203 protein-coding genes, 1 tRNA gene and 6 pseudogenes (2 of these 210 cut by a window edge) are annotated in these 230,686 nt (G+C 64.7%); 117 read left to right on the forward strand and 93 right to left on the reverse strand.

What is annotated here, in order from left to right; genetic code table 11:
* Both OKW26_RS35520 and OKW26_RS35525 read right to left on the reverse strand, forming a co-directional pair.
* On the reverse strand, positions 1-589 hold the 5' end (the start) of the coding sequence (locus OKW26_RS35520; protein WP_429356538.1) for a YifB family Mg chelatase-like AAA ATPase. Its footprint begins 1,022 nt before the window's first position; 589 of the gene's 1,611 nt are visible here — the first part of the coding sequence; the start codon lies at positions 587-589; its stop codon lies beyond the left edge, outside the window.
* Between the two features lie 120 nt (positions 590-709).
* The gene (locus OKW26_RS35525; RefSeq protein WP_026228952.1) at positions 710-964 is read right to left on the reverse strand and encodes an accessory factor UbiK family protein; all 255 of its coding nucleotides are present in this window, start codon (positions 962-964) and stop codon (positions 710-712) included.
* Positions 965-1,353: 389 nt separating this feature from the next.
* Between OKW26_RS35525 and OKW26_RS35530 the strand changes: the two genes are divergently transcribed.
* The 7 genes from OKW26_RS35530 (at position 1,354) to ptsP (OKW26_RS35560) (ending at position 9,128) form a co-directional block, all read left to right on the forward strand.
* On the forward strand, positions 1,354-1,692 hold the full coding sequence (locus OKW26_RS35530; RefSeq protein WP_013088261.1) for a P-II family nitrogen regulator: 339 nt from the start codon (positions 1,354-1,356) through the stop codon (positions 1,690-1,692).
* A gap of 46 nt (positions 1,693-1,738) precedes the next feature.
* Positions 1,739-3,247 (forward strand): ammonium transporter, encoded by a 1,509-nt coding sequence (locus OKW26_RS35535; protein ID WP_184062567.1) that lies wholly within the window; start codon positions 1,739-1,741, stop codon positions 3,245-3,247.
* A 252-nt stretch (positions 3,248-3,499) separates the two neighbouring features.
* The gene (gshA, locus tag OKW26_RS35540; protein ID WP_429356539.1) at positions 3,500-4,789 is read left to right on the forward strand and encodes a glutamate--cysteine ligase; all 1,290 of its coding nucleotides are present in this window, start codon (positions 3,500-3,502) and stop codon (positions 4,787-4,789) included.
* A gap of 103 nt (positions 4,790-4,892) precedes the next feature.
* Positions 4,893-5,849 (forward strand): glutathione synthase, encoded by a 957-nt coding sequence (gene gshB, locus OKW26_RS35545; protein ID WP_187619174.1) that lies wholly within the window; start codon positions 4,893-4,895, stop codon positions 5,847-5,849.
* Positions 5,850-6,092: 243 nt separating this feature from the next.
* Positions 6,093-6,620, forward strand: a complete 528-nt coding sequence (locus OKW26_RS35550) for a PTS sugar transporter subunit IIA (protein WP_429356540.1) — start codon at positions 6,093-6,095, stop codon at positions 6,618-6,620.
* 124 nt (positions 6,621-6,744) lie between these two features.
* A complete protein-coding gene (locus OKW26_RS35555) occupies positions 6,745-7,014 on the forward strand; it encodes an HPr family phosphocarrier protein (protein WP_018419292.1) in 270 nt (89 codons plus the stop codon).
* Positions 7,015-7,385: 371 nt separating this feature from the next.
* Entirely contained in the window at positions 7,386-9,128 is a 1,743-nt protein-coding gene (ptsP, locus tag OKW26_RS35560; RefSeq protein WP_429356541.1) for a phosphoenolpyruvate--protein phosphotransferase, read from the forward strand.
* Between the two features lie 100 nt (positions 9,129-9,228).
* Here ptsP (OKW26_RS35560) and OKW26_RS35565 read toward each other — a convergent pair whose 3' ends face one another.
* From OKW26_RS35565 to gpmA, 3 genes are all read right to left on the reverse strand, one after another.
* On the reverse strand, positions 9,229-9,987 hold the full coding sequence (locus tag OKW26_RS35565; protein ID WP_429356542.1) for a HesA/MoeB/ThiF family protein: 759 nt from the start codon (positions 9,985-9,987) through the stop codon (positions 9,229-9,231).
* A gap of 235 nt (positions 9,988-10,222) precedes the next feature.
* The gene (locus OKW26_RS35570; RefSeq protein ID WP_184062556.1) at positions 10,223-11,800 is read right to left on the reverse strand and encodes a S41 family peptidase; all 1,578 of its coding nucleotides are present in this window, start codon (positions 11,798-11,800) and stop codon (positions 10,223-10,225) included.
* 355 nt (positions 11,801-12,155) lie between these two features.
* Complete coding sequence (gene gpmA / locus OKW26_RS35575; RefSeq protein ID WP_429356543.1) at positions 12,156-12,902, reverse strand: 2,3-diphosphoglycerate-dependent phosphoglycerate mutase; 747 nt, start codon at positions 12,900-12,902, stop codon at positions 12,156-12,158.
* 137 nt (positions 12,903-13,039) lie between these two features.
* Between gpmA and OKW26_RS35580 the strand changes: the two genes are divergently transcribed.
* From OKW26_RS35580 to OKW26_RS35600, 5 genes are all read left to right on the forward strand, one after another.
* Complete coding sequence (locus OKW26_RS35580; RefSeq protein ID WP_013088271.1) at positions 13,040-13,465, forward strand: rhodanese-like domain-containing protein; 426 nt, start codon at positions 13,040-13,042, stop codon at positions 13,463-13,465.
* Entirely contained in the window at positions 13,462-13,722 is a 261-nt protein-coding gene (grxC, locus tag OKW26_RS35585; RefSeq protein ID WP_090802871.1) for a glutaredoxin 3, read from the forward strand. Before OKW26_RS35580 ends, grxC begins: the two co-directional genes overlap by 4 nt.
* Positions 13,723-13,869: 147 nt before the next feature.
* Entirely contained in the window at positions 13,870-14,346 is a 477-nt protein-coding gene (gene secB / locus OKW26_RS35590; RefSeq protein WP_018419299.1) for a protein-export chaperone SecB, read from the forward strand.
* Positions 14,347-14,368: 22 nt separating this feature from the next.
* Positions 14,369-15,367: an NAD(P)H-dependent glycerol-3-phosphate dehydrogenase gene (locus OKW26_RS35595; protein WP_429356544.1), complete on the forward strand. Its 999-nt coding sequence runs from the start codon at positions 14,369-14,371 to the stop codon at positions 15,365-15,367.
* Between the two features lie 97 nt (positions 15,368-15,464).
* Positions 15,465-16,025 carry an O-acetyl-ADP-ribose deacetylase gene (locus OKW26_RS35600; RefSeq protein WP_429356545.1) on the forward strand — a complete coding sequence of 187 codons (561 nt, stop codon included), beginning with the start codon at positions 15,465-15,467 and terminating at the stop codon, positions 16,023-16,025.
* On the opposite strand, the gene trmL is transcribed toward OKW26_RS35600, so the two are convergent.
* Positions 15,998-16,468, reverse strand: a complete 471-nt coding sequence (gene trmL / locus OKW26_RS35605; RefSeq protein ID WP_090802877.1) for a tRNA (uridine(34)/cytosine(34)/5-carboxymethylaminomethyluridine(34)-2'-O)-methyltransferase TrmL — start codon at positions 16,466-16,468, stop codon at positions 15,998-16,000. The genes OKW26_RS35600 and trmL overlap by 28 nt on opposite strands.
* Before the next feature lie 18 nt (positions 16,469-16,486).
* Positions 16,487-17,233 carry a phosphoribosyltransferase family protein gene (locus tag OKW26_RS35610; protein WP_429356546.1) on the reverse strand — a complete coding sequence of 249 codons (747 nt, stop codon included), beginning with the start codon at positions 17,231-17,233 and terminating at the stop codon, positions 16,487-16,489.
* Positions 17,234-17,354: 121 nt separating this feature from the next.
* On the opposite strand from OKW26_RS35610, the gene OKW26_RS35615 reads away from it, so the two are divergent.
* From OKW26_RS35615 to OKW26_RS35650, 8 genes are all read left to right on the forward strand, one after another.
* Positions 17,355-18,320, forward strand: a complete 966-nt coding sequence (locus OKW26_RS35615) for a methyltransferase domain-containing protein (RefSeq protein ID WP_184062544.1) — start codon at positions 17,355-17,357, stop codon at positions 18,318-18,320.
* A gap of 395 nt (positions 18,321-18,715) precedes the next feature.
* Positions 18,716-19,192 carry a DUF2244 domain-containing protein gene (locus tag OKW26_RS35620; RefSeq protein WP_184026596.1) on the forward strand — a complete coding sequence of 159 codons (477 nt, stop codon included), beginning with the start codon at positions 18,716-18,718 and terminating at the stop codon, positions 19,190-19,192.
* Between the two features lie 64 nt (positions 19,193-19,256).
* Positions 19,257-20,909, forward strand: a complete 1,653-nt coding sequence (coxB, locus tag OKW26_RS35625) for a cytochrome c oxidase subunit II (RefSeq protein WP_184062542.1) — start codon at positions 19,257-19,259, stop codon at positions 20,907-20,909.
* A gap of 44 nt (positions 20,910-20,953) precedes the next feature.
* Positions 20,954-22,567 carry a cytochrome c oxidase subunit I gene (gene ctaD, locus OKW26_RS35630; RefSeq protein ID WP_184062540.1) on the forward strand — a complete coding sequence of 538 codons (1,614 nt, stop codon included), beginning with the start codon at positions 20,954-20,956 and terminating at the stop codon, positions 22,565-22,567.
* Positions 22,568-22,676: 109 nt separating this feature from the next.
* Positions 22,677-22,811 carry a cytochrome oxidase small assembly protein gene (locus OKW26_RS35635; protein WP_018419308.1) on the forward strand — a complete coding sequence of 45 codons (135 nt, stop codon included), beginning with the start codon at positions 22,677-22,679 and terminating at the stop codon, positions 22,809-22,811.
* A gap of 42 nt (positions 22,812-22,853) precedes the next feature.
* Positions 22,854-23,492 (forward strand): cytochrome c oxidase assembly protein, encoded by a 639-nt coding sequence (locus OKW26_RS35640; RefSeq protein WP_429356547.1) that lies wholly within the window; start codon positions 22,854-22,856, stop codon positions 23,490-23,492.
* Positions 23,493-23,542: 50 nt separating this feature from the next.
* Positions 23,543-23,752 (forward strand): DUF2970 domain-containing protein, encoded by a 210-nt coding sequence (locus tag OKW26_RS35645; protein WP_184062536.1) that lies wholly within the window; start codon positions 23,543-23,545, stop codon positions 23,750-23,752.
* Between the two features lie 127 nt (positions 23,753-23,879).
* Entirely contained in the window at positions 23,880-24,737 is an 858-nt protein-coding gene (locus OKW26_RS35650) for a cytochrome c oxidase subunit 3 (RefSeq protein WP_184054018.1), read from the forward strand.
* A gap of 159 nt (positions 24,738-24,896) precedes the next feature.
* Here the strand turns inward: OKW26_RS35650 and OKW26_RS35655 are convergent, their stop codons facing one another.
* Complete coding sequence (locus OKW26_RS35655; RefSeq protein ID WP_008921867.1) at positions 24,897-25,106, reverse strand: twin transmembrane helix small protein; 210 nt, start codon at positions 25,104-25,106, stop codon at positions 24,897-24,899.
* 111 nt (positions 25,107-25,217) lie between these two features.
* Here OKW26_RS35655 and OKW26_RS35660 point away from each other — a divergent pair, with 111 nt between their 5' ends.
* From OKW26_RS35660 to OKW26_RS35680, 5 genes are read left to right on the forward strand one after another with little or no spacing between them, the layout of a single operon-like run.
* Positions 25,218-25,934 carry an SURF1 family protein gene (locus tag OKW26_RS35660; RefSeq protein ID WP_429356548.1) on the forward strand — a complete coding sequence of 239 codons (717 nt, stop codon included), beginning with the start codon at positions 25,218-25,220 and terminating at the stop codon, positions 25,932-25,934.
* Between the two features lie 51 nt (positions 25,935-25,985).
* A complete protein-coding gene (locus OKW26_RS35665; protein ID WP_184066991.1) occupies positions 25,986-26,660 on the forward strand; it encodes an SCO family protein in 675 nt (224 codons plus the stop codon).
* Positions 26,661-26,682: 22 nt separating this feature from the next.
* A complete protein-coding gene (locus OKW26_RS35670) occupies positions 26,683-27,792 on the forward strand; it encodes a COX15/CtaA family protein (protein WP_184062530.1) in 1,110 nt (369 codons plus the stop codon).
* A 5-nt stretch (positions 27,793-27,797) separates the two neighbouring features.
* A complete protein-coding gene (cyoE, locus tag OKW26_RS35675; RefSeq protein WP_429356549.1) occupies positions 27,798-28,703 on the forward strand; it encodes a heme o synthase in 906 nt (301 codons plus the stop codon).
* A 4-nt stretch (positions 28,704-28,707) separates the two neighbouring features.
* The gene (locus OKW26_RS35680) at positions 28,708-29,337 is read left to right on the forward strand and encodes an SCO family protein (RefSeq protein WP_184062526.1); all 630 of its coding nucleotides are present in this window, start codon (positions 28,708-28,710) and stop codon (positions 29,335-29,337) included.
* 75 nt (positions 29,338-29,412) lie between these two features.
* Here the strand turns inward: OKW26_RS35680 and OKW26_RS35685 are convergent, their stop codons facing one another.
* Entirely contained in the window at positions 29,413-29,703 is a 291-nt protein-coding gene (locus OKW26_RS35685; protein ID WP_018419317.1) for a YciI family protein, read from the reverse strand.
* A 270-nt stretch (positions 29,704-29,973) separates the two neighbouring features.
* Here OKW26_RS35685 and OKW26_RS35690 point away from each other — a divergent pair, with 270 nt between their 5' ends.
* Positions 29,974-30,786 carry a MetQ/NlpA family ABC transporter substrate-binding protein gene (locus tag OKW26_RS35690; RefSeq protein WP_429356550.1) on the forward strand — a complete coding sequence of 271 codons (813 nt, stop codon included), beginning with the start codon at positions 29,974-29,976 and terminating at the stop codon, positions 30,784-30,786.
* 77 nt (positions 30,787-30,863) lie between these two features.
* Here OKW26_RS35690 and OKW26_RS35695 read toward each other — a convergent pair whose 3' ends face one another.
* Positions 30,864-31,790 (reverse strand): bifunctional helix-turn-helix transcriptional regulator/GNAT family N-acetyltransferase, encoded by a 927-nt coding sequence (locus tag OKW26_RS35695; protein ID WP_429356551.1) that lies wholly within the window; start codon positions 31,788-31,790, stop codon positions 30,864-30,866.
* A 366-nt stretch (positions 31,791-32,156) separates the two neighbouring features.
* On the opposite strand from OKW26_RS35695, the gene OKW26_RS35700 reads away from it, so the two are divergent.
* The 5 genes from OKW26_RS35700 (at position 32,157) to nagE (ending at position 39,634) form a co-directional block, all read left to right on the forward strand.
* The gene (locus OKW26_RS35700) at positions 32,157-32,891 is read left to right on the forward strand and encodes a GntR family transcriptional regulator (RefSeq protein ID WP_090802906.1); all 735 of its coding nucleotides are present in this window, start codon (positions 32,157-32,159) and stop codon (positions 32,889-32,891) included.
* A gap of 74 nt (positions 32,892-32,965) precedes the next feature.
* Positions 32,966-34,069, forward strand: coding sequence for an N-acetylglucosamine-6-phosphate deacetylase (gene nagA / locus OKW26_RS35705; RefSeq protein ID WP_090802908.1), 1,104 nt, complete (start codon positions 32,966-32,968; stop codon positions 34,067-34,069).
* Positions 34,053-35,069: an SIS domain-containing protein gene (locus OKW26_RS35710; RefSeq protein WP_187612619.1), complete on the forward strand. Its 1,017-nt coding sequence runs from the start codon at positions 34,053-34,055 to the stop codon at positions 35,067-35,069. Before nagA ends, OKW26_RS35710 begins: the two co-directional genes overlap by 17 nt.
* Positions 35,070-35,107: 38 nt before the next feature.
* A complete protein-coding gene (ptsP, locus tag OKW26_RS35715; RefSeq protein WP_429357158.1) occupies positions 35,108-37,687 on the forward strand; it encodes a phosphoenolpyruvate--protein phosphotransferase in 2,580 nt (859 codons plus the stop codon).
* Positions 37,688-37,819: 132 nt separating this feature from the next.
* Positions 37,820-39,634: an N-acetylglucosamine-specific PTS transporter subunit IIBC gene (nagE, locus tag OKW26_RS35720; RefSeq protein ID WP_429356552.1), complete on the forward strand. Its 1,815-nt coding sequence runs from the start codon at positions 37,820-37,822 to the stop codon at positions 39,632-39,634.
* A gap of 114 nt (positions 39,635-39,748) precedes the next feature.
* Here nagE and cydX read toward each other — a convergent pair whose 3' ends face one another.
* The 5 genes from cydX to rpoH form a co-directional block, all read right to left on the reverse strand.
* Positions 39,749-39,865, reverse strand: coding sequence for a cytochrome bd-I oxidase subunit CydX (cydX, locus tag OKW26_RS35725; protein ID WP_429356553.1), 117 nt, complete (start codon positions 39,863-39,865; stop codon positions 39,749-39,751).
* 36 nt (positions 39,866-39,901) lie between these two features.
* Complete coding sequence (gene cydB / locus OKW26_RS35730) at positions 39,902-41,038, reverse strand: cytochrome d ubiquinol oxidase subunit II (RefSeq protein ID WP_429356554.1); 1,137 nt, start codon at positions 41,036-41,038, stop codon at positions 39,902-39,904.
* Positions 41,039-41,072: 34 nt separating this feature from the next.
* Positions 41,073-42,665, reverse strand: a complete 1,593-nt coding sequence (locus OKW26_RS35735; RefSeq protein WP_429356555.1) for a cytochrome ubiquinol oxidase subunit I — start codon at positions 42,663-42,665, stop codon at positions 41,073-41,075.
* A complete protein-coding gene (gene cydP / locus OKW26_RS35740; protein ID WP_018419327.1) occupies positions 42,655-42,915 on the reverse strand; it encodes a cytochrome oxidase putative small subunit CydP in 261 nt (86 codons plus the stop codon). Before cydP ends, OKW26_RS35735 begins: the two co-directional genes overlap by 11 nt.
* Before the next feature lie 409 nt (positions 42,916-43,324).
* The gene (gene rpoH / locus OKW26_RS35745) at positions 43,325-44,260 is read right to left on the reverse strand and encodes an RNA polymerase sigma factor RpoH (RefSeq protein WP_184026837.1); all 936 of its coding nucleotides are present in this window, start codon (positions 44,258-44,260) and stop codon (positions 43,325-43,327) included.
* A 355-nt stretch (positions 44,261-44,615) separates the two neighbouring features.
* On the opposite strand from rpoH, the gene OKW26_RS35750 reads away from it, so the two are divergent.
* Together OKW26_RS35750 and OKW26_RS35755 are read left to right on the forward strand one after the other, a co-directional pair.
* Positions 44,616-45,188 (forward strand): acyloxyacyl hydrolase, encoded by a 573-nt coding sequence (locus tag OKW26_RS35750; protein ID WP_429356556.1) that lies wholly within the window; start codon positions 44,616-44,618, stop codon positions 45,186-45,188.
* Between the two features lie 41 nt (positions 45,189-45,229).
* Complete coding sequence (locus OKW26_RS35755; RefSeq protein WP_008921685.1) at positions 45,230-45,613, forward strand: nuclear transport factor 2 family protein; 384 nt, start codon at positions 45,230-45,232, stop codon at positions 45,611-45,613.
* Positions 45,614-45,810: 197 nt separating this feature from the next.
* Here the strand turns inward: OKW26_RS35755 and OKW26_RS35760 are convergent.
* Both OKW26_RS35760 and ybiB read right to left on the reverse strand, forming a co-directional pair.
* Positions 45,811-46,797 (reverse strand): annotated as a pseudogene (locus OKW26_RS35760) (2-isopropylmalate synthase); the annotation flags it as partial.
* 382 nt (positions 46,798-47,179) lie between these two features.
* Entirely contained in the window at positions 47,180-48,151 is a 972-nt protein-coding gene (ybiB, locus tag OKW26_RS35765; protein ID WP_429356557.1) for a DNA-binding protein YbiB, read from the reverse strand.
* A 222-nt stretch (positions 48,152-48,373) separates the two neighbouring features.
* On the opposite strand from ybiB, the gene OKW26_RS35770 reads away from it, so the two are divergent.
* Entirely contained in the window at positions 48,374-49,072 is a 699-nt protein-coding gene (locus OKW26_RS35770) for a fumarylacetoacetate hydrolase family protein (protein ID WP_429356558.1), read from the forward strand.
* Between the two features lie 34 nt (positions 49,073-49,106).
* Positions 49,107-49,751 (forward strand): maleylacetoacetate isomerase, encoded by a 645-nt coding sequence (maiA, locus tag OKW26_RS35775; protein WP_184062501.1) that lies wholly within the window; start codon positions 49,107-49,109, stop codon positions 49,749-49,751.
* Between the two features lie 105 nt (positions 49,752-49,856).
* On the opposite strand, the gene ftsY is transcribed toward maiA, so the two are convergent.
* Positions 49,857-51,008 carry a signal recognition particle-docking protein FtsY gene (gene ftsY, locus OKW26_RS35780; protein WP_429356559.1) on the reverse strand — a complete coding sequence of 384 codons (1,152 nt, stop codon included), beginning with the start codon at positions 51,006-51,008 and terminating at the stop codon, positions 49,857-49,859.
* A gap of 250 nt (positions 51,009-51,258) precedes the next feature.
* Between ftsY and rsmD the strand changes: the two are divergent.
* Positions 51,259-51,893: pseudogene (gene rsmD / locus OKW26_RS35785) on the forward strand (16S rRNA (guanine(966)-N(2))-methyltransferase RsmD).
* A gap of 100 nt (positions 51,894-51,993) precedes the next feature.
* A complete protein-coding gene (gene coaD / locus OKW26_RS35790) occupies positions 51,994-52,509 on the forward strand; it encodes a pantetheine-phosphate adenylyltransferase (protein ID WP_429356560.1) in 516 nt (171 codons plus the stop codon).
* 486 nt (positions 52,510-52,995) lie between these two features.
* Here the strand turns inward: coaD and OKW26_RS35795 are convergent, their stop codons facing one another.
* A complete protein-coding gene (locus OKW26_RS35795; RefSeq protein ID WP_184062495.1) occupies positions 52,996-53,343 on the reverse strand; it encodes a winged helix-turn-helix domain-containing protein in 348 nt (115 codons plus the stop codon).
* 1,147 nt (positions 53,344-54,490) lie between these two features.
* On the opposite strand from OKW26_RS35795, the gene OKW26_RS35800 reads away from it, so the two are divergent.
* Both OKW26_RS35800 and OKW26_RS35805 read left to right on the forward strand, forming a co-directional pair.
* Positions 54,491-55,189 carry a hypothetical protein gene (locus OKW26_RS35800; protein WP_429356561.1) on the forward strand — a complete coding sequence of 233 codons (699 nt, stop codon included), beginning with the start codon at positions 54,491-54,493 and terminating at the stop codon, positions 55,187-55,189.
* A 33-nt stretch (positions 55,190-55,222) separates the two neighbouring features.
* On the forward strand, positions 55,223-55,480 hold the full coding sequence (locus OKW26_RS35805; protein WP_184062491.1) for a YfhL family 4Fe-4S dicluster ferredoxin: 258 nt from the start codon (positions 55,223-55,225) through the stop codon (positions 55,478-55,480).
* A 78-nt stretch (positions 55,481-55,558) separates the two neighbouring features.
* Here OKW26_RS35805 and hisC read toward each other — a convergent pair whose 3' ends face one another.
* The 8 genes and pseudogenes from hisC to OKW26_RS35845 form a co-directional block, all read right to left on the reverse strand.
* On the reverse strand, positions 55,559-56,638 hold the full coding sequence (hisC, locus tag OKW26_RS35810) for a histidinol-phosphate transaminase (RefSeq protein ID WP_429356562.1): 1,080 nt from the start codon (positions 56,636-56,638) through the stop codon (positions 55,559-55,561).
* 50 nt (positions 56,639-56,688) lie between these two features.
* Positions 56,689-57,294: an aminoacyl-tRNA hydrolase gene (gene pth / locus OKW26_RS35815; protein ID WP_090802935.1), complete on the reverse strand. Its 606-nt coding sequence runs from the start codon at positions 57,292-57,294 to the stop codon at positions 56,689-56,691.
* Positions 57,295-57,442: 148 nt separating this feature from the next.
* Entirely contained in the window at positions 57,443-58,060 is a 618-nt protein-coding gene (locus OKW26_RS35820) for a 50S ribosomal protein L25/general stress protein Ctc (protein ID WP_184062487.1), read from the reverse strand.
* 163 nt (positions 58,061-58,223) lie between these two features.
* A complete protein-coding gene (locus tag OKW26_RS35825) occupies positions 58,224-59,180 on the reverse strand; it encodes a ribose-phosphate pyrophosphokinase (RefSeq protein WP_008921698.1) in 957 nt (318 codons plus the stop codon).
* A gap of 62 nt (positions 59,181-59,242) precedes the next feature.
* Positions 59,243-59,319 (reverse strand) — tRNA-Gln (locus OKW26_RS35830).
* 52 nt (positions 59,320-59,371) lie between these two features.
* Positions 59,372-60,253, reverse strand: coding sequence for a 4-(cytidine 5'-diphospho)-2-C-methyl-D-erythritol kinase (gene ispE / locus OKW26_RS35835; protein WP_429356563.1), 882 nt, complete (start codon positions 60,251-60,253; stop codon positions 59,372-59,374).
* Positions 60,254-60,342: 89 nt separating this feature from the next.
* The gene (gene lolB, locus OKW26_RS35840; RefSeq protein ID WP_090802938.1) at positions 60,343-60,975 is read right to left on the reverse strand and encodes a lipoprotein insertase outer membrane protein LolB; all 633 of its coding nucleotides are present in this window, start codon (positions 60,973-60,975) and stop codon (positions 60,343-60,345) included.
* A pseudogene (locus OKW26_RS35845) lies at positions 60,975-62,817 on the reverse strand (tetratricopeptide repeat protein). Before OKW26_RS35845 ends, lolB begins: the two are co-directional and overlap by 1 nt.
* An 87-nt stretch (positions 62,818-62,904) precedes the next feature.
* On the opposite strand from OKW26_RS35845, the gene mutM reads away from it, so the two are divergent.
* Positions 62,905-63,735, forward strand: coding sequence for a bifunctional DNA-formamidopyrimidine glycosylase/DNA-(apurinic or apyrimidinic site) lyase (gene mutM, locus OKW26_RS35850; protein ID WP_184026933.1), 831 nt, complete (start codon positions 62,905-62,907; stop codon positions 63,733-63,735).
* A 7-nt stretch (positions 63,736-63,742) separates the two neighbouring features.
* The gene (mutY, locus tag OKW26_RS35855) at positions 63,743-64,876 is read left to right on the forward strand and encodes an A/G-specific adenine glycosylase (protein ID WP_429356564.1); all 1,134 of its coding nucleotides are present in this window, start codon (positions 63,743-63,745) and stop codon (positions 64,874-64,876) included.
* Positions 64,877-64,944: 68 nt separating this feature from the next.
* Here mutY and OKW26_RS35860 read toward each other — a convergent pair whose 3' ends face one another.
* The 11 genes from OKW26_RS35860 to kdsD all read right to left on the reverse strand — a co-directional run bounded on the left by OKW26_RS35860 (position 64,945) and on the right by kdsD (position 74,389).
* The gene (locus OKW26_RS35860) at positions 64,945-65,580 is read right to left on the reverse strand and encodes an LON peptidase substrate-binding domain-containing protein (protein ID WP_090802941.1); all 636 of its coding nucleotides are present in this window, start codon (positions 65,578-65,580) and stop codon (positions 64,945-64,947) included.
* Between the two features lie 39 nt (positions 65,581-65,619).
* On the reverse strand, positions 65,620-66,513 hold the full coding sequence (gene rapZ / locus OKW26_RS35865; protein WP_041734268.1) for an RNase adapter RapZ: 894 nt from the start codon (positions 66,511-66,513) through the stop codon (positions 65,620-65,622).
* A gap of 98 nt (positions 66,514-66,611) precedes the next feature.
* Entirely contained in the window at positions 66,612-67,580 is a 969-nt protein-coding gene (gene hprK, locus OKW26_RS35870; RefSeq protein ID WP_008921706.1) for an HPr(Ser) kinase/phosphatase, read from the reverse strand.
* Positions 67,581-67,660: 80 nt separating this feature from the next.
* Positions 67,661-68,176: a PTS sugar transporter subunit IIA gene (locus tag OKW26_RS35875; protein ID WP_184026940.1), complete on the reverse strand. Its 516-nt coding sequence runs from the start codon at positions 68,174-68,176 to the stop codon at positions 67,661-67,663.
* 342 nt (positions 68,177-68,518) lie between these two features.
* Positions 68,519-68,875: a ribosome hibernation-promoting factor, HPF/YfiA family gene (gene hpf / locus OKW26_RS35880; protein ID WP_027199628.1), complete on the reverse strand. Its 357-nt coding sequence runs from the start codon at positions 68,873-68,875 to the stop codon at positions 68,519-68,521.
* 170 nt (positions 68,876-69,045) lie between these two features.
* Positions 69,046-70,563 (reverse strand): RNA polymerase factor sigma-54, encoded by a 1,518-nt coding sequence (locus OKW26_RS35885; RefSeq protein ID WP_184062763.1) that lies wholly within the window; start codon positions 70,561-70,563, stop codon positions 69,046-69,048.
* A 193-nt stretch (positions 70,564-70,756) separates the two neighbouring features.
* On the reverse strand, positions 70,757-71,533 hold the full coding sequence (lptB, locus tag OKW26_RS35890) for an LPS export ABC transporter ATP-binding protein (RefSeq protein ID WP_090805577.1): 777 nt from the start codon (positions 71,531-71,533) through the stop codon (positions 70,757-70,759).
* Between the two features lie 17 nt (positions 71,534-71,550).
* A complete protein-coding gene (lptA, locus tag OKW26_RS35895; protein WP_184062477.1) occupies positions 71,551-72,222 on the reverse strand; it encodes a lipopolysaccharide transport periplasmic protein LptA in 672 nt (223 codons plus the stop codon).
* A gap of 39 nt (positions 72,223-72,261) precedes the next feature.
* Positions 72,262-72,849 carry an LPS export ABC transporter periplasmic protein LptC gene (gene lptC, locus OKW26_RS35900; RefSeq protein ID WP_018419357.1) on the reverse strand — a complete coding sequence of 196 codons (588 nt, stop codon included), beginning with the start codon at positions 72,847-72,849 and terminating at the stop codon, positions 72,262-72,264.
* Complete coding sequence (locus OKW26_RS35905) at positions 72,846-73,406, reverse strand: KdsC family phosphatase (RefSeq protein ID WP_184026959.1); 561 nt, start codon at positions 73,404-73,406, stop codon at positions 72,846-72,848. Before OKW26_RS35905 ends, lptC begins: the two co-directional genes overlap by 4 nt.
* Positions 73,406-74,389: an arabinose 5-phosphate isomerase KdsD gene (gene kdsD, locus OKW26_RS35910; RefSeq protein ID WP_184062475.1), complete on the reverse strand. Its 984-nt coding sequence runs from the start codon at positions 74,387-74,389 to the stop codon at positions 73,406-73,408. The genes OKW26_RS35905 and kdsD overlap by 1 nt, the downstream gene beginning before the upstream one ends.
* Before the next feature lie 206 nt (positions 74,390-74,595).
* Here kdsD and OKW26_RS35915 point away from each other — a divergent pair, with 206 nt between their 5' ends.
* From OKW26_RS35915 to purU, 5 genes are all read left to right on the forward strand, one after another.
* The gene (locus OKW26_RS35915) at positions 74,596-76,593 is read left to right on the forward strand and encodes a cation:proton antiporter (RefSeq protein WP_090802948.1); all 1,998 of its coding nucleotides are present in this window, start codon (positions 74,596-74,598) and stop codon (positions 76,591-76,593) included.
* Positions 76,594-76,674: 81 nt separating this feature from the next.
* Entirely contained in the window at positions 76,675-77,241 is a 567-nt protein-coding gene (locus OKW26_RS35920) for an adenine phosphoribosyltransferase (RefSeq protein WP_184062472.1), read from the forward strand.
* Positions 77,242-77,414: 173 nt separating this feature from the next.
* On the forward strand, positions 77,415-78,029 hold the full coding sequence (locus OKW26_RS35925; RefSeq protein WP_184027294.1) for a LysE family translocator: 615 nt from the start codon (positions 77,415-77,417) through the stop codon (positions 78,027-78,029).
* Positions 78,030-78,102: 73 nt separating this feature from the next.
* Positions 78,103-78,996, forward strand: a complete 894-nt coding sequence (locus OKW26_RS35930; RefSeq protein WP_090802952.1) for an NUDIX hydrolase — start codon at positions 78,103-78,105, stop codon at positions 78,994-78,996.
* An 84-nt stretch (positions 78,997-79,080) separates the two neighbouring features.
* Complete coding sequence (purU, locus tag OKW26_RS35935) at positions 79,081-79,950, forward strand: formyltetrahydrofolate deformylase (protein ID WP_090802954.1); 870 nt, start codon at positions 79,081-79,083, stop codon at positions 79,948-79,950.
* Positions 79,951-80,008: 58 nt separating this feature from the next.
* Here purU and OKW26_RS35940 read toward each other — a convergent pair whose 3' ends face one another.
* The 3 genes from OKW26_RS35940 to uvrA form a co-directional block, all read right to left on the reverse strand.
* Positions 80,009-81,235, reverse strand: a complete 1,227-nt coding sequence (locus OKW26_RS35940) for a PepSY-associated TM helix domain-containing protein (protein WP_429356565.1) — start codon at positions 81,233-81,235, stop codon at positions 80,009-80,011.
* Positions 81,236-81,519: 284 nt separating this feature from the next.
* On the reverse strand, positions 81,520-82,605 hold the full coding sequence (locus tag OKW26_RS35945; protein WP_184062467.1) for an AI-2E family transporter: 1,086 nt from the start codon (positions 82,603-82,605) through the stop codon (positions 81,520-81,522).
* Positions 82,606-82,639: 34 nt separating this feature from the next.
* Positions 82,640-85,513, reverse strand: coding sequence for an excinuclease ABC subunit UvrA (gene uvrA, locus OKW26_RS35950; RefSeq protein ID WP_184062465.1), 2,874 nt, complete (start codon positions 85,511-85,513; stop codon positions 82,640-82,642).
* 302 nt (positions 85,514-85,815) lie between these two features.
* On the opposite strand from uvrA, the gene OKW26_RS35955 reads away from it, so the two are divergent.
* Both OKW26_RS35955 and OKW26_RS35960 read left to right on the forward strand, forming a co-directional pair.
* Complete coding sequence (locus OKW26_RS35955) at positions 85,816-87,003, forward strand: MFS transporter (RefSeq protein ID WP_184027022.1); 1,188 nt, start codon at positions 85,816-85,818, stop codon at positions 87,001-87,003.
* A 146-nt stretch (positions 87,004-87,149) separates the two neighbouring features.
* Positions 87,150-87,680, forward strand: coding sequence for a single-stranded DNA-binding protein (locus OKW26_RS35960; RefSeq protein WP_429356566.1), 531 nt, complete (start codon positions 87,150-87,152; stop codon positions 87,678-87,680).
* Positions 87,681-87,829: 149 nt separating this feature from the next.
* Here the strand turns inward: OKW26_RS35960 and OKW26_RS35965 are convergent, their stop codons facing one another.
* Positions 87,830-88,630, reverse strand: coding sequence for a hypothetical protein (locus OKW26_RS35965; RefSeq protein WP_429356567.1), 801 nt, complete (start codon positions 88,628-88,630; stop codon positions 87,830-87,832).
* Positions 88,631-88,891: 261 nt separating this feature from the next.
* Here OKW26_RS35965 and OKW26_RS35970 point away from each other — a divergent pair, with 261 nt between their 5' ends.
* A complete protein-coding gene (locus tag OKW26_RS35970; protein WP_429356568.1) occupies positions 88,892-90,538 on the forward strand; it encodes a methyl-accepting chemotaxis protein in 1,647 nt (548 codons plus the stop codon).
* Positions 90,539-90,583: 45 nt separating this feature from the next.
* Here the strand turns inward: OKW26_RS35970 and OKW26_RS35975 are convergent.
* Together OKW26_RS35975 and OKW26_RS35980 are read right to left on the reverse strand one after the other, a co-directional pair.
* Positions 90,584-91,108: pseudogene (locus OKW26_RS35975) on the reverse strand (c-type cytochrome); the annotation flags it as partial.
* A gap of 3 nt (positions 91,109-91,111) precedes the next feature.
* Positions 91,112-91,999, reverse strand: coding sequence for a LysR family transcriptional regulator (locus OKW26_RS35980; protein WP_429356569.1), 888 nt, complete (start codon positions 91,997-91,999; stop codon positions 91,112-91,114).
* Between the two features lie 95 nt (positions 92,000-92,094).
* On the opposite strand from OKW26_RS35980, the gene OKW26_RS35985 reads away from it, so the two are divergent.
* From OKW26_RS35985 to OKW26_RS36020, 8 genes are all read left to right on the forward strand, one after another.
* Entirely contained in the window at positions 92,095-93,459 is a 1,365-nt protein-coding gene (locus OKW26_RS35985) for an MFS transporter (protein WP_429356570.1), read from the forward strand.
* A 266-nt stretch (positions 93,460-93,725) separates the two neighbouring features.
* Positions 93,726-94,394 carry a response regulator transcription factor gene (locus tag OKW26_RS35990; protein ID WP_184053870.1) on the forward strand — a complete coding sequence of 223 codons (669 nt, stop codon included), beginning with the start codon at positions 93,726-93,728 and terminating at the stop codon, positions 94,392-94,394.
* A gap of 369 nt (positions 94,395-94,763) precedes the next feature.
* A complete protein-coding gene (locus OKW26_RS35995) occupies positions 94,764-95,453 on the forward strand; it encodes a response regulator transcription factor (protein WP_090802973.1) in 690 nt (229 codons plus the stop codon).
* 108 nt (positions 95,454-95,561) lie between these two features.
* Entirely contained in the window at positions 95,562-96,206 is a 645-nt protein-coding gene (locus tag OKW26_RS36000; RefSeq protein WP_429356571.1) for a response regulator, read from the forward strand.
* A gap of 244 nt (positions 96,207-96,450) precedes the next feature.
* On the forward strand, positions 96,451-97,197 hold the full coding sequence (aqpZ, locus tag OKW26_RS36005) for an aquaporin Z (protein ID WP_429356572.1): 747 nt from the start codon (positions 96,451-96,453) through the stop codon (positions 97,195-97,197).
* Between the two features lie 149 nt (positions 97,198-97,346).
* Entirely contained in the window at positions 97,347-101,759 is a 4,413-nt protein-coding gene (locus OKW26_RS36010) for an ATP-binding protein (protein WP_429356573.1), read from the forward strand.
* 450 nt (positions 101,760-102,209) lie between these two features.
* Complete coding sequence (locus OKW26_RS36015) at positions 102,210-102,644, forward strand: CHRD domain-containing protein (protein WP_184062452.1); 435 nt, start codon at positions 102,210-102,212, stop codon at positions 102,642-102,644.
* Between the two features lie 127 nt (positions 102,645-102,771).
* Positions 102,772-103,740, forward strand: coding sequence for an alpha/beta hydrolase (locus tag OKW26_RS36020; protein ID WP_184053856.1), 969 nt, complete (start codon positions 102,772-102,774; stop codon positions 103,738-103,740).
* Here OKW26_RS36020 and OKW26_RS36025 read toward each other — a convergent pair.
* On the reverse strand, positions 103,707-104,546 hold the full coding sequence (locus OKW26_RS36025) for an EcsC family protein (RefSeq protein ID WP_429356574.1): 840 nt from the start codon (positions 104,544-104,546) through the stop codon (positions 103,707-103,709). The genes OKW26_RS36020 and OKW26_RS36025 overlap by 34 nt on opposite strands.
* A gap of 139 nt (positions 104,547-104,685) precedes the next feature.
* Here OKW26_RS36025 and OKW26_RS36030 point away from each other — a divergent pair.
* Positions 104,686-106,282 (forward strand): annotated as a pseudogene (locus tag OKW26_RS36030) (MDR family MFS transporter).
* Between the two features lie 30 nt (positions 106,283-106,312).
* Complete coding sequence (locus tag OKW26_RS36035) at positions 106,313-106,813, forward strand: MarR family winged helix-turn-helix transcriptional regulator (protein ID WP_429294473.1); 501 nt, start codon at positions 106,313-106,315, stop codon at positions 106,811-106,813.
* A gap of 104 nt (positions 106,814-106,917) precedes the next feature.
* On the opposite strand, the gene OKW26_RS36040 is transcribed toward OKW26_RS36035, so the two are convergent.
* The gene (locus tag OKW26_RS36040; RefSeq protein ID WP_184062443.1) at positions 106,918-108,195 is read right to left on the reverse strand and encodes an amino acid deaminase; all 1,278 of its coding nucleotides are present in this window, start codon (positions 108,193-108,195) and stop codon (positions 106,918-106,920) included.
* A gap of 155 nt (positions 108,196-108,350) precedes the next feature.
* On the opposite strand from OKW26_RS36040, the gene OKW26_RS36045 reads away from it, so the two are divergent.
* From OKW26_RS36045 to OKW26_RS36055, 3 genes are all read left to right on the forward strand, one after another.
* Positions 108,351-109,241 carry a MurR/RpiR family transcriptional regulator gene (locus OKW26_RS36045; RefSeq protein ID WP_090802984.1) on the forward strand — a complete coding sequence of 297 codons (891 nt, stop codon included), beginning with the start codon at positions 108,351-108,353 and terminating at the stop codon, positions 109,239-109,241.
* Positions 109,242-109,244: 3 nt separating this feature from the next.
* Complete coding sequence (locus OKW26_RS36050; RefSeq protein WP_184053838.1) at positions 109,245-110,726, forward strand: N-acyl-D-amino-acid deacylase family protein; 1,482 nt, start codon at positions 109,245-109,247, stop codon at positions 110,724-110,726.
* A 71-nt stretch (positions 110,727-110,797) separates the two neighbouring features.
* Entirely contained in the window at positions 110,798-111,184 is a 387-nt protein-coding gene (locus tag OKW26_RS36055; protein ID WP_008923846.1) for a RidA family protein, read from the forward strand.
* Between the two features lie 92 nt (positions 111,185-111,276).
* On the opposite strand, the gene queF is transcribed toward OKW26_RS36055, so the two are convergent.
* The 3 genes from queF to ilvA are packed head-to-tail and all read right to left on the reverse strand — an operon-like array spanning position 111,277 to position 114,589.
* Entirely contained in the window at positions 111,277-112,101 is an 825-nt protein-coding gene (gene queF / locus OKW26_RS36060; protein ID WP_429356575.1) for an NADPH-dependent 7-cyano-7-deazaguanine reductase QueF, read from the reverse strand.
* A complete protein-coding gene (locus OKW26_RS36065) occupies positions 112,098-113,000 on the reverse strand; it encodes a 5'-nucleotidase (RefSeq protein ID WP_429356576.1) in 903 nt (300 codons plus the stop codon). The genes queF and OKW26_RS36065 overlap by 4 nt, the downstream gene beginning before the upstream one ends.
* Positions 113,001-113,023: 23 nt before the next feature.
* Positions 113,024-114,589 carry a threonine ammonia-lyase, biosynthetic gene (gene ilvA, locus OKW26_RS36070; protein WP_429357159.1) on the reverse strand — a complete coding sequence of 522 codons (1,566 nt, stop codon included), beginning with the start codon at positions 114,587-114,589 and terminating at the stop codon, positions 113,024-113,026.
* A 502-nt stretch (positions 114,590-115,091) separates the two neighbouring features.
* Between ilvA and OKW26_RS36075 the strand changes: the two genes are divergently transcribed.
* The 18 genes from OKW26_RS36075 (at position 115,092) to OKW26_RS36160 (ending at position 137,585) form a co-directional block, all read left to right on the forward strand.
* Positions 115,092-119,198, forward strand: coding sequence for a DUF3683 domain-containing protein (locus OKW26_RS36075; RefSeq protein ID WP_429356577.1), 4,107 nt, complete (start codon positions 115,092-115,094; stop codon positions 119,196-119,198).
* 33 nt (positions 119,199-119,231) lie between these two features.
* A complete protein-coding gene (locus OKW26_RS36080; protein ID WP_090802993.1) occupies positions 119,232-119,660 on the forward strand; it encodes an HIT family protein in 429 nt (142 codons plus the stop codon).
* Positions 119,661-119,757: 97 nt separating this feature from the next.
* Positions 119,758-120,171, forward strand: a complete 414-nt coding sequence (locus OKW26_RS36085) for a gamma-butyrobetaine hydroxylase-like domain-containing protein (protein WP_429356578.1) — start codon at positions 119,758-119,760, stop codon at positions 120,169-120,171.
* Positions 120,172-120,237: 66 nt separating this feature from the next.
* Complete coding sequence (ubiE, locus tag OKW26_RS36090; protein WP_184062414.1) at positions 120,238-120,969, forward strand: bifunctional demethylmenaquinone methyltransferase/2-methoxy-6-polyprenyl-1,4-benzoquinol methylase UbiE; 732 nt, start codon at positions 120,238-120,240, stop codon at positions 120,967-120,969.
* A 37-nt stretch (positions 120,970-121,006) separates the two neighbouring features.
* Positions 121,007-122,005 carry a TIM44-like domain-containing protein gene (locus OKW26_RS36095; RefSeq protein ID WP_429356579.1) on the forward strand — a complete coding sequence of 333 codons (999 nt, stop codon included), beginning with the start codon at positions 121,007-121,009 and terminating at the stop codon, positions 122,003-122,005.
* Between the two features lie 174 nt (positions 122,006-122,179).
* A complete protein-coding gene (locus OKW26_RS36100) occupies positions 122,180-122,824 on the forward strand; it encodes a ubiquinone biosynthesis accessory factor UbiJ (protein WP_429356580.1) in 645 nt (214 codons plus the stop codon).
* Between the two features lie 15 nt (positions 122,825-122,839).
* A complete protein-coding gene (gene ubiB / locus OKW26_RS36105) occupies positions 122,840-124,417 on the forward strand; it encodes a ubiquinone biosynthesis regulatory protein kinase UbiB (protein WP_090803000.1) in 1,578 nt (525 codons plus the stop codon).
* Between the two features lie 6 nt (positions 124,418-124,423).
* Positions 124,424-125,044, forward strand: coding sequence for a methyltransferase domain-containing protein (locus OKW26_RS36110; protein WP_429356581.1), 621 nt, complete (start codon positions 124,424-124,426; stop codon positions 125,042-125,044).
* Positions 125,045-125,217: 173 nt separating this feature from the next.
* Positions 125,218-125,523 (forward strand): FmdB family zinc ribbon protein, encoded by a 306-nt coding sequence (locus tag OKW26_RS36115; protein WP_184062406.1) that lies wholly within the window; start codon positions 125,218-125,220, stop codon positions 125,521-125,523.
* Positions 125,524-125,598: 75 nt separating this feature from the next.
* Complete coding sequence (locus OKW26_RS36120; protein WP_429356582.1) at positions 125,599-126,255, forward strand: DUF502 domain-containing protein; 657 nt, start codon at positions 125,599-125,601, stop codon at positions 126,253-126,255.
* A gap of 75 nt (positions 126,256-126,330) precedes the next feature.
* Positions 126,331-128,130, forward strand: a complete 1,800-nt coding sequence (aspS, locus tag OKW26_RS36125) for an aspartate--tRNA ligase (RefSeq protein WP_429356583.1) — start codon at positions 126,331-126,333, stop codon at positions 128,128-128,130.
* A gap of 220 nt (positions 128,131-128,350) precedes the next feature.
* Positions 128,351-128,866, forward strand: a complete 516-nt coding sequence (gene nudB, locus OKW26_RS36130; protein WP_090803007.1) for a dihydroneopterin triphosphate diphosphatase — start codon at positions 128,351-128,353, stop codon at positions 128,864-128,866.
* Positions 128,863-130,122: a cardiolipin synthase ClsB gene (gene clsB / locus OKW26_RS36135; protein WP_184062400.1), complete on the forward strand. Its 1,260-nt coding sequence runs from the start codon at positions 128,863-128,865 to the stop codon at positions 130,120-130,122. Before nudB ends, clsB begins: the two co-directional genes overlap by 4 nt.
* Positions 130,123-130,416: 294 nt before the next feature.
* Positions 130,417-131,016: a TetR/AcrR family transcriptional regulator gene (locus tag OKW26_RS36140; RefSeq protein ID WP_090803011.1), complete on the forward strand. Its 600-nt coding sequence runs from the start codon at positions 130,417-130,419 to the stop codon at positions 131,014-131,016.
* A gap of 98 nt (positions 131,017-131,114) precedes the next feature.
* Positions 131,115-132,902: an acyl-CoA dehydrogenase C-terminal domain-containing protein gene (locus OKW26_RS36145; RefSeq protein WP_429356584.1), complete on the forward strand. Its 1,788-nt coding sequence runs from the start codon at positions 131,115-131,117 to the stop codon at positions 132,900-132,902.
* Positions 132,903-132,987: 85 nt separating this feature from the next.
* Complete coding sequence (locus tag OKW26_RS36150; RefSeq protein WP_429356585.1) at positions 132,988-135,423, forward strand: 3-hydroxyacyl-CoA dehydrogenase/enoyl-CoA hydratase family protein; 2,436 nt, start codon at positions 132,988-132,990, stop codon at positions 135,421-135,423.
* Positions 135,424-135,497: 74 nt separating this feature from the next.
* The gene (locus OKW26_RS36155; RefSeq protein WP_429356586.1) at positions 135,498-136,697 is read left to right on the forward strand and encodes an acetyl-CoA C-acyltransferase; all 1,200 of its coding nucleotides are present in this window, start codon (positions 135,498-135,500) and stop codon (positions 136,695-136,697) included.
* A gap of 117 nt (positions 136,698-136,814) precedes the next feature.
* Positions 136,815-137,585 (forward strand): enoyl-CoA hydratase, encoded by a 771-nt coding sequence (locus OKW26_RS36160; RefSeq protein WP_429295003.1) that lies wholly within the window; start codon positions 136,815-136,817, stop codon positions 137,583-137,585.
* Positions 137,586-137,650: 65 nt separating this feature from the next.
* Here OKW26_RS36160 and fdhD read toward each other — a convergent pair whose 3' ends face one another.
* The gene (gene fdhD / locus OKW26_RS36165; RefSeq protein WP_429356587.1) at positions 137,651-138,535 is read right to left on the reverse strand and encodes a formate dehydrogenase accessory sulfurtransferase FdhD; all 885 of its coding nucleotides are present in this window, start codon (positions 138,533-138,535) and stop codon (positions 137,651-137,653) included.
* 158 nt (positions 138,536-138,693) lie between these two features.
* Between fdhD and OKW26_RS36170 the strand changes: the two genes are divergently transcribed.
* Complete coding sequence (locus tag OKW26_RS36170; RefSeq protein WP_429356588.1) at positions 138,694-139,170, forward strand: nitrate reductase associated protein; 477 nt, start codon at positions 138,694-138,696, stop codon at positions 139,168-139,170.
* Positions 139,171-139,261: 91 nt separating this feature from the next.
* Here the strand turns inward: OKW26_RS36170 and OKW26_RS36175 are convergent, their stop codons facing one another.
* A complete protein-coding gene (locus tag OKW26_RS36175; protein WP_184062387.1) occupies positions 139,262-139,411 on the reverse strand; it encodes a hypothetical protein in 150 nt (49 codons plus the stop codon).
* Between OKW26_RS36175 and OKW26_RS36180 the strand changes: the two are divergent.
* A pseudogene (locus OKW26_RS36180) lies at positions 139,410-142,599 on the forward strand (sensor domain-containing protein). The gene OKW26_RS36175 and the pseudogene OKW26_RS36180 overlap by 2 nt on opposite strands.
* A gap of 61 nt (positions 142,600-142,660) precedes the next feature.
* Here OKW26_RS36180 and OKW26_RS36185 read toward each other — a convergent pair.
* Positions 142,661-143,272: a glutathione S-transferase family protein gene (locus OKW26_RS36185; RefSeq protein WP_090803022.1), complete on the reverse strand. Its 612-nt coding sequence runs from the start codon at positions 143,270-143,272 to the stop codon at positions 142,661-142,663.
* A 123-nt stretch (positions 143,273-143,395) separates the two neighbouring features.
* A complete protein-coding gene (locus OKW26_RS36190; protein ID WP_090803024.1) occupies positions 143,396-143,791 on the reverse strand; it encodes an acyl-CoA thioesterase in 396 nt (131 codons plus the stop codon).
* 206 nt (positions 143,792-143,997) lie between these two features.
* Here OKW26_RS36190 and OKW26_RS36195 point away from each other — a divergent pair, with 206 nt between their 5' ends.
* Positions 143,998-145,896 (forward strand): ABCB family ABC transporter ATP-binding protein/permease, encoded by a 1,899-nt coding sequence (locus OKW26_RS36195; protein WP_429356589.1) that lies wholly within the window; start codon positions 143,998-144,000, stop codon positions 145,894-145,896.
* A 3-nt stretch (positions 145,897-145,899) separates the two neighbouring features.
* Here the strand turns inward: OKW26_RS36195 and murU are convergent, their stop codons facing one another.
* Both murU and OKW26_RS36205 read right to left on the reverse strand, forming a co-directional pair.
* A complete protein-coding gene (murU, locus tag OKW26_RS36200; protein WP_429356590.1) occupies positions 145,900-146,613 on the reverse strand; it encodes an N-acetylmuramate alpha-1-phosphate uridylyltransferase MurU in 714 nt (237 codons plus the stop codon).
* 3 nt (positions 146,614-146,616) lie between these two features.
* Positions 146,617-147,696 carry an aminoglycoside phosphotransferase family protein gene (locus tag OKW26_RS36205; RefSeq protein WP_429356591.1) on the reverse strand — a complete coding sequence of 360 codons (1,080 nt, stop codon included), beginning with the start codon at positions 147,694-147,696 and terminating at the stop codon, positions 146,617-146,619.
* Positions 147,697-147,920: 224 nt separating this feature from the next.
* Here OKW26_RS36205 and OKW26_RS36210 point away from each other — a divergent pair, with 224 nt between their 5' ends.
* From OKW26_RS36210 to rsmA, 4 genes are all read left to right on the forward strand, one after another.
* Positions 147,921-150,293 carry an LPS-assembly protein LptD gene (locus OKW26_RS36210; protein WP_184055165.1) on the forward strand — a complete coding sequence of 791 codons (2,373 nt, stop codon included), beginning with the start codon at positions 147,921-147,923 and terminating at the stop codon, positions 150,291-150,293.
* 65 nt (positions 150,294-150,358) lie between these two features.
* A complete protein-coding gene (locus OKW26_RS36215; protein ID WP_429356592.1) occupies positions 150,359-151,723 on the forward strand; it encodes a peptidylprolyl isomerase in 1,365 nt (454 codons plus the stop codon).
* 13 nt (positions 151,724-151,736) lie between these two features.
* Positions 151,737-152,747 carry a 4-hydroxythreonine-4-phosphate dehydrogenase PdxA gene (pdxA, locus tag OKW26_RS36220; RefSeq protein WP_184062372.1) on the forward strand — a complete coding sequence of 337 codons (1,011 nt, stop codon included), beginning with the start codon at positions 151,737-151,739 and terminating at the stop codon, positions 152,745-152,747.
* A gap of 108 nt (positions 152,748-152,855) precedes the next feature.
* Entirely contained in the window at positions 152,856-153,698 is an 843-nt protein-coding gene (gene rsmA / locus OKW26_RS36225; protein WP_184034614.1) for a 16S rRNA (adenine(1518)-N(6)/adenine(1519)-N(6))-dimethyltransferase RsmA, read from the forward strand.
* A gap of 42 nt (positions 153,699-153,740) precedes the next feature.
* Here the strand turns inward: rsmA and OKW26_RS36230 are convergent, their stop codons facing one another.
* The gene (locus OKW26_RS36230) at positions 153,741-154,688 is read right to left on the reverse strand and encodes a DMT family transporter (RefSeq protein WP_429356593.1); all 948 of its coding nucleotides are present in this window, start codon (positions 154,686-154,688) and stop codon (positions 153,741-153,743) included.
* 219 nt (positions 154,689-154,907) lie between these two features.
* A complete protein-coding gene (gene gloA / locus OKW26_RS36235) occupies positions 154,908-155,303 on the reverse strand; it encodes a lactoylglutathione lyase (RefSeq protein WP_184034604.1) in 396 nt (131 codons plus the stop codon).
* A 351-nt stretch (positions 155,304-155,654) separates the two neighbouring features.
* Here gloA and OKW26_RS36240 point away from each other — a divergent pair, with 351 nt between their 5' ends.
* The 5 genes from OKW26_RS36240 to OKW26_RS36260 all read left to right on the forward strand — a co-directional run bounded on the left by OKW26_RS36240 (position 155,655) and on the right by OKW26_RS36260 (position 159,524).
* Positions 155,655-156,491, forward strand: coding sequence for a transporter substrate-binding domain-containing protein (locus OKW26_RS36240; protein WP_184062367.1), 837 nt, complete (start codon positions 155,655-155,657; stop codon positions 156,489-156,491).
* A 51-nt stretch (positions 156,492-156,542) separates the two neighbouring features.
* Positions 156,543-157,259, forward strand: a complete 717-nt coding sequence (locus OKW26_RS36245; protein WP_090803038.1) for an amino acid ABC transporter permease — start codon at positions 156,543-156,545, stop codon at positions 157,257-157,259.
* A gap of 21 nt (positions 157,260-157,280) precedes the next feature.
* Positions 157,281-157,925 (forward strand): amino acid ABC transporter permease, encoded by a 645-nt coding sequence (locus OKW26_RS36250; RefSeq protein ID WP_429356594.1) that lies wholly within the window; start codon positions 157,281-157,283, stop codon positions 157,923-157,925.
* Positions 157,922-158,674: an amino acid ABC transporter ATP-binding protein gene (locus OKW26_RS36255; RefSeq protein ID WP_311548379.1), complete on the forward strand. Its 753-nt coding sequence runs from the start codon at positions 157,922-157,924 to the stop codon at positions 158,672-158,674. Before OKW26_RS36250 ends, OKW26_RS36255 begins: the two co-directional genes overlap by 4 nt.
* A 100-nt stretch (positions 158,675-158,774) precedes the next feature.
* Entirely contained in the window at positions 158,775-159,524 is a 750-nt protein-coding gene (locus OKW26_RS36260) for an IclR family transcriptional regulator (protein ID WP_184067183.1), read from the forward strand.
* Positions 159,525-159,533: 9 nt separating this feature from the next.
* On the opposite strand, the gene OKW26_RS36265 is transcribed toward OKW26_RS36260, so the two are convergent.
* From OKW26_RS36265 to OKW26_RS36300, 8 genes are all read right to left on the reverse strand, one after another.
* Positions 159,534-160,427 (reverse strand): M48 family metallopeptidase, encoded by an 894-nt coding sequence (locus OKW26_RS36265; protein ID WP_090805591.1) that lies wholly within the window; start codon positions 160,425-160,427, stop codon positions 159,534-159,536.
* 48 nt (positions 160,428-160,475) lie between these two features.
* Positions 160,476-161,234, reverse strand: a complete 759-nt coding sequence (locus tag OKW26_RS36270) for a lysophospholipid acyltransferase family protein (RefSeq protein ID WP_090803045.1) — start codon at positions 161,232-161,234, stop codon at positions 160,476-160,478.
* Positions 161,235-161,273: 39 nt separating this feature from the next.
* Positions 161,274-161,828, reverse strand: coding sequence for a D-glycero-beta-D-manno-heptose 1,7-bisphosphate 7-phosphatase (gene gmhB, locus OKW26_RS36275; RefSeq protein WP_429356595.1), 555 nt, complete (start codon positions 161,826-161,828; stop codon positions 161,274-161,276).
* 10 nt (positions 161,829-161,838) lie between these two features.
* Positions 161,839-163,938 (reverse strand): glycine--tRNA ligase subunit beta, encoded by a 2,100-nt coding sequence (gene glyS / locus OKW26_RS36280; RefSeq protein WP_429356596.1) that lies wholly within the window; start codon positions 163,936-163,938, stop codon positions 161,839-161,841.
* A 15-nt stretch (positions 163,939-163,953) separates the two neighbouring features.
* Positions 163,954-164,961 carry a glycine--tRNA ligase subunit alpha gene (glyQ, locus tag OKW26_RS36285; protein ID WP_008921090.1) on the reverse strand — a complete coding sequence of 336 codons (1,008 nt, stop codon included), beginning with the start codon at positions 164,959-164,961 and terminating at the stop codon, positions 163,954-163,956.
* A 181-nt stretch (positions 164,962-165,142) separates the two neighbouring features.
* Entirely contained in the window at positions 165,143-166,753 is a 1,611-nt protein-coding gene (locus tag OKW26_RS36290) for an FMN-binding glutamate synthase family protein (protein ID WP_429356597.1), read from the reverse strand.
* Positions 166,754-167,015: 262 nt separating this feature from the next.
* Positions 167,016-168,269: a tRNA 2-thiouridine(34) synthase MnmA gene (gene mnmA, locus OKW26_RS36295; RefSeq protein ID WP_429356598.1), complete on the reverse strand. Its 1,254-nt coding sequence runs from the start codon at positions 168,267-168,269 to the stop codon at positions 167,016-167,018.
* Between the two features lie 58 nt (positions 168,270-168,327).
* Positions 168,328-168,807 carry an NUDIX hydrolase gene (locus OKW26_RS36300; protein ID WP_429356599.1) on the reverse strand — a complete coding sequence of 160 codons (480 nt, stop codon included), beginning with the start codon at positions 168,805-168,807 and terminating at the stop codon, positions 168,328-168,330.
* Positions 168,808-169,058: 251 nt separating this feature from the next.
* Between OKW26_RS36300 and OKW26_RS36305 the strand changes: the two genes are divergently transcribed.
* The 5 genes from OKW26_RS36305 to OKW26_RS36325 all read left to right on the forward strand — a co-directional run bounded on the left by OKW26_RS36305 (position 169,059) and on the right by OKW26_RS36325 (position 172,917).
* Entirely contained in the window at positions 169,059-170,201 is a 1,143-nt protein-coding gene (locus OKW26_RS36305; protein ID WP_429356600.1) for a Re/Si-specific NAD(P)(+) transhydrogenase subunit alpha, read from the forward strand.
* 13 nt (positions 170,202-170,214) lie between these two features.
* Positions 170,215-170,541: an NAD(P) transhydrogenase subunit alpha gene (locus tag OKW26_RS36310; RefSeq protein WP_018419437.1), complete on the forward strand. Its 327-nt coding sequence runs from the start codon at positions 170,215-170,217 to the stop codon at positions 170,539-170,541.
* A complete protein-coding gene (locus OKW26_RS36315; RefSeq protein WP_429356601.1) occupies positions 170,542-171,993 on the forward strand; it encodes an NAD(P)(+) transhydrogenase (Re/Si-specific) subunit beta in 1,452 nt (483 codons plus the stop codon).
* Between the two features lie 256 nt (positions 171,994-172,249).
* On the forward strand, positions 172,250-172,501 hold the full coding sequence (locus tag OKW26_RS36320) for a type II toxin-antitoxin system prevent-host-death family antitoxin (protein ID WP_184062344.1): 252 nt from the start codon (positions 172,250-172,252) through the stop codon (positions 172,499-172,501).
* On the forward strand, positions 172,498-172,917 hold the full coding sequence (locus OKW26_RS36325; protein WP_429357160.1) for a type II toxin-antitoxin system VapC family toxin: 420 nt from the start codon (positions 172,498-172,500) through the stop codon (positions 172,915-172,917). Before OKW26_RS36320 ends, OKW26_RS36325 begins: the two co-directional genes overlap by 4 nt.
* A gap of 293 nt (positions 172,918-173,210) precedes the next feature.
* On the opposite strand, the gene OKW26_RS36330 is transcribed toward OKW26_RS36325, so the two are convergent.
* The 8 genes from OKW26_RS36330 to OKW26_RS36365 form a co-directional block, all read right to left on the reverse strand.
* Positions 173,211-173,954 (reverse strand): helix-turn-helix transcriptional regulator, encoded by a 744-nt coding sequence (locus OKW26_RS36330; RefSeq protein WP_429356602.1) that lies wholly within the window; start codon positions 173,952-173,954, stop codon positions 173,211-173,213.
* Between the two features lie 40 nt (positions 173,955-173,994).
* Complete coding sequence (locus OKW26_RS36335) at positions 173,995-174,378, reverse strand: VOC family protein (protein WP_429356603.1); 384 nt, start codon at positions 174,376-174,378, stop codon at positions 173,995-173,997.
* Between the two features lie 224 nt (positions 174,379-174,602).
* Positions 174,603-175,889: a THUMP domain-containing class I SAM-dependent RNA methyltransferase gene (locus OKW26_RS36340; RefSeq protein ID WP_429356604.1), complete on the reverse strand. Its 1,287-nt coding sequence runs from the start codon at positions 175,887-175,889 to the stop codon at positions 174,603-174,605.
* Between the two features lie 97 nt (positions 175,890-175,986).
* Positions 175,987-178,161 (reverse strand): site-specific recombinase, encoded by a 2,175-nt coding sequence (locus OKW26_RS36345; RefSeq protein ID WP_429356605.1) that lies wholly within the window; start codon positions 178,159-178,161, stop codon positions 175,987-175,989.
* A gap of 139 nt (positions 178,162-178,300) precedes the next feature.
* Positions 178,301-179,074, reverse strand: a complete 774-nt coding sequence (locus OKW26_RS36350; protein ID WP_184062335.1) for a PqiC family protein — start codon at positions 179,072-179,074, stop codon at positions 178,301-178,303.
* Positions 179,071-180,732, reverse strand: a complete 1,662-nt coding sequence (locus tag OKW26_RS36355) for an intermembrane transport protein PqiB (protein WP_184062333.1) — start codon at positions 180,730-180,732, stop codon at positions 179,071-179,073. Before OKW26_RS36355 ends, OKW26_RS36350 begins: the two co-directional genes overlap by 4 nt.
* A complete protein-coding gene (locus OKW26_RS36360; RefSeq protein WP_184034548.1) occupies positions 180,725-181,375 on the reverse strand; it encodes a paraquat-inducible protein A in 651 nt (216 codons plus the stop codon). The genes OKW26_RS36355 and OKW26_RS36360 overlap by 8 nt, the downstream gene beginning before the upstream one ends.
* 7 nt (positions 181,376-181,382) lie before the next feature.
* Entirely contained in the window at positions 181,383-182,171 is a 789-nt protein-coding gene (locus OKW26_RS36365; RefSeq protein ID WP_429356606.1) for a paraquat-inducible protein A, read from the reverse strand.
* 450 nt (positions 182,172-182,621) lie between these two features.
* On the opposite strand from OKW26_RS36365, the gene OKW26_RS36370 reads away from it, so the two are divergent.
* The 4 genes from OKW26_RS36370 (at position 182,622) to OKW26_RS36385 (ending at position 186,010) form a co-directional block, all read left to right on the forward strand.
* On the forward strand, positions 182,622-183,182 hold the full coding sequence (locus tag OKW26_RS36370) for a cytochrome b (protein ID WP_090803069.1): 561 nt from the start codon (positions 182,622-182,624) through the stop codon (positions 183,180-183,182).
* A gap of 8 nt (positions 183,183-183,190) precedes the next feature.
* A complete protein-coding gene (locus OKW26_RS36375; protein ID WP_429356607.1) occupies positions 183,191-183,754 on the forward strand; it encodes a YceI family protein in 564 nt (187 codons plus the stop codon).
* A 111-nt stretch (positions 183,755-183,865) separates the two neighbouring features.
* On the forward strand, positions 183,866-184,435 hold the full coding sequence (locus tag OKW26_RS36380; RefSeq protein ID WP_184034536.1) for a YceI family protein: 570 nt from the start codon (positions 183,866-183,868) through the stop codon (positions 184,433-184,435).
* A gap of 297 nt (positions 184,436-184,732) precedes the next feature.
* The gene (locus tag OKW26_RS36385; RefSeq protein WP_187611131.1) at positions 184,733-186,010 is read left to right on the forward strand and encodes an MFS transporter; all 1,278 of its coding nucleotides are present in this window, start codon (positions 184,733-184,735) and stop codon (positions 186,008-186,010) included.
* A 96-nt stretch (positions 186,011-186,106) separates the two neighbouring features.
* On the opposite strand, the gene secF is transcribed toward OKW26_RS36385, so the two are convergent.
* The 5 genes from secF to queA form a co-directional block, all read right to left on the reverse strand.
* Complete coding sequence (gene secF, locus OKW26_RS36390; RefSeq protein ID WP_429356608.1) at positions 186,107-187,057, reverse strand: protein translocase subunit SecF; 951 nt, start codon at positions 187,055-187,057, stop codon at positions 186,107-186,109.
* 18 nt (positions 187,058-187,075) lie between these two features.
* Positions 187,076-189,169 carry a protein translocase subunit SecD gene (gene secD, locus OKW26_RS36395; RefSeq protein ID WP_429356609.1) on the reverse strand — a complete coding sequence of 698 codons (2,094 nt, stop codon included), beginning with the start codon at positions 189,167-189,169 and terminating at the stop codon, positions 187,076-187,078.
* A gap of 116 nt (positions 189,170-189,285) precedes the next feature.
* Positions 189,286-189,615 carry a preprotein translocase subunit YajC gene (gene yajC, locus OKW26_RS36400; protein ID WP_184034524.1) on the reverse strand — a complete coding sequence of 110 codons (330 nt, stop codon included), beginning with the start codon at positions 189,613-189,615 and terminating at the stop codon, positions 189,286-189,288.
* Positions 189,616-189,810: 195 nt separating this feature from the next.
* Positions 189,811-191,001 (reverse strand): tRNA guanosine(34) transglycosylase Tgt, encoded by a 1,191-nt coding sequence (tgt, locus tag OKW26_RS36405; protein WP_429356610.1) that lies wholly within the window; start codon positions 190,999-191,001, stop codon positions 189,811-189,813.
* A 115-nt stretch (positions 191,002-191,116) separates the two neighbouring features.
* Positions 191,117-192,175: a tRNA preQ1(34) S-adenosylmethionine ribosyltransferase-isomerase QueA gene (gene queA / locus OKW26_RS36410; RefSeq protein ID WP_429335763.1), complete on the reverse strand. Its 1,059-nt coding sequence runs from the start codon at positions 192,173-192,175 to the stop codon at positions 191,117-191,119.
* 189 nt (positions 192,176-192,364) lie between these two features.
* On the opposite strand from queA, the gene recG reads away from it, so the two are divergent.
* The 6 genes from recG (at position 192,365) to ubiA (ending at position 199,649) form a co-directional block, all read left to right on the forward strand.
* The gene (gene recG / locus OKW26_RS36415; protein WP_429356611.1) at positions 192,365-194,701 is read left to right on the forward strand and encodes an ATP-dependent DNA helicase RecG; all 2,337 of its coding nucleotides are present in this window, start codon (positions 192,365-192,367) and stop codon (positions 194,699-194,701) included.
* A gap of 102 nt (positions 194,702-194,803) precedes the next feature.
* Entirely contained in the window at positions 194,804-195,763 is a 960-nt protein-coding gene (locus OKW26_RS36420) for a LysR substrate-binding domain-containing protein (RefSeq protein ID WP_184055574.1), read from the forward strand.
* Between the two features lie 411 nt (positions 195,764-196,174).
* Positions 196,175-197,629 (forward strand): catalase, encoded by a 1,455-nt coding sequence (locus OKW26_RS36425; protein ID WP_429356612.1) that lies wholly within the window; start codon positions 196,175-196,177, stop codon positions 197,627-197,629.
* A 107-nt stretch (positions 197,630-197,736) separates the two neighbouring features.
* Positions 197,737-197,901, forward strand: coding sequence for a hypothetical protein (locus OKW26_RS36430; protein ID WP_184034506.1), 165 nt, complete (start codon positions 197,737-197,739; stop codon positions 197,899-197,901).
* 153 nt (positions 197,902-198,054) lie between these two features.
* On the forward strand, positions 198,055-198,552 hold the full coding sequence (locus OKW26_RS36435; protein ID WP_184034504.1) for a Dps family protein: 498 nt from the start codon (positions 198,055-198,057) through the stop codon (positions 198,550-198,552).
* Between the two features lie 233 nt (positions 198,553-198,785).
* Complete coding sequence (ubiA, locus tag OKW26_RS36440) at positions 198,786-199,649, forward strand: 4-hydroxybenzoate octaprenyltransferase (protein ID WP_184062310.1); 864 nt, start codon at positions 198,786-198,788, stop codon at positions 199,647-199,649.
* A 131-nt stretch (positions 199,650-199,780) separates the two neighbouring features.
* Here ubiA and proC read toward each other — a convergent pair whose 3' ends face one another.
* The 6 genes from proC to OKW26_RS36470 all read right to left on the reverse strand — a co-directional run bounded on the left by proC (position 199,781) and on the right by OKW26_RS36470 (position 206,993).
* Positions 199,781-200,596, reverse strand: a complete 816-nt coding sequence (gene proC / locus OKW26_RS36445; RefSeq protein ID WP_184062308.1) for a pyrroline-5-carboxylate reductase — start codon at positions 200,594-200,596, stop codon at positions 199,781-199,783.
* 76 nt (positions 200,597-200,672) lie between these two features.
* Entirely contained in the window at positions 200,673-201,371 is a 699-nt protein-coding gene (locus OKW26_RS36450) for a YggS family pyridoxal phosphate-dependent enzyme (protein ID WP_429356613.1), read from the reverse strand.
* 36 nt (positions 201,372-201,407) lie between these two features.
* On the reverse strand, positions 201,408-202,634 hold the full coding sequence (gene glcF, locus OKW26_RS36455; protein ID WP_429356614.1) for a glycolate oxidase subunit GlcF: 1,227 nt from the start codon (positions 202,632-202,634) through the stop codon (positions 201,408-201,410).
* Positions 202,635-202,642: 8 nt separating this feature from the next.
* On the reverse strand, positions 202,643-203,731 hold the full coding sequence (gene glcE, locus OKW26_RS36460) for a glycolate oxidase subunit GlcE (protein WP_090803095.1): 1,089 nt from the start codon (positions 203,729-203,731) through the stop codon (positions 202,643-202,645).
* Positions 203,732-203,913: 182 nt separating this feature from the next.
* The gene (locus OKW26_RS36465; protein WP_090803097.1) at positions 203,914-205,407 is read right to left on the reverse strand and encodes an FAD-linked oxidase C-terminal domain-containing protein; all 1,494 of its coding nucleotides are present in this window, start codon (positions 205,405-205,407) and stop codon (positions 203,914-203,916) included.
* Positions 205,408-205,574: 167 nt separating this feature from the next.
* Positions 205,575-206,993, reverse strand: coding sequence for an FAD-linked oxidase C-terminal domain-containing protein (locus OKW26_RS36470; protein WP_429356615.1), 1,419 nt, complete (start codon positions 206,991-206,993; stop codon positions 205,575-205,577).
* A gap of 223 nt (positions 206,994-207,216) precedes the next feature.
* On the opposite strand from OKW26_RS36470, the gene OKW26_RS36475 reads away from it, so the two are divergent.
* On the forward strand, positions 207,217-207,771 hold the full coding sequence (locus tag OKW26_RS36475) for a cob(I)yrinic acid a,c-diamide adenosyltransferase (protein ID WP_429356616.1): 555 nt from the start codon (positions 207,217-207,219) through the stop codon (positions 207,769-207,771).
* A 54-nt stretch (positions 207,772-207,825) separates the two neighbouring features.
* Here the strand turns inward: OKW26_RS36475 and OKW26_RS36480 are convergent, their stop codons facing one another.
* The 3 genes from OKW26_RS36480 to aroG form a co-directional block, all read right to left on the reverse strand.
* Positions 207,826-208,158, reverse strand: coding sequence for a helix-turn-helix domain-containing protein (locus OKW26_RS36480; protein ID WP_090803102.1), 333 nt, complete (start codon positions 208,156-208,158; stop codon positions 207,826-207,828).
* Positions 208,155-208,499, reverse strand: a complete 345-nt coding sequence (locus OKW26_RS36485; RefSeq protein ID WP_184055553.1) for a type II toxin-antitoxin system RelE/ParE family toxin — start codon at positions 208,497-208,499, stop codon at positions 208,155-208,157. The genes OKW26_RS36480 and OKW26_RS36485 overlap by 4 nt, the downstream gene beginning before the upstream one ends.
* 203 nt (positions 208,500-208,702) lie before the next feature.
* Positions 208,703-209,776, reverse strand: a complete 1,074-nt coding sequence (aroG, locus tag OKW26_RS36490) for a 3-deoxy-7-phosphoheptulonate synthase AroG (protein ID WP_090805593.1) — start codon at positions 209,774-209,776, stop codon at positions 208,703-208,705.
* A 58-nt stretch (positions 209,777-209,834) separates the two neighbouring features.
* Between aroG and OKW26_RS36495 the strand changes: the two genes are divergently transcribed.
* Positions 209,835-210,086 carry a hypothetical protein gene (locus OKW26_RS36495; RefSeq protein WP_221311849.1) on the forward strand — a complete coding sequence of 84 codons (252 nt, stop codon included), beginning with the start codon at positions 209,835-209,837 and terminating at the stop codon, positions 210,084-210,086.
* 106 nt (positions 210,087-210,192) lie between these two features.
* On the opposite strand, the gene tldD is transcribed toward OKW26_RS36495, so the two are convergent.
* The 3 genes from tldD to OKW26_RS36510 form a co-directional block, all read right to left on the reverse strand.
* On the reverse strand, positions 210,193-211,659 hold the full coding sequence (gene tldD / locus OKW26_RS36500; protein WP_090803105.1) for a metalloprotease TldD: 1,467 nt from the start codon (positions 211,657-211,659) through the stop codon (positions 210,193-210,195).
* Between the two features lie 87 nt (positions 211,660-211,746).
* Positions 211,747-212,610, reverse strand: coding sequence for a carbon-nitrogen hydrolase family protein (locus OKW26_RS36505; RefSeq protein ID WP_429356617.1), 864 nt, complete (start codon positions 212,608-212,610; stop codon positions 211,747-211,749).
* 153 nt (positions 212,611-212,763) lie between these two features.
* Positions 212,764-217,026 (reverse strand): YhdP family protein, encoded by a 4,263-nt coding sequence (locus OKW26_RS36510; RefSeq protein WP_429356618.1) that lies wholly within the window; start codon positions 217,024-217,026, stop codon positions 212,764-212,766.
* Between the two features lie 264 nt (positions 217,027-217,290).
* Between OKW26_RS36510 and glnE the strand changes: the two genes are divergently transcribed.
* On the forward strand, positions 217,291-220,086 hold the full coding sequence (gene glnE, locus OKW26_RS36515; protein WP_429356619.1) for a bifunctional [glutamate--ammonia ligase]-adenylyl-L-tyrosine phosphorylase/[glutamate--ammonia-ligase] adenylyltransferase: 2,796 nt from the start codon (positions 217,291-217,293) through the stop codon (positions 220,084-220,086).
* A 105-nt stretch (positions 220,087-220,191) separates the two neighbouring features.
* Here the strand turns inward: glnE and recN are convergent, their stop codons facing one another.
* Together recN and OKW26_RS36525 are read right to left on the reverse strand one after the other, a co-directional pair.
* Entirely contained in the window at positions 220,192-221,859 is a 1,668-nt protein-coding gene (recN, locus tag OKW26_RS36520) for a DNA repair protein RecN (RefSeq protein ID WP_429356620.1), read from the reverse strand.
* Between the two features lie 66 nt (positions 221,860-221,925).
* Entirely contained in the window at positions 221,926-222,828 is a 903-nt protein-coding gene (locus OKW26_RS36525; protein ID WP_184055543.1) for an NAD kinase, read from the reverse strand.
* Positions 222,829-223,038: 210 nt separating this feature from the next.
* On the opposite strand from OKW26_RS36525, the gene hrcA reads away from it, so the two are divergent.
* The 3 genes from hrcA to OKW26_RS36540 all read left to right on the forward strand — a co-directional run bounded on the left by hrcA (position 223,039) and on the right by OKW26_RS36540 (position 225,726).
* Entirely contained in the window at positions 223,039-224,058 is a 1,020-nt protein-coding gene (gene hrcA, locus OKW26_RS36530; protein ID WP_090803113.1) for a heat-inducible transcriptional repressor HrcA, read from the forward strand.
* Between the two features lie 181 nt (positions 224,059-224,239).
* Positions 224,240-225,310: a ferrochelatase gene (gene hemH, locus OKW26_RS36535; RefSeq protein ID WP_429356621.1), complete on the forward strand. Its 1,071-nt coding sequence runs from the start codon at positions 224,240-224,242 to the stop codon at positions 225,308-225,310.
* Between the two features lie 8 nt (positions 225,311-225,318).
* Positions 225,319-225,726, forward strand: coding sequence for an RNA-binding S4 domain-containing protein (locus OKW26_RS36540; RefSeq protein ID WP_018419480.1), 408 nt, complete (start codon positions 225,319-225,321; stop codon positions 225,724-225,726).
* Here the strand turns inward: OKW26_RS36540 and OKW26_RS36545 are convergent.
* A complete protein-coding gene (locus OKW26_RS36545; protein ID WP_167368620.1) occupies positions 225,698-225,859 on the reverse strand; it encodes a hypothetical protein in 162 nt (53 codons plus the stop codon). The two genes, OKW26_RS36540 and OKW26_RS36545, sit on opposite strands and share 29 nt — an antisense overlap.
* Positions 225,860-226,224: 365 nt before the next feature.
* On the opposite strand from OKW26_RS36545, the gene grpE reads away from it, so the two are divergent.
* The 4 genes from grpE to pabB form a co-directional block, all read left to right on the forward strand.
* Positions 226,225-226,812: a nucleotide exchange factor GrpE gene (grpE, locus tag OKW26_RS36550; protein ID WP_184062290.1), complete on the forward strand. Its 588-nt coding sequence runs from the start codon at positions 226,225-226,227 to the stop codon at positions 226,810-226,812.
* 331 nt (positions 226,813-227,143) lie between these two features.
* Positions 227,144-229,096 (forward strand): molecular chaperone DnaK, encoded by a 1,953-nt coding sequence (gene dnaK / locus OKW26_RS36555; RefSeq protein WP_429356622.1) that lies wholly within the window; start codon positions 227,144-227,146, stop codon positions 229,094-229,096.
* Between the two features lie 269 nt (positions 229,097-229,365).
* Positions 229,366-230,505 carry a molecular chaperone DnaJ gene (gene dnaJ, locus OKW26_RS36560; RefSeq protein ID WP_018419484.1) on the forward strand — a complete coding sequence of 380 codons (1,140 nt, stop codon included), beginning with the start codon at positions 229,366-229,368 and terminating at the stop codon, positions 230,503-230,505.
* A gap of 18 nt (positions 230,506-230,523) precedes the next feature.
* Positions 230,524-230,686, forward strand: partial view of an aminodeoxychorismate synthase component I gene (pabB, locus tag OKW26_RS36565; RefSeq protein WP_429356623.1) — the 5' portion only. Its footprint extends 1,724 nt past the window's final position; 163 of the gene's 1,887 nt are visible here — the first part of the coding sequence; it begins with the start codon at positions 230,524-230,526; its stop codon lies beyond the right edge, outside the window.

Here is a 230,686-nt window from a genome sequence, read left to right on the forward strand (position 1 = left end):
GCGCGCATAGCGACGGCAGATCGGCGGCGCCGAACACGTCGACGCCGGGCACGAGCGCCGCTTCCGCCGCGCTCGCGGCCGGCAGGTAAAGCTGTGGGGTATGGAAGGCCGGTGCGGCTAGTTGATCGAGGAGGGCGGGCAACGCAGAACGCGCTTCAGATGAAGCGTCGGCGTCGCCGGCGTTCGCCAGAGCGCCGCGCGCGGTGCCGCAGGCCATCGCGAACGCGCCGCGCATCGCCCGCAGCGCGCCGGTCAGCGACAGCTCGCCGGCAAACTCGCGATGGAGCAGCGATTCGACGGGAATCTGCCCGCTTGCGGCGAGGATGCCGAGCGCGATCGGCAGATCGAAACGACCGGATTCTTTCGGTAGATCGGCGGGCGCGAGGTTGACGGTGATGCGGCGGACTGGAAAATCGAAACCGCAGTTCTGCAGCGCCGCGCGCACGCGTTCACGGCTCTCGCGCACTTCCAGGTCGGGCAGGCCGACGATCGAAAAGGACGGCAGCCCATTGGCGAGGTGAACCTCGACGGTCACTTCGGGCGCACGGCCAGCAGCCGGCGCGCGGCTGCGCACCACGGCAAGCGACATATTCTCTCCCGTCGGACGGCGCGCTCACATCGCGCGCAAATCCCCTAAAACGCTGATGACGTCACGGCCCGCTTGCCTGTGATGGGCGGCACTGCGCAGCGCGAAGGCTGCGAGCAGCGCTTACGGCGTCTGCGTGAGCGGCAATTTCTGCTCGAGCTCGGCGACGCGGCGCTCGAGTTCTTCGAGGCGCGCGCGCGTACGCACGAGCACCTGGGTCTGCGTATCGAATTCCTCGCGCGTGACCAGATCGAGCTTCGAGAAGCCCTGCGACAGCATTGCCTTGACGTTGCGTTCGACATCCTTGGCCGGCGAATTCTTGAACAGATCGCTGACGCGAGCCTGGAAGTCGTTAAAAACGTCGTTCGGTTGTTTCATCGTGTTCCCCTTGGTGCACAAAAAAAGTGCATGTTTCATTGCGCCCGTGCCCCGTTACGGCGAACGGGCGATCCTGGTGCGCGCGACGTATTGGTTGCCGCGGCCGCGTGAGCGTGTTTGGTGCGCGCCCTCGCGTTCAGAACGTTCGAACACTCTAGCAACGATCCCCCCGCCGCGCCACCGCCCGCCGTGCCGCTGGCCGTTCGGACAAGGCCGCTCGGGCGCGCTGCGCCACGCGCGCGAGGCGCGCTCCGACACAACATGGCATAGGAGTTGCTGTTACTGCCCCGCGCGCGCACTGCCAGGGCGCTTTTCCCGGTAGCGCAGGAGACCGCCGTCACGGATACGCCACGGGGCATAACGGATCAGCAACAACTAGCGAGGATTTCATGAAACTCATTACCGCAATCATCAAGCCGTTCAAGCTGGATGAAGCGCGCGAAGCCCTGTCGGCGATCGGCGTGTCGGGCATCACGGTGACCGAAGTCAAAGGCTTCGGACGGCAGAAGGGCCACACCGAGCTGTATCGGGGCGCCGAATACGTCGTCGACTTTCTGCCGAAGGTGAAGATCGAAGCGGCGGTATCCGACGACATCGTCGATCAGGCGATCGAGGCGCTCGAGCGCGCCGCGCGTACCGGCAAGATCGGCGACGGCAAGATCTTCGTCACGCCGATCGAGCAGGTGGTTCGGATCCGCACCGGCGAGACCGGCGCGGACGCACTGTAAAAGACCAGAACATAGCGACACGGATAGCGACAAGAGGAAAACCAAGATGCGCAAACTAATGATGTCCCTGCTGATGGCCGGCTCGCTGCTCGCGGGCGGTGTCGGCACCGCCCTCGCGGACGATGCGTCCGCTCCCGCAGCCGCCTCCGCTCCCGATACGACGGCGAGCGCGCCCGCACCGGACGCCTCCGCCGCAGCCGCTGCCCCGGCGGCCTCGGCTCCCGCCGCCGATGCGTCCGCCGCGCCGGCCGCAAGCGCACCGGCCGCCGCCGATGCATCGGCCGCCGCCGCGGCCGCGCCGGCCACCCCGACCGCGCCGTTCTCGGTCGATTCATCGAAGATCAACTCCGGCGACACCGCGTGGATGCTGACCTCCACCGCGCTGGTGCTGTTCATGACGATCCCGGGTCTCGCGCTGTTCTACGGTGGCATGGTCCGCAAGAAGAACGTGCTTGCGACGCTGATGCAAAGCTTCGCGATCACCTGTGTCGTGACGATCGTCTGGACCGTGGTGGGCTACAGCCTCGCGTTCACGCCTGGCAGCTCGTTCATCGGCGGCTTCTCGCGCGTGTTCATGACGGGCATGAACTACATCAAGGGCGACAAGGCCACGACGCTGACCGTCAGCCACCTCGCGCCGACGATCCCCGAGACGGTCTACTTCGTCTACCAGATGACCTTCGCGATCATCACGCCGGCGCTGATCACCGGTGCGTTCGCGGACCGCATGAAGTTCTCGGCGATGCTGGTGTTCATGACGCTGTGGTCGATCATCGTCTACTCGCCGATCGCGCACATGGTGTGGGAGCCGAGCGGCTGGCTGGCTAGCGCGGGCATCCTCGACTTCGCGGGCGGCACGGTGGTGCACATCAACGCCGGTATCGCGGGCCTGGTCTGCTGTCTGGTGCTCGGCAAGCGCGTCGGCTATGGCAAGGAAGCGATGGCGCCGCACAACCTGACGCTCACGCTGATCGGTGGCGCGATGCTGTGGGTCGGCTGGTTCGGCTTCAACGCGGGTTCGGCCGTGGCAGCGGATGGCCGTGCCGGCTTCGCGATGTTCGCGACACAGGTGGCGACCGCCGCGGCGGCGCTCGCGTGGATGTTCGCCGAATGGGCAGCCAAGGGCAAGCCGTCGGTGCTCGGTATCGTGTCGGGCGCGGTCGCGGGTCTGGTGGCGATTACGCCGGCGTCGGGCTTCGTCGGCACGCTCGGCGCGCTCGTGATCGGTATCGTCGCGGGTGTGGTCTGCTTCTGGGCGGCCACGTGGCTCAAGCACAAGTTCGGGTACGACGATTCGCTCGACGCGTTCGGCGTGCACTGCATCGGCGGGATCATCGGTGCGCTGCTGACCGGCGTGTTCGCGGTCAAGGACATCGGCGGCTCGGACGGCAGCGTGATCCTGCAGGCGAAGGGCGTGCTGACGACGCTGATCTACAGCGGCGTGGTGAGCTTCGTGCTGCTGAAGATCATCGACCTGGTGATGGGCATCCGCGTGACCGAAGAGCAGGAGCGCGAAGGCCTCGACGTGAGCCTGCACGGCGAGAAAGTCGAATAACGGAGAATCTTTCCCGGTTGGGCCCGCGCTCCCGGGCCCGTCAGTAAGAAAAAATGGTTAAGCAAGCGCAGCAATTTCGCCCGCCTTCATGGCGGGCTTTTTTCTTGCTGATCGGGTTGCGAACGGTGATTTTCCGCGCCTATCATCGAGATAGGGAGAATGCATTCGAGTCTGCTTGCGAATGGAGAAACCGTCCCCAAATGGACAAAGCATTTGCTCTACAATCTTTTTTCTCCAGTCTGCGAGTGATCAATGGTTCCGCACCTAGTTACGGCGTTAAACGGCCCGCTGCTCGACCTCGAGCGGAAGATCCTCGACGCCACGCCCGCTATCGAACGCTGGTTCCGGCTCGAATGGCAGGAGCACACGCCACCGTTCTACTGTTCCGTCGATCTGCGTAACGCGGGCTTCAAGCTCGCGCCGGTCGACACCAATCTGTTTCCCGGCGCGTTCAACAATCTGCCGCAGGAAGTGCTGCCGCTCGCGGTGCAGGCCGCGATGGCCTCGATCGAAAAGATCTGCCCGGACGCGAAGAATCTGCTCGTTATTCCCGAGCGTCACACCCGCAATGCGTTCTACCTCGAGAACGTCGCCCGGCTTGCGTCGATCATGCGCCAGGCGGGTCTGAACGTACGCTTCGGCACGCTCGACGAAACCATCAACGGCCCGGTCACGATCGCGCTGTCGGACGGCCAGAAGCTGGTGCTCGAACCGCTCGAGCGCTCGCAACGGCGCCTTGGTCTGAAGAACTTCGACCCGTGCTCGATCCTGCTGAACAACGATCTGTCCGGCGGTATTCCGCCCGTGCTCGAAAACCTGCACGAGCAGTACCTGCTGCCGCCGCTGCATGCGGGCTGGGCGGTGCGTCGCAAGTCGACGCATTTCTTGTGCTATGACGACGTCGCGAAGAAGTTCGCGAAGATGGTCGAGATCGATCCGTGGATGATCAATCCGTATTTCGCGCACGTCGAGGGCGTCGACTTCCAGCAGCGCACCGGCGAGGAAGCCCTTGCCGATGCGATCGACGGCGTGCTGAAGAAGATCGCGCGCAAGTATCGCGAGTACGGCATCTCCGAAAAACCGTATGTCGTGATCAAGTCCGATGCGGGCACCTACGGCATGGGCGTGATGACCGTGCACGACGCGTCGGAAGTCGCCGCGCTGACGAAGCGCGAACGCACGCGCATGGCCGCGACCAAAGACGGCCTCGAAGTGCACGACGTGATCGTGCAGGAAGGCGTCTACACGTTCGAGCGCATCGGCGAGGAAGTCGCCGAGCCGGTCGTCTACATGATCGACCGCTATGTGGTGGGCGGCTTCTATCGCGTGCACGGCAGCCGCGAGCGCGACCAGAACCTGAACGCGCCGGGCATGCACTTCGTGCCGCTCGGCTTCGAACACACGGCGCTGCCCGATGCGCACGCAAAGCCCGGCGCGGCGCCGCCGAACCGCTTCTATATGTATGGCGTCGTGGCGCGGCTCGGGTTGCTGGCCGCATCGGTCGAACTCGAAAAGACCGATCCTGAAGCGATCCAGGTCTAAGCCGCCTCGCGCGGCAGGATGGCGGCATGCGTGCCGCCATCGCCGTCTTCAAAGACTATATTGACGAACAATGTCACGCCCCTCAGGGCGCACCGGGACTTTCATGGACATTCTTTTCATCGCCGATCCGCTCAGCCATTTCAAGATCTACAAAGACACCACCTACGCGATGATGGCCGAAGCGGCGCGGCGCGGTCACACGGTGTACACCTGCGAGCCGAAGCATCTGGCGTGGACGGGCGGCGATGTCGAGGCGAACGTGCAGCGCATTGCGATCGTCGGCGATACCACGGATCTGCATCGTGATGTCTGGTTTGCCGCCGATGCCGCCACGCCGCGCGCGCTCGCGAGCTTCGGCGCGGTCGTGATGCGCAAGGACCCGCCGTTCGACATGGAATACGTGACGTCGACCTGGCTGCTCGAACTGGCCGAGCGTGGCGGCGCACGCATCTTCAACAAACCGCAGGCGATCCGCGATCATTCGGAGAAGCTCGCAATCGGCGAGTTCGCGCAGTTCGTCGCGCCGACGCTGGTCACTCGCGACCCGGCGCGTCTGCGCGCGTTCCACGAACAGCACGGCGACGTGATCCTGAAGCCGCTCGACGGCATGGGCGGCATGGGCGTATTCCGCGTGAAGGCGGACGGCATGAACCTCGGCTCGATCGTCGAAATGCTGAGCCACGACGGCGCGCGCTCGGTGATGGCGCAGAAATTCATCCCCGAGATCAAGGAAGGTGACAAGCGCATCCTGCTGATCGGCGGCGAAGCGGTGCCGTACTCGCTCGCGCGCATTCCTCAGGGTAATGAGGTGCGCGGCAATCTGGCGGCCGGCGGACTGGGCGTCGCGCGGCCGCTCAGCGAGCAGGATCGCAAGATCGCCGATACGCTCGCGCCGGTGCTGGCGGCGCGCGGCCTGCTGCTGGTCGGACTCGATGCGATCGGCGACTGGCTCACCGAAGTCAACGTCACGAGCCCGACGTGTTTCCGCGAGATCATGGACCAGACCGGTTTCGACGTCGCCGCGATGTTCGTCGACGCGCTGGAGCGCGCGGTCGGCTGACGCGTGGCGCTCGCGTGGCGCGCCGACGCAGTGGCCTTGATTGCCCGGCTGCACCCCCAATCTGTGTAGTAAATCCGCATCAGGCGTGGCCTCGGCATTGGCGCGAAAATGAGGCTGCTACAATGCCCGCTCGCCCGACGATGCATTCCCGCCCTCGCGACCCACGGCCGGTCCGGGGCGATGGCGAACCGGGCTCGAGTCCCGGTCCACGGTTTGAGGCCGTTCTTTTGCAGTAAGGCTGACATGGCAGGCATTCTGATCATTGCGCACGCTCCATTCGCCACCGCGTTGCGCGATTGCATTTCCCACATCTATGGCGGTTTGCCGGCGCGTATCGGCGTGATCGACGTGTCGCCGGATTGCGATCCTGCGCAGGTCGTCGCGTTCGCGAATTCGGAAGTCGTGCGGCTGAAGGAAGAGAACGGCGCGCTCGTGCTGACCGACATGTTCGGCGCGACGCCGGCCAACATCGCGGGCCGGCTCGCCACCGTGCCGGACGTGCGTGTGCTGTGCGGCGTCAATCTGCCGATGCTGGTGCGCGCGGTCTGCTATCGCGCGACGCCGCTCGACACGCTCGTCGACAAGGCGCTCGCCGGCGCGACCAAGGGCGTGCACGCGATCGGACCGGCGATGCCGACACCGGTCACGCCGCCAGCGTGCGCTGCCGAGTGCCTGCCGGCGCTGCCGCCTGACGCGGCGGCCGCCGACTGTGTTCCCGCTTTGCCGGCCGACGCCGATCTGACGCAAAAGACGGACGCGACCGGCCTGTAAGCCGGGCTGGTTCGCAGGCAAGCTTCGACGGATTCAAGCGGTTTCACAACGGTGCCGATCGCATTGAAGCCGCTTTGCAGTAACACTTTTCATCATTTCATTCACCCGCGCTTCGGACCATCACATGCTGCAACAGGAAACGACAATTGTGAACAAGCTGGGGCTGCACGCGCGCGCGTCGGCCAAGTTGACGCAACTCGCGGGCAACTACCAGGCGGAAATCTGGATGAGCCGCAATGGCCGTCGTATCAACGCGAAGAGCATCATGGGCGTGATGATGCTGGCCGCGGGCATCGGCAGTACCGTGCTGATCGAAACGGAAGGCACCGACGAACAGGACGCGATGGACGCGCTCTTGAAACTGATCGCCGATAAATTTGGCGAAGGTCAATAAAGCCGCGCGCTTTGCGTTCGACAAACCCGAAAATGCCGCGGCTCAGTTCCGCGGTTTTTTTTCGCCGCCGGCATCTGAATATCAGAAGAGGCGCGCCGTTAATCGACATTAAAGGGATCTAGAAGCGGCGCGAAAGCCATCGGGAAGAGTGCGTAAGACGACATGCGTTTTCAATGTTTAAACCATATGTTTTGCGCGACGTGTATAAAGCGAAGCTTCGCCGGGTACGAGGGCACCTCATTGCGATAATCCGTGCTGCGCTGCACACACCGCCGACACACTTCAAAAAGGCGCGGAATTTATAATGCCCAGTACAGTCTGAGAGCATTGCAGCGGTTTGCCGCGGCATTACACAACTAGAGGAGGTGCGCGTGTCATTCACGCTGCATGGAATTCCCGTGTCACGCGGTATCGCCATCGGGCGGGCCTATCTGATCGCCCCGGCAGCACTCGACGTAGACCACTATCTGATCGAACCGCCCCAGATCGAAGGGGAGGTCGGGCGTTTTCGCGCGGCTCAGCAACGCGTGCATGAAGAACTCAACGTATTGCGCGCCGATCTTGCCGTGGATGCCCCGAGCGAAATGGGCGCGTTCATCGACGTTCACACGATGATCCTGAACGACGTCATGCTCGTTCAGGAAACCATCGACCTGATCCGCACGCGCCGCTACAACGTGGAATGGGCGCTGACCGAACAGCTCGAAAGACTGTCGCGCCATTTCGACACTATCGAAGACGAATACCTGCGCGAGCGCAAGGCCGATATCGAGCAGGTCGTCGAGCGCGTGCTGAAGGCGCTCGCGGGCGCGCCGGGCATCGTCGGCAACGTGCATGGAGCGTGCGACGAGATGATCGTGGTCGCGCACGACATCGCGCCGGCCGACATGATGCAGTTCAAGACGCAGACGTTCCAGGGCTTCGTCACCGATCTGGGCGGGCGCACGTCGCACACCGCGATCGTCGCGCGCAGCCTCGGCATTCCGGCCGCGGTCGGCGTGCAGCATGCGAGCGCGCTGATCCGCCAGGACGATCTGATCATCGTCGATGGCGACCACGGCATCGTGATCGTCGATCCCGCGCCGATCGTGCTCGAGGAATACTCGTACCGGCAAAGCGAGAAGGAGCTCGAGCAGCGCAAGCTGCAACGGCTCAAGTTCTCGCCGACGCAAACGCTGTGCGGCACGCGCATCGAACTGTGCGCGAACATCGAGTTGCCGGACGACGCGCGCGCGGCGGTCGAAGCGGGCGCGACCGGCGTGGGTCTGTTCCGCACCGAGTTTCTGTTCATGAATCACAAGCACCGGATGCCCGAAGAGGAGGCGCAGTTCAGCGCGTATCGTCGCGCGGTCGAACTGATGAACGGCTTGCCGGTCACGATCCGCACGATCGACGTCGGCGCCGACAAGCCGCTCGATTCGATGGGCGGCGACGGCTACGAGACCGCCGCGAATCCGGCGCTCGGTTTGCGCGCGATTCGCTGGAGCCTGTCCGAGCCGCAGATGTTCCTCACGCAGTTGCGCGCGATCCTGCGCGCGTCGGCGTTCGGCAGGGTGAAGATCCTGATCCCGATGCTCGCGCACGCGCAGGAAATCGACCAGACGCTCGATCTGATCCGCGAAGCGAAGCGTCAACTCGACGACGCGGGTATCGCTTACGATCCGAACGTGCAGGTGGGCGCGATGATCGAGATCCCGGCCGCCGCGATCGCGTTGCCGCTGTTTCTGAAGCGGCTCGATTTCCTGTCGATCGGCACCAACGATCTGATTCAGTACACGCTCGCGATCGATCGCGCGGACAACGCGGTCGCGCATCTGTACGACCCGCTGCATCCGGCCGTGCTGCATCTGATCGCGTTCACGCTGCGCGAGGCGAAACGCGCGGGCGTGCCCGTGTCGGTGTGCGGTGAGATGGCGGGCGATCCGGCGTTGACGCGTCTGCTGCTCGGCATGGGTCTGACCGAGTTTTCGATGCATCCGAGCCAACTGCTCGAGGTCAAGCAGGAGGTGCTGCGCTCGCATCTGAAGACGCTCGAAAAGCCCGTTGCCGACGTGCTGGCTTCGTTCGAGCCGGAGGAGGTGCAAGCGGCGCTCAAGCGGGTCGCGCTGGTTTGAATCTGACGCGCATCGTCGTGCCTCGTTGAACGAAAAAACGCCGCACATGTGCGGCGTTCTGCTATTTCGGCGTTACGCGAACGGGCAGTGCAGAACCGCCTCAAGACCCGTGCGCGTGGCCGCACACCGGACAATCCGGCTGACGTCCGATGCGCATCGTGTTCCATTCCATCCGCAGCGAATCGAGCATCGTCAGGCGGCCCACGAGCGGCGTGCCGATTGCGCCGATCACCTTCAGCGCTTCGGCAGCCTGCATCGAACCGATGATGCCGACCGTCGGCGCGAACACGCCCATCGTCGAGCATGCGACTTCTTCGAACGGCTGGTCTTCGGGAAACACGCACGCGTAGCACGGCGACGCTTCATCGCGGAAATCGAAAGTGCTGATCTGGCCGTCGAAGCGCAGCGCCGCGCCCGACACGAGCGGCACGCGATGCTTGACGCACGCGCGGTTGATCGCGTGACGCGTCGCGAAGTTGTCGGTGCAATCGAGCACGACACTCGCGTGCGGCACCTCGCGTTCGAGCCACGCATCGTCGATGCGCTCGGCCACCGCGTTGACGACGACCTCGGGATTGATCCGCGCGAGCATGTCGCGCCCGGACTCGACCTTCCTACGTCCAACCGACGCGCTCACGTGCAGGATCTGTCGTTGTAGATTAGTCAGGTCGACGGTATCGGCATCGACGAGCGTCAGACGGCCGACGCCCGCCGCCGCGAGATACAGCGCGGCTGGCGAACCGAGCCCGCCCGCGCCGACGATGATCGCGTGGGCGTCGATAAAACGCTGCTGCGCCTCGATGCCGATTTCATCGACGAGGATGTGGCGGGAGTAGCGAAGGAGTTGATCGTCATTCATGGCGGGGCGCGTGGGGTGTGTCGCTATGTCGCTGTGTCGCGCAAGGAGAGGCAGGCCGAGGGGCCGCGGCGCGCATTCGTGGCTGTTATTTTAATCGCGCGGGGAGGGGGGCGGTTGCGGCTTGCCGTGATGCGCCACCGGTTAGGCGGCGGCTTTTGCTGAAACTGTTGCGGCGTGTCTTCGCAGACTATCGTGCTGCGAAGACACGCGCGGGGTTCGCTGCCTGTCGGCCAGCTTACTTGCCAGCGGGAGCCGGTGCCGAAGCCGGCGCCGGTCCCGATGCGCCCGGCACCGGTTGCGTCGGCTTCACCGCGACCGGCGCGGAGGCCGACGTGCCCGGCTTGTTCTGCGCGAGACGGCGCTCCATCAGCGACTTCGATTCCTGAACCGGCTTGCCTTCGAGTTTGTCGACCGCCTGTTGCAGCATGAAGTCGTCGGCCGAACCGAACTCGACCGGCTTGCGTTCGCGCTCCTTCTGGCGCTGTTCCGGCGTCTTCTTGTCGTTCTGCTCTTCGAGCTGACGCAGTTGCTCCATGCGCTCCTGCTCGCGCTGCTCCGCTTCCTTCTTCTCGTTCGGGTCCTGCGTGTTCGCGAGGTGATTCGAGTAGTCGACTTCTCGGGTCACGAGCGCGTCGTCCGGATCGCCGTCCGCGTATTGGTCGACAGGAAGGTCGGGGCGGATGCCCTTGTTCTGGATCGAACGGCCGCTCGGCGTGTAGTAATACGCGGTGGTCAGGCGCAGTGCGGTGTCGGCCGTCAGGGGGCGCACGGTTTGCACCGAACCCTTGCCGAACGTGGTCTTGCCGAGAATCAGCGCGCGGTGCTGATCCTGCAGCGCGCCCGCGACGATTTCCGACGCCGACGCCGAGTACGCGTTGGTCAGCACGATCATCGGCACGGTCTTGAAGATGGCCGGGACGTCCTTGAGCGGATCGCTGTCGAACGATTGCAGACGGTAGTTATCGTAGGTGTCGCGATAGATCTGCTTCGAATCCGGAATCTGGCCGTTGGTCGACACCACCACCGAATTCGGCGGCAGGAACGCGCCCGCGACGCCGACCGCGCTTTGCAGCAGACCGCCGCCGTTGTTGCGCAGGTCGAGGATGAGGCCCTTCAGGTTCGGCTCCTGGCGCGCGAGATCCTGCAGCTTGGCCGCGAGGTCGGGCGTGGTGCGTTCCTGGAAGCTCGTGATGCGCACGTACGCGAAGCCCGGCGCGACGATCTTGCCCTTCACCGACTGCACCTTGATGATCGCGCGCGTGACGGTGAGCGGGAACGTGCGGTCGTCGGTCTTGCGGAAGATGGTCAGCGTGACCTTGGTGCCCGGGTCGCCGCGCATCTGCTTGACCGCCTGGTCGAGCGTCATGCCGCGCACGGGCTTGTCGTTGATGCGCGTGATCAGGTCGCCAGGACGGATGCCGGCGCGGAACGCGGGCGTGTCTTCGATTGGCGAAATTACCTTGATCAGGCCGTCTTCCGACGAAATTTCGATGCCGAGGCCCGCGAAGCGGCCCTTGGTCTGCTCCTGCAGCTCTTCGTAGTCGGTCTTGTCGAGGTACGACGAGTGCGGGTCGAGGCTGGACACCATGCCCTTGATCGCGGCGGTGAGCAGCTTCTTGTCGTCGACCGGTTCGACGTATTCGTGCTTGATCTGCCCGAACACTTCGGCGAAAAGCCTGAGCTGGTCTAGCGGCAGCGGGGCGACCGCAGCGCTAGCGGGTTGCTGGGCCGAGGCGGAGTATTGCAGGGTGGCAAAGACACCGGTAGCAAGGCCCGCGGCAATCAGGCCGATATTTTTCAGGTTCTTTCGCATAGAGTCTGTTGCGGTCGGAAGCGCGTGGCAGCGTCGATAAAGATTGGACGGACAAGTATAACTGCACACCCGCCTGCTCAGGGCGCGGTGCAGGCAATCGTGCTTCGACAGTACGGGAAGGTCCTGGTTCTTGCGACCCGAGCCGCGGATGGCGAGCCGTACGACATGGCACTCGGCGGGTCGGAACTGAGAGTTGCCGCGCAAGGCCAGCGGATGCGCTCGCCGCTACGGTGAACCCTGCAGCGGGCCTCTGAATCTGACCGCCGGGCGCAATACAGAATTTCTTGTCGGCCCGGTTGTCTGCGTGCGGCCCCGCGCGTTTTCGTGGCGTGGGGCCGCGCCCGGAAATGCCGGATCAGCCCGCCTTGCCCTGGCTCGCGACCGCGGCTTGCGCCTTGGCGATCGCGTCCTGGTCGCCGAGATAGTAGTGCTTGATCGGCTTCAGGTTCTCGTCGAGTTCATAGACGAGCGGCACGCCGTTCGGGATGTTGAGGCCGACGATGTCGCTGTCCGAGATGTTGTCGAGATACTTGACCAGCGCGCGGATCGAGTTGCCGTGCGCGGCGATCAGGATGCTGCGCCCCGACTTGATGGCCGGCGCAATCGACTCGTTCCACAGCGGCAACACGCGCGCGACCGTGTCTTTCAGGCACTCGGTCAGCGGCAGTTGCTCGCGCGGCACCCTGGCGTAGCGCGGATCGGTGTACGGCGCGCGCTCGTCGGTGGGCTCGAGCGCGGGCGGCGGCGTGTCGTAGCTGCGGCGCCAGACCAGCACCTGCTCGTCGCCGAACTTGGCGGCGGTTTCGGCTTTGTTCAGACCCGACAGCGCGCCGTAGTGGCGTTCGTTCAGGCGCCACGAATGCACGACGGGCAGGTACATCAGATCCATCTGGTCCTGCACATGCCACAGCGTGCGGATCGCGCGCTTGAGCACCGACGTGTAGGCGATGTCGAACGTATAGCCCGATTCCTTGAGCAGCCCGCCCGCCTGCTGCGCCTCGAGGTTGCCCTGCTCGGTGAGGTCGACGTCGACCCAGCCGGTGAAGCGGTTTTCCTTGTTCCAAGTCGATTCGCCGTGGCGGATGAGAACGAGTTTGTACATGAGAGTTGCCGGTCGGTAGTGAGGAAGCGGTCTCGCGCTGTGCGGCGCCTCTAGCGGCGCGTCGCCATCGCGTCAGACGGTTATTTTATAATGGTCAGGTTGACCTCTTCGATTTCTCTCTTTCCGGCGGATCCTCCGTGAAGTTTTTCACCGAATACACAAACCTTGTCCTGATCGCAATCGTCCTTATCTCTGGTGGGTTGCTGCTGTGGCCGACCATCAGTCGGCGTGGACGTGGCGGCCTGTCGGCCGCTGAAGCCACCCAACTGATCAACCGGCGCAACGCGGCGGTCATCGATCTGCGGCCGTCCGCCGATTACGCCAAGGGGCACCTGCCCTCGGCACGGCATTTCGAATTCGCAGAGTTGCAGGCGAAAGTCACGCAACTCGCGAAGAACAAGAGCAACCCGGTGCTGCTGGTGTGCCAGACCGGCCAGCAGTCGAACAAGGCCGCGCGTATCGTGCAGGAAGCGGGATACGCGGAAGTCCATGTTCTCGAGGGCGGCGTCGATGCCTGGCAGAAAGCCGGTATGCCGGTTGTGAAACAAGGAGCAGCCAAGTGAACAAAGTGATCATGTACAGCACCCAGGTGTGCCCGTATTGCCAGATGGCCGAACGTCTTTTAAAGTCGCGCGGCGTCGAGCACGTTGAGAAAGTACTGATCGACAAGGACCCGGGCCGTCGTGAGGAGATGATGACCCGGACCGGTCGTCGCACGGTGCCGCAGGTGTTCATCGGCGAGACGCATGTGGGCGGCTATGATGACCTTTCCGCGCTCGATCGCGCGGGCGGTCTGACGCCGCTGCTCGAAGCAGCCTGAGTTCGCGCGTTTCGCGCCGCGCGAGCGGGCGGACCACTCGATAAGCCGGCGCACGCGCTCCTCGTGGAGCCGGCGAGCCGGCGCAATAATCTGGCGGCCCATGCGTGCATCGGCCGCCGCCACGCACACCTATCAGGAATCACCATCATGTCCGACGAGAATAACCAGCCGTTCTTCAACATCCAGCGCATCTATCTGAAGGACATGTCGCTCGAGCAGCCGAATTCGCCGGGTATCTTCCTCGAGCAGGAAATGCCGTCGGTCGAAGTCGAAGTCGACGTGAAGGCCGAGCGCCTCGCCGAATCCGTGTTCGAAATTCTCGTGACGGGCACGGTCACGGCCAAGGTGTCGGACAAGGTCGCGTTCCTGATCGAAGCGAAACAGGCCGGCATTTTTGACATTCGCAACATTCCTGCCGAGCAGATCGATCCGCTCGTCGGCATTGCCTGCCCGACCATCCTGTTCCCGTACCTGCGCTCGAACATCGCCGATGCGATCACCCGCGCCGGCTTCCCGCCGATCCACCTCGCCGAGATCAACTTCCAGGCGCTGTACGAGCAGCGTCTCGCCCAGATGAGCGCGGCCCAGCAGGACGGCGCGGCGCAAAAAGGCGTCACGCATTAAGGCGCCGCGCGCAGTGCCGGCTATGAAAGTCGCCGTTCTCGGCGCTGGCGCCTGGGGCACCGCCCTCGCCGGCCATCTGGCCTTAAGGCACGACACGGTATTGTGGGCGCGCGAGTCCGCGCTCATCGCCGAGCTTTCCACTTCGCATGAAAACGCCCGCTATCTGGCGGGCGTCGCGTTGCCGCCCGCGCTTCGCTTTGAAGCGGATCTCGGAGTGGCGCTCGATCACGCGCTCGACGACGATGCGCTGTGCGTGGTCGCGACGCCCGTGGCTGGCCTGCGCGGCCTGTTGCGCGCGATGCGCGATGCGGGCAAGGTGCCCGCGCATATCGTGTGGCTGTGCAAGGGGTTCGAAGCGGATTCGCAGTTGTTGCCGCATCAGGCGGTCGCGGCGGAATTGCCCGAGCATGCGAGCAACGGCGTGTTGTCCGGACCGAGCTTCGCGCGCGAAGTCGGGCAGGGGCTGCCGGTTGCGTTGACGATCGCGAGCCCGTCGGCGGCGTGCCGCGAACGCACGGTCGCGGCGTTCCATCACGGCGCGATGCGCATCTATACCGGCGACGACGTCGTCGGCGTCGAAGTGGGCGGCGCAGTGAAAAACGTGCTCGCCATCGCCACGGGCATCGCCGATGGCCTCGGCCTCGGCCTCAATGCACGCGCGGCGCTGATCACCCGCGGCCTCGCCGAAATGTCGCGCCTTGGCGTGACGCTCGGTGGGCGCGCAGAAACCTTTACCGGGTTGACCGGCCTCGGTGATCTGATTCTGACTGCTACCGGCGATCTGTCGCGCAACCGCACCGTGGGCCTGCAACTCGCCACGGGCCGCACGCTCGACGACATCCTCGGCGGTCTCGGTCACGTGGCCGAAGGCGTGCGCTGCGCGCGGGCGGTACTCTCGATCGCACGTGCTCATGCAATCGAAATGCCGATCACGCAGGCGGTCTGCGCGGTGCTGTTCGACGGCGTGGCGCCGCGCGATGCGGTTAGCGCGCTCCTGCGGCGCGATTCGAAGGCGGAATAAAGCCTTTTTTATCAGCCGTTTAGCGGAAATTCGCGTTGAACGGCTGCCTCGCCTGGTTGTCCACTTCGTGAGCGAGACTCGGGTCAGCGAGGTTCCCATGCCCACCTTCAATCTCAGTCTTGGCACGTGCACGCTCGAAGCGCGCGTGGTCGATATCACGACGCTCGCCGTCGATGCGATCGTCAATGCCGCGAATACTTCGCTGCTCGGTGGCGGCGGTGTGGACGGCGCGATTCATCGCGCGGCCGGCAAGGAGTTGCTGCGCGAATGCGAAACGCTCGGCGGCTGCGCGACCGGCGACGCCAAAATCACCGCCGGCTATCGTCTGCCCGCGAAGCATGTTATTCACGCGGTCGGTCCAGTGTGGCGTGGCGGCGCGCATGGCGAAGCCGACCTGCTCGCATCGTGCTATCAGCGCTCACTCGAAGTCGCGCGCGAAACTCAGTGCACGAGCATCGCGTTTCCAGCGATCAGCTGCGGTATCTACCGTTTCCCCGCCGACGATGCGGTCAGCATCGCGGTCGCGACCGTACTCGACACGTTGCCGCGCACACCACACATGAAGCACGTGACGTTCGCGTGCTTCGACGACGCGATGTTCGCACGCTACGAGGCCGAGCTCGAACGCCGTCAGGCGCCGCCTTCGAAGCCGGCCTGACGCCACGCTTCGAACACCACGATCGCCACCGTATTCGACAGATTCAGACTGCGATTGCCGGGACGCATCGGCAGACGCACGCGCTGTTCGTTCGCAAAGCGCTCGAGCACCGTGCCGGGCAGGCCGCGCGTTTCGGCGCCGAACACGAACCAGTCGCCCGGTTGAAACGCGTGGTCGTGAAAGCGCCCCGAGCCGCGCGTCGTAAATGCGAACATGCGCGACGCGTCGGGCGTTTCTTTCGCGATGAACGCGTCCCAATCGGCATGCACGTTCATTTCCGCGTACTCGTGATAGTCGAGGCCGGCGCGCCGCATCTTGGTGTCGTCGAGAGGGAAGCCGAGCGGCTCGATCAGGTGCAGCCGGGCGCCGGTGTTCGCGCACAGGCGAATCACGTTGCCGGTGTTGGGCGGAATTTCGGGTTCTACGAGAACGACGTTGAACATAAGAAGACCACGTAAAAGCTAGTTTTTCGGAGTGCGCAGCGCGACGAAGTTCGTAACCCGCCGCGCGCCGGCGGCCTTCAGCGTATGCGCGAGCGCTTCGAGCGTCGCGCCGCTCGTCATCACATCGTCGACGATGCCGACGTGCAGGCCGCGCACTGGGCGCGCGACGCGAAACGCTCGGCCGACGTTCTGCCGGCGCGCATCGAGATCGAGGCGCGATTGCGGCACGGTGTCGAGCGTTCGTTCGAGCAGCGTGGGGTCGCCGCGCACGCCGAGCGCCCGGGCGAGCGGCCGCGCGATCTGCCAGGCCTGGTTGTAGCCGCGCTCGACCAGACGGCGACCGGCGAGCGGCACTGGCGCGATCACGTCGGGCCGCTCGGCCGCGTCGTGCCAATTGGCTTCAGCGAGCCGCGCGAGGCGTTGCGCGAAGTCTCGCGCGAGCATCAGCCGGGCGCGGAACTTCAGGCCGACCGCGAGCGTATCGAGCGGCGCGCGATAGTCGGCGAGCGCGAAGCTCGCGTCGAACGGCGGCGGCTCGGCCACGCAATCCGCGCAGCGATACCGCGCCTGAACGACCCCGCGTGACACCGGCAACGGCACCGCGCAAACGGTGCAGCGCAGCCGGCTCTCGTTCCAGTAGGCCGCGTCGCAACCGTCGCACAACGTCTTATGCGACAAATTGCCGCACAACGCGCACAGGTTCGGCAGCGCGGCGTTCAAGGCCCGCGGCCATGCCGAATGCAGACCGCGCGCAAAACGCGCCACCTGATTTCGACACGACGAAGAAAATGACTGGAATCGCACGATTGAGCGCCGGTGAAAGCCGTTCTCGCTGAATGGAGGGGAACGACCGAGTATACTTCGAGCTCACGCCAGCACGACACACATGTCCCCAACATCCGCTCAATCTGGCCGTCCGGCCTACGATTCACGGCGCCTCAGGCGTATTTTCGACCGTCGCGCTGCCACCTTCGACGAGGTTGCGTTCCTGCCGCGAGAGATTGCGCAGCGCATGCGCGAGCGTCTCGATTACATCAAGGTGGCGCCCTCGAGCGTGCTCGACGCCGGTTGCGGCGCGGGCGAAGACCTCCCCGCATTGCGCGAACGCTTTCCCGAGGCGCCGGTGTTCGGCGCTGATCTGTCGCACGGCATGCTCCGCCGCGCGCTGCGTCACGATGCCGGCGACACCAGTTGGCGGCGCTTTCTTCCCGCCTCGCTCGGCAAGGCGCTCGGCGCGCGTGGCCCGCGCTTCGCGCAAACCGATTTCTCCGCGCTGCCGTTCACGTCCGGCGCATTCGAATTCATCTGGTCCAACCTCGCGCTGCACTGGCACTCGCGGCCCGATCTGGTCTTTCCCGAATGGCAGCGCGTGCTGAAGGTCAACGGCCTGCTAATGTTCAGCACGCTCGGCCCCGATACGCTGAAGGAGTTGCGCGGTGCCTACGCCGAGATCGAGGCCGCGCACGGCGTCGGGTCTCGCAAGCATGTGATCGACTTCGTCGACATGCACGACCTCGGCGACATGCTCGTCGAGGCCGGCTTCGAGATTCCGGTGATGGACCAGGAGACGCTGACGATCACCTATAAGTCGCCCGAGTCGCTGCTCGCGGACGTGCGTCGCTGGGGCGCGTACCCGTTCGAGCGCGATGCGCATGACGGCGTGCTCACGCGTCGGTTGCACAAAGCCCTGCTCGCCGCGCTCGAAGCGCGCCGGCGCGCCGACGGCACGATCGCGCTGACCTTCGAGGTGATCTACGGCCACGCATGGAAAGCCGTGCCGCGCACCACGGCGGAAGGACATGGCATCGTGCGGCTCGAGGACATCGGACGAGGTCCGGGCAAGCGTGGATAGCAGATTGCGGTGCTGTCATCAACTGCTTGCCGACGGTGCGGTTGACGTGTTGCAAAAGCGGTAAAGAGGACATCCGTTATGCCTGGGATTTGCCCTTCAAAAGAGCCGCAAAATGCTGGGCAAAATGGCGCGAAGGCTTGTCGCGCCTGGCTTGTGGGCCGATTGGGGCTTGCTTGTCGATGCTATGGATCACGCCTATAATGCGTCAGTTTGTCACCCGAGGTTCCCACATTTGGGGTGGCAAGCCCGAGGCGCGGGGCTGCAAAATGAAGTGATGCGGTAGGGGTTGGCGCGCTCGCGAGTGATGCTGGAAACAGTGACTCGAACGGCGGCCGCGAGATGCATCCGGAAGTAAAAGAAGGCAGGCCGGACTCGACGATTCGCAGGAGGCAGCGATGGGCGCATCAGATCATCTGCTGGCGGATTCAGAACCGGTCCTCAGGGACTGGACCATGAAGCGCAACTGTTCGATATCGCCGCGGCAGTTCGTCTGTCTGTACGTGTCGCTTGCGTTGTTTTCGTTGGCAATTGCATTCATGCTGGTTCTGGTCGGCGCCTGGCTGGTGTTGCCGTTCACCGGAATCGAATTGCTGGCCGTAGGTATCGCGTTTGCAATATATGCGCGTCATGCTGTCGATTACGAGCGCATCCGGTTGTTTCCGAACCGGCTCGTGATCGAGCAGGTCAGCGCCGAGCAGATTACGCAATTCGAATTCAATCCGCGCTGGGTGCGGATAGAGCCGGGCGCAACGCCGCGCGATCAGATCAAGCTGGTCTCGCGCGGGCAGACGATCATGATCGGGCAACACCTCGCGCAGAATCGGCGCGCGCAGTTCGCAGGCGAACTACGTATGTGGCTGGCACGTTGTTAGATGGTGCCGGACGCGCGGCGTTCAAGGGGGCGCGACACGCTGCCAGCGGGGTCGAGGGGTTTGAATGGAAAATTTGGGTAAGGAAGCTATGAAAACAATCAAGCGAGCGCTCATGAGCGTGCTGGCGACGAGCGGACTGCTTTTCGCCGGTGCCGCCCTGGCAGTGGGCGATGCTCCGGGCGGCCCTGCCGTCAACGCGATCAATCTCCAGCCGCCTGCAACGAGAATCGCTGAGGAGCTGTTCAGCCTCCACATGTTCATGCTGGGACTGTGCACCGTGATCTTCATCGGTGTGTTCGGCGTGATGTTCTATTCGATCTTCGCGCACCGCAAATCGAAAGGCCACAACGCAGCCAATTTCCACGAAAGCACCACCGTCGAAATCATCTGGACAATCGTGCCGTTCGTCATCGTGGTGCTGATGGCGCTGCCCGCCACCAAGGCCGTCGTCGCGATGAAGGACACCTCGAACGCCGACCTCACGATCAAGGTCACCGGCTACCAGTGGAAGTGGGGCTACGACTACGTGAAGGGTCCGGGCGAGGGCATCGGCTTCCTGTCCACGCTCGCCACGCCGCGCGCGCAAACCGAGGGCCGTGAGCCGATCTCCACGCTGTATCTGCAGGAAGTCGACAACCCGCTCGTGGTGCCGGTCGACAAGAAAATCCGCATCATCACCACCGCGAACGACGTGGTCCACTCCTGGTACGTGCCGGCCTTCGGCGTCAAGCAGGACGCGATTCCCGGCTTCGTGCGCGACACGTGGTTCAAGGCCAACCGCACCGGTACGTTCCGCGGCTTCTGTACCGAACTGTGCGGCAAGGAACACGCGTTCATGCCGGTCGTCGTCGAGGTGCTGTCTGCCGACGACTACGCGAAGTGGGTCGACGAGGAGAAGAAGAAAATGGCCGCCGGCCAGGACGATCCGAACAAGACCTACACGATGGCCGAACTGATGGAACGCGGCGGCAAGGTCTACGCGTCGAACTGCGCGGTCTGCCACCAGCCGACCGGCAAGGGCGCGGGCGCATTCCCGGCGCTCGACGGCAGCAAGATCGCCAACGGTCCGATCGGGCAGCACGTGAGCCTCGTGTTGAAGGGCAAGAACGCGATGCCTTCGTGGGCGCCGACGCTGGACGACGTCGAAATCGCCGCGGTGATCACGTACGAACGTAACTCGTGGGGCAACCACACGGGCGACATCCTGCAGCCGAAGCAGGTCGCCGACGCGCGCAACGGCAAGCTGCCGGAAGGCGGCGATCATCTGGCCAACGCCGGTGCTGCCGCGAGCGGCGCCGTTGCGGCATCGGGCGCGCAAGCAGCGTCGGGCGCAGAAGCGGCGTCCGCACCGGCCGCATCGGGCAACGAGGCTGGCGCGGCTGCTTCGAACAGCGCAGAGGCCGCGCTGCCGGCGAGCATCTACTTCGAGACCGGCAAGAGCACGCTGCCGGCCGACGCGAAAGCGGCGGTCGACGCGGCCGCGGCCTACGCGAAGGCGCATCCGGACGCGAAATTCACGCTGTCGGGCTTCACCGACGCAACCGGCTCCGCCGACGTCAACGCGAAGCTCGCGAAGAGTCGTGCCGAAGCCGTTCGCGACGCGCTGAAAGCCGCCGGCATTGCCGACGATCATATTCTTTTGAAGAAGCCGGAAACGATCACCGGCGGCACCGACGCGAAGGAAGCCCGGCGCGTTCAGATCAGCCCGGCAGCCTGACGTGTTCATGGTCAGCACCGCAGAATTCGCTTTAGGAGATTGTCATGTCTAGCATCGGACACGATGTAGTCGCGGGCCACGAGCACGTGCACGGCGACCATGCCCACGAAACGCCGCACGGCTGGCGTCGTTGGCTGTTCGCAACCAACCACAAGGACATCGGTACGCTGTATCTGATCTTCTCGTTCACCATGTTCCTGTCCGGGGGCGTGATGGCGCTGATGATCCGTGCCGAGCTGTTCGAGCCGGGTCTGCAGATCATGCGTCCCGAGTTCTTCAACCAGTTGACCACCATGCACGGGCTGATCATGGTGTTCGGCGCGATCATGCCGGCGTTCGTCGGCTTCGCGAACTGGATGGTGCCGCTGCAGATCGGCGCATCGGACATGGCTTTCGCGCGGATGAACAACTTCAGCTTCTGGCTGCTGCCGGTCGCCGCTGTGCTGCTGGTCGGCTCGTTCTTCGCACCGGGCGGCGCAACCGCCGCGGGCTGGACGCTGTACACACCGCTGTCCACGCAGATGGGCCCGGGCATGGACTTCGCGATTTTCGCGCTCCACCTGATGGGTGCGTCGTCGATCATGGGCGGTATCAACATCGTCGTGACGATCCTGAACATGCGCGCGCCGGGCCTCACGCTGATGAAGATGCCGATGTTCGTCTGGACCTGGCTGATCACCGCGTACCTGCTGATCGCCGTGATGCCAGTTCTGGCGGGCGCGATCACGATGGTGCTGTTCGACCGTCACTTCGGCACGTCGTTCTTCAATGCGGCAGGCGGCGGCGACCCGGTCATGTACCAGCACATCTTCTGGTTCTTCGGGCACCCCGAGGTGTACATCATGATCTTGCCGGCGTTCGGGATCGTCTCGCAGGTGATCCCGGCGTTTTCGCGCAAGCCGCTGTTCGGCTATAGCTCGATGGTGTACGCAACGGCATCGATCGCGATCCTGTCGTTCATGGTCTGGGCGCACCACATGTTCGTGACCGGCATGCCGGTCACGGGGCAGCTGTTCTTCATGTACGCGACGATGCTGATCGCGGTGCCGACCGGCGTGAAGGTGTTCAACTGGGTCGCGACGATGTGGCGCGGTTCGCTGTCCTTCGAAACGCCGATGCTGTTCGCGGTCGGCTTCCTGATCGTGTTCACGTTCGGTGGCCTGTCGGGTCTGATGCTCGCCATGGCGCCGCTCGACATCCAGTATCACGGCACTTATTTCGTGGTCGCGCACTTCCACTACGTGCTGGTGGCGGGGTCGCTGTTCGCGCTGTTCGCCGGCTGGTACTACTGGTCGCCGAAGTGGACCGGCTGGATGTACAACGAAACGCGCGGCAAGATCCACTTCTGGGCGTCGATGTTCTTCTTCAACCTCGCGTTCCTGCCGATGCACTTCGTCGGTCTCGCTGGCATGCCGCGTCGTTATGCCGACTACCCGGCGCAGTTCACCGACTGGAACCAGGTGATCTCGATCGGCGCGTTCGGCTTTGGTCTGTCACAGGTGTACTTCCTGTTCGCGGTGGCGCTGCCGGCCTACCGTGGCGGTGGTGAGCTCGTCGAGGCGGGCGACAAGCCATGGGACGGCGCAACGGGCCTCGAGTGGACCGTGCCGAGCCCGGCTCCGTTCCACACGTTCGAGCATCCGCCGACCGTCGAGTAAGCCTATCCCGGCGAGGTGCCGGGTTCCGGCGGCGCGACATGCCGCCACCGGACTCCGGCGCTTCGCGCGGCGGCCTCGCCAGTCAAGAACCGTACTCGGAAAGTCGAGCATGACGCGCAATCCACAGGAAAGACGTACGCCGGAGCAGATTCGCGCGGGCAACAGGCGGATAGGGTTGGTGATGTTCGCGATCGCCGCGGTGTTTTTCGCGAGCGCGATTCTGAAGCAGTGCTGGTTCAGCTAACGCCGCCTTCGCAGTCCGTATGCAGGTTTGTTGAGGATTCAGATGTCGACGCAACCGCCGGCCGAGGCCGACCGCTCTTTCAACCGTTCGATGCTGATCAAGCTGTTCGTCGTCGCGTTGATGATGTTCGGTTTCGGTTTCGCGCTGGTGCCGATGTATCGCGCGATCTGCCAGATCACCGGCGTGAACAACCTCGTGCAGCGCGACGTTTCAGCGCGCGAGGCGAAGAATACGCAGGTCGACATGAGCCGCACGATTTCGATCGAATTCGATGCGAACGCGCGGGGCCTGTTGGGTTTCAAGCCGGAGCAGCGCAGTCTCGACGTGCATCCGGGCGAAATAACGACGGTCATGTACGACGTCAGCAACAAGCAGTCGCGCACTATCCGTGCGCAGGCCATTCCGAGCTACGCGCCGAAGCAGGCGACCGAGTACTTCAGGAAGATCGAGTGTTTCTGCTTCACGCAGCAGACGTTGAACGCGAACGAGACGAAGCGGATGCCGGTGGTGTTCGTCGTCGACCCGAAGTTGCCGAAGGACGTGAAGACGATCACGCTGTCGTACACGTTTTTCGAGTTGAACACGCCGGCGGCGGCTAGCGCGGATGATGCGGCGCCGAAGGCGAATGCAGTGAACGATGCAGTGACCAGCGCGGCAGCCACTCCCGCGAAGCCGGCCTGAAGCAGATTTGACGGCGCGAGCCGCGGACGAACGAAGGAAAACGAAGCGAGATGAACGATAACGGCGGCAGTCCGCGCAAGAGCAGTTTCGGTCAATCGATGCGCGCGGTGTTCTGGTCGTTTTTCGGCGTGCGCAAGCGCCGCGATCTCGAGGCGGACGCGACGCAACTGAACCCGCTGCATGTGATCGTGGCGGCGCTGATCGGCGCGGCGGTTCTGATCGGGGTGCTGATTCTGGTCGTGCACCTCGTGGTCGGTTGAGGCAGTAGCAGGGCACAGCACAGCAGAGAAGAGCCCACGAATTAGAGAGAAGCGGTGCGGTATCGACGCGCCGCCGAAGATACAGCCGGAGATTCCGGAACAACTGGACTGAAGTGGAGAATCAAGAATGAGCGGTCAAAACGAGAGCCCGTACTATTTCGTACCGCATCCGTCGCGGCATCCGATCAGCGCCGCTACGGGGTTGCTGGTCATGCTCGGATCGCTTGCGGCCTGGATCAACGACCATACCTGGGCGCCGCTTGGCGTGCTCATCGGTCTGCTGTGGCTGCTCTTTACGCTGTGGCATTGGTTCGGCGACGCGATCGCCGAGTCGGAAGGCGGCATGTACGGCAAGAACGTCGACCGGTCGTACCGCTGGAGCATGAGCTGGTTCATATTCTCCGAAGTGATGTTCTTCGGCGCATTCTTCGGCGCGCTGTTCTATGCCCGCGAAATCGCGCTGCATCAACTCGGCAGCCTCGACTACAAACTGATCTGGCCGGATTTCACGGCGGTGTGGCCGAACAACGGCCCGGCCGAACTCGTGGGCACCTACAAGTCGATGCAGCCGTGGCCGGTGCCGACCATCAACACGGCGCTGCTGCTGTCGTCGGGTGCGACGCTGACGGTGTCGCACCATGCGCTGCGCGACAACCATCGCAAGAAGGCGATTGCGTGGCTCGCGGCGACAATCGTGCTGGGCGTGAGCTTCCTGTTCCTGCAGGGCTTCGAATACTTCCACGCGTACAACGAGCTGAACCTGACGCTGGCTTCGGGCATCTACGGTTCGACGTTCTTCCTGCTGACCGGCTTCCACGGCTTTCACGTGTTCCTCGGCGGCACGATGCTCTCCGTTGTGCTGGTGCGCCTGATTCGCGGCCACTTCACGCCGGAACATCACTTCGCGTTCGAAGGCGCGGCCTGGTACTGGCACTTCGTCGACGTCGTGTGGCTCGGGCTGTACGTCGTCGTGTACTGGCTGTAATGCGGCCAGATCCGTGCGCGCAACGCCGTTCAGGCGGCGCGCACGAGCAGTATGCAAGGCTGAATGCAGCGCCGCCCTCGACCTCTCAGGGCGGCGTTTTGTTTGGCGGCGAGGAAAATTTGCCGCTGAAGGGATGCGGCGGCGACCTATCCGCGAGCGTCAGCGCCCGTACGGAATCCCGGTCGACTGAATCCAGCCCATCCAGTGTGCGAACAGGATGAACAGGAACAGCGAGATCGACAGGCCCACCCGCGTGGCGAGTGACCAGACCATCCGCTTGGTCTTGCCTTTGTCGTGCATCATGAAATACAGCGCCGACACCATGCTGGCGATGATGAGAGCAAAGGCGATGGGAACGATAATGTGCATGGAACCAACTGAAACCGGAAAGCGCAGTGGCAAGACATTCATTATCGCACCGCGAGCGGGCGTCTGCCGCAGGTTCCCGGCGGCCCTGAGCGCGATGCCGGAGCGCCAGCAATGAAGTTTCGCCTGATTCCCGCGCTGCTGATCCTGCTGGTCGTCGTCGTGACGATGCGGCTCGGTTTCTGGCAGCGCGATCGCGCGCATCAGAAGGAAGCGCTCGAGGCGCGCATCACGCAGTTCGAGAACGCGCCCGCGTTGCCGGTCAGCGCGGCGCCGCTCGCGCTGAAGGACGTCGAGTTTCATCGCGTGAAAGCGCGCGGCAGTTTCGTCACGGACAAGGTCGTGTACCTCGATAATCGTCCGCATAACGATCAGCCGGGCTTTTACGTCGTGATGCCTTTTAAACTCGCCGACGGCGGCTACGTGCTCGTCAATCGCGGCTGGCTGCCGCGCAACCTGAGCAATCGCGAGACCATCGCGCCGTACACGACGCCGCCGGGCGAGGTCGAGATCGAAGGGATTGCGCGTGCCGACGCGTCGCGCGCGTTCGAGCTCGGCGAGGGTGGATCGGCCGCGCATCGCCTGATCCGGCAGAATCTCGATGTCGGCTCGTACGCCGCGGAGACCGGGCTGCCGCTGCAATCGTTCGTGATCCAGCAGACCGGCGATGCCCCCGACGGCCTGGTGCGCGACTGGCCCGCACCGACCACCGGCGTCGAGCGCAACTACGGCTACATGCTGCAGTGGTGGGGCATGGCCGCCGCCGCGCTCGCCTTCGGTCTGTATGCGGCGCGCCGCGCGGGCAAAAAAGAGCACGCGCCGGGCGCGTGAGGAACGCAAGGCACGGCTCGCCGCCGTCCAAACATTGAAAGAGGTTCTGTAGTGTCGACTCAAACTCCCCGTTCGCCGGAAGCTGGCAAATCCAGCGGCAAACCCGCCGCGGCCAAAGCGATGCCCGGCCAACCGAACGGCCCGGGCTCGTGGCGGCGCGGCCGCTGGGTGCTGCTGCTGCTCGCGGTGATCTGCGCGGCGCCGATCGCGATCTCGTACTTCATGTACTTCGTCGTGAAGCCGACCGGCGGCAGCACGAACTACGGCGCGCTGATCGAGCCGCAACGGCCGATCCCGGACTCGCTCATGGTCACCGGCGCGGACGGCAAGCCGCTGAAGCTCGCCTCGCTGCATGGCCGCTGGCTCATGATCTCGGTGGACAACAGCGCGTGCGACCAAGCCTGCGTGACGAAGCTCTACTTCATGCGACAAATCCGCGCAGCTCAGGGCCCGGAACGCGAGCGCGTCATGGAAGTGTGGCTGCGCACCGATGCAGACAAGGTCGCGGACGTGATACAAACCGCCTACCCCAACACCGACATGCTGATCGCCGATCCGGCGCAGGTCGCCGCGTGGCTGCCCGCCGACACCGGCACGCGGATCACCGACCACATCTACCTGGTCGATCCGAACGGCAATCTGATGATGCGTTTTCCGAAAGACGCGAACCCGAGCAAGATCAAAGGCGACCTGACCAAGCTGCTCAAATGGTCGACCATCGGCTGACGCCGCAACCTGGGTAAATGAGATGTTCGTATTGCAACTGGGCCTGATCGGCTTGTGTATCGCGTTGCTGCCGTTGTCCTACGTGTGGGTCAAGGCCGACGACAACAAATTCCGCAAGCTGGTCTGGCTCACCACCTTCCTGACGCTCGATCTCGTGATGTTCGGCGGCTTCACGCGCCTCACCGATTCGGGCCTCGGCTGCCCGGATTGGCCCGGCTGCTACGGCACGTCGTCGCCGTTCATCGCGCACGCGGCGATCTCCGCGGCCTATCAGGCGATGCCGAGCGGCCCCGTCAGCATGACGAAGGCGTGGATCGAAATGATCCATCGCTACTTCGCGATGGCGATCGGCGTGCTGATCATCGCGCAGACGATCATTGCCTGGACGGCGCGTATCAAGCGTCGTCCGCTGCATGTGTCGCCGTGGTGGCCGACTTCGCTGCTGCTGCTGATCGTCGTGCAGGGCGTGTTCGGCGCGTGGACCGTGACCATGAGGCTGCAGCCGATCATCGTGACCACGCATCTGCTGCTCGGCCTGGCGCTGCTCGGCACGCTCGGCTGGCTCGCGGCGCGCTTGACGCCGCTGCCGGCCTACGAGCCCGAGGCCGCGCGCTGGCGCGTGGCCGCGCTCGCGGGTCTCGCGCTACTGGTACTGCAAATCGCGCTCGGTGGCTGGGTCAGCACGAACTACGCGGTGCTCGCGTGCACCGACTTCCCGACCTGCAACGGCCAATGGATTCCGCCGATGGACTTCGCGCACGGCTTCCACCTGTGGCGCGCGCTCGGCATGACCGGCGACGGAGACATGATCACGCAGGATGCGCTGGTCGCGATTCACTGGACGCATCGCACGTTCGCGTTCGCTGTGATCGCCTATCTGGTGTGGTTCGCGTTGAAGATGCGCCGCTTCGAGTCACTGCGGCGACCCGCCAACGGCGTGCTGCTGGTGGTGCTGATCCAGTTCGTCACCGGCTTGTCGAACATCGTGCTGCAATGGCCGTTACCGATTGCGGTCGCCCATAACGGCGGGGCCGCGATCCTGCTGCTGCTGCTCGTTATGTTAAACTTTCGGGTCGCTTATAGCCGTCCCGGCCGCGCCGCGCTCCCTGCGCGCGAAGCCGCGCCAGCGTGACTCACATGGACAGCACAACACTCTCCCAAACGCCCGGCAGCCGGGTCTCCCAATATCTCGCACTGACCAAGCCGCGTGTTACGCAGCTTGCGGTGTTCTGCGCGGTCATCGGCATGTTCCTGTCCACGCCGGGCATGGTGCCATGGACCGTACTGATCGGCGGCACGGTCGGCATCTGGCTGCTGGCCGGCGCCGCGTTCGCGATCAACTGCCTCGTCGAGCAGCAGATCGACGCCAAAATGCGCCGCACGTCGTGGCGTCCGTCCGCGCGCGGCGAAATCACCACCCCGCAGATCCTGCTGTTCTCGGCCGTGCTCGGCGGCCTCGGCATGTGGACGCTGTACACGTTCGCCAATGCGCTGACCATGTGGCTCACGCTCGCCACGTTCGTCGGTTATGCGGTTATCTATACGCTGCTGCTGAAGCCAGCCACGCCGCAGAACATCGTGATCGGCGGCGCGTCGGGCGCGATGCCGCCCGCGCTCGGCTGGGCCGCGGTAACGGGCCACGTGCCCGCTGACGCGTGGATCCTCGTGCTGATCATCTTCGTGTGGACCCCGCCGCATTTCTGGGCGCTCGCGCTGTATCGCCGCAAGGACTACGAAAACGCCGGCCTGCCGATGCTGCCGAACACGCACGGCGAAAAGTACACGCGCCTGCATATCCTTCTCTACACGGTCATCCTGTTCGCGGTCACGCTGATGCCGTTCATCTCCGGCATGAGCGGCGTCGTGTATCTCGCGTCGGCGGTGCTGCTCGGCGCCGTGTTTCTCGCTTATGCGTGGAAGATCTACCGGGAGTATTCGGACGAGCTCGCGCGCAAAACCTTCCGTTATTCGATCGTCTATCTGTCGCTGCTGTTCGCCGCGCTGCTGATCGACCACTACGCGCGCGTCGTGATAGGCGCGTAACACCATGCTCAACAATCGCTTTGCGCGCATTGCGCGCGCCGCTGTGATGGCTTGCGCGCTCGGCGCGACGCTCGGCGGCACATTGCTGATGACGGGTTGCGGCAAGCAGCCGCCGGCTTTTACGAATCTCGACATCACCGGCAATACGCAATTCGCCAGCGATTTCTCGTTGCCCGACACGTCCGGCAAGATCCGCACGCTTGCCGACTACAAAGGCAAGGTCGTCGTGCTGTTCTTCGGCTATACGCATTGCCCGGACGTCTGCCCGACGACGATGGCCGAGCTGTCACAGGCGTTACAGCAACTCGGTCCGGAGGACGCGAAGCGCGTGCAGGTGCTGTTCGTCACGGTCGACCCCGAGCGCGATACGCCGCAGTTGCTCGCGCAATACGTGCCGGCGTTCAATCCGAGCTTCGTGGGCTTGCGTCCCGCCAGCGAAGAGCAGCTCGCGAAGGTCGCGAAAGACTTCCGCGTGTACTACGCGAAGGTCCCGGGCAAGACACCCGACAGCTACACGATGGACCACACGGCCGCGAGCTATGTGTTCGACACGGACGGCAAGCTGCGTCTGTTCGCGCGCGATGGCCAAGGCGCGACACCATGGGTGCATGACATCAAGCTGCTGCTCGATTGACGCGCATCGCAGGCGGCTTTTTAAAGTGGCGCCGCTCACGCCTCCCCGCATCCCTCCCCTCTTCGCAACTCGCGCTCAGACCGGAATCGGCAAATTCAGCCCCGGCGCGAGACGCGTCGTCTTGAACTCCGTCACCTCGTAGCGCGCGAGCTGTTGCAGGGCGAACGGATCGCTCGCGAGAATGCGATCCAGCCTGTCGCGCTCGATACGAACCGCGAGGATGATGCCGCCGTCGCGCGGCACTTTCGGCCCGGCCGCGACGAAGATGCCCGCGTCGAACTGCTCCGCGAGAAACGCGCGATGCGCGTCGAGCGCGTCGTCGATACGATCGAGCGGGGCGGTGTAGATCAGGTTGATCACGTACATGGTCGTTCTCAGGGGCGGGTGAGTGGGCCGTGCGCGGCTACGGCTCTGGATTATCGGTCAGCCGCGGGTTTTGCGTTGCGCTAGCCATTGCGCTTGCGCTCCGCATAACCATATGCGGTAAGGGTATTTCCCAACTTGCCGCCCATATGAAACAATTTTGGGCTTGGCCGACGGCGCGCCAGCACGAACCGGAGCGCCGCCCATTTCATCCGACTCCGACATCGATCGGAGCCATCGACTCAAACGTCGAACCGCAACAGCGAGAATCGCATGCAGCGCAGAAATATCCTCAAAGCCCTCACCGCAGTCGTCGCCGGTGCGGCGATCCTGACCAGCTTCGGCGCGCACGCCGACGACAAGGTCATCAAGGTGGGCACGATCGGCGGCCCGGACGCGCAGATCTGGGAAGTCGTCACCAAGGTCGCGAAGCGCGAAGGCCTGAACGTGAAGGTCGTCGAGTTCAACGACTACATCCAGCCGAACGCCGCGCTCGACGCGGGCGACCTCGACGCCAACAGCTTCCAGCACCAGCCGTACCTCGATAGCCAGATCAAGCAGCGCGGCTACAAGCTCGTCAACGCGGGCCTCACGTACATCTCGCCGCTCGGCGCGTACTCGAAGAAGCTGAAGTCGTTGAAGGACCTGCCGCAGGGCGCGAAGGTCGCGGTGCCGAACGATCCGTCGAACGAAAATCGCGCGCTGCTGTTGCTGCAGGCGCAAGGGCTGATCAAGCTGAAGGACGGCGCGGCCACGGGCGGCAACAACGCGACGCCGCTCGATGTCGTCGACAATCCGAAGAAGATCAGGTTCGTCGAGCTCGACGCCGCGCAACTGCCGCGTTCGCTCGCCGACGTCGACGCAGCCGTCATCAATACGAACTTCGCGCTGGCCGCCGGCCTGCAGCCAACCAAGGACGCGATCGCGCTCGAAGACATCCACAGCCCGTACGCGAACCTGATCGCCGTGCGCGCGAAGGACAAGGATCAGCCATGGGTGAAGAAGCTGGTCGCGGCGTATCAGTCGGAAGACGTGCGCCAGTTCATCAAGACGCAGTTCAAGGGTTCGACGGTGCCGTCGTTCTAAGCGACGCGTTCAGCGCGATCGCAAGCGCAGCCGCATGGCATCAGGAAAGGCACGCGCCGTACAGGCGCGTGCTTTTTTTATAGTTCCAGCTCCCATCTTTCGATCGTCAGATCCTGGCCGAAGCGGCGCTGCGCGGCGCTGCCGGCCAACTCGAACCCAGCGCGCTCGCAAAGCCGCCGTGGCTCCGCCAATGCGCTCGCGGTGGTCAGCGTGAGCTTCGTGTAGCCCGCGCGCCGCGCGAAGCGCACGCATTCGCTGAGCAACTGCGTGCCGATGCCGAGCTTCCGCACGTCCGGTTCGACCCACAGCAGGCGCACGCCCGCGACCGTCGTCGAGACCCCGACGAGGCAAACCGAGCCGACCACCAGACCCTCGTGTTCGGCGATCCAGCACTTCTCGCGCAGCGGATCGTTGCGCTGCGCGTACTCGGCGACGACGCGCGCGAGCAAGCCCTCGAACGTGTGATCCCAGCCGTACTGCGCGGCGAACCACTGCGCCTGACGATGCACGAGCCAGCCACATTCGCCGGCGCGCGGCTGACGCAGCACCACGAGCTCGTGCTTCGGCTTGTCGCCGAGCAGGCGCTCGATCAGCTTCATCGCGGCGATCAACTGCTCCTGCGATAGCGCGCTGAGTCTGTCGAGCAGGCCGAGTGCTTCATGGATGGCGGCGGCGTCGAGCGGCGCGTAGATCGCGTGGCCGTGCTCGGTGAGCGCGATCAGCGACTGGCGTGCGTCGGTGTCGGACGGACGGCGGGTGATCAGCTTGCGTCGCTCGAAACTGCTCAGCAGGCGGCTCAGATAGCCGCTATCGAGCCCGAGTGCGCGCCCGAGCACCGACGCGGTCTGCGCGCGGGCGCGCGATAGCTCGTGCAGCACGCGCACTTCCGTCAGCGAGAACTCGCTTCGAGCCAGATGCTCGTGCAGGGCACCGATGCATTGGGTATAGAAGCGATTGAAATGGCGGACGGCCTGAGCGCGCCGCAGCGCCTCGGAATCTGTCAAGGGCGGCTCCCCGGGACTTTTTATGGTCGGTACAGCGCACTATATCGGCACGACCCTTATTTACAAAGCCACTCCACCGCCGCGAGACACCAACTGGTATTAAATAGGTATTGATTATTTGGGCTGTTGATACCACCAGGAGCCGATAACGACTCGCTGGTATCGTTAAATGCGTGCGATGCGGGAAAGTCCCTGGGCTGCAAATCCCTCCGACGGAGCCCTTGAATCCCGCTGTGATCCGCACTCAGCAAGGCTTTCCGGCGATCCGGGCCGGCATGGAACCAGTCCGTTGACTGGTATTATGTTGGTTATATAATGGGCTCTCAATTTTCCGGGCTGTACTGCTCACGGCGTCCTTGGAGCCCCATGGAAACTCGCTGGTCCGCATTGATGCCTGACGTGCGCAACGTCACGCCGCTCTACCTGCAGCTCGCGCGCAACCTTGCGACGGCGATCCATTGCGGCGTCTGGTCGGCCGGCGAGGCGCTGCCTTCCGAGCGTACGCTGTCCGACGCGATTGGCGTGTCGCGCGTCACCGCGCGCAAGGCGATCGAACTGCTGGTCGAGCAGGGGCTGATCCGGCGCTCGCGCGGCGCGGGCAGCTTCATCACGCCGCGCGTCGAAGATCCGCTGTCGCGTCTCACCGGCTTCACGAAGAAGATGCAGCAGCGCGGTTTCCGGCCCGATTCGGTCTGGCTCGAACGCGACGTGCGCGCCGCCAATCGCGACGAGCTGCTGCGCCTCGGCTTGTCACCCGGCGCGGCCGTCACGAGCCTGCGGCGGCTGCGGCGCGCGGACGGCATCGTGATGGCGGTCGAACATTCGGCGCTGCCGGTCGCGATCGTGCCTGATCCGCTCGTGATCGGCGACTCGCTGTACAGCTATCTCGAGCAGCGCGGCGCGGCGGTCGTGCGCGCGTTGCAGCACTTCCGCGCAGTCAACGCGTCGAGCGAAATCGCCGCGCTGATGGACATCGAACCGCGCACCGCGCTGCTGGTCATCACCCGGATCGGCTACTGCGCGGATCAACGCGCAATCGAGCTGACCGACACCTATTGCCGCGACGACTACTACGACTTCGTCGCTGAATTGCGCACCTGAGCTGCGCGGCCCTCGCAGGCCGCAAGTCCGGCGGACGCCATTTGCCGCATACGTATCACGCACCAGAGAGACTCATGCTGACCGGAAACATACTTACCACCGAAGGGTGGATCCACGGCACGCTCGAATACGAAAACGGCCGCATCACGACGCTGTCCGGCGAGCGCGTCGATCCGACGACGAACGACGCACCGTACATCCTGCCCGGCTTCATCGATCTGCACGTGCATGGCGGTGGCGGCGCCGACGTGATGGAAGCTGGCGACGCGATCGAAACGATCACCCGCACGCATGCGCGCTACGGCACCACGAGCCTGCTCGCAACGACCATGACCGCGCCGCGCGACGAGCTGATGAACGTCGTCGCCGGGCTCGGCAATGTCACGCGGGTGCGCACGCCGGGCTGCGCGCGCGTGCTCGGCGTGCATCTGGAAGGGCCGTACATCAACCCCGGCAAGCTCGGCGCGCAGCCCGACGCGGCGGTATCGGCGGTGTTGGACGAGGTGCTCAGGTATCTGTCGATCGCGCCGATCCGCGTCGTCACGCTGGCGCCCGAGATCGCCGGCCACATGGAGATCATCTCGGAGATGGCGGCGCGCGGCGTACGCGTGCAGCTCGGCCATTCGCTCGGCACCTACGACGACGCGGTCGCCGCGCTCAAGCACGGCGCGTGCGGCTTCACGCATCTGTTCAACGCGATGTCGCCGCTGCATCACCGCAACCCTGGCCTCGTGGGCGCTGCGCTTGCGCACGCCGAATACGCCGAAATCATTCCCGACCTGCTGCACGTGCATCCGGGGGCGATCCGCACCGCGCTGCGCGCGATTCCGCGCCTCTATGTGGTGACGGACAGCACGTCGGCCACCGGCATGCCCGACGGCGAATACCGCCTCGGCAGCCAGCACGTAACCAAGTGCCTCGGCGGCGTACGTCTGGCCGACGGCACGCTCGCGGGCAGCACGCTGACGATGGATCAGGCGCTGCGCAATCTCGTCTCGATCGGCCTGCCGATCGCCGATGTATCCCACCGTTTGTCACGCTACGCCGCCGACTATCTCGGCATCGAGGACCGCGGCCGCATCGCGCGCGGTGCGTGGGCCGACGTGGTCGTATTCGACCGCGAGCTGGCGCTGAGCGCGACCTACGTCGAAGGAGAAGCCATTGTCGAATATGCTTAAGGAAGCGCTCGCGTCCGCCGCAACAGTAGCCGAGCAGCTCAAGGACACCTCGCGCGTCGCGGCGCTCGCCGCGAAGCTCGCGCAACAGCCGCGCCATGTCGCGCTGACCGTCGCGCGCGGTAGCTCGGACCATGCCGCCAGCTACTTTGCATCCCTGACGATGAGCCGCCTCGGCGTGCCGGTCGCGTCGCTGCCGATGTCGGTCGCGACGCTGCAGCAGGCGCCGCTGCAGGTGCGCGACCAGCTTGCGCTCGCGTTTTCGCAATCGGGCAAGAGCCCCGACCTCGTCGGCACGATGAACGCGTTGCGCGCGGCCGGCGCATTGACGGTCGCCGCCGTGAACGCACCGAGCTCGCCGCTCGCCGACGCGTGCGAATGGCATCTGCCGCTCGTAGCCGGTCCCGAGCTGAGCGTCGCGGCGACCAAGAGCTATATCGCCATGCTGTCGATCTCCGCGCAGCTGGTTGCGCATTGGCAGAACGACGCCGAGTTGCTCGATGGACTGAATACGCTGCCCGACGCGCTGGAACGCGCGGGCCGGCTCGACTGGTCGATGGCCGTGAACGAGTTGCGCGGTATCGAACGGATGATCGTGATTGGCCGCGGTCTTGGCCTCGCAATCGCGCAGGAAGCCGCGCTGAAGCTGAAGGAAACTTCCGGCATCCAGGCCGAAGCGTTTTCGAGCGCGGAAGTGCGTCATGGTCCGATGGAGCTGATCGACCGCGACTATCCGCTGCTCGTGTTCGCGCCGCGTGGCCCGGAGCAGGCGGGTCTGCTGCAACTCGCGCACGACATGAGCGCGCGCGGCGCGCGCGTGCTGCTCGCGGCGCCCGATGACGTCACGCAAGCCTCGCTGCCGCTCGTCGCCACCGCACACGCAGCGCTCGATCCGATCGCCGCCATCCTGTCCTTTTACGTGATGGCCGCGGATCTTGCCGCCGCGCGCGGGCGCAATCCCGACGCGCCTCGCCATCTCAACAAAGTCACCGAAACTCACTGACGAGAATGACGATGCGACGTGTCGAGAAGTCCAACCTGATGAGCCATTCCGAGAATCACATTGTTTTGCTTGCACCGCTGACCGGCCCGGTCGTGCCGCTCGCGAAGGTGCCGGACCCGGTGTTTTCGGGCGGCATGTTCGGCGACGGCATCGGCGTCGATCCGCTCGAGGGTCGGCTCGTCGCGCCATGCGACGGCGTCGTCACGCATCTCGCGCGCACCGGCCACGCGGTAACGCTCGAGAGCGCCGAGGGCGCGCAGATTCTGCTGCATATCGGTATCGACACCGTCGGACTGAATGGCAAGGGTTTTGCGCCGATGGTCGAGCAGGGCGCGCAGGTGCGCGCCGGTGACGTGCTGATCGAGTTCGATCTGGATCAGATCGCGCTGAATGCGCCGAGCCTCGTCTCGGTGATCGCGATTGCGAATTCGGATGCGTTCGAGGTCATCGAGCGGGCGCCGAACGGGCATGTCAAGGCCGGCGAAACGCCGCTGCTGGTACTGCGCGCGCGCGAGGGCGTCAGCCACGACGCGGTGCGCGAGGCGAGCGCCGCGCAGGTGATGGACGAAGCGCGCCGGCAGATCACGCTGACGCACGCGGGCGGCCTGCATGCGCGGCCCGCGGCGCGGGCGCGCGAAGCGGCGCGCGGCTTCGACGCACGGGTCGAGGTGCGCTACGACGGGCGCAAGGCGCCGATCGAAAGCGTGGTGGGTCTGCTTGGACTCGGTGCCGGCGAAGGCGCAAGCGTCGAGTTGCTCGGCGTCGGTCCGCACGCGCAGGCGGCGGTCGATGCAATCGCTGACGAACTGACGCGCGAAGCGCACGGCGAGGTCGAACCGAAGCGCGAACAGAAAGCGGCGCGGCCAGCGGCCGCACCGGCGGCAGTCGTTGCGGCGCACGCCGCGGGCGAGCCGCTCGCGCCGAACACGCTCGCGGGCGTGTGCGCCGCGCCGGGCATCGCGCTCGGCAAGCTGGTGCGCTGGGACGACGCGGATCTCGAGCCGCCGGAGCAGGCGAGCGGCACGTCGGCGGCGGAAAGCCGTCTGCTCGACAAGGCGATCGCGACCGTCGACGCCGATCTCGACACGATCGTGCGCGATGCGTCGCAACGCGGCTCGGTGGGCGAGGCGGGGATTTTCGCGGTGCATCGCGTGCTGCTCGAAGATCCGACACTGCTCGACGCCGCGCGCGATCTGATCAGCCTCGGCAAGAGCGCCGGTTTTGCGTGGCGCGAAGCGATCCGCGCGCAAGTAGGCATCCTGAGTAATGTGGAGGACGCACTGCTCGCCGAGCGGGCCGCCGATCTGCGCGACATCGAAAAGCGCGTGCAGCGCGCGCTCGGCTACACGAGCAGCGCGGCTCGCACCCTGCCGGACGAGGCGGTGCTCGCGGCCGACGAATTCACGCCGTCGGATCTGTCGTCGCTCGATCGCACGCGCGTGACCGCGCTCGTGATGGCACGCGGCGGCGCGACCTCGCACGCGGCGATTCTCGCGCGTCAGGCGGGCATTCCGGCGCTGGTCGCGCTCGGCGACGCGTTGCATGCGATACCCGAGGGCACTCAGGTGGTGGTGAACGCGAGCACCGGCCGGCTCGAATTCGCGCCGACCGAACTCGACGTCGAACGCGCGCGACGCGAACGCGCCCGCCTCGCCGACGTGCGCGAAGCGGATCGCCGCACGTCGCAGCAGGCAGCGGCGACCTCCGACGGCCGCGCGATCGAAGTGGCCGCCAACATCGCCACACTCGACGACGCGAACGCCGCGGTCGACAACGGCGCGGACGCGGTCGGCCTGCTGCGCACCGAGCTGCTGTTCATCCACCGCCCGGCCGCGCCGAGCGCGGACGAGCATCGCCACAGCTATCAGGCGATCGTCGATGCGTTGCGCGGCCGCACCGCGATCATCCGCACGCTCGACGTCGGCGCGGACAAGGAAGTCGATTATCTGACGCTGCCGCCCGAGCCGAACCCCGCGCTCGGCCTGCGCGGCGTGCGCCTCGCGCAGGTGCGCCCCGATCTGCTCGACGACCAGTTGCGTGGCCTGCTCGCGGTGCGTCCGGTCGGCGCCGTGCGCATCCTGCTGCCGATGGTCACCGATGCGGGCGAACTGATCCGCATCCGCAAGCGTATCGACGAGCTTGCACGCGAAGCGGGTAGATCGGAGCCGGTCGAAGTTGGCGTGATGATCGAAGTGCCGTCGGCTGCATTGCTCGCCGATCAGCTCGCGCAGCACGCCGATTTCCTGTCGATCGGCACCAACGACCTGACCCAATACACGCTCGCGATGGACCGCTGCCAGCCCGATCTGGCGGCGCAGGCGGACGGCCTGCATCCGGCGGTGCTGCGCCTGATCGCGGCGACCGTCGAAGGTGCCGCGAAGCACGGCAAATGGGTCGGCGTGTGCGGCGCGCTCGCCGGCGACCCGCTCGCGATGCCGCTGCTGGTGGGCCTCGGTGTGACCGAGCTGTCGGTCGATCCGGTCTCCGTGCCAGGCATCAAGGCACGCGTGCGCACGCTCGACTATCAGCTGTGTCGCCAGCGCGCCCGCGATGCGCTAGCGCTCGACTCGGCGCAGGCGGTCAGAGCCGCAAGCCGCGCCACGTGGCCCCTCGATTGAAACACTAACGAATTTGAGAACCCGCACGCCGTGCGCCCGGCAGCACGTCTGCCTTCACGCGCGGCGCGATTCTCCGTATAGCTGCACCACTCAACCAAGACCTACCCCTACGAGACAAAATTGGAGATACCGATGGATGGAAATCCGTTTCTGAAGATTCAGCGCCTGGGACGCGCGCTGATGCTGCCGATCGCGGTGCTACCGGTGGCCGGCCTGTTGTTGCGGCTCGGCCAGCCCGACGTGTTCAACATCAAGATGATCGCCGATGCGGGCGGCGCGATCTTCGACAACCTGCCGCTCCTGTTCGCGATCGGCGTGGCGGTCGGCTTCGCGAAAGACAACAACGGCGTCGCGGGTCTGGCTGGCGCGATCGGCTATCTGGTGCAGATCGCGGTGATGAAGGACATCAACGACAAGCTCAACATGGGCGTGCTGTCGGGGATCATCGCGGGCATCGTCGCGGGGCTGCTGTACAACCGCTACAAGGACATCAAGCTGCCCGACTACCTGGCGTTCTTCGGTGGAAAACGCTTCGTGCCGATCGTGACAGGGGTGGTCTGCGTGGTGCTAGGCATCGTATTCGGGCATGTGTGGGAGCCGGTGCAGAACGCGATCGACGTGGCCGGCCACTGGCTCACGACGGCCGGCGCGCTCGGCGCCTTCGTGTTCGGCGTGCTGAACCGGCTGCTGCTCGTCACGGGCTTGCATCACATCCTCAACTCGCTGACATGGTTTGTATTCGGCACCTTCACGCCGGCGGGCGGTGCGCCCGTCACGGGCGACCTGCACCGCTTCTTCGCTGGCGATCCGACCGCGGGCACCTTCATGACCGGCTTCTTCCCGGTGATGATGTTCGGCCTGCCGGCCGCATGTCTCGCGATGTATCACGAGGCGCCGAAAGAGCGTCGCGCGATGGTGTTCGGCCTGCTGTTCTCGATGGCGCTCACGTCGTTCCTGACCGGTGTGACCGAGCCGATCGAGTTCAGCTTCATGTTCCTCGCGCCGGTGCTGTATGCGATCCACGCGCTTCTGACGGGTCTGTCGCTCGCGATCTGCTCGGCGCTCGGGATTCACCTCGGCTTCACGTTCTCGGCGGGCTTCATCGACTACGTGCTGAACTTCGGTCTGTCGACGAAGGGCTGGTGGGCGATTCCGCTCGGCATCGTGTACTCGGTCGTGTACTACGGTCTGTTCCGCTTCTTCATCCGTAAGTTCAACATGGCGACGCCGGGCCGTGAGCCCGCCGCTGCCGACGAGCAGGTCGAGTCGTTCGCGGCGAGCGGTTTCGTCGCGCCGGCGGCTGGTGCGGCCGTGCCGCGTGCGCAGCGCTATATCGCGGCGCTCGGTGGCGCGGCGAATCTGTCGGTCGTGGATGCGTGCACGACGCGTCTGCGTCTGTCTGTGGTCGATACGGGGAAGGTCTCGGAAAGCGAACTGAAGTCGATCGGTGCGCGCGGTGTGCTCAAGCGCGGCACGAACAACGTGCAGGTGATCATCGGACCGGAGGCGGACATCATCGCCGATGAGATGCGTACGGCGATCGCGCAGGGTCAGGGCGACGCGGTGAAGGCGGCGGGTGCTGCTGTATCGGCGCCGGCTGCTGCCGCGGCGGCTACCGCTGCCGCGCCGGTCGCGCGAAACGCTGGGCACGCCGATGACGCGCAAGGCGGTCCGCTCGATCCCGATCCGCTGCGCTGGCTCGCCGTGCTCGGCGGCGCGGGCAACGTGGTGTCGCTGGATGCGGTCGCGGCGACGCGTCTGCGGGTAGTCGTGCGCGATCCGTCGGCGGTCGATCGTCAGCGCCTCGCGACGCTCGATACTGCGTGGGTGTCGACCGACACGTTCCATATCGTCGTCGGCGAGGCCGCGCAGCGCTATGCGCAGAAGCTGGCCGAGCGCCTGTCGTCGCAAGGCGGCGGCGCGGGCGCGGCGCCGGTGCCGGCGTGATCGGTTGATGGCTGTCGAGCGCTGTTGAGTTGCACGGCGATCGCAGCACGCCAATAAAAAAGCGGCACCTGGTCCCAAGGTGCCGCTTTCGCGTTTACGACCAGAGCGTGGCGCCTAGCGAGTCCCTCGCTTTGCCGAGCGCGCCACCTCGCGCGATTCGAGCCACATCACATTGACGACACCGAACGCCAGAGCGACGCCAACGCCGGGAATCCAGCTGAAATACCACATCGCCAACTCCTGTTTGCTGTTGAAGCGTCGTGCCGGTCAATACATCGAATGGTGGTTTTCCTTGATCGCCGCGGCGGTCACCTTGCCGCGCATCACGCGATACACCCAGCCCGTATAGAGCAGGATGATCGGCAGGAACACGATGACGGCGAACAGCATGATCTCGAGCGTCAGGCGGCTCGACGTGGAATCCCACATGGTCAGGCTGCTGCGGCCGTCGAGTGACGATGGCATGATGAACGGGAACATCGAGAAGCCCGCGGTCAAGATCAAGCCGACGATCATCAACGACGTCGACAGAAACGCCGTCGCCTCGAAGCGCGAACGCGCGAGCAGCACCGCGAGCACCCCGCCGAGGAGACCCGCGAGCGGCGCAATCGCCATCCACGGGTAGAGCGCGTAGTTGTTCAGCCACAAACCCGGCGCGCCGATCACGGTCTTCATCAACGGATTGGAGACGGCGTCGAGCGGCGGCGCGTCGACGATCTGATAGCCGCCGATCATCGTCGCGACGAGCGCGCCCGCGACGAGAAACAGCACCACCGTGCACAGCGCCGCGAGCCGCAGCGCCTTCGACGCGCGCTCGTGAACCACCCCATCGGTCTTCCACTTGACGAACGCGGCGCCGTGCGCGGCCAGCATCGACACGCTGACGAGTCCCGTCAGCAGCGCGAACGGATTGAGCAGGCCGAAGAAGCTGCCGTGATAGGTGACGCGCAGATCGGTATCGAACGAGAACGGCACGCCTTGCAGCAGATTGCCGAACGCGACACCGAACACCAGCGCCGGCACGAAGCCGCCGATAAAGAGGCCCCAGTCCCACGCGTTGCGCCAGCGCGGATCCTCGCGCTTGCCGCGATAGTCGAAGCCGACCGGACGGAAGAACAGCGCGAACAGCACGAGCAGCATCGCGAAGTAGAATCCCGAGAAGGATGCCGCGTAGGCGAGCGGCCACGCGGCGAACATCGCGGCGGCCGCGGTCACGAGCCAGACCTGGTTGCCTTCCCACGTCGCGCCGACCGTGTTCACGACGATGCGTCGCTCGGAGTCAGTGTTGGCGATGAACGGCAGCAGGATCGCTGCGCCCATGTCGAAGCCGTCGGTGAGCGCGAAGACGATCAGCAGTACACCTATCAACACCCACCAGATCAGTCTGAGAACTGCGTAGTCCATATGGGTTTCTCCTCCGGGGCGGTGCAGCGGTGCGTCATGCGGCCGTGTTCGACAGTGGCTGCGTCACCGGCTGTCCGATCTCGTGGTGATAGCGGCCCGTATGCAGCGACGAAGGGCCGAGCCGTGCGTACTTGAACATCAGCATGATCTCGATGACGAACAGCCCCGTGTAGAACAGCACGAAGCCGCCGATGCTCAGATACAGATCGCGCGGCGTCAGCGTCGACGCGGCCAGGTTGGTCGGCAGAATGCCCGCGATGCTCCACGGCTGGCGGCCCATTTCCGCGACGATCCAGCCGAGCTCGGCGGCGAGCCACGGCAGCGGAATCGCGATGACCGCCCAGCGCAGAAACCAGCGACGCTTTTCGAGCAGCAACGTGCGCTGCGCGCAGAACCAGAAGGCGAGCACGAAGGTCGCGAGGAACAGCAGGCCAAGGCCGACCATCGTGCGGAACGAGAAGAACAGCGGCAACACCGGCGGAACCGTGCTTCTTGCCGCCGCGGCGATCTGGTCTGGCGTCGCGTCGATGACGTTCGGCGTGAACCGCTTGAGCAGCAGGGCGTAGCCGAGATCGTCCTTGTACTTGTCGAACTCCGCATGCGCCTCGTCGCTGGAGTCGCCGCCCTTTAACCGCTGCAACGCCGAATAGGCGAGCATGCCGTCCTTGATGCGACCTTCGTTTTGGGCGATCAGGTCGCGCAGGCCGACCACGGGTTCGTCGAGCGAGCGGGTCGCGATAATGCCGAGCGCGTACGGCACACGGATCGCATAGTCGGTGCGTTGCTCTTTCTGATTGGGGATGCCAAATATCGTGAACGGTGCCGGCGCGGGCGCGGTCTCCCATTCGGATTCGATCGCGGCGAGCTTGATCTGCTGGACTTCACCGGTGCGATAGCCGGATTCGTCGCCCAGCACGATCACGCACAGCGCCGACGCGAGGCCGAAGCCGGCGGCGATCGCGAACGAGCGCAGCGCGAACTCGGTGTCGCGGCGCTTCAACAGATACCACGACGACACGCCGAGTACGAACATCGCCGCGGTCACGTATCCAGCTGATACCGTGTGCACGAACTTGACCTGTGCAACCGGGTTGAAGATCACCGAGCCGATGCTGTCGAGCTCCATGCGCATCGTTTGATAGTTGAACTTCGCGCCGACCGGATTGTTCATCCAGCCGTTGGCAATCAGAATCCACAGCGCCGACAGGTTCGAACCGAGCGCGACACAGAACGTGACGATCAGATGCTGGATTTTTGACAATCTGTTCCAGCCGAAAAAGAACAGACCGACGAACGTCGATTCGAGGAAGAACGCCATCAGCCCTTCGACGGCGAGCGGGACGCCGAAAATGTCGCCGACGTAATGCGAGTAATAAGCCCAGTTGGTGCCGAACTGAAACTCGAGCGTGAGGCCGGTCGCGACGCCCATTGCAAAGTTGATGCCAAACAGCTTGCCCCAGAACTGCGTCATGTCCTTGTAGATCTGCTTGCCGGTCATCACGTAGACCGATTCCATGATGACGAGCAGCCAGGCGAGACCGAGCGTGAGCGGCACGAACAGAAAGTGATAAAGCGCCGTGATGGCGAACTGGAACCGCGACAGTTCTACGACTTCGCTAACGGGCATGTTGATCACCTCGAGACGGATGCGGGGCGGGCACCGACAGCAGCGCCTGCGCGACCTGCTCAGGCGGCAGCATCATGTGCTGCGCCTGTGGATGATTGAAGAATGTGTACTTGAGCGCCATCAGTAGCACGAACTTGATGGCGAGGATGATGGCGATATCGCGCGCCAGCGTTGGACCGCGCACCCACCTGGTGAACCGGCCGCGCAAGCGCGACCGGACAGTGCTGCTGCGATTCAGGGCTATGGTCATGATCGGTCGAAGACGACTTCACGCCGGTGAGTCCGGCTGGATCCAGACCGCCCTGGCCGTCAGGCAGTCTGGCGAATGCATGCCGATTGTAGGAGGTGAACCTCGCGCGCTCAGGTTTAGCCATGCGGCAACACGTCGCGAAACTTGCCGCGTCTGTGCAGTATTGCTACCGGACTTGCGATACGTCAAGAAACGCTTACCGGCCTCGACAGGCCGGCTTGCGGATAGGCCGACGCGAATGCGCGGCCGCGGGGACGCAAGAAAGGGCGAAAAGAATGAAAAAGCCCCGCCGTCTTGCGAGGGCGGGACTTGAGCGCGATGGTCGCTAAATGGCGCGATCGATTAACGCGTGTCGTTTTTACCTATGTCATGGGCGGGACACAATTGACGCGCGCATGGCTTCGACGCTTTACGCGTATTCGGTCAGCGCGCCGCGCATCTTCTTCATCGCGCTGGCTTCGATCTGGCGGATACGTTCGGCCGACACACCGAACTCGTCGGCCAACTCGTGCAACGTGGAGCCGCCCGAGCCATCGTCGGCCACCTTCAGCCAGCGCGCTTCGATGATGCGGCGGCTGCGCGGATCGAGCGCGTCGAGCGCGCTTGCGATGCCGTCGCTTTGCAGCCGGTCGCGCTGACGCGAAGCCAGCACGGCAGTCGGCTCACTATGCGAGTCGGCCAAATAGGCGATTGGCGCGTACGACTCCTCGCCGTCTTCGACCTGACCTTCGAGCGCGATATCGCCGCCCGACAGACGCGTCTCCATCTCCGCGACCTCTTCGCGCTTCACGTTCAGCTCCTTCGCGAGACCTTCGATCTCGTCCGGCGTGAACGCGCCAAGCCCCTGCTTGTGGCTGCGCAGGTTGAAGAACAGCTTACGCTGCGCCTTGGTGGTGGCGACCTTCACCATGCGCCAGTTGCGCAGGATGTACTCGTGGATCTCGGCCTTGATCCAGTGCATCGCGTACGACACGAGGCGCACGTTTTGCTCGGGATCGAAGCGCTTGACCGCTTTCATCAGGCCGATGTTGCCTTCCTGGATCAGATCGGCGTGCGGCAACCCGTAACCGAGGTAGTTACGCGCGATGGACACGACGAGTCTCAGGTGCGACAGCACCAGGCGGCGCGCAGCCTCCAGATTGTCGTGTTCGCGCAATTCGGTGGCGAACTGGCGTTCCTCCGCCGGCGTCAGCATCGGAATCCGGTTGACCGCCTGGATGTAGGCGTCGATGTTGCCCAGGTGACCAGACAGCAGCGAGGAATGCGAGAGCGCCAGTGCACCTGCCGGAGCGGCCTTAGCCGACGACGGGCTCAAAGTACTCGGAAGGGTCATTGCATGGCTCACGTGTGAAGCTCCTTTGGAATCAGACAATAGCGTACTCAGTAAACGACTCCAGCGATGGATGTTAGCACTCAGATCTGCCGAGTGCTAATACTTAGAGGTCGCAGGGGCATCTGAGTTCCAGAAAATCCTATTGAGTTTCGATTTCTAATAGCCATCATACGCTCTATTTGTCTTGTGCGTTGGACCTGTACAAAGTACCGCCCGGAGCAGTTGCACGCTCATGTTTGACTGACATCGTCCCCGTTTTAAAGAGAATAATTGCTGGTCATTGGCATTATCTGGGAAATACTTGCTCCTGAATTCGTACTTGGAGTAAAGGGGGCGCTCGGTTAATACTCGGCAGTATGGGGGGCGGATGAACAGGCAGAATCTTGTGGTGCGTGGGCTTACTCTAAAAAGCACGTTTGCCGTTCTGCTCGTTCTGCTGTTGGGTGCGGCGGGCGCGTCCCAAGCTGAGCAGTTCGGCGTGCACGTGGCCGCCGGCGTCGGCGACCATCACGTCAGGACGCTCGATCTCGGCGTGGTCTGGGATCCAAGCCTGACATGGTGGCAGATCGGCGACTGGCATTTCGCGCTGCTCGGCGGGGCGCACGTCGCGTGGTGGCACACCAATGAAGGAAACGTTCACGACAACATCGGCGAGATCGGCGTGACGCCGGTAATCCGCTTCATCAGGTCGTCGGGTTCGGTGCGGCCATTCATCGAGGTGGGTGCCGGCGTCCGGCTGCTGACCAGCCCGCGCATTTCTTCCGACTTCACATTGGGCACCTCGTTCCAGTTCGCCGAGATGGCGGGCGTCGGGTTGCAGTTCGGCGCTCGTGAGCAGTATGTCGCCGGCTACCGCTTCCAGCATGTCTCCAATGGCGGTATCAAAGAGCCGAATCCTGGTATAAATTTCAGCCAGCTATATTTGCAATATCACTTCTGACCGTGGCCGCCTGCGGCTCGCGGTGTTCGAGGGGCTCTGCAATGGCGGCAAAGATGATCGAAGCGATTCGCGGGCTCGAGCGAGAGCGTTTTCGCGCGATGGTCGATGGCGATGGGCAGTCGCTCGACACGCTGCTCGCGGACAACGTGAGCTACGTCCATACGAATGGCAAGCGCGAGACGAAGCGGCAGTTCATCGACGGGATCACCGCGGGGCGCCGTCGTTATCGGCAAATCGAGGTGCAGTCGCAGGATGTCTTGCCGGCCGGGCGCGAGACCTACGTCGTCACGGGCCGCGCGCTGATCGAGATGGAGGCGAATAACGGCGCGCTCCTGTTTCCGATTGCCTATACCGCGATTCACACGCACGAAGACGGGCAGTGGCGACTGATCGCGTGGCAGGCGACCCGTTGCGCGCTCGAGTGAGATTCTCATCGGGCGGGCGCGCCTCGTGAGCGCGTCTCCAGCGGCAGCGGAATGTGGGTGTGCACTCCGCTGCAGCAGGCTCGAGGCCCAACGCGAATTCACGCGGTCGCGCATTCGCCAGCTTTGTCGCGGCTGTTTGCGCCGTGCTCGTCTACATCGGCATCCGCGTCGCGCGCCTCGCGCGTGCCGCGCATCGCTACCTGTCCCGCATACGGATGCCGCGCCGCCACCGGAAGCCGCGTGCAGCGCTCCGCCACGCGCCGGATCGTCGCGAGATCCGAGAAATCCAGACCGCTGTCGATACCCATCGCGTCGAGATTCATCGCGACTGTGACGAGATCGACGTTGCCGGTGCGCTCGCCATTGCCGAACAGACAGCCTTCGATGCGATCCGCGCCCGCCAGCAGCGCGAGCTGCGCCGCGGCCACGGCGGTGCCGCGATCGTTGTGCGGATGCACCGACAGCACGATGCTGTCGCGGTAACCGAGATTGCGATGCATCCATTCGATCTGGTCGGCGAACACGTTCGGCGTGGCCGCTTCGACGCTTGCCGGCAGGTTGACGATCATCTTGTGATCGCGCGTAGGCCGCCACGTTTGCGCGAGCGCGTCGCACACCTCGCGCGCGAACGGCAGCTCGGTCGTGTTGAAGGTCTCGGGCGAGTACTGGAAGGTCCAGCGCGTGCCCGGCCGCGCCTGCGCGTGTTCCTTGATGAGGCCCGTGCCTTCGACGGCGAGCGCCTTGATCTCATCCTTCGACTGCTGGAACACGATGCGCCGAAACGACGGGCAGATCGCGTTGTACAGATGCACGATCGCGCGCGGCGCGCCTTCGAGCGCGTCGAACGTGCGTGCGATCAGCTCCGTGCGCGACGGCACGAAGACTTCGATCGTGACGTCGTCGGGAATGCGTCGCTCGTCGATCAGCTTGCGCACGAAGTCGAAATCGGCCTGCGACGCCGACGGAAAGCCCACTTCGATTTCCTTGAAACCGATCGCGACCAGCATCTCGAAGTATTCGAGTTTCTGCGCAGCGTTCATCGGTTCGATCAGCGCCTGATTGCCGTCGCGCAGGTCCGTGCTCATCCAGACGGGTGCGGCGTCGACCGTGCGACTCGGCCATTTGCGGCCGGTCAGCCGGACGACGGGAAAAGGGCGGTACTTTTCAGCGGGATTGCGCAACATGGAGAGGTGCCTCATTCGTGGTGTCGTCGGCGGAGGGTGGGGACGTCGAGCGGTTGGCCGACTGTTCACGCATGCACGCTGCGGATGCTGCCCATGCAACGTACATGTGATCCTCTCGCATCGTCCGCGCGGTAAACGGACGAATGCAAACGACGACAGGTTGTGGAGAACTACGACGGGGGTGAAGCGAAACTGCGGGAACTACGGGGAGGACCGCCGACGGCAACCGGAGCTGCCAGCGCGCGGGCGCTACGCGAGACTTACGCCAGGCGTAGCGATAGGGGCCGCGCCAGGCGGCCGGAGATAATTCGGAGGGTGTTCGGAAGGGAACGCATGAGGCCAAATGTATGACGGCGTGCGTTGGCCTGTCAACCCGCGGCCGTCAGGCCGCCGTCTTCGCGATATCGACGATCAGCTCGACCTGCCGCTCGAGCGCGCCAGGCACCGGCGCTTCGCCGCGCAGCACGGCGTCGATCCAGGCGGCCGTGGTCGCCGCGTCGCGCGCTTCGGGCAGCTCGACTTCGGGCGCATCGGGCGACGAGCGCTCGTGCGGCAGCCGCGTCTCGCAGATGCCGTCATGCAGCCAGTCGACCAGCACCTGGCGGCGCGTATCGGCGACCGCCTCGCCTTCGGTGCCGCGCGCGAGCAGCGCACCGCCGACGGCCGCATCGGGATGCGTGACGAACAGCTGAGTGAGACTGTCGCGATACGGCGGATGCGTGTAGTTCACGAGCCGCAATCCCGCGGGCGCGAACGGCTGCAGCAGCTTCACGAGCGTATGCGTCGAATTGCGCACGCCCATGCGCCGGCGCAGCGCGAGCAGGCGCGCGAGCTTGGGCGCCAGGACGTCGATCGAGGCGAACGCGACGCGGCGCTCCGCAAGTCCAGCTTCGATCTGCGCGTGCGACTGCGCATGGGCGATGCGCAGATGTGTGAAGATTTCCGCGCTCGTCACCCGACCCAGATCCTCGGTGACGCCGTGTACCAGCACCGGCACGCCTTCGCGGGCGAGCAGCAGCGCGAGCAGCGGCACGAGGTTCGGCTGCTTGCGCGCGCCGTTGTACGACGGAATCGACACCGGCCGAAACGCGCCGTGCGGCAGCCGCACCGGCTCGAACGACGTATGCGCGGCGGCCAGCATCGCGGCGAGTTCGTCGGCGGTTTCGCCTTTCACGCGATACGCGAGCAGCACCGCGCCGAGTTCGAGATCGTCGACGCGGCCGTCGAGCATCGCGGTGTAGAGCGAGCGCGTGTCGTCGGCGGTCAGCGCGCGGGCGCCATTCGGGCCGCGGCCGATTTCCTTGATGAATCGGGCCCAGGGGAAGGGAGAAGTGGTATCGGTGGAGTCGGTCATCGTGCGCAAGAGGCGGGTGGCGTGCCGCGCCTGGCGGTTCGCTACGCCATTCGGGGAACAGTTCGGTGTGAGTATCGCATCTATGGCGAGCGGGCGAACAGCAACGAAGCGGGCACGCAGTGGCGCGCGACGGGCCGCCTGACACGCCTCCGCGCCGTGCCGCGGGTTACACTCGATGTTTCTCGCCGCCTCGGCGGCGCACATCGGAAAACGGAGAACGGGATGAGTTACGTATTTGCACCGGCACCGCAGGTCGCGGTGCCGGTCGTGGGGTCGGGCGAGCAGTTCGCGGTGCGCCGCATCTACTGCGTGGGGCGCAATTACGAGGCGCACGCGCGTGAAATGGGCCACGACCCGGACCGCGAGCCGCCGTTCTTCTTCACGAAGCCGGCCGATGCGATCGTGTACGTCGCGCCGGGCACGACCGGCGAATTCCCGTATCCGTCGCAGACCAGGAACGTCCATTTCGAAATGGAAATGGTCGCGGCGATCGGCGAGGGCGGCAAAGACATCCCCGTCGACCGCGCGCTCGACCACGTCTACGGCTACGCGCTCGGTCTCGACATGACGCGCCGCGACCTGCAAGGCGAAGCGAAGAAAATGGGTCGTCCGTGGGATACCGCCAAGGGCTTCGATCACTCGGCGCCGCTCGGCCCGATCCATCCGGCTTCGGCGGTCGGTCACATCGGCAAAGGAGAGATCTGGCTGTCGGTGAATGGCGAGGACAAGCAGCGCGCGGATGTGTCGCAGCTGATCTGGTCGGTGGCCGAGACGATCGCGTATCTGTCGACGCTGTTCGAACTGCGGCCTGGCGACCTGATTTTCACCGGCACGCCGGAAGGCGTCGGCGCGGTCGTCAAGGGTGACCTGATGAAGGGCGGCGTGGACGGGCTCGGCGAGTTCAGCGTGCGCGTCGTCTGAGACGGCTTGCGTGCAGGTGGAGGAGGCAGACAACATGAAGCTCTACAGCTATTTCCGTAGCTCGGCGTCGTATCGCGTGCGCATCGCGCTGAACGTGAAGAACCTGTCGTACGACTACGTACCCGTGCACCTCGTGCGCGAAGGCGGCGAGCAGCTGAAGCCCGCGTATCGCAAGATCAACCCCGACTGCATCGTGCCGACGCTCGCCGACGGCAGTCATTTGCTGCCGCAGTCGCTCGCGATCATCGAGTATCTCGAGGAGACGCATCCCGAGCCGCCGCTGCTACCGAAGGCACCGCTCGATCGCGCGTATGTGCGCTCGGTGGCGCTGCAGGTCGCGTGCGAGATTCATCCCCTGAACAATCTGCGCGTGCTGCGCTATCTGAAGCACACGTTGCGAGTCGACGACGACGCGAAGGACGCGTGGTACCGGCACTGGATCGACGCGGGCTTCGCGACGCTGGAGACGCATCTTGCCGGCGACGCGCGCACCGGCAAACTGTGTTTCGGCGACGCACCGACACTCGCCGACGCGTGCCTGATTCCGCAGGTATTCAACGCGCAGCGCTTCAAGGTCGACACCGCAAAGTTTCCGACGATCCAGCGCATCTACGATCATGCGATGCAACTCGACGCGTTCGCGCGCGCGGCGCCGGGCGTGCAGCCGGACGCGGAGTGAGCCCGGGATCGCTGACACGTCGACGGTAGCTTGAAACGAAAAAAGGGCGCTCCGCGGAGTGCCCTTTTCCTTTGGTTCGCCGCGAGCGCCGCAACGATCACGCGATCAGCCGCCCAGTAGCGCGTCCGAGAACTCCTCCGCGCTGAACGGCTGCAGGTCCTCGACCTTTTCGCCGACGCCGATGAAATACACCGGAATCGGCCGCTGCCGCGCGATCGCCGCGAGGATGCCGCCCTTCGCGGTGCCGTCGAGCTTGGTGACGATCAGGCCGGTGAGCCCGAGCGCGTCGTCGAACGCCTTGACCTGTGTGAGCGCGTTCTGGCCGGTGTTCGCGTCGATCACGAGCAGCACTTCGTGCGGCGCGCCGTCCTGCGCCTTGCCAATCACGCGCTTCACCTTGCGCAGTTCTTCCATCAGATGCAGTTGCGTGGGCAGGCGGCCGGCCGTGTCGGCCATCATCACGTCGATCTTGCGCGCGCGCGCGGCGCCGACCGCGTCGAAGATCACCGCGGCCGGGTCGCCGCTTTCCTGCGCGACCACGGTCACGTTGTTGCGCTGGCCCCACACGGCGAGTTGCTCGCGCGCGGCGGCGCGGAACGTGTCGCCGGCGGCGAGCAGCACCGATTGGTCAAAGCTCTGCAGATGCTTCGCGAGCTTGCCGATGCTCGTGGTTTTGCCCGCGCCGTTGACGCCGGCGATCATCATCACGAGCGGCTGCGCGCGGCCGAGCATCAGCGATTTTTCGAGCGGCTTGAGCAATTCGACGAGCAGTGTGCGCAAGGCGGTTTTGACCTGCTGGGGGGCCGTCAGGCGTTCGCTGCGCACTTTCTCACGCAGCGCTTCGAGCAGGAATTCGGTCGCCTCGACGCCGGCGTCCGACATCAGCAGCGCGGTTTCGAGGTCCTCGTACAAGTCCTCGTCGATCTTCGTGCCGACGAAAATGCCGGTCAGGTTCGAACTGGTTTTCGCGAGGCCGCTCTTCAGGCGCGTGAGCCACGAGCGCTTCGCGCCGGCGTCCTGCACGGGCGGTGGGACGATTTCAACGGTATCGAGCATAGCGTCTGGCGGCTCGGGCTGCGGCTCGATGATGGTCGTGGCCGCAGGCGGAACGGGGGGCGCGTTAGGCTCGATGGGTTCGGCGGGCGCAACGGGTGCGGCCTCGGCCTCGGGTGCCGCGCCGTCTTGCGCCGCCAGCGATTCGTCTGCGGCGGTATCGGACTCTTTCGAGCCCTTGAATCGTTTGAAAAAGCTGAACATGATCTGACGTATGGGAGAGCGCGCCGATGCGCGCAGCCGGCACGGGACCGGCGAAGCGGTGGGCAGCGCCGGGATGCGAAAAGGCGGGGCGCTGGCAGCCGCACATTTTATCAGGCGTGCTGCGGCGCGTCGTATTGGCCGCTCGGCCAGGCTGGACGCGCGCCACCCCTGTGGTAACGTGAGCGCTCCGGCCCGCGCGCATCGACGCCGCGGGCGTGTTCATCACCTAGCTGAAACTGCACGATACTGCATGCCTCGTTTAGCACCTTCACGCGCCGCTGGCGCTTCGTCCAAAAGTGGCAAACCGCATGCCATTCGCATCATCGGCGGCGACTGGAAACGCACGCCGCTGCCCGTGCTCGATCTGGACGGCTTGCGCCCGACGCCCGACCGCGTCCGCGAAACGCTGTTCAACTGGCTCGGCCAGCGTCTGGACGGCCAGCACTGCCTCGATCTGTTTGCTGGTAGTGGGGCGCTCGGCTTCGAGGCCGCCTCTTCTCCTCCATCTCGTCGTCGCGCGGCGCCGCTCGCGTGCTGATGGTGGAGCGTCATGCGCGCGCTGCCGGCCAGTTGCGCGCAAACCAGCAGCGGCTCGATGCACGCATGATCGAAATCGCCGAGGCGGACGGCCTGCGTCTTGCGGCGAGTCTCGCGCCAGGCTCATTCGACGTAGTGTTCCTCGATCCGCCGTTCGATGCCGACCTGCTCGGCAAGGCGCTCGCGGTGGCCGTGCCGCTCGTGCGCGCCGACGGCTATCTTTATGTCGAGGCCGGCGAAGCGCTCGAACCGGCCGCTCACGAGCCGCTGTCAGGCTGGGAACTCGTTCGGCAGGGCAAAGCGGGCGCTGTGCACTTTCATTTGCTGCAGCGCGAAAATAAGGAATAATGCGCGTTCCAAAAAAGGGCCGGGCGGTTTATCGTCATCCGCGCCGGTGCGAAATGCGTCGCCCGGACGTGCCCTTTTGTCTGAAGAGAGGAGAAGTCTCATGGTAGTCGCCGTGTACCCGGGCACGTTCGACCCGCTGACGCGCGGTCACGAAGACCTCGTTCGGCGCGCGTCGAGCATTTTCGACACGCTGGTGGTGGGTGTGGCCGACAGCCGTGCCAAGAAGCCGTTTTTCACTCTCCAGGAGCGCCTCGCGATTGCGCATGAGGTGCTTGGCCACTATCCGAACGTCCAGGTGATGAGCTTCAAGGGACTGCTGAAGGACTTCGTGCGGACCAACAACGCGCGGGTGATCGTCAGGGGGCTGCGCGCGGTGTCGGACTTCGAGTACGAGTTCCAGATGGCGGGCATGAACCGTTATCTGCTACCCGACGTCGAGACGATGTTCATGACGCCGTCCGATCAGTATCAGTTCATCTCGGGCACGATCGTGCGCGAGATCGCGCAATTGGGCGGCGACGTCAGCAAGTTCGTGTTCCCGTCCGTCGAAAAATGGCTGAAGGAGAAGGTCGCTTCGCTGGATCCGCAGGACGGCGCTCAGGGGACCTGCGCCTGAGTCGCGCGAATGCCGGTTTTGACGGATCAAGACCGGCCAGGCCTCGGTGATCGGCGCCAGGTGCATCGGTCGGCTGTTCCAAGTAATGTTGGCGAGCCGTATTGGCGGCGAACGTCAATCCTGTCGTTATGCACGGGCATCGGTGTATTCGATGGTTCGCGCAAGCTGCGATGTCAATGATGATGCGAAGAACAAGAATTGTCTCTTCATCGCAAACGGGGCGTTCATCAATAGTCACGCCGGCTTGTCAGGTTCCTACGGAACCCTATCCGGAAAACGTCACGGGCGTGGGCAATCGATATACCTTTGTCCAATTCGCCGAGTATGAACTGACGAAGCGCACCAGTACGGTACGATGGATTTCAACAGGGTGACAGGTGCCGCATACGTGGAATTGCTGGAGCGGAGCAACTAGACGGGCATTGCAAGAGGAATGAGGAGTTTTTCCTAACCGGATAGTGCCGGCTTAACCGAAGCAGAACAATGTCAGCTTCCCTTCGCAGCTTTCGTGAACGCCTCGGCAAGTTTGTCGAAGTGCCGGAGGGCCGCGGGCGTCAGCTCGACCTGTTTGCGGCGAGCGTCTTCGGTGTCGTTGAGCAGGAGCCAGCCCTTTTCGCGCATTGACGTGATACGGGCATGCAAGGTAGCCGGCGACCCCAGCGCACTTTGGGCCATCATGTCTCGAACCGACAGGCGTTCGTTCTTTTGCCTCATGCGAGCAACGAACTCCAGGATCTTTTCTTCGAGCGGATCGAGCGCGGGAAGTGCGGGAAGACCTCGCAGTGCTTCGGTCAATTGAAGAAATCGAAGATAGATATCAGCAGGGCGGCTCATGACCATCGCTCCAACGAAAACGCCGCTCACCCGAGCGCGGAAAGCGAACCTTGATGCCCTGCGACAACCGGGCTTCTCTATTTTATCTCCATGTCCAGCTTACGTTTGGGTGTGCTCCCGGTCGCGGGCACGGCCATCGCGTTCGCGCTGTCGCTCTGGATCGACCAGGAAGTCTTCACGCACATCGAGTTCCACGCGAACCATTTCTCTCAGGTTTGGCCGTTACAAAAACTATAACGATAAAGTCGCGCGTTGCCAAGGTTCGTGGGGGTGATCGACTCGAGCCGTCGCTGGAGGACGATTGGCTGCTTTCCGAAGGCGGATTCAACCGGTCGATGCAAAACCAGGATCGTCGATCAAGTGGCGAAGGCTGTAGGGCGCTACGTGCTCGTAGAGGATCGGCCAATCTACCGCGAGTAGCGGAATCGTTGGGTCTTTCCGACACCAGTACGCAACAAACCGCGCCCAGCCCCCGAGAAACATTCCGTTGCCAGAACTCAGCAGACACGGAGGGCGAGCGACAGGCGGAACCAGCATCCGCGGCATTCCCGCCGCCAGGGTTTCAAGGGCGTCCGACGATTCGTGTGACGCCAGCAGACTGTCCTCGGTATCAGACAGGTATCGACGTACTTCTTCTGCGACGCATGTGCTGCGAAGTTCCAGGTAAGAGGCGCGGACTTCATCAAGTACTGAAGTGGGCACACACGAATAATTGGAGCCACCCAGCCTTTCCAAAGCAGCGCGCCTGACGAAGTCAGGAAGCGCCCCCAACCTTGTTTCGCAGCCGAGCAACGCATCTTGAAAGACGGGATAGCACGCGAGCCATGCAGCAGGCGGGCGGCCTACTGGTCGGCGTGCCGATAGCCACCGGTTCGTCCGGATAGCGCGTTCCGTTCCAGCCTGTTCTCTCAGATTCATCGCTATAAAAAGCATATCAATATGGACGCGGCTCTGCATGCTTGTCGAGCCGGGCATAAAGCTATACATGGGTTTTCGGTCGCGTCGCGCAGAACTTGAGGGCCTCGCGAAATTTTTTCCGTGAGCGTCACGATATCTGTGACCGAAAGCCTGCTACTTGTGCTCGCGGAACGCCATATGGGCACGCTATGATGCATTCGGCAAAAGCAACCGAGGATGGCTCACCGCAATGTCTAGCTTACGTTTGCATTTTTGGTCGATCGTTGGGACCCTGATCGCGTTCCTGGCGTCGCTGTGGATCAATCAGGAGGTGTTTACGCACACGTCTTTCGTGCGAGGCGTCAACTGGATTTTCCTGCCGTCTGGTGTTCGGCTTCTCAGCACGTTGCTGGTTGGATTCGATGGTGCACTCGGCTTGCTGCTTGCCGGACTGATTACAGACTTTCTGTACTGGTTTCCGCATGACCCGGTGCGTGCAATAGCAGGCGCTTTGCTTGGGTCACTGGCACCGTATCTGGTCTACAGGTTTGCGCTCGAGTATTTCGATCTGCGCGCATCGCTGACGAACCTGACGCCGAAGCGGCTGCTTGTTCTGGCTGTCGCCTATTCGGGAGCAAATACGCTGTTTCACCACCTGTGGTTCGCGCTGGCCGGTACGACGAAGAACTGGTTCGAAAGCTTCTTCACGATGTTTGTGGGTGATCTGGCCGGCGCGCTAATCATTCTGTATGTGATGAAGGCACTGCTGGCCTTGTTGCCGAAACAGCCCGGCAATTCCCGCGTGTCGAATGGCATGTTCAGCATCCAGTTGGCGTTGAACAGCGCATATGCCAACCAGTTTGCGACGAAGGCTACCTGGCCGAGAAGCGCAGCCGTCCATGATCCTGGCGTGGGATTGCACGGCCGTGCGGGGGCGAAAAAGCTATAATGTATTGTTTTCTCTAGCAAAGTTGGTGGCGGCATGGCCCTGATGATTACCGACGAGTGCATCAATTGCGACGTCTGCGAGCCCGAGTGCCCGAACGACGCGATTTCGATGGGCCCGGAAATCTATGTGATCGACCCGAAGAAGTGCACCGAGTGCGTCGGTCATTTCGACGAGCCGCAATGCGTTCAGGTGTGTCCGGTCGAGTGCATTCCGCGTGACCCGAACCACCTGGAAACGCCCGAAGGTTTGATGGCGAAATATCACGCGTTGCAGGCCGCCAAGGGCACCTGACGTTCGCGGGAGACGCGCAAAAGAAAACGGCGAAGGCCTGCGGGCCTTCGCCGTTTTCTTTTGGGGGCGGCGTTTCCGTTATCCGACGTAAGCGCTGAAAATGCCGCGCAAAGCGTCGAGCAGTATGTCGCATTCGGCGTCGGTGCCGACCGAGATCCGCAAATGCTGGTCGATGCGCGGCGCGTTGAAATGCCGCACGAAAATTTCCTTTTGCCGCAGCCGCGACGCGAGCGTCGCCGCGTCGTACCCCCCATGCCGCGCGAACAGCAGATTCGCCGCCGATGGCACCACCTCGAAGCCGAGCGCGGTCAATTCCGCCGCAAGCCGTTCGCGGCTCGCGATCACCTTCGCGCAGCATTCGCGAAACCACGCGTCGTCTTCGTAGGCGGCGGTGGCCGCGACTTGCGCGAGGCGGTCGAGCGGGTACGAATTGAAGCTGTCCTTCACGCGATTGAGCGCATCGATCAACGCAGGATCGCCGAACGCAAAGCCGACGCGCATGCCGGCGAGCGAACGCGACTTCGACACGGTCTGCACGACGAGCAGATTCGGATAGCGCGCGATCAGCGCAATCGCCGACTCGGCGCCGAAGTCGACATACGCTTCGTCAATCACCACGACCGAATCAGGATGGCTCGCGACGAGGCGTTCGATTTCCGCGAGCGGCAGCGGCCGGCCGGTCGGCGCGTTCGGATTCGGAAACAGGATGCCGCTGTTGGGCACCGTGTAGTCGTCGACGTCGATCGCGAAGCTGTCGTCGAGGGGGATGGTCCGGTAGTCGACCTCGAACAGCTTCGCGTAGGTCGGATAGAAGCTGTAAGTGATGTCGGGAAACAGCAGCGGCTTGTCGTGCTTGAGCAAGGCCTGGAACGTTAGCGCGAGTACCTCGTCCGAGCCGTTGCCCGCGAACACCTGCTCGGCGCGGATGCCGCGATACGCGGCGACCGTTTCGCGCAGCTTGCGTGCGCTCGGATCGGGATAGCGGCGCAGTGCGTCGGCCGTGTCGCCGAGCTCGCGGCGGATCGCGTCTAGCACGCGCGGCGACGGCGGATACGGATTCTCGTTGGTATTCAGCTTCACCGGATGCGCGAGCGCGGGCTGCTCGCCCGGCACGTACGGCGTCAGACGGTGAACGATGTCGCTCCAGTAGCGGCTCAAGCGATTCTCCTTGCGGGGCCGATTGCGGGTGTCGATGAGTGTGGCGCGCGTCAGCTGTTGTTGCGATGCAGTTGCATCATTGCGCGTTCGAGCTCGCCCTTGATGATCTGCGGCATCACCGCGAGCGCGCGTTCGATCGACGCGTCGATGACCTCCTGCTCTTCTCGCCGCGGCGGCTTCAGCACATAGTTCGCGACGTCCGGCTTCGCGCCGGCGCGCGCGCTTTCGGGAATCAGATCGCGCGGATGGCCGATGCCGATCCGCAGCCGCCAGTATTGCTGCGACGACAGATGCGCGCTGATGTCCTTCAGCCCATTATGCCCGCCGCTGCCGCCGCCGAGCTTCAGCTTGACGCTGCCGGGTGGCATGTCGAGCTCGTCGTGCGCGACGAGGATCTCGTCGGGAAGAATCTTGAAGAATTGCGCGAGCGCGACGACCGATTGACCAGAGCGGTTCATGTAGGTTTGCGGCTCGAGCAGATGCACTTCCTCGCCATGCAACCGCGCTTTCGCGTAAAAGCCGTGAAAGCGCCGCTCGTCGCGCAGCGCGGTGCCGGCCTCGCGCGCGAGTTGATCGACCAGCCAGCAGCCGGCGTTGTGACGCGTCGCGGTGTATTCGGCGCCCGGATTGCCGAGCCCGACGATCAGCTTGATCATGATTGCGTGAGTCCACCAAGTCAGGAAGTGAAACGTACCGGACTAGAAAAGCCGAAAAAAAACCCGCCAGGGCGAACCTCGGCGGGTCACATCGACCGTTTCATAGGAAACGGATCGAGAGGATTGCTTGCTTCGAACCAGAAGGCTCTTAAGCAGCCGGCGTTTCGCCACCTTCAGCAGCAGCAGCGTCTTCAGCGATTGCGCCAGCCGGGATCGTTGCAGCAGCGACCACCGGGTTTTCCGCGTCGACGTGGGCCACGAGCGCCACACCTGCCGGCAACGGGATGTCCTTCGCGTGAACCGATTGACCTGCTTCGATCTTCGCGAGGTCGACTTCGATGAACTCCGGCAGTGCCGATGGCAAGCACTCGATTTCGATTTCGTTGAGGATGTGCGAAATCACCGCGCTCGACAGCTTCACTGCCGGGTTGGTTTCCTGGTTCAAGAAGTGCAGCGGCACCTTGGTGTGCAGCTTCTTCGTCGCGTCGACGCGCTGGAAGTCCACGTGCAGCACGAGCTGACGGAACGGGTGGTATTGCACGTCGCGCAGCAGAACCTGTTGCGACTTGTCTGCCACTTCCAGATCGAGGATCGACGAGTGGAAAACTTCTTTCTTCAGCGCGTGCCACAGGGCGTTGTGATCGAGTTCGATCAGTTGCGTGTCAGCACCGGCGCCATAAACGATACCCGGGGTCTTGCCCGAGTTACGCAGGCGGCGGCTCGCACCCGTACCTTGCAGGGAACGCTCGAAAGCGACTACTTTCATGTTGAATCTCCAATGCACTGCCCGCGACCAGGCAGTAAAAACAGGGCCTCGAAGCCGTAATGGCTGAGGCCCAGGATAGCGGCAAGAACCTTCGTTCGTTCATGCCGATTGTGCAAAAACGCCGCGTGTCGCATGAAGCGGTACCCGGTGTCTTCGCAAATGCTTAACTCTCAGCGAACAGCGACATCACCGAATCGCCGCGGCGGATGCGCGAGAACGTTTCGGCGAGCAAACCGGCGCTCGTCAGCGAACGGATCTTCGCGCACGAACGGGCTTCTTCGCCGAGCGGAATCGTGTCCGTGACAACGAGTTCGTCGAGTGCGGAAGCGGCGATACGCTCACCCGCGCCGCCCGACAGAACCGGGTGGGTGGCGTACGCGAATACCTGCTTCGCGCCGCGTTCCTTCAGAACCTGCGCGGCCTTGCACAGCGTGCCAGCCGTGTCGACCATGTCGTCCATGATCACGCAGGTGCGGCCTTCGACTTCACCGATGATGTTCATCACTTCAGCGACGTTCGCCTTCGGGCGACGCTTGTCGATGATCGCGAGATCGCAATTGAGTTGCTTCGCCAATGCACGGGCGCGGACCACACCGCCGACGTCCGGCGAAACTACCATCAGGTTGTCGTAGTTCTGCTTGCGCAGATCCCCGAGCAGCACGGGCGTTGCGTAGATGTTGTCGACCGGGATGTCGAAGAAGCCTTGAATCTGGTCGGCGTGCAGATCCATCGTGATGATCCGCTCGACGCCGGCGATTTCCAGCATGTTCGCCACGACCTTAGCCGAGATGGCGACGCGCGCCGAACGCGGGCGACGATCCTGACGGGCATAACCGAAGTAGGGGATGGCTGCGGTGATCCGGCCTGCGGATGCGCGCTTGAGCGCATCGACCATGATCATCAGTTCCATCAGATTGTCGTTAGTCGGTGCGCACGTGGATTGCAGGACGAAGACATCCTTGCCGCGCACGTTTTCCTGAATCTCGACTTGGATTTCACCGTCCGAGAAACGGCTAACCATTGCTTTGCCGAGGGGAATACCGAGGTTTTTGACGACTTCCTGTGCAAGCGCGGGATTTGCGTTGCCAGTAAAAACCATCAGGCCGTCATGGCTGCTCATCGTGCACCTACTTCAGGCTGGGGGCGGGAGAAATGCGAACTACAGCGAACTACGAGAATTTTTGGCAGGGGAGAAAGGATTCGAACCTTTGCATGCCGGAATCAAAATCCGGTGCCTTAACCAGCTTGGCGACTCCCCTACACTAACTTTGAGCTCCGCCGAACGTGGAGTTTCGTTCGACGATGCAAAATTTATGACGCGAAAGCAAAGAGTGGATGCTGATCCAAGCCCGCTGCTACTGCACTGTTCCACTCGCCGGGCAGTTTGGCTTGCGCCGCTTCTGCTTCAGCTTTGCTACGGAACGCTGCAAAAACGCTGGCACCCGATCCGGACATCCGCGCTGGCGCGATGCTTTCAAACCACCGCAACACTTGCGCTACTTCCGCGTACTTTCCTACGACAACTTGCTGCATGTCATTCCGGCCGAAGCTTTCTGGCCATTCAGTATTGCAGCTGTGTTCTGCAGGAAAGTCCGTAATTTTGAGGGGCTTTGTATCTCTTGTCAACGCTTTTTCGGAAAAAATCGCTGCAGTCGGAACCTGCACCCTCGGCGTCACTACCAGGAAGTGACGCGGCGGCAATTGTACAACGTCCAATGATTCTCCGACACCCTCTGCAAACGCATTTTTTCCAAATACGAAGAAAGGCACGTCCGCGCCGAGTTTCAACGCAAGATCCTGCAACTCCTGACGTGGCAGATCGAGCTTCCACAGGCGATTGAGCGCGAGCAGCGTCGTCGCCGCATCGGAACTGCCGCCGCCGAGGCCCGCGCCCATCGGCAGGCGCTTGTCGATTTCGATATCAACGCCTTCGCGGGAGCCCGTATGTACCTTCAGCAACGTCGCGGCGCGTACGGTCAGGTCATGCTCGGGTGGCACGTCGGCGATTTCGGTGCGGCGCGTGATGAGACCGTCGTCGCGTCGCGTGAAGTGCAGCGTGTCGCCCCAGTCAAGCAACTGGAAGACCGTCTGCAGCGTGTGATAACCATCCGGCCGACGGCCAGTGATGTGCAGGAAGAGATTGAGTTTCGCTGGCGCGAGACAGTCGCGCAGCGAATTGGTTGTTTCGATCATGAGTGAAGGCTACATGCGCCACGGCGGCGCCAAACGGGTAGCAAGGTTACGTGAGCGGATGCTGGGACAAAAGGCCAAGCAAGAACGACTCACTGATCCAGCACGAGCTTGATGTCGAGTGGCGGCTCCGAGCGGCTCAGATTGAGGCGCTTCACGCCGGTGGCTGGTGCATCGGCATAGGCCACATAGTCGATCGTCCAGCCGTCCTGGGTGATCTGCTTCAGGCGCGACGGTTGCTCCGGATCCTTCTCGGTCTTCGCGCGCGAAGTCGGCGCCGGCGACGGTTGCAGCCAGTAGCGCAACCCTTCGACCGGCAGCGTGAAGCCGAGCGCGTTCTGCATCAGCGTCGACACGTTATCGGCGGTGAGCGGCTGGCGGTTCGGCAATTCGAGCGTGGCCGAAGCCGGCGACGAAGTCACGATGGCCAGCGTCTGGCCAAGCGGATTGCGCAACTGCAGCGTGACGGTGTCGCCCGTTTCCTGCCACGAGAAATTGCCGTAAGCGTTGCGCTGCTGGCCGTTCTGATCGTTGTATTGGATCGCGAAGCGGCCCTGATACGAGCGGCTCGTCTGCGCGGTGACTTCGGTGGCGGCGTTCGACGTGGACGGCCCTTGCGGCTTCACCGACGCGCAGCCGGCCAGCGCGACAACCGCCGCCGCCGCGAAACCAACCGCGCTGCCGCGAGGCGCCCTGGAAAAAGAAATCAAACGGGAAAGACGCATCAAAGATTGTTTACCTGAAGACGTTGCAACGTTTTGACGAGAGTCTCGTTGTCGGGTTCGAGCTTGCGAGCCTCGCGAAACGCGGCGCGCGCCTGTTCCTGCTCGCCGGCCTTCCACAGCACTTCGCCGAGGTGCGCGCCGATTTCCGCGTTCGGCTGGAGGCTGTATGCCTTGCGCAGCAGCTTGATCGCATCGGCCGTGTCACCCATCCGGTACTTGACCCAGCCGACGCTGTCCATGATGAACGCATCGTTCGGTGCGAGCGCCGAGGCCTTCTCGACCAGCTTGTCCGCCTCTGGCAGGCGCTGGTTGCGATCTGCGAGCGAATAGCCGAGCGCGTTATACGCCTGCGGATTGTCCGGTTGCGTCTGGATCAGCTTGCGCAGCTGCGCTTCCATGATGTCGTAATGGCCGGTTTTCTCGGCGGCCATCGCGTAGTCGTAGGTGAGGTCGGGGTCGTCGGGAAAGTTCGCCGTGGCTTGCTGCAGACGCGCTTCGGCCTCCGGGTAGCGCTTCGCGTCGAACAGGATCGCCGCATCGGTGCGCGCGATCAGCGCCACATCACGCGGATCGGAGGTCTGCAAGTTGGAGAGCAACTGGCGCGCCTCCTCGGTCTTGCCCTGTTTCGCGAGCAGTTGCGCGCCGGTAATCTGCGCGGCCAGGTATTGTTGACTCGCTGGCGAGATCTTGTTCAGCCAGTCGCTCGCGGCCGCCTCATTCTTCTGTTCGAGCGCTAGCTGCGCGAGGTAGATGTAGGCCTGGCCCGCATCGGCACCCGGCGTCTTCTCGGCCTGCTGCGCGTACTGCACCAGATACGTCTGCGCTTCGGGGAGATTCTTCTGCTGGATCTTGATCAGCGCGAGCGCCATCAACGGTGTCAAGTCGTTGGGGTTTGCCTTGCGCATGAGTTCGAACTGCTTCTGCGCGTCGTCGAGACGGTCGCTGGCAAGATACATCTGCGCCAGCGCGAGCCGTGCGTCATGCGATTTCGGATTCTGCTGCACGTACTTTTCGAGCGACGCGATGCCTTCCTTGCGCTCCTCCGGGACCCATTTGCGACAGCATCAACGCCGCCGGCAGATAGTCGGGCTTGATCGTGAGCGCCTGCTCGAGCGACTTGTGCGCGCCCGGCGCGTCGTCGGCCAGCAGCTGCTGACGCGCGAGGGCCAATTGCGCCTCCGGCCGGTTCATGTCGTTCTTCAGCAGGTCCTGCAACACGTGCAGGCCACCGACGCGGTTCGGGCCGCGCGACAACAGCAGTTGCAGCGCGAGGATCGCGCTGCCGCGATTTTCCTCGGGTACCTTCGCCAGTTCTTGCGACAGGATTTGCGACGCATCGTCGGGCTTGCCAGACAGCACGAGCAGCGACGCGTCGAGCTGGGCGGCGCGTTCCGAACTCGGCGCGTACTGTTGCCACAGTTGCGCGGCGGCGAGCGCGTCCGACGGGCTCTGCGCCGCCAGCGCTATTTCGGTGGCGCGTTGCGCCATGCGCGGGTCGTGAGTGTCGCGCGCGAGCGCGAGGTAGGTCTGATAGGCCGGTGCCGGCTGGTCGCGCTGCAGCGCGATCTCGGCGGCCAGCACCTGGAAGACGATCTGGCTCGACAGGGGTACGCCGGGAAGCGACTTTTCGTCTTCAGGTGTTGCCGGACCCAGCGGGTCCGGCATCGTGACCGACGTGTCGTCGGAATCCGGCGACGGGTCCTGCGCATGCGCGGGCACGGCGGCCAGCGCCCACAATCCGAGCGCGGCCGCACCGAGCATCCGGCGAGCGGACACGGCGAGCGGCACCTTGGACACGCGCGCGCGGCGCTTTGATAGCAGCTTCACGAAGGACACGTTCATGGAAATCCGTTCAATGTTTCAGTCGATTGTAACGCGCTCGCTACAATACGCGCACAACCACTCACGCAAGTAGCAGACCAATCAGCCATGCCAGAGTTGCCAGAAGTCGAGGTTACCCGACGGGGGATCGAACCGTATGTGTCCGGGCGCAAGGTTGAGCGCGTCGACGTGCGGACGGCCGCGCTGCGCTGGCCAATTCCGGCCGACCTTGCGAAAACCTTGCGCGGCCACGTGGTGCGCAAAGTCGAGCGACGCGGCAAGTATTTGCTGTTCGAAATCGACGCTGGGTGGTTCATCGTCCACCTCGGCATGACGGGCACGTTGCGCGTTCTGCGTCATGTGCCGCATCCGCCTGCCGCGGCGAAGCACGATCATGTCGACTGGATCTTCGACGACTTTATCCTGCGCTATCGTGATCCCCGCCGCTTCGGCGCGGTGCTATGGCATCCGCGCGAAGCAGGCGACATCCTCGAACATCCGCTGCTCGCGAGCCTTGGCGTCGAGCCTTTCTCGCCGGCTTTTTCGGGCGCGCTGATGCATCGGTTGACGCGCGGGCGCAAGGTGTCGGTGAAGCAGGCGCTGCTGGCGGGGGACATCGTGGTCGGCGTGGGCAATATCTACGCGTCGGAGAGTCTGTTTCGCGCGGGCATCCGGCCGACCACCGCGGCGGGCCGCGTGTCGCTCGTGCGTTATGAACTGCTGGCCGATGCCGTGCGCGTGACGCTCGCCGCCGCGATCGACAAGGGCGGCAGCACGCTGCGCGATTTCGTCGGCAGCGACGGCGAAAGCGGCTATTTTCAGCTCGACTACTTCGTCTATGATCGCGCGGGCCTGCCATGCCGCGTGTGTGGAACGCCAATCAAACAGATCGTGCAGGGGCAACGCTCCACGTACTTCTGTCCCACTTGCCAGCGCTAGATTCTCGATGCCTTCCCGCCTGACCCCAACGACCGGCGCGCGCTCCAGCGCGTTCGACTCCACGCCCGCGTTTGCGCCGATGCCCGAGTTTTCCGCGCGGCTGATCGCGTGGCAGCGCCAGCACGGCCGCCACGATCTGCCGTGGCAGAACACGCGCGATCCGTATCGCATCTGGCTGTCCGAGATCATGCTGCAGCAGACCCAGGTGTCGACGGTGATTCCGTACTACGCGAAATTTCTCGCGCGTTTCCCGGATGTCGCCGCGCTCGCCGCCGCGCCGTCCGATGACGTGATGGCGCTGTGGGCCGGCCTCGGCTACTACACGCGCGCGCGCAATCTGCATCGCTGCGCGCAGGTCGTCGTCGAGCAGCATGGCGGCGCGTTTCCCGCGTTGGTCGATGAGCTCGCCGAGTTGCCCGGCATTGGCCGCTCGACGGCCGCGGCGATCGCGTCGTTCGCGTTCGGCGCGCGCGCGACGATTCTCGACGGCAACGTGAAGCGCGTGCTCGCGCGCGTATTCGGCGTCGAAGGCTTTCCGGGCGAGAAGAAAGTCGAGAACGCAATGTGGACGCTCGCGGAATCACTGCTGCCGTCGAATGCGTCGAACGCGGAGGTCAGCGGGTACACGCAGGGCTTGATGGATCTCGGCGCGACATTGTGCGTGCGCGGCAAACCCCATTGCACACGCTGTCCGTTCGCGCCGGACTGCGTTGCCAACGTCACCGGACGTCAACGTGAATTGCCGACCGCGCGCCCGAAGAAAGCGGTGCCGACACGCCGTACGTGGATGCTGGTGCTGCGCGACGGCAATGCGGTGATGCTCGAGCGGCGTCCGCCGTCGGGCATCTGGGGTGGTCTGTGGAGTCTGCCCGAAGCTGCCGACGAAGCATCGCTGGCCGAGCGGGCGCGCGCGTTCGGCGGCGACGGCGAAGTGTCCGCGCTCGCGTCGTTCTCACACGTATTCACGCATTTCAAGCTCGATATCGAACCGCGGCTTGCGGAGTTCGATCGCGGTGTCGGCGCCCTGGCCGCGCTCAACGATGCGGACACCGCATGGGTTGCGCTCAGCGATCTGGATTCGTTCGGCGTGCCGGCGCCGGTGCGCAAGCTGCTCGCCAGTCTGCATGGTTCGTTGCTCTAGCGGAAGGGATCGGAGGTGCTGTGCGGGCGACTTGGGTCCGGCGCGGCAGCCTTCACGACTTCAGGATTTCACAGCAACTGATGCTGTTGCATGTAGTGATGCACGACGTCGATGCGCGCGCCGGCATCGGTTAATTCCATCAGCTTTTGCCGTGCGCGCAACGCGATTGGCAGCACCTCGGCGAGACGGTTCGACACCCACGACGGATCGTCGAGCCGGAACGGCTCGGCGAACGGTAGGCTGTCCGGATCGCGTTCGCGGATCGTTGCGATGATCCGCTCGAGCACTTCCGCGCACGCGCCGAATTTGGCCAATAGCTCATTGCCCTCGAGCGGGAGATCATCGGCGAGCGGCTCGGCCATGCCGACCAGCAGACCGCTCGCTTCGACGCGATGCGATAACAGACGAAAGCGCGTCGTGCCGCGCGCGCGAATCAGCAGCATGCCGAATGCATCGACGTCGCACTCGTCGATTTCGGCGAGACAGCCGATCGTTTCGGGTACCGAAGGTTCTTCCTCGCGCGCGACTTCCGCGCCGCTTTTCAGCATGCAAACGCCGAACGGTGTTTTTTCGCGCAGACAGTCGCGCGCCATGTCGAGGTAGCGCGCTTCGAAGATTTTGAGCGGCAGCAAGCCATCGGGAAATAGCACCGTATGCAGCGGAAACAGCGGCAAATCGGCGTACACAGTAGGCGTAGAGGACATGGCGCAACGCTTCGGGTTAAGGCCGCGCGATGCGGCCGGTTAAGCCACCAGCTTCGATGATTCGCCGACGTCGACCGGCGCATCGCGGTGCCGCACAATCACATTCGCCGATGTTGCGAGACGCGCGGCAAGCGTCTCCGCGATGAATACCGAGCGGTGCTGGCCGCCCGTGCAACCGATTGCGACGGTCAGGTAGCTGCGATTGTCGTCGCGGAAATGCGGCAGCCACTTGGACAGATACTTCTCGATGTCGTCGATCATCTCGTGGACGACCGGCTGCGCATCGAGAAAATCCATGACCGGTTTGTCGAGGCCGGTGAGCGGCCTCAATTCATGATCGTAGTATGGGTTCGGCAGCGTGCGTACGTCGAATACGAAATCCGCGTCGAGCGGTACGCCGCGCTTGAAGCCGAACGACTCGAACATCAGCACGAGCCCCGCGTCCTCCTGTTCGATGAAGCGCTTGACCCATGCGCGCAGCACGTTCGCGCGCAGATTGCTCGTATCGATCTGATGGCCGAATTCGGCAAGTCCCGCGACCAGTTCGCGCTCGCGTTCGATCGCCTCGGCGAGCGACGTGAGCAGGCCAACGTCCGCGTCGTGCGCGGGCGAGCCGGACAGCGGATGACGGCGACGCGTTTCGGAAAAACGTTGAATCAGCGACTGCGTGCTCGCACTCAGGAACAGCACGCGCACGTCGTGCGAGCGCTTGAGGTCGCGGATCATCGCGGGCATTTCGTCGAGCGACGAACCGGAGCGCGCGTCGATCGCGACCGCGAGACGATCCTGGCCGTCCGCGGCGAGGTAGGTGGCGAGTTGCTGCAGGAAACGCGGCGGCAGATTATCGACGCAGTAATAACCCGCGTCTTCGAGCGCGTTCAGGGCAACCGATTTGCCGGAGCCGGAGATACCGGTGATCAGGATTATGCGCATGGAGTCGTCGAAAGCGTAGATTTCATCATAGCATCTGGCCTCCATGCGCGTGCCCGCGGCCTGCCTTCTGCGGGCGCTTCATGGCGCTGTGGCGCGCTTCAGATCAGCTTGCCGGGAAACTGGCTATCGGGATCCTGCATGGCGAGACGTTGCCGATCCATGAAATCGCGCAGCGTGTCGATACCGCGCAGTTGCAGAATCGTGTTGCGCACGGCCGCTTCGACCAGCACCGCGAGGTTGCGGCCGGCGGCCACCTGGATCGTCACCTTGCTGATCGGTAGGCCGAGCACGTCGACGGTCTGGCTTTCCAGCGGCAGCCGCTGGAATTCGCCGTCGGGGCGGCGCACCAGTTGCACGATCAGCTTCAGTTTCATTTTGCGGCGCACCGCCGTTTCGCCGAAGATCGTCTTGATGTCGAGCAGACCGAGGCCGCGAACTTCGAGCAGGTTCTGCAGCAGCGGCGGACAGCGTCCTTCGACGAAGTCCGGGCCGAGGCGCACGAAATCGACAGCGTCGTCGGCGACGAGACCGTGGCCTCGGCTGATCAGTTCGAGGCCGAGCTCGCTCTTGCCGAGGCCCGAGTCGCCGGTCAGCAACACGCCCATGCCGAGGATGTCGAGAAACACGCCGTGCAGCGTCGCGCGCGGCGCGAGAATGCGCGACATGTAAAGACGCAGACTATCGATCACCGCGGCCGCCGAGGTCGGCGTCGTGAACAGCGGCGTCGACGAGCGCGTGCAGCGCAGCACCAGCTCCGGCGGCGCCGCGACTCCGCCCGCGACGACGAGAAACGGCGGCTCCAGCGCGATCAACTCGGCCATGTGGCGCGAGCGGTCTTCGTCGGTCTGACGTTTGTAGTAGTCGATTTCAGCGTCGCCGAGCACCTGGATCCGGTTGGGGTGGATCAGGTTCAGGTGGCCGACGAGGTCGGCGCTCGACGTGGCATTGGCGACCGATTCCGAAGAAAAGCCGCGCTCCCAGCCTTCATGCCCCGTGAGCCAGCTGAGCTTCAGCATGGCGGCGTTGTCGTCGAAAATGCTTTGGGCGTTGATGCTGGACGTATCCATGAGTCAGTGACTCCAGTGTGAGCCGCTTGCCGGGTCTTTGCTGCGTGTGCGGGCGCGTATGAACTACCGCCGCCGTTGCATCAAGGTTGCCACTGAGTAAGCAGGCGATGCAACGATTCGCGTTCTTCTTCAGTGTGCAGCCGCTCGCGGGCGTCGCGATCGGACAGCAATTGCGCGATCTCGGAGAGAATTTCGAGGTGCTGTTGAGTGGCCTGTTCGGGGACAAGCAGGAAGATCAGCAGCGAGACCGGCTGGCCGTCCGGCGCTTCAAAGGGGATCGGTTCGGCGAGTCTGACGAATGCGGCGAGCGGTTGCTTGAGGCCCTTGATCCGCCCATGCGGGATCGCGACGCCTTCGCCGAGCCCGGTCGAGCCGAGTCGTTCTCGCGCAAAAAGATTGTCTGTGACGGTACTGCGGGCGATGCCGTTCTGGTTCTCGAAGATCAGGCCCGCTTGCTCGAACACGCGTTTCTTGCTGGTGACCGATAGTCCGATGACGACGTTCTCGAGGGGAAGAAATTTGGCTAAACGATTCATTTTGACAGGCGAAAACGTGGCCTGAGTTCTCCCCACCGGGGCGGTTGAGTGACGTTCCATTCGTTCGATGCTGGCGAAGACGGACGCTCAGAGTCGATCGCGAAAGCGTTAGATTTCGATCGGCCGTACTTCATCAGAGCTGGCTTGACCCCGATGGTAACTGGAACATTATAGAACAGGGTGACGGCCGATGGTGCGGCGCGCCATCTATGCATATCAGGTTTTTCAGCGCTTGCGCCGCGGCACGTGTCGCGCTGCGCAAACCTCTGCGGGAATGGTTGGGATCGGCCTCGGCGAGACGCACCGGCGGTGAGCGGGAACCGGGGCGCTGAAACGAAAAACCGCCCGGTCGCGGGCGGCTCGACGAGTTCAAGGGAATTGAGGAATTTCCTCTAATTTCTCCTATTGCGGCGGCACGTCCAGTTGCGGCGCCGGCTGATACTTGATCGCTTCGTGCTGATGGCCTTGCAGACGATCCTTGTGGCGTATCACCTGCCTGTCGAGCTTGTCGATCATCAGATCGATTGCAGCGTACAAATCGCTGTCACAACTCTCGACGAAGATATCCTTACCCTTCAGATGGAGGTTGATTTCCACCTTTTGACGCTTGTCCTTTTCCTTATGGTTGTCGACCGAGAGGACCACACTGCCGTCGATGACCTGATCGAAATGTCTTAGCACCCTGTCCAGTTTGGTGATCACGTATTCGCGCAACGCAGGCGTTACTTCGAGGTGGTGTCCACTGATCTTGAGATTCATAGTGCTTCTCCAAGCTAATGGCCGCTTGGTCCGCACAATGACAAAGGTCCGGTCGATCTGACGGCTTGCCTGTGTCGCCCCCCGGTGACGGACATCTGGCAGGTCGCAGCGGCCGGCCTGTCCGCCAGGTGCGGAGCGGCCGGTAAATGCCCGCTGCAAAACGCGGCGGGCTACAGAGACTTGCGCAGGTTGACTGCCGGGATTTTGAGCGCCTCACGGTATTTCGCAACGGTACGCCGTGCGACCACGAAGCCCTGTTCCGCCAGCAGTTCGGCTATGCGACTGTCTGAAAGTGGCGATTTCGGGTTTTCCGCTCCTATCAGTTGTTTGATCAGCGCGCGAATGGCCGTGGAGGAGGCCGCGCCGCCGGTGTCCGTCGAAACGTGTGAGCCGAAAAAGTACTTGAATTCCAGCGTCCCGAATGGGGTCAGCATGTATTTGCCGGTTGTCACACGCGAGACAGTCGACTCGTGTAGGCCCAGCGTATCAGCTATTTCCCGCAAAACCAAGGGGCGCATGGCAATTTCGCCGTGCACAAAAAAGCTCTTTTGACGCTCGACAATTGCCTGCGCAACCCGCAGGATCGTCTCGAAACGCTGCTGGATATTTTTGATCAGCCAGCGTGCTTCCTGCAGTTGCTGGCGCAACGAACCACTGCCCGGATCGCCGCGGTTATTGCGCAGAATATTCGCGTATAGATGGTTAATCCGCAGCTTCGGCACTACCTCGGGATTCAGCTCCGCCAGCCAGCCCTGTGCCGTTTTGCGCACCATGATGTCGGGCACCACGTAGTCCGCTTCGGCCTTGCCGTAGGCCGCGCCCGGAAATGGTTCGAGCGAGCGGATCAGCACATGCGCGTCGCGCAGATCGTCGTCGCTGGCCTTAAGGTGCTTGCGCAGCCGCGTGAAATCGCGCGCGGCGAGCAGTTCCAGGTAATGGCTGACAATGTCTAGCGCAAGCGTGCGCGTGGGCGATGGCTCGAGCCGCAGCAACTGCAGCTTCAGACATTCGGACGCGGAGCGCGCGCCGACACCCGATGGGTCGAAGCTATGCAGCAGCGCAAGCGCGGCGTTCAGTTCGTCGACGTCGACTTCGAGTTCTTCGGGCAGGTCAGCCAGCACTTCTTCGAGCGTGGCGGCGAGATAGCCGTCGTCGTCCAGCGATTCGATCAGGAACGTGATGAGCGCGCGGTCGCGCTGGCTCGCCTGGGTGACGCGCAGTTGCGTCATCAGGTGGTCGCGCAGCGACGTGCTCGATTCGTGGATTTGCAGCGGGGGCAGGTCGTCGTCGTCCGACGCGTTGCCGGAGCGGCCGTAGTCGTCCAGGTTCCACTGCGAGGTATCGCCGCCGCCGTCGCCCGAAAGGCCATTGTATTCGTCGACACCCTGCGGCTCGCCGCTTTCGGCTCGCTCGCCGTTGCCCTCGGACGATGCCGAACCGTTGCCGGCCATCGGATCGGCCGGCGTCGAGGAGCCCGGTGTCTGGGCGATCACGGAACCGTCGGATGCCACCCGCAACGGGCTCGCGATCCACTCGTCTTCGTTTTCGAGGAGAGGATTCTGCGAGATCGCCATGGCGACTTCTTGCTGCAGTTCGAGCGTCGACAACTGAAGCAGCCGGATGGACTGTTGCAGTTGCGGCGTGAGCGCAAGATGCTGCGATAGGCGGAGTTGGAGGCTGGCTTTCATGGCAAGTTGAGATTCATTGTAGAGAGTTTGCCACGACCGCGATACCTTGCGGCACTCGCAATTTTTGGGTACGCCCAATTTGGCGCGCCGCGCGGCGCCACCCTGCGCCGCCTGACAACGAATGTGCGGGTGCCGCAAAAATGGCGCCGCGGCCGGCCGCGCGCGCTCGCTTGGCCGGGGACGCCGTACGTGCTTACATGCGGAAGTGCTCGCCCAGATAGACGCGCCGCACGCTTTCGTTTTCGATGATGTCGCTAGGCGCGCCGGCGGCCAGCACGCTGCCGTCGCTGATGATGTACGCGTGATCGCAGATACCTAGCGTTTCGCGCACGTTGTGGTCGGTGATCAGGACGCCGATATTGCGCTGCTTCAAGAACTTGACGATTTTCTGGATTTCCAGCACCGCGATCGGGTCGACGCCGGCGAACGGTTCGTCGAGCAGAATGAAGCTCGGATTGGTTGCCAGCGCGCGCGCAATTTCAACCCGACGACGCTCGCCGCCCGACAGCGACAGCGCCGGATTTTCACGCAGATGCGCGATCTGAAGCTCGTCGAGCAGCGCTTCGGTGCGTGACGTGATCACGTCTTTGCCGAGGCGCTTGCCGTTTTCGTCGTGCTGCAATTCCAGCACCGCGCGAATATTCTGCTCGACGCTCAACTTACGGAACACCGACGCTTCCTGCGGCAGATATGACAGGCCGAGCGATGCGCGTTTGTGAATGGGCAGCAGGCTGATCGACTTGCCGTCCAGATCGATTTCGCCGGCATCGAGCGGCACGAGGCCGACGATCATGTAGAACGACGTGGTCTTGCCGGCGCCGTTCGGGCCGAGCAGGCCGACCACTTCGCCGCTCTTCACGTCGAGCGACACGTCCTTGACGACCGTGCGCGAGCCATAGCGCTTCTTCAGATTGCGCACGACCAGCGAACTGCTGGTGCCGGCCGGCTTCCGATGGGGGAGGGGCGCGATGGTGCTGCTCATGGTGCTCACTGGTTCGGCGCTCCCTGGATCGAGTTGGACGGCGTGAGCGTGGCCGACGCGCCGGTCAGCGGCGCGGCGCCGGCGTTGCGCGGCGACAGCATCGCGCGCACGCGGCCGGTCGGGTTGCCCGGACCTGCGACGTCCTTGCCTGACTTCGCGGTGTAGAAGTCGTTCTGGCCGTCGTAGGTGATCACGCTACCGTGCACCTGGTCGAGCAGCGTCGTCATGCTCTGCAGGCGGCGCACCGTCGCGTTGGTGGTCAGCGTGGTCAGATCCTGCTTGCCGTCGTAGTCGATACGGATCGCCGTGCCCTCGATGTATTCGTCGAGCCCTTCGCGCTTCTGGCGGAAATACGACAGATTGCCGCCGCTCGAGGTGCCGGTCGCGAATTGGTAGCCCTGCGGGTCTTGCGACACTTCGACGCGATCGGCCTTGATCAGGATCGTCCCTTTGGTGGCCACCACGTGGCCGGTGAAGATGCTGACCTGCCGCAGGTCGTCGTAAGTCATGTTGTCCGCTTCGATGTTCAGCGGCTTGTCTTTGTCGGCGCGGTCCGCGTGCGCAAGCGGCGCGAAGCCGACGAGCGGCAGCGCGACGACGAGCGCAGCAAGTGCGGCGCGGCACGCGGACAGCGCGCGCGAACGGCCGGTATCAAAACGGGGGTGCGATTCGTTCATGCAGTCACGCCTGGAATGGATTACCCGGTATGCGTTGGCTTAGTGGCCGGAATCGGACGCGGCGATTGCGCCTCTTACATTGCCGAACAGTTGCATAAACCGGGTGACATTGTTGTATTTCATGCCGCTGGCAGTCATCACGGACATGCCGCGCTGAAGTTTAACTGGCTTTTCAGTCTCGATCACATCGTCGTTGACGAGGACCCTGAAATGCTCGGAATCGGCCTGCATCTGCGGATCGCCGCCGCCGGGCGCGCGCAGGATGCGCGCGTTCTGGTACAGATTGACGATCGACGCATCCGCGTTGACCGTGCCCGTGTCGCCGGTCGCGGTGACGATCGGCTTGCCGGGCTGGAACGCACGCATCGCCGGCTTGACGAGGTCGCTCATTTCGTCGTCCTCGTAATGGACCAGCGACTGCGCGGTCAGCCGGTACTGCGTCGCGCCTGACTGGTCGAGCTCGGACACCGAAAAGTTGTCGGCGAAGTAGTCCGGCGTGTGTTCCTTCGGGCGCACCTCGTCGTCGGTCTTGCGCGGCAACGTGGCTTGCAGCAGCCACCACGTGATGCCGGCGAGCGCCGCCATCGCGATGAGCGGGATCAGCGAAGTCAGGCGAAACTGGTTCATCCCACGAGGCCCCGTTGCTCGCCGCTGCACGCCGCCGCGAGCAGTGCTTCATATTTGTGCTGGGCACGCAGCAGCGTGTCGCACACTTCGCGCGCCGCGCCGTAACCGCCGCGCGCCTCGCTGACCCAGTGGGCGCGCGCGATCACTTCGGGATGCGAATTGGCCGGCGCGGCCGCGAAGCCGACGCGCAGCATCACCGCGAGATCGACCCAGTCGTCGCCCATGTAGCCGCAGTCCTCGGCGGTGAGGCCGGTTTGCCGCAGCAGGTCGGCGAACGCCTGTGGCTTGTCCTGCACGCCCTGGTAGACATGCGCGATGTTCATTTCTTTCGCCCGCGCGGCCACGATGCCGGACTTGCGCCCGGTGATGAGCGCCGTTTCGATGCCGGCCTGGCGCAGCAGCTTCATGCCGTGGCCGTCCATCGAGTTGAAGCCTTTCATCGTGTCGCCTTCCGCCGTGAACAGCAGGCCGCCGTCGGTCAGTACGCCGTCGACGTCGAAAATCATCAGCTTCACGCGGCTTGCGCGTTCGGTAGCGGTAGGGGGAGCAACGGCCATCAGATCACCTTCTTCGAAAACAGGTCGTGCATGTTGAGCGCGCCGATCAGCTTGCCCGTTTCGTCGACGACCAGCATCTGATTGATACGATAGCGCTCCATCAGTTCCACGGCTTCGACCGCGAGATGATCCGGCCCGATCGTGCGCGGGCCCGCGGTCATCACCGAGGCGATCGGCAGGTGGCGGAAATCGCCGTCGCGTTCGAGCACGCGGCGCAGGTCGCCGTCGGTGAAGATGCCCGTCACACGGCCCTCGCGGTCGACGACCGAGGTCATGCCCATGCGCTTCGCGGTCAGTTGGAAGAGGGCATCGCTGACGGTTGCCTCGGGGGTGACCTGCGGCAACTGGTCGCCGGTGCGCATGACGTCGCGCACGTAGGTGAGCAGGCGTCGGCCGAGCGCGCCGCCCGGATGCGAGCGCGCGAAGTCGTCGCGGCCGAAGCCGCGCGCGTCGAGCACCGCGACCGCGAGCGCATCGCCGAGCGCGAGCGCGGCGGTGGTGCTGGCGGTGGGCGCGAGATTCATCGGACAGGCTTCCTTCGCGACGCCGGAATTCAGATGTACATCCGCGAGTTGCGCGAGGCTTGAGCCAGGACGGCCCGTCATCGCGATCAGCTTCGCGCCGATCCGCTTGATGAGCGGCAGGATCGCCATCAGCTCCTCGGTTTCGCCCGAATTGGACAGCGCGAGAAATACGTCGTCGGCGGTGACCATGCCGAGGTCGCCGTGGCTTGCTTCCGCCGGATGCACGAAGAACGCGGGTGTGCCGGTGCTTGCCAGCGTGGCCGCGAGTTTGCGGGCCACGTGGCCGGATTTGCCGATGCCGGAGACGACCACGCGTCCACGGCAACCCAGGATGAAATCGACCGCGCCGACGAAACTGCCGTCGAGCTGGTCGCGAAGCGCGCGCACGGCGTCCGCTTCGATGTCGAGTACGTCGCGAGCAAGCGTGAGTGCCCTGTCGCCATTGATTTTCGCTATCATTCGCGGAGTATAGCAAAGGCGCCTGTTCGCCGCGCCGGGCCTGCTGTGCCGAGCCGCTGTCTGCATCGGCCTGTCGACAATCCCTTTTTCAGCTGCTTTGCCGCCTTTTTGCAGCTTTTTTGCCGGCCCAATCAATCATCTCGCACGGCGTTCTCGTGCGCGGTTCCGCTGACGAACGAGGACGCTTCACCCATGCGTTTTTGCCGATGATTTCCCCGCTCGAAATGACGCTGTTTCTGCTGCTGGCATCGGTGGCGGGCGTGGTGATCTTTCGCTTCCTGAATCTGCCGCCGATGCTCGGCTACCTGACGGTCGGCATCGTCGTCGGGCCGCATGCGTTCGGGCTGATTCCCGATTCGGCGGGGGCGCAGAATCTCGCGGAATTCGGCGTCGTGTTCCTGATGTTCTCGATCGGGCTCGAGTTTTCGCTCGCCAAGCTGCGCACGATGCGCCGGCTCGTGTTCGGACTCGGCTTGCTGCAGGTGATCGGCACGGTCGCGGTGGCCGTGTCGCTCGGCTTCGTGCTCGAGCGTTGGGTGCATATCACGTGGCAGGCGAGCGTCGCGCTGGGCGGCGCGCTGGCGATGTCGTCGACGGCGATCGTCAGCAAGATGCTCGCGGAGCGGCTCGAAATCGAAACCGAGCACGGCCGCAATATCTTCGGCGTGCTGCTGTTTCAGGATCTCGCGGTGGTGCCGCTGTTGATCATCATTTCGGCGCTCGGCGGCCGCTCGGAGAATCTGGTCAGCGCGCTCGGCGTCGCGGCGATCAAGATCGTCGTGGCCCTCGCGCTGCTGCTGATCGTCGGGCAGCGCTTCATGACGCGCTGGTTCAACGTGGTCGCGCGGCGCCGCTCGCAGGAGCTGTTCGTCCTCAATCTGCTGCTGGTGACGCTCGGCGCCGCGTTCATCACCGACAAATTCGGGCTGTCGCTCGCGCTCGGCGCGTTCATCGCCGGCATGCTGATCGCCGAGACGCCGTATCGGCATCAGGTCGAAGAGGACATCAAGCCGTTTCGCGACGTGCTGCTCGGGCTCTTCTTCGTGACCACCGGCATGCTGCTCAATCCGCGCGTGATCTGGGAGCATCCGCTCGTCGTGCTGGCCTTTTTCCTCGGCCCGGTGCTGCTGAAATTGGTCATGATCACCGGCCTTGCGCGGCTCTTCGGCGCGACGCCGGGCGTCGCGATGCGTACCGGTATCGGTCTCGCGCAGGCGGGCGAGTTCGGCTTCGTGCTGCTGAACCTGATCCTCGACCGACATCTCGTCGACGCGACGCTGTTGCAGGCGATTCTCGCCGCGATGCTGCTGTCGATGCTCGCCGCGCCGTTCATGATCCAGAACGCGGACCGTGTCGTGCTGCGGCTGTCGTCGACCGAATGGATGATGCAGTCGTTGCAGATGACGCGCATCGCCACGCAAAGCCTGAAGCAGAGCGGCCACGTAATCATCTGCGGCTACGGCCGCGCCGGGCAGAACCTCGCACGCATGCTCGAGCATGAAGGGCTCTCGTATGTCGCGCTCGATCTCGATCCCGACCGTGTCGCGGCGGCCGCGGCAGCCGGCGAATCGGTCGTGTTCGGCGACGCGGGGCGGCGCGAGTCGCTGCTGGCCGCCGGCCTGCATCGCGCGGCCGCGATCGCGATCACCTACGCGAACACGCCGTCGGCACTGCGCGTGCTGCACAACATTCACGAGATGGAGCCGACGCTGCCGGTCATCGTGCGCACCGTCGACGATGCCGATCTGGAGAAACTGCTCGCCGCCGGCGCGACGGAGGTGATTCCGGAGATCGTCGAGGGCAGCCTGATGCTCGCGTCGCATACGCTCGTCGTGATGGGTGTGCCGATGCGGCGCGTGGTGCGGCGCGTCGAGGAGATGCGCGACGAACGCTATTCGCTGTTGCGCGGCTATTTCCACGGCGCCGACGACATCGACGACGACGACGGCCACGAGCAGGTGCGGCTACAATCGGTGCCGGTCGACGAGAGCGCCGACGCGGTGGGCCGTACGCTCGCCGAGGTTGGCCTGTACGAACTCGGTGTCGAAGTGACCGCGATCCGCCGGCACGGCATCCGCGGCGTCGAACCGGACCCGTCGACGAAACTGCGCGCGAGCGACATCGTGGTGCTGCGCGGTCTGCCCGAACAACTGGCGCAAGCCGAGGAGCGGCTGTCGAAGCATCGCCGCGCCGCTGCGGCCTGAACCCGTGAGCCTGGCCCGTTCTGGCGGGCGACCCTGATTCAAGCCTTTCACCGGACCTGTCGAGGTCCATCCGGAGACATCATGTCCAAGGCGCTCGCGAGCGCGCCGCTCGATGCGGCCGACTACATCAGAAGTCACATTCGCACGGTGCCCGACTGGCCGCAGCCGGGCGTGCAGTTCCGCGACATCACGCCGCTGCTGCGCGAGCCGAAGTCGCTGCGTGTGCTGATCGACCTGTTCGTGCAGCGCTATATCGACGCGAAGCTCGACTACATTGCCGGGCTCGATGCGCGCGGCTTCATCATCGGGCCGATCGTCGCCCATGAGTTGAGCGTTGGCTTCATCCCGATTCGCAAGGCGGGCAAACTGCCGTACAAGCGGATCTCGCAATCGTATGAACTGGAATACGGTACCGCGACCGTCGAGATTCACGAGGATGCGTGCGAGCCGGGCGACCGCGTCGTGATCATCGACGATCTGATCGCGACCGGCGGCACGATGATGGCCGGCAAACTGCTGCTCGAGCGGCTCGGCGCGGTCGTCGTGGAAGGCGCGGCGATCGTCGATCTGCCGGAGCTGGGCGGCTCGAAGCTGCTGGGCGAGGGCGGTCTTGCGCTCTATACCGTGACGAGTTTCGACGGTCATTGAACCGGGGAGGTAGTCACGGCGCGTGCCGTGACGCGCGGTAGCGTTTCCCGCCGTACCAGCGGCTAAAGTCGCATGAGCCCCACAAGCCCCGTTGGCCGGGCAAAACCAACCGGGCTCAACGATATGGCTCACCCATCATGGTTCACCAGTCGCCCAACCAGAAGACCACCACGATGCCCAACTTCCTGCTGTTTCTTGCCACCTCGATCGCGATCACCGTGGCGCCCGGCCCGGACAATCTGCAGGTGCTCGCGCGCGGCATCTCGCAGGGCCGCGCGGCCGGCCTGGTCGCCGCGCTCGGCTTTGCCGCCGGCATCACGTTTCATACGACACTCGCGGCGCTCGGCGTCGCCGCGCTGCTGCGCTCGTCGCCGCTCGCGTTCGAAGCGATCAAGCTCGCCGGCGCCGCGTATCTGGTGTGGATCGGCATCAAGGCGCTGCGCAGCCAGGGCCTCGCGACCGCGCACGAGCGTGCGCCGCAGCCGCTTTCGACGGTGTTTCGCCAGAGTGTGCTCGGCAATCTGATGAATCCGAAGGTCACGCTGTTCTTCGTCGTGTTTCTGCCGCAGTTCGTGCAGCCGGACGGCGCGCAGAGCGTCACCGTGCAGATGCTGGAGCTCGGCGCGCTGTTCATGCTGCAGACCGTCGTGGTGTTTTCGCTATTCGGCGTGTGCGCGGGGATCATCGGCGGCTGGCTCAGACGGCGCCCGCGCGTGGGCCTGTGGCTCGATCGCGTGGCCGGCGCGACGTTCATCGCGATCGGGATTCGCGTCGCCTTGCGCGACTGACAGTCGTCACGCCATCCGCCCGCTTCTGCTTTGCCCCGGTTCGCCACCACGGCGGACAGTTTGGAGTTTTCCGATGACTTTGCCCTGCATCACCGCCGCGCGCCGCTTCGACGCGAACGCGCATCGGCCGTTTCTGATCGGCGCCGAACAGGTCGGGTGGATTCGCGAGCGCGACGTGCCGCTGCTCGCGCGCTGGCCCGACGTGTTCGAGATGGCGAATGACGGCGTGACGCTCTGCGCCACGTTCGACACCGTCGATCTGCGCAGCGCGGCGCTCGCTTCCGTGATCGGCGCGCTCGCCGCCGATGGCCGCATCCCCGGCTGGCGCAACGAGACGTACGCGATCCGCAATGCGTTCGACGCGCCGCCGCTCGCGTATATCGAGCGCGCGGCGTCGCGTTTCTTCGGCACGATGACCTACGCGGTGCATCTGAACGGCGTCGTAGAATATGCGGATGGCGGGGCGCCCTTTGGCGGAGCGCCCTTTGGCGGGGCGCCGCGTGGCGCACCGCAATTGTGGATCGCGCGCCGCAGCGATACCAAGGCGACCGACCCCGGCATGCTCGACAACGTCGTCGCAGGCGGGATCGGCTGGGGCTTCGGCATCGCCGAGACGATCGTCAAGGAGTGCTGGGAAGAGGCGGGCATTCCGGCGCAGATCGCGGCGAGCGCAGTCGCGGGCCGCACCGCGCACGTGCTGCAATCGCTGCCGGAAGGCACGCAGGCCGAGCAGATTTTCATCTACGACCTCGCGCTGCCCGCCGACTTCGCGCCGCGCAACCAGGACGGCGAAGTGGGCGAACACCGGCTCGCGCGCATCGACGAAGTCGCGCGCTGGATCGAGGAAGGCGCGCTGACCGTCGATGCCAGCCTCGCGACGCTCGATTGCCTGCTGCGCCGCCGCTGGATCGACGAGGACGCGTGCGAGGGCATCGACGCGCTGTTCGCGCCGCCGGCGCTGGCCTAGCTCAGGCTCATCAGTCGAGCTCAACCCGTGCAGCCAGTACCCACTGAAACAAACCACGCATTGAACAAGGGAGTCACCGAGGTCATGTCGACCGATCACAGCTTTATCCTCAAACTGTCGTGCGCCGACCGGCCCGGCATCGTTCACGCCGTGTCGGGCTTTCTGTTCGAGCGGGGCAGCAATATTCTCGACTCCGCGCAGTTCGGCGACAGCCGCACCGGCGAGTTCTTCATGCGCGTGCATTTTCAGCAGGTGGGCGGCGATCCGGGGCTTGACGCGCTGCGCGCGTCGTTCGTGACACTCGCCGAGCAGTTCGGCATGAGCTGGGAATTGCACGACGCGAACGTGAAGCCGCGCGTCGTGATCATGGTGTCGAAGATCGGCCACTGCCTGAACGATCTGCTGTTCCGCTACCGCACCGGTCAGTTGAACATCGACATCCCGGCGATCATCTCGAACCACAAGGAGTTCTACCAGCTCGCCGCGAGCTACGACATCCCGTTCCATCATTTCCCGCTGCTCGGCGGCACGCCCGAAGCGAAAACCGCGCAGGAAGCGCGCGTGCTCGAAGTGATCAACGAGCATCAGGCCGACCTCGTGGTGCTCGCGCGCTACATGCAGATCCTGTCGCCGAACCTGTGCGAGGCGCTCGCCGGCCGCGCGATCAACATCCACCACTCGTTCCTGCCGAGCTTCAAGGGCGCGAAGCCGTACTACCAGGCGTTCGACCGCGGCGTGAAGCTGATCGGGGCAACCGCCCACTATGTGACGACCGATCTCGACGAAGGTCCGATCATCGAGCAGGAAGTCGAGCGCGTGGACCACAGCATGACGCCGGAACAACTGACGGCGATCGGCCGCGACGTCGAGTGTGTGACGCTCGCGCGCGCGGTGAGGTGGCACGTGGAGCATCGCGTCGTGCTGAACGGCAGCAAGACGGTGGTGTTCCGCTAGGAGCCGCGCCAGTAAGACTGCGCCGGTCGAGGCCGGCGCGTCCCTTTACCTGCTCGCGTTACGAACGCGCTGCCGCGCCGCCCGTGCTTCTCGCGAGATTCGCGTTTTGCGCGGAACGACGGCGCGCGGTCAGCTTCTTCAGCCAGATCAGCAGGCCCGTGACGCTCAGCACGGCCACCGCCACCCCCACCGCGCTGATCAGAATCCGCCCCCCGAGACCGAGGATGCGCCCCGAGTGCAGCGGAAACTGCACCTGCAGGAAGATGTCGCCGGCCGTGCCTCGGCCGGGAATCCGCGCGGCGAGCCGCTTGCCGGTGGCGGCGTCCCAATACATCCACGGGTTGCCGAGGCCGGTGTCGCCGTGGTCGTTGCCGGACGTGTAGAAGCCGACGCCATACGCGTGCATGAATTCGGCGTAGTAGAGCCCGCCCGGCGGCGCGGCGACATGCATTTCCTTGCCGGCCTGCCCGGCGAGTTCGACGATGCGCTCGCGGCTCAGCACCTGATCGCCGGGTTGCGGCGCGCGCAGGATTTCGGGGTTGCTGAACGGATCGGGTGTCAGCGTCGACAGTCGTGACACGATCGGCCGCACCACCTGGGACGACAGATTCATCGAAATCGACGTCAGCGCGACGATCGCCAGCAGACCCCAGATCCATACGCCGCCGGAGCGGTGCAGATCGAACGTCAACGCATAGCCGCCGCGTTTCAGGCGGAACGTGAACGACTTGCGCCAGGCCTTCAGGCTCGGAAACGACAGGCACAGCGCAATCACGCAGTCAAAGAGCCACACGATGCCGACGATCCCCATCAGCCAGGTGCCAAGGTCGACACCGCCGGTAAACGGCAACTGCAGCGTGTAGTGCAGCTTGTAGATGAACGGAATCAGGTTGAGTCGCGCGAGCGACACGGCGCCCCACTCGCGGCGTCCCTGGATCTCGCCGGTGACGGGATCGACGGCGATCTGATTGAAATCGAGCGGATAGGGCTGCTTCGTCGCCGGATCGGTGCGCGGCAGCACCATCATCTGCAGCGTGTGGCCCGGTTCGACCGCGAGCGGCAGATAGGTCACCCGAAGACGCGGATCGGCGGCTTCGACGCGATTCGCCAGTTCGAGGCCGGACAGCGTCGGCCCGACCGTGCGAGCCTGGTAAAACGACGGGTTCAGCGCGGCATCGAACTCGTGGTCCCACGCGATGATCGCGCCCGTAAGGCCCGCGACCAACAGAAACAGTGCGGTCGCGACGCCGAACCAGCGGTGCAGGCGGACAAGCTGGCGTCTCATGCGCGAGCCGGCAACGCGCAACAGGGACCCAGACGGAGACGCGGGTGGGAGATCAGGCGAAACGTCACGATGCGGACTGGGTGTAAATAGGAATTGTTCGCATCTTAGGGGTTGACGCGGTCGGCTGCAAGTTTTCTGTCAGCAAGAGGCGACGATGCAGGGTCACGGGAAGCAAAAAAAAGCGGCACCGAAGTGCCGCTTGCGCTTTCGTCGGCTGCATGGACTGCCGCGTGTGCTGCAGAGCGCTAGTGAGTGCTGACTTTTGCTACTCGACCCAGCCCAACTCACACCAACCGCAAATAAATGAGCTCCCGCTTGATGTACGCATAAAAAATCGGCGCCGCGATGACCCCGGCGATACCGAACGCCGCTTCCATCACCAGCATCGCGATCAGCAGCTCCCATGCGCGCGCCTCGATCTGCCCGCCGACGATGCGCGCGTTCAGGAAGTACTCGAGCTTGTGAATCAGGATCAGGAACACAAGTGACATGATCGCCGCCGGAAAACTCACCGACAGCGCGACCGCGACGATGATCGTGTTCGAGATCAGATTGCCGATCACCGGCAGCAGACCCACGATGAACGTGACGAGCACGAGCGTCTTCGACAGCGGCAGCTGGTCGTGGAAAACCGGCAGGATCACGAGCAGGAAGATCGCGGTGAACACCGTGTTCAGCGCGGAGATCTTCACCTGCGCGAATACGATGCGGCGAAACGCGTCGGCAAAACGCGTGACGCGCGTGACGAACGCGGTGGACAGCGGCAGCCGCTGGATATGCTTCTGCGCGCCGACCGCGATGATCGCGCCGATGATCATGCCGAGCAGCACGTGCGTGAACGCGCGCGCCACGGTCGTGCCGCTTTGCTGCAGCATGTTCGCGTGCGTGTGCATCAGTTCGGCGGCCTTCGTCTTCATCTGCTCGGTGTCGACCGGCAGATAGTTCGCGACGAATTGGGGAATCCTGCCGCGCGCCTGGTCGATCAGTTGCATGGCCTGATCGAGCAGAGCCTGCACGCTCGGCACGTCGTTCTCGAAATGCGAGATGATGCCGAGCGTGAGTCCCGTCAGCGCGCCGACGATCAGCGTCGACAGAATCACCACCGCGAGCCAGCGCGCCCGCTTGCTCGACATGTGACGCTCGATGCGCGGCGCGATCGTATGCACGAGCTGAAACACCAGCAGCCCGGCGAGCAGCGCGCCGAGCAGCTTCAGTTCGATCACCGCCCACATGCCGAACAGCATCACCACGTAGCTGCCGATCTCGACCGCCGACAGCTTCGGCAGACTCATGTCGCTGGTCAGCCTGACCGGGCGCGGGCGCAGGTCCTGCACCCGATCTTCTTCGCGCGCCTGATTACGCTTGGTCATGGCTTATCCCGTCTCCAACCTCGGTAGTGCAGCGTTACTTTGTGGTGGCGGCGCGCTTGAGCAGCGGCGCCAGATATTTGCCGGTAAAACTGGCCTTCGACTTCGAGACCTGCTCGGGCGTGCCCTGGGCGATGATCTGCCCGCCGCCGGCGCCGCCTTCGGGGCCGAGATCGATGACCCAGTCCGCAGTTTTGATTACATCGAGATTATGTTCGATGATCACGACGGTATTACCCTGGTCACGCAACCGGTGTATGACTTCCAGCAACTGCGCGATATCGTGAAAGTGCAGGCCGGTAGTCGGTTCGTCAAGGATGTATAGCGTGCGACCGGTATCACGCTTGCTCAGTTCCAGCGACAGTTTCACACGCTGCGCCTCGCCGCCCGACAGCGTGGTGGCCGACTGACCCAGGCGAATATAGCCGAGACCCACGTCCAGCAGGGTTTTCAGCTTGCGCGCGACGACCGGCACGGCCTTGAAGAACTCGTACGCGTGTTCGACCGTCATGTCGAGCACTTCGCTGATGTTGCTGCCTTTGTACTGGATATCGAGCGTTTCGCGGTTGTAGCGCTTGCCGTGGCACACGTCGCACGGCACGTACACGTCGGGCAGGAAGTGCATTTCGACCTTCAGCACGCCGTCGCCCTGGCACGATTCGCAGCGCCCGCCCTTCACGTTGAACGAGAAGCGCCCCGGATCGTAGCCGCGCTCCTTGGCGGCCGGCACGCCCGCGAACAGCTCGCGGATCGGCGTAAAAAGGCCCGTGTAGGTGGCCGGATTCGAGCGCGGCGTGCGGCCGATCGGCGACTGATCGACGTTGATCACCTTGTCGAAGTGTTCGAGGCCCTCGATCGACTCGTACGGCGCCGGCTCCGTGGCCGAGCCGTACAGATGATGCGCGACCGCGTGATACAGCGTGTCGTTGATCAGCGTCGACTTGCCCGAGCCGGACACGCCGGTCACGCAGGTCAAAAGACCCACCGGCAGATCGAGCGTGACGTTGTGCAGATTGTTGCCGTACGCCTCGACGATGCGCAGGCGCCGCTCGTCGGGATCCTTGCGCTCGTCGGGGTATTCGATCGTGCGCGCGCCAGACATGTATTGGCCCGTCAGCGACGCCGCGTTCTTCTGCACCTCTTTCGGCGTGCCCTCGGCGATCACCATGCCGCCGTGCTCGCCGGCGCCCGGGCCCATGTCGACCACATAGTCGGCCATGCGGATCATGTCCTCGTCGTGCTCGACGACGATCACCGAGTTGCCGAGATCGCGCAGATGCTTGAGCGTCGAGATCAGCCGGTCGTTGTCGCGCTGATGCAGGCCGATCGACGGTTCGTCGAGCACGTACATCACGCCGGTCAGCCCCGAGCCGATCTGGGAAGCGAGGCGAATGCGCTGCGCTTCGCCGCCCGACAGCGTTTCGGCGCTGCGTTCGAGCGACAGGTAATCGAGCCCGACGTTGTTCAGGAACATCAGACGCGCGACGATTTCCTTGACGACCTTGTCGGCGATCTCGCGCTTCGAGCCTTCGAGACGCAGGGTCTGGAAGTAGCCGAGCGCATCGCGCAACGGCCAGCCGCTGATCTCGAAGATGCCGCGCGCGTCGCTGTCCGCGCCGATGCGCACGAAGCGCGCCTCGCGACGCAGCCGCGTGCCCGCGCACGCCGGGCATGGCTGGTTATTCTGGTATTTGGCGAGTTCTTCGCGCACCGCGGACGAATCCGTTTCGCGGTAGCGCCGCTCCAGATTCGGGATGATCCCTTCGAACACGTGCTCGCGCACCGACGTGCGGCCGCGCTCGTTGATGTACGAGAACGGAATTTCCTGCTTGCCCGAACCGTACAGCAGGATCTTGCGGACTTTCTCCGGCAGGTCCTCGAGCGCGGTGTCGATGTCGAAGTCGTAGAACGCCGCGAGGCTCTGCAGCATCTGGAAGTAGAACTGGTTGCGCCGGTCCCAGCCCTTCACCGCGCCCGCCGCGAGCGACAGCGACGGATGCGCGACCACCCGCTTCGGATCGAAGAACGTAATCTGGCCGAGGCCGTCGCATTCGGGGCACGCGCCCATCGGGTTGTTGAACGAGAACAGGCGCGGCTCGAGTTCCTGCAGCGAATAGGAGCAGATCGGGCAGGCGAACTTCGAGCTGAACAGGTGCTCCTTGTCCGTATCCATTTCGAGCGCGATCGCGCGGCCGTCGGCGAGACGCAGCGCCGTTTCGAACGATTCGGCAAGGCGCTGCTTCACGTCGGGGCGCACGCGCAGACGATCGATCACGACGTCGATCGTGTGCTTGTCGTTTTTCTTCAGCTTCGGCAGAGAGTCGACTTCATAGATTTTCGCGGTGCCTTCGTTGGCGGTGCCGCCGCCCGAGCGCACGCGAAAGCGCACGAAGCCTTGCGCCTGCATGTCCTCGAACAGATCCGTGTGCTCGCCCTTGCGATCGCTGACGACGGGCGCGAGGATCATCACGCGCGTTTCCTCGGGCAGCGCGAGCGCCGCGTCGACCATCTGCGACACGCTTTGCGCTTCGAGCGGAATCTCGTGATCGGGGCAGTAGGGCGTGCCGACGCGCGCGAACAGCAGACGCAGATAGTCGTGGATTTCGGTGACGGTGCCGACCGTCGAGCGCGGATTGTGCGAGGTCGCCTTCTGTTCGATCGAGATAGCCGGCGACAAGCCTTCGATCAGGTCGACGTCCGGCTTTTCCATCAGTTGCAGGAACTGCCGCGCATAGGCGGACAGACTTTCGACGTAGCGCCGCTGTCCTTCCGCATACAGCGTATCGAACGCCAGCGACGATTTGCCGGAGCCCGAAAGCCCCGTGATAACGACGAGCTTGTGACGCGGTAGGTCGAGATTGACGTTCTTCAGGTTGTGGGTGCGAGCCCCACGAATACGGATTTGTTCCACGGATTTATTCCATGAACTGCGGAAAGGGAAAGAGGCCAAACCTGCTACTATAACGACTTTTCCAGACCGCCGTTACGGTGTGCTGACAGCGGGAAAAAGGCGAAACTGGGGCCGTTTTCCGTGAGTACAAGATGCCGCGAGGGACGAGCGGGGGCGATGGGGCACGGGCTTTGCGCGTCTCGTCGGCGCGGACCCGCCGATATGCCGGGGCTAGCCGCCTGCCTGTTCGTTCTGCTCCACTGTGCCGGCGGCCAAGGCTGTCCCCACGGGCTCGCCGCCCGGTTCATTCAAACAACGCTTCGATGTCCAATCCGTCCGCCATCTCCACACGCATGAGCGCGCCCGAATTGCGCGCGACCGTGTCGCTTGCCGCCATCTTCGCGCTGCGCATGCTGGGTCTCTTCATGATCATGCCGGTGTTCTCGATCTACGCGAAGACCATTCCCGGCGGCGAAAACGTGCTGCTCGTCGGCATCGCGCTCGGCGCGTACGGCGTCACGCAGTCGATGCTCTACATCTTCTATGGCTGGATCTCCGACAAGGTCGGCCGCAAGCCGGTGATCGCGACGGGCCTGCTGATCTTCGCGATCGGCAGCTTCGTCGCGGCGGCCGCGCACGACATGACGTGGATCATCGTCGGCCGGGTGATTCAGGGGATGGGTGCGGTGTCGTCGGCGGTGATCGCGTTCATCGCCGATCTGACCTCGGAGGAACATCGCACGAAGGCGATGGCGATGGTCGGCGGCAGCATCGGCGTGTCGTTCGCGGTCGCGATCGTCGGCGCGCCGATCGTGTTCCACTGGCTCGGCATGAGCGGGCTCTTCACGCTGGTCGGCGTGTTCTCGATTCTCGCTATCGGCGTCGTGATATGGGTCGTGCCCGATGCGCCGAAGCCGGTGCATGTGCGCGCGCCGTTCGCCGAAGTGCTGCACAACGTCGAGTTGCTGCGTTTGAATTTCGGCGTGCTCGTGCTGCACGCCACGCAAACTGCGCTGTTCCTCGTCGTGCCGCGCATTCTCGAAGCGGGCGGGCTGCCGGTCGCTTCACACTGGAAGGTGTATCTGCCGGTGATGGGGCTGTCGTTCGTGATGATGGTGCCGGCGATCATCGCCGCCGAGAAGCGCGGCAAGATGAAGATCGTGCTGCTGTCGGCGATCGCTCTTATCCTGATCGGCCAGTTGTTATTGGGCGTTGCTCCGCATACGATTCTGAGTGTGGCGGCGATCCTGTTCGTGTACTTTCTCGGCTTCAATATTCTCGAGGCCTCGCAGCCTTCGCTGGTGTCGAAGCTCGCGCCCGGTACCCGCAAGGGAGCCGCGGCCGGCGTGTACAACACCACGCAGTCGATCGGTCTTGCGCTGGGCGGAATGGTCGGTGGCTGGCTGCTGAAGGTGAACGGCCAGAGCGCGGTTTTCTTCGCCTGCTCCGGGCTGGTATTTTGCTGGCTTATAATCGCCGCAAAGATGAAACAGCCGCCGCGCAAGGCATAACACAGCGTACTCGGGGCACCTCCCGAATCATCCAGAACTCACCCGGCGGCGGGCAGAGGCGCTCTTCTGGTCTCGGGCCTGCCGGCCGCGAGACGCGAACCGCGTAGTGCCGCGCCGCCTGCAACAGGAATCAACAGGAGAAATTCATGGCATCCGTGAACAAGGTCATTCTGGTCGGCAACCTCGGCGCCGATCCGGAAGTCCGCTATCTTCCGAGCGGCGACGCAGTGGCGAACATCCGCCTTGCGACGACGGACCGCTACAAGGACAAGGCGTCGGGCGAGATGAAGGAAGCCACCGAGTGGCACCGCGTCGCGTTCTTCGGCCGCCTCGCGGAAATCGTGGCGGAATATCTGAAGAAGGGCTCGTCGGTGTACCTCGAAGGGCGCATCCGCACGCGCAAGTGGCAGGCGCAGGACGGCACCGATCGCTATTCGACCGAGATCGTCGCGGAGCAGATGCAGATGCTCGGCGGCCGCGGCGGCGCGTCGATGGGTGGCGGCGATGAAGGCGGTTATAGCCGTGGCGACCCGTCGGAGCGCAGCGGCGGCGGCGGTGGTCGCGCGATGTCGTCGGGCGGCGGTTCGCGTGGCGGTAGCGGCGGTGGCGGTGCGAGCCGTCCGAGCGCGCCGGCTGGCGGCGGCTTCGACGAGATGGACGACGATATTCCGTTCTGATCGTTGCGGCTCGATGCCGAGCCGACCAGCGTCCCGCTGATCGACACAAAAACAGAGGCCCGCTTTCTGCCAGGAAAGCGGGCCTTTCTGCCTTCTGTTTGCCGGCATTTTTTACGTCACGCGCGCGGACGGGGCATTCCGTCAGAAACTCACCGACTCAAATGCTCCAACGTATCCCGCAACGGCAGACTCGAAATCACGATCGGCCCGGTGAACGGCGTGTCGAGATCGACGATCACATAAACCGCCGAAGCAATCGACACCGCTCCCAGCGATATCGTCACCAGCGCCAACGCATTACGCGGCGCGATCAACCCGAAGCTCAGAAAGATCACGCCTAGCCAGAACGTCAACGTCTTGAAGAACGGCTGCGAAATCGAGCTGTGCGCTTCCTCGATGATTTTCCAGCGCGCATCGATGACGTGCCGGTACTGCGTCAACGCGTCATCGAGTGCACGTTGCTGCAACGCATCCTGCGTGCGCAGCTGTCGCAATTGCCGCCCCACCGTGGTCAGCATGTCGCCCAGATGCACGTTTTCTAGTTGCTGCGAATTGCCCGGCGGCCCGAGATCGCGCGGATAGTCGCCGCTCGGCGCGGGCTCGCGCGGCCATGTCGAAGCGATCGCCGCCGCCGTGTACTGGCGCAACAGGCGCCGCGATTCGTCGGCCGCGCTGCCGAGCTCGCGCAGTGTCGAGTCGAATTCGATCAGTTCGGCCGCATAGCTGCGCATATCGTTCGACGCGGTGTCGAAGCTCGCTTTCGCCGATGCCGTCATCAAACCCAGCACCAGCGCGGCGAACGTCACCAGCATGCCGATCACGAGCTGCACGAGCTGTACGGTCTCGTGTGCCTTATGCTCTTCCGGCAGCAGCGGCCGCACCCCGACGCCGAGGCCGGTGGCGATCAGCAGCAGCGCGAACACGAGTACGGCCGAACCGATTTCCGACATGGGCGCGCTCCGGGCAGGAAGGGGCTTCGACAGAAGGGCTTCAGCAAACGGGCTTCGAGACTCTATTGATGTAACGCAAGCCGGGCGAGCGATCAACCATAAAGTTTTCGGCCGATACGCCGTTGTCCCGAATGTGCTGTTTGCTTAATTTTCAGATAAGTTGCGGACCGGGCCGAACGGCGTGGGCGCAGCCTGCGTGGCCATGCAGCTATCGTCAACGATACGGAATCATCGGCCGGGCAGCCCAAGGAGACCAGTCCGATGTTGAAAAAGCTGTCGATTCGCACCAGCCTTACCCTGATGATCGTGTTCTTCGGCATCGTGCTGCTGCTCGGCGCGGCCGCGGGATTGTTGTCGCTGCGCTCGTCGAACGCGTCGCTGCAACAGATGTACACGGTCGACACGCCCGCCGTCGCCGACCTCGAAGGCAGCGCCGGCCAACTGCTGCGCCTGCGGCTCGCGCTCGCGACGTACGCGTCGCTCGTCGCGCTGAACGATCAGGACGGCGCGAACGCCGTGCTCAAGCGCTTCGATCAGTACCGCAAAGCCTCTGACGAGCGGCTTGCCCACTATTTGAGCCATGCGGGCACGGATGCCGATGAGCAGCGTCTGATCGCCGACATGCAGCAGAAGCGCGACGCGTTCCTGCACGACGGCGTCGACCCGACCCTCGCCGCGCTGAAGTCGAGCGACACCAACGCCTTCCAGCAATTGCAGGCGCATAAACTGCCGTCGCTGTACAGCGCGTACGAGAAGGCCATGCTCGCGCTCGAGCAGTTGCAGCTCGATCACGGCGCACAGCGCTACAAGGATGCGCAGGACCTGTTCTACGCGATCAGCACGGCGGTGGCGATCGGCATTGCGCTGTCGCTGGTCGGCGGCTTGCTCGCCCGCTTCGTGCTCGTGCGCGCGATCGTCACGCCGGTCGATGCGACGATCGCGCAGTTCCAGCGCATTGCCAACGGCGACCTGAGCGGCCGCATCGAGGTGCTCAGCGACAACGAGATGGGCCGTCTCGCGGCCGCGCTGCGCAAGATGCAGGAGTCGCTGATCGCGACGGTCAACGCGGTTCGTCAAGGTACCGATTCGATCGATACCGGCGTCAGCGAGATCGCGGCCGGCAACGCCGATCTGTCGCAACGCACCGAGGAGCAGGCGGCGGCGCTCGAGGAAACGGCCGCGAGCATCGAAGAGCTGACCACGACGGTCAAGCAGACGGCCGACAACGCGAAAGAGGCGAGCTCGCTCGCGCAGGGCGCCTCGACGCTGGCCGCGCAGGGCGGCGAGCTGACCGAGCAGGTGGTCGGCACGATGCACGGCATCGTCGACGATTCGCGGCGGATTGCCGATATCGTTGGCGTAATCGAGGGCATCGCGTTCCAGACCAACATCCTCGCGCTGAACGCCGCGGTCGAGGCGGCGCGAGCGGGCGAGCAGGGACGCGGCTTCGCGGTCGTCGCGAGCGAAGTGCGCTCGCTCGCGCAGCGCAGCGCGGCGGCGGCCAAGGAGATCAAGGGCTTGATCGACGCGTCGACCACCCGCGTGGAGCAGGGCTCGCAGCTCGTCGAGCGCTCGGGCACGACGATGAACGACATCGTCGGCGCGATCGCGCGCGTCAGTTCCATCATGAACGAGATCGCGGCGGCGGCGCTCGAACAGAGCACCGGCATCGATCAGGTCAATCGCGCGGTCGGTCAGATGGACGAGGTCACGCAGCAGAACGCGGCGCTCGTCGAGCAGGCGGCCGCGGCGGCGAGTTCGCTGGAAGATCAGGCGCGGCGCCTGTCGACGGCGGTGGCGGTGTTCCGGACCGGCAGCGAATCGCGCAGCCGTGCTCCAGCGCCCGGCGCGACGCTGGCCGGTGTTGCCGGCGAGCGGAGACTGGACAGCGAGTTTGTCGCGGCGTAACGCGAGCCGTTGCGCTGCGTCAACCCGCGACCTCTCACCGTCCCACTACTGCATGGCCGCGTAATACCTCGCCACGGCATCGATTTCCTCGGGCGTCATCTGCCGCGCGACATTGCGCATCTGCTCGTTGATGTCGTTGCGCCGCGCGCCCGAAGCGAACGCCTGCAACTGCGCGGCCAGATAGGCCGCCGACTGTCCGCCGAGCCACGGCGCCGCGCCCTTGCGATCGAGTTGGCCATGACACGCGGCGCACGCTGCGATATTGCGTTGCGGGTCGCCCTGCATCACGAGCCTGGTTGCTGTCGCATCGGGTCCTTCGCCGGCTCGGGTCTTCTCGGCCGCCGCGGGGAGCGGGAGCGACGCGTAGTACACCGCCAGATCGTGCAGATCCTGGTCGCTGCGTCCCGCGATGATTGCCTGCATGACCGCGCTTTGCCGCTGGCCGCTCTGGAAGTCGCGCAATTCCTTGTAGGGCACGTCGGCGTACTGCCCGGCCAGCGCCGGCGCGGTGACCTGCACGGTGCCGAGTACGCCGTGGCACATCGAGCAGTGCTGCGTCGCGATCGTCGCGCGTCATGCGAAGAGCCGCACGAGCGCATCACGTGCATTGCTGACCAACTCGCTTTCGCCCGGACGCCGCGGCAGCAGATGAAACTCGATGGCGGGCAGCGGTGGCAAGCCGAAGTTCGCGGCACACGCCACCACGCCGCCGCCGAGCGACGACTCGTTCAGACAGGAAATCCCGAGCCCCGCCTTCAATGCGAGCTGCAGGCCCGCGACGCCCGACGCCGAATGCGACACCACGTACGGTACCTTGTGTTGGTCGAGCAGCTTGACGGCGAAGCGCTGCAACTGACACGTCGACGGCAGCAGCACCAGTTGATACGGCGCGATGGGGCGGGTGGCGGCATCGGCGCAACTGGCCCATAGCAGCCTTTCGCGCCGCACGACGATGCTCGCGGCACCGGCACCCGCGCCGCGTGCACGCAACTGGCCTGTGACGAGCCGCGCCGACAAACCGATGTCGAACGACGCGTGATCGTCCGCGCCGCTGTCGATCACCGCGCTCGGCAGCACCGTCACGTGCAGCTTCAGCCGCGGATGCTGTTCCGAAAACGTCTTGAGGATGCGCGCGATGTCGTGCGGCCGGTAGTAATCGGTGATCGCGATGCGCAGCTCGCCGTCGAGCGAGCGGCCTTGCAGGTCGTCGAAGGCCGCTTCGCTCATCGCGATGATGCGGCGCGCATGCTCGAGCAGGCGCTCGCCCGCGGACGTCGGACTCGCACCCTGCCGGCTGCGCACGAGGAGCGGCTGGCCGGCGCGCTCCTCGAGCTTCTTCAGCTGCTCGCTTACCGACGACTGCGACAGGAACACGCGCTCAGCGCCTGCCGACACCCCGCCCGATTCGGCGACGGCGACGAAGGTCCGCAACTGCGCAAGGTCGAAACCACGCTGGCTCATGATTCGGTTTTTCCGATGGTGGCGATCTAAATTTCCGGCTTTGCCGATGGAATGCCAAGCCGTAGCATACCCTCGAATGACACACGGAGGGTGTGATGGAAAACGGATCGATGACAGCGTCGGGCGGCACCGGCGAGCGCGGCGCGCGGCATCGCTGGAAGGTGCTGGGCGTTGGTTTTGCCGCGAATGCGAGCTTTTCGGCGGCATTTTCGGGGATTCCGACGACAGCGGTGTTCCTGCGCTCGGACTACCACCTGGGCAACCACGGGCTCGGCCTCGTGCTCGGCATGCTCGGCCTGGGCATTGCGGTCAGCGAGTTGCCGTGGGGGCTGCTAACCGACCGCTGGGGCGATCGCCGGGTGCTGCTGCTCGGCTTGCTGTCGACCGCGGTCGCGCTCGCCGGTCTCGCGCTGTTCGTGTCGCCGGGCGGCGCGCAGGTGCCCGGCATCGTCCCGCTCGCGCTCGGGCTGCTGTTGGTCGGACTGCTGGGCGGCAGCGTCAACGGATCGAGCGGCCGGGCGGTGATGGCGTGGTTTCGCGAAGGCGAGCGCGGCCTCGCGATGAGCATCCGCCAAACCGCCGTGCCGGCGGGCGGTGGACTCGGCGCAGTGGTCCTGCCGGTGCTCGCCTCGCACTTTGGTTTTGCGAGCGCCTATGCGGTACTGGCGTTGGCGTGCGCGATCACCGCATGGTTCGCGTGGCGCTGGCTGCACGAGCCCGCACACACGGACGATACGCCGGCGCCCAAAGGAGTGCGCGCGGCTGCGACGGCCCGTGCTGCGGCGGCCAACGGTCGGAGGTTGGACTCCTCGAACGTCAGCGCACCGCCGCCGATGATCTCCCCATTGCGCGACATCGCGATCTGGCGCGTCGCGCTCGGCGCGGGCGCGCTGTGCATGCCGCAGATTGCCGTGATCACATTCGGCACGGTGTTCCTGCACGACTTCGGGCGTGCCGGCGTGTTCGCGATCAGCGCGACGATGGCCGCGGTGCAGACTGGCGCCGCGATCGCGCGGGTCTGGAGCGGCGCGTGGACCGACCGGCGCGGCAACCGCCGCGCGTATATGCGGGCATGCAGTCTGGTGACCGCCGTGCTGTTCGTGCTGCTCGCGCTCGCGACCGGGCTCATCGGGCTGCGTCGCGCCGGGGCGGTCGCGCCGTTCGCGCTGATGATCGTACTCGGCGGAGTTAGCGCGTCGGCGTGGCACGGCGTCGCGTTCACCGAACTCGCGACGCTCGCCGGTACTCGCCGCGCGGGCACCGCGCTCGCGATGGGCAACACCTGCGTGTTCCTCACGCTGTTCGTGACGCCGCTTGCGATTCCGGCGCTGCTGTCTATCGGAGCATGGCCGCTGGTGTGGACGGTGGCGAGCGCTTGCGCGTTGCTCGCATTGCCGGTGTTTCCGCGCGCCGCGTCGACGCGTGCGATGCGCGCGACGCGTGCTTGCGATGCGGCGTGAGACATGGGGCGAACAGCGCGCGCTTTGCGTTGCCGAATTGATTTTGATTCGATTCGAATCACGGTGCGCATATTGCCTGGTCGAACTATAAATTATCCCGATTATTGATCTGGATTAGGAACGCTCCGATTGTCGTGAATTTGCGAGGGTGATCAGATGGCTTTTCCGGCACGTCGCTTGAGTGCCGCGACGCAGGTCGACGCCTGCCGCCCGCACAGCCACTGCCGCGCGCATTTCGACCATTCTTATAACGAGCGAGACTAATCGTGACAAATCTTCGAATCATTCTGGCGGACGATCACCCGTTCGTCCTGCTTGGCCTGAAATCGACACTGGAGGCGCACGAGGGTCTGTCCGTCGTCGGTCAGGCGCAGATGCCCACTGCGTTGATCGCATTGCTGCAACACACACCGTGCGACGTGCTCGTCGTCGATCTTTCCATGCCGGAGCCCGCCGGCGAGATTGGCGACGGACTCGGCCTGATCCGGCGCATTCGTGGCGAGTGGCCGTCATTGCGCGTCGTCGTCGTGACTGGGCAGACGAATGCCGCGATGTTGCGTGTCGTCGTCGCCGATGCCGCGGTCAGTGTGATCGGCAAAGCCGATTCGCTCGAGGAACTGCCGCAAGCGGTCTGCGACAGTGCGCGCGGCGCGCGCTACCTGGGCCGCTCGGTAGTCGAAACGCTCGCGCGTTTGCAGCCGGACAACGGTCGGTTCGTGTCGGCCCTGCTGCTGTCGAAGCGGCAGACCGACATCCTGCGCAGGCTCGTGAGCGGCGAGTCCATCGTGCAGATCGCGGCGGCGCTCGGCTGCCATCGCCGCACGGTGAGCCGGCACAAGCGCGAAGCGATGGCGCGGCTTGGCGTCAACGACGACCCCGCGCTTTTTTCCTGTGTGCGCGCCTGCGGCACGGTCCTCCTCGAATCGGAAGACTAGGGTCTGTTTACATATGGAACGCACGTGCGTTGCCGCGAGAAGGGCCGCTCGCAAGGATTGCGACGCCGCGAATACTCGACGTATTCGCAAGGAGCATGACGCAGCGAGCGGCCCTTCTCGCGGCAAACCCCAGTTCTGAATTTCATTCCAGGGGAATGCCCGCTATCGGCCGTCCCCTTGGGGGACGGCGATAGCGGGCATTCGCACGTGCGTTCCATATGTAAACAGACCCTAAGCATCAGGCATACGGTTGTTCGTACCATTTCAGAGCGCTCTGATGTTTGTCGCAATAGAAATGCTCGACCATTGCGTGAGCGCCGGTCACACATAACAAGGTCGAGAAATGAAAGTATCGAGGAGCGCCAGACGATGAACCTCATGGCTGCATCAGGCTCGCCTGTTCGAACGATCATTGCGGATGATCATCCGCTGGTTCTGCTGGCTATAGAAAATCTGATTGGCAACTATCCGGACCTGAAGGTGGTTGGCCGTGCGGCGGATGTCGCCGAACTGTTCATCGAAGTCGATCGCAGTCCTTGCGATATCGTGCTGATGGACCTTTACATGCCAGGAGGGCACAACGACAACCGGTTCGACGTCGTCAGGCAGTTGAAGGCGCGCTATCCCAACGTGGCGCTCGTCATTCTGACAATGGAAACGGAGGCGGCGACGCTGCGCAAAGTGATGTCGCTCGGCGTGGATGGGCTGCTGAGCAAACGTGATCGTATCGATCTGATCCATGTGGCGGTGGTCATGGCGCTGGCGCGCGAATGTTTTGTCGGTCCGGCGGTGCGCGCCATGCTGGCCGATGTCACGCTGACGAAACGTCTCGACTTCGTGCGCGCCACCCTGTCTCGCCGAGAGTTCGAGGTTTTTACGCAATACGCGTCAGGACTCGGCGTCACGGAAATCGCCACGCGGCTGGGACGTAGTGTGAAGACGATCAGCGCGCAGAAGTGCATGGCCATGCGCAAGCTGTCGCTGAATAGCGACGCCGAACTGTTTCGCTTCGCAGTCGAGTATGGCGTAGTGCCAGAAGGGCTTGGTCAAAGCCGTTAAGCGAGCGGCAACATTCTGCGCAGGCGCGCGGCGAATATATCGGCATAACCGGGGGACACATTTCGTGCGGTATGCCCGATCGACACCATAAAAAAGTCACGGAAAAGAATGCCAAACAAGATTCACGTCGTCGTGGCGGACGATCACGACTCCATTCGCGCGGGCGTCCGATCTCTGCTGCGCGACAAGCCAAATATCGAAATTGTCGGCGAAGCTGCCGACACCCGTGGTCTCGCGAAGCTGCTCGATGCCTGCGCATGCGACGTCGTCGTGTCGGACATCGGCATGCCGGGACTCGACGGAGACACCAGCGCGGTGCCGCTATTGCGCCGGCTGCTACGGCGCACGCCGCATCCCCACGTGGTCGTGCTGACCATGATTGGGCGCGCGCATGTGTTGGCCGGCTTGCGCAATATCGGCGTGACTGGAATCGTCGACAAGCGCGACGCCGTGGACGCATTGATCGACGCAATCGAAGCCGTTGCCGCCGGGGGCACCCATCTATCGGAACAGGTTCGGGCCGCACTCGGGACCGCGGAGCCTGCGCCGCCCCGGCGCGGCGGTGTGATGAGCGCACGCGAGTGGGAGGTGTTTCAACTCTATGTGCGAGGCCTCGCGGTGCACGAGATCGCCACACGTCTGCGACGTAGCGACAAAACCATCAGCACGCAAAAACGCAGCGCGATGCGCAAGCTCGGACTGGAAACAGAAGCCGACCTGATCAACTACGCCACTCAGATTGGGCTGATATGAGGCGCAGCAACGGCCACAAATTCTTGTTCTCGATGGATTTGAGGTAGCCCTTATCAGACTTATCTGATTGCCGTGGCGTGGGGGGCACCCAATAATCTTGGCCGCCTGTCATTGCGCGCCTTGCGCCGCAACTGCCAAGCGGCTGGTTCGTGATCCGATTACCAATGGATCAGGGGAATCCGGTGCAGACCTCTTCGCGCGATCGTTTGGCGTCTGTGCCTCATACTTGATGGACGGGATAGAGATGTTTGCGCTAGGCAAGCGATTGTGCAGCGAGGGTGTGGGTACGGCTTGGCTCGTGTTCGTCGGCTGCGGCAGTACGGTGCTGGACACCACAGGCGTGCTGCAGGGCACTGGCGCGTTGCAAATGTCGTTGGCGTTCGGTCTTGCGCTTGCTACCGGCAGCTATGCCTTCGGCAAGATTTCCGGCGCGCATTTCAATCCTGCCGTCACCATCGGCCTGACGATCGCGCAGCGCTTTCCCGTGCGTGATGTCTTGCCCTATATCGCTGCGCAAATCTGGGGCGCAATAGTCGCCGCGGCGCTGCTCGCCTACCTCGCCAGCGGCCGGCCAGGTTTCGAACTCTCCGCGAGTGAATTCGCGGCGAACGGCTTCGGCGCTCATTCGCCCGCCGACTATCCATTGCATGCGGCGCTCGTCGTGGAATGCGGGCTGTCGTTCGTGTTTGTCGGAGCGTGCCTGCTGGTCGTCGTTCGAAAAGAGGTGGCAACGATTGCGCCATTCATCACCGGCGCATGTCTGATGCTCGTCTACCTGGTGTCCATTCCGATCACCAATGGAGCGGTCAATCCCGCACGCTCGACCGCGCAGGCGCTGTTCGTCGGCAACTGGGCGCTGGATCAGTTGTGGCTGTTCTGGGCCGCGCCGTTGGCCGGAGCAATCGCGGCTGGCGTGCTGTTTTCGTTTCTGGACGGCGGAGCCGATTCGTCTTCGGTGTCGTTGGTGGACGGGCAGGGTGACGTTTCGTGAGCGAGGGGCGGTACTCACCACTTCCGGTCGATGCGGTGCTGGCATTGGGGCTGCGGCGTTTGTTGCGGTGTCTTTGGCCGCGCTCGCCGCGCCACTCAGTGACGCATTGGCTCGCGTTTTTCCTGCTGGCGGTTACGGATGCGGTCTGCATGGCCGGACCAGCCGGCGCTGCGTCACAGCCACCCGTAATTTCCGCAGTGGGAGCGGGTTCTTCCGCGTCGTCATCCATTGCATTTCCTGCCAGATTGACGGTCGGCATTCTCGAAGGAGGCTGGGCGCCGTTCGACATTCCGCAGGACGGCCGGCTCGCCGGCGTCAGCGGCGACCTGTTGCGCGCGCTCGTGGGGCCGAACGTCGTCATCGAGACGAAGAGCTTTCCCAACATGACCAAGCTGGTCGCCGCGGCTTGCGCCGGCGAGGTCGACCTGCTGACGAGCATAGCGCGCACGCCGGAGCGCGAGCGCTGCCTCAGCTTTACGGCTCCTTACTTCCACTCGTTCGCCTCGGCCGTCGTGCGTCGCGACGACGCCCGGCGTGTGAGCCCCACCGACCTCGCTGGCGCGCGTACCGCGATCGAGCGCGGTTTTGCGCGTGAGCGTTTGTTGCGCGCAGGTTTTCCTCGCGCGAGTATCGTCTCGTTCGCGAGCACGCACGAAGCGCTGAACGCGCTACTGCATGGCGATGCAGACGTCTACTTCGGCTTCACGCCGGTCGTGCAATACGAACTGGCGACCGACGCGTATCGCAAGCTGCGCGTAGCGTTCGAGCAAGGCGGCAAAGCGCTCGACCTGCGCTTTGCCGTATCGCCTCGCCAGCCTGCTTTGCGCGATCAGCTAAACCGCGCGCTCGTGTCGATGAATCCCGCCGAGGCCGCCGCGATACGTGCGCGCTGGCTGTCCGGCAACTTCAACGCGGCGCCCGCGCCGCATGCACCACGCTTCACGTTAACGCCGGAAGAGAAGAACTGGCTGCGTTCGCTGCCGCCGTTGCAGGTCGGCTTCGACAACGACTGGGCGCCGTTCAGCTATGTTGATTCCGCAGGCCGCCCCGTCGGTCTGACCGCCGATTACCTCACGTACCTGAGCAGCACGCTCGGTGTCGTGTTCAACCGCGCGCGCATGGCCGACTGGGCCGCCGCCGTCGAGGCGTTCCAGCGTGGCGACCTCGCGATGCTGTCCTCCACATCGAGTCGCGCCGCGCTTCTGGTAGGCGCCGACCATAGCCGGGTGTACGAGAGCGATCCGCTGGTGATCGTCGGGCGCAGTGGCGCGCCGCCCCCGTGCTCGTTCGACGACATCACGTCGTGCCGCGTCGTGATGTCGCCGCATGTGGCCGGCTCGGTGCCGCTCGCGTTGGAAGCGGTGCCGGTCGATCACATCGTCGTCGCGGCGAGCCTGGGCGAGGCGCTGCGCATGGTCGCGAGCGGCGAGGCCGACGTGCTGGTCGGCAACGCGGCCGCGATCAACGTGCAACTGCGGCAGCACTACGTCGGCGCGCTCAGGGTGCTCGACTCGCTCGGCGAATCCGACTCGTTGTATTTTGCTGTGCGCGAGGATCTGAGCCCGCTCGTCAAGCTGATCGATCGCGCGTTGCAGGCGATGCCGGCAGCCGAAAAGCAGCGCATCCGGCGCAAGTGGGTGAGTCCCGCCGCGCCGGACAACGCCGTATGGAGCGTGACTGCGGTGCGGCTGCTGCCGGTGCTGATCGGCATCGGCGTCGTGCTGCTGGTCACGTTGCGCGCGTACGTGCTGCTGCAACGCGAAGTCCGGCTACGCAAGCAGACCGAGCGCGAACTCGCACTGCAATTGAACTTCCAGGAAACGATGATGAAGACGGTGCCGTATCCGCTCATCGCGAAAGGCCTGGACGGACGGTACATCGCGATCAACGAGGCCTATGAGAAAGCGTGCGGGCTGGAGCGGAAGGACGTGCTCGGGCGCACGACGACCGAGGTCGGCACATGGGGCGACGCAAACAGCCGCGTGCTCGACGACATCACGGGCGAGATCCTGCGCGGCGGCGGCATCGCGAAAGTCGAACTCCAGTTCGAGGACGGCGCTGGCGAGACGCGGCATGGGATTTTCTGGACGAGCGTCTGCGAGGCCAGCGATGGGCGTCCGGCGTACGTGCTTGGCACGATGGTCGACATCACCGACATCCGGCGCGCTGAAATGCGCGCGAGCGAAACCGAACGGCGCCTGTTCGACGTCACGCGCTCGTTGCCCGCCGTCGTGTTCCAGTTGCGGCGCTCGCCGTCCGGCGCGTATTCCTTCCCGTACATCGGCGGCGACACGCGGCATCTGCTCGGCGAGGGTGATTGGCATGGGGGGGCACGAGTCGATTTCCAACGAGTGTCGGAGCTGGATCGGCCGCGCGTTCTCGCCGAGCTCGAGCGTTCCGCGAGCTGCGCCTCCCCAGTGCATATGGAGTTCCGCCTCGAAAACGCCGGTCAACTAAAGTGGGTGCGGGCCGAGCTGGTGCCGCGGCGAGAAGCCGATGGCAGCGTCGTTTGGAGCGGCTATTGGGTCGATGCGAGCGTCGAGCGCGCGCGTTCGGAGGAACTCGCGCGGGCACGCGATGTGGCCGAGGCGGCCTCGCGCGCGAAGGACGACTTCTTCGCGATGATGAGCCACGAAATCCGCACCCCGATGAACGGTGTGCTCGGTCTCGTCGAAGTGCTCGAGCGCACGCCGCTCAGTACCGATCAGAGCGAAATGCTCGGCATGATCCATGAGTCGGCGGGCGCGCTGCTGCAGATTCTCGATGATCTGCTCGATTATTCGAAGATCGAGGCGGGGCGGCTCACGCTCGAAGCCGAGCCGATCGATCTGCGCGAACTCGTCGATAACGCGGTCGGCCTGCTCGCGGGGCGCGCCCACGAAAAAGGGCTGAAAGTGCGCGTCGACATCGCGACCGACGCCGCCGCAACGCTCCGCGGCGACAGCGTGCGTCTGCGCCAGATTCTGTTCAATCTGCTTGGCAATGCGATCAAGTTCACGCCGAAGGGCGAGGTGGGTGTTAGCGTGGCGGTCGTCCAGGATCGCGCGGACTCGCAGACGTTGGAGCTGACCGTTGAGGACACCGGCATCGGCATCGCGCCGGATGTGCAGGCGGGCCTGTTCGAGCCGTTCGTGCAGGCTGAGTCGTCCACGACGCGGCGCTTCGGCGGCACGGGCCTTGGGCTGACGATCTGCCGCAAGCTGATCGACCTGATGAACGGCACGCTCGCGCTGCGCAGCGAACCGGGCCACGGCACGAGGATGACCGTGCGGCTGACGATGCCGATCGTCGAGCAGCGTTATTCGATCAACGGTCTGCGCGGCAAACGCGCCGTCGTGATCACGCGAGATCCGCGCATCGGCCGAGCCCTCGTACACTTCGGCGAGGCGCTCGGGCTCGAACTGCGCAGCCTCCAGGCCGCTGCGGCGACGCAGGGCAAAAGCGACGTGCTGAGCCGCGCGGATCTGCTGTTCGTCGGCGAGGACGTCACGTTGCCCGTACAGATCGGCGCAAATGCGCGTGTCGTCACGCTGACCGAAAAGCCGATGCCGACGGGTTACCGCATCCTCGCCGACAAGGTGCGCGTGAGCATCAATCCGATTTCGTGGCGCGGCCTCGGCGCCGCATGCGCGGCCGCGATGACGGGCCTGTCGTCGATGTCGCCGATGGTACCGCGAGCGCCAGGCGTGCCGTTCTCGACCGATGGCGTCGCGCCGCCGCCGGATCGTGAACGCGCGATCGCGAGCGGGCGACTGATTCTTGTCGCGGAAGATCACCCAGTCAATCAGGAGTTGATCCGCCATCAACTCGCCCTGCTGGGGTTCGCGTGCGACGTCGCGAACGACGGCGCCGAAGCGCTTCTCGCGCTCGAGCGCACGAGCTATGGCTGCCTGATCACGGACTGTCACATGCCGAACCTGTCCGGTTACGAACTGACTCGCCGTATCCGCGAAGCGGAGGCACTGCGCGGCGGCGCGCAGCGTCTGCCGATACTCGGCATCACGGCCAACACCGCGCCCGACGACCTGAGGCTGTGCCGCGAAGCCGGCATGGACGACAGTCTGATCAAGCCGACTCGGCTCGCCACGTTGCGCGACTACCTGAGCCGCTGGTTTGGTACCGACACCGTTCGGCACCCCGCGCCGGCAGAAACATGCGGTCGCGAATCGTCTGCGCCGGCCGGCGAGCGGCAGATCACGCAGCGCGTCGGTGTCGAACCGTACGTGCCCATCGAACTAGCACACATGACGCAGTTATGGGGAAGCGAGTCGACGGTCAAGGCGTTGCTCGGTTCATTCATCTCGTCGATGCGCGAAGACTTCAACGTGCTTGCGACGTTACTCGAACGCGCGGACACGGGGCGGGTGCCCGAGTGGCTGCATCGGGTGATGGGGGCGGCCAGCGTGCTGCAGTATCAGCCACTCGTACACGCGCTCGAAGCCTATCGTCGCGACATTGTCGCGAAGTCGCCCGAGCAGTTGCGTAACGAGGGGCATGCGCTAATCCGCCAATGCGAGGCGATGCTCGATGGCATCGAACAGCAGGCCGCATTGCTCGCCTAGCGGGCGGCGGGCGCTGACCTCGCGCGAATACGCGGCCGATTCAAACGGCCGCGACCAAAATCGGGACGAAAAAAAAACGCGGCCGAAGCCGCGTTAAAGATTTGGAGACATCCTTCGATGAAGGAGTCACTTCTCGCAAATCGAAGCATACCAGGAACAGCGTCATTTATTCATTACAAATCGCGCAATTGACTTTTCGATTAAATCGATTAAAACGATTTCGCACTACGTTTTTGCCGGTATTTTAGGCATATCGTGACGAACGCCTGTGCGCATTGCGCACCTTGCCGATCAGGCCTTCGGTTTTAATCACAGTCCGGTTCGAATCAAAGCGGCCCGCGCAAGCCACCATCCCAACCTCACCGGCTCCAAATGATTTGCACTAGTATGTGGAAGCTCCGCACGGCCGACACGGGTGCCGCGGCGGCGCGTCAATGTCCGGAGAAGACTATGATTTCGCTGCGAAAATTGAATCTGGCCGTGGTGGTGTGGGCGCTTGCGTCGGGCGCTGCGTTCGCGGATACGGTTGCGCTGAAGGCGAATCTCCAGCCGTCGAGCGAAGTGCCGCCGCGCGTGAGTCACGGGCACGGCATGCTGAATGCGACCTTCGACACGTCCACCCAATCGCTGCAGTGGACTGTTACTTACGAAGGCTTGAGCAGTCCGGTTACCGCCGCGCATTTCCACGGTCCCGCGCCGGTTGGCCAGAACGCGAAGGTCCAGGTGCCGATCGAGAAGAATGGCCTCGCGAGTCCGATCAAAGGCACGGCGAAGCTGACCGAGCAGCAGGTCACGGATCTGATGGCGGGGCAGTGGTACTTCAATGTTCATACCGCGCAGAATCCGACGGGCGAAATTCGCGGGCAGGTGTTGCCGGCGAACTAGGCGTGGGCCTCGCGTGGGCCGAGCGCGCGTGCCGCGGCCAAAAGCAGCTTCGTTAGAACCCGCCAACCAACGGCGTCCCCGCCACCGCCCGTACCATGACGGGACTTCAACGAAGGAGCATGTCCCGATGAGCTGGCAAAGCGCGCTCGCTTGCTGGTATTTGCGCAAGCAGTTCCGGCCCGAAACCCTCAAACCGTCTATCAACGTCGAGCGTGCGCGCGCGCTGACCTCGAAGCGGGTGTGGTCGCCACGCGTGCCGCGCGGCTGGCATCTTCGCGAAACGTATGGCGCGGGCGAGGCGCCGCTCGTCGGCGAATGGCTGGAACGCGTGGACGGCGGCACGGCCGGCGGCGCGGAGCCGACGGTGCTGTATTGCCACGGCGGAGGCTACTACTTCTGCTCGCCGCGCACGCATCGGTCGCTAACGTTCGCTCTCGCTACCCGCGCAGACGCGCGGCTCTTCTCCCTCGACTACCGCCTCGCGCCCGAGCATCGCTTTCCGGCCGCGCTTGACGACGCCACCGCCGCCTATCGACAACTGCTCGCGATGGGCATCGCACCGAGCTCGATCGTGGTCGCCGGCGACTCGGCCGGCGGCGGCCTCGCGCTCGCCACGCTGGTCGCGCTGCGCGACGCCGGCGCACCGATGCCCGCTGGCGGCCTGCTGTTCTCGCCGTGGACCGATCTGGCGACGACCGGCGCGAGCCTGCGCACCAACGACAGCGTCGATCCGATGTTCTGTGGCGCCTCGATCGAGCGCGCGGCCAAGGTCTATCTCGGCGACGCGCCGGCCACGCATCCGTACGCGTCGCCGGTCTACGCGGACCTGCGCGGTCTGCCGCCGTTGTTCTTGCAGGCGGGCAGCACCGAGGTGCTGCTCGACGACGCGCGCCGCGTCGCCGACAACGCGCACGCGGCAGGAGTCGATTGCGAATGCGAGGTGTGGAAAAACCTGCCGCACGTGTGGCCGATGTTCGCGCCATTCATGCCGGAGGCGAACCGCGCGCTCGATCGCGCGGCCGCGTTCGTGCGACGCGCGACGAGCCGCGCCGCGAACAGGGCTCAGGCGTCGAGCGTGACGTCGAGCGTCCGATAGACGGCTTCGATCGTTTGCTGGCCGTATTGCCGCTCGAGCCGCCGCACGGTGAAGTGCCCGTGCGCGACCTGCTGGAAGTGATCGATAAACACGGTGTTGACCATCGCGCCGAGCACCGCGCCGATCGCGGGAATCGATTTGGCAGCGATCTGTTCGCTGACCTGCACCGAAAAGCGCGCGGCGATCGCGTTGAGCAGCCGCAGCAGCGCCGCCGAGCCGTGGGTCGTGAAGCCCTTGCTGGCCACCTCGGACGACGCCTTCGACACCGCCTGCGCTAGCGCGCCGCGCATGAAGAAGTAGCCGAGGTCGGCGTCGTCGTCCTCGCTCGATGTACCACCCATGCCGAGCACGGTCAGGCATTGCAACTGCGTGTCGACCGAGGTCAGGTCCTCGCCCTCGCTGCGCGCGATGTCGCAGATCGAGCGGAACATCAGCGTAGTCGTGACCGGCAGCTCGACTGGCAGCGCGATCAATCCAAACGCGCCGCCGGCCGCGCCGGTGGTCGCGACCGCGAACTTGTGCAGCAGGTTGTTCGGCTTGTCGAGCGCGAGAAGCTTGGCGTCGTCGCGCCGGCCGAGCGTGCGTAGCGCGATCGACAGACATTTGCGCAACGCGGCCTGCGTCGCATCGGACACTTTTTGGTTGGCGAACGCCGGGATGCGCGATAGCAGCTTCTCGATCGGCGCGCCGACGACGCTCGCGAGCTTCATCGTGAGCGCGGGGCTTTCGAGCTGGTGTTTCGCGCGCCGCAGCGCGGCGAGATCCTGCTCCGATAAGGATGGTGCTGCGAGCGAACTCGGCTGCATGGGCCTCCCTGGCATGTCGTGTCTTGGATACTTCAAGGTCAGTCTACCGCGTTGCAAGACGCGTTCCGGTCCCGGTTGGAGCGTCGCATCGTGGTATGATCCCCAATCTTTTGACACGTCAACTTTTGCTCCATCAAAAATGGCTGTCCATACCGCCGCTCACCATTCGAGTGGGCAAGTCTTACCGTTCCGCGAATCCCTGCTGGCCATGCTCGGCATCTCGTTCGTCACGATGCTGGTCGCGCTCGACCAGACCGTGGTCGGCACCGCGCTGCCCACCATCGTGTCCGAACTCCGAGGCTTCGAGTTGTACGCATGGGTCGCAACCTCGTATCTGCTGACCTCGGTGATCACCGTGCCGATTTTCGGGCGGCTTGGTGATTATTACGGGCGCAAGCCGTTCGTGATTGCGTCGATCGTCGTGTTTACCGGCGCCTCGGTGCTGTGCGGGGCGGCCAACAGCATGCTGTTTCTCGTGCTCGCGCGCGGGTTGCAGGGCATTGGCGGCGGCATGCTCGTCGGCACCGCGTTCGCATGCATTCCCGATCTGTTCCCCGATTCCGTCGTGCGGCTGCGCTGGCAGGTGCTGATGAGCTCGGCGTTCGGCATCGCCAATGCGGTCGGCCCGTCGCTCGGCGGTTTTCTCACGCAGTACTACGGCTGGCGCTCGGTGTTCTATGTGAATTTGCCGGTCGGGCTGCTGTCGCTGTTTTTCGTCTGGCGTTTCCTGCCGCATCTGCGGCACGTCGAACATACCGGCAAAATGCGGCTCGACTGGCCCGGCGCGCTGCTGATCGCGATCGCGCTCGGCTCACTGCAGCTGTTCGTCGAATTGCTGCCGAAGCACGGCATCACGCTGAGCGCGTTCGCGCTGCTCGGGCTCGCCGTCGCGTCGGCCGTCACGCTGTGGAAATGGGAAAAGCGCTGCCCGACCGCGATCCTGCCCGTCGACATGTTCCGCAACCGCAGTCTGGCCCGCGCTGTTCACGCTGGCCGTGCTCGGCGGCTTCACGATGTTCTCGCTGCTGTTCTACGCACCGCTGCTGTTCCAGGGCGGCTTCGGCATGTCGCCGAAAGAGGCGGGCCTCGTGATCACGCCGCTCGTCGTGTTCATCACGATCGGCAGTATCGCGAACGGGCGCGTCGTGTCGCGGGTGAAGAATCCGAACCTGATGCTGTACATCGGCTTTGCGATGGTCGCGCTGTCATGCCTTGGCATCGTCGTCGCGACCCGTTCGATGCAGCAATGGGTGCTGATGTCATTCATGGTCGTCGGCGGCCTCGGGCTCGGCTTCGTGATGCCGAACCTGACGATCTTCGCGCAGCAGACCGCAGGCCGCGAACACCTCGGCATCGCGACCGCGCTGCTGCAGTCGCTGCGGATGATCGGTGGCATGATCGGCACGGCGCTGACCGGCACGCTCGTGACCCACATGTACAAGAGCGGTGTGCGCAATGCGCTCGAAGGCGCGGGCGCGACGCACTGGTTCGCCGATCTCGGCGATCCGCAGATCCTGATCAACCGCAATGCGCAGACCACGCTCGTCGACCAGTTGACCCACGCTGGCCACAACGGCGCGATGTTGCTCGAAAGTGCGCGCGAGGCGCTGGTCGGGGCGATTCATCTGGGTCTCGCGATGGCCGCGGTGATCGCCGTCGTGTCGGTGTGGCAAACCCGCCGCGTGCCGCCGATCAAGCTGCAGCGCAAGCTCGAGCCGGTGATTCACGCAGACTGATTTTTGAACTTGGTGTTGGACAGGCAGATTATGGAAGAACAGGACCGCGTCGCCGTCATGCAGCAATTTGGTCGCACGTATCGGGCGTTCATGTCGGCATTCGAGGCCCAGGTGGGGCATCCGTTGCCACGCTGGCGCATTCTGCTCGCGCTGCGCGAGCAGGCCGGCGAGTCGTCGCAGAAGCGGCTCGTCGAGCGGTTGCGCGTCGATCCTGGCGCGCTCACGCGACAGCTGAAGGCGCTCGAAGGGTTGGGCTGGATCGCGCGCAGCATGGATACGCGCGATAACCGCGTGACCAACGTGCGCCTGACCGAAGCGGGCCACGCCGCGACCGAAGCGAGCCTGCCGCGTCGCAACGCGTTCTTGCACGACACGATGGCCGGGTTGCCGGATGAGGCGCTCGCGGCGTTGTCGAGCGCGCTGAAAATGTTGGAGACGCGCATCGGCGAGGTGACGGCCAACGCCAGCGCCGCGACCGTGGCCGCCGCGCCGCAGGAGACCGCCGGCGACGAGGCGGCGCAGCGCATGTGATTTTTAGTCCGCGCGTGGCGATAAAAAAGGCTGTGAGCCCAAGGGCGCACAGCCTTTTTCTTTAGCGGAACAGATCGCGCTTGAGTCAGCGCGGCGTGTTCCGATCAGAAGAACGTCTCGATCACTTCCTTCACGCGATACTGCGGATCGACGACCAGCACCTGCTTCCACTTGTCGAACGTCAGGCACGGATGCGAGATGTCGAACGCGATCATGTCGCCCACTTTCAGATCGGCGCCGGCGGGAATCCGCAGATACGCGTGCTGATCCATCAGGCCGAAGATTTCCCAGCCCTCGCTCGCGGCGATGTCGCGCGGCGCTTGCCGGCCCGGGCGATAGTGGCGCGCCGGCTCCGGCATGCCTGCGTCGAACGCGGAGTCGCGTTTGCCGAGGCCGATGATCGCGCGATCCGGCTCGGGAATGGACTGCACGTACGCCCACAATTGCAGCGCCGGCAGCAACCCTTCGCCCATTTTCTTCGCGACCGGATTGCGCTTGAAGATGTCGGTCTGCGCCTTGCGATAGATGCCGACGTCATGCGTCAGATAGCAGCCGGGACGCAGCACGACCTCGACCTTGCCGGATTGCGTCGCCTGCGCGAACTCTTCGGCGACCACGTCGTACCACGCCGATCCCGCGCCCGATAGCACCGCCGGCGAGCGCGCGAAACGCCCCTGCTCGACAAGTTCGCGAGTGACCGCAACCGCGCCTTGCAGGAACGCGCGCACTTCGGGTTCTTCCTTCAGCACGCCTTCGTACAGTTCGACCCCCGCGAGCTTCAGCACGTCCGGATAGCGCGCGATCGCGTCGAGCACCGCGTTGCGTTGCGCTTCGTCGCGCACGCCGGTGCGTCCGCCCGGCACGCCGAGTTCGAGCAGCACCTGCAGCGGCTTCTTCACCGAGGTGAAGAATTCGCCGAGTTGCTCGACGCCTTCAGCCGAATCGACGAGGCAGAAGAATTCGAAATCCGGATCGCTGAGCAATTCGGCGATCATCATCATGTTGTGACGGCCGACCAGCTGATTCGCCATCAGGATGCGCGAGACGCCGCCGTGGTACGCCGCGCGCACCTGATGAGCGGTGGCGAGCGTGATGCCCCACGCACCGGTTTCGAGCTGACGGCGAAACAGTTGCGGCGCCATCGTGGTCTTACCGTGAGGCGCGAGCTTGACGCCGTATTCGGCAACGAACGCCTGCATCCACTTCAGGTTGTGCTCGACGCGATCCTCGTACAGTACGGCAGCCGGCAGGCTGACGTCCTCGGCGAGCAGGTTCCACTCGAGGCGCGCGGCGTCCTTCAGCTGGACGCTCGTGCCCGGAACCATGCCCAAGCCCTTGCTATAAGGATCAATCGTCGCGCCCTGATAGTTTGTAACTTTCATGTCTCCGTGCTCCATCGTCCGGGTAAATTGAGTCAGATTTGACTTTACCATGTTATCGAAAGTACGATGTCTGAACGAATGTTATTTAGTACCATGGGTTTCGAAGGCCGCCGGAAAGGGCCGCGAAAGCCGTGCCGCGAACCCCACCGCCTGCCATGAACCGTAGCGCCGAACCGCTCGCTTTCGACATCGTCGCGCGCATTGCCGAGTGCGCGCCGGAGTTGCGCTCGGCCGAACGCAAGGTCGCCGCGCTGATCCTCGACGATCTGACCGGCGCGTCGCGCGCGAGCATCGGCGCGCTGGCACAGCAGGCCGAGGTCAGCATCGCGACCGTCACGCGCTTCGCGAAGGCCGTCGGCTGCCGCGACGTGCGCGAACTCAAGCTGCGGCTCGCGCAGGCGGCGGCGGTCGGTCAGCGGTTTCTCGAGCGCGACACCGCAAGCGACGCACCCGAGCCGATCGCCACGCGCGTCTTCGACGAGTTGCAAACGGCGCTCGCGCACAATCATCAACTGCTGCGCCAGGCGCCGCTCGCCGAAGCGGCGGCCGCGCTGCGCGATGCGCGCATGATCTACGTGTTCGGCATGGGCGGCGGCTCGACCGCGCTCGCTGACGAAATGCGTTTCAGGCTCGTGCGCCTCGGCCGCCCGGTCGCGACCTATCAGGACGGGCTGTTGCAGCGCATGGTGGCGAGCACGGTGTCGCGCGAGTGCGTCGTGATCGCGCTGTCCACCACGGGGCGCGTGCCCGAGATGGTCGAGAACTGCAAGATCGCGCGCAGCTACGGTGCGACGGTGGTCGCGCTGACGGCGCCCGCGTCGCCGCTGGCGAAGCTCGCCAACTGGCTGATCCCGATCGTCGCGTTCGAAACCGATTTCATTTACAAGCCGTCGTCGTCCCGTTACGCGATGATGATGGCGCTCGATGTGCTCGTCACCGAACTTGCCGTCAGTCAAGGCGACGAAAGCCGCGAATTGCTGCGCCGCATGAAGCACGCGCTCGACGCGCACCGCGGCGGCGGCGATCGACAACCGTTAGGAGACTGATCCATGCATTCGCATCCCGAAGCCGCCGACACGCTGATCGTCGGCGCGCAACTGTACGACGGCACGGGCGCGCCGCCCGTCGAGCGCGACGTGGCGATCCGCGACGGGCGCATCGTCGCGATCGGCAATCTGTCGAACTGGCTCGCCGAAGAGGTGATCGAGGCCGAGGGGCGCGCGCTCGCGCCGGGCTTTATCGACGTGCACACGCACGACGACACGCATGTGATCCGCTCGCCGCAGATGCTGCCGAAGATCACCCAGGGCGTGACGACGGTGATCGTCGGCAATTGCGGGATCAGCGCGTCGCCGGTATCGCTGAAGGGCGATCCGCCCGATCCGATGAACCTGCTCGGCGAGCGCGACGCGTTCCAGTACCCGACCTTCGCCGACTATGTGAACGCGGTGAACGCCGCGCGGCCGGCGGTGAACGTCGGCGCGCTGATCGGCCACACGGCGTTGCGCAACAACCAGATGGACCGGCTCGATCGCGCGGCGACTGCCGAGGAAATCGAGCGCATGTGCGCGCAGCTCGAGGAAGCGCTCGCGCACGGCGCGCTCGGTCTCAGCTCGGGGCTCGCATACGGTTCGGCGTTCGCCGCGCCGACCGAGGAAGTGATGGCGCTCGCCGAGCCGCTCGCGGCCGCGGGCGCGCTGTACACGACCCATATGCGCACCGAGTTCGACGCGATTCTCGACGCGATGGACGAGGCCTACCGCGTCGGTCGTCATGCGCGTGTGCCGGTCGTGATCTCGCATCTGAAGTGCGCGGGGCCGTCGAACTGGGGGCGCAGCGTCGAGGTGCTGAAGTCGCTCGAAGGCGCGCGCGGCGGGCAGCCGGTCGGTTGCGACTGCTATCCGTACAACCGCAGCTCGTCGACGCTCGATCTGAAGCAGGTGACAGGCGACATCGACATCACGATCACGTGGTCCGAGCCGCATCCGGAAATGGCGGGCAAGCTGATCAAGGAAGTCGCGGCCGAATGGGGCGTCTCGCAGCAGGAGGCGGGCAAGCGCCTGCAGCCGGCCGGCGCGGTCTATCACAACATGTCCGAAGACGACGTGCGGCGCATCCTGTCGCATCCGGCGACGATGGTCGGTTCCGACGGCCTGCCGAACGATCCGCTGCCGCATCCGCGGCTGTGGGGCGCGTTTCCGCGCGTGCTCGGTCACTATGCGCGCGATGCCGCTTTGCTGCCGCTCGAGGAAGCGGTGCGCAAGATGACGAGCCTGTCCGCGCGCCGCTTCGGACTCGCGCAACGCGGCGAAGTGCATATCGGCTATCACGCGGACCTCGTGCTGTTCGATCCGGCGAAAGTGCATGACGTGGCGACGTTCGACAAGCCCCAGCAGCCCGCTGCCGGCATCGATGCGGTGTGGGTCAACGGCGTGCTGTCGTATCGCGATGGCGCGGTGACGGGCGAGCGGGCTGGCCGGTTCGTCACGCGCGGCGCGCCGTCGAAGGGCGATGCGCAGGGCGCGTTCTGATTTTTTATCGATTGATGGCGGCACGCGCGGCGAGGGCGCCGCGCGTGCCCGACTTTTTAAGGAGTGTGACGATGAAGCGATATGGCGTGGAAGGCGGAAAGGGAACGGGCGGTCAGGTGATGCCGTTCGCGCGCGCGGTCGAGGCGGACGGTTGGCTGTTCGTGTCGGGCCAGACGCCGATGGAAAACGGCGAAGTGATCAACGGCGGCATCGTCGAGCAATCTCACAAGGCGATCCAGAACGTGTTCGCGATCCTGAAGGAAGCGGGCTATGGCGCCGAGCACGTCGTGCGTTGCGGCGTGTGGCTCGACGATCCGCGCGACTTCGCGTCGTTCAACAAGGTGTTTCGCGAGTATTTTGGCGAGAATCCGCCGGCGCGCGCGTGCGTGGTGTCGTCGATGGTGATCGACTGCAAGGTCGAGGTGGATTGCGTCGCTTATAAGAAGCCGGCGGCCTGATCGCTTTGATGGCTTTCATGTGACGAGGGCGCCGCAGGTCGTGATGGCCTGCGGCGCCCTCGTCGCGTTTACCGCTGTTTTTTGTGTTGGAGTTACTGCCGCGCGAGCCGCATGTTGTCCGGCATCGGCAGGTTGTAGTTGGTGCGGAACGGGTTGATGTCGAGCCCGCCGCGGCGCGTGTAGCGCGCATACACGGCGAGCTTCAGCGGTTTGCACATCTTCATGATGTCGACGAAGATTCGCTCGACGCATTGCTCATGAAACCCGGTGTGATTGCGGTACGAGATGATGTATCGCAACAGGCCCGCGTGATCGATCTGCGGGCCGGCGTAGTGGATCTGCACGCTGCCCCAGTCCGGTTGACCGGTCACCGGGCAGTTCGACTTCAGCAGGTTCGAGAACAGCGTTTCCTCGACCGGCGCTTCGTCGCGCGCCGCGCTCAAAAGTGACGCGTCCGGCTGATAGACGCTCGCCTCGAGTTCGAGCCGGTCGAGCGACAGACCGGCGAATTCTTCCATTTTCAGCTTGCCGAATTCGTGCGGTGTGCTCAGATGTACCGACACGCTCGCGCCGCACGACGCGGACACGTCGCGCCTGATCGTGTCGCGCACGCTCTCGGCCGAGTCGAACGCAGTCTGCGCGAACGAGCCGAGATACAGCTTGAACGATTTCGACTCGACGATGTTCGGCGAGTCGGCCGGCACGAAGAACGTCGCGACGGCGATCTGCGGCTTGCCGCGCGCGTTCAGCCACGACAGCTCGTAGGCGTTCCAGATGTCGGTGCCGAAAAACGGCAGTCGCGCGGTAATGCCGATCGCCTCGCGCGCATGGCTGCGCGCAATCGGAAATAGCAGCGTCGGATCGTATTGTTCGGTGTAAGTCGAGGACTTGCCGAGCGGGGATTGTTCGGGTGTCATGATGCGTTCACGATGCCACTCAGCACGTGCCCGGTCGCGGTTACGACGCGGGCCGATTCGCAGTGGCCGATCTGGTCGTCGAAGAAAAAGTCGGGCTCGAACTCGCGCAGAAATGCGCTTTTGTCGAGGCCGCCGAGGAACATCGCTTCGTCGATTTCGATGTTCCATGCCATCAGGGTGCGGATCGCGCGCTCATGCGCGGGAGCCGAGCGCGCCGTCACCAGCGCCGTGCGAATGCGCATCGGCGCGGCCGCGTCCGCGAGTTTTTGCAGCCGGTGGAGTGCTTCGAGCAGCGGCTTGAGCGGACCGTCCGCGAGCGGCAGATGCTTGTTGTCGATCTCGTGACCGACGAACGCGCGCAGGCCGTCTTGCTGGAAGATGCGTTCCGCTTCGTCGGAAAACAAGACCGCGTCGCCGTCGAACGCAATGCGGATTTCGTCCGGGTATTTGCTCGCCATTTTCGCCGATTCCGGCAACACGCGTGCGGCTGGGAAGCCAGCGGCGAGCGCATCGCGCACGTCGTGCTGATTCGCCGACAAAAACAGCGAAGCGTTCAGCGGCTTCAGATAACCGAACGGCGCGCGGCCGCGCGTGAACACGCCGCGCTCGATCGCGAGCCCGTGTTCGCGGCAGGAATGAAACGCGCGCAGACCGCTGATCGGATCGCTGCGCGACAGGATCACCACTTCGACGCGATGACCGCCGGCGTTCAGCGCAAGCAGCTTGCGGATCAGCGGAAACGCCACGCCCGGTTTCGCGGGCACGTTCAGACGCTCGCGCTGCAACGCTTCGTAAGCGTTCAGGTCGCCGGCCTCGTAGACACGGTTCTCTTCCTCGAAGTCGAACAGTGCGCGCGACGAGATTGCGACCACCAGTTTGTCGACGAGCGAAAGCGCCATCGTTGCGTTCCGGTTCGAAGAGATCAGGCGAGGAAGAGACGATAGACCGGATTCTTCGTCTCTTCCCAGCACGGATAGCCGAGCGTTTCGATGAAGCGCTCGAACGCCGCGTGGTCGCTCCCGGGCACCTGAATGCCGACCAGAATCGAGCTGTAGTCCGCGCCCTGGTTGCGGTAGTGGAACAGGCTGATGTTCCAGTTCGGCGCCATCGACGACAGGAATTTCATCAGCGCGCCCGGACGTTCCGGAAACTCGAAGCGAAACAGTCGTTCGTCGCGCGCGAGCGGCGAGCGGCCGCCGACCATGTAGCGGATGTGCTGCTTCGACAGTTCGTCGAAGGTCAGGTCGACGGTGGCGAAGCCGTGCGCTTCGAAGGCGCCGGCGATCTGCGCCGATTCGCTGCGATTGCGGATCTGCACGCCAACGAAAATATGCGCCGAGTTCGCGTCAGCGATCCGGTAGTTGAACTCGGTGACGCTGCGCGTGCCGAGCAGCTCGCAGAAGCGCCTGAAGCTGCCGCGCTCTTCGGGGATCGTCACCGCGAAGACCGCTTCGCGCGCTTCGCCCACCTCCGCGCGTTCGGCGACGAAGCGCATGCGGTCGAAGTTCATGTTCGCGCCCGACGTGATCGCGATCAGCGTCTGGTTCTCGATGCCTTCCCGTTCGGCATACTGCTTGGCGCCGGCCACCGCGAGCGAGCCCGCCGGTTCGAGCACGCTGCGCGTGTCCTGGAACACGTCCTTGATCGCGGCGCACAGCGCATCGGTGTTCACGAGCAGCACTTCGTCGAGATATTCGCGGCACAGACGGAAGGTCTCTTCGCCGACGAGCTTCACCGCGGTGCCGTCGGAGAACAGCCCCACTTCGTTCAGCGTCACGCGCTCGCCCGCCTGCAACGACGCGGCCATCGCGCACGAATCATCGGTCTGCACGCCGATCACCTTGATCTCGGGGCGCACCGATTTCACGTATGCGGCGACACCGGCCGCGAGACCGCCGCCGCCGATCGGCACGAAGATCGCGTGAATCGGCCCCTGGTGCTGGCTGAGGATTTCCATCGCGACGGTGCCCTGACCGGCGATCACGTACGGATCGTCGAACGGATGCACGAAGGTCAGGCCGCGCTCTTCCTGCAGCTTGACCGCGTGACCATAGGCGTCGCTATACGACTCACCGAACTGCACGATCTCGACAGTCGGCCCGCCATGCGTGCGGATCGCGTCGACCTTGAGCTGCGGCGTCGTCACCGGCACGACGATGATCGCCTTCACGCCCATGCGTGCCGCCGATAACGCCACGCCCTGCGCATGATTGCCCGCCGACGCGGTGATCACGCCGCGACTGAGCGCCTCGGCCGGAATATGCGCCATCTTGTTGTATGCGCCGCGCAGCTTGAACGAGAACACCGGCTGGTTGTCCTCGCGCTTCAGATAGACCGGGTTGCACAGCCGCGCCGACAGGTTCGGCGCGCGTTCGAGTTCGGTCTCGCGCGCCACGTCGTAGACGCGCGCGGTCAGGGTCTTTTTCAGGTAGTCGTGGGAAGCCATGCGGGTGGCGCGGTGCGCTGTGTAAGACGGGAAAACGTCAATGATAGCGCCAACGGTGCCCGCTCTGGCCGTTCAGCGCACTCCGGGGAAGGGTGGCACGCCCCTGGCCCGGCCGTTTGTCAACTGCATGATCGAAGTTTGCCAAACCGTCCGGCCGGTCAATGAGGCGGCGTGCGAAATAGCGCCAAACTCACCGCCAAATCCCCCGAACCCCCGCTGCCGCCCGATTCCCACCGTCAACGCGTGGCGGAATGATGCGGTAGAATTTCGTTTTGGAATAAGGATCGGAAGATGCACTGGCAGCCTCGGATCGCCCATTTAATGCCCGTCCCGCGCGAATCCTGCCCCGCGGCGGAACGGCATGTCCGCCACGCGCGATCGTGTAGCTGTCTCTGAGTGCCGCGAAGCGACCGCCGTGAGTTGGCCGCCGGTCGTGCTTGCTCCCCTTGAAGCCCTAGAAGATTTCAAGCATTGCGCCCCACGCGCATTGTCCGCCGACGCCTCGTGACGAGTGCGCCAGGCTGACCTACCGAGTCGTCCAACCATGAACGCACCTCAAGTTTTCGATCCGCACGGCGCCGCCGGCGCGGTGGCCGCCGATCCCGAAGCGCGTCTGCGCGAAATTCCCTACAACTACACGTCGTTCTCCGACCGCGAAATCGTCATCCGCCTGCTCGGCAACGACGCCTGGGACGCGCTCGCCGAACTGCGCGCCGAACGCCGCACCGGCCGCTCGGCGCGCATGCTGTACGAAGTGCTCGGCGATATCTGGGTCGTGCGCCGCAATCCGTATCTGCAGGACGACCTGCTCGACAATCCGAAGCGCCGCGCGCTGTTGATCGAGGCGCTCAATCACCGTCTCGCCGAAATCGAAAAGCGCCGCCGCGCCGATCTGCGCGAACACGGCGACGAAGCCGGCGTCGAGCGCGCCGCACGCGTCGAAAAGCTGGTGCAGGCCGCGCGCCGCGCGATCGACCAATTCGCCAGCGAATTCCAGCAGACCTACGACCTGCGCCGCCGTTCTACGCGCGTGCTCGGCAAGGTCACGCAGAAAGACAACATCAAGTTCGATGGCCTGTCGCGCGTCTCGCACGTGACCGACGCGACCGACTGGCGCGTCGAATACCCGTTCGTCGTGCTGACGCCGGACTCCGAGGCCGAAATCGCCGGCATGATCAAGGCCTGCTTCGAACTCGGCCTGACGGTGATTCCGCGCGGCGGCGGCACCGGCTACACGGGCGGCGCGGTGCCGCTCACGCCGTTCTCGGCCGTCATCAACACCGAAAAGCTCGAACAGCTCGGCCCGGTCGAAATGACCCAGCTGCCGGGCGTCGATCGCAAGGTCGCGACGATTTTCTCGGGCGCGGGCGTCGTCACGCGCCGCGTGACCGAAGCGGCCGAGCAGGCCGGCTTCGTGTTCGCGGTCGACCCGACCTCGCTCGACGCGTCCTGCGTCGGCGGCAACGTCGCGATGAACGCGGGCGGCAAGAAGGCGGTGCTGTGGGGCACGGCGCTCGACAACCTCGCGTGGTGGCGCATGGTCGACCCGGAAGGGAACTGGCTCGAAGTCACGCGTCTCGAGCACAACATGGGCAAGATCCACGACATCGAAGTCGCGCGTTTCGAGCTCAAATGGTTCGACGGCGACTACGCGCCGGGCGAGAAGCTGCTGCGCACCGAAGCGCTGGACATCAAGGGCCGCGTGTTCCGCAAGGAAGGCCTCGGCAAGGACGTCACCGACAAATTCCTCGCCGGTCTGCCGGGCGTGCAGAAGGAAGGCTGCGACGGCCTCATCACGTCCGCGCGCTGGGTGCTGCACAAGATGCCTGCGCATACGCGCACCGTCTGTCTCGAGTTCTTCGGCCAGGCGCGCGAGGCGATTCCGAGCATCGTCGAAATCAAGGACTACCTGTTCGAGACGTCGCGCCAGGGCGGCGCGATTCTCGCGGGTCTCGAGCATCTTGACGAGCGCTATCTGCGCGCGGTCGGCTATGCGACCAAGAGCAAACGCAACGCGTTTCCGAAGATGGTGCTGATCGGCGATATCGTCGGTAACGACGCGGACGCGGTCGCGCAGGCCACCTCGGAAGTCGTGCGCATGGCCAACGGCAAGAGCGGCGAAGGCTTCGTCGCCGTCAGCGCCGAGGCCCGCAAGCGCTTCTGGCTCGACCGCAGCCGTACGGCCGCGATCGCAAAGCACACCAACGCGTTCAAGATCAACGAAGACGTCGTGATTCCGCTCGACCGCATGGGCGAATACACGGACGGCATCGAGCGCATCAACATCGAGCTGTCGCTGAAGAACAAGCTGCAACTGGTCGACGCGCTCGAAGCGTTCTTCAAGGGCGGCAAGCTGCCGCTCGGCAAGAGCGACGACGCGAACGAAATCCCCAGCGCCGAGCTGCTCGAAGACCGCGTGCAGCAGGCGCTCGATCTACTCGCGCGTGTGCGCACGCGCTGGGAATTCGTGCGCGGCAAGCTCGACCTGTCGCTGCGCGAGGCGCAGCACTACCTGGTCGGCCTCGGCTACGAGTCGCTCGCCGAAAAGTTCGCCGACCGCGTCGACGCGCAACCCGACGCAAACGTATTCCACCTCGCGCAGGACCGCACGATTCGCGTGTCGTGGAAGCAGGAAATCCGCGCCGAATTGCGGCAGATTTTCAACGGCGGCGAGTTCAAGCCGATCCTCGACGAAGCCCAGGCGATCCACAAGCAGGTGCTGCGCGGGCGCGTGTTCGTCGCGCTGCACATGCACGCGGGCGACGGCAACGTCCACACGAACCTGCCGGTCAACTCCGATAACTACGAGATGCTGCAGGACGCGCACACGGCGGTCGCGCGCATCATGAAGCTCGCGCGTTCGCTCGACGGTGTGATCTCCGGCGAGCACGGCATCGGCATCACGAAGCTCGAATTCCTGACCGACGACGAGATCGGCGAATTCCGCAAGTACAAGCAGCGCGTCGATCCGCATGGGCGCTTCAACGCGGGCAAGCTGCTCGAAGGCGCGGACCTGCGCAACGCGTACACGCCGAGCTTCGGCCTGATGGGCTACGAATCGCTGATCATGCAGCAGTCCGATATCGGCGCGATTTCCGAGTCGATCAAGGACTGCCTGCGCTGCGGCAAGTGCAAGCCGGTCTGCGCGACCCACGTGCCGCGCGCGAACCTGCTGTACAGCCCGCGCAACAAGATTCTCGCCACGTCCTTGCTGGTCGAGGCATTCCTGTACGAAGAGCAGACGCGCCGCGGCGTGTCGATCAAGCACTGGGACGAGTTCAACGACGTCGCCGATCACTGCACTGTCTGCCACAAGTGCGTGACGCCGTGCCCGGTGAAGATCGACTTCGGCGACGTGACGATGAACATGCGCAACCTGTTGCGCAAGATGGGCAAGAAGAAGTTCAACCCGGGCAACGCCGCGGGCATGTTTTTCCTGAACGCGACCAACCCGCAGACCATCAACCTCGCGCGCACCGCGATGATGGGCATCGGCTACAAGGCGCAGCGCCTCGGCAATGAAGTGCTGAAGAAGTTCGCGAAGAAGCAGACCGCGCATCCGCCCGCCACGGTCGGCAAGCCGGTGATCACGCAGCAGGTGATCCACTTCATGAACAAGAAGATGCCGGGCAACCTGCCGAAGAAGACCGCGCGCGCCTTGCTCGATATCGAGGACAACAAGATCGTCCCGATCATCCGCAATCCGAAGACGACCACCGCCGACACCGAAGCGGTGTTCTACTTCCCGGGCTGCGGCTCCGAGCGGCTGTTCTCGCAGGTTGGTCTCGCGACCCAGGCAATGCTGTGGGAGGCGGGCGTGCAGACCGTGCTGCCGCCGGGCTACCTGTGCTGTGGCTATCCGCAGCGCGGTTCGGGCCAGTACGACAAAGCCGAGCAGATCGTCACCGACAACCGCGTGCTGTTCCACCGCGTCGCCAATACGCTGAACTACCTCGACATCAAGACGGTGGTGGTGTCGTGCGGCACGTGCTACGACCAGCTCGCCGGTTACGAATTCGAAAAGATCTTCCCGGGCTGCCGGATCATCGACATCCACGAGTATCTGCTGGAAAAAGGCATCAAGCTCGATGGCGTGAACGGCGTGCGCTACATGTACCACGACCCGTGCCATTCGCCGATCAAGACGATGGACCCGGTCAAGCTCGTCAATCAGCTGATGGGTTCGGAGCAGGACGGCTACAAGATCGAGAAGAACGACCGCTGCTGCGGCGAATCGGGCACGCTCGCGGTCACGCGTCCCGACATCTCGACCCAGGTGCGCTTCCGCAAGGAAGAAGAAATCCGCAAGGGCGCGGCGAAGCTGCGCGGCATCCCTCTCGTCGCCGAAGCGGGCGCGAACGCGATCAATCCGGCCAATGCATCGGTCGGCGCCGCGGGCGCGCCGAACGGTTCGGTGCTGAAGGCCGGCGACGGTCCGCAGCCCAATCACGGAAACGCGGGTTCGGCCGACGTCAAGATCCTCACGAGTTGCCCGTCGTGCCTGCAAGGGCTGTCGCGCTACAACGAAGACGCGGGTACCGAGGCGGACTACATCGTGGTCGAGATGGCACGTCACGTGCTCGGCGAAAACTGGATGGCGGACTACGTTCAACGGGCGAACAATGGCGGAATCGAGCGCGTGCTGGTTTAATGGCACGACCAACGATTTTTGCCGAGGACGACGATGGACTGCGTTTTTTGCCGTGAAGACGGCGGCCATGTGCTGTGGCAGGACGACGCGCTGCGAGTCGTCCTCGCCGACGAACACGACTACCCGGGCTTTTGCCGGGTCATCTGGAACGCTCACGTCGCCGAGTTTTCGGATCTTTCTGCCGACGAGCGCGATCACGTGATGAAGGCCGTGTACGCGGTCGAGCGTGCGCAGCGGCGCGTGATGCAGCCCGCGAAGGTCAATCTCGCGAGCCTCGGCAACCAGGTGCCGCACGTGCACTGGCACGTGATTCCGCGTTTCTCGAACGACGCGCATTTCCCCCTGCCGATCTGGGCGCCGCGCCAGCGCACGGTGTCCGAAGCGATGTTGTCGTCGCGCCGCGCGCACGCCACGCTGCTGCGCGAAGCCGTGCGGCAGGAAATTGAACAGGCGCTGGGCTGAGCGTCGCTGAACCCGTCGCCGCGCATCGCCGGACTGCCGTCGGCGTGCGAGGCTGCCGATCCGACGTTATCACCCGCCGTTATCTGATGAGGCCAACATGAGCGGATTGACTCCCGAGACGCCGGTGCCGACAGGCGTGATCTTGCATTCGAAGTCGCGCGTGCTCGAACTGCAGTACGCGAACGGCGAAGCGTATCGGCTACCGTTCGAACTGCTGCGCGTGTATTCGCCGTCGGCGGAAGTGATGGGCCACGGGCCCGGTCAGGAAACTCCGCAGACCGGCAAGCGCGACGTGACGATCACGATGATCGAAGGCGTCGGCAATTACGCGCTGCAGCCGACCTTCTCCGATGGACACGCCACCGGTATCTACTCGTGGGACCTGCTGTACGACATGGCCGTGCGTCAGGATGAACTCTGGCGCGCGTATCTCGCCAAACTGGCAGCGGCCGGCATCGACCGCGACACGCCGATGGTGCCCGCCGCGGCTGCGCACGGGCACTGTCACTGATACGATTCGCCCCCGAACGCCGCTCGAGCGGCGCAACATTCAAGAACACGCGAAAGGACGAGCGCGATGAGCAAAACCCACTTCGGCTTTCAATCGGTCGACGAACAGGACAAGGCGCAGAAGGTGGCGGGGGTGTTCCACTCGGTGGCCGCCAACTACGACCTGATGAACGACCTGATGTCGGGCGGATTGCACCGGGCGTGGAAGGTGTTCACGATCGCCCAGGCGAACGTGCGGCCGGGCTACAAGGTGCTCGACATTGCGGGCGGCACGGGCGACCTGTCGAAAGCATTCGCGAAACAGGCGGGCGAAACGGGCGAGGTCTGGCATACCGACATCAATGAATCGATGCTGCGCGTGGGCCGCGACCGGCTGCTCGACAAGGGCATCATCACGCCGGCGCTGCTGTGCGATGCCGAGAAAATCCCGTTTCCGGACAACTACTTCGACGTCGTGACGGTCGCGTTCGGCTTGCGCAACATGACACATAAGGACATCGCGCTTGCCGAGATGCGTCGTGTGCTGAAACCGGCCGGGCGGCTGCTCGTGCTCGAGTTCTCGAAAGTATGGGATCCGCTGAAGAAGGTCTACGATCTGTATTCGTTCAAGGTGTTGCCATGGCTCGGCGAGCGCTTCGCCAAGGACGCGGAAAGCTACCAGTACCTGGCGGAATCGATCCGCATGCATCCGGACCAGGAAACTTTGAAAACTATGATGGAACAAGCTGGTCTCGACGGCGTCAAATATTACAATTTGTCAGCTGGCGTGGTAGCTTTGCATGTGGGGATCAAATACTAGAGTCCCTAACCCATCGATTTTTAAAGGAAAGTGCGAAATGTCCGATTCGAATTTGTTATCTACTCGTAAGGTTAAGGGGGCGCTGGCGAGAAGAATCGGACTGATCGCGATGGTCGGTCTGCTGATGGCCGGCACGCTTGCCTCTCTCGACGCCGAAGCGCGCCGCATGGGCGGAGGCCGCAGCTTCGGCCGTCAATCGAACAGTCTGCAACAGCAGCGCCAGACGACGCCGTCCCAGCCGGCGCAGAACAGTCAGGCCACGCAGCAGAGCGCGCAGGCGGCGCCTGCGACTAAGCCCACGCCGCCCGCCGCGCCGAACCGCAATCGCTGGCTCGGGCCGATCGCCGGTCTCGCGGCCGGTCTCGGCATCGCCGCATTGCTGTCGCATTTCGGGCTCGGCGAGGCGTTCGCCGGCATGTTCGCGAACGTGATCGTGATCGCGTTGATCGCGATTGTGGTGATCTGGCTCATCCGCCGCTTCGCCGGCCGTAAGCGCGATGCGGCGCAGCCTGCCTACGCGGGCACGGCGCCGTCGCTGAACACGAAAGGCACCGACTATATTCAGGAGCCGCGTTACACGGCGCCGCCCACCGGCTCGTATCTCGAACCGCAGGGCAACCCGTTGACCACGCCATCGCTCGGCGCGACGCCGTCGGTGCCGGCCGGCTTCGATTCGGAAGCGTTTCTGCGCAACGCGAAGGTGTACTTCGTGCGCCTGCAGGCCGCGTGGGACGTCGGCAACGTCGAGGACATCCGCGAATTCACGACGCCGGAAATGTTCGCCGAAGTGCGCGTCGATCTCGCGTCGCGCAGCACACAGCCGAACCAGACCGACGTCGTGCAGTTGAACGCCGAGCTGCTCGGCGTCGAGGAGCGCGCGAACGAATCCTTCGCGAGCGTGCGCTTCTCCGGTTTGATCCGCGAGGAGCCTGGCGCGGCGGCCGAGCCGTTCGTCGAAGTCTGGAATCTGACGAAGGCGAACCGCACTGGCGAAGGCTGGCTGCTTGCCGGCATCCAGCAGGTCGAGCAACACTGACATGCCGACGCATCGAGTCGCGTTTGCCTCGAAAAGGGCCGGCCACGGCATAGCGATGCCTCACCTCGCGCATGGCTTAGGCCGTTCGGCATAGCAGGCCGCGAAGCGAACGGACGTTACAATGGGAGCCCGCGCAAGCACCTCGCTCGCGCGGGTTTTTTCTTGCCACCTTCGATGACCCTCGCCGCCAAGCCCTTCGCTGCTGCTGTCAATCATCTGCTCGCCCGCGAATCGTGGGCCCGCGAGCGCCTCGCCCCGTACGCGGGCAAGACCGCTCGCCTGTCATGTCCGCCGGTTGTGCTCGCGCTGCTCGTGCAGCCCGACGGCTATCTCGCTACGCTCGACGAAGCCGATGCGCATCAGTTCGACGTGACGATCTCGGTGCCGTCCGACGCACTGCCGGCCTTCCTGCAAGGTGGCCAGGCGGCGGTGATGAAGCACGTGAAGATCGAGGGCGACGCCGAGTTCGCGACCGTGATCGCGAAGCTCGCCGAGCATCTGCGCTGGGAGCCGGAGGAAGATCTCGCGAAGCTGATCGGTGATGGACCCGCGTGGCGCATCACGTCGCTAGTCCGCTCAGTCGGCGAGTATGTGCAGCGCACCGGTCGCAATCTGCTCGACACCGCCGCCGAGTACCTGCTCGACGAAAATCCGCAGCTGGTGCGGCGCACCGCGCTCGCTGACTTCAACGTCGAGGTGGCGCGCGCGCGCGATTCGCTCGCGCGCGTCGAAAAGCGCATCGAGCGCATCGAACAGAAGGTCGAAGCCCGCGGCGCGCAAACGCCGGGCGGCGCCGCCACGTCGCGCGGCACGCGCTAGTCATCGGGCCCAGCCATGCGTTTTCTGCGTTTTCTCAAGATATTTTTCACGGTCATCCGCTTCGGCCTCGACGAAATGATGTTGAGCCGCATCAACGACCGGCGCGTGCGTCTGCTGCTGCGCATCACGACGCTTGGTCGCAAGTTCGATGCGCCGCCGGGCGTGCGTCTGCGGCTCGCGCTCGAAAGCCTCGGGCCGATCTTCGTCAAGTTCGGCCAGGTGCTGTCGACCCGTCGCGATCTGCTGCCGGTCGATATCGCCAACGAACTTGCCAAGCTGCAAGACCAGGTGCCGCCGTTCGATTCGGCGGTCGCGATCGCGCTCGTCGAGAAGTCGCTCGGCGCGCCGGTCGACGTGCTGTTCGACGATTTCGAGCGGGTCCCGGTCGCGAGCGCGTCGATCGCCCAGGTCCACTTCGCGAAGGTGAAGGCCGGCCAGCATGCGGGCAAGGCGGTCGCGGTGAAGGTGCTGCGCCCCAAGATGCTGCCGGTGATCGATTCCGACCTCGCGCTGTTGCGCGACATCGCCCTATGGGCCGAGCGTCTGTGGGCCGACGGCAAGCGCCTGAAGCCGCGCGAGGTGGTCGCCGAATTCGACAAATACCTGCACGACGAACTCGACCTGATGCGCGAGGCCGCCAACGGCAGCCAGTTGCGGCGCAACTTCCTGGGGCTCGACCTGCTGCTCGTGCCCGAGATGTACTGGGAGTTCTGCACGCCCACGGTGCTCGTGATGGAGCGCATGGTCGGCGTGCCGATCAGCCAGGTCGATACGTTGCGCGCGGCGGGTGTCGACATCCCGAAGCTCGCGCGCGAGGGCGTCGAAATTTTCTTCACGCAGGTGTTCCGCGACGGCTTTTTCCACGCCGACATGCACCCCGGCAACATCCAGGTGAGCCTCGATCCCGCGCACTTCGGCCGCTATATCGCGCTCGACTTCGGCATCATCGGCGCGTTGTCGGACTTCGACAAAAACTACCTCGCGCAGAACTTCCTCGCGTTCTTCAAGCGCGACTACCATCGCGTCGCGACGCTGCATCTGGAGTCGGGCTGGGTGCCGCCGAGCACCCGCGTCGAGGAGCTCGAAAGCGCGATCCGCGCGGTCTGCGAACCGTATTTCGATCGCGCGCTGAAGGACATTTCTCTCGGCCAGGTGCTGATGCGTCTGTTCTCGACGTCGCGGCGCTTCAACGTCGAGATCCAGCCGCAGCTCGTGTTGCTGCAAAAGACGATGCTGAACGTGGAAGGCCTAGGCCGTTCGCTCGATCCCGAACTGGATCTGTGGAAGACCGCGAAGCCCTATCTCGAGCGCTGGATGAACGAGCAGATCGGCTTGCGCGGCTGGTACGAGCGTCTGAAGATCGAGGCGCCGCAGTGGAGCAAGACGCTGCCGCAGTTGCCGCGCCTCGTCCATAACATGCTGGCCGAGCGCCATCATCCGGTGGGCGGCGCGAACGACGACGTGATCCGCCAGATCCTGCTCGAGCAAAAGCGCACCAACCGTCTGCTGCAAGGCCTGCTGCTGTTCGGCGTGGCGGTCGGCGTCGGCGCGATGCTGGCGCGCGCGTTCCTGGTACTGGCTTATGGAGGTTAGATTCCGATGAGCGATCCGACCCAACCCGCCGCGCCCGATTTCGCAACCCGCGATCCCGACTCGCCCGAGTTCTGGGACGAACGCTTCGAGCGCCATTTCACGCCGTGGGATCAGGCGGGCGTGCCGTCCGCGTTTCGCGCGTTCGCCGAACGGCACCGCGACGTTGCCGTGCTGATTCCAGGCTGCGGCAGCGCGCACGAAGCGGTATGGCTCGCCCGCCAGGGCAACCCGGTACGCGCGATCGACTTCTCGGCGGCCGCCGTGGCGGCGGCACGCGAGCAGCTCGGCGCGCATGCATCGCTGGTCGAACAGGCGGATTTTTTCACCTATGCGCCACCGTTCGCACCGGCATGGATCTATGAGCGCGCATTCTTCTGCGCGCTGCCGCCGGCGCGCCGCGCCGACTACGCGCAGCGCATGGGCGAACTGCTGCCGGCCGGCGGGTTGCTGGCGGGCAACTTTTTCATCGGCGCGACGCCGAAAGGGCCGCCGTTCGGCATCGAACGCGGCGAGCTCGATGCGCTGCTCACGCCACACTTCGAGCTGGTCGAAGACGAAGCGGTCGACGACTCGATCGCCGTATTCGCCGGACGCGAGCGCTGGCTCACCTGGCGGCGTCGCGGCTAACGCCACGCGCGCCGCTCTTGAGAGGTCCGGGGGGCGTCCCCATTTGGCGCGGTGGCGGGCGCGTAGTGCGTCCGCTTCCCGAAATCCGGGGAACGGACATCGTTTGCGGCTATAATTCAAGGCTTTGCAAGCGTTTACAAGATTTCAGTAGGCATTTGGAGTAAGAGAGGATCATGCCGATCTACGCTTATCGTTGCGGGTCATGCGGTTTCGGGAAGGACGTGCTCCAGAAGATGAGCGACCCCCAGTTGACGCAGTGTCCCGAGTGCGGAAAAGACACCTTTAGCAAACAACTCACCGCCGCCGGCTTCCAGTTGAAGGGCTCCGGCTGGTACGTGACCGATTTCCGCAGCGGCACGAGCGCGCCGGCCGCGTCGGAAGCGAAGTCCGAGCCGGCCGCAGCCGCTGCCCCGGCTGCATCGGCTGCCGTGCCCGCGGCGCCCGCCGCCACGAGCCCGAGCGGTTCCAGCAGCGCCTAGTGGGACTGCCGCCCCGCGCGGGCGGCGTATCTACCGCGCATGGGCTTCGGCCCGCGCAGCTTTCTGGCGGTACACATGACGACGAAGAAATTCACGCTCAAATCGGTGTTTCTGACCGGCCTGCTGGTGCTGGTGCCCCTGGCCATCACACTGTGGGTGCTCGGTCTGGTCATCGGCACGATGGACCAGACGCTGTTGCTGCTGCCTACCTCGTGGCAGCCGGAACGCACGATCGGCTATCGTTTGCCGGGCCTCGGCGCGGTGCTCACGCTCGCGTTCATCTTCGTCGTCGGGCTGTTGACGCAGAACTTCATTGGGCAGAAGCTCGTGAAGTGGTGGGAACTGCTGGTCGCGCACATTCCGGTGGTCGGCCCGCTCTACACCAGCGTGAAGCAGGTGTCCGACACGCTGCTGTCGAGCAGTGGCAATGCATTCCGCAAGGCGCTGCTGATCGAGTACCCGCGCCGCGGGTCCTATACGATCGCGTTTCTGACCGGCATCCCGGGCGGCGACGTGGCCAACCATCTGAAAGAAGATTACGTCAGCGTATACGTGCCGACCACACCGAACCCGACGTCCGGCTTCTTCCTGATGGTGCCGAAAAGCGAAGTGATCGAGCTCGACATGACGGTCGACGCTGCGCTCAAGTACATTGTCTCGATGGGCGTGGTGGCGCCGTCCGCGCCGCCGCCGGCGCCGGTGCGCCGCGCCACCGTCGAGCCCCCGCTCTAATGCCGGCGCGCAACGCTTCATGCAGGATCGTCTGCGGCGCGCCGTTCAACCAATGCAAAACGAAAGACAAACATCATGTCGATGAGATCTGAATACTGCGGTCTGGTGACCGAGGAACTGCTGGGCCAATCCGTCTCGCTGTGCGGCTGGGTAAGCCGCCGCCGCGACCATGGCGGCGTCATCTTCATCGACCTGCGCGATCGCGAAGGGCTCGTTCAGGTCGTCTGCGATCCGGATCGCGCTGACATGTTCAAGGTCGCCGAAGGCGTGCGCAACGAGTTCTGCGTGCAGGTCAAGGGCATCGTGCGCGGCCGTCCGGAAGGCACGACCAATGCATCGCTGAAGAGCGGCAAGATCGAAGTGCTGTGCCACGAGCTGATCGTGCTGAACGCGTCGGTCACGCCGCCGTTCCAGCTCGACGATGACAACCTGTCGGAAACCACGCGCCTCACCCATCGTGTGCTCGACCTGCGCCGTCCGCAGATGCAGCACAACCTGCGTCTGCGCTACCGCGTCGCGATCGAAGTGCGCAAGTACCTCGACGAGCAGGGCTTCATCGACATCGAAACGCCGATGCTCACGAAGAGCACGCCGGAAGGCGCGCGCGACTACCTCGTGCCGTCGCGCACGAACCCGGGCCAGTTCTTCGCGCTGCCGCAGTCGCCGCAGCTGTTCAAGCAGCTGCTGATGGTCGCGAACTTCGACCGTTACTACCAGATCACCAAGTGCTTCCGCGACGAAGACCTGCGCGCTGACCGTCAGCCGGAATTCACGCAGATCGACTGCGAAACCTCGTTCCTGTCGGAACAGGAAATCCGCGATCTGTTCGAGGCGATGATCCGTCACGTGTTCAGGACGACGATCGGCGTCGAGCTCGACCAGAAATTCCCGGTCATGGAATACGCGGAAGCGATGCGCCGCTTCGGTTCGGACAAGCCCGACCTGCGCGTGAAGCTCGAGTTCACCGAGTTGACCGATGCGATGCGCGACGTCGACTTCAAGGTGTTCAGCACCCCGGCCAACACGAAGGACGGCCGTGTCGCGGCGCTGCGCGTGCCGAAGGGCGGCGAGCTGTCGCGCGGCGACATCGACAGCTACACGGAATTCGTGCGCATCTACGGGGCGAAGGGTCTCGCATGGATCAAGGTCAATGAAACGGCGAAGGGCCGTGACGGCCTGCAAAGCCCGATCGTGAAGAACCTGCACGACGAAGCGCTGAAGGCGATCATCGAGCGCACCGGCGCACAAGACGGCGACATCATCTTCTTCGCGTCGGATCGCGCGAAGGTCGTCAACGACAGCCTCGGCGCGCTGCGTCTGAAGATCGGTCATTCGGAATTCGGCAAGGCCAACGGCCTCGTCGAGTCCGGCTGGAAGCCGCTGTGGGTCGTCGACTTTCCGATGTTCGAATACGACGAGGAAGACAACCGCTACGTCGCCGCGCATCACCCGTTCACGAGCCCGAAGGACGAGCACCTCGAGTACCTCGAAACGGACCCCGCGCGCTGCCTCGCGAAGGCCTACGACATGGTGCTGAACGGCTGGGAAATCGGCGGCGGCTCGGTGCGTATCTACCGTGAGGAAGTGCAGAGCAAGGTGTTCCGCGCGCTGAAGATCAACGCGGAAGAAGCGCAGGCGAAGTTCGGCTTCCTGCTCGACGCGCTGCAATACGGCGCGCCGCCGCACGGCGGTATCGCGTTCGGTCTGGACCGCATCGTCACGATGATGGCCGGCGCCGACTCGATCCGCGACGTGATCGCGTTCCCGAAGACGCAACGCGCGCAGGATCTGCTCACGCAGGCGCCGAGCGAAGTCGACGAGCGTCAGCTGCGCGAGCTGCACATCCGTCTGCGTACGCCGGAACCGAAGGCATAAAACCGCGGCCGCTGCGCGCGGCCGGCAAGCGGTCTTGCGTGTGCCGGCCAGCGGGCCGGCGGCCGCAAAAAAACCACACGAGCGAAACGAAAAGGCGCTGAGGTGATCTCCACCTCAGCGCCTTTTTCATTTTTTGCGTTACAGTGAAGCCACCGCTTTCCAGACCCTTTCGACCGTCATCCGACATGTATCGCGCGTATCGTCGCGCCCAGTTTGAGCCATGCCGAAACCGCCGAAAATTCCGCAGTCCGTCCTCGTCATCATTCATACGCCTGCGCTCGACGTGCTGCTGCTCGAGCGCGCCGATCATGCGGCGTTCTGGCAGTCGGTGACGGGTTCGAAAGACCGGCTCGACGAACCGCTCGCCGACACGGCGGTGCGCGAAGTCGGCGAGGAAACCGGCATCATGATCGGCGGCGCACTGGTGCCGCGCAGCGGGTTGTTCGACTGGCACTACTCGATCGACTACGAGATCTACCCGGAATTTCGTTACCGCTACGAAGCGGGCGTGCTCTACAACACCGAGCACTGGTTCAGCCTGCAGGTCCCCGAGTGCATCGACGTGACGCTCGCGCCGCGCGAACACACCGCGTATATGTGGCTGCCATATGAAGAGGCCGCATCGCGCTGCTTTTCGTCGTCGAATGCCGATGCGATCCTGCAGTTGCCGCGCCGGCTCGCCGCACGCCCGGTCGATCCGCAATCCGGCCCGCTGGCCGGGGAGCGTGGCCAGTGAGCGCAGGCGGCTCGGGCCGTTTGGCGCGTCTGCGCCACACGTTGCTCGGCCGTCGTTACTGGCAGCGCTACCGCTTCACCAGTAACAACGAGGTCGAGCTGCTGCGCTCCGGCGACGATTTCTTCGACGCGCTGATCGAGCGCATCGACGCGGCCGAGCACAACGTCGCGCTCGAAACCTATATCTTCTGCGACGACGAAGCCGGCCACGCGGTCAGCGAGGCGCTGCTTCGCGCTGCCGCGCGCGGCGTCAGAGTGCGCGTGATCACCGATGGCGTCGGCACCGCGCGCCTGAAGATGTTCGAGCAATGGCCGGCCGGCGGCATCGAGCATCGCATCTACAACCCGCATCTGTTCGGCCGCTTCGGCTTTTCGCGCACGCACCGCAAGCTCGCGGTGATCGACGATCAGATCGCGTATTGCGGCGGCATCAATATCGTCGACGATTACGAGAACAACGGCGAGAAGCTGCCGTACCGGCGCTGGGACTTCGCGGTCGAGCTGCGCGGGCCGGTGGTCGCCGACGTGCGCGATGCGATCGACGTGCAGTGGCGGCGGATTCGCGTCGGCCATCGGCCGCTCGATTCGATGAAGCCCGACCTGTCGTCGCAGGACGCCAACTCGCTTGGCAGTCTGCGCAGACGCCGGCGACGCCGCAACGAGGCACTGTGGGCCGGCGGCGAGCCGTGCGTCGCATTCGTCGCGCGCGATAACCTGATCAACCGCCGCGCGATCGAAAAAGCTTATCTGGCCGCGATCGGCCAGGCGCGCCATGAAATCCTGCTCGCGAATCCGTACTTCATGCCGGGACGCAAGCTGCGTCGCGCGCTGGTGTTCGCGGCGCGGCGCGGCGTGGTCGTGAAGCTGATCATCGGGCGCAAGGAGTTCAAGGCGCTCGATTACGCCGTGCCGTTCCTGTACCACGCGCTGTTGCGCGCAGGCGTGCAGATCGCCGAATACGAGAAGACGCTGCTGCACGGCAAGGTCGCGGTGGTCGATTCGAACTGGGGCACGGTCGGTTCGTCGAATCTCGATGCGCTCAGCCTGATGCTGAACAATGAAGCGAACGTCGTGCTCGTGAACGATCCGTCGATCCCCAAACTGCGCGACGCGATTCTCGACGCGTTCACGGACGCGCGCCCAATCGATGAAGCGCACTACGAATCGCGACCGGCGCGCGTGCGCGCGTTGAGCTGGATCGCGTACACGAGCTACCGCGTCGCGATGAAGCTGCTGACGGTCGGCGGCTACGACTAATACCGCTCGCACGAGAGCCCGCGCTTGCCGCATCATGTCGGCCATCAATCGGCGCCAGCGAAGCGGGGCAAAGAAATAGAACACGCGCGAGAACGCGCGTGCGCCGATCGGCAACCATCGATTCAAGGCAAACGCCTCTAAAAATCTGATTGATCTGATGGTCGAAAGCCGCAAAATTAGAAGCCGGTTAGAAACCGGTTTCTAATAAAGTCCTTGTTTCGCGGACGGCAAGCACTCAATAATAGTACGGCCGTTCGATTTTCAATTCGGTCACATTAGAACGGTAAAACAGCTATGCGAAAAGGCGAACAAACCCGAGCCGCGATTCTCGACGCAGCACTCGATCTGGCAGGCCGAGACGGACTGGAAGGTCTGACGATTGGTCTGCTGGCCGAGCGCATGCAGATGAGCAAGAGCGGTGTGTTCGCGCATTTCGGGTCGCGCGAGGATCTGCAGATCGAGGTCGTGCGCGAATACCACCGCCGTTTCGAAGAAGAGGTGTTTTTCCCGAGCCTGCGCGAGCCGCGTGGTCTGCCGCGCTTGCGCGCGATGATTTCCCGCTGGATCGAGAAACGCATTCAGGAAGTCACGACCGGCTGCATCTACATCAGCGGCGCCGTCGAATACGACGACCGCGCGGACAGCCAGGTGCGCGAGCAGTTGGTGTCGAGCGTGACGACGTGGCGTGCGGCGCTCACGCGCGCGATCTCGCAAGCGATGGAAGAAGGGCACCTGCGCGCTGATACCGACCCGCAGCTGATGCTGTTCGAACTGTATAGCGTCACGCTCGGCCTGCATCACGACGCGCGCTTTCTGCATCTGCCGGATGCGGTGCGTCTCACGTGGGCCGCGCTGGAAAAACTGATTAATTCGTATCAAAGCGAAAGCCGTTAGCGGCGTCGCCGGAATCTACCGGAAACGCGCGGCGCAGAAGGTCCGACCACGGGCCCGGCCAACGGCCTGGCTTTTTGTCAAACCAGGGAGAGAGAGTCATGGGACAGTACGCCGCGCCGCTGCGCGACATGCAATTCGTGTTACACGAACTGCTCAACGTCGAGGCTGAACTTCGGCAAATGCCGAAGCACGCCGAACTCGACGCCGACACGATCAACGCGGTGCTCGAGGAAGCCGGCAAGTTCTGCTCCGAAGTGCTGTTCCCGCTCAACCACAGCGGCGACCAGGAAGGCTGCACGTATGCCGGCGACGGCGTCGTGACCACGCCGAAGGGCTTCAAGGAAGCCTATCGGCAATACGTCGAAGCCGGCTGGCCGGCGCTCGGTTGCGACCCGGAATTCGGCGGCCAGGGACTGCCCGCGTTCGTCAACAACGCGCTCTATGAAATGCTGAACTCGGCGAATCAGGCGTGGACGATGTATCCGGGCCTGTCGCACGGCGCGTACGAATGCCTGCACGCGCACGGCACGCCGGAACTGCAGCAGCGCTATCTGCCGAAGCTCGTCGCAGGCGTCTGGACCGGCACGATGTGTCTGACCGAGCCGCATTGCGGCACCGACCTCGGCATTCTGCGCTCGAAGGCCGAGCCGAACGGCGACGGCTCGTACTCGATCAGCGGCACGAAGATTTTTATTTCGAGCGGCGAGCATGACATGGCGGAGAACATCGTTCACCTCGTGCTCGCGCGTCTGCCGGATGCGCCGAAGGGCACCAAGGGGATTTCGCTGTTCATCGTGCCGAAGTTCGTGCCGAACGAAGCGGGCGAGCCCGGTGAGCGCAACGGCGTGAAGTGCGGTTCGATCGAGCACAAGATGGGCATCCACGGCAACGCGACCTGTGTGATCAATCTCGACAACGCGAAGGGCTGGATGGTCGGCGAGCCGAACAAAGGTCTGAACGCGATGTTCGTGATGATGAACGCCGCGCGTCTCGGCGTCGGCATGCAGAGCCTCGGTCTCACGGAAGTCGCATATCAGAACTCGCTCACGTACGCGAAAGAGCGGCTGCAGATGCGTTCGCTGACCGGCCCGAAGGCGCCGGAAAAGGCCGCCGATCCGATCATCGTGCATCCGGACGTGCGCCGCATGCTGCTCACGCAGAAGGCCTACGCCGAAGCCGGCCGCGCGTTCTCGTACTGGTCGGCGCTGCAGATCGACAAGGAGCTGTCGCACGCCGACGAAGCCGAGCGCAAGGAAGCCGCCGACCTCGTCGCGCTGCTCACGCCGATCCTGAAGGCGTTCCTGTCGGACAACGCGTTCGAAGGCACCAATCACGCGATGCAGATCTACGGCGGCCACGGCTTCATCGCCGAATGGGGCATGGAGCAGTACGTGCGCGACGCGCGCATCAACATGATCTATGAAGGCACCAACGGCATCCAGTCGCTCGACCTGCTCGGCCGCAAGGTGCTCGGCGACATGGGCGCGAAGATGAAGAAGTTCGGCAAGCTCGTCGCCGAATTCGTCGAAGCCGAAGGCATCAAGCCGGAGATGCAGGAGTTCGTGAACCCGCTCGCCGAGATCGGCGAAAAGGTGCAGAAACTGACGATGGAAATCGGCATGAAGGCGATGCAGAACCCGGACGAAGTCGGCGCCGCGGCCGTGCCGTATCTGCGCACGGTCGGCCATCTGGTGTTCTCGTACTTCTGGGCGCGCATGGCTCGTATCGCGCTCGACAAACAGGCGTCGGGCGATCCGTTCTACAAGGCGAAGCTCGCGACCGCGCGCTTCTACTTCGCGAAGCTGCTGCCCGAAACGGCGATGACGATCCGCCAGGCGCGCGCCGGTTCGAAGCCGATGATGGACGTCGAAGAAGCGTTGTTCTGACGCTCGCACATCGAGCGAGGCCACACACATCGCGCGAAGCATGGCTGACGCTTCGCGCCATCGCACAACTCTCCGGAGAAACGACGTGAGCAATCTGATCATTCGCAAGGTAGCCGTGCTCGGCGCCGGCGTGATGGGCGCGCAGATCGCCGCGCACCTGATCAACGCCAAGGTGCCCGTGCTGCTGTTCGACCTGCCCGCCAGGGAAGGCCCGAAGAACGGGATCGCGCTGAAGGCGATCGAAAATCTGAAGAAGCTGTCGCCGGCGCCGTTCGGCGTGAAGGACGACGCGCAATACATCCAGCCCGCGAACTACGACGACGACATCGACAAGCTCGCCGAGTGCGACGTCGTGATCGAAGCGATCGCCGAACGCATGGACTGGAAGCACGACCTGTACAAGAAGGTCGCGCCGCACATCGGCCCGAACGCGATTTTCGCGACCAACACGTCGGGGCTGTCGATCACCGCACTGTCCGAAGGTTTCGCGGACGAACTGAAGGCGCGCTTTTGCGGCGTGCACTTCTTCAATCCGCCGCGCTACATGCATCTGGTCGAACTGATCCCGACCGCGACGACGCGTCCGGAAATTCTCGATCAGCTCGAAACCTTCCTGACCAGCGTGGTCGGCAAGGGCGTCGTGCGCGCGAAAGATACGCCGAACTTCATTGCGAACCGCGTCGGCGTGTTCTCGATCCTTGCGGTCATTGCCGAAGCCGCGAAGTTCGGCCTGCGTTTCGACGAAGTGGACGACCTGACCGGCGCGCGCCTCGGCCGCGCGAAGTCGGCGACGTTCCGCACCGCCGACGTGGTCGGTCTCGACACGATGGCGCACGTGATCAAGACGATGCAGGACACGCTGCCGGACGATCCGTTTCTGCCGGTCTACGAAACGCCGGCCGTGCTCGCCGAACTGGTGCAGAAGGGCGCGCTCGGCCAGAAGACCGGCGCCGGCTTCTACAGGAAGGAAGGCAAGGCGATCAAGGTGCTCGATCCGAACACGGGTGCATATATCGACGGCGGCGGGAAGGCAGACGAACTCGTCGGCCGCATCCTGAAGCGTCCGGCTGCCGAGCGTCTGAAGCTGCTGCGCGAAACGCAGCACCCGCAGGCGCAGTTCCTGTGGTCGATCTTCCGTGACGTCTATCACTACATCGCCGTGCATCTGGAATCGATCGCCGACAATGCGCGCGACGTCGATCTCGCGATCCGCTGGGGCTTCGGCTGGAACGAAGGTCCGTTCGAAGGCTGGCAGACGGCCGGCTGGAAGCAGGTCGCCGAATGGGTGCAGGAAGACATCGCGGCGGGCAAGGCGCTCGCCAACGTGCCGCTGCCGTCGTGGGTGCTCGAAGGCGCGGTTGACGAGAAGGGCGGCGTGCACACGGCCGAAGGCTCGTGGTCACCGGCCACGCAGACCTTCGTGCCGCGCTCGTCGCTCGACGTGTACGGCAAGCAGGTGTTCCGCGCGCCGCTCGTCGGCGAAACCGGCGCCGATCCGAAGACCTATGGCAAGACGCTGTTCGAGACCGATGCGGTGCGCGCATGGGTCGACGATCGCGCGGGCGAGGACGACGTGCTGATCGTGTCGTTCAAGAGCAAGATGAACACGATCGGACCGGCGGTGATCGAAGGGCTCACGCAGGCGATCGAACTGGCCGAGAAGGACTACAAGGGCCTCGTCGTGTGGCAGCCCACATCGCTGAAGCTCGGCACGCCGGGCGGTCCGTTCTCGGCGGGCGCGAACCTCGAAGAAGCGATGCCCGCGTTCATGATGGGCGGCGCGAAGGGCATCGAGCCGTTCGTGAGGAATTTCCAGCAGGGCATGCTGCGCGTCAAGTACGCGAATGTGCCGGTGATTTCGGCGATCTCGGGCATCGCGCTCGGCGGCGGCTGCGAGCTCGCACTGCACAGCGCGAAGCGCGTCGCGCACATCGAGAGCTATCTGGGTCTCGTCGAAGTCGGCGTGGGTCTCGTGCCGGCCGGCGGCGGCCTGAAGGAAGCGGCGCTGCGCGCGGCCGAAGCGGCAAGCCAGGTCGGCGCGACGAGCGATCTGCTGAAGTTCCTGCAGAAGTCGTTCGAGAACGCGGCGATGGCGAAGGTGTCGGCCTCCGCGCTCGACGCCCGCGCGATGGGCTACCTGAAGCCTTCCGACACGATCGTCTTCAATGTGTTCGAACTGCTCGACGTCGCGAAGAAGGAAGCGCGCGCGCTCGCCGCGGCGGGCTACCGTGCGCCGCTGCGCGCGACCCAGGTGCCGGTCGCGGGCCGCTCGGCGATCTCGACGATCAAGGCGTCGCTCGTCAACATGCGCGACGGCCGCTTCATCAGCGAGCATGATTTCCTGATCGCGAGCCGCATCGCGGAAGCGGTGTGCGGCGGCGACGTCGAAGCGGGCAGCCTCGTCGACGAAGAATGGCTGCTGCAACTCGAGCGTCGCGCGTTCGTCGAGCTGCTCGGCACGCAGAAGACGCAGGAACGGATCATGGGCATGCTGCAGACCGGCAAGCCGGTGCGCAACTAAGCGGCGACCGCACAACGTGCATGGGACCAGAGTAAGAGCTTTGGCCAACTCTGGTCGACAAAGGAGATTCCCAAATGGCAAAGCAATTGCAAGACGCATACATCGTCGCCGCGAGCCGTACGCCGATCGGCAAGGCGCCGCGCGGCATGTTCAGGAACACACGTCCGGATGAGCTGCTGGTTCACGCGATCAGGTCGGCCGTCGCTCAGGTGCCCGGCCTCGACACCGGCGTGATCGAAGACGCGATCGTCGGTTGCGCGATTCCGGAAGCGGAGCAGGGCCTGAACGTCGCACGGATCGGCGCGCTGCTGGCCGGTCTGCCGAACACGGTCGGCGGTGTCACGGTGAACCGCTTCTGCGCGTCGGGTCTGACCGCGCTCGCGATGGCCGCGGACCGCATCCGCGTCGGCGAGGCGGATGCGATGATCGCGGGCGGCTGCGAATCGATGAGCATGGTGCCGATGATGGGCAATAAGCCGTCGCTGTCGCCGCATATCTTCGATCGCAACGAAGACGTCGGCATCGCGTACGGCATGGGCCTGACCGCGGAGAAAGTCGCCGAGCGCTGGAAGATCAGCCGCGAAGCGCAGGACGCGTTCTCGGTCGAATCGCACCGCCGCGCGATGGCCGCGCAGCAAGCCGGCGAATTCAACGACGAAATCGCCGCGTACACGATCGTCGATCGCGTGCCCGATCTCGCGACCGGCGAGATCAACGTGAAAACGCGCGAGGTGTCGCTCGACGAAGGTCCGCGCGCGGAAACGTCGATGGAGGGCCTCGCGAAGCTGCGGGCGGTGTTCGCGAACAAAGGCTCGGTCACGGCCGGCAACAGCTCGCAGACGTCGGACGGCGCGGGTGCGTTGATCGTCGTGTCGGAAAAAATCCTCAAGCAGTTCAACCTGACGCCGCTCGCGCGCTTCGTCAGCTTCGCGGTGCGCGGCGTGCCGCCGGAAATCATGGGCATCGGCCCGAAGGAAGCGATTCCGGCCGCGCTGAAAGCCGCGGGCCTGAAGCAGGACGACCTCGACTGGATCGAGCTGAACGAGGCGTTTGCCGCGCAGTCGCTCGCGGTGATCCAGGACCTCGGCCTCGATACGTCGAAGATCAACCCGCTCGGCGGCGCGATCGCACTGGGCCATCCGCTCGGCGCGACCGGCGCGATTCGTGCGGCGACCGTGGTGCACGGCCTGCGCCGCCGCAACTACAAGTACGGCATGGTGACGATGTGCGTCGGTACCGGCATGGGCGCGGCGGGCATCATCGAGCGTCTGTGAGCCGCTGATCGAACGGGGGATCCTTCTGTGATCCACCAGGGACCGCGCAACGGTTCGCAGGCCGCGCGGCTTGCGAACCGTTTTTACATTCAGCAGGAGCACAAGGAGATGAACGGGATGACGACGGATATTCTGGTCGAGCGCGCCGACGCGGTGCTGACCATCAGCTTCAACCGGCCCGGCAGGAAAAACGCGTTCACGGCCGCGATGTATCAGACGATGGCCGACGCGCTCGTAGAAGCGCAGGGCGACGCGTCGGTGCGCGCGATCCTGATTCGCGGCAGCGCGGGCATATTCAGCGCGGGCAACGATCTCGAGGACTTCATGAAGTCGCCGCCGGTTGGCGAAACCCCGCCGGTGTTCCAGTTCCTGCGCGCGCTATGTTCGGCGGAAAAACCGGTGGTGGCGGCGGTCGCGGGGCCGGCGGTCGGCGTCGGCACGACGCTGCTGCTGCATTGCGATCTGGTCTACGCGGCCGACACCGCGAGCTTTTCGCTGCCGTTCACGCAGCTCGGGCTGTGCCCGGAAGCAGCGTCGAGCCTGTTGCTGCAGCGCGTGGCCGGTTACCAGGCGGCGGCGGAAAAACTGCTCCTCGGCGAGGCGTTCGACGCGGCCGAAGCGCACCGCATGGGCTTCGTGAATCGCGTGCTGCCGGCGGGCGAAGTCGACGCGTTCGCGGCGTCGCAGGCCGCGAAGCTGGCGGCGCTGCCGGCGTCGTCGTTGCGCGTGACGAAGAGCCTGATGAAGCGCGCGAGCCAGCAGGAACTGCAGACGCAGATGACCGAGGAAGCCGTGCATTTCGGCAAGATGCTGCTTGCGCCCGAAGCGCGCGAGGCGTTCAAGGCGTTCTTCGAGAAGCGCAAGCCGGATTTCCGGCGGTTCGACTGAGGGGGGCGACGCAGGCGGGCTTCGGGTGGGTTAGCCGTGAATCGTCGCTGCGCCGCTTCAATCGCTCAAGCTTGCTGCTGCCAGGTGTCGTAATCGACGTAGCTGCCTTCGCGGCAGAAGCTCACGAGCCGCACGCCCGCCTCACGCGCGATCGCAATCGCGAGCGACGACGGCGCCGAGATCGTCGCGACCATCGGCACGTCGACGCGCGCGGCCTTGCGCACCAGCTCGTAGCTCGCGCGGCTCGACAGAAACACGAAACCGTCGCGCGTATCGGCGCGGTCGAGCACGAGCTGGCCGATCAGCTTGTCGAGCGCGTTGTGGCGGCCGACGTCCTCGAACGCAGAGTGGATCGCGCCTTGCGCATCACACCACGCGGCCGCGTGGAGGCCGCCCGTCAAACGAGTGAGCGCCTGGTGCTCGGGCAGCGCGCGCGCGGCGCGTGCGATCGCATCGGGCGCGAGCCGCTGCAAGAAGCCAGTGTCGGGTACACGCTGCGGTTTCAGATCCAGCAGATCGATGCTTTCGATGCCGCACACGCCGCAGCCGGTGCGCCCGGCGAGCGCGCGGCGCTTTTCCTTCAAACCGGCGAACGCCTGCTGCACGACCTGCAATTGCACCTCGGCATGCGGCAGCTCGCCGTGCCCGTGCAATTCGACCTCGATGTCCTGAATGTCGCTGCCGCGCTCGACGATCCCCTCCGAAATCGCGAAGCCGACCGCGAACGCTTCGAGATCGCGCGGCGTGCACATCATCACCGCGTGCGAGATGCCGTTGAACACGAGCGCGACCGGCCACTCCTGGCCGACGTGATCGGTGGCGGTTTCAACCGCCGCGCCGCGATGGCGGCGCACTTCGAGTTGCACCGCGCCGGGTTGTTCGTCGCTGTCGAGGGCGTGGGGCTGGCCGTCCGCCCGCTCGGTTGCGCGCCCGTTTTCCTGTCCGTTCAAGCTGCTTCACTCCTGTACCATGCCGCGCGTCAAAGGGTGCGCCGGCCTCGCCGTGTGCTTCGCGGCGGCCGCCGCGCGGGGCGCCGTCGCGCGAATAAGGTTCTAAAATACCTCAAGCGACGCCCGCACGCTGTCCGCCACCGACAAGGAGCACTGACATGGGACTCAACGAAGCACCGCTTCTGTTCGACTTCGAGGTCGCGTCTTCGGAGAATTTCACTTATATCCCGATGTCGGTGCGCTTCAATCTCGACCGTTTCGGGCTGCGCATCACGCTCGCGCAGTGGCAGCAACTGCCGCTCGAAGATCGTAAGCTGCTCGCGCGTTTCCCGGTCGAAGACGACACGCAGATCGAACCGAATTTCGATCACGCGCTGTTCGAGATGCTGCGCACGCACTCGAACGTCGAACCGGAGTGGTTTACGCCGGAGGAGTCGCCGGCCTGGCGTCAAACCGACAGCGTGCCCGACGGTGTCGCGCATCAGGCGGGGCTGGCCGGTCTCGCCGCGCCGAGCGTCGCGCGCTGGGCCGAGCTCGATCCTTTCAAGCGCTATGTGCTCGCGAAGCTGTCGCGCAAGCCCGAGGCGAGCCACGATTTCGTCCCGGCGATGAAGGAATTTGGAGCCGCCGGCTAGGTGCGGCCGGCTAGGCGCGGCCGGCTAGGTGCGGCCGGCCAGCCGCTCCCAGCCAGGCGCCCCCACCAACTCGCAGCCTTCCCCCAAATCATCAGATTTTTTTCACGCCGACCCTCAACCCGCTTCCGATCGCGGCCGTTATCCAAAGGATGGCGCGTAAAAGACTTGCATCGATGCGGCCCGACGCACCGGCAGCGAGCGCGCTCTCCCGCCCTCGGAACGATTGACGTTCGGAATCCATGAATCCTTTTCTATCGAAGCGACTGCTGATCAACATTGCGGTCGTGGTCGTCGCGGTCGGTGCAAACGCGTTCGTCGCGTACACGCAGATTCGCGGGCAGCGCGACGCCGATGCGCGCCTCGCGCGCTCGACCAGCGTGCGCCTGAACCTCGACGCGTATCACGCCGCGCTCGATAACGCGCTCGCCGCTCTGCACCGCCTGAAAGAATCGGGCAAGCCGGTGCCGCCCGACGCGGCCGCTTCGATGACGAACACACTCGCGAGCCGCGAGCAATCACTGCGCGACGAACTCGCGAGCGAGCCGTACATGTCGGGGGCGCTCGCCAGCCTGAGCGCGGCGCGGCACGCGTTGCAGCACGATCTGGAGGACACGCTGCGCAACCATGCGAGTGACCTGCCCGGAGCGGCAAGCGCGGCGTCGGGCGTGGCGCACGCGGCATCGACCGAAGCACCAGGGGCGGCCCCCCTCGACGCGCCATTCGAGGCATCCCTCGACCCTGCGCCGTCGAACTCGCATCTTGCCCCCGCGCTAGTGCGTGTCGAAGCCGCGCTCGCCACGTTGCGCAGCGAGGAAAACCGCTCGTTGCAGATCTCGCTCGCGGCATCGGCGAGCGACAGCGAGCGCGCGATGTTCGTGCTGCTCGTGACGATGCTCACCGGCAGCGTGCTGCTGTTCCTCACGTTCGGCGTGCGCGAGAACAGCGCGCGCGAAAAACTCCGCAGCGCCCGCGCGCTGGTGCGCAACGACGAGCGTTTTCGCAGCCTGTTCGACGATCACACCGTGCCGATGTACATCTTCGATCGCGACACGCTGTGCTTTCTCGCCGTCAACAAGGCCGCGATCCAGCAATACGGCTACACGGAAGACGAGTTTCTCGGCATGACGATCCGCGCGATCCGCCCGAACTCGGAAATCGGCCGCCTGGAGACGCATCTGCAGCGTAGCGCCGACCTCCGCCAGAGCCACACGATGGCGGGCATCTGGCGGCATCGGCGCAAGGACGGCTCGATCCTCAGCGTCAACGTGTCCTATCACGCACTGAACTTCATGGGCCGCGACGCCTCGTTCGTGCTGGCGGACGACGTGACCGACCAGATCAACGCCGAAGCCCGAAGCGCAGCGCTCGAATCAGATGCTCGAAGCGGTGATCGACAACATTCCGCAGCGCATCTTCTGGAAGGACCTGAACTCGCGCTATCTCGGCTGCAACATGGCGTTCGCGCGCGACGCGGGGCTCGCATATCCCGAACAGGTGGTCGGCAAGAGCGACGCCGACCTGGCGTGGCGCGCGTTCGCCGACCTGTTGACCGAGCACGATCGCGAAGTCGTGAGCACCGGCGTGCCCAAGATGAACTTCGAGGTCGACTTCGTGATCGACGGCTTGCACCGCACGACGGTCACGAGCAAGCTGCCGTTCACCGACGGCGGCGGTCAGGTGATCGGCGTGCTCGGCTCGTACACCGACATCACCGAGCGCAAGCGCGCCGATCTCGCGCTGCGTCTGCAAAGCCGGGCGCTCGACGCGAGCGTCAACGCGATCCTGATCACCGCGCCGTCGCCGTCGGGCAATCTGATCGAATACGTGAATCCGGCGTTCATGCGCATCACCGGCTACGATCCCGCCGAGGTGATCGGCCACGACTGCCGCGTGCTGCAACGCGACGACCGTGACCAGGAAGGCGTCGCGTTGATCCGCGAGGCGCTCGCGGCGAATCGCGAGGTCAGCGCGGTGGTGCGCAACTATCGCAAGGACGGCGCGCTGTTCTGGAATCAGCTGTTCATCGCGCCGGTGCCGAACGCGGAAGGCGTGATCACCCATCATATCGGCGTCATCAACGACGTGACCGAGCTGATCCGCTATCAGGAGCAGCTCGAATACCAGGCCAACTACGACGGCCTTACGCGGCTGCCGAACCGCAACCTGCTGCGCGACCGGCTCGAACATGCGCTCGTCGTCGCGCAGCGGCATCATTCGGGCGTCGCGGTCGTGTTCCTCGATCTCGACGGCTTCAAGAACGTCAACGACAGCCTCGGCCATAGCGTCGGCGACCGGCTGCTCGGGGTGGTCGCCGAACGGCTCGCGCGCTGCTCGCGCACCAGCGACACGGTTGCGCGTCACGGCGGCGACGAGTTCGTGATCGTGATGACCGACACCGTCGACGAGCAATCGCTGATCACGTGGATGGAGCGCGTGCGCGCCTCGATCGCCGAGCCGATGTGGCTCGACGGCACCGAGCTGTACGTCGGCTGCAGCATGGGCGCGAGCCTGTTCCCGCAGGACGGCGAGGATGCCGAAACGCTGATGAAGAAGGCCGACGTCGCGATGTATCGCGCGAAGGACATGGGGCGCAACACGTTCCAGTTCTATCAGCCGGAGATGAACGCGAGCGCGGGCGCGCGCCTGAATCTCGAACGACGCCTGCGCCGCGCGCTGCGCGACAACGAGTTCCTGCTGCACTATCAGCCGCAGGTCGATATCGGCAGCGGACAGATCGTCGGCATCGAGGCGCTGGTGCGCTGGCACGATCCCGAGGTCGGGCTCGTGCCGCCGTCGTCGTTCATTCCGCTCGCCGAGGAAAGCGGGCTGATCGGGCCGCTGTCGGAGTGGGTGCTGCGCGAGGCGTGCCGGCAGAACAAGGCGTGGCAGGATCAGGGCTTGCCGCCGGCGCGCGTGTCGGTGAATCTGTCGGCGCGGGTGTTCCAGCAGCGTGACATCGCGAAGCTCGTGATGCAGGTGCTCGACGAGACCGGACTCGAACCGAAGTACCTCGAACTCGAGCTGACCGAAAGCACGATCATGCGCAACGCGGAAGAAGCGGTGTCGATGCTCAACGAACTGCACGCGCTCGGCATCGGTCTCGCGATCGACGACTTCGGCACCGGCTATTCGAGCCTCAGCTATCTGAAGCGCTTCCCGGTGGACCGCTTGAAGATCGACCGCTCGTTCGTGTCGGATATCGGCGTATCGGGCGACGATGAGACGATCACGTCGGCGATCATCGCGCTCGCCCATTCGCTGAAGTTGCAGGTGATCGCCGAGGGCGTGGAAACGTCGGCGCAACTCGACTTCCTGAAGGAACGCGCGTGCGACGAAATGCAGGGCTTCTATTTCGCGAAGCCGTTATCGACGGAAGCGATTGCCGAACTGCTGCACGGCGGGCTGGTGCCGGAGCTGGAGCCGGCGTGAGGGGAGCGTGACGCGGCGACGGGTGTCGCCGCGGGTCGCCGCGTGCCGCGTCCAACGCCGGTCACTGAGCCGGCGTGTCCTTGAACACCGGCAGGCTTTCCGCGAACGCGGAAAACTTCTCGAGCCGCGGATGATCGGCCTTGCTGACCGCCTCCGGCAGCATCATGTGCGTGAACTGCCAGGCTACGGCGACGGCCACGTCCGCCGCGCTGAACTGCTGCTGCGTGTCGGGTAGCGGCCCTTCGCCCAACTCGCGTTCGAGTTCGGCATAGGCGGCGAGCAGTTGCGCGCGCACGCGCTCGACCCACGGTTCATGCTGCTTCTCCTGAGGCCGCAGATTGCGCTCGTAGACGATCTGCACGCTCTTTTCGCACGCGGCGAGCGCGAGACCCGTCAGACGCGCGGCGCGCAACGCCGCGTCGGCTTGCGTCGGGAACAGCGGGGTGGGGCCGGCGAGCGTTGCCAGATACTGCAGGATCACCGTCGAGTCCATCAGGATCGCGCCGTTGTCGGCGACGAGCGTCGGCGCCTTGACGACCGGGTTGATCTTCGCGAACTGGTCGTAGGTGCGGAAGACCGAAATCGACTCGTGTTCGAAGTCGAGCGCGAGCAGCTTCATGCAGATGGCGACGCGCCGCACGTAGGGCGAGTCGAGCATACCGATCAGTTTCATCTCGTTTCCATGAGAAGAGCGACTATGGGGCGTCCCGGGCCTCGTGCGCTGATCGGCCGGAACGGCTAGCGGGCGGCGCGGCGCGTGACGCGTGGAATCGCTAGCTTAAGCATCCTCGCCGGCTCAGTCCAGCGCGGGCAGCGCGCGCGGACGGCGGTCGCTGTCGGTGGCGACGTAGGTGAGGATCGCTTCCGTGACCTTGACGACTTCCTGCGAGAGCCTCAACCGCTGCGCGTAGACCTCGACCGACACTGTCACCGACGTATTGCCGGTCTTCACGATATCCGCGTAAAAGCTCAGCAGATCGCCGACGAACACCGGTTGCTTGAACAGGAAAGAATTAACCGCGATCGTCGCGACCCGCCCATTCGCGCGACGGCTTGCCGGAATCGAGCCGGCGATGTCGACCTGCGCCATGATCCAGCCGCCGAACACGTCGCCATGAATGTTCGCGTCCGATGGCTGCGGCATGACGCGCAGCGCGCACGGCTTGGACGGAAGTTGAAGAAGATCGGTCATCGGGACATCCTTGGGAAACGTGTTCGAGTGTATTGACGCGCATTGACGCAATGGCTGGGCCAGTTCGACAGTAGGCCATGCAAAGCGCCGCCAGTCGGCTTCTGCGACAATAGAAAGATCAGGAATTGTACGGGAAAGCACCCAGCGAAGCGCGCGAGCCGCGCGCCGCTGCGAACTCCGGCAGCTCCACACTCTCCCCACGATTTATGCGCCGCGCTCCTTCGTCCGAACCCTCGCCGATTTCCACCGCACCCCGCAACGACTGGCAAACGATCCTGTCGCTGCTGCCATACCTTGCCACCTACAAATGGCGAGTCGGCTTCGCGCTCAGCTGCCTGATCGGCGCGAAGGTCGCGAACCTCGGCGTGCCGATCGTGATGAAGCGCATCGTCGACAGTCTCGCGTCGGTCCGGCATCTGACCGCGCTCGGCCGCGCGCAGGACGCGCCCGGCATCGTGCTGCTCGGCGGCGTCGGCTTGCTGGTGGTCGCGTATGCGGTGGCGCGGCTGTCCACTTCGTTTTTCACCGAGCTGCGCGAAATCCTGTTTTCGAAAGTCACGGAAAGCGCGGTGCGCCAACTCGCGCTGAAAGTATTCCGCCATCTGCACGGACTGTCGCTGCGCTTTCATCTGGAGCGGCAGACGGGCGGCATGTCGCGCGATATCGAACGCGGCACGCGCGGCATCACGCAGCTGATTTCCTATTCGCTGTACAGCATCCTGCCGACCCTCGTCGAAGTCGGTCTCGTGCTCGGCTTTTTCGTCGTCAAATACGAGGCCTATTACGCGATCGTCACGTTCGTCGCGCTCGCGGTGTACATCGCGTTCACGGTGAAGGTCACCGAGTGGCGCACGCACTTTCGCCGCACGATGAACGAGCTCGATTCGAAGGCGAATTCGCGCGCGATCGACTCGCTGCTCAACTACGAGACCGTCAAGTACTTCGGCAACGAGGAGTGGGAAGCGAGCCGCTACGACGAGAACCTGAAGCGCTATCGCACGGCGGCGATCAAGTCGCAGCGTTCGTTGTCGGCGCTGAACTTCGGGCAGCAGGCGATCATCGGCACGGGGCTCGTGTTCATCCTGTGGCGCGCGACCCAGGGCGTGATGGCCGGGCGTCTGACGCTCGGCGACCTGGTGCTGATCAACACGTTCATGCTGCAGCTGTATATTCCGTTGAATTTTCTCGGCGTGGTCTATCGCGAGCTGAAGCAGAGCCTGACCGACATGGACCGCATGTTCTCGCTGCTCGGCGCACCGCGGGAAGTACCCGACGCGCCCAATGCGGTGGCTTTGCAAGTGAGCGGCGCGCAGGTGCGCTTCGACGACGTGAGCTTCGCGTACGAGCCTTCGCGGCAGATTCTGCACGGCGTGAGCTTCACGATCGCGGCCGGCACGACGACGGCGGTGGTCGGCCACAGCGGCTCGGGCAAGTCGACGCTCGCGCGGCTGCTGTTCCGCTTCTACGATCTCGACCGCGCGACGGGCGGCGCGATTCGCATCGACGGGCAGGATATTCGCGACGTCACGCAGGATTCGCTGCGCGCGTCGATCGGCATCGTGCCGCAGGACACGGTGCTGTTCAACGACTCGATCTACTACAACATCGCGTACGGTCGGCCGTCGGCGACGCGCGACGAAGTGATCGCGGCGGCGCGCGCCGCGCATATCCACGAGTTCATCGAGAGTCTGCCGAAGGGCTACGACACGCCGGTCGGCGAGCGCGGGCTCAAGCTGTCCGGTGGCGAAAAGCAGCGCGTCGCGATCGCGCGGACCATACTCAAGAATCCGCCGATCCTGTTGTTCGACGAAGCGACGTCCGCGCTCGATTCACGCTCCGAGCGCGCGATCCAGCATGAGCTCGACCTGATCGCGCGCGAACGCACGACGCTGATCATCGCGCACCGGCTGTCGACGGTCGTGCACGCGCAGCAGATCATCGTGATGGACAAAGGGCGCATCGTCGAGCGCGGCACGCACGCGGAGCTGTTACGCGCGAACGGTTTGTTCGCGCAGATGTGGGCGCTGCAGCAGCGCGCCGCGCACACCACGGATGCGGTGGAAAGAGCGGAAGCAGTCGGGGCAGGTGAGAGCCCGGCGAAGTAAAGCTCAGCGCGCGCGCAGCAGCCGATCGAGCGTTTCCAGCTGCGCCTGGGTGCCGATGTTCTCCCACGAGCCTTCGTACAGCTCGCCGCTCGCGAGCCCACGCGCGATGGTCGCGCGGTAATACGGGCTCAGCGCGCGCCGCGTGCCGCGCGGCAGATCGCGGAACATGCGCGTGTCGTACAGACCGAAACTGCCGAACGTGAGGCGCGGCTGCGCGTCGAGCGACAGCACGCCGTCGACGAGACCAAAGTCGCCGTTCGGGTGAAACGCCGGGTTCGGCACCATCACCAGATGCATGCCGGGCTCGGGCAGCGCCTTCAGCCGGCCGGCGTGCGCGTGCAGCGCGGCGTAGTCGTAATCGGTGTACACGTCTCCGGCCACCGCGACGAACAACTGATCCGCGCCCTCGTCGGTCAGTAGCGGCAGCGCCTGCGCGATGCCGCCCGCGGTCTCCAGCGCCTCGTGCTCGGGCGAGTAGCGCAGCTCGACCTGCCAGCGCGAACCGTCGCCGAGCGCGGCTTCGAGCTGCGCGCCGAGCCACGCATGATTGATCACGATGCTACGGATGCCGGCCCGCGCGAGCCGTTCGATCTGCCATACGATCAGCGGCTTGCCGCCCACTTCGAGCAGGGGCTTCGGGCACGCGTCGGTCAACGGACGCATGCGCTCGCCGCGGCCCGCGGCGAAAATCATCGCTTTCTTTACGGACATCGTCATCGGTCAGAAGGTGTAGCCGATTTCCTGCGCGCGGCCGTCGAGGTCGTCGAGCAGTTTCGCGAACCCGCGCAGCGGCGCGTAACGCTCCGCCACCTTGCGTGCATAGCCGATGAAGCGCGGCAGGTCGTTCATGTAATGCGCCTTGCCGTCGCGGTAGTTGATGCGGCAGAACAGGCCGAGCACCTTGATGTGCCGCTGCAGCCCCATCCATTCGAGCTGGCGGTAGAACTCGCCGAAATCGGCATCGACCGGCAGGCCGGCTTTTTTGGCGCGCTCCCAGTAGTACGCGAAGCAGTCGAGCTCGAACTCCTCGTCCCAGCTGAGGAACGCGTCGCGCAGCAGCGACACGACGTCGTACGTGATCGGCCCGTACACCGCGTCCTGGAAGTCGAGCACGCCTGGGTTCGCTGGGTTGGGCGCCGAGGCGATCATCAGATTGCGCGGCATGAAATCGCGCAGCATGAAGCTTTGCGGCTGCGCGCGCGCGCTCGCGATCAGCAGCGCGAACGTGCGATCGAGCAGCGCGCGCGTAGCGGCATCGACCTCGCGGCCAAGGTGCCGGCCGATGAACCACTCGGGCATCAACTCCATCTCGCGGTGAAGGAACGCTTCGTCGAACGGCGGCAGCACGTCTTCGCGCGAGCTGAGCTGCCAGCGGATCAGCGCGTCGAGCGCGTCGCGCATCAGCGCGCGAGCCGCGCGCGTGTCGCCCGCGGCCTGCGCGTCGGTCAGCGCGCCCAGATACGACGCGGTGCCGAGATCGGTGACGAGCATGAAGCCCGCGTCGAAGTCGACCTCGAGCACGCGCGGCACGTGCACGCCGGCGGCGGCGAGCAATTGCGCGATCTGTGCGAATTCGCGGCATTTTTCGGGCGGCGGCGCGTCGACGGCGATCAGCGTGGCCGCGCCGTTGCCTTGCGCCGCCTTACCGGCGAGCCGGAAATAACGGCGGAAACTGGCGTCGGACGAGGCCGGAACGAGGGTGTCGGGCTCGAGCGCATGGCGCGCCGCGTGGCCTTGCAGCCAGGCCTTGAGCAGGGAGAGACGGGTGTCGGTGAAATCTTGGGTGGAAGGCAGCGTCATGAAAAGCGGCGGCAAATTCTTGGGGACAACGTCTTGCCATATAATACCCCACGACTTTTTTGACGCGACTCACACGCCAGCTTTCGCGTGCTCCGTTTCACCGCCCGCCTTATCACTCGGCAAATTGGGAATCCAGACGTGCAGCCGACTTTAACGGTCGCGGTGTGCAGGCGGTGGATCGTGACGACGGAAGCTTGCGCAGGGGTCGACTCGCCAAACGATACATGCCGCCCAGACAGCTTTCCGATACCACTCCTTCCTGTGCAGTAGTGCCGCGCAAAAGGCGGCTCGTCGCGGCGCTGATCGCCGTACCGGGCCTGATGCCCGCGCTTGCGCACGCCCAGCTGGTGGGGGAAGCTGCGCAACCGCAGGCGGTCTACCCGCCGTGGGGCATGCAGCTTGCGCCGCAGCTCGAGGATCATCCGTTGCAAACGGGCCAGCGGCCGGCCACCTTCGTGCTCGGCGACCACGCGAGCGGCACGATCGACCAGGATCTGGCCGCCAAGGGCTCGGCGGAAGTGCGGCACAACACGTCCGTGATCAAGGCCGACGCCCTGCACTACGATCAGGACACGGACATGGCCGATGCGTACGGCAATGTCCACGTGATCAATACCGGCAATACCTTCATCGGACCCGAAGCGCATCTGCGCGTCGATTCGACCGAAGGCTTCATGACCGCGCCGAAGTACCACTTCACGCTGACGGGCGGCTCGGGCAGCGCGCAGCGCGTCGACCTGCTCGACGCGGAGCGCTCCGTGTTCACGAAGGGCACCTACACGGCCTGCGCGTGCACGGACAATCCGGCCTGGTACATCAAGGGCAGCGAGTTCGATTTCGACACCGGCGCGGACGAAGGCGTCGCCTACAACAGCGTGCTGTTCTTCCAGGGCGTGCCGGTGTTCGCGTCGCCGTGGCTGTCGTTCCCGCTGTCGGGCGATCGGCGCAGCGGCCTGTTGCCGCCCACGTTCTCGCTGAGCTCGACGAACGGTTTCGAGCTGTCGGTGCCGTATTACTTCAACATCGCGCCGAATCGCGATCTGACGGTCACGCCGCGTCTGATCTCGAAGCGCGGTGTGCAGTTGCAGAGCACGTTCCGCTATCTGTCGCCGACGTATTCCGGGTCGATCACCGGTGAATTTCTGCCCGACGATCGCCTGACGAAGACCAACCGCTACGCGCTGTACATCCAGCACAACCAGAATTTCGGTAACGGCTTCGGCGGCTACATCTATTACAACAAGGTTTCGGACAACACCTATCCGGAAGACCTGTCGTCGTCGGTCAACCAGTTCATGAACGGCACCCAGCTCCTGTATCAGCAGGAAGCCGGGTTGACCTACAACAACGGACCGTGGTCCGTGCTCGCGCGCGAGCAGCACTGGCAGACGCTGGAGCCGTCGGTCGCGCCGTACGGCCGCCAGCCGCAGTTGAACGTCAAGTACGCGAAGTACAACATCGGCGGCTTCGATTTCGGCGCCGAAGCCGACTACACGAACTTCCGCATCACCACCGCGGATCTGAGCGAAGGCCAGCGGGTGCTGTTCAACCCGTACCTGTCGTATTCGGTGGTGGGGCCGGGCTACTTCGTCACGCCGAAGGTGCAGTGGCACTTTGCGTCGTACAACCTGAACAACATCGGCACCGATCTGGCGAACGTGCCGGGGGCGCAGAAGAATTTCACCGAGTCGATTCCGACCTTCACGTTCGACACGGGACTGACGTTCGAGCGCTCGGTGCGCATTTTCGGCGCGGACTATATCCAGACGCTGGAGCCGCGCCTGTACTACGTGTACACGCCGTACCGCAATCAGAACAACGCGCCGCTGTTCGATACCGCCGAATCCGACTTCGGTCTCGCGGAAATCTTCACGCCGAATACGTTCGTCGGTAACGACCGGATCGCCGACGCGAACCGCCTGACCGCCGGTCTCACCACGCGCTTCATCAACCCGTCCACCGGCGACGAGCGCGCGCGCTTCGTGATCGCGCAGCAGTATTACTTCCGGGATCAGCGCGTTACGCTGACGCCGACCCAGACCAGTACCCAGGCCACGCACTCGGATCTGATCGCGGGCGCGTCGATCAAGCTGGGCGCGGGTTTCGCTTCGGAAACGGCGTTCCAATATAATGCGGACAATAACCAGCTCACGAAGACGAGTGTCGGCTTCGGGTTCAGTCCGGCGAGCGGCAAGGTCATCAACGTCGCGTACCGCTACACGCGCGCCAACACCACGCTCGACAACCAGCCGATCAATCAGGTGCTGATTTCGGGCCAATGGCCGCTGACGCACCGGATGTACGGTGTCGGCCGGTTCAACTACGACCTGGGTGGCCACCGTATCGTCGACGGCCTGGTCGGCCTGCAATACGACGCGGACTGCTGGACGCTCGGCGCCGGCATCCAGCGCTACGCGAACGGCCTGAACTCGTCGGGACAGAATCAGTCGAGCACACGGTTTCTGGCGCAGTTGACGTTCAAGGGCTTGTCGAGCGTCGACAACGGGCTGATGACCGCGTTCCGCAGCAGTGTGGCCGGCTACATGCCGTTGCCGCCACCGCCACCGCCGGAGTCGCGGTTCACCAACTACGAATGACGGTCGCCCGGTCATTCACGGCTTGCGAAAAGACGGGCGAAGCGCCCGACATCATTGGAGTATCTGTGGCAATCATGAAACAGCTTCGCTTGGCAATACTGGCGGCGGGTCTCGTCGCCGCGGCGTCCTTCGTTCCAGTCGCGTCGGTACAGGCGCAGGCATTGGGCGGCAATAGCGGCCAGACGGTGGACACCATCGCCGCAGTGGTCAACAACGGTGTCATCACGCAGCGCGAGCTCGACGAGCGGGTCGGTCTGATCGCGCACCGGCTGAACCAGCAGAACGCTCCGGTGCCGCCGACGGACCAGTTGCGCCAGCAGGTGCTCACGCAGATGGTGCTCGAGCGCATCCAGCTGCAGAAGGCCAAGGAAGACGGCATCACCATCGACGACGCGGCCGTGCAGCGCACGCTCGAGCGTCTCGCGCAGGCGAACAACATGTCGCTCGCCATGTACCGCGCACGCATCGAGGCGCAAGGCGTGCCCTGGACCACTTTCACGAGCGACGCGCGCACGGAGCTGACGCTGTCGCGTCTGCGCGAGAAGGAAGTGGACAGCAAGATCACGGTGACGGACGCCGAGGTCGCGAACTATATCGCCAGCCAGCGCGGCCCGGGCGCCGGCCAGACGAACGACCTGCACGTCCAGCACATTTTCGTGAAGGCGCCGCTCAACGCCTCGGAGACCGACATCGAGGCGGCGCAGAAGAAGGCCGAGGGTTTGCTCGCCGAAGCGAAGGGCGGCGCGGATTTCGAAAAGCTCGCGAAAGCCAATTCACAGGCGCCGGACGCGTCGAAGAACGGCGGCGATCTCGGCTTCCTCGCGCCGTCGAAGCTGCCGCCCGAGTTCGTGAAGGCCGCGTCGGCACTGCGTCCGGGTGAGATCGATCCGGATCTGATCCGCACCAACGACGGCTTCGAGATCGTGCGTCTGGTCGAGCGCCGTGCCGGCCAGGGCACCAGCGCGGACGCGCCGAAGCTCGTGCAGACGCACGTGCGCCATATTCTGCTGCGCGTCGGCGACGGTCAGTCCGAACCGCAGGCACGCCAGAAGCTCCTCGACATCCGCAACCAGATCGCCGCCGGCGGCGACTTCGCGAAGTTCGCGCGCACCTACTCGCAGGACGGCTCGGCGTCGCAAGGCGGTGACCTCGGCTGGGTCAGCCCGGGCGAGACGGTGCCCGAGTTCGAGCGCGCAATGAACTCGCTGCAGGACGGTCAGATCAGCGAGCCGGTGCGCAGCGAATACGGCTACCACCTGATTCAGGTGCTCGGCCGCCGCGACGCGCAAGGCTCGATTGCGCAGCAGATGGATCTCGCGCGTCAGGCCATCGGCCAGCGCAAGGCGGAACAGGCGTATGCCGACTGGCTGCGCGAGCTGCGCGATACCGCGTACGTCGAAGTGAAGCCGGCCACGGCGAACGTGCAATAACAGAGTCAATGCGATGACGAGCGCTGCCCAGCCCACCCACCGCCCGCTGCAGATCGCGATCACGACCGGCGAGCCCGCCGGCGTCGGTCCCGAGCTGACCGCGCAGGCGCTGGCCGGCGCGGCGGCGCACTGGCCTCAGGCGCAGTTCACCGTGCTCGGTGACGCGCAATTGCTCGCTGAGCGCGCGCGCGCGGTCGGCGTCGATTGGGCGGCGCTGCTCGCGCCAGGCCCGCGCGTGCGGCTCGAACATCACTCGCTTGGCGCACCAGCGCAGGCAGGCAAGCTCGACGCCGCGAACGGCCGCTATGTGCTCGATCTGCTCGATGCGGCGATCGACGGCGCGGTGGCCGGCAGGTTCGACGCGATCGTCACCGCGCCGCTGCAAAAAAGCACGATCAACGACGCCGGTGTGCCGTTTACCGGCCACACCGAATATCTGGCCGAGCGCACCCATACGCCGCGCGTCGTGATGATGCTCGCGGGCACCGGCAAGCGGCCGCTGCGCGTCGCGCTTGCGACCACGCATCTGCCGTTGAAGGACGTGTCGGCGGCTTTGACGATCGAAAGCCTCGTTGCAACGCTGCGCATCATCGATCACGACCTGCGTCACCACTTCGGCTTGCCCGCGCCGCGTATCCTCGTGACGGGGCTCAATCCGCACGCGGGCGAAAACGGCTATCTGGGCCGCGAGGAAATCGACGTGATCACGCCGGCGTTGCGGCAGGTGAACGGCGAGGGCGTCGACGCGCGCGGTCCGTATCCGGCCGACACGCTGTTCCAGCCGCGTTATCTCGACGAAGCCGACTGCGTGCTCGCGATGTTCCACGACCAGGGCCTGCCGGTGCTGAAATTCGCGACGTTCGGCGAAGGGATCAACGTGACGCTCGGCCTGCCGATCATCCGCACGTCGGTCGATCATGGCACCGCGCTCGATCTGGCCGGCACCGGCCGCGCCGACGCGGGTAGCCTGATGGCCGCCGTCGACACGGCGGTGTCGATGGCGCAGCATCGTCGCGCGGGCTGAGGCGCGGGTAGCGTGGGCGGTCGCGGTGCTCGTGACGCGCCGCGTGGCGTCGTGTTTCCACCGTGACGTCTTTCATTCTCAAGCAGTTTTCTTTCTAGCGTTTCTCCGATGTCCACCAGCAGACAGCAAGGCCGGCACCAGGGCCATCTCGCGCGCAAGCGTTTCGGTCAGAACTTCCTGGTCGACATGGGCGTGATCGATTCGATCGTCGACGTGATCCGGCCGCAGCGCGGCGAGCGCATGGTCGAGATCGGGCCGGGCCTCGGCGCCCTGACCGAGCCGCTGATCGAGCGGCTCGCGACGCCCGAGACGCCGCTGCATGCGGTCGAACTCGACCGCGATCTGATCGGCCGTCTGAAGACGAAGTTCGGCAACCTGCTCGAACTGCACGCGGGCGACGCGCTCGAATTCGACTTCGGCTCGCTCGCGGCACCGGGCGACAAGGCGTCGCTGCGCATCGTCGGCAATCTGCCGTACAACATTTCGAGCCCGCTGCTGTTTCATCTGGCGACGTTCGCGGAGCGCGTGATCGATCAGCACTTCATGCTGCAGAACGAGGTGGTCGAGCGGATGGTGGCGGAGCCGGGCACGAAGGCGTTCAGTCGCCTGTCGGTGATGCTGCAGTACCGCTACGTGATCGACAAGCAACTCGATGTGCCGCCCGAGTCGTTCCAGCCGCCGCCGAAGGTCGATTCGGCGATCGTGCGGATGATTCCGTACGAGCGGCACGAACTGCCGGTGGTCGACGAAAGCGTGCTCGGCGGGGTGGTGACGGCGGCGTTTTCGCAGCGTCGCAAGATGTTGCGCAACACGCTTGCCGCGCTGCGCGACACCGTCGATTTCGACGCGCTCGGCTTCGATCTGCAACGCCGCGCGGAGGACGTGCCGGTCGCCGAATACGTGAGTGTGGCGCAGGCGGTGGCGGCGCGCTCGGCCGCTGCGCCGGAATAGACTCGTCGCTCGACGGCGGCAGGGCGCCGCCGTCGAGCCCGCTTACCGTTTCGCCGGCGCGTTGACGAGCGCGATGCCGGTCAGCACCAGCAGCGCGGCGATCAGAAAGCGCGCGCTGAACGACTCGCCGAGCAGCAGCACGCCGAAGGTGACGCCGAACAGCGGCGTCAGAAACGAAAACACCGACAGCCTTGACGCGATGTAACGCGTCAACAGCCAGAACCACAACAGATAGCTGACGAACGCGACGATCACGGCTTGATACGCGAGGCTCGCGAGCGCGAGCGGCGTCACGCTTTCCACGCGCACCTCGCCGAGCCCCAGCGCCAGCGCGAGCAGCACCACCGCCGACACAGTCAGCTGATAGAACAGCGTCTTGCTCGCGCTCGTCCGCGCGAGCCGCGAGCCGCGCACGATCACCGTGGTCGCGGCCCACGCGATGCCGCCGAGCACGCCGAGCGCATCGCCGGCCGCGCCCGCGAGCGTCGAGCCGTGGACCGCGCTTGCAGCCGTGCCCGCGTCTGTGTGCAGGAAGCCGTCCGCGAACGCGAGCGCCATCCCCGCGAACGCGACGACAATGCCGAGCCACTGGATGCGCCGCATGCGTTCGCCATCGACGAACCAGTGCAGGCCGAGTGCCGTGAAACACGGCGCCGTGTACAGAAAGACCGCCATGCGCGACGCGCTCGTCAGCGTCAGGCCGAGAAAGATGCAGACGAACTCGGCCGCGAACAGCACGCCCGCGAGCAGGCCCGCGCCGAGCGTGCCGTCATCGCGAAAGAGCGGCGTGCCGCGCGAGCGTGCCCATGCCCACACGAGCAGCGCCGCGATCGTCGAGCGCAGCCCCGCCTGAAAGACCGGCGGCACCGCCGCATTGGTGGTCTTGATCGCGACTTGCTGCAGCCCCCAGATTGCGCACAGGCCGATCATCAACAGGATCGCGAAGCTATCCGGGGCGCGGCGCGCGGGCAGGGCGGTGGTCGTGCTCATGGCGGTGTGGTGAAGAGGTGGAGAGTGCACGGCGAGCCGGTCGGTCCGGTGCGCGGCGAAAACGCCGAGCGTCAGTCGTCGGCGTTTTTTGATGGCGTCGGCACGAGGCAAGATTGCCGGGCGAATTCGCCCGGCGTCAATTCGCCGGGTGCAACGTGAAGCCGGGCTGTGTTTTCATCGTTCTGGCTGACAGCGCGACTCGTGCTCGCCACCGGACGTTCAGTCGACTCGCCCCTTCTTCTGTATCAGCTCGATCTTGTACCCGTCCGGATCGGCGACGAAGGCGATGACAGTCGTGCCGTGTTTCATGGGCCCAGCTTCGCGTGTAACGACACCGCCGCGTTTCTTCACTTCTTCGCATGCCGCATAGGCGTCGTCGACTTCGAGGGCGATGTGACCATAGCCGGTTCCGAGGTCGTACTTGCTCGTGTCCCAGTTGTATGTCAGTTCGATCGCCGCGCCTTCGGATTCGTCCTCGTAACCGACGAATGCGAGGGTGAACTTCCCGTCCGGGTAGTCGTGCTTTCGAAGCAGGCGCATTCCTAGAACTTCGGTGTAGAACCGGATCGATGCGTCCAGATCACCGACTCGAAGCATGGTATGCAAGATTCGCATGAGGACTCCTTTGATAGTTTGTCGATAAATGCGTCGACCTGCGGCAATTGTAAATGATTGCCGTATAGCTTGAGCCCGAAGCCGCGCCGCCCGCCCGGCGCACCGCGGACTCGATGCGCATCGTGGAATTCGATCGGATCTATTTGAACAAAAAAGTATGGGCAATAAGGGTTTGTGTGCGGTTGCCGGTTTGATATTAGTGTCCAACACTCAGCATCAATCCGGTTTGTCAGATAGTAGTCTGATATATCGGACAATCGATGCGTGACCCGGCGATTCGTTGAGCGTGCAGACAGGCGCTGAAGCCGATTCGTCCGCTCCGGACCACTCTTCTCCGCTTAGGACCCTGCCATGAAGCTTGCCAAACGAGGCGCCCACGCCGCCTTTCTGTTCGCTGTTGCTGGATTGCTCGCCATCACCGGCTGCACCAAGGTTGCCACGCCAGGGCAGAGCGCAGCGGCATCCCCCTCGACGCTTCAGGCCGTGCTGCAGCGAGGCACGCTGCGCGTCGGCGACTGCCTGACGTTCGCGCCGTTCGGGTTCTATAACAAGGACGGCCAACCAGACGGCTATGACGTGGACCTCGCGAAGGAACTCGCGAAGCAGATGGGCGTGAAGCTCGAGGTCGTGAATACGACGAGCGCGAACCGGATTCCGAATCTGCAGACCAGCAAAGTGGATGTCGTGTTCTGCAACTTCACGCGTAATCTGGAGCGCGCGAAGGTAATCGAATTCACGACCCCCTACGTGGTTGCCAGCGAAGCACTGCTGGTCAGAAAAAATAGCGGCGTTCAGTCGATCAAGGACATGGGCGGTCGCACGATTGCGACGGTCAAGGGCTCGACCAATGGCGACGAAGTGCGCTCGCTGAATATCCCGATCAAGATCCAGGAATACGACAGCTCGCAGGCCGCGATTCTTGCCGTCAAGCAGGGGCAGGCCGACGCGATGATCGAGGACAACAACTTTCTTGCGTATCAGGCCAAGCTCGATCCTGAACTTGCCGTCACGAACGAAGCGCTGGTCCCGCTCGAATACAACGCGTTCGGTGTCAAGGCCGGCGATCAGGAATGGCTCAACTACCTGAATCTGTTCCTCTTCAACGTCAATGCGTCGAAGCTCAACGCGCAGCTCTACAACAAGTGGTTCGGCACCGATCCGCGCTACCCGCTCAATCCGCAGTTTTGAGGAGCGGGAGATGCCGATATCTATTGAAACCCGAACGATGCGGAGGGTGAGATGAGTTACGAGTGGCTCACTCTGTGGGGCTACGTGCCCGAGTTTTTAAGCGCGAGCTGGCTGACGTTGCAAGTGACCGTGCTGGCATTCGTACTGGCGCTAGTCCTCGGCTTGTTGACCGCGCTTGCCAGCGTTTCTGCGCTCGCGCCATTTCGGTTGATTGCTCGCGGCTACGTTGAAATCATCCGCAACACGCCTGTTCTCCTGCAGATTTTCATCGTTTTCTTCGGTCTGCCGTCGGCGGGTATTTCGCTCGACGCATACTGGGCGGGCGTCATTGCGCTCGGCGTCAACGTCGGTGCTTATCTATCGGAAGTGTTCCGCGCCGGCATACAGTCGGTGCCGCGCGGCCAACTCGAGGCCGCCGGCATTCTCGGTCTCGAACGCGCGCAGATCTTCGTCGAGGTCGTGCTACCGCAGGCGACGCGCGCGGTCTATCCGGCCATCGTCAACTACCTGATCCAGTTGCTGCTCGGTACGTCGCTGCTGTCCGCCATTGCGTTGCCGGAGTTGACCGGCACTGCGACCGTGATCAACTCGCGGACGCTTCTCTATCTTCAGACGTTCAGCGTGACGCTCGTCGCGTATCTCGTGCTCAGTAACGTACTGTCCTGGCTTGCGGGCCAGCTCGGAGCGCGGATCTTTCATCCTCCCCTCGTCATGCCGGCGCGCACCGGTTTCGGGACCGGCTTTATGCGCCGGACGAAACGGGCCTGATTCCCGGATTGGAGTTGGATCATGTCAGTCGAATTGCTGAAAACCAGTTTCTCCATCCTGCTGCAGGGTCTGGTGACGACGCTGTTGCTTTCCATTGCGTCCATCGTGGGCAGCACGCTGATCGGCCTGTTCGCCGCGGTCTTGCGGTCGTTCGGACCGTGGGGCACAGCCCGCCTTGCCAGACTCTATACGGAGCTGTTTCGCGGCACGCCGGTACTCATCACGCTGATGTTCATCTATTTCGGCGTGTCGTACTTCGGTTACGCGATCGACGTCTTCGCAGCGGGCGTCATCGGCTTGAGCATCTATCAGGGCGCCTACATCGCCGAAATCTTCCGCTCAGGAATCGAGGCGGTACCCAAAGGTCAATGGGAGGTATCTCAGATCCTCGGCCTCACGCGGGCTCAGTCGTTCTCGTTCGTCGTGCTGCCTCAGACGGGAAAGATCGTGTTGCCGCCTCTCGTCGGTCAGTATCTGTCGCTCATCAAGGACACGTCGATCGTCAGCATGATCGGAATGTCCGAGTTGATGCATGGTGGCCAGGCCATCGTCGACCGGGTCGGAAAGCCCGTGGAAATCTACGGACTCGTCGCCCTCATTTACTTCGCCGTGTGCTTCCCGCTCTCGCAATGGGTGCGCCACCATGACCGCAGGAGATTGTCGTGAGTAACCAAAGCCAAACCAGACCCATCATTTCACTGACAGGCGTCAGCAAAGCATTCGGTTCGACTCGGGTGTTGAACGAAATCAATCTCGAGGTTCGCTCGGGCGAGGTGCTGGTGCTCATTGGCGCGTCCGGCTCGGGTAAGAGCACGGTCTTGCGAATCATGGCGGGATTGGAGACCACCGATTCCGGCGAGGTCTGGGTCAACGATGTGCCCATGCATGATCCGCGCCGAGCGCGAGAGATTCGTGGCCATGTCGGCATGGTCTTCCAGCAGTTCAATCTGTTTCCTCACAAGACCGCGCTCGGCAATGTCACGCTCGCGCTTATCAAGGCACGCCGCATGAGTCCGGACGACGCGCGCAAGCGCGCCATGGACACACTCGACCGTGTCGGGCTCGCGGACCGCGCGGCACACTATCCAAGCCAGTTGTCGGGCGGTCAGCAGCAACGCGTGGCGATTGCGCGAGCGCTCGCGGTCGAGCCCGGCATCATGTTCTTCGACGAGGCGACGTCCGCGCTGGATCCGGAGCTGGTCGGCGAGGTCACCGAGGTGATGCGTGGGCTCGCGCGCGACGGCATGACGATGGTCGTCGTCACGCATGAAATGGGCTTTGCCCGCAAGACCGCCGACCGCGTGGTCTTCATGGACAAGGGCGTCATCGCCGAGCAGGGCGATCCGGAACAGATCTTCGTCAATCCCGCGAACGAACGCACGCGGCAATTTCTGCACAGAGTTCTCGACCATTGACCTGTCGCGGCCTGAGAGTCGCTTTCGCGGGTCTGCCGCGCGATAAACTCACGTCGCTTGAAAGACAACCGGTCGGATGAACGCTTTACGGAGTGAACGCATGGCTGTAACCGAATCGTCTCGGGCGAGAGGCGTGGATCGCGTCATCGCGATGTTCCGGCAATTGCACGTCGCCCAACGCCCGCTGACCATGCGCGAATTAATCGAGGCGACCGGCGCGCCGCGTTCGAGCATTTACGAGCTGGTCGCGATTCTCGCGGAAGTGGGCTGGCTCGAGACGGCCGCGGATGGGAGCGTGTTCTTCGGGCGCGAGATGCACTACTACGGGTCCGACTATGCAACGCACAACGATCTGATTAGCCGCGCGCATCAATCCATTCTGGCATTGGTACGGAAGTACGACGAGACCACGCAGCTGTGCATGCTGGAAGGCAACAAGTACACGGTCGTGTTATCCGAGAACAGTGCCCGGCCCTTCAACATCAGTTCGGACATCGGCGTGAGAGTGCCGATTCCGTGGACCGCCACGGGACGTCTGCTGCTAGGTCACCTGAATGCCGACGAGATTCGCGCGCTCATTCCGGCCGAAGATTTCATTCTCGACAACGGGGTGAATATCGAGTTCGACGAATTCCTGAACGACGTGCAGGCCGCAAAAGAACGAGGCTACTGCTGCACCGAAGGACTCTCGAATGCGTTCAGGCTTTGTATGGCAGCGCCGATTCGCGACCGTGCGGGACTGCCGATTGCGGCGCTGTGTTTCATGACCGGCCGCGACACGAGCCCGGACAGGCGCGGCGTGATGCTCGACGATCTGTTGCAGTCCGCGAAAGCGCTCTCGCATAGATAGCGCCCGGCCTCAAAGCGTCGGCAACAGCTCCGGCGGATGCGACTTCAGTGTCTGCCGCGCCTCGCGGAACTCCGGAAAAATCGATTCGACCGTCTGCCAGAAGCGCGGACTGTGATTCATCTCGCGCAGATGCGACAGCTCGTGCGCGACGACGTAGTCGATGATCGACAGCGGAAAGTGGATGAGCCGCCAGTTCAGGCGGATTTTGCCGTCGCTCGAACAACTGCCCCAGCGCGTCGCCGCCGAAGACAAGGCATACGCGCGATAGTTGACGCCCAGCTTCTGCGCGTAGATCGCCAGACGCTCGCCGAACAGCCGCTTCGCTTCTCCTTGCAGCCAGCCCTGCACGCGATCCTTGATCTGCTGCGGGTCGGCTTGCAACGGCAGCGGCAATTGCAGCGCGCCGTGCTCGGCGCTGAACGCGAGCATGCCTTGCGGCGCGCCGAGCGTCACGCGCACCGGCTGACCGAGGTAGGGCACTTCGGCGCCGTCTTGCCAGTCGATCTTCGGCAATGCACGCTGCTCGACGCGCGTTTGCCATTCGATCAGCTTCGTAAAAATCCAACGCTGTTTTTCGGTGATCGCGGTTTCGATATCGGCGAGCGTGACCCAGCGCGGCGCGGTGATCGTGAGGCCGGTGCTGTCGATCGCAAAGCCGATCGAGCGGCGCGCGGAACGCTTGAGCGCGTAATGCAGCGTGCGTGAACCGATGGCGAGACTGCGCAGCTTGCTGCCGTCCGGCGCGAGCGGCGCGACGGGCGGCCGGGCCGGTGCTGAGCCCAATGAACCCGGCGCGGAAGGTGAGGGAGACGACGACGTCGACCCCGGCTCGGCGAAGAGCGGGAGATCGAGCTGCCGGTTTTCGAGCGCCGCGGCGGGCTGCGGCGTAGGAGACTTCTGCATCGGCTTCGCTTCGCGCAATACGCCTTCGGAGTTCGAGGGCGTGGCGCGTCAGATGGGCGCGGCGGCGGAATCGTTAGCCGCCGCGCTGTAGGCAGTCGGATCGATGCGGCGCATCTCGGCTTCGATCCACTGCTCGACGCGCGTGTTCACTTCGTCGGGCGTGAGCCCCGTCGTGTCGATCGGCTTGCCAATCGACACCGTGACTATACCCGGATATTTAAGAAACGAGTTGCGCGGCCACACGCGGCCCGCGTTGTGCGCGATCGGCACGACGGGGGCACCGCTCGCGATCGCGAAGCGCGCGCCGCCGGTCTTGTACTTGCCCTGCTTGCCGGTCGGCGTACGCGTGCCTTCCGGAAACATGATGACCCATGCGCCTTCGGCCATGCGGGCCTTGCCCTGGTTCGTGACCGATACGAACGCGTATTTGCCTTCCTTGCGGTTGATGTGAACCATCTTCAGCATGCCGAGCGCCCAGCCGAAGAACGGCACATACAAGAGCTCGCGCTTGAACACGTAGCACAGCGGGCGCGGCATGATCGCCGGAAACGCGAGCGTTTCCCACGCCGACTGATGCTTCGACAGCAGCACGGCCGGGCCGTTGGGCAGATTCTCGAAACCTTCGATGCGGTAGCGGATGCCGTTCAGGTAGCGCACCGTCCACAGCGTCAGACGACACCAGCCGGCCGCCATCCAGTAGCGGTTTTCCGCGCGCAGGAACGGAAACGCGATGAAGCACGCGGTCGCGTACGGCACCGTGAACACAACGAAATAAATCAGCAGCAGCAGGGAACGGATAAAGCGCATCGGCGTGGTCGGTGGGGGGTGGGAGCGCGGTGCGCGCGTTTATTCCTGAGCGTCGGCGAGAAAGTCGAGCGCGAACGCGCGCAGGTCGTCGTGCACGATCGTGCCTTCGGGCAAGCCGCCCGCGGCGAGGGTCTTGCGGCCCTTGCCGGTCAGCACCAGATGCACCGGGTGACCGAGCGCAGCGCCCGCCTGCAGATCGCGCAGAGAATCGCCGACCGTCGGCGTATGCGCCGGATCGACCTCGAATCGCTCGGTGATCATCTTCAGCATGCCGGGCTTCGGCTTGCGGCATTCGCAGTGATCTTCCGCCGTGTGCGGGCAGAAGAACACCGCTTCGATGCGCGCGCCGACCGCTGCCGCCATCCGGTGCATCTTCAGATGCATCGCGTTCAACGCATCCATGTCGAACAGACCGCGGCCGATGCCCGACTGGTTCGTCGCGACTGCGACGCGATAGCCGGCCTGGTTCAGGCGTGCGATCGCTTCCAGCGAGCCGGGCAGCGCGACCCATTCGTCCGGCGACTTGATGAACGCGTCGGAGTCGACGTTGATCACACCGTCGCGGTCGAGGATCACCACTTTCTTGATCGGCATGGCGCGGTGCTCAGGCGGCGAGTCGGGAAATATCGGCGACGCAGTTCATCTGCTGATGCAGCGCGCCGAGCAGAGCCAGACGGTTCGCGCGCAACGCGGGGTCTTCGGCGTTGACCATCACGTCGTTGAAGAACGTGTCCACCGGTTCGCGCAGCGCGGCCAGCGCCGTCAGCGCGCCGGTGTAGTCGCGCACGGCCAGTTGCGATTGCACGCGCGGCGTGACCTGTTCGAGCTGCGCGTTGAGCGCCTTCTCCGCTGCCTCGGTGAGCAAGCTGGGCTGCACGCCGCCATTCGTCACGCCTTCCGACTTCTTCAGGATGTTCGAGATACGCTTGTTGGCCGCCGCGAGCGACGCCGCTTCGGCGAGCGACGCGAACTCGCGCACCGCGTCGAGGCGCGCGACGAGGTCGTCGAGCCGCGTCGGGTTCAGCGCGAGCACCGCGTCGATTTCGCTGGCCGCGTAGCCGCGTTCGCGCAGCAGGCCGCGCAGGCGGTCCATGCTGAATTCGTAGATCGCGTCGGTCGAATCGGCAACGCTCGGCACACCGGCGAATTGCGCATAAGCGATGCGCAGCAGCTCGACGAAGTCGACGTTCAGCTGCTTCTCGACCAGAATGCGCAACACGCCGAGCGCATGACGGCGCAGCGCGAACGGGTCTTTCTCGCCGGTGGGCTGCAGGCCGATGCCCCAGATGCCGACCAGCGTTTCGAGCTTGTCGGCGAGCGCGACGACGGTGCCGGTCGCAGTGGTGGGCAAGGCGTCGCCCGAGAAGCGCGGCTGGTAGTGTTCCGAGCATGCGAGCGCGACTTCTTCCGGCTCGCCGTCGTGGCGCGCGTAGTACGTGCCCATCGTGCCTTGCAGCTCGGGGAATTCGCCGACCATGTCGGTGATCAGGTCGGCTTTCGCGAGGCGCGCGGCGCGCGTCGCGAGCGCGACGTTGGCGCCGGTCAGTGCGGCGATCGCGCCGGCCAACCCTTCGAGCCGCTCCACGCGTTGCAGCGCCGAGCCGAGCTTGTTGTGATAAACGACGTTCGCGAGCAGTGGCACGCGATCCGCGAGCGGCTTCTTCTTGTCTTGCGTGAAGAAGAACTTCGCATCGGCGAGACGCGGACGCACCACGCGCTCATTGCCTTCGACGATCTCGACCGGCGTCGCCGTCTCGATGTTCGACACGATCAGGAAGCGCGAGCGCAGCTTGCCGTTCGCATCGGTCAGCGCGAAGTACTTCTGGTTCGTCTGCATCGTCAGGATCAGGCATTCCTGCGGCACTTGCAGGAATTCGTCCTCGAAGCGGCACTCATAGACGACCGGCCATTCGACCAGCGACGTCACTTCGTCGAGCAGCGCTTCGGGCATCACGACCTTGTCGTCACCGGCTTGCGCGAGCAGTTGCGAGCGGATCGCTGCCTTGCGCTTCGCGAAGCTCGCGATCACGCGGCCTCTGTGTTCGAGCGTTTCGGCATACGACTGCGCATGCTGGATCTGCACGAAGCCTTCGGACAGGAAGCGGTGGCCGAGCGTGGTGTCGTCGGCGTCGATGCCGAGCACGCTGACCGGCACGATTTCCTCGCCGTGCAGCGCGGTCAGACGATGCACGGGGCGCACGAACTTCACGCTCGAACCGTCGGGGCGCTGATACGTCATCGGATTCGGAATCGGCAGCTTCGCGAGCGTTTCGTCGAGCGCGCCCTGCAGGCCGTCGGCGAGCGTCGCGCCCGGCGCCGCGTAGCGCAGGAAGAACGCTTCGGCTTTACCGTCCTGGGCGCGTTCGAGGTCGTTCACCGTGAAGTCGGGGAAGCCGAGTGCGGCGAGTTTCTTCGCGAGCGGCGCGGTGGGCTGGCCATCTTTATCGAGCGCGACGGAAACCGGCAGCACTTTTTCGCGCACGTGTTTTTCCGGCGCGAGCGCGCGCACTTTGTGAATCGTCACCGCGAGACGACGCGGCGTGGCAAAGCGTTCGAACGACGGCTCGCCTTCGATCAGGTCGCGCGCCGCGAGGCGCTGCGCAATGCCTTCGGCGAAGGCGTCGCCGAGACGGGCGAGCGCCTTCGGCGGCAGTTCTTCGGTCAGCAGCTCGACGAGCAGGGTAGCGTGTTGAGATTGAGTCATTGGTTGAAGTTCTCGTCAGTCCTGGTCGATCTTGCGTTCGACTTTCAGCGGCGGCGCCCACGCGGGCATCGCGGCTTCCTGCTCGTCGGTGGTGAGGCCGGGCACGCCGTGCACCGGATTGCCGAGCATCGGGAAGCCGAGCTTTTCGCGCGAGTCGTAGTAGGCCTGCGCGACCAGACGCGACAGCGCGCGAATCCGGCCGATGTACGCCGCGCGTTCCGTGACCGAAATCGCGCCGCGCGCGTCGAGCAGGTTGAACGTGTGGCCGGCCTTCAGCACGAGCTCATAGGCGGGCAGCGCGATCTGTGCATCGATCATGCGCTTCGCTTCCGCTTCGTAGCTGTTGAAGAACGTGAACAGCAGATCGACGTTCGCGTGCTCGAAGTTGTAGGTGGACTGCTCGACCTCGTTCTGGTGATACACGTCGCCGTAGGTCAGGCGGCGCAGTTCGGGGCCGTTCGGGCCTTGTTCTTCCCACTCGGTCCAGACGAGGTCGTAGACGTTCTCGACCTTCTGCAGATACATCGCGAGGCGCTCGAGTCCGTAGGTGATTTCGCCGAGCACCGGCTTGCAGTCTAGACCGCCGACCTGCTGGAAGTACGTGAACTGCGTCACTTCCATGCCGTTCAGCCACACTTCCCAGCCCAGCCCCCATGCGCCGAGCGTCGGGTTTTCCCAGTCGTCCTCGACGAAACGCACGTCGTTCTGCTTCAGGTCGAAGCCGAGCGCTTCGAGCGAGCCGAGGTACAGGTCGAGAATGTTTTCCGGCGCGGGCTTGAGCACCACCTGATACTGGTAGTAGTGCTGCAGACGGTTCGGGTTCTCGCCGTAGCGGCCATCTTTCGGGCGGCGCGACGGCTGCACGTAGGCGGCGCGCCACGGCTCGGGGCCGATCGCGCGCAGGAACGTATGGACGTGGGACGTGCCCGCGCCGACTTCCATGTCGATCGGCTGGAGCAACGCGCAGCCCTGCTTGTCCCAGTAGGACTGCAAGGTCAGGATGATTTGCTGAAACGTGAGCATGAAGTGCCTTTCGGGCATGGGGCCATGCCGCGCGCGCCGAAGCGCGCGAGGGGGTCGTGGAGCGAAGTGCTAAACCCGAGATTTTAACGGAAAGGAAGGGGGGCGGCCCGTTTTGCGGGGTCGGACGGGCCGCGATGCGGTTTTTGGGCGACAGGCGACGCGGCAAGGGCCGCGCGCACGTTCAGCTCGCCGCCAGCTCCGCCTTCGGCGAGAACGAATCGCTTTGCGCGATCGGCCAGTACGTCTCGAACAGGGTATAGCGATAGTTGCCGTTGAGCAGGTCGTTCGGTTCGAGATATTTGAGCAGATCCGACATCAGCCGCACCTCATGCGAGGACACGCGCCGCACGATGTGATGCGCGCGCAACTCAGCCGGATGCCGGAGCCCGGCGGCCTGGATGATTTCCTGCAACGCGTGCAGCGTGTTGTGGTGGAAGTTGAACACGCGGTCGGCCTTGTCCGGCACCACCAGCGCGCGCTGGCGCACCGGGTCCTGGGTCGCGACGCCGGTCGGGCAGCGGCCGGTATGGCAGGTCTGCGCCTGGATGCAGCCGACCGCGAACATGAAGCCGCGCGCCGCGTTGACCCAGTCCGCGCCGATCGCGAGCGTCTTCGCGATATCGAACGCGGTGATCATCTTGCCGCTCGCGCCGATGCGGATGCGTTGCCGCAGACCGATGCCGACCAGCGTGTTGTGCACGAGCAGCAGCCCCTCCTGCAACGGCACGCCGACGTGATCGGTGAATTCGAGCGGTGCCGCGCCGGTGCCGCCTTCCGCGCCGTCCACGACGATGAAGTCCGGCAGAATGCCCGTTTCCAGCATCGCCTTCGCGATACCGAAGAATTCCCACGGATGCCCGATGCACAGCTTGAAGCCGGTCGGCTTGCCGCCCGACAGCGTGCGCAGCCGCTCGACGAATTCGAGCAGCTCGCGCGGCGTCGAGAACTCGGAGTGCGTCGCCGGCGAGATGCAGTCGCGGCCCATCGGCACGCCGCGCGTCTCGGCGATTTCGGGCGTGATCTTCGCGCCCGGCAGCACGCCACCGTGACCGGGCTTCGCGCCTTGCGACAGCTTCACCTCGATCATCTTCACCTGCGGTTCGGCGGACTGCTTCGCGAACTTCCCGGCGTTGAAGGTGCCGTCGTCGTTACGGCATCCAAAATAGCCGGACGCGATTTCCCAGATGATGTCGCCGCCATGTTCGCGATGATATTTCGACATCGAACCTTCGCCGGTGTCGTGCGCGAAGTTACCTTTCTTCGCGCCGAGGTTCAGCGCCATGATCGCATTGGCCGATAGCGAGCCGAAGCTCATCGCCGACACGTTGAAGATCGACATCGAATACGGCTGCCCGCGATCGGGGCCGACGACGATGCGAAAGTCGTGACCGTCGAGCGTGGTCGGCGCGAGCGAGTGGCTGATCCATTCGTGCGCGACCGCCTTCACGTCGATCCGCGTGCCGTATGGGCGGCTGTCGACATCGTTCTTCGAGCGCTGATAGACGATGCTGCGTTGCGCGCGCGAGAACGGCTTCTCGTCGGTATCGTCTTCGACGAAATACTGACGGATCTCCGGGCGGATGGATTCGAAAATGAAACGCAGGTGGCCCCACAGCGGGTAATTGCGCAGGATCGCATGGCGCTGTTGGCTCAGGTCGAACACGCCGAGCGCGACGAGCGCGGCCGGCACGAGGATCCAGAACCATGACAGGTGATGCGTCGCGGCGAGCGCGGCACATACCGCGGTGAGGGCGATTGCGCACCACATGGCCAGATAGCGTCGAGAAAACATGGGGACTCCAGTGCAGTGAAGATCATTGCGGCGGCATCGTCCGCACGGGAGCGCGGGCGGTATCGGTCGCGAAGGAAAACCGGCGGTTGCGGGTCAAGGTGCGACGCGGACCGGCGAAGCCCGAAGATAAGGCCTGCGAATGGAAGCCAAGCGTCGCACGCGAAGGTGAAGTGTGTGTGAATGCGCCAGGCGGGCGAAACATGGTGAACGGCGCGAACCTGTCGGAATGGTACGACCCGCCGCGCCCGCCGTTATGCATCGCTCAACGCGCGCCGAGCAGAGCCGCTTTTTGCCGCGGGGTTTGCGGCTCGTCCTGCGCCTGGCCTTGCGGCTGCTTTGGCTTGTGCGCCTGCTTGCGACGCTGCGCGCGGGTTTGCTTCGGCGCCTGATCCTGCGGCAGCTCGGCCGGTTGCCCGGTCATCGGGCGTTCGATGATGCCGCCGCCGAGGCACACGTCGCCGTCATACAGCACCGCCGATTGGCCCGGCGTGACGGCCCATTGCGCGGCGTCGAAGGTCAGTTCGAAGAGGCCTTCGCCCGAACCGCCTCCCGCCGGGGCGTTGAACGTGCACGCCGCGTCGGCCTGCCGGTAGCGCGTCTTCGCGCCGCACGCGAAGCCGTCGGCCGGCGGCTCGCCCGCGACCCAGCTCGTGTTGCCCGCCGACAGCGTATGGCACAGCAGCCACGGATGGTCGTGTCCCTGCGCGACGTACAGCGTATTCGTCGGAATGTCCTTGCCGGCGGCGAACCAGGGCTCGCCGCTGCCGTCCTTGCTGCCGCCGAGACCGATGCCCTTGCGCTGGCCGAACGTGTAGAACGCGAGGCCGATGTGCTCGCCGACGATCTTGCCGTCGGTGGTCTTCATCGGGCCCGGCCTGGTCGGCAGATAGCGGTTCAGGAAGTCGCGGAAAGGCCGCTCGCCGATGAAGCAGATGCCGGTCGAATCCTTCTTCTTCGCGTTCGGCAAGCCGATCTGCGCGGCGATCTCGCGGACCTTCGTCTTGGGAATTTCGCCGAGCGGGAACAGTGTTTTCGACAGCTGCGCCTGGTTCAGCCGATGCAGGAAGTACGACTGGTCCTTGGTATGGTCGAGCGCCTTCAGCAGCTCGAAGCGGCCATCGTTCTCGCGCACGCGCGCGTAGTGGCCGGTCGCGATCGTTTCCGCGCCGAGCGACATCGCGTGATCGAGGAAGGCCTTGAACTTGATCTCGGCGTTGCACAGCACGTCCGGGTTCGGCGTGCGGCCGGCCGAATATTCGCGCAGGAATTCGGCGAACACGCGGTCCTTGTACTCGGCCGCGAAGTTGACCGCCTCGACGTCGATGCCGATCAGGTCCGCCACCGACACCACGTCGATCCAGTCCTGGCGCGTCGAGCAGTATTCGCTGTCGTCGTCGTCTTCCCAGTTCTTCATGAACAGGCCGACCACGTCGTAGCCCTGTTCCTTTAGCAGCCACGCGGTGACCGACGAATCGACGCCGCCCGACATGCCTACTACGACTTTGCGCTTGCTCATAAGGTACTCACTGGGTGCTGCATGACTGCATGGATCTATGGGGCCGCTCGTGACGGCCCTATTGCTTCGGCGCAACCGAATGCGTATGGACGAAGTCGAGCGGGAAACGCCGGCCGGCCAGGTAATCGTCGATGCACTGCATCACGAGCGGCGTGCGATGCCGCTCGGGGCACGCGCGCAACTCATCGGCGCTCATCCACAGCGTGCGGACGATGTCGGGATCGAGCGAACTCGCCGGGTCCGGTTCGCCGCCCGCGCCGCAATAGGTGAAGCGCAGGTACGTGGTGCCCGCGCGGTCCGGCCGCTCGAAGTGGGTCATGTACATGCCGACGAGCGCCTCGGGCGCGAACGGATGCGCGGTTTCCTCGAACGTTTCGCGGATCACCGCTTCCAGCAGCGTTTCGCCCGCCTCGAGGTGGCCGGCGGGCTGGTTCAGGCGCAGGCCGGCGGCAGTGTGTTCCTCGACAAGCAGGAAGCGCCCGTCACGCTCGACGATCGCCGCGACGGTCACGTGCGGCCGCCAGGTTTCCGGTTTCATGGGTGCGCATTTTACCGGTTATGCGCGCCGGCTGCCTGGTGACCGCTGGCAGCCGGTTCGCAGCGTGTTCGAGGTGGGATCGCGACCGATTCGTAACAGTTTGGCGGTCTGCCGCGCATTCGCATCGACCCCGATATTTGTGATGTGGCGGTTTCCGGTTAAAGTGGGGCCTGCGTTAGCCGTTGCATGTGCAAGCCGGCGAGCCTCGTCGGCAGGTCTGTCGTCAAACAGGAAGTCGAGGAGGAACAACGATGCACATCGGAGTGCCAGCCGAGACGCGCGCGCATGAAACCCGCGTTGCCGCGACGCCCGAGACGGTCAAGAAGTACGTGGCGCAAGGCCACCGGGTCACGCTCCAGAGCGGCGCCGGCGCCGGCGCGAGCTTTCCCGATGACGCCTATACGGCCGTGGGCGCGGAAATCGTCGATGCCGCCACTGCATTCGGCGCAGATCTCGTCCTCAAAGTCCAATCCCCCACCGATTCCGAACTGCCGCTGCTCAAGCGCGGCGCGACGCTGGTCGGCATGCTCGATCCGTTCAACGCCGACAACGCGGGCAAGCTCGCCGCGGCCGGCGTCACCGCGTTCGCGCTCGAAGCCGCGCCTCGCACCACGCGCGCGCAAAGCCTCGACGTGCTGTCGTCGCAGGCGAACATCGCCGGCTACAAGGCGGTGCTGCTCGCGGCGACGCTCTATCCGCGCTTCATGCCGATGCTGATGACCGCGGCCGGCACCGTGAAGGCCGCGCGCGTGCTGATTCTCGGCGCGGGCGTGGCTGGCCTGCAGGCGATCGCCACCGCGAAGCGCCTCGGCGCCGTGCTGGAGGCGTCCGACGTGCGCCCGGCCGTCAAGGAGCAGATCGAGTCGCTCGGCGCGAAGTTTCTCGACGTGCCCTACGAGACCGACGAGGAGCGCGAGGCCGCGCAAGGCGTGGGCGGCTATGCACGGCCAATGCCGCCGTCGTGGCTCGCGCGCCAGTCGGCGCTCGTGCACGAGCGCGCGAGGCAGGCCGACGTGGTGATCTCGACCGCATTGATTCCAGGCCGCCCCGCGCCGACGCTGCTGTCGGTCGAAACCGTGCAGGCGATGAAACCGGGCTCGGTGCTCGTCGACCTCGCGGCCGGCCGCGGCCCCGAAGTCGACGGCCGGCGCGGCGGCAATTGTCCGCTGACCGAGGCGGACCAGGTGGTGGTGCGCCATGGCGTGCAGATCGTCGGCTATACGAATCTCGCCGCGATGGTGCCCGCCGACGCGTCGTCGCTGTACGCGCGCAACGTGCTCGACTTCCTGAAGCTGATTATCGCCAAGGAAGGCACGCTGAACATCGATCTCGCGGACGACATCGTCGCGGCCACGCTGCTGGCTCGCGACGGCCAGGTCACGCGCAACGCATAGGGGGAAGCCGAAGATGGAAGTCATCAATCACACGGTGATCAACCTGATCATCTTCGTGCTGGCGATCTACGTCGGCTATCACGTGGTCTGGAACGTCACGCCCGCGCTGCATACGCCGCTGATGGCGGTGACCAATGCGATCTCGGCGATCGTGATCGTCGGCGCGATGCTCGCGGCGGGTCTCACCGTCGGCAGCGCCGGGAAGTTCTTCGGCACGATCGCGGTGGCGCTCGCGGCCGTCAACGTGTTCGGCGGATTCCTCGTCACGCGGCGAATGCTCGAGATGTTCAAGAAGAAAGAACCCAGGAAACTACCGGCTGGCGGCAAGGAGGGTACGTAAATGAGCCTGAACGTCGTCACGCTGCTGTATCTGGTCGCGTCGGTCTGCTTCATCCAGGCGCTCAAGGGGCTGTCGAATCCGAAGACCGCGCGCGTCGGCAATACCTTCGGCATGGTCGGCATGGCGATCGCGATTCTGACGACCATCGCGCTGATCTCGCGGCAGGCCGAAGTACTTGGCTCCAATCTCGGTCTCGGTCTCGGCCTGCTGCTGTTCGGGCTCGTGATCGGCGGCGCGATCGGCGCGTTCGTCGCCGCGCGCGTCGAGATGACCAAGATGCCTGAACTGGTCGCGGCGATGCACTCGCTGATCGGTCTCGCGGCCGTGTGCATCGCGTATGGGGTGGTGTCGGAGCCGGCCGCGTTCGGCCTCGTCGATCCCAACGTGCCGATCGAGGGCTTCCTGCCGTACGGCAACCGCATCGAACTGTTCATCGGCACGTTCGTCGGCGCGATTACTTTTAGCGGCTCGGTGATCGCGTTCGGCAAGCTGTCGGGCAAGTACAAGTTCCGCTTGTTTCAGGGTGCGCCGGTCGTCTACGGCGGCCAGCATCTGATCAACCTGATGCTCGCGCTCGCGATGCTCGGCTTCGGCGTCCTCTTCTTCCTCACGCAGTCGTGGCTGCCGTTCATCATCATGACGATCATCGCGTTCGTGCTCGGCGTGCTGATCATCATTCCGATCGGCGGCGCGGACATGCCGGTCGTCGTGTCGATGCTGAACTCGTACTCGGGCTGGGCGGCGGCGGGCATCGGCTTCTCGCTGAACAATCCGATGCTGATCATCGCCGGCTCGCTGGTGGGGTCGTCGGGTGCGATCCTGTCGTACATCATGTGCCGCGCGATGAACCGCTCGTTCTTCAACGTGATCCTCGGCGGTTTCGGCAACGAGCCGGGCGCGGCCGCGGGCGGCGCGGCGGAGCAGCGTCCGGTGAAATCGGGTTCGGCCGATGACGCGTCGTTCATGATGGGCAACGCGGAAACGGTCGTGATCGTGCCGGGCTACGGGCTGGCCGTCGCGCGCGCGCAGCATGCGTTGAAGGAGTTGACCGACAAGCTGGTCGAGAAGGGCATCGAGGTGAAGTACGCCATTCACCCGGTGGCCGGCCGCATGCCGGGTCACATGAACGTGCTGCTCGCCGAGGCCGAAGTGCCGTACGACATGGTGTACGAGATGGAGGACATCAACGGCGAGTTCGGCCAGGTCGACGTGGTGCTCGTGCTCGGCGCGAACGACGTGGTGAATCCGGCCGCGAAGAACGATCCGAAGTCGCCGATCGCGGGCATGCCGATCATCGAGGCGTACAAGGCGCGCACCGTGATCGTCAACAAGCGCTCGATGGCGGCGGGCTACGCCGGGCTCGACAACGACCTGTTCTACATGGACAAGACGATGATGGTGTTCGGCGACGCGAAGAAGGTGATCGAGGACATGGTGAAGGCGGTCGACTAGATCGCTAGCGGTGAACGACGCTTTACACGCTTTTCACTGAGCAAGTGAAGAAATTGGATACGCTCCAGCTCTTGCGACGCGAGCTGGAGGACCACCTTGCGTTGCTCGCTCTCGATAAGGAGAGCGAGCATAAGTGAGCCGCCGTCGGCGGATTTTTCGCGGACGCGAAAATTTCTCTTTCGGAACTCACAACGTAGTGACTTGCCGACATTCCTGACATGTAGTAACGTTACTACGTTAGGTGGCGGGAGGGAATATGACGATTACGACCTTATCCAGCAGGGAACTCAATCAAGACGTGACCCGGGCGAAAAAGGCGACCAAAGACGGCCCCGTATTCATCACCGATCGCGGCAAGCCCGCCCATGTTTTGCTGAGCATCGAGGAATACTGGCTTCTCGCCAGACAGCGTCGCAACATCGTGGACGCCCTGGCCATGCCCGAGGTTGCTGACATTGAATTCGATCCGCCGCGCGTGGATATATCTATCCGGCCGGCTGAACTCTGATGTTTGTTATCGATACGAATGTCGTTTCCGAACTCCGTAAGGGGCGCAGGGCGGATGCCAACCTCGTCGCCTGGGCAAAGAGCGTCGATGCTTCGGCGCTCTTTGTTTCTGCAATCACGATCATGGAGCTGGCAACGGGCGTTTTGCTGAAGGAGCGCAGCGACCCGAGCCAAGGCGCGTTGCTGCGCGCATGGCTCGAGGAGCACGTCTTAACTGAATTTGCGGATCGCGTGCTGCCTGTCGATACGGGCGTTGCCTTACGCTGCGCGCGCTTGCATGTACCGGATCGGCGCTCGGAGCGTGATGCGCTTATCGCCGCTACGGCGATCGTTCATGGTATGACCGTGGTGACGCGAAATGTCGCTGATTTCGTAGCAACGGGCGTCTGCCTTGTGAACCCTTGGCAGGCCGCGTGATTTTTCGCGGACGCGAAAAATTTCGCGTCGGGTCAATGCCGGTAACTGGACTTACCGGCATGCGTTTCACCTGCGATAACCGCCTGGATCGCCAGGCACCCCGGCCGTAAGCCTTATGCGGCGGGCTTTCATAAGGAGCTTGACCCAATGACCATCAACGCATCTACATGGACAAGACGATGATGGTGTTCGGCGACGCGAAGAAGGTGATCGAGGATATGGTTAAGTCGGTCGAGTAGCTCGTTAGCGGTAGACAGACCCTGAGATCGCGGTGCGTCGCGCCGCGATCCTTTTCATATTTTCGGCCTCGCGTTTACGTGCCGCAGCAGATCCGCGAGCCGCCTGCCTTCCTGATCCGGATACGTCTCGAGCACTTCGAGATCGCGTATTTTCTCCAGTCCGAAATTGCGGAAATCAGCACGCAGCTCGCACCATGCGCCGAGCGTCCAGCGCGCGCCCCAGTACGCGAGCGCGAGCGGCCAGACGCGGCGCTCGGTGTCCGCGCCGTTCGCGTCGGTATACGCGAAGCGCACCACCTGCCGCGCATCGATCGCGCGATGCAGCGTGTCGAGCTGCGTCGAAAAATCCCCCTTGATGTGAAACGACGGCGCGAAGATCGCGAGCCGTTCGAGCGTCGCGCGCCTGTCGGCGGGCATCGCCGATGCGATTTTGGCCAGCGCGCCCCGCGCGCCGCTCGCGAAGCCCGCGCCACCCCATGATTCGAGCATGCGCGCGCCGGCGGCGAGCGCGGCGAGTTCGTCGGCGGTGAAGGTCAGCGGCGGCAGACTTGCCGAGCGCGACAGCCGATAACCGATGCCCGCTTCGCCTTCGATCGGCACCCCCGACAATTGCAGATCGCGCACGTCGCGATAGACCGTGCGCGGCGAGATGTTCAGCCAGTCGGCCAGTTGCTGCGCGGTGGTCAGGCGCCGGCCGCGCAGCAGCTCGGCGATCTGGAACAGGCGGTCGGCGCGGCGCGTCATCGTGGGCGTCGGGTAGAGGAGGAAGGGGACGGTCCCGCGATGATAGCGCCGCATGGCGGCCTTCGGTCGGGGCGCGGCGGCTTCCGGTGCGCGCTTAGCCGTTGGTGCGCGAATGCAGGCCGACGCGATTGCCTTCGGTATCGGTGAAGAACGCGATATAGCCGATGTCCTGCGGCAGCTTGATCACCGGGCCGTCGGTCTTGCCGCCCGCCCGTTCGATGCGCGCAAGCGCCGCGTCGACGGTGGGCAGCGCGTTCAGGTAGACGGTGACGCCGTCGACGCCGGGTGTCATCGACGGATTGTGGACGATCGCGCCGCCAGTTGCGGGCTCCTCGTAGCTGAACACGGCGATCGGCTGGCCGCCGATCTCCTGTCGATTCAACGGGGCGTCGAGCGCGGCTTCGTAAAAGCGCACCGCGCGATCGAAATCGACGGACGGGATTTCGAACCAGGCAACGAGTTTGGGCAATGCGGACATGACACTCTCCTTCGGTTGGCAGTAGGCCGTTCAAGCGCCGGATGGCGTGAGAAGGAGTGTGCGGGGGTGCTGCTGACAGCGTGGTGGCAGTAGGGTGCGAAGACGCGACCGCTTCACCCCACCAGCGAAACACGCCGACCACATCGCTCATGCGCGCGGCCTGCTTTTCGAGCGACGCGATGACGACAGGGCGACGACAGCGCGCCGCCCCGCTAGAAACAGCCTCAAGCCGCCGGCGTATCGCCCTGCGGACGCTGCCGCACGCTGCCCGCGATCAGATCGAAGCGGAACAGCCGGCATTCGAGCGCACCGTTGAACAGCGGCGTCTTCGTCGATTCGCGCAGCCGCAGTTGCCCCGGAAGCTTGCGATCCGACGTCAGGATGAACGCATGCCATCCGGCAAAGCGCTGCTTCAACGCATTGCCGAGCAACTGGAAAAACTCGCTGTCCGGCGCTTCTTCCTGAATGCGGCGGAAGCCGTCGTCGTCGCGATTGCCGCGGCCTTCGCGAAGCTCGCCGCGCGCATTGCGGCCGCGCACTTCGATCCGCTCGCCATACGGCGGATTCGCGACGAGGATGCCCGGCGCCGAGCCAGGCGGCGTCATGTGGCGCGCATCGAGCTGCTTGAGCGAAATGGGCGGCAAGCCGGCGCGCTCGAAGTTCGCGCGCGCTTTTTCGAGCATGTCGCCGGAGATGTCGCTGCCGAAAATCTCCAGATCCGCGCCGCGCGAGCCGCGCGCCGCATTTTTCGCCTCGAGCGCGGCGCCCTTCAGCGCTTGCCAGCTCCGCGCGTCGAACTGTTTGAGCTTCTCGAAGCCGAAGCGCCGCTCGACGCCCGGCGCGATGTTCAACGCGACCTGCGCCGCTTCCGCGAGGAACGTGCCGCTGCCGCACATCGGATCGTAGAGAGGCGTGCCGGCCTGCCAGCCAGTCAGACGCAAAATGCCAGCCGCGAGGTTTTCGCGCAGCGGCGCCGCGCCCTTGTCGAGACGCCAGCCGCGCTTGAATAGCGGATCGCCGGAAGTGTCGAGGTACAGCGTGCAGTCGGTCGCGCTCAGGAACGCGAACACGCGCACGTCGGGCATCGCGGTGTCGACGCTCGGCCGCGCGCCGCTTTTTTCGCGCAGACGATCGCAGATCGCGTCCTTCACGCGCAGCGTCGTGAACTCGAGACTGCGCAGCGGCGACTTGATCGCGGTGACGTCGACGCGCAGCGTCTCGTGCGCGGAGAACCACTGCTCCCAGCGCTGCTCGAGCGCGAGCGCGTAGATGTCCTGCTCGCTGCGGTAGGGCCGCTCCGCGATTTTCAGCAGCACGCGGCTCGCGAGACGCGAGTGCAGATTGGCGGCCATGCCGGCGGCCCAGCCGCCGCGAAAATGCACGCCGCCCGGTACCTGGGCGCCGGCCGTGAAGGCGGCGCCGTTCAGATGTTTGGCGGCAATTTCGGCGAGTTCGGCCGCGAGCGGAGCTTCGAGCCCGCGCGGGCAAGGAAGGAAGAAATCGAAGGACATTGAGGTTGCCGCAAGGCGTTGGATAAGGCGCTATTGTACGCGGTCGAGATCGGCGGGCCGGCGCGATCGGCGCGCAGGGCCGTCGTCTGTCGTTGCGTCATCTCGCCTCGCGTCCCGCTTGGGCCGGCCACACGAGTTCCAGCGGATGCCGCCTGACCCGCTGCCAGATCGCCCCGCGCAGCGAGCGCACCGCATTGCGCCGCAAATCGCGCGATTTCACCGCCATGTAGAACGCCAGCGCAAAACTCACCGCGACATTGAGAATCGCCATGCTGCCGACGCCCGCCACCGCCCACCACAGAGCCGGCAGCTTCAGCGCGCTTTCGCCGAGCGCGCCGAGCGCCACGCCGATCGAGCCGGCAGACAGCGTCACGTGACGCACGTCGAACTTGAACGCGAAGGCGGTGAGGATCGCCGGCACGAGCCCGAGCATCAGGCCGAGCGTGATATTGCCGACCACGCCCGCGACGTTCGCGCGGCACAAGCGCGCGAGACGGTCGGCGCCGGCCACGCCGAGCGTCATGCGCAGGCGCCGGTTGTAGGCGAGCGCGTCGGCGACGCGATGCAGGATGAACCAGTTGTCCGCCCAGCCCGCGAGCAGGCTGGACGACCACAGCAGCACGCCCGTCAACGCCGCATAGAACGGCGTCGGCCCGATCAGCGAGAACGACTGCAGCGTCGCGATCGCCTTGTCGGCCGAAATGAGGTCGGTGTTGAACAGCGCGTGGTACAGCAGATCCACGCACAGACTGACGGGAAACACCAGCAGCACGTTGCCGAGCACCGCCGCGGCCTGCGTGCGCATCAGCGCGGTCACCGAACTCACGAAACTGTCGACGCCGGCCGGCGTGCCGACGCCGTCGAGTTCGCGCGCGAGCGTCGGCGCGGTCATCGCGGGCTGTTTGGTCGCGAGCGAGAAGTGCAGGAAGTGCATCAGCAGAAAGCTCGCCGCGTAGTTGATGCCGGCGAGCACGCCTTCGAGCATCGCGTGCAGATGGGCGCCGGTGATCGCGAACTTCACGCACACGGTGACGACGGTCACGAGTCCGCCGCCGGCCGCCATGCGCATCATCTTCAGATACTCGGCGCGATCGCGCGCGATGTAGTGTTCGCCGGTATCCGCGCTGTACTCGACGATCTTGCGCGCGAGCAGCGATGAATTGCTGCGCGCGAGATGCGCGACGCTCTGGCTCGCGTGATTGGCGCGCACGAGTTCGGCGGTCAGGCGCGCGGCCGCGTGCAGATCGTCCTGCGCCATCCAGGCATCGAGCAGATGCTCGGCGCGCTCGATGCGCATGCGCATCCGCTCGACCTGGAACACGATGTCGACACTCACGCCGTTGCGGTACAGATGCGCGAACACGTTGTCGGTTGCGCCGCGGCATTCGTCGAGCAGCAGCCGCAGATAGTTGACCTCGCGTAGCAGCGGCTCCTGCGGGCCGCCCGCCGCGTACGCGTCGTGAGCGGCTTCGACCGCGAGCATCGCGCGGGTGAGGCGGTAGAACGGTTGGCTTTCCATTGCGACGCGCACGCCGTTGACGTCGGTGGTTCGCGCGTCGATTATGCGGTCGACGCGGTCGTCGATGCGATCGCCAGGTGGCGCCACACCGCCCAGCCGGCTGCGCACCGTTTGCGACAGTCCGGTCGAGCTGATCTGGCAGGTCAGGTTGTGCAGCGCGGCCAGCAGGTCGAGCGAGAAGGGCGTGCTGTCGTGTCCGTCTTCTTCGTCGTCGGGCGCGTAGTCGAATAGCGCGTGGATACGCACCAGCAGATCGGTGGGCAGCGTGTCGATCCATTCGGCGTCGCGCTCGGAGCCGAACATCAGCGTGACGATCGCGGTGAGGTCGCGGCGGTTCGGCGCGGGCGGAATCAGCGACGCCTCGAGGCGTTCGAACACCGCGCCGAAGAAGCCCGAATGCACCGGCATGCCGGCGTCGCACAGCAGCGAGAGGCCATCGCTTTCGCGCAGCAGCGCGCGCAGGATGCCGGCGACGTTCGCCTTCCACGCGGGGTTGCGATCGAGCACGTGCAGCAGGTAGCGGATGCGCGTGTGGGCGGGGTTGGACTGGCGGGCGACGGTGTCGTCGGCGTCAGTTGCACCGGGTCGCACGATGCGGCCGCGGCGAATCCAGTGCGCGAGTTCGATCAGCCACTCGCTGCGCTCCGCATAAGGCGCGGTCTTATCCGCGATCGCGAGCAGCGCATAAAGTTGATGGCCGCCGTCGCGCGACGCGCGCCATTTTTTTATCAACCGTCTGATGGAGTCGAACATGGGTTTGTCCTGCAGAGGCGCGTGGCGTCGAATGGACTGCTAGGCATTGTGGAAGCGCGTCTGCTGAAGCTGTGCGTTGAAGTCGGCGCGGCCCGGATAGACACGCGCGTGCGCACCGGGCTCGCGCCAGCCGGGCCTGTCAGGCGCCGGCTCCCGCGGCCGTTTCCGCGGAAGGACAGGGCGGCACGACTGCCGCGGCAGCCGATCGGGCCGAAGACGACGTCTTGCCCGTCGTGGCCGTAGTAGCGACGGCCGTCGCGGCCATCGCCCGCACCCCCGCCGCGATCTGCGTCGACACTTCGGCCAGCGCGCGCCGATGTCCATCGACGAGCGCGTCGTACCCGCCGCCAACCGTCTCGCTGACCACGCTGCGACAGGTCATCACCGCATTGCTGCGCACGGCCCGCACGCTCCACACCGCATCGATCAACGCATGCGAGCCGGGCCACGACTCGAAGCGCTGCACGTTCATGGCGATCCGGTACACGGCCGCGTCGTCGGGGTGCGCGGTGCCGAACGTATCGATGGTGCCGAGCTGCTGCGTCAGATTCGTCGACAGCGCGCGGCGGATTTCATCGCCGGGCAGCGACGCCCAACGCTCCTGTTCGAGCAACTGCACCTGAGTCGGCCCGGTCTGCACGACCAGCTGATTTCTCGCCACCTGCGGCGGCACGTTGACCGGCGCGACTTCGATCAGCCAGGCAGGCGCGGCGCTCGTGCGCGCGACGGCCGGCGGGGCGCCGTTCGCGGCGGTGCTTGCGCTATCCGCGCCACCCAGCGTATAGAAACGGCTCGACGGCGACGAGCACGCCGCGATCGCGAGAGCCGCAGCCAGTGCGGTGCCGTACGCGACGCCGCGTACGGCACCGCGCACGAGCGCGCGCGGCGGACGGGGGAGCCGGGCAAACATCATGGTTTATCTCCTGATTTACCGCGCAACAGCGATTCGGGATGACGCTCGAGGTAGTCCGACAGCGCGTTCAGCGACTGCAACGTGCGCGTCAGTTCCTGCAACGCCTGATGAACGTCGGACTGCATCGGCGAATCCTGCTGCAAGGTTGCCTGGGCCGAACTGAAGGTCTGCTTCGCGGCCGTCAGCGTGTCGCGCGCCTGCGGCACGACTTCGTTGTCGAGACGCGAGAACAGCTGGTCGGCGTTCTTCAGCGCGGTGTTCAGATTCGCGCCGATCTGGTCGAACGGCACCTTGTCGAGCTTCTTCGCGATGTCGGCGACCTGCAACTGCAATTCGTCGAGCGTGTTCGGAATGGTCGGCAGCTCGAGCGGATCGGTCGTCACGTCGACCTTGGCCGGCGGCGCTTTCGGGAAGATATCGAGCGCCACGTACAGCTGGCTCGTGATCAGGTTGCCGGTGCGCAACTGGCCGCGCAGGCCGTGCCTGACGAGTTCCTGCATCAGGTTCTCGCCGGCGAGCGTGCCCGGCTGCGGCGAGCTCTCGCGGAAGCGCTTGCCGAGGCGGTCCGGGTACACGTTCATCGTGACCGGCATCGTGAAGCTCTGCGTCTTCGGATCGTAGTCGATGCCGATATTGGTCACCTGGCCGAGCACGATGCCGCGGAAATCGACCGGTGCGCCGATCGACAGCCCGCGCAGCGACTGGTTGAAGTTCATCACGACGCGCAAGGGCACGCCGTCTGGTTCGCGCATCGCGTCCGCTTCGTCCGAGCCGAGGCGGAAGGTCTGGTTGTTCGGCGCCTGCGGGCCCATGTTCTGGCCGGGCGGCGACTGGAACGACAGACCGCCGACTATCACCGTCGCGAGCGACTGCGTGTTCAGCTTGAAGCCGCTCGAATCGAGTCGCAGATCGACGCCGCTCGCATGCCACCAGCGCGTGTTGGTGCCGACGTACTGGTCGAACGGCGCCGACACGAATACCCGCATCGTCACGCCGGTGCCGTCCCTGTCGAGCGAGAAGCCGACCACCTGACCGACCTGCACGCGCCGGTAGAAGATCGGCGAGCCGATGTCGATCGAGCCGAGCGAATCGCCGTGCAGCGTGTACTGGTGGCCTTTCTGGTCGCCGGTGATGGGCGGGGGCGTTTCGAGGCCGACGAAGTTGCTCTCGCTTTCGGTCGAGCGGCCCGCGTCGGCGCCGATGTACGAGCCCGACAGCAGCGTCGTCAGACCCGACACGCCGCTCGCGCCGACGCGCGGACGCACCACCCAGAAGCGCGAGTCCTTGACCGCGAACTTTCCGCCTTCCTTGGTGAGCTGCACCTGCACGAGCACGTGCGACAGATCCGGCGACAGCGTGATCGTCTTCACCGCGCCCACGTCGACGTCCTTGTACTTGACCTTGGTCTTGCCCGGCTCGAGCCCTTCCGCGCTGACGAAGCTGATCGTGATCACGGGCCCGCGCTCGGTCACCGACCTGATCACGAGCGCGATGCCGATCAGCGCGGCGATCAGCGGAATCACCCAGACGAGCGACGGCAACCAGCGGCTGCGTGGCTCGATCTCGGGGTCGGGCAGTTGGGGCGGCAGTCTGGGTCCGTTCGAATCGTTGCGCGGCGCATCATCGGAGGCGGGCGTCGGTCCTTGCGGGCTAGTCATGGTCGAGATCCTGAGGTGTTGGGGTACGGCTTTCCACGGGGTCCCAGATGAGGCGTGGATCGAATTGCATGGAGGCCAGCATCGTCAGGATCACGACCGAGCCGAACGCGATCGCGCCCGGCCCGGCCGTGATCACGGCCAGCGATTTGAAACGCACGAGCGCCACGGTGAGCGTGACGACGAACACGTCGAGCATCGACCAGCGGCCGATCCGCTCGACCATCCGGTACAGCGTCGTGCGCTGTTGCGGACGCCAGCGCGAGCGGCGCTGAGCGGTGACGGTGAGCAGCACGAGCACCGAGAGCTTCAGCATCGGCACCAGGATGCTGGCGATGAACACGATCATCGCGAGCGGCCAGTCGCCGGAAGTCCAGAAATAGACGACGCCGCTCATGATGGTGTCGTCCTCGGAGCCGAGCAGCGACGACGTATGCATCACCGGCAGCAGATTCGCCGGGATATACAGCAGCGCCGCTGCGATCAGCAGTGCCCATGTGCGCATCAGGCTGTCGGGGTTGCGCGAGTGCAGATGCGCGCCGCAGCGGCCGCAGTGCTGCGGCGTGACCGAGCGGATGCGCGGTTCGACGCGCCCGCACGAATGGCAGGACAGCAGGCCCGCGCGTTTCGCGGTGACGTATTTCATCGCGGGCTCATCCTTCGCGCGGCGTGGGCGGCAAGCCGGGCGGGGTGCCGTCCGCCGTGCTGTTGGTTGTGCCACCAGCGTTGCCGCTGGCCGAGCCCGCGAGCGCGGACGGCGCCGGCGGACCGGCGAGCGAGCCGACCGCGACCGCCGCGCTGTCGGCCGACGTGCGCGGCAACGGCCGATCGCCGCTCGCGTCGATCTCGTCGGCGACATCCCACAGCACGCGCGGATCGAATGTGACGACGACCGCGAACATCAGCGTCAGCGCGCCGAACGCGAACAGCGCCGCCTCGGGAATCACGCGCGCGAGGCTCACCATCTTCACGATCGTGATCAGCACGCCGAGCATGAACACTTCGATCATGCCCCACGGTCGCACGAACTGGATCGCGCGCAGCACGCGATTGAAGTGCGCGGGCACGTAGCCGGCGCGTAGCGGCACCAGCACGTACAGCAGCGCGACGAGTTCGGTGAACGGAAAGAGGATCGTCGAGCAGAACACCATCACGGCGACGATCTGCATGTTCTCGCCCCACAGCGCGACGAGCGCGCCGAACAGCGTAGTCTGTGACGTGATGCCGTTGGTTTCGAGTTCGACGATCGGAAAGCCCTGCGCGATCACGAACGTGATCAGCGCGGCGAGCGTCAGTGCGCAGATCGCGTCGAGCTTGCGCGAGACGCCGCGATAGAGCGTCGCGCCGCAGCGCGGACAACGCGCGGCGACGCGCCCGACAAGCCGTGGCTTGCGGAACAGCGTATCGCATTCATGGCACGCGATCAGGTTGTCATGTTCCATGCGGCAGATGGGCTAACGACGTAGTGGCGGGGTGTAAGGCCTGCTCGTTACGAGGGGTCGGGCGGCGGTGAGCAGCAATAGTACCAAACGCGGCCTCGCGACCGAGGCGAGCCGCGCGCGGCGCGGGGCGTGGCGCCGTCCCCGCCGCGCGCTGGTCCGGGCCTGAGATGGCGTCGCTTCGGGGTTTTCGGTCCCCGAATCGGTCAACGCAAGGGCGATGACGCGGCGCCCTGGGGCCATTGCAGCGCAAAATTCGGGCCCGTTCCGCCGACGCGCTCCAGCCAGCTTTTCGCGCTTGGGGTAGCATGGCGCCCGTGGCATGCCCGGTGGCCTTTTGTGGCGATGATGTCCGCCGCATCGGCCGCGCACGCCGCGCCGATGCGCGGCGGTGATCGCGGAATAGCTGGCCGCGGCGCGCCGTTAACTTCTAACTGCCTGCGTTGATCTGTCATGACACTCAATCCATCGTTCGGTACCCGGGAGTCGTACACGCGGACCGCCATCGCGTTTCACTGGCTGATCGCACTGCTGATCGTCTGCGGCTTTGCGCTCGGCTGGGTGATGACCGACATCCCGGGCTTCACGCCCACCAAGCTGCGCTATTTCTCGTGGCACAAATGGATCGGCGTGACCGTGTTCGCGCTCGCGATCGTGCGCATCCTGTGGCGCGCGACCCACGCCTCGCCGCCGATGCCGCGCCGCATGCCCACCTGGCAGCGTGGCGCCGCGCATCTCACACATCTGTTGCTGTACGTGCTGATGATCGTGATTCCCGTGTCCGGCTATCTGTATAGCTCGGCGGCGAACGTGCCGGTCGTCTACCTCGGGCTGATTCCGCTGCCGCGAATCATCGCGCCCGATCCGCACCTGAAGGAAGTGCTGAAGAATCTGCACATCGCGTTGAATTACACATTGCTCGTGCTGGTCGCGCTACACACCGCGGCGGCGCTCAAGCATCAATGGCTCGATCGCGACGGCCTGCTGTCGCGCATGATCCCCTTCCTCAAATAAGGACAACCATGAAGGGTTCGTTTTATCGCTACATGCTGGCCGCGTTCGCAGCGGCGTCGCTGAGCGCCGCAGGCGCGGCGCTCGCGCAGGTCGACGTCGCGAAGAGTTCGGTGACGGCTACCTCGAAGCAGATGAACGTGCCGGTCGAAGGCAAGTTCAACAAGTTCACGGCGCAGGTCAGCTTCGATCCGGCCAAACCGACGGCCGGCAGCGCGCAGCTCAACATCGACGTCGCCAGCTACGATCTCGGCGACGAGAGCTACAACGAGCAGGTGCGCGGCAAGGAATGGTTCGACGCGAAGACCTTTCCGAGCGCGACGTTCGTGTCGAGCGCGATCGCGCCGGCCGGCGGCAACCAGTTCAAGGTGACCGGTAAGCTGACCATCAAGGGCAAGTCGGAGACGGTCGTGGTGCCGGTCACGGTCGGCCAGCAGGGCGCGATGCAGACCTTCGACGGCGCGCTGCCGATCAAGCGCTCGCAGTTCGACATCGGCACCGGCGAATGGAAGGACACATCGGTCGTCGCCGACGAGGTCGTGATCAAGTTTCATATCGTCGCCGCGCGCAAGTAACGCGCACGGCGCTCGCGAGGTCCGCCGCGCCACGTGGGGCGCGGCCGCTTTCCCACCGCAGGTTGCACCGCGATTTTCAACGCAAAACAGGAGCACGAATTGAAAACGTCCATATTGATCGCTGTTGGCGCGCTGGCTTCGTCGCTGTCGCTCGGCGCCTTCGCCGCCGATACCTATCTGCTTGATCCGATGCATACGTTTCCGAGCTTCGAGGCCGACCACTTTGGCGGTCTGTCGATCTGGCGCGGCAAATTCACGAAGACCACGGGAACGGTGACGCTCGATCGCGCGGCCAAAACCGGCACCGTCGACGTCACCGTCGATCCCGCTTCGGTGCAGACCGGCAACCCGAAGCTCGACGATCACCTGAGGGCCGCCGAGTTCTTCGACGTCGAGAAGTATCCGACCGTGACCTACAAGGGCACCGAGATCAAGTTCGACGGCGACAAGCCCGTCGAGGTGATCGGCACGCTGACGATTCGCGGCATCACGAAGCCGGTGAATCTGAAGATCGATTCGTTCAAGTGCATGCAGCACCCGGTCCTCAAGCGCGAAGTCTGCGGCGTCGAGGCGAGCACCGAATTCAATCGCGCCGATTACGGCATGGAGTTCGGCGCGAAGTACGGCTTCAGCATGCAGACGCGCCTGCATATCCAGTCGGAAGGTATCAAGCAGCAGTAGGCGCGCCGGCAGCTTCGCGGCCGGCGCCGCGCGCGGGCCGCTGTTGCGATTCGATCCGCGCTGCGCCGCAATACGAAAACCGCTTCGGTCGTTCACCGACGAAGCGGTTTTTTGTCGCCCGTTGCGAACGCCTCGGCCAGGGTGGCGCGCCTCGGCCATTTGTCGCTCGCATCGCTTTTATTTTTTCAGTTAAATAGAGCGCAAGCAGTCATGCCGGTGCTGCGCGTTGCCGGGATGGCCTGGGCGGACGTCATGCGTTCGTGTCGATAAATATTTCGCGCAGTACAGGAGATCTGGATGAATGCAACGACAGCAGCAAGCGTCGCGGGAAGCCGGCGGAATTCGTGGCGCGCGGTGGTGGCCGCCTCGATCGGCAACGCGCTCGAATGGTTCGACCTCGTGGTGTACGGCTTTTTCGCCGTGACCATCTCGAAGCTGTTTTTTCCGGCCGGCAACGAGACCGTATCGCTGCTGCTCACGCTCGGCACGTTCGGCGTGTCATTCTTCATGCGGCCGCTCGGCGCGATCGTGATCGGCGCGTACTCGGACCGCGCCGGGCGCAAGGGGGCGCTCACGCTTTCCATCCTGCTGATGATGAGCGGCACGCTGATCATCGCGATTTTGCCGACCTACCAGAGCATCGGTCTCGCCGCGCCGCTGATCCTCGTGCTCGCGCGGCTGATGCAAGGCTTCTCGGCCGGCGGCGAATTCGGCAGCGCGACTGCGTTTCTCGCCGAGCACGTGCCGGGCCGGCGCGGCTTCTACGCGAGTTGGCAGATGGCGAGCCAGGGTCTGACGACGCTGCTCGCGGCCGGTTTCGGCGCGTTGCTGACCGGCCAGTTGTCGCCGGAACAGATGGCATCGTGGGGCTGGCGCGTGCCGTTCTTCTTCGGTCTGCTGATCGGGCCCGTCGCGTTCTACATCCGCACCAGGCTCGACGAGACGCCCGAATTCCTCGCCGCCGAAACGACGCAGACGCCGCTGCGCGATACGTTCGCGACGCAGAAGCTGCGGCTCGTGATCGCGATGGGCGTGGTGATCCTCGGGACCGTGTCCGCGTATCTGATGCTGTTCATGCCGACCTATGGCGTGCGGCAACTGGGGCTCGCGCCGTCGGTCGCGTTCTCGGCGATCGCGGTGACGGGTCTGATCCAGATGGTGTTCTCGCCGGTGGCCGGGCATTGGTCGGACCTGCATGGACGCACGCGCATCATGCTGGGCGCGGCCGTGCTGCTGTTCGTGCTCGTCTATCCGGCGTTCGCGTTCCTGATCGCGCATCCGGGCTTCGGCACGCTGATCGTGTGGCAGATCGTGTTCGGTTTTCTCGTCAGCGGCTACTTCGGCGCGACGCCGGGACTGCTGTCGGAGATATTCCCGGTGCAGACGCGCACGACCGGCATGTCGCTCGCGTATAACATCGCGGTGACGATCTTCGGCGGCTTCGGGCCGTTCATCATCGCGTGGCTGATCAGCGCGACCGGTTCGAAGGCAGCGCCGAGCTACTACGTGATGTTTGCCGCGCTGCTGAGCATCGCGGCGCTGATCGGCGCACGGCGCAAGCTGGGGTTCCGCTAGGAACGAGGCGGTAACGACGGCGTATGTAAACGCAAAAGGCCGGTTCGACAGAACCGGCCTTTTTTATTGTGCGCATCCTCAGCGGTTACGCGCGCATCAAACCTGGGCGCCCGCGTTCGGATCGTCCGGATCGACGCGTTCCTTCTTGTCCTTGATCAGGTCTTCGCGCTTGACGCCGAACCACATGGCAAGAGCCGCGGCGACGAACACCGACGAGTAGATACCGAACAGAATACCGACCGTCAGCGCGAGCGCGAAGTAGTGCAGCGTCGGGCCGCCGAACAGGAACATCGACAGCACCATCATCTGCGTACAGCCGTGCGTGATGACGGTTCGCGACATCGTGCTGGTGATTGCGTGGTTGATCACTTCGATCACGGTCATCTTGCGTTCGCGGCGGAAGGTTTCGCGAATCCGGTCGAAGATAACGACCGACTCGTTGACCGAATAGCCGAGCACCGCGAGCACCGCGGCCAGCACCGACAGCGAGAACTCCCACTGGAAGAACGCGAAGAAGCCGAGAATGATGACGACGTCGTGCAGGTTGGCGATCACGCCGGCGATCGCGTACTTCCATTCGAAGCGGAACGACAGGTAGATCACGATGCCGGCCACCACGCAGGCGAGCGCGAGCAGACCGTCGGTGGCGAGCTCCTTGCCGACCTGTGGACCGACGAACTCGACGCGCTGCAACTGCACTTTCGGCGTGTCGGCCTTCAGCGCGCCCATCACCTGGTCGCTCTGCTGCGCGGACGTGTAGCCCGTCTTCAGCGGCAGACGGATCAGTACGTCGCGCGAGGTGCCGAAGTTCTGCACCTGCGCGTCGGCATAGCCGAGCTTGCCGAGCGTGTTACGCACCGGGTCGAGCGGCACCGCGCCCGGATACTGCACCTCGATCACGGTACCGCCGGTGAATTCCACCGACAGATGCAGCCCGCGATGCACGAGGAAGAACACGGCGGCGAGGAAGGTGATCAGCGAGATCGCGTTGAAGATCAACGCGCGCTGCATGAACGGAATGTCTTTACGGAAACGGAAAAATTCCATGGTCTTGTTCTCCGGGACTCAGCGGGATGAACCCGGTTTTTGCCGCGTCGAGTCATTCGACGTCGACGTGCCCGACGCATTGCGGCGACGCACGGTCGGCTTCGAGCGACCCTGCGCGCCGGCCGCGGCCGGTGCCTTCGAGCTTGCCTTCGCTTTCGCCTTCGCCGTGGCGATGGCCTGCGCGGTGTCGGTCGCGGCGTCGCTGCCGCCGAGGGTGTTGCCGGCATACGCGGCCGAGCCTGCCGCCGCTGTTTGCGGACGCCACACCTGGCCGATCGACAGCGACTTCAGCTTCTTCTTGCCGCCGTACCAGAAGTTGACCAGGCCGCGCGAGAAGAACACCGCCGAGAACATCGACGTCAGAATGCCGATACAGTGGACGATCGCGAAGCCGCGCACCGGACCGGAGCCGAACGCGAGCAGCGCGAGGCCGGCGATCAGCGTGGTCACGTTCGAGTCGAGAATCGTCGCCCATGCATGCGCGTAGCCGTTCTGGATGGCCAGTTGCGGCGGCGCGCCGTGGCGCAGTTCCTCGCGCACGCGCTCGTTGATCAGCACGTTCGCGTCGATCGCCATACCGAGCGCGAGCGCGATAGCGGCGATACCCGGCAGCGTGAGCGTGGCCTGCAGCATCGACAGCACCGCGACCAGCAGCAGCAGGTTCACGGACAGGCCGACCATCGAGATCACGCCGAACAGCATGTAGTACGCGCTCATGAATACGGCGATGGCCGCGAAGCCCCACACGACCGAGTGGAAGCCCTTCTTGATATTGTCGGCGCCGAGGCTCGGGCCGATCGTGCGTTCCTCGATGATTTCCATCGGCGCGGCGAGCGAACCGGCGCGCAGCAGCAGCGCGAGGTCGGCGGCCGCTTGCGGGGTCGGCTGGCCGGTGATCTGGAAGCGGTCGCCCAGTTCCGACTGAATCGTCGCGACGGTCAGCACTTCGCCCTTGCCGTGCTCGAACAGCACCATCGCCATGGGCTTGCCGATGTTGTCACGCGATACCGCGCGCACCGCGCGGCCGCCGGCCGAGTCGAGACGGATATTGACCGACGGACGCTGATGCTCGTCGAAGCCCGCCGACGCGTCGATGATGCGGTCGCCGGTGAAGATCACCTGCTTGCGCAGCAGCACCGGCGTCTGGTTGCCTTGCGTGAAGAGTTCATCGCCCGGCGGCACCGGGTCGTTCGGGTTCGGATGCGTGTTGACCGGATCGGCGAGGCGCGCTTCGAGCGTCGCCGTACGGCCAATGATGTCCTTCGCCTTCGCGGTGTCCTGCACGCCCGGCAGCTCGACGACGATGCGGTCCGTGCCCTGTTGCTGGATCACCGGCTCGGCCACGCCGAGTTCGTTCACGCGGTTATGCAGCGTCGTGATGTTCTGCTTGAGCGCGGCGTCCTGCACCTCGCGCTGCACGGCCGGCGTAAAGGTGCCGACGAGCTGCACGCCGCCGCCCGCGCCGGTGTTCGGCTGCGACGCCCACTGCAGTTCGCTGACGCTGCGGCCGAGCAGCTTGAGTGCCGCGTCCGCCGTGGCCTGGTCGGCCAGATTCACCACCACCGACTGGTTCACGCGATTCACGCCGCCGTCGCGCACGTTGTTGTCGCGCAGCAGCGTGCGCACGTCCGAGGCGTCCGAGTCGAGCTTCTTGTTCAGCGCGCCGGCCATGTCGACCTGCAGCAGGAAGTGCACACCGCCGCGCAGGTCGAGACCGAGGTACATCGGCAGCGCGCGCAGCGCGGTCATCCAGGTCGGCGACGCGCTTTGCAGGTTCAGTGCGACGACGTACTGCGGATCGTTCGGGTCGCTATTGAGCGACTTCTGCAGCAGGTCTTTCACGCGCAACTGCGTGTCCGTGTTCGTCAGGCGCACGCGGATGTTCGCGTTGTTCTGCGAGTTGTCGAACGTGATTGCGGTCGGCTTGATGTGATTGGCCGCGAGCGCGGCTTCGATCGACGCTAGCGTGGCGGCGTCGAGTCTAACCGTGGCCTTGCCGCTCGACACCTGCACCGCCGGCGCTTCGCCGTACAGATTGGGCAGCGTGTACACGAGGCCGATGACCAGAGCCACCAGCATCACGGCGTATTTCCAGAGGGGGTAGCGATTCATGAGTGGTCCAACGGGAAGGTTGGCTTGGATGCGATGCGTCCGGCGATGAGCGCGGGCCGTTCAGCGAACTGCCTGAACCGCCGGCGAGGCCGCACCGGACGCGGGGAGTGCAGGCCTTACAGCGACTTGATCGTGCCCTTCGGGAGAATTGTCGTGACCGACGCCTTTTGCACGGTGACTTCCGTGCCTTCCGAGATTTCGATGCCGACGTAGGCTTCGCCCACCTTCGTCACCTTGCCGACGATGCCGCCGTTCGTCACGACTTCATCGCCCCTGGCCATCGCTGCGAGCATGTTGCGATGTTCCTTCTGACGCTTCATTTGCGGGCGAATCATGATGAAGTACAGTACGCCGAACATCAGGATCAGCGGCAGGAAGCTCATCAGGTTCGATTCGATACCACCTGCTGCTGCGCCTTGCGCGAAGGCATTGGAAATGAACGACACGTTGGTCTCTCCGTTATCAGTCAAACGATCAAAAAAATCAGCCGATTATTCTACCACCGGCCACACGCGCGCCGGCGCGGCGAATCGGCTTTGCGATCAACCGTTTAAAGGTCCGATTCGGGGCAAATTCAGCGGCCGGCGAAAGTAAATTGTAAGTTGTCCGCGTGCGGCATGCGCAATCCATGCGGCGGGCCGTCAGGACGACGGTTCGACGCCGCGCGCGCGGTCTTCGTGGAAACGCTTGCGGAATGTCTCGAACAGTTTCGCCTCGATCGCATCGCGCATTTCCTGCATCAGTTCCAGGTAGTAATGCAGGTTGTGGATCGTGTTCAGCTGCGCGCCGAGAATTTCGCCGACGCGATGCAGGTGGTGCAGATAGCCGCGCGTGAAGTTGCGGCAGGTGTAGCAGCCGCATTGCTCGTCGAGCGGGCGCAGCGAGTTCCTGTGCGTCGCGTTGCGGATCTTGATGTCGCCGAAACGCGTGAAGAGCCAGCCGTTGCGCGCGTTGCGCGTGGGCATCACGCAGTCGAACATGTCGACGCCGGCCGCGACGCCGGCCACCAGGTCTTCCGGCGTGCCGACGCCCATCAGGTAGTGCGGCTTGTCGGCCGGCAGCTTGGGGCCGATGTGGTTCAGGATCCGCATCATGTCTTCCTTCGGCTCGCCGACCGACAGACCGCCGATCGCGAGGCCGTGGAAGTTCTTCTCCGCGAGGCCGGCGAGCGACTCGTCGCGCAGATCCTCGAACATGCCGCCCTGCACGATGCCGAATAGTGCATTCGGATTGCCGAGGCGCTCGAATTCGTCGATCGAGCGTTGCGCCCAGCGCATCGACATGCGCATCGATTCGGCGGCTTCCTTATGAGAGGTCGGGATGTTGTCGGTCGCGTACGGCGTGCATTCGTCGAACTGCATCACGATGTCCGAGTTCAGCACCTTCTGGATCTGCATCGACACTTCCGGCGACAGGAACAGCCGGTCGCCGTTGATCGGCGACGCGAACGTGACGCCGTCCTCGGTGATCTTGCGCAGATCGCCGAGCGAGAACACCTGGAAGCCGCCCGAATCGGTCAGGATCGGCTTCTTCCAGCCCATGAAGCCGTGCAGGCCGCCGTGCGCCTCGATGGTTTCGAGGCCGGGTCGCAGCCACAGGTGAAACGTATTGCCGAGGATGATCTGCGCGTGCATTTCGTCGAGCTCGCGCGGCTGGACCGCCTTCACGGTGCCGTAGGTGCCGACCGGCATGAAGATCGGTGTCTCCACCACGCCGTGATTGAGCGTGACGCGGCCGCGGCGCGCAAGGCCGTCGGTGCCGAGCAGTTCGAATTTGAGGCCATTCTCCGGGCGCTCGTGGGCAGGATGTTGCGAGAGATGACCAAGGGTCATGGGGATCACTCCTGGGGCTACCGGAAAACAGTCCGGCGCAATCAATGAAAACCGCCACGAGGGATCGCGGCGGCTAGGAAGACTGCCAATACGCTGAAGCAGTGCTCGAACCGGCTCATGCATCGCGCCGTGTGAGCAGCATCGCGTCACCGTAGCTGAAAAAACGATAGCGCTCGTCGATCGCATGACGGTACGCGGCGCGAATCGTCTCGACGCCCGCGAACGCCGACACCAGCATCAACAGCGTAGATTTCGGCAAATGGAAGTTCGTGACCAGCCGGTCGACCACGCGGAACCGGTAGCCCGGCGTGATGAAGATGTCGGTTTCCGCGCTCGCCGCGCCGAGCGGATGGCCGGCGGCTTCGGCGTCGCGCGCGGCGGCTTCGAGAGCGCGCAGCGACGTCGTGCCGACCGCGATCACGCGGTTGCCGCGCGCTTTGGTCGCGGCGATCTTGTCCGCGAGCGCTTGCGGCAGGTGATACCACTCGCTGTGCATCTTGTGCTCGGCGATGTTTTCGACGCGCACCGGCTGAAACGTGCCCGCGCCGACGTGCAGCGTCAGCGTCGCGCGGTCGATGCCGAGGGCGTCGAGGCGGCCGAGCAGCGTGTCGTCGAAGTGCAGGCCGGCGGTCGGCGCGGCGACCGCGCCCGGGTTCTGCGCGAATACGGTCTGATAGCGGGTTTCGTCGGTCGCGTCGGGGTCGTGCTCGATGTACGGCGGCAGCGGCAGACGGCCGTACTGCTCGATCAGCGTCAGGCAGTCGTCGGGGAAATGCAGCGTGTAGAACTGATCGACGCGCTCGCCGACGGTGACGTCGAACGCATCCGCGAGACGGATCGTCGTGCCCGCCTGCGGGCTCTTGCTCGCCCGGATCTGCGCGAGCGCGCTGCGCTCGCCAGTCAGGCGCTCGACCAGCACTTCGATCTTGCCGCCGCTCGACTTCTGGCCGAAGAAGCGCGCCTTCAGCACTTTGGTATCGTTGAAGACGAGCAGATCGCCCGGCGCGAGGCACTCGGGCAGTTCGGTGAAGCGGCGGTCGATCAGGCGCGCGGCGCCGTCGGCGGCGCCTGCGGCGTCCACGTCGAGCAGACGGCTTGCGCTGCGCTCGGGCAGCGCGACTTGCGCGATCAGCTCGGGCGGCAGATCGAAATCGAAATCGGAAAGCGTAAACATGCGAACGACTGGAAGCGGGTTGGGACTGATTTGGGACTGAATTGAGCCGAAGCCGGAGCCGGGCGGCTATGATGGCGGGACGCCGAAGCGGCCCGCGCGCTTTGTGCCGCATCCTGCCTACGCTGGACGCGCGAAGGGCGGCACGACTTCTTTTCGACAGCACCCGATATTGTACTTGCGAAGCAGCCTATGCCTTTGTCCGACCGCCGATCGTCCGTTGCCACCCTCGAAGCGGGCGCTGAACCGCGGCGCCGCGGTGCGCGGGCGGAGGCGGGGGAGCGGGATGCGGCGCAAGCGGGCGCACAAGGCGGCATGATGGCCGCTGGCCACGATCTCGGGCGCGACGGCGACAAGCCCGGCGGCCACGCGGGCGACCCGCCGGATCAATTCGCCGCCGACCACGCGAGCGACGACAAACCCGCCGCCAAAACCAAAGGCGCGGCAAAAGCCGCCGCCAAAGCCCCGGTCAAAACCGCCGACAAGCTCGCCAAACTCGGCCTCACACGCGACATCGACCTCGTGCTGCATCTGCCGATGCGCTACGAAGACGAAACCACGCTGACGCCGATCGGTCACTTGCTGCCCGGCGGCATCGCGCAAACCGAAGGCGTGGTGTTCGACAATGAGATCGCCTATCGCCCGCGCCGGCAGCTGCTCGTGAAGCTGCGCGACGCCGACGGCGACGAACTCGTGCTGCGCTTTCTGAATTTCTACGGCTCGCAGGTCAAGCAGATGGCGCCCGGCGCGCGCCTGCGCGTGCGCGGCGACGTGCGGGGCGGCTTCTTCGGCATGGAGATGGTGCATCCGACCGTGCGCGTCGTCGACGAAGACACGCCGCTGCCGCAGGCGCTGACGCCGGTCTATCCGAGCACCGCGGGCGTGTCGCAGGCGTATCTGCGCAAGGCAATCGACAACGCGCTCGCGCGCACGTCGCTGCCGGAGTTGCTGCCCGCGCCGGTCGCGCGCGCGTTTCTCGAACCGCTCGGCGTGCCGGCGCTGATGGACGCGGTGCGCACGCTGCATCATCCGGGCCCGCAGTCGGACGAAACGGCGCTGATCGACGGCACGCATCCGGCCTGGGTGCGCATCAAGTTCGAGGAGTTGCTCGCGCAGCAGATGTCGCTGAAGCGCGCGCACGACGAGCGGCGCACGCGCGCCGCGCCGGCCATGCCGCGCCGCAAGCTCGGCGACGAATCGGCGCTGGTCGCGCGGCTGCTGAAGGCGCTGCCATTTTCGCTGACGGCCGCGCAGCAGCGCGTCGGCGGCGAGATCTCGCTCGACCTGACGCAGCCGCATCCGATGCAGCGGCTGTTGCAGGGCGACGTCGGCAGCGGCAAGACGATCGTCGCGGCGCTCGCCGCCGCGCAGGCGATCGACGCCGGCTACCAGGCCGCGCTGATGGCGCCGACCGAAATTCTCGCCGAGCAGCACGCGCGCAAATTGCGCGGCTGGCTCGAGCCGCTCGGCGTGAATGTCGCGTGGCTCGCGGGCAGTCTGAAGACGAAGGAGAAGCGCGCCGCGATCGAAGCGGCCGCGCTCGGCACCGCGCAGCTCGTGATCGGCACGCACGCGATCATCCAGGACGCGGTCGAGTTCGCGCGCCTCGGACTCGTGATCGTCGACGAGCAGCATCGCTTCGGCGTCGCGCAACGGCTCGCGTTGCGCGCGAAGGCGCAGGGCGCCGCCGACGGCGCGGCCGACTTCCAGCCGCATCAACTCATGATGTCGGCGACGCCGATTCCGCGCACGCTCGCCATGACCTACTACGCGGACCTCGACGTCTCCACGATCGACGAACTGCCGCCCGGCCGCACCCCGATCCTCACGAAGCTCGTGTCCGACGCGCGCCGCGAAGAGGTGATCGGCCGCGTGCGCGAGGCGGCGTTGACGGGGCGCCAGGTGTACTGGGTGTGTCCGCTGATCGAGGAAAGCGAGACCTTGCAGTTGCAAACCGCGGTCGAGACCTACGAGACGCTGGTGGCCGCGCTGCCCGAGCTGAAGGTCGGGCTGGTGCACGGGCGCCTCGCGCCCGCCGAAAAGGCCACGGTGATGGACGCGTTCTCGCGCAACGAGATCCAGCTGCTGGTCGCGACCACGGTGATCGAAGTCGGCGTCGACGTGCCGAACGCATCGTTGATGGTGATCGAGCATGCGGAGCGCTTCGGTCTCGCGCAGCTGCATCAGTTGCGCGGACGCGTGGGGCGCGGCAGCGCCGCGTCAGTCTGCGTGCTGCTCTACACCGGACCGCTGTCGATGACCGCCCGCGCGCGCCTGCAAACGATGCGCGAAACCACCGACGGCTTCGAGATCGCCCGCCGCGACCTCGAAATCCGCGGGCCAGGCGAGTTCCTCGGCGCGCGGCAGTCAGGCGCCGCGATGCTGCGTTTCGCCGACCTGCAGAACGATCAGCACCTCATCGAGCCGGCGCGCGAAGCCGCCGCGACGCTGCTCGACCAATATCCGGACGTGGTCATTCAGCATCTGGCGCGCTGGCTCGGCGCGCGCGAGCAGTATCTGAAGGCCTGAGCGCCGTCCCCGCCGCAAGCACTACGGCTAAAAAGTTGGCGAACCGACCCTATAGGTGTATAACTAGAACCTATCGAATCCATCAGACTGATTGATCCCCGAATGACGCTCACCGAATTGAAATACATCGTGGCGGTGGCCCGCGAGCGGCACTTCGGCCGTGCCGCCGAAGCGTGTTTCGTCAGCCAGCCCACGCTGTCCGTCGCCATCAAGAAGCTCGAAGACGAGCTGAACGTGCAGATTTTCGAGCGCGGAACCAGCGAGGTCAGCGTGACGCCGATCGGCGAACAGATCGTTACGCAGGCGCAACGCGTGCTCGAGCAGACCCTCGCGATCAAGGAAATCGCCAAGCAGGGCAAGGACCCGCTGCTGGGTCCGCTGCGCCTCGGCGTGATCTATACGATCGGGCCGTACCTGCTGCCGACGCTCGTCAAGCAGATGATCCGGCGCGTACCGCAAATGCCGCTGATGCTGCAGGAAAACTACACGCTGAAGCTGATCGAGCTGCTCAAGCAGGGCGAAATCGACGTGGCGATCATGGCGCTGCCGTTTCCCGAAACCGGGCTGATGCTGCGTCCGCTGTACGACGAGCCGTTCGTCGTCGCGCTGCCGTCCGGCCACGCATGGGAAAGCCGCCCGAAGATCGACCCCGACGACCTGAAGCAGGAAACCATGCTGCTGCTCGGCAGCGGGCACTGCTTCCGCGATCACGTGCTCGGCGTGTGTCCCGAGCTGATGCGCTTTTCGCAGAACGCCGACGGCATCCAGAAGACCTTCGAGGGCTCGTCGCTCGAAACGATTCGTCATATGGTCGCAAGCGGCGTCGGCATTACCGTGCTGCCGCGCATGTCGGTGCACGAGGTCAAGCCACATGCGGGCGGTATCGACGCGGGCCTGCTCAGCTATGTCGCGTTCGACGAGCCGGTGCCCGATCGCCGCGTCGTACTGGCATGGCGCAAGAGCTTCACGCGCATGCCCGCGATCGACGCGATCTGCGACGCAATCGCCGCGTGCGACCTGCCGGGCGTCAAAAAGCTCGATCTGCCCGCCGCCGTCAACTGACTCGCCATCATCCGCAGCCGCGCCGGACACCGGTGCGGCCTGCCGCAAAAAGGGCGCAAGCCCTATCGAATAGATTAAATTAATCAAATACGACTATTCGATAGATGTTGCTATAGTTTCCTCCACGGATCGCCCGATCCCTTTATTCGATAAGGCTCAGCGCCCGGACTCCGAGTCGGGGCGCGAGACAAGCCAGGAGGAAAACACCATGCAAGCGCCTTCACAGCCCATCCACGCTTTTCCCGCGCAACCGGCCACGACGGCCGCCGCGCCGAGTATCCGTACGGTCGCCGTGTCGTTGCTGGCCGATCGGGTGCTGGCCGCCTGACGTGCCTACCCGTGACGGCGTCCGTCGCGCACGGATGCCGCATGCTTTTCCCCCGATTCGATAGAAACCACGCAGGAGTGCCCATGTCCGAACGTAAGCTCACCAATGCCGCCGGCGCGCCCGTCGCCGATAACCAGAACTCGATGACCGCCGGCCCGCGTGGCCCCGTGGTGCTGCAGGACGTCTGGCTGCTCGAAAAGCTCGCGCACTTCGATCGCGAAGTGATTCCCGAGAGGCGCGTTCACGCGAAGGGTTCGGGCGCGTTTGGCACGCTGACGGTGACGCACGACATTTCGCGCTACACGAAGGCGAAGGTATTTGCGCAGGTCGGCCAGGAAACGCCGCTTTTCATGCGCTTTTCGACGGTGGCCGGCGAGCGTGGCGCGGCCGACGCCGAGCGCGACGTGCGCGGCTTCTCGATCAAGTTCTACACCGAGGAAGGCAACTGGGACGTGGTCGGCAACAACACGCCAGTGTTCTTCATTCGCGATCCGCTCAAGTTTCCGGACTTCATTCATACGCAGAAGCGTGATCCGTACACGAATCTGCGCAGCAACGTCGCCGCGTGGGATTTCTGGTCGAGTCATCCGGAGTCGCTGCATCAGGTGACGATTCTGATGAGCGATCGCGGCATTCCGAAGAACTACCGGCAGATGCACGGCTTCGGCTCGCACACGTACTCGTTCATCAACGCGAGCAACGAGCGTTTTTGGGTCAAGTTCCATTTCAAGTCGCTGCAAGGCATCGAGAACTTCACCGACGCCGATGCCGCGCAGGTAGTCGCCAATGACCGCGAAAGCGCGCAGCGCGATCTGGTGAACAGCATCGACGCGGGCAACTTTCCGAAGTGGCGCTTCGCAATTCAGGTGATGCCGGAAGCGGATGCGGCGAACTACCGCTTCAATCCGTTCGACATCACGAAGGTGTGGTCGCAGAAGGACTATCCGTTGATCGACGTCGGCACGCTCGAACTGAATCGCAACGCGGAGAACTATTTCGCGGACGTCGAGCAGGCGGCGTTCACGCCGGCGAACGTGGTGCCGGGCATCGGATTTTCACCGGACCGTCTGTTGCAGGGGCGGCTGTTCTCGTACGGCGATACGCAGCGTTACCGGCTCGGCATCAATCATCACCAGATTCCGGTGAATGCGCCGCGCGTGCCGAACCCGCATTCGTTTCATCGCGATGGCGCGCTGCGCACCGACGGCAATCGCGGCGGCAACGTGAATTACGAGCCGAATCGGTTCGGCGACTTCGTGCAGGACGCGAACGCGTCCGAGCCGCAGCTCGCGGCGGGCGCGGTCGCCCGTTACGAGCATCGCGAGGACGACGACTACTACACGCAGCCGCGCATGTTGTTCGCGCTGTTCGACGACGCGCAACGTGAGCGTCTGTTCGGCAATATCGCGCGACATATCGACGGCGTGCCGCAGGAGATCGTCGCGCGTCAGATCGAGCATTTCCGCCGCGCCGATCCGGCTTACGCGGAAGGTGTGATCGCGGCGCTCGCCGCGTTGCGGGAAGGCGGGAACCGCTAGGCGTCATATACGCGGCGGATGGTAAAGCAGTGGCAAAGCATTGGCAAAGTCATCGACGGCGCGGCGCATTGCTGCGGTCCGTCACGAGACGAACCCGGAGTACGATCATGATTCGGATGATGATGGCGAGCATTGGCGGTCGGGCCGCCGCGCCGAGCATGCAGGCGCAATGGCAGGCGCTGATGTTTCGCAAGGCGCTGGGCTTTGCGATCGTCGCGAGCGGCTTTGCGGTAATCGCCGCGCAGGCGTTGCAACACGCGCTGGGCGGCTGAGCGCCGTACCGCCAGAATGGCTGCGCAGCAAGGCTCTCGGGCACGCGTTGCGCAAACCTTGCGGCATTCACGCTACACTGTCGAACGTTTTATTCGTGTTTTCGCTGACCGTCATCTGCCGACCGGTTCGTATCACTCTTCAAAGGAGTCATCATGGCCAAGAAAGAAGCCGCCGCAGCAGTACAGCACGTCAACATCGGGATCAGCGACAAGGATCGCAAGAAGATCGCCGAAGGGCTGTCGCGTCTGCTCGCCGACACCTACACGCTGTACCTGAAGACCCACAACTTCCACTGGAACGTCACGGGTCCGATGTTCAATACGCTGCACCTGATGTTCGAAACGCAGTACAACGAACTCGCGCTCGCGGTCGACTCGATCGCCGAACGCATCCGTGCATTGGGCGTGCATGCGCCGGGCAGCTACAAGGATTTCGCGAAGCTGTCGTCGATCCCCGAAGCGGACGGCGTGCCGGCCGCGGAAGACATGATCCGTCAGCTGGTCGAAGGTCAGGAAGCCGTGGTGCGCACCGCGCGCGCGATTTTCCCGTCGACGGAAGCCGCCAACGACGAGCCGACCGCCGACCTGCTCACGCAACGCATGCAGACACACGAAAAGACCGCATGGATGCTGCGCTCGCTGCTCGCCTGATTTGGCGCAGCTGAGCCGGTCGAGTCGAGTCCGATGCCGGCGCCGGCATCGCGCGCGCCGTGCTAAAAACGCACAAGCCTCCCTGCACGGGAGGCTTTGTTTTTTGCGCCGCTGCCGCATGACGCACAGATTCGAGCGCGTGGCACTTCGATACGCGGCCGCGCGAATCCTGGGCCGCCGTGCGCTTCCCGTAAAATAGGCGCACCGTGTTCGCACTTCACCGAATTCGTCCCATGTTCGCCCGACTTCCCCTGTATCTGCGCCTCGTGCGCATGGACAAGCCGATCGGCAGCCTGCTGCTGCTGTGGCCGACGCTCAACGCACTGTGGATCGCGTCCGGCGGTCATCCGTCGTGGCAATTGCTGGTGATCTTCACGCTCGGCACGGTGCTGATGCGCTCGGCCGGCTGCGCGATCAACGACTACGCGGACCGCGATTTCGACCGTCACGTGAAGCGCACCGAGAACCGGCCGATCACGTCCGGCAAGATCAATGCGTGGGAAGCGGTCGTGTTGGCAACCGTGCTGTCGCTAGTCGCGTTTCTACTGATTCAGCCGCTCAATGCATTGACCAAGGAGTTGTCGGTGGTCGCGCTGTTCGTCGCCGGCACGTATCCGTTCGTGAAGCGCTTCTTCGCGATTCCGCAGGCGTATCTGGGCATCGCGTTCGGCTTCGGTATTCCGATGGCGTTCGCCGCGGTGCAGGATCACGTGCCGCTGCTCGCGTGGGCGATGCTGGTCGCGAATATCTTCTGGGCCGTTGCGTACGACACCGAATACGCGATGGTCGATCGCGACGACGACATCAAGATCGGCATCCGGACGTCGGCGCTGACGTTCGGCCGTTTCGACGTGGCCGCGGTCATGCTGTGCTATGCGGTGACGCTCGGGATTTACGTCGGCATCGGCGTGACGCTCGGGTTTGGTCCGCTGTACTGGATCGGCTGGGCGGTCGCGGTGGGTTGCGCGATCTATCACTACACGCTGATCCGCCATCGCGAGCGCATGCCGTGCTTTGCCGCGTTCCGTCACAACAACTGGCTCGGCGGCGCGTTGTTCGCGGGGATCGCCGCGCATTACGTGGTGGCTTCGTTTTAACTCGCGTCAGCGCTTTTCTGACTTCAGACCGCTGCGTTTCTGCACGCCGTAGGCGCCTGCCCTGATGAGAAGAAGGACAGTCGCGCTACGGCGTGTCTGTTTCCGCTGTTTCTTTTCGACGCCGGTTCGCGTTACTGCTTGCCGAACTCGTCGCCCATTTCGCGCGCCCGCGCGTCGGCGGCCAGTGCGCCGCGCACGATCGCGTCCTTGATGCCGCTCGCTTCGAACGAGGCGAGTGCTGCCGCGGTCGTGCCGCCTTTGGATGTCACGCGCTCGCGCAGCACGCTCGGCGGCTCGTCGGAATTGGCCGCGAGTTGCGCGGCGCCCGTGAAGGTCGCGACCGCCAGCGCGCGGCCCTGCGCTTCGTCCATACCGAGCTGGCGCGCGGCTTCCTGCAGCGCTTCGATGAAATAGAACACGTAGGCCGGCCCGCTGCCCGAGATCGCGGTGACCGCGTCGATCTTCGCTTCGTCGTCGAACCAGACGGTTTCGCCGACCGCGCCGAGCACCTGTGACGCGAGCGCGCGGCCCGCTTCGTCGACGCTGCCGCTGGCGACGAGACCCGTGACGCCCCTGCCGATCAGCGCCGGCGTATTCGGCATCACGCGCACGACGCGGTTGTGGCCAGCGAGCCAGCGCGACATGTCGCCGATGCGAATGCCCGCGACGATGCTGACGACGAGTTGCGACGCGCGCAGATGCGGCGCCAGCGTCCCGGCGACGCTCTTCAGGATCTGCGGTTTCACCGCGAGCACGACCGCGTCGTAGTCGGCGAGCGTGACGTCGGCGGCCGCGCCGGTGCGGATGCCGAATTGCTGCTCGTTGCGCTGGCGCGCGTCTTCGTTCGGATCGACCGCGTACAGGTCCGCGGGCGCGACGCCCCGCTTGATGAGGCCGCCGATCAACGCCGCGGCCATGTTGCCGCCGCCGATAAACGCAATTTTCATGATGGTCCGGGTAGGTTCAGATGAGATGCGGTGAGGGCTTCGCGCAGCCAGGTTCGCGCAAGGCCCGTGGAAATGCTCAGCGCGAGTAATCGCGTGCGCCGAAGATCGCGGTGCCGACGCGCACGATCGTCGCGCCTTCGAGCACGGCTGCTTCGAGATCGGCCGACATGCCCATCGACAGCGTATCGAGCGCGAGCCCGTCGTTACGCAAGCGCTCGAACAGCTCGCGCAATTGGCGATGCGGCGCGCGTTGTTCTGCGAGATCGCCGCCCGGTTCGGGAATCGACATCAGTCCGCGCAGCTTCAGCTTCGGCAGCGCGGCGATCTGCTGCGCGATAGCGGCCGCCTCGGCGATGGCGACGCCACTCTTCGACGCCTCACCGCTGACGTTGACCTGCAGGCACACGTTGAGCGGCGGCAGGTTGTCCGGGCGCTGCTCCGACAGCCGCTGCGCGATCTTCAGCCGATCGACCGAATGTACCCAGTCGAAATGCTCGGCGACGGGCCGCGTCTTGTTCGATTGCAGCGGCCCGATGAAATGCCATTCGAGCGACGCGCGCAGATCGGCAAGTGCCTGGATCTTGTCGAGCGCTTCCTGCACGTAGTTCTCGCCGAATGCGCGCTGACCGGCCGCATGAGCGGCGCGCACGGCATCGGCGGGAAACGTTTTGGAGACCGCGAGCAGCGTCACGGACTGCGCGTCGCGGTGGGCCGCTTGCGCGGCCCCGGCGATGCGCTCGTGCACGTCGGCGAGATTGTGAAGCAGATCGGACATGGAACGAACCGGTGTTCAGCGAAGACGATGCCCCGATTATACGGACAGCATGTGCTCGACCAGCTCGATCCAGTGCGCGACCGGCGTCGACGTGCCGCTTTGCAGATGCGCGATGCAACCGACGTTCGCCGACACGATCACCTGCGGCTCCTGCGCCTGCAAACGCTCGAGCTTCTGGTCGCGCAGCGCGTACGACATGCGCGGCTGCAGCAGCGAGTAGGTGCCGGCCGAGCCGCAGCACAGATGGCTGTCGGCGGGCAGGCGCACTTCGACGCCGAGCGCGCCGAGCAGTTGCTCGACCTTGCCGCGGATCTGCTGGCCATGCTGCAGCGTGCAGGGTGGATGAAACGCGACCGTGTGTACCGAGCGGCGGCGCGTGATGGCGACGAGCCGTTCTTCGAACTCGGGCAGGATCTCGGAGACGTCGCGCGTCAATTCGACGATGCGGCGCGCCTTCTCGGCATAGTTCGGATCGAGGCGCAGCAGGTGCGCGTATTCCTTGACCGTCGCGCCGCAGCCCGACGCGTTCATCACGATCGCTTCAACGCCCTGTTCGACGTAGGGCCACCATGCGTCGATGTTCGCGCGCAGGTCGTCGAGCGCTTCGTCGTGGTAGCCGAGGTGCAGGCGGATCGCGCCGCAGCAGCCGGCGTCGGGCGCGATCAGCGTTTCGATGCCGAGCGCATCGAACACGCGCGCGGTCGCGATGTTGACGTTCGGCATCATCGACGGTTGCACGCAGCCCGCCAGCATCAGCACCTTGCGTTCGTGTTTTGCGCTCGGCCATTCGAGCGGGTGCTGGCGCGCGGGCACCTTGTCGCGCAGCTTCTTCGGCAGCAGGCCGCGCACGTGCTGACCCAGCCGCATCGCCGGCGTGAAGATCGCGCTGTTCGGCAGCACGCTCGCGAGCAGGCGCCGCATCAGCCGCTGATTGAGCGGACGCGTGACTTTCTCTTCGGTGAGCTTGCGGCCGATTTCGACGAGCCGCCCATATTGCACGCCCGACGGGCAGGTCGATTCGCAATTGCGGCAGGTCAGGCAGCGGTCGAGGTGAACCTGCGTGCTGCGCGTGACCGGCGCGCCTTCGACCATCTGCTTGATCAGATAGATGCGCCCGCGCGGGCCGTCGAGCTCGTCGCCAAGCAGTTGGTAGGTTGGGCAGGTGGCGGTGCAAAAACCGCAATGCACGCATTTGCGCAGGATGGCGTCCGCTTCGTTGCCATCGGGCGTATTACGAATGAAGTCCGCGAGGTTGGTTTGCATCGCGTCGCTCAGAAGTCGGAGTAGAGACGGCCGCGGTTGAAGATGCGGGCCGGGTCGAATGCATGTTTGAGGCCGCGATGGATTTTCATCAGCGGCGCGGGCAGCGGTGTGAATACGCCGGCGCCGCGGTCGTAGCCGTGGCCGCTGCGGAAGATGGTCGCGTGGCCGCCGGCCTGTTTCGCGCTGATGCGCACGGTTTGCGCGTCGGTGTCGGTGATCCACCAGCGCTGGCCGCCGCCCCATTCCATCAGTTGCGCGCCGGGCAGCTGCAGCGGCTCGGTGATCGACGGTAGCGCGAGACGCCACAGCGCGGCCTTCGGTGGAATGCCCGCGAAAAACGAATCGGTCTGTTCGCGCAGGCCGGCCCAGAAGCGTTCAGCTTCGACCGCATCGACGACTTCGCCGCCGAGCCCGGTGCGCGCTGCCTTGACCGCGGCTTCCGCGCCGCCCAGGCGCACCGCGAGCGTGCCGTTGCGCCATGCGCTCGCGGTGATCGGCAGGGGCCGGCCGCCCCATTCGTTGAGCTTGCGTACCGCGTCGGTGCCGTTCATGTCGAACTTCAGCGTGGCTTCGACCTGCGGCCGCGGCAGCACTTTGACCGACAGCTCGAGGATCAGCCCGAGCGTGCCGAGCGAGCCCGCGAGCAGCCGCGACACGTCGTAACCCGCGACGTTCTTGACGACCTGGCCGCCGAAGTGCAGCACCTGCCCCTGGCCGTTCATCACGACGGCGCCGAGCACGAAGTCGCGCGCGGCGCCGACGGCCGGCCTGCGCGGCCCCGAAATGCCAGCGGCGATGCAGCCGCCGAAGGTGGCCTGCGGCCCGAAGTGCGGCGGCTCGAACGGCAGCATCTGATTGTGCTCGGCGAGCGCGGCTTCGATTTCCAGCAGCGGTGTTCCCGCGCGCGCGGTGATCACGAGCTCGGCCGGATCGTACGCGATGATGCCGCGATAAGCGCGCGTGTCGAGGATCTCACCTTCCAGCGTCTGGCCATACCAGTCTTTGGTGCCGCCGCCGCGGATGCGCAGCGCGCGTCCCTCGGCGCTGGCCGAACGCACGCGTTCGGACCATACGGCGACGATGTCGTCCTCTTCCATGGTGTCCTGCTCGTTGTGTTTCGTTTGATTGTACCGGGCGGCGGCTCGCTGGCAAGCCGGAGCGCACCCGCATGACGGGGCGCGGCATCGGTCTGGAGGAGAGGGCGCAAAGCGCCGCGCAGGCCGCGCCAGCATCAGCGCGGGCGCGGCGAACGGTGGATGCGCGCTGCAAACGCCAGCCGCTAGAAGCGCGGCAGCTCGGGATGAGGCAGCAGGCCGCCGCGCACGTGCATCTTGCCGTATTCGGCACAGCGCGCCCGCGTCGGGATGCCCTTGTCGGGGTTCAACAGGCCGGGCGCGTCGAATGCTCGCTTGACCGCGTGGAACGTGTCGCGCTCTTCGGGCGAGAACTGCACGCACATCGAATTGATCTTCTCGATGCCGACGCCATGCTCGCCCGTCACCGTGCCGCCCAGCTCGACGCAAGCTTCGAGGATGTCGCAACCGAACAACTCGGCGCGATGCCACTCGTCCTGGTCGTTGCCGTTGAACAGGATCAGCGGGTGCATGTTGCCGTCGCCGGCATGGAATACGTTGATGCAGCGCAACTGGTAGGTCTTCTCCATCTCCTCGATGCGCGCGAGCAGCGGCCCGATACTGCGGCGCGGCACGGTACCGTCCATGCAGTAGTAGTCCGGCGAAATGCGGCCGGCGGCCGGAAACGCGTTCTTGCGCCCGGACCAGAAGCGCAGGCGCTCGGCTTCCGTGCGTGAAATCTGGATACGGGTCGCGCCGTGCTCGCGCAGCACCGCGGTCATGCGCACGATCTCGGCCGCGACTTCCTCGGGCGTGCCGTCCGATTCGCACAGCAGGATCGCCGCCGCGTCGAGGTCGTAGCCGGCGTTGACGAACTCCTCGACCGCGCGCGTGGCGGGCTTGTCCATCATCTCGAGGCCGGCCGGAATGATGCCCGCCGCGATGATGCCCGCAACGGCGTCGCCGCCTTTGACGACGTCGTCGAAGCTGGCCATGATGACCTGCGCCGTTTGCGGCTTCGGGATCAGCTTGACGGTGACCTCGGTGACGATCGCGAACATGCCCTCGCTGCCGATCAGCACCGCGAGCAGATCGAGCCCCGGCGCGTCGGGCGCGAGCGAGCCGAATTCGACGATCTCGCCTTCCATCGTGACCGCGCGCACGCGCAGCACGTTGTGCACGGTGAGGCCGTACTTCAGGCAATGCACGCCGCCCGAATTCTCCGACACGTTGCCGCCGATCGTGCAGGCAATCTGCGACGACGGATCCGGCGCATAGTAAAGACCATACGGCGCCGCGGCTTCGGAGATCGCCAGATTGCGCACGCCCGGCTGCACGGTCGCGATGCGCGCGTACGAGTCGACTTCGACGATCTTGCGAAAGCGCGCGAGCGATACCACCACGCCGTGCCGAATCGGCATCGCGCCGCCGGACAGCCCGGTGCCCGCGCCGCGCGGCACGATGGGCACCTCGAGGCGATGGCAGATCTGCACGATGCGCTGCACCTGCGATTCGGTTTCCGGCAACACGACCGCAAGCGGCAGACGCCGGTACGCGGCGAGTCCGTCGCATTCGTACGCGACGGTGTCTTCTTCGCGATACAGCAGACAGTGGGTCGGCAACACGGCCATCAGCGCCTGCACGACTTCGCGCTGACGCTGCGCGAGGACTTCGGCCGACAGTTCAGCGGGTGCATTCATGTGAGTTGTCTCCTCGTGGCTTGCGCCGGTCCGGCTTGCTGGTTCGAGCCGGCTGTTTCGTGCTGCCTGTTTCGTGCTGCCTGCTTCGCATCACTTGCGTGTTCAGCTTGGCGCGGTCGCCGCCGGGCGTGTCAGCGGTTTGCCGCGGCCGGCATGCGCAGTGTCGATCAGGCCGCCGCCCAGGCGAAAATCTTGCCCGGGTTCATCAGATTGCGAGGGTCTAGCGCGCGCTTGATGGAGCGCATCGTGTCGACCGCGACGTCGCCGTGCTCCTCGAGCAGAAAGCCCATCTTGTGCAGGCCGATGCCATGCTCGCCGGTGCAGGTGCCGTCCATCCGCAGCGCGCGCTGCACGATGCGATGGTTCAGGCGCTCGGCTTCCTCGAGCTCTTCGGGCTTGTCCGGATCGATCAGGATCGCGACGTGGAAGTTTCCGTCGCCGACATGGCCGACGATCGGGCAGGGCAGCGGCGACGCCAACAGATCCTGCTCCGTTTCGACCACACACTCCGCGAGACGCGAGATCGGCACGCAGACGTCGGTGGTGACCGCGCGCGAGCCGGGCTTCAGTTGCAGCATCGCGAAATAGGCGTTGTGACGCGCGTTCCACAGACGGCTGCGGTCTTCGGGGCGCGTCGCCCATTCGAAGCCTTCACCGGCATTCTGTGCGGCGATTTCCTGCACGAGTCCGGCCTGTTCCTTGACGCCGGCCTCGGTGCCGTGAAATTCGAAGAACAATGTGGGCGCTTCGCGCAGTGTCAGATTCGAATGGCGATTGATCGAGCGGATCGCAAGTGAATCGACGAACTCGACACGCGCGATCGGCACGCCGATCTGGATCGTCTCGATGACCGCGCGCACCGCATCGCCCATCGACGGGAACGTGCACACCGCGGCCGACACCGCCTCCGGCTGCGGATAGAGGCGCAGCGTGATTTCGGTAATCACGCCGAGCGTGCCTTCCGAGCCGACGAACAGGCGCGTGAGGTCGTACCCCGCCGACGATTTGCGCGCGCGCGAGCCGGTCTTGATCACGCGGCCATCGGCGAGCACGACCGTCAGGCCGAGCACGTTCTCGCGCATCGTGCCGTAGCGCACGGCGTTGGTACCCGACGCGCGGGTTGCCGACATCCCGCCGATGCTCGCGTCCGCGCCGGGGTCGATCGGGAAGAACAGGCCGGTGTCGCGCAGCGCTTCGTTCAGTTGCTTGCGCGAGATGCCGGGCTCGACGGTGACGGTCAGGTCTTCGGCGTTGATCGACAACACCCGGTTCATTTCCGACAGATCGATCGACACGCCGCCTTGCACGGCAAGCAGATGTCCTTCGAGCGACGAGCCATTGCCGTACGGAATGATCGGCACGTCGTACTGGCCGCACAGCTTGACGGCGGTTTGCACGTCTTCGCTTGTACGCGCGAACACGACGGCGTCAGGCAGTTGCGGATCGAACGGTGATTCGTCGCGGCCGTGGTGCGCACGCACGGCTTCGGCAACGGAAACCCGATCGCCGAAAGCGGCTTTGAGCCGGTTCAGCAATTCGGCGGGAAACGGCCGGCGTAGCGGCGCCGGCGGCACGGGATGGTTCACGCATGTCTCCTGTGTCGACCGGAGTTAGCGCTACAGCGCTTACTCCGGTCCCATGAAAGTTTCTTTAGATAACGGTCTGTTTGCAGCAAGTGTTTCATTTTACGCCGTTCGCCCGCCAGGCAGCGCTGGGTCGGCTTCCGCTCATATAATGGCGGCGATTTCGCGATGCGTGCAATATGGACAAACCAGCTGGCAGCATCGTCACTAATACATGGGAGACGTCATGGGCAATCGCCTCAGCAAGATCGCCACTCGCACCGGCGACGACGGCACCACCGGTCTCGGCGACGGCCGCCGCGTGCGCAAGGACAGCGCGCGTATCGCCGCGATTGGCGACGTCGACGAACTCAATTCGAATCTCGGCGTGCTGTTGTGCGAGAACCTGCCCGAGAACGTACGCGCGGCGCTGGTCGCAATCCAGCACGACCTGTTCGATCTGGGCGGCGAACTGTGCATTCCCGGTCACACGATGATTTCCGAACAGCATCTCGCGCAGCTCGACGGCTGGCTCGCCGACTACAACGCCACGCTGCCGCCGCTGAAGGAATTCATTCTGCCGGGCGGTTCGCGCGCGGCCGCGCTCGCGCATGTGTGCCGTACCGTTTGCCGCCGCGCGGAGCGGACGATCGTCGCGCTTGGCGAACACGAGGCGCTGAACGCGGCGCCACGTCAGTACGTGAACCGGCTGTCCGATCTGCTGTTCGTGCTGGCGCGCGTGCTCAATCGCGCGGACGGCGGCACCGACGTGCTGTGGCAGCACGATCGCGGCGCGCCGTGAATGGCGACGCACATGTGCGCATGGACACGCACGGTGCGTCGCACGAGCCGAGGCTCAACCGACGGCGAGCGTGACCGGCTTGCCGATGCGGCTCAGCATTTCCACGAGCGTGTCGATCGTGAACTTGGTGGTTTTCTTGTTGACGACGTCGGACACGCGCGGGCGCGACACCATCAGGATTTCGGCCGCCTCGGCCTGCTTCAGATGATGCTGTTCGATCCACGTGGACAGCTCGGTCATCAGCTGTTCCTTGAGCAGCCGCGTGTCGTTGATCTGCTTTTGCGACGCCGCGTGAAGGCGCTTCGCTTCATCGGCGGAAAAACCGAGTTCGAGGAACACGTTCGCGCCGGCTCGCGTTACGTGACGAATGTTGGTGTCGATCGTCATGGCTGGGTGGTCCTGTAATGGGTGATGGCGCGGTAGCGCGTTTCGGCAATTCTTCTGTCGTGCGGTCCGAGCCTCTGCGTTTTCTTCTGAAAGCAATGCAGCACGTACAGCGCTTCGGCGTATTTCGTGACGTACATCACGCGAAAAATGCCGTCCTCGTCTCTGATACGAATTTCGCGCGTTCCCGCGCCGATAGACTCGAACGGTTTCCAGTCGTCAGGGTCGAGTCCTGACTGAATCTTGTGAAGCTGAAACCCTGCGAGACGACGCGCTTCGTTGGGAAAAGCGAGCAAATCACGGTAGCTGGAGCCTAACCAGCGAATTTCTTTTTCCTGCTCCATCGCCACCTCATGTATAAAATCTTATACGCATTCTCCGGCCTGGTCAAGCGTGTAAGGGACCAGGCAACGAGCTATGACGATATCGAGGCAGCAGGCTGAGTACCATTCGTCCGAATGGCCAATAAAAAAACCCGGTTCGATATTGAACCGGGTTTCTTCTACGGACTGCCGACAAGCCCCCGCAGTGGCGGCGGGGCAGGTGTTCAGTTTCCGCTGCCGCGCGCGACGCGGCGCTGCCTGACCGCTTCGGCAAGGCCTTCGAGCACCGCGACGCTTTCATCCCAGCCGATACACGCATCGGTAATGCTCTGGCCGTACGTGAGCTCGCAGCCTTCCTGCAGATCCTGGCGACCCGCGACGAGGTGCGACTCCACCATCACGCCGACGATCCGCTCGTCACCCGCGGCGATCTGACGGCCGATGTCCGCGCACACCGGAATCTGGTTTTCGTGCTTCTTCGAACTGTTCGCGTGGCTCGCATCGATCATCAGACGCGCGGCGAGACCCGCCTTGCCGATGTCCGCGCAGGCCGCGTTGACGTTGTCGGCGTCGTAGTTCGGCGTTTTGCCGCCGCGCAGAATCACGTGGCAGTCCTCGTTGCCCGCGGTCGATACGATCGCCGAGTGGCCGCCCTTCGTGACCGACAGGAAATGGTGCGGCTGCGAGGCGGCCTTGATCGCGTCGACGGCGATCTTCACGTTGCCGTCCGTGCCGTTCTTGAAGCCGACCGGGCACGACAGTCCCGAAGCCAGCTCCCGGTGCACCTGCGATTCGGTCGTGCGCGCGCCGATGGCACCCCAGGAGATCAGATCCGCGATGTACTGCGGGCTGATCATGTCGAGGTACTCGGTGCCGGCCGGCAGGCCTAGTTCGTTGATGCGCAGAAGCAGCTCGCGCGCGGTGCGCAGACCTTCGTTGATCTTGAAGCTGTTGTCCATATGCGGGTCGTTGATGAGACCCTTCCAGCCCACCGTCGTACGCGGCTTTTCGAAGTACACGCGCATCACGACTTCGAGTTCGCCGGCAAAGCGCTTGCGCTGCTCGATCAGACGCCCCGCGTATTCGATCGCGGCCTTCGGATCGTGAATCGAGCACGGGCCGATCACGACGATCAGACGATCGTCCATGCCGTGCAGAATGCGATGCATCGCGGTGCGCGAGTCGTAGATCACGTTGGAAACCGTCTCGTCGCAGGCAAATTCGCGGATCAGGTGAGCGGGCGGCGTGAGTTCCTTCAATTCGCGAATGCGGACATCATCGGTATTGTGCGGGGGCATGTTGTTCTCCTGAATCGGTTCGTAGCGTGTTCGCGCGGGCAACGGGGGCGATCAGTCAGTGATCAAACAGCGAGGCCAGAGCGGACGACGATCAAAAAATGGTCAACGACAAAATGTCAGTCAGGTATCGAAAAGCGTGAGACGAAAAAAAACCGCCAGGCTAGCTGGCGGTTTTTCGGGAATTCTCGGTGTCCTGCGTGCACTAACACCCCTCTCGATCCGCCAGCGGTCTGAGATACCAAAAAAAGTAAAAATAAAACTTGGCGGACATGGCGAAGTGAATGCGTCGCTGGTCAAAAAGGGTGAGTGAGTTTATAACCCGAGACAGGCTCGGCTGACAAGTTGGGGCGTCGAAAAATGCGGAAAACCCGCACGCTTCGCGCCTTGCGTGCGCGAAGCGTGCATCCGTGACGAAATCAGGCCGTGCCGCCGACCGTCATCCGCTCGATGCGCAGCGTCGGTTGACCGACGCCCACCGGCACGCTCTGGCCTTCCTTGCCGCACACGCCCACGCCCGAATCGAGCTTCATGTCGTTGCCGATCATCGTGACGTACTTCAGCGATTCCGGTCCGCTGCCGATCAGCGTCGCGCCCTTGACCGGATACGTGATCTTGCCGTTCTCGATCATGTACGCCTCGGAGGCCGAGAATACGAATTTGCCGTTCGTGATGTCGACCTGACCGCCGCCGAAGTTCACCGCATACAGGCCGTTCTTCACGGACGCGAGGATTTCTTGCGGGTCCTTGTCGCCGTTCAGCATGTACGTGTTGGTCATGCGCGGCATCGGCAGCGCCGCGTACGATTCGCGCCGTGCGTTGCCGGTGACCGGCATCTTCATCAGACGCGCGTTCAGCGTGTCCTGGATGTAGCCCTTCAGGATGCCGTCCTCGATCAGCGTCGTGCACTGGGTCGGATTACCTTCGTCGTCGATATTGAGCGAGCCGCGACGATTCGGCAGCGTGCCGTCGTCGACCACGGTGACGCCCTTCGCGGCGACCTGCTCGCCGATGCGTCCCGCGAATGCCGACGACCCTTTGCGGTTGAAGTCGCCCTCGAGCCCGTGGCCGATCGCCTCGTGCAGCAGCACGCCGGGCCAGCCCGGCCCGAGCACGACGGTCATCGCGCCGGCCGGCGCCGGACGCGCGTCGAGATTGACGAGAGCGGCGTGCACCGCATCGTCGACATAGCGCGACAACACTTCATCGGTGAAATAGCCGTAGTCGAAACGCCCGCCGCCGCCGCCGCTGCCGATTTCGCGGCGGCCGTTCTGCTCGGCGATCACCGTCACCGAGACACGCACGAGCGGCCGGATGTCGGCCGCGAAGCCGCCGTCGCTGCGCGCGACCAGCACCACGTCGTATTCGCCGGCGAGGCCCGCCATCACCTGCTGGATGCGCGGGTCGCGGCCGCGCGCCATCTGCTCGATGCGCTCGAGCAGCTTGACCTTGGCGGTGGCGTCGAGCGAATGCAGCGGGTCGGACGGCAGGTACAGATCGCGCCCGGCGATGCCGGTCAGCGACGACGCCACCTGGATCTTCTGCTTGCCGCCGCCTGCCTTGGCGATCGCGCGCGTGGCGATGGCCGCCTGGCGGATCGCTTCGGGCGACAGGTCGTCCGAGTAGGCGAACGCGGTGCGCTCGCCCGACACGGCGCGCACGCCGACACCCTGATCGATGCTGAAGCTGCCCGACTTCACGATGCCTTCCTCGAGACTCCACGCTTCGCTGCGGGTGGTCTGGAAGTACAGATCCGCGTAGTCGACGCGGTGCGTGAAGATTTCGGCGAGCGTGCGCGTGAGCAGCGATTCGTCGAGACCATAGGGCGTGAGGAGGATGTCCTTGGCGGCGGCGAGATTACGGATACCGGGTTCGATGATGTTCATGCGAAGTATGTTCTGCTCGATACGAAGGGGTCGGGGAGCGCCTGCGTCGCTATATGCGTGGCAGGCGCCGCAGTTTCAATGTCGGTTTCAGGTCAGCACGCGATGACGCCATGCCGGCAGGCTCTGCCGCACTTCGTCGATGCGCGCGCGTTCGAGGTTGCCCGCGACCACGCCGGCGCCCTCGTCGCGCACCGCGACGATCTCGCCCCACGGGTCGATCAGCATGCTGTGGCCCCAGGTGCGGCGGCCGTTTTCATGTTTGCCGCCTTGCGCCGCGGCGAGCACATAGCACTGGTTTTCGATCGCGCGAGTGCGCAGCAGCAGCTCCCAATGCGCGCGGCCGGTCGTGTAGGTAAACGCCGACGGCACCACGATCAGCGCGCAGTCGCCCATGCGCCGGTACAGCTCGGGAAAGCGCAGATCGTAGCAGACCGACAGGCCGACCCGGCCGAATGGCGCCTCGAAGCTTTGCACCGAGGTGCCGGGACGAATCGTGCGCGCTTCGTCGAACGATTCTTCGCCCTTTTCGAAGTTGAACAGGTGGATCTTGTCGTAGCGCGCGGCCTCGTTGCCGTTCGGGTCGAACACCAGCGTCGTGTTCAGTACGCGCGACGGCTCCGGTGCGTTCAGCGGCAGGGTGCCGCCGATCACCCAGATCTGGCGGCGGCGCGCGGCGTCGGCGAGAAAGCGTTGGATCGGGCCGTCCTGATGTGGCTCGCGCACGGCGAGCTTGTCGGTGTCCTTGAAGCCCATGAAACAGAAATACTCGGGGAGCAGCACGAGTTGCGCGCCGTCGGCGGCGGCTTCGGCGATCAGGCGCTCTGCGTCGGCGAGATTGCGATCGCGATCCGGCGAGCTGACCATCTGCAGCGCGGCGACCCGGAAGGGGCTGGCTACAAGGCCGCTGGACGTTGCGGCGGATGCGGATGAAGTGACGTGTGTTTCGCTCATGAGCGTGTCGAAAGACTCCCGGCGGGCGGCGGGGTGAAGCGCGGGCGCCGCATGCATGGTTCTGGGCTGGCTCGGCCCCGTTGGCGCATTGAGTCGATAGAGCGGCACGAGCGGCCGCGTGGTTCGAGATGGCGGCGCCAGGGAAACCGGAGCTCAGTGCGCTTGCACGGTCGAAGCCGGAGCGTCAATCTTACCCCGTTCGCCCGTCACCCGCTCGACGTGCGGTTTCGACCACGAGCCGGTGATCGCGTAGTCGCGCGCGAATACGTGCGACACCCCATGCGTGAACGCGATATCGGCGATCAGCGCGCCGAGGCCGATCAGCGGATTGATGACCGTCGCGGCGATCACCGCGGAGCCGGCGCTGACGGTCGGCACTACGTGCAGGTGCAGGTCCTGGCTCTTCTGCGCGATGTCGACCGAGCCCACCATCTCGGCGCGGGCCGGCGCGGTCACCATCCTGAAGTTGTCGGTGCGGGCGATGCCGTCATGAATCTGCGCGGTACCCGTCACGCTCGAGAACGGCAGGCCCTCGCCGATCACATCGCGGAAATTGAGTGTGGCGATGCGCGCGAGGCTTTGCAGGCTCAGCACGCCGAGCAGCGTCGCGACGCCCGGATCGACCTTCAGGATCTGACCGTGGTGTAGATCCAGCGCGAGGTTGCCGTTCAGCGTCGAATAGTCGATCGTGGTCGGGCCGCCCTGCCACACGGCCTTGCCCTGAATCGAGCCGGTGCCGCCCCGGAGCGTCCTCGGCAGACCGAAGCGCTCGAGCATCGCGCCGGCATCCTTGATGTCGAGCTTGAAATCGAATACGGTGCGGCGCGGCATGGCTTCGTCGGCCGAGATGGGCAGTTCGGTCGAGGTACGCCAGTTCGCGGTCGCGGTCAGCGTCGCGGTGGGGTTCGTCACGTCGAGCTTGTCGAGCTGCCAGACCGGCACGCCGTTTTCTTCGAAGTTGTGCGCGTCGACCTCGAGCCGGCCGACGTTGCGATCGTGCACGATCAGCTCGTCGACGACCAGATCGATCGACGGCATGTTCAGCGCGGGCGCCGACATCGCCGGACCGAGCAGGTCCTTGTCCGCGACCGACGGAATCACGACGCGCGCGAAGCGCGCCTGCAGTTCGCCCGGCGATTCGCGGGTCGCTCCCGGCAGCCACGACACGTGGCCTGACACCTGATTCGACGCGATGTTCGCCTGCCACGTGCGGTCCGCGTGCGACGCGCCGACGATCACGTTGTCCCAGTGACGCTTGAGCAGCGTAAGCATGTCGATGTGCAGCGCGAAGCGGTTCGGCAGGAACTGCGTGAGCATGGGATTCGGCACGGCCGTAGGCGCGGCCGCGGGTGTGGCCGCGCTGCTGGCGGTATTGCCGCCGTTCGCAGCGCCGTTCACGCCATTCGCCCCGCCCGCGCTCACGCCCGCGCGCAGCTGCGCGGCGAGCGCGCGCCAGGCGTCGGCATCGAGCTCCTTGATGTCCGCCGCGGCGACCACGCCCTCGGACGGCAGGTCGACCGGCCGGTTCACGCCGATCGCGCCGCGCACGACGGTCGGTGACGTACGCGGCTGCGCGTTCGGCCGATAGCGCAGCAGATACGCGGCGGCGACCGGCCCCAACGTCAGGTCGGCGCGTTCGAGGCCGACTTCGCCCGGCCCCGTTGACGGATTGACCGAGAAGTGCAGCGGCATCGGCGTGCCGGCAGTCTTTTTGAACGGCGCTGGAAAATCGAGCCCGAGGCCGCTCAGATCAGAGTTGGCGCTGACCTCCGGCAGGCGGCCCTTCGCGCCGGTGACGCGCAATGCATAAGGCGCGCTGCCGCTCATATGCGTGAGCACCTGTGCGGCCGGGCCATGCAGATGCAGTTCGCGCGCGGCATCGACGGCGATGTGGCCGTTGAGCGCGAGCGCGTACGTGCCGTCTTGCCGCAAGCCGCCGTTCGCATGCACGTCACCGCCGAGGAACTGGCCGGAGAGCCGCTCGACCTCGGCCGTGCGTTCGGTGAAGCGCACCCGGCCGTTCAGCTGCGACAGCGACGGCGCATTGCTCACGCTCAGGCGATTGTTCTGGAAGCCGAGCGCACCTTCCACGCCGATATGCGGCTTCGGCGTACGCGGGATCGTCAGCTTCAGCGCGAGCGACGCGGGCCCTTCCGCGCGAATCTTTTCGGTCTGGTGCCGCGCCATGATGCCGAGCGAGCTGCCGTTCACGTAGTCGAGCATATCGGCGAGCGGGCCGCGGCCGTTGCCCTCTATGGTGAGGTTCGAACCTTTGGTGCCGAGGTCGTCGATGCGGCCGTTCACGCCGGTCAGCGCGACGCGCTTGTAACGGCCGCGGTCGATGTCGAAGCGCAGCACGTTCTGCTTGAGCTCGAACACGCCGTCGATGCCGTCGAGCGGCGGCCAAACGTTTGGCGTGCCGTTGCGCATGTTGCGCGGCGGGAACGGCGTCGGATCGAACTTGCCGCCGGTGAACGGCGCGACGATGTGGAAGATGCCGGCGTCGGGGTCGCGCGCGTAGGGGAACTTGGTCAGGTCGCCGTGCACTTCGATCGTGCCGCCATGCGACACGCCAGCCTGCAAGCCGTGGCCGAGGTAAATGCGCAGCTTTTCGCTGACCGCGGTCGGCAGATAGCGGGCGATGTGCGTCACCTGCGCGCGCCGGAAGTCGGCTTTCAGGTCGAGCGAGCCGCGGCCGTGGCCGGGATTGCTGTAGCTCGCAGTCGCGCTCGCCTCGACGTCAGGGTTCGATACGCTGAAATCGTTGAGCTTGAGCGCGAACGCGGGACGCGTGTCGCCCGGTGCCTTCGTGCCCATCGTCCAGTCGGCGCGGCCGTGCAGACGCGCAAGCGTGAGACGCGGATCGTCGAACACGCCCGGCAGCGTGATCGCCACGTTGGTCGTATCGAAGTTCGCGTGGCCGCCTTTTTCATCGGCGTCGACGTTGCCCCACAGGTTTTCGATGCCGGGAACGCCGGCGCGCGGGTGGCCGCGCGGCGTCAGGCCCGGCCCCGGCTCCTGGGCGGCAAAGCTGATGCCCTGCAAATCGCCCTTGAAGCGATAACGCTCGATCGGTTCAGCACCCGTCGGCCGACGGTCGCTGCCCACTTCTCCGGATTCCGGCTTGCCGCGCTCGAGCTCGATCACGTAGTTCGCGACGCGCCCGCGCGGATTGATGCGCACGAGTTCATTGAGAAAGTGCCGCGGCAGCGGCAGCGCGCGGCTGAATTCGGCGAGGATGCCGAGATCGACGCGATCGCCGCTGACGCTCAAAAGCTGCCCATGCTGCTGCGAGGCCATCCGGTAGCGGCTGTCGAGGGTCCGGAAGCGCAGGATGCGCGCGAGCGGCGTGCCGTCTTCGAGCGGCGGCTGGCCGAGCTCGGCACGCAGGTCCGACAGCTGCAGCCGGTACTCGCCTTCGTTTGCCTCGACGCGCCACAGAAAGTGGGTGATCGGTACGAGCAGCCTTGGCTGGGTCGGGCGCACGCGCATCGCGACGTCGTAACCGCTCAACTGGCCGGTCGCCTGGGTCATGCGGCCTTCGCTGAAGTCGATCCAGATTGCATTGTCGATGCGGCCGGCGAACGTCTCGATCGGGAACTGGATGTAGCGCGCGAGCGTCGGCAGATCGACCGGGCCCGTCGACATGTACACCTGCCCGCTCCAGTTGATCGGCTTGCCGAGCGCCGAGAGCGGCGCGTGGCGGAAGTGCGTGCGGAAGTCGAGCGGGCCTTTCAGCACCTGGCCGTCGGGTGGCGCCTGCAGCGCCATGCGGTGGTCGCGGCCGTCATTGAGGATCGCGATGCGGATGTCGCGCAGCGCCAGTTCGGGTTCGTTGCGCGTCGCGTCGCGCCAGCGCAGCACGCCGCCGCGCACGACGATCGCCTGCTGACGCAACAACCAGGTGGACAGCGCGTCGTTGCCGCTGTGGCGCGTCGGCACCGGCACGCCCGCGACCGACAGCACGCCGTCTTCGCTGCGCGACACCAGCACGTCCGGCTGATCGACGATCAGGCTCGACAGCGCCAGATGAAACTCCCACAGCGAGCGCCAGGACACCGACGCGGTGGCGTGCGGAATCGTCAGCGCGGGTTGGCCGTCGTGATCGCGGATGACGAGATTCGTGACATCGAGCCCTGGCTGGAAGCCGCTCCAGTGCGGCGCGAGCCGGCCGATCGTGAATTGGGTGCGCAGCTTGTCGGAGACCGCGGCTTCGATGCGCGGCCGGAACATGTCGGCGCGCGGCAGCACCACGTAGCGCAAACCCAGAAACAGTCCGCCCGCGATGAAATAGAGGACGAGCGCGAGCGCGGCGAGCACGCGCAACGTCCGACGCAGCACGATGTGGTCGCTTCCGCTCACATGCCGGACCTGCGGTGGGGTTTGCGGGTCGGCGGATTCGTTTCGCTCGGACATGCTGCGGCGGCTGGGCGTATGGTAGTTTTGCGTGTTAACGACGAAATGTATCACATGGGAAAGCGTCGGCGGACCTCCTGCAAACCCTGTCCGACGGCCCGTGACGGCGATTGGCGAGGCCGTCCGGCACGGAGTCCGGCACGCTTGTCGCCGCATGCCGATGGCACGACGGAACGACACGACAACGACCCCGGAACGACACCCGGACACCGTCAGAATACCGCCGGACAAATTCGATCAAGCAACGAGCGAGCCAGATTTTTGATGACTGACGCCACCCTCCTGAGTTCCAGCTATTCGCACTATGCCGCGCGCGCCGCCGCGGCCCGCCCGCAACTGGTCGCGCATGTCGGCGCGCTGGCCGACGAACCGCTGACGCGCGAGCGCATCGACGCGCGTCTCGACGAACTGTGCGCCGAGGCGGCGGGCCCAGCCGGTGCGCCGGTCGACGAAGATGCGCTGAAGCGCGCGCTGCGCCAGCTGCGCACCGAAGTATTCTGCGCGGTGATGGAGCGCGACCTGGCCGGCGAGGCCGATATCGCCGAAGTCACCGGCGCGATGACCGATCTCGCGGAAACGACGATCCAGCGCGCGCTGACGGTGCTGAGCGCCGAGCTCGAAGCGCTGTATGGCGAGCCGCGCGACCAGCAGGGCGAACGGCTCACGCTTGGCGTGGTCGGTATGGGCAAGCTCGGCGGGCGCGAGCTGAACGTGTCGTCGGATATCGACCTGATCTTCGTCTATGAGGACGACGGCGAGACCGCCGGCGGCCAGCGCTCGCCGCTCGCGACCCAGGAGTTCTTCACGCGGCTCGGCAAGCGGCTGATCGGCGCGCTCGCCGAAGTCACCGCCGACGGCTACGTGTTTCGCGTCGATATGCGTCTGCGGCCGAACGGCGATTCGGGGCCGCTCGTATGCAGCCTCGGCATGCTCGAAGAGTATTTCTATGTGCAGGGCCGCGAGTGGGAGCGCTACGCGTGGATCAAGGGCCGGCTCGTGTCCGAGGGCGCGAGCGCCTCGGCGCAGCGGCTGCAGAAGCAGCTCGGGGCGATCGTCACGCCGTTCGTCTATCGACGCTATCTGGATTTCGGCGTGATCAGCGCGATTCGCGCGCTGCATCTGCAGATCCGCCAGGAGGCGCAGCGCCGCGCGTCGATGCGCCCCGACAAGGCCGACGACATCAAGCTCGGCCGTGGCGGCATCCGTGAAATCGAATTCAGCGCGCAGGTGTTCCAGCTGATCCGCGGCGGCCAGGACGCCGGCTTTCGCGTGCGGCCGACGCTCGCCGTGCTGCGCCACGCGGCCACGAATGGGTTGATGGATCCGTCGGTGTGCGTGAAGCTGTCGCAGGCGTATCGCTTTCTGCGGGAGCTCGAGCATCGTTTGCAATATCGCAACGACGCGCAGACCCACGCGATGCCCGTCGATGCCGAAGACCGCATGGCGCTCGCGCGCGCGATGGGCTGCGACGACTACCCGCAATTGATGACGAAGCTCGACGCGCATCGCGAGTTCGTCGAACAGCAGTTCGACCAGATTTTCGCCGACAAGGTGGGCGGCCGCGACGGTTGCGGCGCGCCCGAGGACGGCGCGGCCGCGTGGGTGTGGAGCAGCGCGCTCGCCGACGATAGCGCCGACGACGCACTGCGCGCGCGCCTCGTCGAACTGGGGGTGGCCGAGCCCGGTGAGCTGCTCGCCCGGCTGCAGGCGGTGTGGCGCTCGTCGCGCTACACGGGCCTGAACGAGCGCAGCCGGCAGCGTTTCGACATCGTCGCGCAGCGCGCGCTCGAAGCCGCGCGCACGCTGGAGCCGGCTGGGCGGCGCGGCGATACGGTCGCGCGCCTGTTCGATCTGCTCGAAGCGGTGAGCCGGCGCGGCGCGTATCTGGCGCTTCTGACCGAGTATCCGCAGGCGCTGCACCAGGTGCTGTCGGTGCTGGGCGGCTCGCGCTGGGCGGCCGGCTATCTGATCCGCCATCCGCAACTGCTCGACGAGCTGCTCGACGTCGAGGCGATCAACAGTCCGTTCGACTGGGCTGAATTCAAGCGTACGTTGCGTTTGCGGCTCGCCGCCGCCGATGGCGTCGAGCAGCAGATGGATCTGCTGCGTCACGCGCATCAGGCCGAGGTGTTCCGCATTCTGCTGATCGAGCTTGCCGGCAAGCTGTCCGTCGAGCACGTCAGCGACCGGCTGTCCGAGCTCGCCGACGCAGTGCTCGACGTGACGATCGAAGCCGTGTGGAAGCAGTTGGCCAAACGTCATCGCGACGTGCCGCGCTTCGCGGTGATCGCCTACGGCAAGCTCGGTGGCAAGGAGCTCGGCTACGCGTCGGACCTCGACGTGATCTTCCTGTACGACGATCCCGGCGATGCCGCCGCCGACGTCTATGCAACCTACACACGGCGTCTGATCACATGGCTGACCACCGCGACCGGCGCCGGCACATTGTTCGACATCGACCTGCGGCTGCGACCCAACGGCGAGTCGGGCCTGCTCGTCACCGACCTCGATGCGTTCCGCCGCTACCAGCTGCGCGAGGGCGACGCGGCGAATACCGCGTGGGTGTGGGAGCATCAGGCGCTGACGCGTGCGCGCTACTGCGCGGGCGATCCGGAGATCGGCGCGAAGTTCGAGGCGATCCGCGAACAGGTGCTGACGACGCCGCGCGAAGCGGCGCCGCTCGCGAAAGAGATCGTCGAGATGCGCGCGCGTGTCGAGGCGGGACACCCGAACCATACGCCGGCGCTGTTCGACCTGAAGCACGACCGCGGCGGCATGGTCGATATCGAGTTCACCGTGCAGTACTGGGTGCTGCTGCATGCGGCGCGCGATCCCGAGCTGATCCGCAATACCGGCAATATCGCGCTGCTGCGTGAGGTGTCGCGTTTCGGGCTGATGAGCGAAGCGGAAGCGGAGACGGTCGGCGCCGCCTATCGGCGCTATCGCAAGCTGCAGCACACGCTGCGGCTCGATGGGATGGAGAAGGCGCGGGTCGATCCGGCGCTGGTGGCGGCCGAGCGCGAGGCGGTGCTGGCGTTGTGGAAGAGGGTGTTTGGGTAGGGGCGCTCACGCACTTCGCGTAGCGCATCATGCGCGGCCGGGATCGGTGTGACGTCCCGGCCAAGCCGACTCAGCCGTGTGCGGCCGCCTATGCGCGGCGCAATTTCAGGCGGCCAGCATTTCCTTCGCGTGCTTGCGCGTGGTCGCCGTGATTTCGAGGCCGCCGAGCATTCGCGCGACTTCCTCGATGCGGCTCGCCTTGTCGAGCGAGCTCACGCTGCTGAGCGTGCCGCCGGTGCCGTTGCTCATCTTTGCGACCTGGAAATGATGATCGCCGCGCGCGGCGACCTGCGGCAGATGGGTCACGCACAGCACCTGGCGCGCCTCGCCGAGCTGATGCAATAGCCGTCCGACCACTTCGGCCACGCCGCCGCCGATGCCCGTATCCACTTCGTCGAAGATCAGGGTCGGTGTCGGGCTGGCCGCGCTCGCGATCACTGCGAGCGCGAGACTGATACGCGCGAGTTCGCCGCCTGACGCAACCTTCGCGAGCGGCCGCCGCGGCACGCCGGCATGACCGGCGACGCGGAACTCGATCTGCTCGAGCCCGTGCGCGCCGCCTTCGGGCAGCGGCACCAGCGCGACCTCGAAGCTGCCGCCTTTCATCGACAGTTCCTGCATGCCGGTCGTGACCGCCTCGCCGAGCGCCTTGCCTGCTTTCGCGCGTGCCTTCGACAGCTTTTTCGCCTCGGCGACGAACACTTCCTTCGCTTGCGCTTCGGCGGCGCGCAGGCCGTCGAGGTCGGCGGCGGCGTCGAGCGCGGCCAATTGCTTGCGCCGCTCGGCGTGTTCTTCCGGCAGCGTCTCAGGCCGCAGGCGGAACTTGCGCGCAGCCGAGTGCAGCGCGTCGAGGCGCTTTTCGACCTGCGCGAGCCGCTCTGGATCGAGCTCGAGCTTCTGCGCGTAGTGGCTCAGCGAATACGCGGCTTCCTGCAACTGGATTTCGGCCGGTTCGAGCGCGGCGAGCACGTCGTTCAGCGCCGGATCGATCTCCGCGAGGTCGCGCACCTTCGACACGATCGAGCCGAGATGCGTGATCATCGCGTCGTCCGATTCGGACAGCGCGCCGAGCGCTCCCTGCACGCCGTCGATCAGATTCGCGGAATGCGACAGCCGCCGATGCTCGGTGTTGACTTCTTCCCATTCGCCCGGCTGTGGCGCGAGCTTGTCGAGTTCGGTGAGTTGCCACGCGAGTCGCTCGCGTTCGAGTTGCAGCTCGCGATCGCGCGTTTGCGCTTGCTCGACGGCCTGCGCCTTGTCGCGCCACGTGCGCCACGCGCGCGTGACGGCGGCGGCCAGGTCGGACAGGCCCGCGTGCGTGTCGAACAGCTCGCGCTGCGCGTCCGGGCGCATCAGCAACTGGTGCGCGTGCTGGCCGTGAATATCGACGAGCATCTCGCCGACCTCGCGCAGCTGCGCGAGCGTGGCCGCCGTACCGTTGATGAACGCGCGCGAGCGGCCGTTCGCGTCGACCACCCGCCGCAGCATCACGGTGCCGCCGTGCTGGCCGTCGTCGGCCGCGCCGAGCGCCTGCGTGTCGAGCCATTGATCGACCTGTGCGTGCGTCTCGAACTCCGCGGTGATGTCGGCGCGGCTCTCGCCGGTGCGCACGACGCTCGCCTCGGCGCGCGCGCCTAGTGCCAGCGCGAGCGCGTCGATCAGGATCGATTTGCCGGCGCCGGTTTCGCCCGAGAAAACGGTAAAGCCGCTGTCGAATTCGAGATCGAGCGCGGCGACGATGACGAAGTCGCGTATCGAGAGGTGGCGAAGCATGGAGGTGGTCGGGTGAGCTTGGGATTCGGGTGGCGGCCGCGGCGGCGTGCGAAATCAAAGTGCCGCTTACGGCCTCGGGTCTTCTTCGTGCGACGGGTACTCGTGCCAGTGCAGCTTCTTGCGTAGCGTCGCGTAGTAGCTGTAGCCGACCGGATGCAGCATCGGCACCGTGTGGCGCGAACGGCGCACCTCGATCGTGTCACCGAGCTCCAGCGACGTGAACGACTGCATGTCGAAATTGACGTTCACCTCGCGCCCGGAAACGATCTGGATGCTGACCTTCGATTCGTCCGGCAGCACGATCGGCCGGTTCGACAGCGCGTGCGGCGCGATCGGCACGAGCACGATGCCCTGTAGTTGCGGATGCAGGATCGGCCCCTGCGAGGACAGCGCGTACGCGGTCGAGCCGGTCGGCGTCGCGACGATCAGGCCGTCCGAGCGCTGGTTGTACATGAAGCGGCCGTCGACCGACACGCGCAACTCCGCCATGCCCGAGAAGCCGCTGCGGTTGACCACCACGTCGTTGAACGCGAGCGCGTGGTAGATCGGCGTGCCGTCGCGCACGATGCGCGCTTCGAGCAGCACGCGCTCCTCGCGCTCGAAATTGCCGGACAGCATCTGCGGCACGATCTCGCGCATGTCGGAGATCGGAATGTCCGTGATGAAGCCGAGCCGCCCGTGGTTGATGCCGATCAAGGGCGTGCGATACGGCGCGAGCTGGCGGCCGATGCCGAGCATCGTGCCGTCGCCGCCGAGCACCACGGCGACGTCGGCGCGCGCGCCGATCTCGGCGAGACGCAGCGCCGGATAGTCGGTCACGCCGATTTCGGCGGCGGTGTCTGCTTCGAACACGACTTCCAGGCCGAGCTTCGCGATGCAGGCGGCGAGCGCGGTCAGCGGCTCGCCGATGCCTGGCGTATTGCTGCGCCCGACGAGCGCGACGGTCTTGAACTGGCTGGTCACTTGCATGCCGGCATTACACCATAGGTAGGGCCTGAAAAGAACCGCAGACCAACCCGGTTGTGGGGCGGCGCACGCAGGGCGTCTGCGTATGTCGCGATTATCGTTAGAATGGTGAAGACCCGATGACATGCGAGCCCGCCGACGGCGGTGCATTCGCCGGGAGCGGGCGCCGCGGGCGCTCTCGGCTGCGATGCCAATGAGCTAAAATTTTTCGCCATGCTAGATCCTCGCGCACAAACCCTCCTCAAAACGCTGATTGAGCGCTACATCGCCGAAGGTCAGCCGGTCGGCTCGCGCACGCTGTCACGTTATTCGGGCCTCGAACTGAGTCCGGCCACGATCCGCAACGTGATGTCGGACCTCGAGGATCTGGGGCTCGTGATCAGTCCGCATACGTCGGCAGGGCGCATTCCGACACCACGCGGCTACCGCCTGTTCGTCGACACGATGCTGACCGTCGAATCCGCCGCCGACGAGGAGGCGGTGACGCGCACCGTCAAGACCACGCTGCAGGTGGGCGAGCCGCAGAAGATCGTCGCCGCGGCGGCGAGCGTGCTGTCAAATCTGTCGCAGTTCGCCGGCGTCGTGCTCACGCCGCGTCGCAGCCACGTGTTCAAGCAGATCGAATTCATGCGCCTGTCCGACCAGCGCATTCTGCTGATCATCGTGACGCCCGAAGGCGACGTGCAAAACCGCATTCTCGCCACCCAGCGCGACTTTTCGCCTTCGCAGCTGGTGGAAGCCTCCAATTACATCAACGCGCACTTCGCGGGCCTCTCGTTCGACGAGGTGCGCCGCCGCCTGCGCGAGGAAATCGACGAGCTGCGTGGCGACATGACCTCGCTGATGCACGCGGCCGTCACCGCCAGCACCGACGAATCCGACACCGGCGAGACCGTGTTGATCTCGGGCGAGCGCAATCTGCTCGAAGTCGCCGATCTTTCGTCGGACATGGCGCGCCTGCGCAAGCTGTTCGATGTGTTCGACCAGAAGACCAGCCTCCTTCAGTTGCTCGACGTGTCGAGTCACGCGGCGGGCGTGCAAATATTCATTGGCGGCGAATCGAATCTGGTACCGATCGAGGAAATGAGCGTCGTCACCGCGCCGTACGAGGTGAACGGCAAGATCGTCGGCACGCTCGGTGTGATCGGACCGACCCGCATGGCCTACAACCGCGTGATTCCGATCGTGGACATAACCGCGCGGCTGTTGTCCATGACGCTCAGCCAGCAGTAGTCCTCGGGCTCCGCGGAACTGGCGTCATCGCAGTCCGTGGCGATCATGATGCGCGAACGCGCGGTGTCTGCCAATCGTCCGAATGGCCAGGGGTCTCTGGCGGCGCCGGGCAGAACTCGCGCCGCTATAATGAATCTCCATTGAATCGACTCGCCGCAAAATGCGGTGATTTCTGCTACCTATGCGCTTCGACCTCGAGCGGCCTTCACAGAACGCCACGTCGCATCGCGTCGCCGTGTTGCTGATCAATCTCGGCACGCCCGACGCGCCGACGCCGCGCGCGGTGCGCCGCTACCTCGCGCAGTTCCTGTCCGATCCTCGCGTGGTCGAAATTCCGGCGCTGCTGTGGCAGCTCATTCTGCGTCTGCTGATTCTGCCGTTGCGCGGCCGCAGCTCTGCGAAGAAGTATGCGGCGGTGTGGATGCCCGAGGGCTCACCGCTGCGCGTCCACACCGAAAAGCAGGTCGAGGGCCTGCGCCATCTGCTGCAACTGAACGACTACACGGTGCTGGTCGACTACGCGATGCGCTACGGCACGCCCGGCATTCCGGCAATGCTGAACCAGCTGAAGCTCGCGGGCGCCGAGCGCGTGTTGCTGATGCCGATGTATCCGCAGTATTCGGCGTCGACCACCGCGACCGCGTTCGACGAAGCCTTTTCCGCGCTCAAGCGCATGCGCAACCAGCCGGAAGTCCGCACCGTGCGCCAGTACGCCGATCACCCGGCGTACATCGCGGCGCTCGCCGCACAAGTGCACCACTACTGGCATCTGCACGGCCGCCCCGATTTCGCGGCGGGCGACAAGCTCGTGCTCAGTTTCCACGGCGTGCCCAAGCGCACGCTCGACCTCGGCGACCCGTACCACGAGCAATGCCAGCAGACCGGCGCGCTGCTGATGCAGGCGCTCGATTTGACGTCGGTCGAATGCCGCATCACGTTCCAGTCGCGCTTCGGCAAGGCCGAATGGCTGCAGCCCTACACGGCGCCGACGTTGAAGGAACTCGGCGCGGCAGGCGTGCGGCGTGCTGACGTGTTTTGCCCGGGTTTCACCGCCGACTGCCTCGAAACGATCGAGGAAATCGGCATGGAAGGGCGCGGCGAATTTCTGCAGGCGGGTGGCAAGGAGTTTCACCGGATCGCCTGTCTGAACGCGTCGCAGCCGTGGGTTGCCGCGCTTGGCGAAATCGTTGCGCAGCATCTGCAGGGCTGGCCCGTGCAGGCGGTGCCGGTGCCGCACACGACAGGAGCTTGAATACGCAGATGAACTACCGCATTTCAACCGAACCGGGCGCGAAATTGCGCATCGACAAATGGCTGTGGGCCGCGCGCTTCTTCAAGACGCGTTCGCTGGCCGCGGAGGCGGTCGACAAGGGGCGGGTGCGTATCGGCGGCGTCGCCGTGAAGCCGGCGAAGGACGTGCGTGTCGGCGATCTGGTCGAAATCGAGATCGAGCGCTACGTGTGGCAGGTGGAGGTGCTGGGCGTATGCGACGTACGCGGTCCGGCGAGCGTCGCGCAGACGCTTTATGTGGAAACCGCGCAGAGCAAGGCGAAGCGGCAGGTCGAGCAGGAACGGCGCAAGGTCTACCACGAGCCGGCCGCCGCGCTGCACGGCCGACCGACCAAACGCGACCGGCGCACTATCGACAGATTTTCAGGTGGGGATTGAGAAACTGCTCCACGGTGGCGTGTGCGCCGCCGTACTCGGTGGTGTGGTCGTTGACCGCACCGGACATGCAGATGGTCGTGGTGCCCGCGATCAGTACCAGTGCGACCACGCCGATTGCAAAGGTCAGTTTCACGGTACTCCCCTTGATGGGCTGAAACAGGCTATCGGAACGACTGTCAGGTGTCGGTAACGCTTACGTCAGATTAGGGTTAACGTGGCGTTGCTGCTCCATGACTGGAGAATAGGTCAGTTGCGGGCTGCACTCAATCTCTATCTGATTGCGCCACGGTGAGGCTTGTTACGGCGCATTTCGCCTGCACGTCGGTGGTGCGAAAAAACCCTCGACCCGCTTGAAACGGCTTTTTCAGGCCCCATCTGGGGTCCGGTCTGGCGGATCGGCGCGAAGACGCGTGTCGCGATTTTGCAAAGCATGAATCGTACTGTGTCGGAACGGCTTGCACCGCCTTTGGCTTTTACTTTTTAACGACTTTCAGCGACATGGAAAACACGCAAGAGAACCCGACGAGCCAGAATCCCACGCCCGCCGACGAAGCCGCGCGCCAGGCCGCCGAGGCGGCTGGGGCCGCTGCTCAACAGCCGGACACCGGCGCCCCCGCGGAACCGGCCCAGGGTGCCGCCGAGCAGGCGCTGGCCGACGCTCAGGCGAAGATCGCCGAGTTGCAGGAAAGCTTCCTGCGCGCGAAGGCCGAAACCGAAAACGTGCGCCGTCGCGCTCAGGAAGACGTCGCCAAGGCGCACAAGTTTGCGATCGAGAGCTTCGCCGAGCATCTGCTGCCGGTGGTCGACAGTCTCGAGGCGGCCGTCGCCCATTCGTCCGACGACTTGCAGAAGGTCCGCGAAGGCGTCGAGCTCACGCTGCGGCAGTTGAACGGCGCGCTCGAGAAGGGGCGCGTCATGGCGATCAATCCGGTCGGCGAAAAGTTCGATCCGCATCGCCATCAGGCCATTTCGATGGTGCCGGCCGACCAGGAGCCGAACACCGTCGTCGCGGTGCTGCAAAAGGGCTTTGTGATCGCGGATCGCGTACTGCGTCCCGCGCTCGTGACCGTCGCGGCGCCGAAGTAATCACGTCGACACTCGCTCCGGGCGTTCGCGCCGGTGGCGTCTGCTGCGTCGCTTCGCCTCGCTACGTGCCGCAAAGATCCATCGATTCAGGCACTTCCGGCGAACCACGCCGGGGGCGCCGCGCAGACTGACCGAGCGGGCTCGCAGCGAAGATTCAGGCGCCTCGCCCCGTGATTGAAAAAAATTAAAGACCGCATCGCAAAAGAGGTCTTGAAAACGATGTGGCCGCACTTATTTTGAGTGCAGGTATGAATTGAGAGCGGATCGTCCCGCCGCCAGATGGGTCAACCGGGCGCTTTCCGCAGCGATCAAAGTCAGGAGATTTGTAAAAATGGGCAAAATCATCGGTATCGACCTCGGCACGACCAACTCGTGCGTGGCGATCATGGAAGGCAACTCTGTCAAGGTCATCGAGAACTCGGAAGGCGCGCGCACCACGCCGTCGATCATCGCTTACATGGATGACAGCGAGATCCTGGTCGGCGCGCCGGCCAAGCGTCAGTCGGTCACGAACCCGAAGAACACGCTGTTCGCGGTCAAGCGCCTGATCGGCCGCCGCTTCGAAGAGAAGGAAGTGCAGAAGGACATCGGCCTGATGCCCTACAAGATCATCAAGGCCGACAACGGTGACGCGTGGGTCGAAGTGCGCGACCAGAAGCTCGCGCCGCCGCAAATCTCCGCCGAAGTCCTGCGCAAGATGAAGAAGACCGCTGAGGACTACCTTGGCGAGACCGTCACGGAAGCCGTGATCACGGTGCCGGCGTACTTCAACGACAGCCAGCGTCAGGCAACCAAGGACGCCGGCCGCATCGCCGGTCTGGAAGTCAAGCGGATCATCAACGAACCGACCGCCGCGGCTCTCGCGTTCGGTCTGGACAAAGCTGAAAAGGGCGATCGCAAGATCGCGGTGTACGACCTGGGCGGCGGTACGTTCGACGTGTCGATCATCGAAATCGCGGACGTCGACGGTGAAATGCAGTTCGAAGTGCTATCCACGAACGGCGATACGTTCCTCGGCGGCGAAGACTTCGACCAGCGCATCATCGACTACATCATCGGCGAGTTCAAGAAGGAGCAGGGCGTCGATCTGTCGAAAGACGTGCTCGCGCTGCAGCGCCTGAAGGAATCGGCTGAAAAGGCCAAGATCGAGCTGTCGTCGAGCCAGCAGACCGAAATCAACCTGCCGTACATCACGGCGGACGCATCGGGTCCGAAGCACCTGAACCTGAAGATCACGCGCGCCAAGCTGGAAGCGCTGGTCGAAGACCTGATCGAACGCACCATCGAGCCGTGCCGCGTCGCGATCAAGGACGCGGGCGTGAAGGTCGGCGAAGTCGACGACGTGATCCTGGTCGGCGGTATGACCCGTATGCCGAAGGTGCAGGAAAAGGTGAAGGAGTTCTTCGGCAAGGACCCGCGCCGTGACGTGAACCCGGACGAAGCCGTGGCCGTTGGTGCCGCGATTCAGGGCCAGGTTCTGTCGGGCGACCGCAAGGACGTGCTGCTGCTCGACGTGACCCCGTTGTCGCTCGGCATCGAAACGCTCGGCGGCGTGATGACGAAGATGATCAACAAGAACACGACGATCCCGACCAAGCACGCGCAGGTCTACTCGACGGCTGATGACAATCAAGGCGCCGTGACGATCAAGGTGTTCCAGGGCGAACGCGAAATGGCAGCGGGCAACAAGCTGCTCGGCGAGTTCAACCTCGAAGGCATTCCGCCAGCACCGCGCGGCGTGCCGCAGATCGAAGTGAGCTTCGACATCGACGCGAACGGCATTCTGCACGTCGGCGCGAAGGACAAGGCGACCGGCAAGGAGAACCGCATCACGATCAAGGCGAACTCGGGTCTGTCCGAAGCTGAAATCGAGAAGATGGTGAAGGACGCCGAAGCGAACGCGGAAGAAGATCACAAGCTGCGTGAACTGGCCGATGCCCGCAACCAGGGTGACGCCCTCGTCCACAGCACGAAGAAGGCGCTGACCGAGTACGGCGACAAGCTCGAAGCTGGCGAGAAGGACAAGGTCGAAGCCGCGTTGAAGGACCTCGAAGACACGCTGAAGAGCAACTCGAGCGACAAAGCCGCGATCGAAGCGAAGATCGAAGCGGTGGCCACGGCCTCGCAGAAGATGGGCGAGAAGATGTACGCCGACATGCAGGCTGCGCAAGGTGCCGAAGCGGCGGCGGGCGCGGCGGGCGGCGGTGCCGGTGCATCGGCGGGTGCGAGCCAGCAGGCCGACGATGTGGTCGACGCTGACTTCAAGGAAGTGAAGAAAGACTAAAGCCAGGTCGGCATCCGACCGTAAAGCCGTGCACAGCAATGTGCGCGGCCCGGCTGCACGAGAACGGCGCCCCCGGGGCGCCCAAAGTGCAAGAGCGGTTTTCGCGCCTGGCGAGCCTTTTTGGGGCTCTCCGGGCACGTTCGTTTTATGGAGGGCGTTGTTTTGAACCGTGCCCTGGCGCGGCGCAGACAGCGGCCGGACGAGTCGCGAGACTCCACAGCATTCACAAGGAGCTACCGCGTCGCTTTGCGCGGCGGCGTTGAACCGATATGGCGAAACGGGATTACTACGAGGTTCTGGGCGTCGCAAAGAACGCGAGCGACGACGAAATCAAGAAGGCTTATCGCAAGCTCGCGATGAAGCACCACCCCGACCGCAATCCGGGTCACAAGGATGCGGAAGAGCATTTCAAGGAAGTGAAGGAAGCCTATGAAATGCTGTCGGATTCGCAAAAGCGCGCCGCGTACGATCAGTACGGTCACGCGGGCGTCGATCCGAACATGGGTGGGGCCGGCGCGCAAGGTTTCGGCGGCTTTGCCGATGCATTCGGCGACATCTTCGGCGACATCTTCGGCCAGGCGGCCGGCGGCGGCGCACGCGGAGGCGGCCGCGCGGGCCCGCAGGTGTATCGCGGCGCCGATCTGCGCTACAGCATGGAAATCACGCTCGAGCAGGCCGCGCACGGCTACGACACGCAGATTCGCGTGCCGAGCTGGGTTTCGTGCGAAGTCTGCCATGGCTCGGGCGCGAAGCCGGGCACCAAGCCGGAAACCTGCCCGACCTGTAGCGGCTCGGGTTCGGTGCGCATGTCGCAGGGCTTCTTCAGCATCCAGCAGACTTGCCCGAAGTGCCACGGCACCGGCACCTACATCCCCGAGCCGTGCAATCACTGCCACGGCGCGGGTAAGGTGAAGGAAACCAAGACGCTCGAAGTGAAGATCCCGGCCGGTATCGACGACGGCATGCGCATCCGCTCGGCCGGCAACGGCGAGCCGGGCATCAACGGCGGTCCGTCGGGCGATCTGTATGTCGAGATTCATATCAAGCAGCACTCGGTGTTCGAGCGTGACGGCGACGATCTGCATTGCCAGATGCCGATCCCGTTCACTACCGCGGCGCTCGGCGGCGATATCGAGGTGCCGACGCTCGCCGGTCGCGCCAGCTTCACGGTGCCGGAAGGCACGCAGTCCGGCAAGACGTTCCGTTTGCGCGGCAAGGGCATCAAGGGGCTGCGTTCGAGCATCGCCGGCGATCTGTACGTACACGTGCAGGTTGAAACGCCGGTCAAGCTCACCGAAGCGCAGCGCGATCTGCTCAAGCAGTTCGAAAAGGCGCTCGTGGAAGGCGGTTCGCGGCATAGTCCGCAAAGCAAGAGCTGGTTCGATCGCGTAAAGAGCTTTTTCGATTGATTTGATTCGGCGGTCAGTATGACGGTGGACAGTCGCGGCGCGGCGTTCGCGCTGCTCGACGATTGCGGTGCAACGGCGGCGCTTCCGTCGAGCCGCTTGTACACGGGTTTCGTGCGCGAGCGGGTCTGCACGGAGGCGGCGCGGCTCGAAGCCGTGTGCGACAGCGTCGCGGCGGATACCC

This window comes from Paraburkholderia sp. 32, assembly GCF_050435345.1.
Classification (GTDB): Bacteria; Pseudomonadota; Gammaproteobacteria; order Burkholderiales; family Burkholderiaceae; genus Paraburkholderia; species Paraburkholderia tuberum.

Bases quoted from the DNA above. Each gene is read 5' to 3' on its own strand.
- OKW26_RS35980 (WP_429356569.1), bottom strand. From the start codon at position 91,999: ATGAGCCAGCGTGGTTTCGACCTTGCGCAGTTGCGGACCTTCGTCGCC.
- OKW26_RS36015 (WP_184062452.1), top strand. From the start codon at position 102,210: ATGATTTCGCTGCGAAAATTGAATCTGGCCGTGGTGGTGTGGGCGCTT.
- lolB (WP_090802938.1), bottom strand. From the start codon at position 60,975: ATGCGTCTTTCCCGTTTGATTTCTTTTTCCAGGGCGCCTCGCGGCAGC.
- OKW26_RS35885 (WP_184062763.1), bottom strand. From the start codon at position 70,563: ATGAAAGCCAGCCTCCAACTCCGCCTATCGCAGCATCTTGCGCTCACG.
- ftsY (WP_429356559.1), bottom strand. From the start codon at position 51,008: ATGTTCAGCTTTTTCAAACGATTCAAGGGCTCGAAAGAGTCCGATACC.
- OKW26_RS36025 (WP_429356574.1), bottom strand. From the start codon at position 104,546: ATGCAGCCGAGTTCGCTCGCAGCACCATCCTTATCGGAGCAGGATCTC.
- OKW26_RS35985 (WP_429356570.1), top strand. From the start codon at position 92,095: ATGGAAAACGGATCGATGACAGCGTCGGGCGGCACCGGCGAGCGCGGC.
- ubiB (WP_090803000.1), top strand. From the start codon at position 122,840: ATGCGTTTTCTGCGTTTTCTCAAGATATTTTTCACGGTCATCCGCTTC.
- lptC (WP_018419357.1), bottom strand. From the start codon at position 72,849: ATGAACCAGTTTCGCCTGACTTCGCTGATCCCGCTCATCGCGATGGCG.
- OKW26_RS35800 (WP_429356561.1), top strand. From the start codon at position 54,491: ATGTCTAGCTTACGTTTGCATTTTTGGTCGATCGTTGGGACCCTGATC.
- OKW26_RS36190 (WP_090803024.1), bottom strand. From the start codon at position 143,791: ATGACCGATCTTCTTCAACTTCCGTCCAAGCCGTGCGCGCTGCGCGTC.
- OKW26_RS36045 (WP_090802984.1), top strand. From the start codon at position 108,351: ATGAACCGTAGCGCCGAACCGCTCGCTTTCGACATCGTCGCGCGCATT.
- OKW26_RS35955 (WP_184027022.1), top strand. From the start codon at position 85,816: ATGTCCAATCCGTCCGCCATCTCCACACGCATGAGCGCGCCCGAATTG.
- OKW26_RS36525 (WP_184055543.1), bottom strand. From the start codon at position 222,828: ATGCAAGTGACCAGCCAGTTCAAGACCGTCGCGCTCGTCGGGCGCAGC.
- OKW26_RS36250 (WP_429356594.1), top strand. From the start codon at position 157,281: ATGTCAGTCGAATTGCTGAAAACCAGTTTCTCCATCCTGCTGCAGGGT.
- OKW26_RS36185 (WP_090803022.1), bottom strand. From the start codon at position 143,272: ATGAAACTGATCGGTATGCTCGACTCGCCCTACGTGCGGCGCGTCGCC.
- glcE (WP_090803095.1), bottom strand. From the start codon at position 203,731: ATGGAAGAGGACGACATCGTCGCCGTATGGTCCGAACGCGTGCGTTCG.
- mutY (WP_429356564.1), top strand. From the start codon at position 63,743: ATGCCTTCCCGCCTGACCCCAACGACCGGCGCGCGCTCCAGCGCGTTC.
- OKW26_RS35700 (WP_090802906.1), top strand. From the start codon at position 32,157: ATGGAAACTCGCTGGTCCGCATTGATGCCTGACGTGCGCAACGTCACG.
- OKW26_RS35755 (WP_008921685.1), top strand. From the start codon at position 45,230: ATGGCGGCAAAGATGATCGAAGCGATTCGCGGGCTCGAGCGAGAGCGT.
- OKW26_RS36245 (WP_090803038.1), top strand. From the start codon at position 156,543: ATGAGTTACGAGTGGCTCACTCTGTGGGGCTACGTGCCCGAGTTTTTA.
- glcF (WP_429356614.1), bottom strand. From the start codon at position 202,634: ATGCAAACCAACCTCGCGGACTTCATTCGTAATACGCCCGATGGCAAC.
- cydB (WP_429356554.1), bottom strand. From the start codon at position 41,038: ATGGACTACGCAGTTCTCAGACTGATCTGGTGGGTGTTGATAGGTGTA.
- hpf (WP_027199628.1), bottom strand. From the start codon at position 68,875: ATGAATCTCAAGATCAGTGGACACCACCTCGAAGTAACGCCTGCGTTG.
- coaD (WP_429356560.1), top strand. From the start codon at position 51,994: ATGGTAGTCGCCGTGTACCCGGGCACGTTCGACCCGCTGACGCGCGGT.
- OKW26_RS36055 (WP_008923846.1), top strand. From the start codon at position 110,798: ATGAAGCGATATGGCGTGGAAGGCGGAAAGGGAACGGGCGGTCAGGTG.
- gmhB (WP_429356595.1), bottom strand. From the start codon at position 161,828: ATGCCGATCAAGAAAGTGGTGATCCTCGACCGCGACGGTGTGATCAAC.
- OKW26_RS35525 (WP_026228952.1), bottom strand. From the start codon at position 964: ATGAAACAACCGAACGACGTTTTTAACGACTTCCAGGCTCGCGTCAGC.
- queA (WP_429335763.1), bottom strand. From the start codon at position 192,175: ATGTTTACGCTTTCCGATTTCGATTTCGATCTGCCGCCCGAGCTGATC.
- secD (WP_429356609.1), bottom strand. From the start codon at position 189,169: ATGAATCGCTACCCCCTCTGGAAATACGCCGTGATGCTGGTGGCTCTG.
- glyS (WP_429356596.1), bottom strand. From the start codon at position 163,938: ATGACTCAATCTCAACACGCTACCCTGCTCGTCGAGCTGCTGACCGAA.
- nudB (WP_090803007.1), top strand. From the start codon at position 128,351: ATGCCGAAACCGCCGAAAATTCCGCAGTCCGTCCTCGTCATCATTCAT.
- OKW26_RS36155 (WP_429356586.1), top strand. From the start codon at position 135,498: ATGGCAAAGCAATTGCAAGACGCATACATCGTCGCCGCGAGCCGTACG.
- ptsP (WP_429357158.1), top strand. From the start codon at position 35,108: ATGAGCCATTCCGAGAATCACATTGTTTTGCTTGCACCGCTGACCGGC.
- OKW26_RS35565 (WP_429356542.1), bottom strand. From the start codon at position 9,987: ATGAATGACGATCAACTCCTTCGCTACTCCCGCCACATCCTCGTCGAT.
- OKW26_RS36050 (WP_184053838.1), top strand. From the start codon at position 109,245: ATGCATTCGCATCCCGAAGCCGCCGACACGCTGATCGTCGGCGCGCAA.
- OKW26_RS35930 (WP_090802952.1), top strand. From the start codon at position 78,103: ATGACTTTGCCCTGCATCACCGCCGCGCGCCGCTTCGACGCGAACGCG.
- hemH (WP_429356621.1), top strand. From the start codon at position 224,240: ATGCGCTTCGACCTCGAGCGGCCTTCACAGAACGCCACGTCGCATCGC.
- OKW26_RS36360 (WP_184034548.1), bottom strand. From the start codon at position 181,375: ATGAAATACGTCACCGCGAAACGCGCGGGCCTGCTGTCCTGCCATTCG.
- gshB (WP_187619174.1), top strand. From the start codon at position 4,893: ATGGACATTCTTTTCATCGCCGATCCGCTCAGCCATTTCAAGATCTAC.
- OKW26_RS36110 (WP_429356581.1), top strand. From the start codon at position 124,424: ATGAGCGATCCGACCCAACCCGCCGCGCCCGATTTCGCAACCCGCGAT.
- OKW26_RS36230 (WP_429356593.1), bottom strand. From the start codon at position 154,688: ATGAGCACGACCACCGCCCTGCCCGCGCGCCGCGCCCCGGATAGCTTC.
- OKW26_RS36335 (WP_429356603.1), bottom strand. From the start codon at position 174,378: ATGTCCGCATTGCCCAAACTCGTTGCCTGGTTCGAAATCCCGTCCGTC.
- OKW26_RS35820 (WP_184062487.1), bottom strand. From the start codon at position 58,060: ATGAAAGTAGTCGCTTTCGAGCGTTCCCTGCAAGGTACGGGTGCGAGC.
- OKW26_RS36020 (WP_184053856.1), top strand. From the start codon at position 102,772: ATGAGCTGGCAAAGCGCGCTCGCTTGCTGGTATTTGCGCAAGCAGTTC.
- secF (WP_429356608.1), bottom strand. From the start codon at position 187,057: ATGGAATTTTTCCGTTTCCGTAAAGACATTCCGTTCATGCAGCGCGCG.
- lptA (WP_184062477.1), bottom strand. From the start codon at position 72,222: ATGAACGAATCGCACCCCCGTTTTGATACCGGCCGTTCGCGCGCGCTG.
- dnaK (WP_429356622.1), top strand. From the start codon at position 227,144: ATGGGCAAAATCATCGGTATCGACCTCGGCACGACCAACTCGTGCGTG.
- OKW26_RS35860 (WP_090802941.1), bottom strand. From the start codon at position 65,580: ATGTCCTCTACGCCTACTGTGTACGCCGATTTGCCGCTGTTTCCGCTG.
- OKW26_RS36115 (WP_184062406.1), top strand. From the start codon at position 125,218: ATGCCGATCTACGCTTATCGTTGCGGGTCATGCGGTTTCGGGAAGGAC.
- OKW26_RS36420 (WP_184055574.1), top strand. From the start codon at position 194,804: ATGACGCTCACCGAATTGAAATACATCGTGGCGGTGGCCCGCGAGCGG.
- OKW26_RS35825 (WP_008921698.1), bottom strand. From the start codon at position 59,180: ATGAGCAGCCATGACGGCCTGATGGTTTTTACTGGCAACGCAAATCCC.
- OKW26_RS36095 (WP_429356579.1), top strand. From the start codon at position 121,007: ATGTCCGATTCGAATTTGTTATCTACTCGTAAGGTTAAGGGGGCGCTG.
- OKW26_RS35640 (WP_429356547.1), top strand. From the start codon at position 22,854: ATGTCGACGCAACCGCCGGCCGAGGCCGACCGCTCTTTCAACCGTTCG.
- hprK (WP_008921706.1), bottom strand. From the start codon at position 67,580: ATGGATACGTCCAGCATCAACGCCCAAAGCATTTTCGACGACAACGCC.
- OKW26_RS36265 (WP_090805591.1), bottom strand. From the start codon at position 160,427: ATGCAGAAGTCTCCTACGCCGCAGCCCGCCGCGGCGCTCGAAAACCGG.
- OKW26_RS36205 (WP_429356591.1), bottom strand. From the start codon at position 147,696: ATGACGCTGCCTTCCACCCAAGATTTCACCGACACCCGTCTCTCCCTG.
- proC (WP_184062308.1), bottom strand. From the start codon at position 200,596: ATGAAAATTGCGTTTATCGGCGGCGGCAACATGGCCGCGGCGTTGATC.
- gloA (WP_184034604.1), bottom strand. From the start codon at position 155,303: ATGCGAATCTTGCATACCATGCTTCGAGTCGGTGATCTGGACGCATCG.
- OKW26_RS36000 (WP_429356571.1), top strand. From the start codon at position 95,562: ATGCCAAACAAGATTCACGTCGTCGTGGCGGACGATCACGACTCCATT.
- recN (WP_429356620.1), bottom strand. From the start codon at position 221,859: ATGCTTCGCCACCTCTCGATACGCGACTTCGTCATCGTCGCCGCGCTC.
- ubiA (WP_184062310.1), top strand. From the start codon at position 198,786: ATGTTCGCCCGACTTCCCCTGTATCTGCGCCTCGTGCGCATGGACAAG.
- OKW26_RS35555 (WP_018419292.1), top strand. From the start codon at position 6,745: ATGCTGCAACAGGAAACGACAATTGTGAACAAGCTGGGGCTGCACGCG.
- OKW26_RS36170 (WP_429356588.1), top strand. From the start codon at position 138,694: ATGGGACTCAACGAAGCACCGCTTCTGTTCGACTTCGAGGTCGCGTCT.
- OKW26_RS35750 (WP_429356556.1), top strand. From the start codon at position 44,616: ATGAACAGGCAGAATCTTGTGGTGCGTGGGCTTACTCTAAAAAGCACG.
- grpE (WP_184062290.1), top strand. From the start codon at position 226,225: ATGGAAAACACGCAAGAGAACCCGACGAGCCAGAATCCCACGCCCGCC.
- OKW26_RS35570 (WP_184062556.1), bottom strand. From the start codon at position 11,800: ATGCGAAAGAACCTGAAAAATATCGGCCTGATTGCCGCGGGCCTTGCT.
- murU (WP_429356590.1), bottom strand. From the start codon at position 146,613: ATGACGATGTCCGTAAAGAAAGCGATGATTTTCGCCGCGGGCCGCGGC.
- OKW26_RS35620 (WP_184026596.1), top strand. From the start codon at position 18,716: ATGGGCGCATCAGATCATCTGCTGGCGGATTCAGAACCGGTCCTCAGG.
- tgt (WP_429356610.1), bottom strand. From the start codon at position 191,001: ATGACCCTTGGTCATCTCTCGCAACATCCTGCCCACGAGCGCCCGGAG.
- gshA (WP_429356539.1), top strand. From the start codon at position 3,500: ATGGTTCCGCACCTAGTTACGGCGTTAAACGGCCCGCTGCTCGACCTC.
- OKW26_RS36320 (WP_184062344.1), top strand. From the start codon at position 172,250: ATGACGATTACGACCTTATCCAGCAGGGAACTCAATCAAGACGTGACC.
- OKW26_RS35530 (WP_013088261.1), top strand. From the start codon at position 1,354: ATGAAACTCATTACCGCAATCATCAAGCCGTTCAAGCTGGATGAAGCG.
- OKW26_RS35615 (WP_184062544.1), top strand. From the start codon at position 17,355: ATGTCCCCAACATCCGCTCAATCTGGCCGTCCGGCCTACGATTCACGG.
- OKW26_RS36140 (WP_090803011.1), top strand. From the start codon at position 130,417: ATGCGAAAAGGCGAACAAACCCGAGCCGCGATTCTCGACGCAGCACTC.
- trmL (WP_090802877.1), bottom strand. From the start codon at position 16,468: ATGTTCAACGTCGTTCTCGTAGAACCCGAAATTCCGCCCAACACCGGC.
- OKW26_RS36300 (WP_429356599.1), bottom strand. From the start codon at position 168,807: ATGAAACCGGAAACCTGGCGGCCGCACGTGACCGTCGCGGCGATCGTC.
- OKW26_RS36340 (WP_429356604.1), bottom strand. From the start codon at position 175,889: ATGTCCTTCGATTTCTTCCTTCCTTGCCCGCGCGGGCTCGAAGCTCCG.
- OKW26_RS35690 (WP_429356550.1), top strand. From the start codon at position 29,974: ATGCAGCGCAGAAATATCCTCAAAGCCCTCACCGCAGTCGTCGCCGGT.
- glyQ (WP_008921090.1), bottom strand. From the start codon at position 164,961: ATGCTCACGTTTCAGCAAATCATCCTGACCTTGCAGTCCTACTGGGAC.
- OKW26_RS36075 (WP_429356577.1), top strand. From the start codon at position 115,092: ATGAACGCACCTCAAGTTTTCGATCCGCACGGCGCCGCCGGCGCGGTG.
- OKW26_RS36370 (WP_090803069.1), top strand. From the start codon at position 182,622: ATGACACTCAATCCATCGTTCGGTACCCGGGAGTCGTACACGCGGACC.
- nagE (WP_429356552.1), top strand. From the start codon at position 37,820: ATGGATGGAAATCCGTTTCTGAAGATTCAGCGCCTGGGACGCGCGCTG.
- ybiB (WP_429356557.1), bottom strand. From the start codon at position 48,151: ATGACCGACTCCACCGATACCACTTCTCCCTTCCCCTGGGCCCGATTC.
- OKW26_RS36355 (WP_184062333.1), bottom strand. From the start codon at position 180,732: ATGACTAGCCCGCAAGGACCGACGCCCGCCTCCGATGATGCGCCGCGC.
- OKW26_RS36160 (WP_429295003.1), top strand. From the start codon at position 136,815: ATGACGACGGATATTCTGGTCGAGCGCGCCGACGCGGTGCTGACCATC.
- OKW26_RS35635 (WP_018419308.1), top strand. From the start codon at position 22,677: ATGACGCGCAATCCACAGGAAAGACGTACGCCGGAGCAGATTCGCGCG.
- OKW26_RS35660 (WP_429356548.1), top strand. From the start codon at position 25,218: ATGAAGTTTCGCCTGATTCCCGCGCTGCTGATCCTGCTGGTCGTCGTC.
- maiA (WP_184062501.1), top strand. From the start codon at position 49,107: ATGAAGCTCTACAGCTATTTCCGTAGCTCGGCGTCGTATCGCGTGCGC.
- OKW26_RS36270 (WP_090803045.1), bottom strand. From the start codon at position 161,234: ATGCGCTTTATCCGTTCCCTGCTGCTGCTGATTTATTTCGTTGTGTTC.
- OKW26_RS36465 (WP_090803097.1), bottom strand. From the start codon at position 205,407: ATGAATGCACCCGCTGAACTGTCGGCCGAAGTCCTCGCGCAGCGTCAG.
- OKW26_RS35915 (WP_090802948.1), top strand. From the start codon at position 74,596: ATGATTTCCCCGCTCGAAATGACGCTGTTTCTGCTGCTGGCATCGGTG.
- OKW26_RS35670 (WP_184062530.1), top strand. From the start codon at position 26,683: ATGTTCGTATTGCAACTGGGCCTGATCGGCTTGTGTATCGCGTTGCTG.
- purU (WP_090802954.1), top strand. From the start codon at position 79,081: ATGTCGACCGATCACAGCTTTATCCTCAAACTGTCGTGCGCCGACCGG.
- OKW26_RS36195 (WP_429356589.1), top strand. From the start codon at position 143,998: ATGCGCCGCGCTCCTTCGTCCGAACCCTCGCCGATTTCCACCGCACCC.
- dnaJ (WP_018419484.1), top strand. From the start codon at position 229,366: ATGGCGAAACGGGATTACTACGAGGTTCTGGGCGTCGCAAAGAACGCG.
- OKW26_RS36260 (WP_184067183.1), top strand. From the start codon at position 158,775: ATGGCTGTAACCGAATCGTCTCGGGCGAGAGGCGTGGATCGCGTCATC.
- OKW26_RS35735 (WP_429356555.1), bottom strand. From the start codon at position 42,665: ATGCCCGTTAGCGAAGTCGTAGAACTGTCGCGGTTCCAGTTCGCCATC.
- OKW26_RS35650 (WP_184054018.1), top strand. From the start codon at position 23,880: ATGAGCGGTCAAAACGAGAGCCCGTACTATTTCGTACCGCATCCGTCG.
- OKW26_RS36145 (WP_429356584.1), top strand. From the start codon at position 131,115: ATGGGACAGTACGCCGCGCCGCTGCGCGACATGCAATTCGTGTTACAC.
- aroG (WP_090805593.1), bottom strand. From the start codon at position 209,776: ATGCCCCCGCACAATACCGATGATGTCCGCATTCGCGAATTGAAGGAA.
- OKW26_RS36345 (WP_429356605.1), bottom strand. From the start codon at position 178,161: ATGTTCGACTCCATCAGACGGTTGATAAAAAAATGGCGCGCGTCGCGC.
- OKW26_RS36010 (WP_429356573.1), top strand. From the start codon at position 97,347: ATGGCCGGACCAGCCGGCGCTGCGTCACAGCCACCCGTAATTTCCGCA.
- OKW26_RS36430 (WP_184034506.1), top strand. From the start codon at position 197,737: ATGATTCGGATGATGATGGCGAGCATTGGCGGTCGGGCCGCCGCGCCG.
- recG (WP_429356611.1), top strand. From the start codon at position 192,365: ATGCCTTTGTCCGACCGCCGATCGTCCGTTGCCACCCTCGAAGCGGGC.
- pth (WP_090802935.1), bottom strand. From the start codon at position 57,294: ATGATCAAGCTGATCGTCGGGCTCGGCAATCCGGGCGCCGAATACACC.
- OKW26_RS36240 (WP_184062367.1), top strand. From the start codon at position 155,655: ATGAAGCTTGCCAAACGAGGCGCCCACGCCGCCTTTCTGTTCGCTGTT.
- cyoE (WP_429356549.1), top strand. From the start codon at position 27,798: ATGGACAGCACAACACTCTCCCAAACGCCCGGCAGCCGGGTCTCCCAA.
- OKW26_RS36480 (WP_090803102.1), bottom strand. From the start codon at position 208,158: ATGACGATCGACACCAACATTCGTCACGTAACGCGAGCCGGCGCGAAC.
- OKW26_RS36485 (WP_184055553.1), bottom strand. From the start codon at position 208,499: ATGGAGCAGGAAAAAGAAATTCGCTGGTTAGGCTCCAGCTACCGTGAT.
- OKW26_RS35550 (WP_429356540.1), top strand. From the start codon at position 6,093: ATGGCAGGCATTCTGATCATTGCGCACGCTCCATTCGCCACCGCGTTG.
- OKW26_RS36310 (WP_018419437.1), top strand. From the start codon at position 170,215: ATGGAAGTCATCAATCACACGGTGATCAACCTGATCATCTTCGTGCTG.
- secB (WP_018419299.1), top strand. From the start codon at position 13,870: ATGTCCGACGAGAATAACCAGCCGTTCTTCAACATCCAGCGCATCTAT.
- OKW26_RS35960 (WP_429356566.1), top strand. From the start codon at position 87,150: ATGGCATCCGTGAACAAGGTCATTCTGGTCGGCAACCTCGGCGCCGAT.
- OKW26_RS36290 (WP_429356597.1), bottom strand. From the start codon at position 166,753: ATGTTTTCTCGACGCTATCTGGCCATGTGGTGCGCAATCGCCCTCACC.
- kdsD (WP_184062475.1), bottom strand. From the start codon at position 74,389: ATGATAGCGAAAATCAATGGCGACAGGGCACTCACGCTTGCTCGCGAC.
- OKW26_RS35685 (WP_018419317.1), bottom strand. From the start codon at position 29,703: ATGTACGTGATCAACCTGATCTACACCGCCCCGCTCGATCGTATCGAC.
- OKW26_RS36510 (WP_429356618.1), bottom strand. From the start codon at position 217,026: ATGTCCGAGCGAAACGAATCCGCCGACCCGCAAACCCCACCGCAGGTC.
- OKW26_RS36085 (WP_429356578.1), top strand. From the start codon at position 119,758: ATGAGCGGATTGACTCCCGAGACGCCGGTGCCGACAGGCGTGATCTTG.
- OKW26_RS36100 (WP_429356580.1), top strand. From the start codon at position 122,180: ATGACCCTCGCCGCCAAGCCCTTCGCTGCTGCTGTCAATCATCTGCTC.
- OKW26_RS35920 (WP_184062472.1), top strand. From the start codon at position 76,675: ATGTCCAAGGCGCTCGCGAGCGCGCCGCTCGATGCGGCCGACTACATC.
- tldD (WP_090803105.1), bottom strand. From the start codon at position 211,659: ATGAACATCATCGAACCCGGTATCCGTAATCTCGCCGCCGCCAAGGAC.
- OKW26_RS36040 (WP_184062443.1), bottom strand. From the start codon at position 108,195: ATGAAAGTTACAAACTATCAGGGCGCGACGATTGATCCTTATAGCAAG.
- OKW26_RS36065 (WP_429356576.1), bottom strand. From the start codon at position 113,000: ATGGCGCTTTCGCTCGTCGACAAACTGGTGGTCGCAATCTCGTCGCGC.
- OKW26_RS35535 (WP_184062567.1), top strand. From the start codon at position 1,739: ATGCGCAAACTAATGATGTCCCTGCTGATGGCCGGCTCGCTGCTCGCG.
- OKW26_RS36330 (WP_429356602.1), bottom strand. From the start codon at position 173,954: ATGCGGCGCTATCATCGCGGGACCGTCCCCTTCCTCCTCTACCCGACG.
- OKW26_RS36385 (WP_187611131.1), top strand. From the start codon at position 184,733: ATGAATGCAACGACAGCAGCAAGCGTCGCGGGAAGCCGGCGGAATTCG.
- OKW26_RS35770 (WP_429356558.1), top strand. From the start codon at position 48,374: ATGAGTTACGTATTTGCACCGGCACCGCAGGTCGCGGTGCCGGTCGTG.
- hrcA (WP_090803113.1), top strand. From the start codon at position 223,039: ATGCTAGATCCTCGCGCACAAACCCTCCTCAAAACGCTGATTGAGCGC.
- OKW26_RS35795 (WP_184062495.1), bottom strand. From the start codon at position 53,343: ATGAGCCGCCCTGCTGATATCTATCTTCGATTTCTTCAATTGACCGAA.
- glnE (WP_429356619.1), top strand. From the start codon at position 217,291: ATGACTGACGCCACCCTCCTGAGTTCCAGCTATTCGCACTATGCCGCG.
- OKW26_RS35970 (WP_429356568.1), top strand. From the start codon at position 88,892: ATGTTGAAAAAGCTGTCGATTCGCACCAGCCTTACCCTGATGATCGTG.
- OKW26_RS36305 (WP_429356600.1), top strand. From the start codon at position 169,059: ATGCACATCGGAGTGCCAGCCGAGACGCGCGCGCATGAAACCCGCGTT.
- OKW26_RS36120 (WP_429356582.1), top strand. From the start codon at position 125,599: ATGACGACGAAGAAATTCACGCTCAAATCGGTGTTTCTGACCGGCCTG.
- ctaD (WP_184062540.1), top strand. From the start codon at position 20,954: ATGTCTAGCATCGGACACGATGTAGTCGCGGGCCACGAGCACGTGCAC.
- OKW26_RS35875 (WP_184026940.1), bottom strand. From the start codon at position 68,176: ATGGAACGTCACTCAACCGCCCCGGTGGGGAGAACTCAGGCCACGTTT.
- coxB (WP_184062542.1), top strand. From the start codon at position 19,257: ATGGAAAATTTGGGTAAGGAAGCTATGAAAACAATCAAGCGAGCGCTC.
- OKW26_RS36450 (WP_429356613.1), bottom strand. From the start codon at position 201,371: ATGTCCGATCTGCTTCACAATCTCGCCGACGTGCACGAGCGCATCGCC.
- OKW26_RS35655 (WP_008921867.1), bottom strand. From the start codon at position 25,106: ATGCACATTATCGTTCCCATCGCCTTTGCTCTCATCATCGCCAGCATG.
- OKW26_RS35940 (WP_429356565.1), bottom strand. From the start codon at position 81,235: ATGAGACGCCAGCTTGTCCGCCTGCACCGCTGGTTCGGCGTCGCGACC.
- OKW26_RS35995 (WP_090802973.1), top strand. From the start codon at position 94,764: ATGAACCTCATGGCTGCATCAGGCTCGCCTGTTCGAACGATCATTGCG.
- OKW26_RS35680 (WP_184062526.1), top strand. From the start codon at position 28,708: ATGCTCAACAATCGCTTTGCGCGCATTGCGCGCGCCGCTGTGATGGCT.
- rsmA (WP_184034614.1), top strand. From the start codon at position 152,856: ATGTCCACCAGCAGACAGCAAGGCCGGCACCAGGGCCATCTCGCGCGC.
- OKW26_RS35905 (WP_184026959.1), bottom strand. From the start codon at position 73,406: ATGGCCGTTGCTCCCCCTACCGCTACCGAACGCGCAAGCCGCGTGAAG.
- aspS (WP_429356583.1), top strand. From the start codon at position 126,331: ATGTCGATGAGATCTGAATACTGCGGTCTGGTGACCGAGGAACTGCTG.
- OKW26_RS36540 (WP_018419480.1), top strand. From the start codon at position 225,319: ATGAACTACCGCATTTCAACCGAACCGGGCGCGAAATTGCGCATCGAC.
- OKW26_RS35595 (WP_429356544.1), top strand. From the start codon at position 14,369: ATGAAAGTCGCCGTTCTCGGCGCTGGCGCCTGGGGCACCGCCCTCGCC.
- OKW26_RS36175 (WP_184062387.1), bottom strand. From the start codon at position 139,411: ATGGATTCCGAACGTCAATCGTTCCGAGGGCGGGAGAGCGCGCTCGCT.
- OKW26_RS36035 (WP_429294473.1), top strand. From the start codon at position 106,313: ATGGAAGAACAGGACCGCGTCGCCGTCATGCAGCAATTTGGTCGCACG.
- cydP (WP_018419327.1), bottom strand. From the start codon at position 42,915: ATGACCATAGCCCTGAATCGCAGCAGCACTGTCCGGTCGCGCTTGCGC.
- queF (WP_429356575.1), bottom strand. From the start codon at position 112,101: ATGACACCCGAACAATCCCCGCTCGGCAAGTCCTCGACTTACACCGAA.
- mutM (WP_184026933.1), top strand. From the start codon at position 62,905: ATGCCAGAGTTGCCAGAAGTCGAGGTTACCCGACGGGGGATCGAACCG.
- OKW26_RS36315 (WP_429356601.1), top strand. From the start codon at position 170,542: ATGAGCCTGAACGTCGTCACGCTGCTGTATCTGGTCGCGTCGGTCTGC.
- cydX (WP_429356553.1), bottom strand. From the start codon at position 39,865: ATGTGGTATTTCAGCTGGATTCCCGGCGTTGGCGTCGCTCTGGCGTTC.
- OKW26_RS36080 (WP_090802993.1), top strand. From the start codon at position 119,232: ATGGACTGCGTTTTTTGCCGTGAAGACGGCGGCCATGTGCTGTGGCAG.
- OKW26_RS35600 (WP_429356545.1), top strand. From the start codon at position 15,465: ATGCCCACCTTCAATCTCAGTCTTGGCACGTGCACGCTCGAAGCGCGC.
- OKW26_RS35925 (WP_184027294.1), top strand. From the start codon at position 77,415: ATGCCCAACTTCCTGCTGTTTCTTGCCACCTCGATCGCGATCACCGTG.
- rapZ (WP_041734268.1), bottom strand. From the start codon at position 66,513: ATGCGCATAATCCTGATCACCGGTATCTCCGGCTCCGGCAAATCGGTT.
- OKW26_RS35945 (WP_184062467.1), bottom strand. From the start codon at position 82,605: ATGACCAAGCGTAATCAGGCGCGCGAAGAAGATCGGGTGCAGGACCTG.
- nagA (WP_090802908.1), top strand. From the start codon at position 32,966: ATGCTGACCGGAAACATACTTACCACCGAAGGGTGGATCCACGGCACG.
- pdxA (WP_184062372.1), top strand. From the start codon at position 151,737: ATGACGAGCGCTGCCCAGCCCACCCACCGCCCGCTGCAGATCGCGATC.
- mnmA (WP_429356598.1), bottom strand. From the start codon at position 168,269: ATGAGCAAGCGCAAAGTCGTAGTAGGCATGTCGGGCGGCGTCGATTCG.
- ubiE (WP_184062414.1), top strand. From the start codon at position 120,238: ATGAGCAAAACCCACTTCGGCTTTCAATCGGTCGACGAACAGGACAAG.
- OKW26_RS35965 (WP_429356567.1), bottom strand. From the start codon at position 88,630: ATGTCGGAAATCGGTTCGGCCGTACTCGTGTTCGCGCTGCTGCTGATC.
- OKW26_RS36350 (WP_184062335.1), bottom strand. From the start codon at position 179,074: ATGATGTTTGCCCGGCTCCCCCGTCCGCCGCGCGCGCTCGTGCGCGGT.
- gpmA (WP_429356543.1), bottom strand. From the start codon at position 12,902: ATGTACAAACTCGTTCTCATCCGCCACGGCGAATCGACTTGGAACAAG.
- OKW26_RS36210 (WP_184055165.1), top strand. From the start codon at position 147,921: ATGCCGCCCAGACAGCTTTCCGATACCACTCCTTCCTGTGCAGTAGTG.
- OKW26_RS36505 (WP_429356617.1), bottom strand. From the start codon at position 212,610: ATGAGCGAAACACACGTCACTTCATCCGCATCCGCCGCAACGTCCAGC.
- OKW26_RS36365 (WP_429356606.1), bottom strand. From the start codon at position 182,171: ATGGAACATGACAACCTGATCGCGTGCCATGAATGCGATACGCTGTTC.
- aqpZ (WP_429356572.1), top strand. From the start codon at position 96,451: ATGTTTGCGCTAGGCAAGCGATTGTGCAGCGAGGGTGTGGGTACGGCT.
- OKW26_RS36435 (WP_184034504.1), top strand. From the start codon at position 198,055: ATGGCCAAGAAAGAAGCCGCCGCAGCAGTACAGCACGTCAACATCGGG.
- OKW26_RS36375 (WP_429356607.1), top strand. From the start codon at position 183,191: ATGAAGGGTTCGTTTTATCGCTACATGCTGGCCGCGTTCGCAGCGGCG.
- ispE (WP_429356563.1), bottom strand. From the start codon at position 60,253: ATGATCGAAACAACCAATTCGCTGCGCGACTGTCTCGCGCCAGCGAAA.
- OKW26_RS35645 (WP_184062536.1), top strand. From the start codon at position 23,543: ATGAACGATAACGGCGGCAGTCCGCGCAAGAGCAGTTTCGGTCAATCG.
- OKW26_RS36425 (WP_429356612.1), top strand. From the start codon at position 196,175: ATGTCCGAACGTAAGCTCACCAATGCCGCCGGCGCGCCCGTCGCCGAT.
- OKW26_RS35805 (WP_184062491.1), top strand. From the start codon at position 55,223: ATGGCCCTGATGATTACCGACGAGTGCATCAATTGCGACGTCTGCGAG.
- OKW26_RS36475 (WP_429356616.1), top strand. From the start codon at position 207,217: ATGGGCAATCGCCTCAGCAAGATCGCCACTCGCACCGGCGACGACGGC.